Consider the following 230,686-nt stretch of genomic DNA (forward strand, 5'->3'; position numbering starts at 1 on the left):
TCCACTTTACCTGGAAATGCTTTTTCAATAATTCCAATATCCCCAAATTGTAGTCAAATGTGATCTTGACAACTTTTCGATTTCGATGAATATCCGGGGATAATAAAATTCTTGCTTTCATTTCTTGTAAAACTAGATTCTCAAATTTAACAAGATCTTATCACATAACAAAACATATACTTATGAAAGGATATTTGTAACTTTTTCCTTTCTCCCTTCTCCTTTCTCCTTTTTCCTTTCTCCTTTAACCCAAAAACACCCAACAGCCCCAAAGGGGCCATCAGGTTTCTTTTTAAGCAAAAGCACGATTATCCCAGCACAAATTCCTTATCCGTCTCATTTCCCGGATAATCGAATGCTTTTACCACAATCTTGTCGCCAGCGAATTCAGTATTGGCAACCGTGGCAGCATATTTCCATTCGAAATCGCTACCATTTTTACTGGCAAGTCCTTTTTCCACCAGGCTACCATCATTGTGATAAATCTCAATTTCAACATGTTCAACTTTAAAATCGTCAAATGCGATAATTTCGATTTCATCTCCAACCTCACCATGGTAATCCTTGGAAATCAGCTTACCAATTTCAGGAGCATGAAAATAGTCGGCAACTGCCAAATTGTAGGCGCTGTACATTCCCTTCTCCTTAGCACTTTTTTTGTATTCCTCTTTGATTTCAGGAATACTCATTTGAACTTTAGCGAACTGAATCGCCTTCTTAAATTTATCTTTGTGCAACTCTTGCGCGTTGGAATCTTCTCCTGTGCGCTGCGGTGCAGTAGATAAAATGGTACGACCATGACTCTGTCTGAATACAAGATCGCTTCCAAGCTTACCACTTAAACCTTTGGTAAGTGGATTGATTTTAAAAACAGCCATAAAATTGTGATTTGGTTAAGGCTTTAATTTATTACTCATGTACCATCTCAATTCAAACGGTACCGTACAACACACACACAATTATTGCAGGATTACATATCACTTCAAGTAGTTTCGCATGATAATATCATTCTAAATAATTGTCCGTATTGGATGAAAGGGAGCTAAATCCTGATTAAAGGATGAAAATGCATGATAAAGTTTCAAAGTAATTTTTAAAATGTCAAGAGCATCACAAAACAATAATGAGGAACAAATGTCAAATAAAGAGCAAATAAGGCATTGGTATGTTTAACTATAATCTTGACTAATAGTATAGAAGGGTAGCCGTACTGTGTCCGTACTGTGCCTGTACTATGTCCGTACTATGCCCTTTTGGTGTTTAAGAAAACATAAAAAATCTCTTAAGGAGCTGTAAATATGATAAGTCAAATAAGGGCTGAAAATCAAGCGTATAAAATGTTATTTATTTTGCTTCTAAATAAGTGAACGCCGAAGAAAACTACCTTTTAAGTCACCTCACCTCAATCCTTTACTTGAGGTGAGGAAGTGGTGCAAAGAAAGATTTAGGATCGTTATTTATTTGCACTGCATTCCCCTTCTCATCAAGGAGAAGGGGTTAGGGGATGAGGTAATAAATATTACAAAATGATGTAACAAGACCTAAATCAACACAACTATGCACTTTGAGTGTGGGTGATGAATCAAATAAAATGCCAATCTCAATGTTTGTGATGATTGGCATCAGCTAGGAAACTGGAGGCTTCAGTTTTATTATGCCTCCAATTCAGATGGGAAATTTCTCCATTTGCAATTCCGCTTTTAGCTCTTGCTTTTCGGCGTACAGGTAGTGCTTTTTAAACAGGAAGGTCCTTTCAATTCCTTGCTCGGGATCGCCAGTATACTTTTCTTCAATCTTAATTTTTTGCTTGTAATATGCCTTAAGTACCGCGCCCAACTCATTAAACTGCTCTTCCTCTTCAATCAGAATAACATATTTCTTTTCCCTTCCATCTTTTAGCAGGATTTCGAAACAAAGCAATCCGTTGTACATAGGTTCGTGGCTGTAGCTTAGTTTTTTATCGCGTTGCTTGTTAAAAAGTATCACAATGGATGAGATATCATCGGTATAAATATCACCGATTTTTTCTTCTCGAAATAGGAGAGAGCCTCTAAAATCTGATTCTTTGGCCCAATCGGGGTGTTTGATTCTAAAGTAGATAAAGATTCGTTTTAAAAAGGAATAAGCAACAATGAGGAATAAAATTCCGAGGATGTAATAATCAAGAGTCATAATTACAGCAAAGATTCCAAACATCGCCAGTACTGTTGTTACACCTTCTTTAAAAGGAGTATTGTTTTTTAGTGGGATATCGTTTCTTACCTGTTTGGCTTTAAAAGTTAATGTGTTCATGCTTTGGCTTTCATAAAATAGAAGCGTAAAGGTAATTACTGTTAAGTATTAATTCAATGTTTTTTGTGAATTTAAATCGTCTCAGATTAATCACCTCACCTCAATCCTCTCCTGAAGAAGAGGAAGTAGTTCAAAGAGTAGGGGGATTTGTTATGACAAAATTTATTCAAACTACCGTTTATATAATGCAGTAGTTGTGACATCCAAAAATTTGTTGGGAACCCATAGATGAAAAAGTCGTTAAGAACAGAATTCCATGAACGAGGTACGAGTGAATATTATTTTATTCACAGAATAATTATATCTGTAAGGTGTTCATGAGCTCACTTCGTTCGGTTGTTTAGACTTTAAGTCGTTATGGGTAACTACATTTTTGGCGTCTAGATCTTTTGGTTCTTTTATAGCAATGATAAAAGAACAGCCTGTCTGGCTCGAAGACAAAACAAACAATCCAAATCAAATAACATTAACCGTTGCGACGATAACCAATCCGTACTATAATCCAGGGCGACGTTCATTATCATTCCCTTCCACTGGGCTATATGATATTTGCCTTTCAGGCAATTTCAATGTGTCTCATTTACATTAGGAATTCTTTTCTCTTCAAGGAGGAAGCTGGAACCATAAAGTAAGATAGGAACGCTAGTTATTTGCAATGTATTTCCCTTCTCATAAAGGAGAAGGGGGTAGGGGATGAGGTAATTAATATTGCAAATCGGTGTAACAATAGCCCAATCACCTCACCTCAATCCTCTCCTTGAGGAGAGGAAGTTGTGCAAAGAATAGACCTTTAGGAGAAAGATAGAATGAGGTGTTAATAAAAAAAAGGCCATCCCTTTCGAGATGACCTTCAATTCTATAATAACAATGGCAAAAGCCATCACCAATAGCTTACTTTAACTCTTGTAAAGCCTCTTTAGCCGCATTCAACAATGGCTCTGCCGATAAATCATTACCAGTAGCCTCAACCATCCATTGGTTAGGAGTTAAACGACCTTGCTTAAAGATACGATCAACCTCAGCGGGGAAGCTTCTTCCTTTTAATTGTTGCTCCAATTGGAACTCAATTACATTACCAAATGCGTAGTTCGACAGGTACAACGGACTGTTCAACATGTGCGAGTATACCGCCAAAATTGGTTGATCCTTCACACCATAAACAGGAGCATAGAACTCATTCCAAACCGCTTTCGCGATATCCATAGTTGCATCGCGCAATTCAGCAGCGGTAGCATCAGGATTGGCATACAACCATCTCCACATGCGAATGTCTACCAACGAAACACCCATAATTTCGTAAGCACTCCAGAAAAGATCCAGTTTCTTTAAAGCTTCTTTTTGTGGCGAATCATCTTTAACGTCCAATAGCAACATGTCGCGCTTCTGGAAGATAAATGCCAAAGCCTCGGTAAATGCAGTATTAGGAACACCATTCATTACAAAGTTGTCCACATCATATAGCGAGATGGTTTGCTCAACATTGTGTCCAAACTCGTGGATCGCGATGTTGTAACCCTTGTAATCCATACCCTTTGCACCAACTCTGGTACGCAAGTGAGCTTTTTGTCCTTTTGCAGCGCCACCCCAGGCGTGACCTGAACCTCTTGCAGGATCAACAGCAATTCTGTCTGCCAACCACTGAGCTCTTTCCTTGTCGTAACCCAATTTTACCAATAGGTTCGCCAAATCAGCTTCCAAAGCAGCAGCATTAGGATACAAACCTCTGGTTTGAGCATCTAACTTCGACTCATCCATTCCGCTACGAGCCTTGAAACCATCGTACCAAATATCGAATGGCTGTAGCTTACGACCCAATCTCTTCTGGATTAGTTTACCCACTTTTTTGGTCTCTTCAGAGCTTAAGAATGCAGAGAAAATCTTTTCAGTTGCTTCTGCAGAGATTTCTTTTGCTCCGTCGTACTGTCTTTTGATAAATGTATTCTGATCTGGATAGTAAGGATCAATTGCTTTGTTTGCGTGGAAGTTATTCAGGATTTGCTGATATCTCTCGTTTGGTTCCGGAGTAGCATCAATAGTTTTACCAGCCTTGTAAACCACGTTGGTGTATGGATCCCATTCGAAATCACCCGAGTTAATTACCTTTTCAGGGATTTCCTGAGAGATGATTCTCTTCATCACCTGGTAAATCATCTTTTGCTTGTCTAAACCATCTTTTTTGTTGGCATAGTTGGCTTTGATTTCATCACGTAGGTTCCAGTGAGAAAGCAATACCTTATCTTCAGGGAAGAAACGGTTTCCTTTCTTATCAGTAAGGTGACCTACATAAATATTGTAGTCTGCGATGTACACATCAGAACCTGCAGCAGCTGTTCCGGCAGCTTGTAACAATTCCGAAGGAACTCTTGCTGTAAAGTAGTCACCCAAACGAGCGTATGCCCATTCTTCTCGAGTCCAGTTCTTTGCATTAGCTTCTTTCTCAGCCAGGCTAAACGATGGGAAGTTCAATGCAATAGTGAAAGCAATTTTGTTGTTGTAGAAATCATTCATCCAGTGCGAACCAACGCTATAAGCACCAAAAGCATTGTCGATAGGGTGCTGCTCGAAGGTATTCAAATGAACAGGCTCCAATAAATCAAGAGTAATCTTGTTAAAGTGTCCTGTGATGATCTCAAGGTTTCTTGAAATTTTCTGGAACACAACTTCTTTTTCCGCCTTATCGGCGATATAGCTTTTCTTACAGAAGTTCTTAAAATCTGCTTCTGTTCCGTCGCTCATGCGCCAAAGACTCGCAGCGTGTTTTACGCCTTTCTCAAGTAAAGCTTTATCCAAACAATTGGCGCTCAACTCCTCAATAGTCGATTTGATTGTTTCGGCAGTAATGTTAGAGGTTTCTGCCTTCTTTTCTGCAATAACTTGATTAGTAGTTGATACTAAAGTTAAAAATGCAGCACAAAGAATAAAAATTTTCTTCATTGATTTAGGTTTTGTTATCTAATACTATTTTAATTCAGCAATCTTGTATGTATTATGCCGATAGATTTCTAAAGGGGCAGTGCGAGAGAAACGAAGCAATGCGGCATTTTAGAAACAAATCGGTATAATTATTGAATTAACAGGGCTAAGATAAGAAATCGCTCACCCGTAAACAATGAGCAATCTCAGTTTACAATCACAATAATGATATAGAGAGTGGACAACTTTGAATTGTTAATATTGTTCTTTGATAGATATTTAAAGAGACCCATTAATATCTAGCTACCTTGTCGGTGGGCATGGGAATGACAAACTGCTTATCCGCAAAAAAAACTTTTAGAAAGAAGGGGAAGCTTCGAAGAATTGAGAAGATCACCCCGCCGCACTTAAAGTTTTTAAGTAGAAGAAGTTTGGGCTTACTCGCCCTAGATTTTTTGCTGACTTTTTTATCAATGAAAAAAGTCAGAGCCTTCCGGCTTGAGGATGATAATAAATTAAAGGAATTTAAATCATTAACTGGATTAACCAATAAAAATTCCAGATTCGTTTCACAGATTGAATTACATGTGTTATTTTTGCGGAAAAATTTTATACATAAATTATGGGAAGAGCATTCGAATTTAGAAAAGCGCGTAAAATGAAGCGTTGGGATAAGATGGCCAAAGCCTTTACCCGAATTGGGAAGGATATTGTTATTGCAGTAAAAGAAGGTGGCCCTGATCCGTCAACTAATGCTCGTTTGCGTGCGGTTATTCAAAATGCTAAGGCAGCTAACATGCCTAAGGATAATGTTGAGCGTGCCATTAAGAAAGCTTCTTCAAAGGAGCAGAAGGATTTCAAAGAGATTGTTTACGAAGGATACGCACCACATGGTATCGCTATTCTTGTTGAAACAGCAACTGATAATCATACCAGAACAGTAGCAGATGTTCGTTCATATTTTAACAAATGCAAAGGTAGTTTAGGTACTGCTGGTAGTGTTGAATTTATGTTCGAGCGCAAGTGTCACTTCAAAATTGAAAATAAAGAATACGATATTGAAGAATTAGAATTCGAATTGATCGATCTTGGAGTTGAAGAAGTATTTGCAGAAGAAGATGGTGTTATGCTTTATGGTGAGTTTACCGATTTTGGAAAGATTCAGGCTTATCTTGAAGAGAATGACATGACAGTGATCTCATCAGGTTTTGAAAGAATTCCAATGGATACCAAAGAGTTGCCTGAAGATCAGGTAGCTGATGTTGAAAAGTTATTGGAAAAGTTAGAAGATAACGATGATGTACAAAACGTATATCACAACATGGCTTAAGTAAAGAAAGTTTATTTCTTATTATAGTTAACCCGGTTCAAACTTGAATCGGGTTTTTTATTTTAAAAATTCATTAAAAGAATAAGAGGTCTTTTTTTGATTTTTTTAATATCTCTAAAGCCCTGTAAATCTAGGTGGTGTAGGCTAATTGGTTGAATGCATGATAAATTAGCTTTTGAGAGTTAAGAGTTTTTGTTATATTTAAATATGTAGATGAAAAAAAGTCTTACTCACACCTATGAAGTACAATTATTTAAAATTTGAAAAAAGAGATAGAATTGGGATTCTAACTCTTGATCGTCCTAAAGCCCTAAATGCCTTAAACGAAGAGGTTTTTAAGGATTTGACTTGCTTTTTGGAAAGCGAGAATGTGAATGACATTCGAGTATTAATCATTACCGGAGAAGGCAAAGCCTTTATTGCTGGAGCCGATATCAAAGCCATGCAGGAATACTCTCCTCAAAATGCCTACGATTTTTCTGAAACAGGCAAACGAGTATTCGATCTGATTGCGAATTTAAAAATTCCCGTAATTGCAGCCATTAATGGATTTGCCCTTGGTGGAGGATTGGAATTGGCATTAGCTTGCGATATTAGAGTTGCCAGTGAAAAAGCTCGCTTGGGTTTGCCTGAGGTCAACCTGGGATTGATTCCTGGATTTAACGGAACACAACGTTTGCCAAGATTGGTAGGAGCTGGTAATGCCATGTATTTAATGATGCTCGGAGAAGGAATAACTGCACAGGAAGCTTATAACCTGGGAGTTGTTCAGAAACTATCTGAACCAGATCTGGTTCTGGAGGATACCATAAAACTTGCTGAAAAGATTGCGGGTAAAAGTCCGAACGCATTGCGCCTTGTAAAAGAGATGGTTCGCGAAGGACTAGAGCTGAATAGCAAAGATGCAGGAAAAATGGAATCGAAGGAGTTTGGAAGGTTGTTCAAGGAGGATCAGAAGGAACGCGAAGAAGGGGTTAGTGCCTTCTTAGAGAAGCGTCAGCCTAATTGGTAACATTCAATTTTAGTGGGGAAGCTTATCGCCGTAAAGGGGATTTGTAGGTAGTGATGATGGGTTTTTAAAGTTGACTCAATTGGGTGAATTACACCATGAACTGATTAAGAAAATTAAATAAAACAATAAACGTATGGATTTAGTCCCTAAAATGAAAAATGTGAGTGTATTGGGAGCTGCTGGGAAAATGGGTAGCGGAATTCTGGTATTACTTTCATTCGAAATGGCCAAGCTTAAGATTGGCAAAAAATCGAACGAACAATTTGTATTGAATGCGATTGATGTATCGCAGCCTGCTTTGGTAAATTTATTAGGCTATGTTAGATCTCAGTTGCTGAAACATGCAGAAAAGAATATTGTAGAGCTTCGTGACTGGTATGCCGACAAGGAAAACCTTGTTGACAATGAAGATGTCATCAATCAATTTGTTGAAGATGTGATGGCAATGATTCAAACATCAACCAGAATTGAAACTACTTATGAATCAGAGTTGATTTTTGAGGCGATTAAGGAAGACAAAGACCTTAAGGTTAAATTGTTCTCTCAAATCAAACAAAACAATCCAAATGCCTGGTTCCTTACCAATACTTCTTCCATTCCAATTGGGGAGATTGAAAAGGAAGCTGGTTTGAATGGAGATATCGTTGGATATCATTTCTATAATCCTCCTGTAATTCAGAAATTATTAGAAATTATCAAGTGTGATAATACAGGAGATGAATTGAATGAATTCTCAATTGCATTGGCAAAATCGATGCGTAAAATTATCGTTCCATCGAAAGACGTTGCTGGTTTTATTGGTAATGGTCACTTCATGCGCGATGCTTTGTATGCTCTAAATCAAGCTCAAAAATTGGCGGAGACTGAAGGATGGGCAAAATCTTTCTTCATGATTGATACCATTAGTAGAGATTTATTGGTTCGACCAATGGGTATCTTCCAGTTAATCGATTATGTAGGTGTGGATGTTACCAAATTTATCTTGGCTAGCATGCAGCCTTCATTCCCAAATGAAACTTTATCGCATGGTGTATTGAATGAATTGTTTGATAGAGAAGTGAAGGGTGGACAGTATGCCGACGGATCTCAAAAGGATGGTGTTTTCAAATATCAGAAAGGTAGAATCACACACGTATATGATTTTGGTACTGGAAAATATGTTTCTAAAGAAGATATTGAAATGGATTGTGCAGCGAAAATGGGTGAGTTGCCAACATTGAAAATCTATTGGAAAACAGTTGTAAGAGATAAGAATAAGGCTGAGTATTTGGAAAAATTCTTCAAAGAACTGCATCAGATTGATAGTGTAGGGGCAAACCTTGCAGTAGCATATGGACAGAACTCTAAGGCAATCGGACAAATGCTGGTTGATACAGAGGTTGCAGCCTCAGCTGATGATGTAAATACAGTATTGGAAACAGGATTTTTCCATGCTTATGGGCCAATTAACGATTATTTCTAAAAAGTACTAACAAACACAACAATGAAAGCTTTACGCAAAAAAGTATATATGGTAGCTGGTTACAATACAGTGTCAATGGGAACCGGCCGAAAAGAGTTTCACCCGAAGAAGCCACGTCCGGATCTTGAGCATTACATCAAGGAAGCTGGACAGGCTACATTGAAAATGATTGGAGGTGCTGAAAATGTAGATGAAGGAGTAATTGGAAACTTTATGGCATCTCGATTTAACAAGCAGGCCAATTTGCCAGCATTTTTACCAATGATTGATGAAGGTTTAAAGTACAAACCAGCCATTAGTGTTGAAGGAGCCTGTGCTTCAGGTGGCTTGGCATTGGCTAGTGGAATAAAATCGATTTTGGCTGAAACTGCGGATGTTGTTTTAGCAGTTGGTTTCGAGGTTCAGAATACCATGAAAGCCATGTATGGTGCCGATGTGTTGGCAGGTGCTGGCTGGATGAAAACCAGAAAAGAGGGGCATGCTTATTTCTTTCCAGGTGTATTTAGTAACAGAGCAGGTGCTTATTACGAAAAGTTTGGAAAGGAAAAGACCAGAGAAGCTATGGCAAAGTGGTATTGCAATGCCATTGAAAATGCTCGTTTGTGCGAAACTGCTCAGGAATTTCATAATAAAAATAAGGATCTTGAAGGAACGGCAAAAATGCCATTGAATCCTAAGAAGTTTGTTGATCATCTGAACTATTCCGATTGTTCAAAAGTTTCTGACGGAGCATCTGCTATTGCGATTGTATCCGAAGAAGGGTTAAAGAATGTTGGAATTGATCCAAAAGATGCTGTTGAAGTTGTAGGTATTGGTCAGGCTGCTTCTGATATTACTAAGGAACCAGAAAACATGACTTGTTTGACTACCATGAAAGCAGCAGCTGCCAAAGCGATGGAAATGGCTGGTATTACAGTTGATCAGATTGGTACTGTTGAAGTACATGACTGTTTCTCGATTGCCGGTATCATGGGTGCTGAAGCCATTGGTTTTGCAGAGGAAGGCAAGGGTGTAGATTTTGTATTGGAAGGACATACATCACGCTGTGGTAAGGTGCCATTTAATACAACAGGTGGTCTTATTGGTTGGGGACATCCAACAGGAGCTACAGGAGTACATCAGGCAGTTACAATTTGGGAACAATTAACAGGTAAAGCTGGCGATGCCCAAATTGAAATGAAAGAAGACAGACCTTACGGTATGACCGTAAATATGGGGGGAGATGATAAATCTCTTGTGGCAATTGTTTACAAGAGAGGTGAGTAGGAATTAAAAAGAATAAAATGAAGTAGAATATAATGAAAACAGGCTAATTGCTAAATGCTGAAAGCCGTTAGCCTGTTTTATCACACCTAAAAACAAACACTATGAATTTTGAATTCACCGAAGAACAATTGATGATTCGAGATGCGGCTCGGGATTTTGCTCAAAGAGAATTGTTACCTGGAGTAATTGAACGAGACGAAAAAGCGATATATCCAACTGAACAAGTAAAGAAGCTTGGAGAACTTGGTTTTCTGGGAATGCTTGTAGGTCTTGATTATGATGGAGGAGGAATGGATACCATTTCTTATGTATTGGCTATGGAAGAAATTTCTAAGATTGACTCATCGGTTTCTGTAATCATGTCGGTAAACAATTCATTGGTTTGTTGGGGGGTTGAAAAGTTTGGAACCGAAGAGCAGAAGCAGAAATATTTAAAGCCAATGGCTCGAGGCGAAAAGATTGGTGCTTTCCTTTTATCAGAACCTGAAGCCGGATCAGATGCTACATCTCAGCGCACCACTGCTGTTGATATGGGCGATCATTATCTGCTAAACGGAACCAAAAATTGGATTACAAGTGGTAAAAGTGCTTCTACCTATATTGTAATCGCTCAAACTCATCCTGAACTAAAACACAGGGGAATTAATGCTTTAATTGTGGAAGCAGATTCGGAAGGAATTTCGGTTGGACCACATGAAAATAAAATGGGAATGCGTGCATCCGACACACATTCAGTAATGTTCAATAATGTAAAAGTACCAAAGGAGAATTTACTGGGAGAAGAAGGATTCGGATTCAAATTCGCAATGAAATCCCTTGAAGGAGGAAGAATTGGGATTGCATCTCAGGCATTGGGAATTGCTTCGGGAGCCTACGAGTTGGCACTGAAATATGCCCAAGAAAGAAAAACATTCGGAAAAGAAATTATAAACCACCAGGCAATTGCCTTTAAACTAGCGGATATGGCTACGGAAATTGAGGCTGCTCGTTTTTTCTGCTTAAAAGCGGCTTGGCTGAAAGATCAGGGTAAACCATATGGACATGCAAGTGCAATGGCTAAACTATATGCGGCAGAAACAGCTATGAAAGTTACTACGGAAGCAGTTCAGATTCATGGCGGATATGGCTATGTGAAAGAATATCATGTTGAAAGATTGATGAGAGATGCCAAGTTAACGCAAATCTACGAAGGGACTTCAGAAATTCAAAAGATTGTAATTTCTAGAGGTTTGGTGGATTAAAAATTTGAAAAAATAAAAGAGAAAGGAATCTTCTATTTCTCTTATATCATATGTAAAAAAGATCGCTTATGAAAATATTAGTATGTATAAGTAATGTTCCAGATACAACCACCAAAGTTAAATTTAAAGAGGGAGATAGCCTGTTTGATGACTCTGGTGTGCAGTGGATCATTAATCCTTGGGATGAGTTGGCTTTGACTCGTGCCATGGAACTAAAGGAAGATGCTGGTAATTCAGTGAATGAAATATGTGTAATTCATGTTGGTGGTGCAAGTGCAGATGCTACTCTTAGAAAGGCTCTTGCCATTGGCGCTGACAAAGCAGTAAGAATTGATGCATGTCCTGCAGATGCTTATCATGTAGCTGGACAAATTGCAGAATATCTAAAAGAGAATCCATTTGAGATCATTTTTAGTGGTATTGAATCGAGCGATTACAATGGATCCTCTGTTGGAGCCATGATTGCTGAGTTTATGGATTATCCGGGAATCTCATCTGTTACATCAGTTAATCTGGATGATGATGATATTCAGGTGAATCGTGCAATTCCAGGTGGAAAGCAGGTACTAAAAACTGAAACTCCATTTGTAGCGGTTGTTCAAAAGGGAATCGCAATGGAACCTAGAATTCCTTCTATGCGTGGTATCATGATGGCACGTAAGAAACCTCTGGAAGTTAAACCAGCTGCTGAATTGGAAGTGTTAACTGAGTCGATAAAGTTTGAATTGCCACAGGAAAAAGGTGCATGTAAAATGATTGATTCAGAATCGGCAGAACAACTGGTTGATCTGTTAAAGAATGAAGCAAAAGTGCTTTAATAAAAAATGAAGTAGGTGTGAGAATGAGCGCATTGATTTATAGTAAATGCCTTCGCCTCAAATCTAAAACTAAGTAGTAACATTTAAAACTTAGCCTATGTCTGTAATTGCATTTGCCAAGAATTGGAATGGGAAATTTAAGAATTCCTCCTTTGAATTGGTTTCATATACAAAAGCTTTAGCGAATCAGCTAAATACAAATATGGTAGTTCTTTCTATTGGAGAGGTTGCCGAAGAAGAATTAAAATTATTAGGAAACTATGGTGCGGATAAAGTTCTCACTGTTAGTGATCCGCAATTGAATACATTAACGAGTAGAGCTTACGCAGATATTGTTGCAAAGGCTGCAGAGTCTGTGGGAGCTGAAGTAATTGTTTTGTCTGATAACAACAGTGGAAAAGCAATTGCTCCCAGAGTTTCAGTGAAATTAAAAGCAGGACTTGTAGCTGCAGTTCAAGAATTACCGGTTTCGTTCGAACCATTTGTGGTGAAGAAAAGAGTTTTCTCTGGAAAAGCATTTGGGCATGTTCAAATCAAGTCTGACAAAAAGGTACTTACCATTGCAAAAAATTGTTTTGGATTATTAGAAGCTTCTTGTGTTGTAGCTATTGAAGAGTTCGCTGTAGACATTGATACAAGCTTGTTTAAAGTAAAGATTGTTGAAGAGGAAGAGCAAAAAGATAAAGTGATTCTATCTGATGCTGATGTTGTGGTTTCTGCTGGTAGAGGAATGCGTAGTCCTGAAAATTGGGCACCAGTGGAAGAGTTGGCAGAGGTACTAGGCGCTGCAACAGCTTGTTCTCGTCCGGTTTCTGATGAAGGTTGGCGCGGACATGAAGAGCATGTTGGTCAAACAGGAAAAGTGATTGCTCCAAACTTGTATATTGCTGCAGGTATATCTGGTGCAATTCAGCATGTTGCTGGTATTAGTAGAAGCAAGTGCATTGTTGCGATTAATACAGATCCTGAGGCACCAATATTCGGTGTGGCCGATTATGGTATTGTTGGAGATGTGATGGATGTATTACCAAGATTAACGGAGGCTTTTAGGAATTCAAAATCATAAATAAAGACTAACTCTAAAAACAATGACAAAACAGATCCTCTTCATTATTTCATTGGCAATAACCTTGGGTGTTTTTGCCTGGTCGGTGAAACGATTATGGGCTTTCTTTAAACTGACCAAGCCATCGTATCCGATCAAAAACATTGGAGCCAGAATTTCTCATACCCTGGATGTGGCTTTTGGCCAAACCAAAATCTTCAGAAAGCCTGTAATTGGTTTAATGCATGCCCTGGTGTTTTGGGGATTTCTGGTAATTACCCTGGGAAGTATTGAGATTGTGATTGATGGAGTGTTTGGATTGGAGCGATCATTTGCTTTTACCGGGTGGTTTTATGATTTTGTAATGGCTTCGGGAGATGTGTTTGCCTTGCTAATTATTGTCTTTATAAAAGCTTTCAGTTTACGAAGAAGCATTCTTCGCATTAAGCGATTTACCGGAGTTGAGATGTCGTCCAAATCTTATTGGGATGCACAAATTGCCTTGTCTTTCATCGGTTTATTAATGCTTTCCTTATTGGCTTTTAATGTTGGATACATTAGTAATCATCCCAATGGATACGAAGGAGTTTATCCCGTATCAGCAGCAATTGTAAACCTGGTTAATTTGGATTTAGGTTGGTTGCAGGAACCTGGTTGGTGGATACACATTTTACTGATTTTTGTATTTGCAAACTATCTTCCATACTCCAAGCATTTTCATGTATTTCTTTCAGTCCCTAATGTATTTCTTGCCAATCTGGAGCCGCTTACCAAATATCCCAATCTGGAAAGCATTACAAAAGAAGTTAAGCTAATGCTAGATCCAGAAGCTGCTTATGATGAAAGTGAAGAAGTAGCAAGGTTTGGTGTAAAGGATGTGGAGGATGTAAGCTGGAAAAATTATATGGATTCCCTGGCTTGTACGCAATGTGGCCGTTGTACGGATGTTTGTCCTGCCAATATCACAGGAAAACTATTATCTCCTAGAAAGATATTTGTGGATTTACGAAAGCGAATGGATGAAAAAGGGCCGATTGCCATTAAAGGAGAAGATGACGGCAAGTCCTTGTTGAGAGATTACATTACCGAAGAGGAACTTTGGGCTTGTACAACTTGTAATGCATGTGCCCAGGAATGTCCAATTGATATCAGTCATCCAAATTTAATAATGGATATGAGAAGGTACCTGGTGATGGAAGAAGCAGCAGCACCTGCAGAATTGAATACCATGTTTACCAATATCGAAAACAATGGTGCACCATGGCAATTTTCACCTGAAGATCGCTTGAAATGGACAGAAGGTTAGAAAATATTCAATGATATTACTGTAGAGACGCAAGGCCTTACGTCTCTAACAAAAAAAATATATTAAATGACAGATAAAAAACTACATGTACCAGTAATGGCCGACTTGGCGGCAAAAGGAGAAAAACCGGAATACCTATACTGGGTTGGATGTGCAGGAGCTTTTGATGATAGATATCAAAAGGTGGCACGTGCATTTGCCAAAATTTTAAACCACCTTGAAATTAGCTATGCTGTTCTTGGGAAAGAAGAAAGTTGTACAGGCGATGCTGCTAAGCGGGCTGGCAATGAAATGCTTTTTCAAATGCAAGCCATGCAAAATATTGAAGTATTGAATGCTTATGAAGTCGATAAAATCATTTGTACTTGTCCTCACTGTTACAATACACTCAAGAATGAGTATCCGGAATTGGGTGGCAATTACAATGTTATCAATTATACCGAGTTCTTGGATGAAATGATTCAGGATGGTAAGTTGAAGCTTGAAAATAATCCATTCAAAGGAGAATCGATCACCTATCATGACCCTTGTTATTTGGGAAGGGGAAATAAGATATATGACGCACCAAGAAATGTGGTTAAGGCTGTGTTTGGTGATGTGAAAGAATTAAAGAGATCCAGAAGTTTTGGATTGTGTTGTGGTGCTGGTGGAGCACAAATGTTTAAGGAGGCTGAAAAGGGAGATAAGGAAGTAAACATTGAACGAACTGAGGAAATTATCGAAAGAAAGGTGGATAAGGTGGCCTCGGCCTGTCCCTTCTGCATGACCATGTTGACTGATGGTATCAAATTAAAAAATAAGGAATCTGAGCTTCAGAATTTAGATGTTGCTGAAATTATAGAGAAAGCACTTGAATTGTAGAAATTAAGTATCATGAACACACCTGCCACATACAAACTGAAAAATGCTGTAAGAATAGTAACTGCTACATCACTATTTGATGGTCATGATGCTTCTATAAACATCATGCGCAGAATTATTCAGGCTTCTGGTGCAGAGGTCATTCACCTTGGGCACAATCGCTCTGCCGAAGAGATTGTTGATTGTGCCATACAGGAAGATGCTCAGGCCATTGCAATTAGCTCTTATCAAGGAGGGCATATCGAGTTTTTCAAGTATATGTATGATTTATTACAGGAGAAAAATGCAGGTCATATCCAGATTTTTGGAGGTGGTGGCGGTGTAATTTTGCCAGAAGAAATTAAGGAGTTGCAAGCCTATGGTATTGCAGGCCTATATTCTCCTGATGATGGCAGAAACCTTGGTTTACAAGGGATGATTAATGAAGTTTTGGAGCAGTCGGATTATGAATTGAGTACGATTGAATTGCCTAAAATAGAAGAGATTTCATTTGCTGATATTAATACTTTAGCCAGGCTAATAAGTTTGGCGGAACATGATGAAATTCAAGGATCTGATTTGTATTTGAAGTTAAAGAATCATGTTAAAGTTAATCATACTCCGGTAATTGGAATAACAGGTACAGGAGGTGCAGGAAAATCATCTCTAACAGATGAATTGATTCGTAGATTCCAGATCGATTATCCAAATTTGAAATTGGCCATTCTATCTGTCGATCCATCTCGAAAGAAAAGTGGAGGAGCATTATTAGGAGATAGAATCAGAATGAATGCCATTCATAAGTCCAATGTCTATTTGAGGTCATTGGCAACAAGAAGAGCAAACCTGGCTTTATCAAAACATGTAGATGATGCCTTGATGATTATGAAAGCGGCTAATTTTGACTGCATCTTTTTAGAAAGTTCAGGTATCGGGCAATCGGATACCGAAATTGTGGATTACAGCGATGTGAAACTTTATGTGATGACTCCCGAATTTGGCGCAGCAACTCAATTGGAAAAAATCGATATGCTTGATTTTGCCGATTTGGTTGCCATCAATAAATTCGACAAGCAAGGGGCTCAGGATGCATTAAGAGATGTAAAAAAACAATATCAACGCAATCACATGCTTTTTGATCAGGATCCTGAAGAAATGCCTGTGTTCGGAACGGTTGCATCTCAATTTAATGATCATGGTGTAAATGATTTGTACCATGCATTAATCAATTTACTTGGCAAACAAGGATTGAAGCAGTTTGAGATCGACGGAAAACCATTATTAGAGGCAAGCAAGAAGATTGAGATCGTTCCTCCTTCAAGGGTTCGTTACTTATCTGATATTTCAGAGACAGTTCGAAAATACAATCGAAAAGTGGAAGATCAGGCCGAAATAGCGGATCAGTTATATGCTTTAAGAAAGTCTTCTGATTTGGTAGATGATGAAATTGCTCAAAGATCAATTGAGAAGGAGTTTACCAAACTTTCAACGGATTTTAAGCATAAGGATATTGTTGAGGGGTGGAAGGAAAAAGTAAAAAGATACAAGGAAGATATTTTCAAATATGAAGTGAGAGGAAAGGAAATTTGTGTGGATACACATACCGAAACCCTATCTCACAATAGAATACCAAAGATTGTTTTGCCTGATTATAAAAGTTGGGGTGATATTGTAAAATGGTCTTTGAAAGAGAATGTACCAGGAGAATTCCCTTTTGCAGCTGGTGTATTTCCATTTAAAAGAGAAGGAGAAGATCCCACCAGAATGTTTGCAGGTGAAGGTGCCCCTGAACGTACCAATAAACGATTTCATTATTTGGCAATGGGACAACCTGCTGTTCGATTGTCAACAGCATTCGATTCGGTAACCTTATATGGGGCTGATCCTGATGTTCGTCCGGATATATATGGAAAAGTTGGAAACTCAGGTGTTTCAATTGCTTCTTTAGATGATGCCAAAAAACTCTATTCAGGATTTGACCTGGTAGATCCTAAAACATCCGTATCCATGACGATTAATGGTCCAGCACCGATGTTAGTTGGATATTTTATGAATGTTGCCATTGATCAACAATGTGAGAAATACATTCATGAAAATGGGTTGGAAGATGAAATTGAGACCAAAATTCAGGAAATCTATAAGGAAAAGGAGAGAGTACAATACATCGGAGATCTACCGGAAGGAAATAACGGATTGGGATTGATGTTGCTTGGTGTAACAGGTGATCAAGTGCTTCCAAAAGAAGTATATGAAAGGATAAAAACTGAAACAATTTGCAGAGTTCGAGGTACAGTGCAAGCAGATATGTTGAAGGAAGATCAGGCACAGAATACTTGCATATTCTCAATTGATTTTGCTTTGAAGATGATGGGAGATATTCAGGAATATTTTATCCAGAATCAGGTAAGGAATTTCTACTCGGTTTCTATATCAGGATATCACATTGCAGAAGCTGGAGCCAATCCAATTAGTCAGTTGGCATTTACATTGGCAAACGGTTTTACCTTGGTTGAATACTACATTTCGAGAGGAATGAATGTGGATGATTTCGCACCTAACCTGTCTTTCTTCTTCTCCAATGGAATGGATCCTGAGTATACCGTCATTGGTCGTGTAGCTCGAATCATCTGGGCCAAAGCCATGAAGTATTTGTACAAGGCCAACGAGCGTTCTCAGAAATTGAAATATCACATTCAAACTTCAGGCAGATCACTACATGCGCAGGAAATAGAGTTCAACGATATTCGTACGACTTTACAAGCGCTTACAGGAATTTATGACAATTGCAATTCACTTCACACCAATGCTTACGATGAGGCAATAACAACACCAACTGAAGAATCGGTTCGCAGGGCAATGGCCATTCAGTTGATTATTAATAACGAATTGGGATTGGCGAAGAATCAAAATCCACTTCAAGGGGCATTTATTATCGATGAGTTGACAGAACTGGTTGAAGAAGCAGTAATGATAGAATTTGATAGACTTACTGAACGTGGTGGAGTTTTGGGTGCGATGGAAACCATGTATCAGCGTAGTAAAATTCAATCGGAATCTTTGCATTATGAGAGCTTGAAGCACAACGGAAAGTTACCGATTATTGGTGTGAATACCTTCTTAAGCTCTGTTGGTTCTCCAACGATTCAGCCGAAAGAGGTGATTCGTTCAGATGAATCAGAGAAAGAAAATCAGGTGAAATTCAAAGAAATGATTCAGAAGAATCATAAGGAGCAAGCAGACTTAGCTTTAGGTAAGTTAAAAGAGACTGCTTTAAGGAATGATAACATTTTTGCTGAGTTAATGGAGGTCTGTAAGTATTGCACACTTGGACAGATTACCAATGCCTTGTACGAAGTAGGCGGCCAATATAGACGTAATATGTAAATTATATACGTAGAGCCGCAAGGTTTTGCGGCTTTTTCATAAGATATATAGATGAAACAATTAAAATCAAAAATAAACACCAAATCCGAAGACTTTATTAAGAATAAAGAGTCTTATAATCTCTTGATGAATGAGTATCGTGATCGTTTAAACTATGTTTTGAATGGAGTAGACGAAAAGGCTCGCGAAAGACACTTAAAGAGAGGAAAGTTATTGGTGCGTGATAGAATAGAACTTCTTTTAGACAAGAATACTCCTTTCCTTGAATTATCTGCAATGGCTGCTTGTGATCAGTATGAGAATCAGTTTCCATCAGCAGGAATTGTAACAGGAATTGGAGTGGTTCATGGACGTGAATGTGTGATTGTAGCCAATGATGCTACGGTAAAAGGGGGAACCTACATTAAGGAAACCATTAAAAAGCACATTCGTGCACAAGAAGTAGCCATGGAAAATCACTTGCCATGTATTTATATGGTGGATTCCGGAGGTGTGTTTCTTCCGGAGCAGTCGAAAGTGTTTCCTGATAAATATGATTTTGGTCGATTTTTCTTTAATCAATCCAAGATGTCAGCTAAAGGGATTCCACAAATCTCCATTGTAATGGGATCCTGCACTGCCGGAGGTGCTTATGTTCCTGCCATGAGTGACGAAACCATTATTGTGAAGGGACAAGGGACCATTTTTATTGGAGGACCACCCTTGGTAAAAGCTGCAACAGGAGAAGAAGTAAGTGCAGAAGAATTAGGCGGAGCAGAGATTCATACCTCCATTTCTGGTGTTGCTGACCATTTGGCAGCAGATGATCGACATGCCATTCAGATTTGTAGAGATATTTTCGAATCCATGCCTAAAGTGCAAAAATATCCTTTGGAGCGAGAAAATTTTAAGGAACCACAATATCCAGCTGAAGATTTGTATGGATTGGCTCCTTTAGATTTGAAAAAGCCTATTGATGCGAGGGAGTTAATTGCCCGAATTGTTGATGATAGTTCTTTCCAGGAATTTAAGGAGCGATATGCGCCTACCATTGTTACTGGATTTGCAAAAATCATGGGGTATCCCGTTGGGATTATCGCTAACAATGGAATCATTTTTTCAGAGACTTCATTAAAAGCAGCTCATTTTATTGAGTTGTGTAGCTTCCGTAAAATTCCACTAGTATTTCTACAGAATATCACTGGTTTTATGGTGGGTAAGGAATACGAACACAAAGGAATTGCACGCGATGGTGCAAAAATGGTTCATGCAGTGGCCAATGCTCAGGTTCCAAAGTTTACTGTGATCGTTGGTGGATCGTTTGGAGCAGGGAATTATGCCATGGCTGGTCGTGCCTACGAACCTCGCTTGTTGTTCATGTGGCCTAATGCGAAAATATCTGTAATGGGTGGCGAACAGGCTGCAGGAGTATTGGTTCAGGTGAAAGAACAACAACTGAAGAAACAAGGAAAAGAATTCGATGCTGAAGAAAGAATCACTTTGCGTGAAAAGATTCTTAAAAAATATGAGGAAGAAGGATCTGCATATTTCAGTACCTCACGATTGTGGGATGATGGAATTATCGATCCAGCCGACACGCGAAAAGTGCTTGCCATGGGAATTTCAGCATCCTTGAACAAAGAATTTGGAGAACCAGATTTTGGAGTATTTAGAATGTAATGAATAGCCCTGATATTTATGTCAGGGGTTAAAATGAATCAGATGAAACAATATCAAACCATAGAATTCAGCATCGATAACAAAATTGGAACGATTACTTTGAATCGTCCTGATATCCATAATGCATTCAATGAAGCCATGATTGCAGAGATTATTGAGTGCTTTCAAGAGATTGAGAAATTGGATTATAAAACAATACGAGTAGTGATTTTACAGGGCAAAGGAAAATCGTTTTGTGCGGGTGCCGACTTGAACTGGATGAAGGGAGTTGCAAATTACTCATACGAGGAAAACTACCTTGAGAGCTACAAATTATCCATGTGTTTCAATGCAGTGTATTCTTGCAAATTCCCTACCATTGCAATGGTTCATGGGGCTGCAATTGGAGGGGCAAATGGTTTGCTGGCTGCTTGCGATTTTGTATTGGCCCATAGAGATACAGTCTTTTCTCTAAGCGAGGTAAAGATTGGAATTGTACCAGCCTGTATTTCTCCATACGTAATTAAGCGTGTTGGTGAATACAAATCAAAAGAGTTGATGCTAACGGGAATGCGCTTTAATGGCAAAGAAGCGCAACAAGCGGGATTGGCAAATTGGTCGCACGCAGAGAAGAAATTAAAGTCGAAGTTATCTGATTTGATTTCCAAGCTAAAAACCAGTGGTCCCGTTGCAGTATCAACATGTAAGCAATTGATATATGATGTGGAAAATCAATGGACACATGAAGAAGCCATGCAAAACACTGCAAAAATGATTGCTGATTTGCGTCAATCCGAAGAAGGACAAGAAGGAATGAGTTCATTTTTGGAGAAACGCAAACCAAATTGGACTGAAGACAATTAATAATTAACAATGAATAATGAGTAATTGAAAATAGTAAAATGATTCTGGCTTTATCCCGGAAGGATTCGAAAATAAATCAGATAAATCTTTAAGAACAAATAGAATTCAAAGAATGAAATCGAAATAAAGGTTTATTGATAATTGCTCATTATTAATTACTAATTGATTAAGCATGTATTACAAACGAATATTAATAGCAAACCGTGGTGAAATTGCCTTAAGGGTAATGAAAACCGCAAAAAATTTGGGGATACACACCGTAGCACTTTATTCAGAACAGGATAGAGATGCTGAGCATGTATTGCAGGCCGATGAGGCTTTTCCATTAAAAGGTGTTGGTTTGCAGGAAACTTATTTGAATGCTCAGCAAATTGTTGATGTAGCTCAAAAAGCAAAAGCAGATGCCATTCATCCTGGCTATGGATTCTTGGCTGAGAATGCTGAGTTTTCAAAGCTTTGTGCGGATTCGGTAATCGATTTTGTCGGCCCTGATGCAAAAGCCATTGAATTGATGGGGAACAAGGTTAATGCGCGTGAGTTTGCCAAATCAATTGGTGTGCCTGTATTGGAAGGTGTTGTTGGTGATCATCAAACTTTACTGGAGGCGAGCAAGAGCTTGAAATTTCCGCTATTGATAAAAGCTGCAGCAGGAGGTGGTGGGAAAGGAATGCGCATTGTTCACGAACTTAAGGATATGGAAGCCGACTTGGAATCAACGTCACGCGAAGCAGCCAGTTATTTTGGCGATGGAGCAGTGTTGATTGAAAGATACATTGAGAATCCAAGACATATTGAAGTTCAGATCTTGGCTGATAGGCATGGTAATGTGATTCATTTGTTCGAAAGAGAGTGTTCCATTCAAAGGCGATTCCAGAAAGTAATTGAGGAAGCACCTTCTCCAACGCTTACCTCCGATTTAAGAGATAAGATGGGTGAAACTGCAGTACTGTTAGCTCAGAAAATGAATTATAGCAATGCGGGAACCGTAGAGTTTTTGGTTGATGAAGACTTGAATTATTATTTTCTAGAAATGAATACCCGAATTCAGGTGGAGCATCCGGTAACGGAAATGATTACTGGTATTGATCTGGTTGAACAACAATTGTTGGTTGCATCGGGAAGAAATTTGCCGTTAAAACAGGATCAGGTTCAACTAAAAGGTCATGCCATTGAGGCAAGGATTTATGCCGAAGATCCGGAGAAAGATTTTATTCCTTCGCCTGGAGAAATTAGCTTTTATAAAGCTCCTAAATTGTTTGAGGGTAGGCTGCGATTGGATTCAGCCATCACGGGGCCTTGTATGATTCATCCGGATTTTGATCCGATGATTGCCAAATTGGTGGTTTGGGATGAAAATCGCGATCTGGCCATTGAGCGTTTGCATTTGGCATTGCACGATTATCAGATACATGGTATCAAAAACAATATCATGTACTTACATACACTTTTAAATACCGATGCTTTCAAGCAGAATAATATTTCAACTCATTTTTGCCAGCATCATGCTGATGATTTGAATCAAATCATGCTCAAGGAAAAGGAAGAGGTGCCTTCTTTCCTGTTTCATATCAGCTTTGCTTTGTTCGAATTGTGTCATAAAGTGTCTGATTCTGTATGGGATCAGATTGGCTATTGGCGCATGAATGGAACAAGACTTCGGGTATTGGATGAAGAAACTCTTGATGTTGAAATTCTGGAACAGAATCCTTACCGAATAAAAATAGGAGAGAGCAAGTATGTTTTGGAGAACCTTCAGATGGATGAGAATTACATGACTTTTGAATTTGAAAGTACGAGATATCGATTTTATCGATCGAAAAATTCGGAAGGAAAAAGTTTTGTGAGTTGCAGGGGAATTGTACGTCAATTGGAGCGCTGGTCCGAGATTCAGGCCAAACCAGGAGAATCATCAACAGATAGTTCAGGAGCTAGCGATGGAAGGATTCTGTCGCCAATGCCGGGCAAAATTGTGAAGGTGGAAGCACAAGCAGGTCAATCTGTTGCGAAGGGTGAGGTGTTGCTTATTGTAGAAGCTATGAAAATGGAAAACAGCATATTGGCTCCTTTCGAAGGAAAAATTGAAAAGGTGTTTGTTGAAGAGGGTGAGCAGGTAATGAATGAAACAGAGTTGATTCGTTTGTCAGCGAACTAGAGTTTTGTTTAGGAAGATCTTAAGATGGCCTAAAAGAATAATGAGTTCATCTTGAAACACTTTGAGATGGTCTATAAGGACACAAAGTTCATCTTGAAACATTTTGAAGTGATTTAGAAAGACTCTGAGATTATCTTTAAGGATATTGAAATAGGCTAGACGGATATTGATTTGCTTAGGATAGAGTTCAATACTAAAAAAGAAGAATTAGAGATTTACAGAAATCTGTAGAATCGATAGAAGATGGAATACTAAATACTAAAACATACCAAAATGAAGACCAAAATCAGAATTGCAAATGCCGGAGGTTTCTGGGGAGATGACCTGGGAGTATTGCGCCGACAACTTGAAGGTGGAGAGGTGGATTACATCTCGTCCGATTTTTTAGCTGAAGTTACCATGAGTATCCTTCGAAAACAGCAGCTAAAGAACGAGGCACTGGGATATGTTACTGATTTTGTCGATCAGATTGTAGATGTGGCTGATTTGATGAAATCAAAAGGCGTTCGAATGATAACCAATGCAGGAGGTATTAACCCAATTGCATGTGCCCGAAAGATTTTATCGGAACTTGAAAAAAAAGGTGTTTCCCTGAAAATTGCTGTGGTTGATGGCGACAATATCGTTGATCGCATAGATGAATTTTATCCGGCGAAAGCCAATTTTAAAAATATGGATTCGGGTGATGATTTTGAATCAATTATCAAAAACATTCAAAGTGCAAATGTGTACCTGGGCGTACCTCCATTGCTTAAGGCTTTGGAAAGTGGAGCCGATTTGATTTTGGCAGGTCGTGTTACCGATACTTCGGTTACCATGGCGCCAATGATTTATGAATTGGGCTGGGAGCTGAACGATTGGGACAAGCTTGCGGCAGGTTTGGTGGCTGGCCATATTATCGAGTGTGGAGCACAGTCGACAGGCGGAAACTTTACCGATTGGCAAAAAGTGGAGCGTTGGGACAATATGGGTTACCCAATAGTTGAAATGAACCAAAATGGTGATTTCACTGTCTATAAGCATGAGAATACGGGTGGATTAATTAGTGTAGATACCATTCGGGAACAATTGGTATACGAAATGGGTAATCCCGATCAATACATCAGTCCTGATGTGGTTGCTGATTTTACACAGCTGAAGCTGGAGGAATTGGAATACAATAAAGTATTGGTGTGTGGGGCTAAAGGATATCCGTCTACTCCTTACCTAAAAGTTTCAATGGCTTACGAGGATGGCTACAAAGCTACAAGTTCCATTGTAATAAGTGGAGGTAGGGTATTGAATAAGGCTCAGGAATTTGAAAAGATTTTCTGGGATAGATTAGATACGGATTTCTTAAAGAAAAATACCGAGTTTGTTGGATACAATGCATGTCATCAACACCTGGCAGAACATATCGATCCTAATGAGATTTTACTTCGATTATCGGTTTATGATACTGATGTTGATAAAATCAGAGATTTTTCGATGAGTATTGCTCCCCTGATTTTGAGCGGCCCTCCTGGCGTTGCAGTAACGGGAGGACGAGCCAGAATGCAACAGGTAATTACCTATTGGCCAACATTGATTCCTAAAGAATGTATCACATCAACCGTTCATGTGCTGAATGAAAAGGGTGAGCTTATTGAATCTAAAGAAATAGGTTCTGTGCTGGGCTATGAAGAGGAATTAAAGGCTATAGAAGCTGTTGAGCATACCGAATATGTTGATCCTGCCTGGGAGGAGGACCGATTGATAACGGTTGCTTTGCGTGATATCTGTTTAGGTCGCTCTGGCGATAAGGGAGATACCGTAAATATTGGAGTTTTGGCTCGATCAGAAGAGATATATCAATACTTGAAACATGATTTGACAGCAGAAAAGCTTTCCGAGATGTTTTTTGGAATGGTTAAAGGAAGAATACATCGATATGAGATTGATAATTTATTGGCATTAAACTTTCTATTGGAAGAATCGCTGGATGGAGGTGGAACAAAATCCTTAATGATTGATGCACAGGGGAAAACATTTGCCACTGCACTCTTGAATCAGGAAATCATGATTCCTGAAAAATTACTTTCGTCAAAGATGAAGGTTGAATCGCAAAAATAATTAGTGAAAGTATCCAATTTTATTGGGATAGTTAAGAATTGTTATTAACTTAAATAGTGTAAAATGTAACTAAGTAAGACTGGATTGATAAACAAAATGGAGTCCTTACTTGGTGTTTTTTAATTAGTACATAGAAAATGAATTTCGAATTAAACGAAGAACATAATATCATAAGGAAAGCTGTTCGCGACTTTGCAGAGCGTGAAATTAAGCCATTGGCAAAAGAGCTTGATGAGAAGGAGGAATTTTCTTTAGAATTAACGAAGAAAATGGGAGAGATGGGATTGTTTGGAATGTTTCTTCCGGAAAAATATGGTGGACAAGGTTCAGATTATCTTTCTTACATCATTGCTGTTGAGGAAATAGCAAGAGTTGATGGATCTCATGCGGCAACATTGGCTGCTCATAATTCTTTGGGGATTGGACCATTGTATATGTTTGGAACGGAAGATCAGAAAATGAAGTATTTGCCATCTCTTTGTGGTGGCGAAGAGCTTTGGGCATTTGGGCTTACTGAGCCTGATGCTGGATCTGATTCGCGTGGATCAAAAACTTTTGCAAAGGACAATGGAGCGAACTGGGAAATTAACGGTTCCAAGATATTTATTACCAATGGATCTACTTCCATGTGTTCTGGCGTAACGGTTCAGGCAGTTACAAGTATTAATGGAGATAAAAAGGAATTTTCAACCTTTATTGTAGAAAAAGATGCTCCTGGATGGTCGTCGAGAGCAATGCACGGAAAATTGATGTGGAGAGCTTCGGATACTGCTGAAATGTTTTTTGACACCTGTTGTATTCCAAAGGGAAACATGCTTGGGGAACGTGGTATGGGATCAAAAATCATGTTGAAAACATTGGATTCAGGAAGATTATCAATTGCTGCGATGGGATTGGGATTGGCTCAAGGTGCTTTTGAAATGGCTTTGCAATATTCAAAGGAGAGAAAGCAGTTTGGAAAACCAATTGGTAAATTTCAGGCTATCTCATTCAAACTAGCTGATATGGCTACCAAAATTGAATTGGCAAGGAATCTTTTATACAAGGCATGTTGGCTAAAAGACAATGGAAAACCTTTTGCCAAAGAGGCTGCAATGTCGAAATTGTACTGTTCCGAAATCGCCAAAGAAGTAGCCGATGAGGCAGTTCAAATTCATGGAGGATATGGATTAATGAAAGAATATCCGGTGGAACGCTTTTACAGAGATCAAAGATTGTTACAAATTGGGGAAGGAACTTCGGAAATTCAACGATTGGTGATTTCTAGATACATTATGGATGAATAAGGAGAATTGAATATATACAGGCTGCAAATTCCTAACCATTTGCAGTTTGTTTAACCCAAAATACCAACAATATGAGTAGAGAACTAATTCTGGCATTGAATCCTAGAATGCAATTTACCCGAATTGCTGTATATAGGATGAATACAACTGTTTTTCTAAAAAAGATAAATCATAAACCTGAAGACTTTAATGGCTTCGATCGTTATGTAGATCAAGCTGCTTTGCGTGCAAAAATCATTCTGGATGAGTTAAAGAGCAATGATATTAGAGTTGAGGACATAGCAGTTGTTATTGGGCGTGGTGGTTTGCTTAAACCAGTTAAATCTGGAGTTTATAAAGTAAACGATTCCATGGTAAAAGATTTGGCAAATTGTGAATATGGCGATGATGTGGTGAATCTAGGTGGACTTTTGGCCAATACTATCGCATCTGAATTAACCAATGCTGATGCATTTATTGCGGATCCTGTAGTTGTTGACGAGCTTGAAGACATTGCGCGAATTACTGGTCGTCCTGAATTCAAGAAGAAATCTATTTTTCATGCACTAAACCAAAAAATTGCAGCGAGAAAATATGCGAAGAGTGTTTACAAGGAATATGAAGAAATGAATATTATTGTAGCACACTTGGGTGGTGGGATTAGTATTGGTGCTCACCGAAAAGGAAGAGTTATAGATGCCAATCAGGCTTATGATGGGGATGGTCCATTCTCACCAATTCGTAGTGGAAGTTTACCAATGGGAGATGTGATTAGAGAATGTTTCTCAGGCAAGTACACACAGGAAGAAATGCTGAACAGGCAAACTGGTAAAGGTGGGTTATATGCTCATTTCAATACCTATAGTGGTTATGATGTTTGTAAAAAGAGAGATGCTGGTGATGCCAAGGCAACAGAAGTTTTAGCTGCTATGGCATATCAGGTTTCTAAATCAATTGCCTCTATGTATGCAGTATTTGAAGGAGAAACTGTGGATGCTATTATCATTACTGGTGGAATGGCCAAAGATGAGCAGTTTGTAAAAGAAATAAAAACTCGCGTAGATAAAATTGCACCTGTTTCTATTCAGCCGGGAGCTGAGGTTCTAGGAGCGCTTTCCTATTATGGAAAAATGATACTCCGAAAAGAAACAGAGATACTTGAATATTAAACAAAAAAGCCGACGAAAGTCGGCTTTTTTAATGGTGATAAATTCCTCCATTTTCTACAGAATTATACAACTATAATGAACGATTTATTTGGTAACGATAAAAATCGATTCACACAAGATAAATATCGATTATAATAACCTGTTTCTCGTATTTTTAATGTAGTAAAACTCTTTATTCTGGGGTATAAATCTCGCTGAGCAATTATTGATAAGCTTTTTACATTGGTCTATATTTATTAGTGATAAGAGTAGGGCTCTTATTCACTCTATCATAAACTAAAAAGTATTAACCTTATATTCTGGAATTATGAAAAAAGCTCGTTTATTTTTTCAACTAATAGGAGTTGGAGTTTTAGCTATATCCTTATCAATAGCCAGTTGTACCAAAGAAGGGCCAATGGGACCTGCTGGAGCTGATGGAACTGACGGTAAAGATGGGGTAGATGGTAACTCAACATGTTTAGCTTGTCACGGTCAGGAAATCAAGACTACTATTGAAGCTCAATTTTCTCAATCTGTTCATGTAAGCGGATTAAACGCTGTGGATTATGCTGGAGGAAGATCTTATTGTGCAAGATGTCACTCACATCAGGGATATGTAGAATTTGCCGAAACAGGGGCTGTTTCAGGGAATATTACTAACCCAACGGCATGGGAATGTGCAACCTGTCATAGTTTGCATGAAACTATGGAAGCTGGTGATTATGCGCTAAGATTAAATGGAGCAGTAAACCTTCTTACTGATAATACTGTAGTTGTTGATGAAGGCAATAACAATACATGTCTAAACTGTCATCAGTCACGCAGGAATGGCGAGTACTATGACAAGTATACTGAGGCCCAAACCTTCACGAGAGAGTTTACAGAAGATGATATTGCAGTGTACCAAACTGCAGCATTTGGGCCAGCGGGTTCTGCCACATTAAATGCAACTTCAGATACATTAACTGTTGTGTTTGATGTACCAACAACTCACGTTTATATTAGTAGTACACATGCAGGACCACATCCTAGTTCTCAAGGGAATACCTGGATAGGTATTGGTGGTTACACTACTTCAGAAGGAACAATATTTTCGGGACATAGTGATGGTTGTGTGAAATGTCATATGGGCGAAGCTAGTGGACATACTTTCAAGCCTGAATTAGACAATTGTACGAGTTGTCATGGTGAAAAGAATGTTTATATGGATGCTATTGCTGGTCGAGTTGAGGCTATTGGTGAGGCATTAGAAGCTATTCATGCGATTCATAAAGAAGATGGAGAGTATCATCCAATGTACGCTTCCATAACAAGAGAACAATTTCAGGCATTCTGGAATTTTATGATTCTTCTTGAAGATAGAAGTAATGGAGCTCACAATCCAACTTATACAGAAGCATTATTAGATCAGGCTGAAGCTTTATTAGGATTATAACGGAAAAAAATAATTAAAAAAAAGCTTGTCTCCACACTGGGGACAAGCTTTTGTTTTATAATAGAAAAGGAATTATCCTTTTACTTCTTCCACTTTGAATTTCAGTTTCTCAATTGCTTTCTTCAAGTTTTCCTTGCTTGTTTTATCAGCTTTATAAGAAATTGTAACTTTTTGTGCTTTAAAGTCAACATCTAATTTCTTAACACCTTTTTCGAAAGGAATGTTTTTTTCAATCTTACCAGCACATCCCATACAATCCATTTCTACTTTAAAAACAACGGTTTCAACTTTTTTGTCGCTTTTATTCGCTGCGTAAGATAAAGTAGATGTAATTACAATGCTTAATACTAATAGAGTGCTTTTGAAAATTTTTGATAAATTCTTCATTTGTTTAATTTTTATTGGTTTAGATATGTTAGTGTTTGTTTATTCAATTGTTAATCGTAATCCTACATAGAACTTTCTTTCCTGGATTGGTCCCCATATCATCGAGGCATCGAAATATTCTCCAAAAGGATCAGTTGCACCAATTATTGGATTCTTCTGAGTATAGTTTCCAAGGTTCTCAGCTCCAACATATATTTCCCAGATTTTAAATCTCTTTGTGACTTGAGCATTCATTATTGCATAAACAGGAGATTTTTCGCGTCTTTGGTATTGTTCCGGATTTGCCTTTGTTGAAGGAATTCTCATATCACCATTAAACTGCGTTGTGAAATCGAACTGCCATTTATTAAAGTTTGTGGCATAGGATGTTGTAATCAATCCCTTAAATCGATTTACATATGGTACCTTTTGGAATTGGTTATTAATGTCAGCTTTAACATCAGAAAAACGAATTGCTGTTGTTACGTCAAACCTGTCAACAGGAGCAAATTTTAATTCAACCTGGTAGTTGTTTGCCCATGATTTGCCATCCAAATTATAGAATCTTACTTTGTCAACGCTATTGTCTAAATCGGTTATGATTTGATTATCAAATACAGTTCTATAGAAATCAGCCGAAAGGGTAAACCCTCTATCAAATAAATCAAAATACTGAGTTAAGCTTAAGCCAAAGTTCCATGCTTTTTCCTGTTTTAGATCTTCTGCAATTTCCAAAGATCTGCTAGAGGCTAATAAAAAGCTGTTTTCAGCAATTGGATTTGAAGTTCTTCTACCACTACCAACAGCCAAACGTGCCGTAGTTTTAGGTGCAAATTGATATCTAAAATGCAAACGTGGGGTTACAAATCCACCGTAAATGTTGTGATCATCGTAACGTAATCCGGTCTGCAAAGTAATGTTATCATTAGGCAACCAGGTATATTCGATGTATGCACCTGCTACTTTCTCGGTTCTGTCTGTTCCCAGGTTATCTATGCTTAAATGATCTTTAAAATCATCGTACACATAGGATAAACCAGCAGTATATTTATGCTTTAAATTACCAATATAGGATTGAAACAAAAGATTAGCATAGAAGTACTTTTGTTCTGCATCGTAATTTCTTAAGCCATAAAATGAGTTTTGCTCATGTGATGCGAAGTTGGTGATTAAAGCAATACTTTTATCATCATCTTTGGGCATGATATAACCAAACTTTGCAAAAGCTTCGTATCTTCTGGTATCAATATTAATGCGATAAGCATTGTTTAAATCGTTGGGTTGATCCTTTTTAAATCCTTTTTGCCCACCAATTCTTTGTTCATCGATAAATTTAGCACCGAACTGTACTTTGAAGAATTCACTGGCATCCCAGTTCCAGCGATTAATGAAATTGTATTGAGTAACCATTGGATCATCAAGAAACATGTCATGGTTGTGATCGATTTCTCTATCATTATCTTGTCCATGGGCTAAGATAGCAGTACTTAGTTTAGGTGATAATTTTGCAGAAGCTATCATGTTTACTTCTGCCATTCCCATACTGTTTGCAAAAGTATTTAAATAGAATTTTGGAGCAGTTTGCGGTCTTTGGTAATTGATATTAATTTGCCCGGTAATGGATTCATAACCGTTAATTACCGAACCTACACCTTTCGAAACCTGTATGGACTCCATCCATGGTCCAGGAACATATACCATACCATAAACAGAAGCTAATCCTTTAAAGTTTGGATTCTTTTCTGTCATCATTTCGATATATTTTCCGGTTAAACCCAGAAGTTTAATCGATTTTGCACCTGTTGCTGCATCTGCATATGATACATCAACAGAGGCATTGGTTTCGAAGCTTTCTGAAAGATTACAACATGCAGCTTTACAAAGTTCAGCTCCAGTTATATTTTGAGATTGAATAGGATTGTCTCTATCCAATATGGTGCCTAGTTTTCTTTCAGAAACGATAACTTCGTTCAGTTCAATGTTTGGGACTAGTTCAATTAACAATTCCTTATTTTTGTAATCTTCGATACTGATTTCTTTGGTTTTATAACCAACGAATTGAACTACCAGTGTTTTGGAATCATTTATAACATCAATAGTGAAGTTACCATCCATATTGGCAGCCGTACCAATACTTGTGTTTTTCCAAAATACTGATGCTCCTGCTAAAGGAACTGTATCTCCTGAATTTTGCTTTTCAACAATTTTACCCTTTATAACTGTACCATTTGCCATTGATATAAATGGTACAAATAAGAGCATGAGTGTTATTATTTTAATCTTCATGATAAAAATAAATTAATACTATCGTAGCTGAAATTGTATACAATACAGCTTGATCTATTTTGTAAGTTTTGAATTTTTTGCACGCGAAATGCTACACAATGATAGCAAGTGTATCATTATGTGATTTTAATATGGTAATTGTGAAATCAACACAGGAAAGTGCACAACTTGCTCCTGTCAACTTGTAAATAGTCATCAGGATAATCATCAATATAACCACACTTGGTAATGGTAGCGATTGAATCAGAAATTGTGCATAAAGTATTTGTGAAAAGAAGCAAAGTTTCAATAGCAATAGGAGCTTTGCTTGTTTCAACTAATGTAGTATTAGGATCTGTTTTAAGATAAACCAGATTGTAATCACAACAAAGAACAGGGCTACATTCTGAAATTTCAGAATGATGTTTTTTATTATGATTATGCTCGCTACAACAGCAATTGCAGTCTACGTGGTTAATACAATCAGTATCTACAGTGAAATGAATTTTTGAATGCTCGCAAGAAAAACAACTGTGCTTAATAAAGTGCACACCACAAAATCCTGTTAGGTAAAATCCTAATAGAATCAATGTGATTATATTTCGAAACATTTTTTTCATTTTCTGGACGTAAAAATAGATACTTTTTTTTAATCCTTTACGATAATAAGACAGTTAAAGATTGAAAATGGGTGAAAAGAAAGTGAGAAAATTTGTTAAAATACTGTTAAAGAATTAATACACAGCAAAAAAAACAGACATATTTTTTTGTGTCTGTTTGAATATTATATGTTTTAAGTTGTTAATGCCAACCGGTTAACATGCTTTTGAAATTACTTATTATAGAACTTCCAATTGTACAAACATAAATGTGAATGAATAAAAACAATGATAAAATAAATCCTATAACAACATGTAATAAGGCAGTTACCAATAATCCGCTAACTCCAAATAATTGAGGAATAATAATTTCTGGGAATAACATTGCTATACCGCTTGCGATGATTATTGGAAAGCCAATATACATGGCTGTTGAGTATATAAATCGCTGCAAAGGATTAAATTTATTTTCTAATGAAATTGGGAATGGAGGAGCTTGTTTTTTAAACATTCCAAATAAATAAAACACAGATTGATCATATAATCTTTTAAACAATCCTTTCGTTTTCATTTTGTATTGTTTTCCATTCGAAGTAAATAAGTTTCCAAAAATAAATAGGAGGTAGTTAATACTTAATGCAATTCCACAAATGTTATGCAATTGAACCGATAATTCGAATGATATGAGTAGTGGATTTTCTGGATTAGAGTACTGCATACTAATTCCGGTAAGCAATAGTACAATAAAAAGCACAGCATTTAACCAATGCCAAATTCTAATCCATAAAGGATACAAGTATAGTTTTTCGTTTGCCATAGTTATTTGCTTTTAAAAATTCTAAAAATAGTGTGAGTAAAGATTCCAATTAATACTAATCCGAATATAACTACACTTAAAATATTAAGATATTTATTTCGGTTTGCACCAATTACATAGGATTCGTTAATAATTACCGCATTTAAAAAACCACTTCCTTTTCTCGACTCAAGACTTTTGTAACGATACAAACTAGCCATAAGGTGTGAGTTTGCAGAGTGACATGAAGTACATTCTCTTATTGCGCTATCTTTAGACATTACAACATGACTAACCAGAAGACTATCTGAAAGTTGAGTATGGCACTCAATACATCTAACATTTTTAAAGTGAAGTTCCTGATTTGGAAGCCATTCATGAGATTTTAGAATATTAATGTTTTCTCTTTCCGTTAGCAATTCATATTTGCTTACATCTGCGTGACAGGAAAGACAAATATTATTGTCGTAACTTACGGTCTCACTAATTTTTTCTCCTATGCGAGCCTGAGTTTTGTAGGTATGAGGATTGTGACAACTCCAGCAAGTAAAAGCATCTGGAGAACGATTGTAATGCATGCTTTCGTAAAATGCTTCTTCAATTGCTTCGAAATGAAATTTAGCATATTCAGGATCACCTGCATGGCAATCATTACATGCATACATCAATTCCATTCGAAGATTGCCTGCATGTGGGAATGTTTCATATTCAGGTGAGTGGCAATCAGTACATTTAAACATTCCATGATTCGATTGTTGGTAGGCTAGGGTATCAATCATTCGGTTCGAACACATGGATTCCTTAATTTCCATACCAAAATCCTCATTCATGTACTTGTAAGTGCGATGAGCATGACATTTAAGGCATGAATGATTTTTATTGGTTTCTTTTTGAGCATATAAGCTGAAAGAAAGCAATAAACATATACATCCCAATATTAATTTTGATAGTTTCATAAAGATTAGGCTTATAGGTTTATGAGGATTGGGTGATATGACTAAAAAAGGGTATTATTTATTTTTAATACCCTTTAATAATCTGAGATGCTATATCATTTTTTGAAAGTTCTCATGTAATTTATCACAGACCATTGGTCTTTTTTACTAGGAATTTTCTTTTCGTAATTTGGCATTTCATCTCTACCAATTATCGACTTGTAAAATAATTCTCCATCACTTTGAGCTTGAAATTCGGCAGAAGTAAAATCTCCAGGGAAAGTTTTAAGTCTTGCAGCTTTTGGACCATCTCCTAAACCTGTATTCCCATGACATGAACGACAATGCTTCATATAAACCATTTTGCCTTTATTTACACTAGCCTTGTCATTTGCCAATGGATTCTCCATTTTTTTATATTCTGCTGGAATTTCCCAAGGACCTGCCTTTTTTTGTTGAACAGTGAACGAAAAGGCAAATAATGCAATGGCAACTAGGATAATAATTTTAAATGTTTTCATAATTAAATGTTTTTAATGAAGGATGTTAGAATCTAACCAGTATGTTGAATCCGAATAGAAAATCCCCATCATCTATTTTATTTTTGTTGTATAATATATTCCTCTGTGGGGTAATTCCTTCATAGTTCGACATAAATACTTGGAATACATGAGTACTAGTACCAATTTCTATACCAAAAGATAGGTTAGCTTCCGGGTCGTTCTCATCCGAAGCAAATTCTCTCATATCATCAATGTTTAAAGGTTGATCATACTCAAAGAATATTGACATTGAGGGACTCACTTTTGCGCGACCTGCTAAAGAGAGTGCAACTTTATCATGCTCAACCAAAGTATCTGTTTTATTAAAATGTGTAAAACTTGGTCCAAACTGTAAGGAAAAATTGTCGTTAAATTTATGAGCTATTAATAATTGTGAAAAATAAGACAATCTATCCGAGAATTTATAATCATTCCCAAAGACTGATTTATCTTGAGAGTTGATTGCTAAATTTGCATATACTGCAACAGAAACAGGAATAGAGTTGGATTCTGTTTGAGTTAGAACACGGTATTTACCATGAAATTCTTGTAATTTAAATTCTTTGGTGTAACCGTAACCAACCATAATTTTTTCAGTAATACCATAATTTAACCCCATTCTGATATTCGAAGTTGCATAAATTCCAAAAACATCTTCTAATCCGTTTTCTATAAGACCAAAACGATGTTGGACGTGTAATTCGAATTCACCAGCAAATGGAGTGGCTACAGTTTGAGTTTCTGCAAGTAAACCAGTTTCGAATGTTCCGCTTACCGGTTCATTTGCAAACTCATCAGTTTGTGCATTTACATTTAGTGGATTTCCTAAAATCAGTAAAATAACAAACAGTCCGGTAATAGATCCGAATATGCTAATGTTTTTAGCTTTTTTGTGAATATATTTTGTACGCATAGTCTGTAGTTTTTAGTCGTTGTTAGCACCTCTGGTTATCCATTCAAGTATCAGTTGTTTTTCAGTTGGACTCAAAGAACCATGACCACTGTCTACTTTTTTAAATAATTTACTTTCTCCAGGATTTTCAGTGTTGATGTAATTACCGTCTATCAAGGAGTTATACGCTTTGGATGCACTTAGATTAGGGGCAATTCCACCATTATCATGGCATTGTGTACAATTAGATGTGAAAATTGGAATAATGTCATTGCTAAAGCTTACTTCCTGATCTGGTGGAATAACAACTTCGTCAAACTCAACTGTGTCGTACTCACAAGAGACAAAGCAGAGCAGTGTCGCTAAAATCGTTATAAGATGTACAAATTTGCTCTTCTGCATAGTATTAGATTTTAGATTATGAACTGTTTTCGGTTAATAAGGGCTTTTCACTCTCTTCTAAAGGTAAAGATTTGCAATGTGTACATCTATTATGGGGTGGCGAGATATCTTTCGAGAGAAAAAGGAATTTATCTAATTCAAATCGATATTTATCAACAAATAACTAGGCTTATAACTGTTATTTTTCTATCTTTAGAAGAGATCATATCAACTAGAATTGTTTAATTAGATGATTGATTAAGAAAATATAGAGTAAGTACCCCTAAACCTCTAACCCTATTATGGCAAAATTTACTAGAACAGACAATTGTAAAAATTGTGTTGATTGCAACAAGAAAATCCCCTTATTTCAACTGCTTTCGCAATCAGAATTAACCGATCTTAATACCAGTAGGTTTGAAGTGAAGTTTAAAGCTGGAGAGACCATTTTTAAACAAGGAACTTCTGCAACTCATTTGCTGATTATTACTTCAGGTTTGGCAAAGTTTTATGTTGAAGGTGTTCAGGAAAGGCAACTAATTATAAGGATTGTAAAACCTTGGGAAGTTGTTGGACAAGCATCATTGTATTTCGATAATCGTCACCACTATTCAGTGGCAGCCTTGGTAGATTGTACGGCTTGTTTTATTGAAATAGAATCATTTAAAAAAATGATTCGACAAAATTCGGCTTTTGCTGAAGAGTTTATTACTCAATGTACACAGAAAGGTGTTTTTTCTTATGAAAAAATGGTCAGTCTATCACAAAAACAAATGCATGGTAGAATTGCAGATGGTATTTTATACCTTTCCAAAAAAATATATGAAAGCAATCAGTTTTCGTTGCACCTATCCAGACAGGATATAGCTGATTTAACTGGAATGTCGAAAGACAGTGCAATTCGAATACTTAAGGAATTTCACCACGAAGGAATCATAGAATTGGATGGTAGAAATCTTAATGTATTAAATACCGATCAACTTGAACGAATCAGTGAAACAGGATAAAAAACGAGAGCCTTAGCTCTCGTTTTTTTATGCTTTTAAATCTAAAAGGTTTTTTTCGATGATTTCCTGATTCAAGTCTTTACCAATAATTACAATTTTTGATTCTCGTTTTTCATCGCCACTCCAGGCTTTTCCAACGGTTGCTTGAATTTGAGTATGAACAGACTGTAGAATGATTCTGTTGTCTACACCTGCTAAGTTCAAAATTCCTTTTACCCGGTAAATTGTATCCTGATTGAATTGCAGAAATGCGTCGAGCCACATGCCTATTTTCATTTGATCTAATGGTTCGTCACATTTAAATAGCATGTTTTGTATTCCATGATTATTTTCTGAAAAATTACCTTTCATTCTGGTTTCTAGTCCCAAGATGTGGTGAAAAATATTTTCAGGTTTGTATGAGAATTGATCAAGTAACTGATGATTTCCTAATTTAGAAAATTCACTTTTAATGATTTCTGCATGTTGATTTTTCTTTTTTATCAAATTTAAAATTGATTCGATTTTTTCTTCATTAACTAAATCTAGTTTGTTAAGAAGAATAGTATCTGAAATTGCTACCTGTTTAGATAGCACATTTTCTTTTTTCAAATCCGAATCAACATTTTTAGCATCAACCAGACAAATTACACTATCCAGTTCAAATTGAGATTTAATAATTGGATCACTGATAAAAGAAGCCAAAATACTTCCTGGATCTGCAATCCCGGTAGTTTCAATAAGTAAATGATTGAAATCATGTTTTGACTCAACCAATTTTTGAAGAACTACAAACAATTCCTGGTTTAAGTTACAGCAGATACAACCATTGCTTAGCTCGAAAATATCTTCAGACTGAATATTTTCAACAAGAGTTGAATCGATGTTTTCTTCACCAAATTCATTCTCTATAATTGCAAACTTTTTATCCGAGTATTTAGCAATTAAATTATTGAGTAAACTTGTTTTTCCAGCTCCTAAAAAGCCTGTGATAACGGTTACGGGTATCTTACTCATACTTTAAAATTTTTCCCAATGCACAATCTTATCCAAAGATTTACGCTTTTTTACAGGTACCTTATCATCGCTTGGATAACCTAATGATAAGATTGTAATGGGTTCTATGTATTCTGGTAATTGAAAGAACTCTCTGCATTTTTCTACATAGAAATTACAAATCCAACAAGTTCCCAATCTCAATTCCGTAGCTTGTAAAGTCATGTGATCAATAGCAATTGCTGCATCAACATCGGTATGATCTTTACCATCTTCCTTTCTTTTCCATGCAGCATTGTGATCACCACAAACTATAATGTAAACCGGAGCTTTCTTAAACCAATCTCTGTGATAGATTTCTGAAAAATTTGCATGATTCTCAGGTTCACGTACAACTATAAAATGCCAAGGTTGATTATTGACAGCTGAAGGTGCAAGTTGACCTGCTTCCAGTATTTTAATTAGTTTTTCTTTCTCTACTTCTTTTTGCTGGTATGAGCGAACCGAGTAACGGTTTTCTATTATCGTTCTTAAATCCATGTGTTATAGGTTTAATTTGAATACAAAATTGAGAATTATTTAAAAAGAAGAAAAGAGAACTTAAAAGAATCTATTCTATGTGCCAAGAAACACTCGAATTAATAAGCATTTTAGTAACTTTGCCACTCATTTTTATAGAGAGGTTAGAATGACCAAAGATTGGAAGAAAAATATCATGTACCAGTATTTAATGTTGTTGGTAATAGCGGCAACAGCTGGGCATCAAGGGTGGAGAACTCTGTTTAATAACTTGGCTGTTGATGAAGTTGGAATTAATGGTTTTCAAGTTGGTATCATTCAGTCGGTAAGAGAAATTCCTGGCTTTTTGGCTTTATTGGTTGTTTACCTTCTTTTAGTAATTAAGGAACATAAACTTTCTGCAATTTCAGTTTTATTTGTTGGTGTTGGCGTTGCATGTACGGGTTTTTTTCCAAGTTTTTGGGGTTTGATTTTTACTACGCTGGTTATGTCGGTAGGATTTCACTATTTTGAAACCACCAACAAGTCTTTAACCTTGCAATACTTTTCTGTTGAGGATTCTCCTATGGTATTTGCCAAACAAAAGAGCTGGACGGCTGTGGCAAATGTGAGTATGGGAGCATTTATTTTCGGAATTGCACATGTGATGTCACTTCAGGCGAGTTTTATTTTGATTGGTATAGTCGTTTTTGCGCTAGGGATTTGGGCTTTGTTTTGGAAACCTGCAGATAAGAATATTATTCCTCAGAATAAAGGAATGGTATTACGAAAAAGATATTGGCTGTTTTATGTGCTCAATTTTTTAAGCGGTGCAAGAAGACAGATTTTTGTAGTTTTTGCAGTGTTTATGCTTGTTGAAAAATATAGCTATTCTGTGCAGGATATCGCAGTATTATTCGTTGTGAATAATATCATTACTTATTTTATTTCGCCATATATTGCAAAGGGAATCAATAAATTTGGAGAACGAAAAATGTTATCAGCAGAGTATATTAGCTTGATATTCGTTTTCCTTGGATATGCTTTTATCGATAATGCCTGGGTTGTTGCCGGGCTATACATCATCGATCATATATTCTTTGGCTTTTCAATGGGAATTAATACTTACTTCCAGAAGACCGGAGATCAAAAAGATATTGCACCATCAATGGCGGTTGGTTTCACCATTAATCACATTTCAGCAGTTGTAATTCCTGTTTTAGGTGGAATGCTTTGGATGATTGACAGACACATTCCTTTTTTGGCAGGAGCAGTATTAAGTGTAATATCTTTGGGATTTGTTCAATTAATAAAAGTAAAAAATACAATATAAATGCAGACTAATAAAGAAACATATCAGGCTCTTATTGAATCGTATAATAAAGGTATTCAGGAAAAGAACCCAAGTTTAATCAGAGAATTTTTGGCTGATAATTCAGTAGAAATTTTGAAAGACGATGCAGCATACTATTTGGAAATACTGCAATTGCGTGCAGGTGCATTTTCTTTATTCGGAGAATTGAAAGAAGCAGGAGAGGAATATCGAAAAGGTTACTCTTCATGTTCTAAAAATGGGAAATGGGTTTATGGATTAAATTGGGCTCTGCAATTTATGGCAGAGTTTTCCTTTAAAAGAGGCAATGAAAAGATTGAAGAAGCCATGAGCGAAGGAGTAAAGGTGCTTGATCAGGCTTTTCAGGATTTACCAGAAGACAAATATCAAGAGTTTTATCACTTGTGTTTGACAAATGTTAAGGCCTTTATGTTGCTAACATCAGGAAAGAGGGAAGAGGCATTGGCAATATTCAATGATTGCAAGTTTACGCCAGTTCCAATTCCTGAATACAATGATAAGGAATCTCTACAAATGCTATTTGCCAACTTTACAAAGGGGTTTGCTGTAGCTATAGAGCTTAAAAACCTTGATTTGTTGATGAATCTTATGAAGGTAATCTCTATTGATGATCAGGTTTTATATAGCCAAGGAAACTTATTCCGTGTTTTCTATGAAACTTTGGTGTGTGCATTCGATATGAGAGCTGAATTTATTACAGAGTTCAATGCAATGTTTAAAATTAAGGATGCCCTTACCACATTGACTCCTGAGTTTTCAAAATTCTTGGGATTAATTGGGGAACAGGATTTCGATAAACTTGATGAATTCTTCCAAGGATTCGATAAGAAATAGTTATGAGTTCACCTTGTTATTGTGGCAAATCAAATTCCTACGAAGAGTGCTGTGGTGCCATTCATTCAGGAAAAAGGAAAGCTGAAACTGCCCAGGATTTAATGCGAAGTCGTTATTCGGCATTTGTAATTGCTGATATCACTTATATTTTAAAAACTTACTCATCGAAAACTCGTCCGCTTAATCAGGAAAAAGAGATTTTAGACTGGGCTAAATCGGTCGAATGGCAACGTTTAGAAGTTATAAATACCAATAAGGGCAATTCAACGGATGTTAATGGACATGTTGAGTTTAAAGCCTATTATAAGGAAGATGGAATAGATCAGTGCTTGCATGAAAATTCATTCTTTGAAAAGGAGAATGAGCAATGGGTATATGTTTCTGGGGAGTATCCTAAAGAAGAAAAACCAAATCTACCGAATCGAAATGATCCATGCTGTTGTGGTAGCGGTAAGAAATTTAAGAAGTGCTGTTTTGGCAAAATTTAGGGGAATAATTAATTATTCCCCATATTTTTTAGAACTGAAAATGTTTTATCGATATCAGAATCGTTTACAACTAAGGTAAATTCATTGGTTGTAGAAACTACCTCTTCGATGTTAATTCCTGCCCAAGCAATATTTTTTAGAATAAAATAATAAAATCCCAATTGCTGAGAGTTGGTTGCAGGAAGCTTTAAGGTTACCGAAGAGAGTTTTTCACTTTTGGCAACTAGTTCTTCGCCAGTAAATGCTTCTTCCACTTTTTGTTGTAAGGATCCGGAAACTACCAGGTTCGACTCAAAAACACCTTGCACCATGGTGTAGAAAAATTCCTGGTTTGGACCAATGGAACGCAAAAGTTCGGTGTGTTTTTCAATTAAAGTATTTGAATTTTTATAAGTGAAATCAACCAAATTAGAGCGTACAATAATATCGCCTACATTGGTAATTACATCTTTTAAACCTGGATTGATTTTAACCTCAAGGTTTGGAGCCAATCTGTTTAATGCCATAATTATTGCACCGATTTTTACAGGTTTTTTTACTGTATCCTCAACTTGATTCTGTATTTTGCGCGCTAAAGAAGAAACGTTAATTAATCCTTCGACCAATGCTTCTGCCAAAAATGGCTGAGTACTCACAATTTTCTCTACAACTTGTGGAATTGTTATCATGTTTCTTGATATTTGTTGAATTTCTTTACAAAGATGTTGAAATTATCACAAAATGTAGAATTTTTGAATAAATTTTCTAAAAATTTTATTGATTTATTTACTGCATCTATATTTGCCCACGTAAACCACAACCCTACATTAACCAAGTAGGTTTTTAATCAAGGAGAATAATACTGGTAATCTTCTGAGTGAAGATTATGATATTAAATATCTGATTTCAGAAGTTTATCGGGATTATTTTTAATGCTCTTTTAATTGTATAAAAGAATAAAAAAGTAAAAATGAGAATGAATTGGCAAGGATCAATTGTAGCGATTGTAACACCTTTTAACGAAGATGGAAGTGTTGATTACAGAGCTTTAGATGATTTGATTGAATTTCATATCGAAAATCAATCTGATGGGATCGTAGTTTGTGGAACCACGGGTGAAGCAGCAACATTATCTAAAGAAGAATATTCTGAGGTTATCAAATTCGTTATTGATAAGGTGAATAAACGCATCCCTGTTATAGCAGGGACCGGATCTAATTCTACAATTACAGCTGTAGCAAATTCTCAAATGGCAGAATCTTTGGGTGCAGATGCTATATTGGTAGTTTCTCCATATTACAACAAGCCTACCAGAAAAGGTCTTAAAGACTATTTTACTCAGGTTGCCAGTGCAATTTCAGTTCCTGTAATCATGTATAATGTCCCGGGAAGAACGGCTTCTAATATCCCAGCTGATTTGGTAGTTGAATTGGCAAATGAGATTGAAAATATTGCAGGAATAAAAGAAGCATCAGGAAACTTGGAGCAAATGGCTTGTATTTTACGTGATAAACCTGATGGCTTTATGGTATTTTCAGGTGATGATGCTCTTGCTTTTCCAGCAGTTTGCATGGGTGCTGATGGTGTGATTTCGGTTGCTGCAAACTTGTTTCCAAAAGAGTTTCATGACTTGATACAAGCTGCTTTAACAGGCGATTTAATCACTGCACGTGAATTGCATTTTAAATATTTGAATATCATTCAACTTTGTTTTATTGAGTCCAATCCAATTCCTGTAAAAACAGGATTAAGCTTGATGGGAAAAGTACAGGAAGAGTTCCGTTCACCAATGTGTAGAATGGAAGATGAGAATAAAACCAAATTGATGGTTGAACTGCAAAAATTATTGGTACAGACAAACACATATATGACAGAAATTGAAGAATTGTAAGTAATTCATTGATAATATTTCTCCCCACATGAAATATTCTTATGAAACCATCTCACCAGAGGTGGTTTCTTTGTTTTCGTACCTTTCTATAATAGCAGCACCAACACTATCTCCCCAAACATTTACTGTAGTTCTGAATCGATCCAATAGCCAGTCTATTGTTAGAATAAGTCCAATTCCCTCAATTGGAAGGTGAACAGCTTTTAAAACAATTACCATGGTCACCAATCCGGCTTCGGGAATGCCTGCAGCACCAATGGCGGCAAGTGTTGCGGTTAAAAAAATGATTGTTTGCTGCGCAAAGCTTAATTCCAAGCCATACAACTGGGCGATAAATATGGCAGCAACAGCTTCGTAAATGGCGGTTCCATCCATATTTATGGTTGCGCCCAGGGGAAGCACAAAATTACTTGTCTTTTTTGATATTTTGTTCTGTTGCTGTACACCTTGCAGTGTAAGTGGAAGAGTGGCGGTGCTCGAAGCTGTTGAGAAAGCATTCATTAGTGCTGTAGCAACTCCTTTTGCAAAACTGATAGGATTTCTTTTTCCTATAAATTTCAAGAGTAAACACAAAACAAGTAATGCATGAATAGATAGTCCTAAAAGTACAGTAAGGCTGAATTTACCAAGTGATATCAATTCAGGAAGAAAACCTTCATAACCACCAGTTTTCCCGATCCGTGCCGTAATTAATCCAAAAATACCTAGAGGAGCAATATACATTACCCAATTTACCAATTGCATGATTCCATCGTTTAAAACGGAAAGAAACTGAATGGTTTTCTTTGCTTTCTTGCCTAGCGAAGATAAAGCTGCACCAAAAAACAATGAGAAGACGATTAAAGGTAATATGTCCATTTTTGCCATGGCAAGAAATAAATTGTATGCAATTAATCCTTGCTGTTCTTGTTCTGGATTTCCAACGATTAGCTGTTTCAAAGTTTCAGAAATTGCCGTGCTTTTTGATATATACTGATTTGAATCATCAGGCAACTGAATATTTAATCCGCTTCCCGGTTGAATTAAATTAACTAAAATAATTCCCAAACATACTGATATTGCCGTTGTTGAGAGATAATAAACCAGAGTTTTACTTCCAATTTTTCCCAAGCTACGAAGATTGTCCAATTTTGAAATTCCAACCAGCATGGAGAGTATTACCATGGGAACTACCAGCATCATCAGAATATTCAAAAAGACTTCACCAAATATCGAGAATTTTAGAGCCAATTTTGGGAATATTCCTCCAACTAGGAAACCCAGGAAAATGGCAATCATAATGCTGATAAGAAGAGCATTAGCATTGCCCAAATTTGAACCCCGATTTTTATTTTTAAAAAACATTAGACTTTTATGCAACAAAATGAACAATATTTAGTACAATAGATTTTGTAAGAAAAGAAGTTTGACTTACGTCTAAGCAAAAATTTAATTTTATCGAAACATTGCAATTATAACATAAACTATTGAGTCAAGAATGTCAATTATTTTTGATAAAACATATGTAAACCGTATTGTTTCTGTTTATTATGCTATTACTTAAGATTACTATACTCAATGAATAAAGATTTACTCTTTGCACTAATACAAAATCCTAACCTTATTTCCGGAATTTACAATTACTGTGATGGATGGTGTGAGCGTTGTAAATTCACTTCCAATTGTCTTAATTTTAAGATGATGGAGGAAGGTGTGCCTGACCTAAAATCAACGGAACATGATACTGAAGCAGAAGCTTCATCTGCAATGGATAATTTGGATGAGATGTTTCAATTGAGTATGGAGCTGTTGAATCAGGCGGCAAAAGATTTGGGTATGGAATTGCCTCAACAATCAGCGGATTTTGATGCCGAAGAGGAAGAAGAAAAAGATGAGTTGATTTTTAAAAGCCAATTGATGCTTCAGGCTGATAAGTATTCGGAATTGGTGGATGCTTGGTTCGCTGATTTTGAATCATTATTGTACGTTGGTTCTCACTCTTTAAAAGAAATTTTTGATTTTAAGGAAGAAGAGGAGATGAGCGATGCTGAATTGCTGATTTTCGATAAATCTGAAATTATTCGTTGGTTTCAATTTATCATCCCAAGTAAACTTTTTAGAGCACTTCGAAGTAAGGCAAATACGGAAGAAACTGGAAATGACTTTTATGCCCACGACAGTGTAGCTTCAGCAAAAGTAGCTCTGATTTCAATAGACAATTCGATTGATGCATGGACAAGTTACATGCACCAATTTCCAGGTGCAGAAGATAGAATGTTACCAATATTACTTCTTCTTTCGGGATTAAGAACTTTAGTAGAGGAGGTTTTTCCTGACTCCAGAAATTTTGTTCGTCCGGGATTCGATATTTAATTGGAAAAATTGATTTTTTAATACCAAAATGCTTTAAAGAATTAATAAATAACACAAAGCTTTCGTTATATTATCAAATCCTTTAATAAATTAATGGAGAGTTTGATGATTTTGTCAAAACCTTTCGATTTTAGATTAATACCTTTCAAGATCTTTATTAAAATTCTGGTTATTTTTATCAAAGCTTTTGATAAATTTATGAAACGTTTGATGATTTTACCAAAGCCTTTGGTGATTTAATCAAGACCTTTAATAGCTTAGATTAAAGCTTTGGTTATTTTATTAAAGACTTTAATAAATTTATGAAGCGTTTGATGATTTTACCAAAACCTTTCGTTTTTTAATCAAGACCTTTAATAGTTTAGATGAAAGCTTTGATTATTTTATTAAAGACTTTCGATTTTAGATTAAGACCGTTCATACTTTCTAAGAAAGTAATTGATTCTATTGGGAGAATTTGCTTTTTGAGAAATATTTTGTTCTCTCCTAATAAAAAGTATATATTCGCAGCAGATTGAGTGTTATTATAGGTAGATATTCCTGCTATGGAAGATTTTGAATATCACCTTTGCTCATCACAGACCTTCTCTGTGTACCATAGCTTCATTGTTGAATCATTGATTTGTGAAGCTATATTGGTACGATTACTTCAAACACATTTATACCAATTTTAATCTGGAAGAGATGTTGTATCTCGTATCGGAGATTCACTTCAATGGAAGCTAATTTGAGTATTAATTTTAAAATCTATTTGTGATGAGTTTGAAATTTAAAGCAATTTTTCTACTTCTTTTTGGAACTATTTTCTGGGGAATGACCTTTGTTTTCATTAAGGATGCTGTGTCATTAATGAGTGTAGCAGGATTTTTAGGATATCGTTTTCTGTTGGCAGGAATTGTACTTAGCCTGATATTTTACAGAAGGCTCAAGCTAATAAATAAAACGACTTTAAAGTATGGATTATTGATGTCTGTGCCATTGCTAACAAGTTTTCTGGCACAAACCATAGGTTTACAGTATACCAGTGCTTCGAAAGGAGGTTTTATAACCGGGCTTTCAGTTGTATTCGTTCCTGTTATTCTCTCAATCATTCAGAGAAAGTTACCTTCCAGTAATATTTTTATTGCAGTTCTTATGGCAACAATGGGTTTGGCCATGCTAACCTTAAGCAGTAGTCTGGATTTAAATATTGGTGATTCTTGGGTGTTTTTTTCAGCCATCTTGTTTGCGATCTATATTATCATGGTTGGAAAAATAAGTCGTAAATGTGATGGTATTTTACTTTCGCTTACACAGTTTCTGATTGTTGGTATAGTTTGTACACTTTATGCAGGAATCAATGGCGATTTATTTGTTCCTACTCAGTACAAATTATGGCAGGCCATACTGTTTACAGCACTTTTTGCAACAGCATTCATGTATACCGTGCAGAACTACTATCAAAAGTATATCTCAGAAATTACGACCTCCATTATTTTCTCTTTCGAGCCTTTATTTGCAGCGGTAACCGCATTTTTCTATTTAAATGAAGAGCTTACAGAGAAAACGATTATTGGTGGATTATTAATATTTGTGGGAATTCTATTTGCAGAATTAAAACTGAAAGATATAAAAACTCTTCTAAGCGTAGGAAAATAAAAAAAGAAAAAAGTCGGAAACCACCCCGACTTTTCTATATTCACTTTATAACCCTATAACTCTATGAAAAAACCACTTTTCTCTTTTGTTATAGTACAAATGTAGGCTCAAAAACGGTTAAGCATTGCGAAAAAGTGTTAAAGAAGTTTAAAAGTTTAATTATCTTGCTTTTTTAGGTTCAATCAGAATAAATTAAAAGCTATGAAACTTATTAAATATGGGCTTTTTATTGCCTTTGGTTTCTTTTTGTCGTGTTCATCTAATCAACCTACTGACAATAAAGTAAAAAACGGATATAATGTTGAATTGGCAACTAAATTGAATGCCGATCAGTATGGTATGAGTAAGTATGTTATGGCATTTTTAAAGCGAGGGCCTGTTCGCAGTCAAGATTCTATTACCGCTGCCGAACTACAGAAAGCTCATTTAGAAAATATTGAAAGCTTGGCAGATGTAGGTAAGTTGGTTTTGGCTGGTCCATTTTTCGATGATGGTGAAATTCGGGGGATTTATATTTTTAATGTTGAAACCATTGAAGAAGCTAAGGCCTTAACAGAGACAGATCCGGCAATAAAAGCAGGTAGGTTGGTAATGGAATTACATCCTTGGTATGGTTCTGCTGCATTGAAGCAGGTAAATGAAATTCACAAGAGTTTACAAAAGCAAAATGTAAGTGAACAATAGAGTTAATACGGTACATATAGAATAGTTTATTAAATTTGCTACATAAAAAAGAATAAAGTTGGATATTTCTCTGGTTACCGAATACTCATTGTGGTGGATATTACCGATATTTTTGCTTTCGATAGCAATTGTATATCGCTTATATTTTTACAAACAAATCTTGATAAAAGAAATGGCTGTTTGGAAAACTGCCATACTTGCTGGTTTACGTTTTTTAGTTGTTTTTTTATTGTTGTTTTTATTAATAGGTCCAAGGATTAAGTACCAAAAGAGAATTAAAAATAAACCAGTTTTAATTGTTGCTCAGGATAATTCAATGTCCTTGAAATTAGGACAGGACTCATCTTATTATTTAAATCAATACCCTTCTGATCTGAACGAATTGATAAATTCCTTACAAGATGATTATGATGTAAAAACTTTAAGTTTTGGTGAAAAGGTTTCAGCCTTATCAAAATTGGATTTTAATGAACCTTTAAGCGATTTTTCTTCCCTATTTCAGTTTGTAAAAGACAATTATGGAAGTTTGGAAAATGTTCGAATGCTTTTGGCTAGTGATGGATTATACAATTCAGGTGCAAATCCTCGTTATTTGAGCTCTGATATTGGTATGCCAATTCATACTATTCAGCTAGGAGATACATTGGAAATTAATGATGTGTCGATTTTTTCGTTAAAATCGAATCAAATTGGTTTTACAAACACCAAATTGCCAGTAAAAATAGGAATTAAGGCCTTAAATTTTAACAATAAAAAACTCCTTGTAGAGATAAGAAATAAGGCTAAACTCTTATTACAAGAGGAAATAAATGTTGCGGGAGAGAGCTTTCATCTTGAAAAAAATTATTTGTTAGATGCTGAGCAAAAAGGCTTGCAAAGATATAATGTAAAAGTTAGTTCCGCTTTCGAAGAATATACTCTAAAGAATAATTCTGCCGACTTTGTTGTCGATATTTTAGATTCCAAAAGAAAAATTGTAATCGCTTTCGATCAATATCATCCAGACATTGCAGCCATTAAATCAGCAATATTGGAAAATTCTAATTTCGACTATGAATTGGTTAATTTAAATCAAAAGCAATTAAGTTTTGAAGAAACCAATTTGATTGTATTGTACCAAATACCATCCAAAAGAAAGAATTATAAGGATTTGTTCAAGAAAATTGAATTGGCTAAAATTCCAGCTTTAATTGTTGTGGGAGCAAGTTCAGATTTAAATGTATTGAACTCTTTAAATCTTGGAGTTCGTTTAAATAGCGAAAATGAGTATTATCAGGATGCTGTTTATTTGGAGAATCAGAATTTTTCTTTGTTTAATCTGCAATCGAAAGAAAAAAATGTATTTGAGAAATTACCACCGATTCGAACTCCTTTTGGAGATATTAATTTGAACAGTGAATTTCAAACATTAGCTTACCAGAAAATAAAAGGAGTAGATACACAATATCCATTAATTGCATTTGGCTCTGTTCAAGATCGAAAAATGGGTTGGATATTTGGAGAAGGGATGTGGCGTTGGAAATTGAGTGAATTTCAATTGTTTAATTCAAATACACATTTTAATGATATTGTCAATAGGACCATACAGTATTTGGCTTTAAAAGAGAAGAAGGATCAGTTGATTATTAGGCATGATAATGACTTTGCAGAAGGAAAACAAGTGAAAATTCAAGCCGAATTGTATAATGATAGTTATGAGTTAATAAACAAATTAGACCTTCAATTTGTATTAACTAATGAAGATGGAAAGACATATAATTATCAGTTTTCAAGAAATGAAAATGACTATGATTTAACAATCAGTAGTTTAAAAAATGGAAGATATAATTATAAAGTTCAGACAGTTGGATTGGATGAGAATCTGGTACGTTCCGGTGAATTTATAGTTCGTTCCAATATTATTGAATCGAAACGATTGCAAGCGGAAACTATAACATTAAAACAAATTTCAGGAAGTACGAATGGAACCTACTTTCGTAGTTTTGATTCCAAGAAGATAAAAACTCACTTTCTGAATGATATAGATATAAAACCAACAATTTCTTATGAATCTAATTATGGTAATGCAGTAAGTTTAATATATTTATTAAGTTTTATTATCATATTAATGATTTTGGAATGGTTTTTGAGAAAATACTGGCTAGGAAATTAATTCTAACCACAAGAAATTTCACACTAATGACAAAACAAATATCTTTTACAAAGCGTAATTTTCGAAAATTTCTTTTATTAGGTGTTTTACCCATTATTTTTGCTGGTTGCCAAACCATGGCATTATATGATTTTGAAGGGCTAAAGGCACCCAAAGTAATTATTCCACCTGATGTTAAGACCATTGGATTTGTTGATCGAAATTTGAGTTTTGATTTGGATACTTTATCGAAATACTATAAAGTAAATAATATGAGTGTAAAAGATAGTGTCGATTATTCTGAAATTCGTGCTATTAATTGTCATTTAGGTTTAAATGAAAATCTCTCTGCATATTTTGAATTGGACAGTGTTTCATATACACGATTACCAGAAAATCATGTTGTAGGGGATAGACATTATGATCCCATGTCTTGGGATAGAGTTGATAGTATTTGTGAGTCTAACGGTTCAGATATTTTAATATGCCTGGAAGACCTTCAAATATCTAATGAATATGAAATCATAGAAGGCGAAGAAAACTGGGGAATAACAGATGTAAAGTATTTTGCTGTCTGGAGAATTTATGACCCATTGTCCCAAAAATTTCATGATGTAAGAATGATTGCGGATAGTTTATTTACAGAAACTAGTTCTTACTCCTACACAAAATTGATAGAGGAGAAAATGCCTAAACGTACAGAGATAAATGCCGAAGTAGCGTATAATATAGGTCGAGATTATGCTGATTTAATTTCTCCAAAATGGATTTCCTTCACAAGAAAGTATTTTATTGCAGGGCATCAGGATTTTTCTTTGGCTAGTTATTATTTGAATAATGATAGTGTTGATCAGGCAATTGAAATGTGGAAAAAACATGTAGATTCAGAAGATAAGAAATTAGCAGGTAGGGCATGTTACAACATGGCATTGGCATACGAATTAAAGGAAGAATATCAAGAGGCGAGTAGTTGGGTGAGAAGAGCAATTAAAAAGTATAGAGAGATTGATAAAGAGCCAAAGGAATTTAAATATGTAAAAGAGTATTACAAAGAATTAATCGGTAGAACGCAAAATAATTATTTACTCGACAAATTCTTTGGAAAAGAGAAAACAGAATAAAAAAAGATCCCCTGGAAGTGTATAGTTTCAGGGGTTTTTTAATTTTGTTTTCTAGACTAAAAACAAGAACATGACAGCAGCTACAATTTTATATATCATACTTTTTATCTTAAGTTTTGATTTTATTCTTGAAAGAGTATTAGATATTTTAAATCTAAAAAAATGGACCCCAACGCTTCCTAAGATTTTAGAAGGTATCTATGAGAAAGAGAAGTACCTGAAATCACAGGAGTATCAGAAAGAGAAATACAAGTTGAGCTTTATTTCATCGGTAATTAGTTTTGCAACAAGCTTTTTAATGATTGCTTTGGGGGGATTTGCCTGGGTTGATGAGCTGGTACGCGAATATACTACCAATCCAATCTGGTTAGCCTTGCTTTTCTTCGGAGTAATCATGATGGCATCGAGCATCATTAGCTTGCCATTTTCGTATTATTCAACCTTTGTGATTGAAGAAAAGTATGGTTTTAACAGAACTACACTAAAAACTTTCATCCTGGATTTGATCAAGGGAGGGATATTGGGTATGCTAATTGGTGGAGGATTACTTGCACTGTTAATTTGGATTTATCTTCAAACTACCAATAATTTCTGGTGGATGGCTTGGGCTGTTTTGGCAGTATTCATGATTTTTATGACGATGTTTTATTCCTCATTAATTGTTCCTTTATTTAATAAACAGACCCCATTAGAGGATGGTGAATTGAAAGATGAGATTCAAAAGTTTGCCCACAAGACAGGCTTTAAGCTTGATAATGTATTTGTGATGGATGGCTCAAAAAGATCATCGAAAGGAAATGCCTATTTCAGTGGCCTAGGAGCAAAGAAACGAATTGTACTATTTGATACTTTAATTAGTGAATTATCAACCAAGGAGATTGTTGCGGTTTTAGCGCATGAAATTGGACATTACAAGAAAAAACATACCCGAAGTGGAATCATTTTGTCATTGCTTCAAACCGGATTGATGTTTTACATCTTTTCTCTATTTATTGGCAATGAAAACTTATCGTCAGCTCTTGGAGCTGAACAACATGGTTTCCATTTGGGTTTAATTGCTTTCGGTATTTTATATTCTCCAATTTCCACTGTTTTAGGATTAGGGATGAATCTACTTTCAAGAGCTAACGAATATCAGGCAGATGAGTATGCAAAACAAAATTACGATGGACAATCATTGGGGGATGCTTTAATAAAGCTTTCGGTAAGTACATTAAGTAATCTTACACCACATAAGGCATATGTGTTTTTCTATTATTCGCATCCAACTTTACTGCAAAGATTGAAATCAATAAATTTTACAAAGAACAAAGACTAATTATAAAAAGGAATGCAAGCAGAAATTATCACCATTGGGGATGAGATATTGATTGGGCAAGTTGTAGATACAAATTCTGCCTGGATGGCGAAAGAGCTAAATAAATATGGAATCGGCGTATCCAAGATCACAAGTATATCAGACGAGGCAGATGACATTGTAAAAACAATTGAAGCTGCAATGAAGAGATCACCTCTTGTATTAATGACTGGAGGTTTAGGTCCAACAAATGACGATATCACAAAGAAGACTTTGAGTGATTATTTTGGAATGAAGCTCATTCAGGATGATGAATTGTATCAAAAGATTCAGGATCGACTTGCTAAGTATGGAATTCCAATGAATCGTTTCAATAGAGAACAAGCCTTGATACCTGATAGAGCGAGAATCATTCCTAATGATTTTGGTTCTGCACCATGCATGTGGTTCGAGAAAGATAAGCGTATCCTGGTATCGATGCCTGGCGTGCCATTCGAAATGAAAGGAATCATGCAAAATGGATTGATTCCAGCAATAACAGATTATTTTATAACTTCCGAAATTGTTCACAAAACCATTATGACGGATGGAATAGGTGAGTCGGTTTTGGCACAAATGTTAAGTGATTGGGAGGAAAATTTACCTCAGGGTATGAAGTTGGCTTATTTGCCTTCGCCTGGAAAAGTAAGACTTAGATTAAGCATTACAGGTGATAGTAAACCTGAACTTGAAAAAATGGTTGATGCGGAAGTTCAAAAATTGAAAAAGATATTACCAGATAATATTTTTGCTTACGACGAAATTGCTATTGAGGAACGTATAGCTGAACTTTTATTGGAAAAAGGGAAAACTTTAGGAACCGCCGAGAGTTGTACTGGTGGATATATTGCTCATTTAATTACATCTCACGCTGGCAGTTCAGCTTATTTTAAAGGGAGTGTAGTTTCTTATTCCAATGAAATAAAAGAAAATGTTTTAGGTGTAAATTCCAAAGATTTGGAGGAATTTGGTGCGGTAAGTCAAGAGATAGTTGAGCAAATGGTTACAGGGGCCAGGAAAGTTTTGAATACTGATTATGCGGTAGCAACTTCTGGCATTGCAGGCCCTGATGGAGGAACTGATGAAAAACCAGTGGGAACTGTTTGGATTGCACTTGCAGGAGATTTTGGTGTGCGATCGGAGAAGCTTGAACTTTATAAAGTGAGAGAAAGAAATATAAAGGTTTCAGCTTTTAAAGTATTGAATTTACTTCGAAAGGAACTGGAGAAATAAAATGATATTGGATATTATTGGAAGGCTTGCTTTATGGCAAGCCTTTTTTTGTGCTAGAAAGTGGAATTCAATTTGATATTTACATTCAGATTTCAATAGAATAGATAATGTTATATAAAGTATTTGTTGGTTTTTCTTTTTTAATGTGCTAAATTTCAGTAACTAATCTTGTTTTGTGTTTTAACATATAGATTTAAATAACAGTCAATCATATCTAGATGTTTGGATATATAGATGGAAGTATATACATTTGAATCAAAATCAATAAACAATCAATAAACATGCGAAACATTACCTATCTATTGACTTTTGTTCTGGTGATGACAAATGCCCCAATGGTATTTTCTCAGCAATCGGAACTTAAATTGAGTTTAAAAGATGCTTTGCAAAAAGCCGAAGAAAATAACAGGCAAATAAATAAAGCGAAAGAGAAAGGGAAGGCTGCAAAGGCAGAATATCGTCAGACCAATTCGGTTTTTCTTCCCAATTTAAATTTATCTCATACGGCAATAACAACAAATGATCCGTTGGCAGCATTTGGCTTTAAGCTGAAGCAGGAAATTACAACGCAAGCTGATTTTAATCCTGTTTTGTTGAATGATCCGGATCGAATCGAGAACTACAATACCAAAATTGAAGTTCAGCAACCCATAATTAATATTGATGGTTTGTATGGTAGGAAAGCAGCCAATGCGAAAATGCAGGCTGTAGATTATACTACGGAGCGAACCATAAACTTTACAAAGTTTGAAGTTAAGAAGGCGTACTACCAATTAGAACTGGCACATGAAGCAGTTAATGTGATTGGAAAATCTTTGGAAACAGCAAAATCTGCTTTACAATTAACCAAAGACAATCTGGAGCAAGGATATGTAAAGGAGGCTGATTTGTTATCTGCAAAAGTTCGTGTACTTGAATTAAAAAATCAGCTGGCGGATGCTAAAAATGCCCAAATGCAGGCAGGTGAATTATTAGCTTATATATTAGGATTGGACATTCGAACTGAAATTGTGACCACCGAGAAATTAGATCAAAAGCCTTCTCTTTTGCAAGCTATAAACAAGGATCAGGATGAAGGAATACGTTCCGATATAATGGCTTACAAAAAAAGTTTAGAAGCTCGCGAGAATATGCTGAAATCAGAAAAAATGAGATTCCTTCCGCGATTGAATGCCTTTGGAGCTTATGAATGGAATGATTCTCAGCTGCTGGGAACATCAGCCAATAATTACCTGATTGGAGCAAGTTTATCCTGGGATATTTTTAAGGGCTATAAAAATGTTGGTAAAGTGCAGAAAGCAAGGGCAGAGTTAAAGATTGCAGAATTGGATCTTGCCGACTATCAATCCAAATCGAGTATGGAGATACAAGCTGCCAAAAGAAACTTAAAAGTTGCCTTCGATAGAATTGAAATGAGCAAATTGGCAAAGGATCAGGCCGAAGAAGCATATAGAATCAGAACCAACAGGTACAAGCAGGGAATGGAAAAAACAACTGATGTATTGCAGTCTGAATCGATGGCAATGATGAAAAATTTGGATTATATCAACTCATTATATCAATATCATGTAGCAGTTTCCCACTTGGAATTATTGCTCGAGAAAGAATTACAATAAGCAAAACAAATCTCAAAAAAATAATAAAGATGAACTCTAAGACAATATTATTGATTGCAATAACTGCCACACTAGCTTGGGGATTCCAATCGTGCGGTAGTGAATCAAATGTAAAGGAAAATCAGAAAGTGGATATTACCGTAAGTGTACAAACTGTTAAAATGACAAATCAACCTGAACTTTTGAATTTTTCGGGAAAGATTGAAGCTGAGACTCATTCTAACTTAAGTACACGTATTATGGGGCAAATTGCCAGGATATTTGTAGAACCTGGACAAAAAGTAAGCAAAGGTCAGTTGTTGGTTCAGATTAAGGATCAGGACATACAGGCCAAAAAGGCACAGGTGAAAGCCAATATGATTAAGGCCGAAGCAGCTTTTGAAAATGCCCAAAAGGATTACAAAAGATTTAAAGTGCTGTTCGAGCAAAAAAGTGCTTCGCAAAAAGAAATGGATGATGTGACGACACATTACAATATGGCCAAAGCCGAATTGGAAGCCGTGAAGCAAATGGAAGCTGAAGTTAACGAAATGCTAAGTTATTCAGCAATTAAAGCACCTTATGATGGAATTATTGCCAGAAAATATATGAACGAAGGAGATTTGGCTTCTCCGGGGATGCCATTGGTGGCTATTGAAAAGCCGGGAGAGTATAAGGTGATGGCAAGAATTCCTGAAACTGAGATTGCAAAAATTCAAAAGAATGATCCTGTAAAAGTAAAAATAGCTGCTCTGAAAGAAATCGTAAATGGTAAAATCACAGAAGTAAATCCTTCAGCACTATATACCGGGAACCAGTTTGAAGCCAAGGTTGTTTTGGAACCAGCTGATGATCAAAAAGCCAAATTATTTAGTGGCATGTATGCACAGGTTAGTCTCGAAAAAGGAGGGATGCCAGGTATTTTGATTCCAAATAATGTGTTGGTGAGAAAAGGGCAACTAACTGGTGTTTATACAGTGAGTCAAATGGGTACAGCGATGTTACGCTGGGTGCGAGTTGGCAAAACCATAGATAATATGACAGAAATATTATCAGGATTAAGCGATGGAGAAAAGTACATCGTTTCGTACCAGGGTAAAATTTGGGATGGTGCAAAAATAAGTATTAAGTAGTTCGATCATCAAAAAGTAAAATTAAGTTCTAACATCAAATGTTTAGAAAATGAAAACAGGATTTGCAGGCGGTATCGCCAACTTATTTATAAAATCAAAATTGACTCCTCTTTTAATGGTCGCTTTCATGATTATTGGAATGTATAGCGCTTACCTCACACCAAGAGAGGAAGAACCACAAATAGATGTTCCCATTGCTGATATTTTTTTAATGTATCCGGGAGCGAGCCCATCGGAAATTGAATCACGTGTAATGCAACCGCTTGAGAAAGTTGTTGCAAACATACCTGGGGTAGAATATGTTTACTCTACATCCATGCCGGGACAAGCTATGTTAATTGTTCAGTTTTATGTAGGAGAAGATGTTGAAAGATCTCTTGTTAAAATGTATAATGAGATTATGAAACACATGGATGAAATGCCGAAAGGAACTTCCATGCCATTGATCAAAACTCGTGCAATAGATGATGTTCCGGTACTTGGACTGACATTTTGGAGCGAAACTTACGATGATTTTCAGTTAAAGAGAATTGCACAGGAAGTAAACAATGAAATTGAAAAGGTAAATGAAGTATCAGAAACCAAAGTAATTGGTGGACGTTCGCGTCAAGTTCGTGTGGTTTTAAATCGCGAACAAATGGCTGGTTATAATATTGATGCATTAAGCATCTCTCAACAAATTCAGGTGTCAAATCAGCAAATTGGTTCAGGATCATTTAATAGTCACGATAAGGAATACCTTGTTGAAACGGGTAAATTCCTGGAAAATGCTGATGATGTTTCCAATTTGGTGGTAGGAGTTTACAAGGGAAGTCCAATCTATCTAAAACAGGTAGCAGAAGTAATAGATGGACCAGAAATACCATCGCAATATGTAAGTTTTGGTTATGGTAAAATTAATGATGCAAAGGTGCAGTTTAAGGGAGAATATCCCGCAATTACCATTTCGGTAGCAAAACGCCGCGGTGCTGATGCAATGAAAGTGTCTGAACAAATTCTGACAAAGATAGAATCCCTAAAAAAAGATTTGATCCCTTCTGATGTGCAGATTGATGTAACTAGGAATTATGGAGAAACTGCCTCGGATAAGGTAGCTGAGTTGTTACTACACCTTCTTGGTGCAATTGTAGCCGTAACATTTGTGGTAATGCTGGCTATGGGTTGGCGTGGAGGATTGGTTGTATTTCTTTCGGTTCCGATTACTTTTGCATTAACCATGTTTAGTTATTACTTCCTCGATTACACATTAAATCGAATTACGCTTTTTGCGTTGGTTTTTGTAACTGGGATTGTGGTTGACGATTCCATTATCATTGCAGAGAATATGCACAGGCACTTTAAAATGAAGCGTCTGCCATTTATGCAAGCTGCTTTACGTTCCATCGATGAAGTGGGAAATCCAACAATTCTGGCAACTTTTACGGTAATTGCAGCCGTTTTGCCTATGGTTTTTGTTTCAGGATTAATGGGGCCTTACATGAGTCCAATGCCAATAGGTGCATCCATTGCCATGATATTCTCATTGCTTGTGGCCCTTACCATTACCCCTTACCTTGCATATCGATTGCTTCACCATGAAGAGAAGGAAGGCAAAGAGGAAAAAGCTTTTAAGCTTGAAGATTCTTTAATCTATAAAATGTATGCTGCCACCATTCGTCCAATGTTGGAATCGCGATTGAAGCGATGGGGATTTATTAGCATTGTAAGTGTACTTCTGTTGGCTTCAACTACTTTAATCTATTTTAAAATGGTTGCAGTAAAGATGTTGCCGTTCGATAACAAGAACGAATTTCAGGTAGTGATTGACATGCCTGAAGGAACAACATTAGAACGTACAGCTGTTGTGGCTAAGGAGTTGGCAGCTTATATCGCTCAACAAGAAAATGTAGTGGATTACCAAACTTATGTTGGAACTGCTGCACCAATTAATTTTAATGGTTTGGTTCGTCATTACGATTTAAGAAAAGGATCGAATGTTGCGGATATACAGGTAAACCTTACGCATAAGCACGACAGGGAACTGCAAAGTCATGATATTGCCAAGGCCATGAGACCGGGATTACAGGAAATCGGAAAGAAATTTAATGCCAATGTAAAAGTGGTTGAAGTTCCCCCGGGACCACCTGTAATGTCAACCTTGGTAGCTGAAATTTACGGACCAGATAGTGAAGGTCAGATTAATGTGGCTAAGCAGGTAAAAGGAATATTTGGAAAGACCAATGATGTTGTTGATGTAGATTGGTTGGTTGAGGATGATCAGACCGAATTTCAGTTCAATGTGGATAAAGAAAAGGCCATGTTGGCAGGAGTTTCAACTCAACAGGTGGTTCATACTTTAAATATGGCATTGCGAGGGCATGAAGTTTCTCAATTGTACCAGGAACATGAACATGAGCAAGTAGGAATTGATTTGCGACTTCAGGAGAAGGACAGAAGTAGCTTGACTGATCTAAAGAAAGTAAATATTCTTACTCAATCGGGCCAACTGATTCCTTTGGGAGATATTGTTGACATCCAGAAAAAAATCAAAGAGAAAAGCATTTACAGGAAAAACCAAAAAAGAGTGGTTTATGTAACTGCTGATGTTGCCGGAAAATTGGAAAGTCCTGTTTATGGTATTATGGAAATATCCGATAATCTTACTGATGTTAAAGTACCGGAAGGATATGAATTAATGGAAGAGTATACACAACAACCATTTTTCGAAGACAATTACAGTTTAAAGTGGGATGGCGAATGGCAAATTACCTACGAAGTATTCCGTGATTTGGGAGCTGCTTTTGCCGTGGTATTGTTGGTGATTTACATGTTGATTATTGGCTGGTTCCAGAACTTTAAAGTCCCATTTGTAATGATGGTTTCCATACCACTTTCTCTTGTAGGGATATTGATTGGACATTGGTTGATGGGTGCATTTTTTACCGCAACTTCCATGATTGGTATGATTGCCCTGGCAGGAATTATGGTCCGTAATGCGATATTACTGATAGATTTTATCAACCTACGACTGGCCGAAGGAGTACCATTAAAGGAAGCAGTAATTGAAGCTGGTGCAGTTCGAACTACACCGATTCTACTGACAGCCGGAACTGTGGTAATTGGTGCTGTAGTGATCTTGTTTGATCCTATTTTCCAGGGACTTGCAATTTCCTTAATGGGAGGGTCAATAGCTTCAACATTCTTAACCTTAGTGATTGTACCATTGATTTATTACATGACCGAGAAGAAGAAATATCCGGAAGCAAAAGAAGAAATAGAAGTTTCCAATGAATAATCACATAAAACAGAAAATATGAAAGTTGTTATCATTTTTTGTGTGAAAGCATTTTACAAAGAGTTAAAACAGGTATACAATAAAGCAGGTATTGATGCCTACAGTGAATTTGATGTAAGAGGCTATACCAATAAACGTAGTGGGAAATGTGAGGCGCCAAATTGGTTTGCCTCAAGTAAAGATCATTACGACTCTATCGCTACTTTTTCATTTTTAAACCAGGAAAAAGGGGATGTATTAATGAAGCAGATCGAAGAGTTCAACAAGGGAATTGATTGTTGCAGCCCGATTCATGCATATATGCTTGATGTTGAAAAGTTTATTTAAATAAAATAGATATGAGAGAAAGAATCATAAGAGGAATTGCCGGTACCCTTGTACTAATAAGTATTGTTTTGGCAATTTATGTTAATATTAACTGGTTGTTTTTAACAGCATTTGTAGGTTTAAACCTCTTACAATCCTCAATCACCAAATGGTGTTTAATGGATGATATTTTGAGAAAGCTTTTTAAAGTGGATAATTAATCCGCAAGTTTTGTTTATTGATAGAGAATCCCGAAACAAATGTTTGTTTCGGGATTTTTTAAATATTCAAATGTAGATTTATTTGTACTGGTTATACTTTAGTGGGAAATATTAAAGGTAAGATTGATTTTACGGAAATTGGCTTGGTTTGATAGTGGAATTGAAGCACAAATCAAAAACTTAGTATACTAAGTCTTGAAAAGATAGTATACTAAGTTTCCAACAAGAAGCATACTAAGTCTTCGACCAGAAGCATACTAAGTTTTGGATATCAAGTATACCCTAATTTTATTTAGGCATAAAAACATGAGGAATCATATAGATTATAAGTTTTCTTAAATATTCTTGTGGAATTCTTTTTGTCAGATTATCAGACACTAGTGATGCGTTTTGAGTGTTTTAAGTGTGCTGAGAATTCAATGAAATATTATGCCTGAGTGATTGTGCATAGATTTTTAGCTCTAATAGGACATTTATTAGAATATGGACACCAAGAAAAGTTAGTCTGATTAATAAAGATGATAAGTTAATATCATGTATTTGTAATTGTTGAAGTTGATGTTTAAATTTAGTAGGTTTAAAAGAACTCCACCTAGATGAAATATGTATTCCAATTAATATCAATTATTTTTTTGTTTGGCTGTAGCAACGAGAAAACAGCTAGTTTCTTAAATAAGGATGAACAAAAATGGCTTTCGGAGAATGGCGATTCAATTAGGGTAGTTCAAGATCCTTTATTTGCTCCTCTTGATTTTATAAATTCAGAGAATGAAGTTGTTGGTATTTCTGATGATTATTTAGATTTAATTGAAAAGAAACTAAATATCAAATTCATTCGAACACATCGTAGCAGCTTAGAAGAAAATCTAAATTTAATTAAGAATAAAAAAGTTGAAATTGCGACTTCTATAGCAAAAACTCCACAGCGTAGTAAATATTTACTTTTTACAGAACCTTATTATCAATCACCCGCAGTAATCATTAGTAATAAAAACAAAAAGCTTTTTATTAATGATTTACGAGGGAAAAAGGTTAGTGTAGGTAATTTATTTGCAGTACATGAATATTTGGTGAAAAATTATCCTGAATTAGAATTAGATCCAGTACCAGATGATTTAACTGGATTGAAAAAATTAGTTTTCAATGAAACAGATGTGATGATAGCGGATTTAGCGTCGGTTTCATTTCATTTAGAGAATTTGGGCATTGTGAAGCTTCATGTAGCTGGTGAGGTAGATTTTACCTACAGAATTGCAATGGGAGTACGTGACGATATGCCAATTTTAAGGGATATTCTGAATAAGACAATTCGTTCAATTAATAGAAGTGAAAAAAACAAAATACGGAAAGATTGGGTTTTCCTTACAACACGAGAATTTTGGGAACGTAAAAACTTTTGGTATTGGTCGAGTGCTATCATTCTGGTTTTGTTAATCGTATTTTCAGTTATTTTGTTTTTTAATCGAAGGTTGCAAAAATTGGTTAAGCGACGTACCTCAGAGCTAAATAAAGAACTTCAACATAGGCTGATTGCAGAAAACTCTTTACGAGAAAGTGAAGAAAAATATAGGATTGTTGCAGAACAGAGAGGGCAGATTGTATATGATTATAATATATTGAATGATTGTGTTCTTTGGTCTGGAGATTTGAAGAATACTATAGGAGTAAGTCCAAAGGAATATGAATCAATTACCATAAAGGATTGGGAGAAATTTGTTCATCCGGATGATGTGATTGAGGCCACGGAATTGCTGGAAAAATCAATAGCCAATGGAGAAAACTATGACGTAATATATAGATATCAAAGAAAAGATGGTTCTTATGTTCCTATTAATGACAAGGGTACTTTTTTGAAAGATAAAGACAATAAGGTTTATCGAATGCTTGGAATAATGAGTGATATATCAATGCAAATTGAAAGAGAAGAGCAGCTAAAAGAGGCAACAATTATTGCTAAAAATGCAGATCGTCTAAAAACGCAGTTTCTTGCTAATATGTCACATGAAATAAGAACACCAATGAATAGTATAGTTGGCTTTTCTTCACTATTGGCTGCACCAAATTTATCTAAAGATAAACAGCTTAAATATTGTAATGTAATTCAGAAAAGTTCCGACTATTTGCAAAAAATAATTGATGATATTATGGATATTTCCATGATTGAGAGTGAACAAATTAAATTGTTTCATGAAAAGGTGAATATTAAAAATGTAATTGATAATATTAAGGATACTTTTGAAAATCATGATAAAATTAAAAATTATTGCATTGAGTTGAAGGTTCAAATTGATTTGGATGAAATTCATGAGAATGTTTATACTGATGAGGTAAGATTAAAGCAAATACTGATTAATTTAGTAGGAAATGCATGTAAATTTACCAGTATTGGAACCATACTAATTCATTGCTCGAAAAGAGATAGTACCTCTTTATTATTTAAAATTAAAGATACTGGTATGGGAATTCCTGAAGATCAAATAGAGGTTATATTTGATCGATTTTTACAAGTTAAAAATCAAGGAATGGAGAACAATAGTGGAACAGGTCTTGGTTTATCTATTTCGAAAGGTTTGGTTGAATTATTAGGTGGAGAAATTTGGTGTGAATCTGAAGTTGGAGTTGGTACAACTTTTTATTTTACAATTCCTGTAAGGCTTTGAATTTTGAAAATTAAAGTAAAAAAGTAATACATATAAAAAAGTCATTGATTTTTCAATGGCTTTTTTCTGAGTTCTTAAATCTGGAATATATAAATACCACACGATTAAAAAATGTGAATATTGAGTATTCAAATCATTGGTAACTAAATTTTTCAGATCAATTTATAAAATTCCTTTGTTTTTTTGACAAAACTAATGCTTAATTTAATAATGCATGTAAAGGTAAATAAAGAAAAGATTGTGTTAAGAAGCTGGAAATATAGAGTAATATTTTAATTGTATGTTGATGAGTAGGTTTAAAGGAGTGATTAATGAAGTTTGATTCTGGTATTTTCATTTCCTCACAAGATTATGATGCTAAACATAGTGTTTCTGCTGGATTTACAGGGCTTTACGATGAAAAAAACTTATTAAAAAAGCTTTGTGATTTTTATAGAACTTATATTTTTGCCGTTCAAATTATAGCAATTTTATATGATCCGAAAGATTCAATACTTATTTGCAATTAGCTCAAAAGAGCGATTTCACCGATATCTTTTAAAGAAAGGTGTTAAAATTGGCAAGAATGTTAATTTTAAGAATAGAAAGACCTTGGATTTTGATTTATCAAAGCCATCTTTAATAGAAATTGGGGATAATGTATTTTTCAATAAATATTTTACACTCTTAACTCATGATGCAGTATCAAGATTGTACAGGGTGAAATACAAGGATTATATGCCTTATTCTATCGGAAAAGTAAAAATTGGAAATAACGTTTCTTTTGCCCGTAGGGTTACTGTTCTTAAAGGTGTGACCATTGGTGACAATGTATTTATTGGACATGGTTCTCTGGTTTCAAAAGATATTCCATCAAACTGTATTGCTGTAGGCAGACCGGCTAAACCTGTGTGCTCGCTGGATGAATACTACGAAAGATCAAGAAGAAAATATATGGAAGAAATGAAGGAGTATTATTATCATATTAAGAATAAAGAGAATAGAACTCCTACAGTTGAAGATTTTAAAAAAGAGTATTCATTATTTATTAATGGTGATAAGATTGATGAATTTCTGGAATCTTTAGATAAAAGATCGAATAGAAAATTAAAACAAGAAATGGAGGGTAATTATGATTATTATAAACGTAATCATGTTGCCATGTTCAATGGATTTGATGATATGGTGGCTAGTTTTTAGCCAATTGAATTTTGATATTATAAAAAGAGCCATTGAAAATAATCAATGGCTCTTTGTGAATTAAATAACAGAAATAAATTATATCATAGGCATATGTGTTTAGTGTGTGTTAAAGTATTTGTTTGTGTTGTTTATTTAAATGCGGCAAACTTTTGTAGGCTTACCACTATTTCGTTTTATCGTAAACATACCAGTATGCAGTACCTACAAATAGTGCGCCTCCAACAATATTGCCTAAGGTTGCAGGAATCAGGTTTTTAACAATGAAATCCATCCAGGTAATGTCTGCACCGTGGAATATGGCAACAGGAATAAAGAACATGTTGGCAACACAGTGTTCAAATCCCATAGCTACGAATGCCATTACCGGGAACCAAATTCCTAAGATTTTGCTGGCTATGTCTTTTGATGCATAGGCTAGCCACATTGCCAAAGCTACCATCCAGTTACATGCTATTCCTTTTAGGAAAGTTTTGTAGAACGGATTTGAAGTTTTTGCAATTGCGATATTGATTGCGGAATCTACTGATGGTGAATGCATAATTGCCTGAGTTAAATAAACCAGAAAATAGGCAACAATGATCGATCCAATAAAATTACCGAAATAAACAATGGCCCAATTCTTTAAAGGTACCTTTGCTGACATTCTTTTTGATAGTACCGAAGGAATGAAATAAGCTGTATTTCCAGTAAATAATTCAGCTCCGGCTACTGCGCAAAGAATTAAGCCTAAAGGGAAAACTGCTCCGAAAAAGAACTTTTGTAATCCCGGGTTGCTTGCTGCTAGGCCTGGCATTGCTCCACCAACAACCAAGGCTAATAAGCTACCCATTGCAATATATCCTCCTGCTAAAATTGCCAATACAAAGGTTTTCTTTGAAGGCATTATTTTCTTTGCTTCAGCTGTATGGTTAACTTCTTCCACAGTTTCTTTCGGAGAATTAAAACCGGTTGAAACATGCGGCGTTACTATAGGTGTTGCAGATTTTGGTTTTACCACCTCAATGACTTCTGTTGTTTCTTGAAATGACATGTTTTTTTATTTAGTAGTTTAGTTTATAGTAACCAGATATCCTATTTTTATTATTGCTTGATATTTTCCAGTTACTATTTGCTCAGTACCAGGTTCGGTACTAATTAATAATTACTTCTTTAAAATACTGGCTAAGAATATCTTTTGCAGTTTTCAACTGCTCAGCCGTATTTTCAGGAACACCTTCCAGTTTGTATTCCCACTTTAAGTGTTCGTATTTGTGAACCCCAAGTTTGTGATAGGGTTGAATTTCCAATTTTTCAATATTTCCGTATTCCTGAAAGTGTCTGCCCAGTTCGTGCAGGTATTCAGGCTGATCGGAATAACCAGGGACTAAAACATAGCGCATCCAGGTTCGGATGTTTTCATCACGCAAGTGTTCTGCAAATTTTAGTGTGGTATCGTTTCTTTTTCCGGTAAGCTTTACATGCAAGTCCGGATTGATGTGTTTGATGTCAAGTAATACTAAATCGGTATGAGACATTAGTTCTTTTACATCATCGTTAAGAACATTTCCATTGCTGTCGATACAGGTATTAAAACCTTCTTCTTTCAACTGCTTGAATATTTTTTTCAATTCAGCAGCTTGCCATAATGGTTCTCCTCCTGAGATAGTTACACCACCCAACTTCCCAAAGAACGGACGTTGGTTGCGTGCTTTTCTCATGATCTCCTCAAGTGGAGTAGGAGTACCTCCTTTAAAAGTAATAGTATCTGGATTTGCGCAATACAGGCATTTAAAGGCACATCCCTGTAAAAAGACAACCAGACGTATTCCAGGACCATCATAGGTGCCTAGCGATTCAAATGAGTGAACGTTTAACATGGTTAATTGTGATTTTGTATAAGTGAATCTGGACTTATTAACCTAGGTATTCACTAACCTTACCAGTTGATTAGAGCAGTGCACAGGTTAAGGTTGAATTAAAAAAAAGAGCCCGGGTGCTCAATTACTCCCGGAGCTCTCTATATAGTAAGTTGTTAAAACGTTCTTACATTTTCTCGAAGAAGCTACGAGAGATTACCTCAAGTTGCTGTTCGCGAGTCAAACGTACGAAGTTTACAGCGTATCCTGATACGCGGATAGTTAACTGTGGATATTCTTCTGGACGCTCCATTGCATCTTCCAACATCTCACGGTTCAATACGTTTACGTTCAAGTGGTGAGCACCTTTGATGAAGTAAGCATCCATCATTGTCACCAAGTTTTCCTGACGTGAATCTTCAGTAGCACCTAATGACTTAGGAACAATTGAGAAAGTATTTGAGATACCGTCCAATGAATCTTCGTAGTTAATTTTTGCTACAGAGTTCAACGAAGCAATCGCACCGTTTTGGTCACGTCCGTGCATTGGGTTCGCACCAGGGGCGAAAGGAACACCAGCGGCTCTACCATCAGGAGTAGCACCAGTCTTCAAACCATAAACAACATTAGAAGTAATGGTTAGGATAGACATAGTTGGCTCTGCATTCTTGTAAGTGTGAAGCTCTTTCAATAATCCGTTGAAGATCTTTGGAATCTCAACAGCGAAACAGTCTACACGGTCATCATCGTTACCGTAGTATGGGAAGTCTCCTTCAATTTTGAAATCGCAAGTTAAACCTTCTTCATTACGAACTGCAGTTACCTTAGCATTCTTAATAGCAGAAAGTGAGTCAGCTACGATAGAAAGACCAGCAATACCGTAAGCAAGGTTAATTGCAGGGTTAGTGTCAACTAGAGACATCTGTGCTTTCTCGTAGTAGTACTTATCGTGCATGTAGTGAATGATGTTCATAGAGTCGTTGTAAACTCTAGCCATCTCTCTCATTGCAATTTTGTAGTTAGCCATTACCTCGTCGTAGTTCAACTCGTCGCTAGACAAAGCAGGGATACCGTTGATCAACTGAGTACCAGTTTTTTCACAACGACCACCGTTCAATGCCAACAATAAAGTCTTAGCCAAGTTACAACGTGCACCGAAGAACTGGATTTGCTTACCAATTTCCTGGTAAGAAACACAACAAGCAATACCGTAGTCGTCAGACTTACGAGTATCACACATCAACTGGTCATTCTCATACTGGATAGAAGAAGTATCGATAGAAACCTGAGCACAGAATTTCTTGAATCCTTCTGGTAAAGTATCAGACCAAAGAACAGTCATGTTTGGCTCTGGTGATGGACCTAATGTGTAAAGAGTGTTCAAGAAACGGAATGAAGTCTTGGTTACTTTAGTTCTTCCGTCAAGAGTGTTACCACCAATCGACTCAGTTACCCATGTTGGGTCACCAGCAAAAATCTCATCGTAAGCATTCATACGTAGGTGACGAACCATACGCAATTTCATTACGAACTGGTCAAGCATTTCCTGAGCAAATTCCTCAGTAATTGTACCTTCCTCAAGGTCTCTTTGAATGTAGATATCAAGGAAAGTGGAAACATTACCCAAAGACATTGCTGCACCATCTTGCTCTTTTACTGCTGCAAGGTATCCCATGTAAACCCACTGGATAGCTTCTTGTGCAGTTTCAGCAGGACGCCCCAATTCTAGATCGTACTTAGCACCTAATTCTTTGATGTGACCCAAAGCTTTGATTTGCTCAGCAACCTCTTCACGTAAACGAATCAATTCGTCAGTCATGGTTCCTGTCAATCCAGCTAAATCTTCTTTTTTCGCTTCAATCAAACGATCGATACCGTAAAGAGCTACACGACGGTAGTCACCAATAATACGACCACGAGCGTAGTTATCTGGTAAACCAGTAAGGAATCCTAATGAACGGAACTTACGGATTTCAGCTGTATATGCATCAAAAACTCCATCGTTATGAGTCTTTGCGTAGTTGCGGAAAATATCTTTAACACGATCTGATACTTCAAGACCTTGTTCTGTACAAGCTTTTTCAACCACAGCAATACCACCATATGGTTTCATTGCTCTGCGAAGCAATTCGTCTGCCTGTAGTCCTACGATAACCTCTAAAGATTTGTCAATATATCCAGCACCGTGAGAAGCGATCGTTGAAACAGTTTCAGTGTCGATAGAGCGAACACCATTGTTTGCACGTTCTTCTTTTACAGCATCAAGACACATTTGCCACAATTGCTTTGTGCGGTCTGTAGCTCCTGTTAAGAATGATGCATCCCCAGTGTATGAGGTTAAATTGTTACTAACGAAATCTCTAACGTTAATTGTCTTTTGCCATTCACCGGCTTTAAATTGCATTTTTACCATTGCAGATAATAGTTTTCTTTGATTGAATTTTTTCAATCATGATTAATTCAAATCCTTAGCGTTGAATTTGAACTCGAAATGGTTGTGTTTAAAATTATATTTTGTTTTTGATTGTCAAAATTGACAATCTCAACACAGAAAATAAACAAGATAAACTTGTCCGTTTTCCATTCAGAGCGCAAAGGAACAGACTATTTTTTTGTTACGCAATACCAAGATGTTATGATATTGCTTATGCAAAGCTTTTCGAAAGGCTAAAGTTTCTGGTATTCTTAGAGTTTTGCAATGTAGAGATTGCAATGTGAAAATGTCTAATTTAGAATTAATCTAATTGTTTGGAGTTCTTCTTTTATAAGAATTTGATAACTGAGTGAAAAATATTATTTAACATGTATTTGTTAAATGAAAATCTTGTTAAAAAAATGAACTAGCTATATAAAAAACTCTTAACGAGATGGGGATTGATATAAAGAATAGAAATGTAGCAAATAAACAGCCTCGTTTTTAGTAGAACGAGGCTGTGGCGATTAGTCTTAATTTTTTAAGTTGATTTTATTTAAATGCAATCCATCAGATTGAATTCCACGTGCATATTTTACACCTGCTTTTCCGAATATCATGGTGTAACCTATAGAGTGATCCTGTGGGATTCCAATCAAGTTTCTCAAAGTAGGATCAATTTCTTCGATAACCCAAGTAATCATTCCATTCCAAAGGGTAGCAACTTGGTTTGCATTGGCTGCAAATTCAAAATAGGTTAGGGTAATCAATGAATCCATTTTTGGAGATGCATCTTTAGCTGGAGCAGTTGCAATAAGCATGTGAGGAGCATTTCTAAAAATGATATCTACACCAGCTTTTTCCCAAAGTTTTTGGAATGAAGCAAGCATGGAATATTTTTTAGGAAGCTTTCCTTCTGCCGATGTTTTTTTGATTGCATTATAAACTGCCTCACGGAAAATAATGATGTCCTCTATATTGTCGATTAAAGAGAATAATACGGCATTATCGTTGTGTCCAGTTGGAGCATGTGATGCTGTTTCCATCAATTCCTGAATCAATTTCTGATCCAAGTTTTCATCTTTAAATTTGCGAACCGACCTTCTGGTTTTAATATGATTACTCATGGCCTGAGCCGATGGCATTTCAGCTTTACATGAAACCGAATCTTCAGGATTTTTGCCTAATATTGAAATTGCAGCCGTTGGACAAATGGCCAAACAGTGCTGACATTTCATACAATTCCTTTCTTTTTCTTTAGCAATGGAAGCCTTGGGAGTAAGGTTGATAATTCCTACCGGACAATCCTCTTTACATAGGCCACATTCAATACACTTGTCTTCTGCAACTTTAAAGTCGATCATTTCTTTTGATTTTCAATTCTTGTATTTTCCAAATGGAAATTCGCGACAAAAATAGAATACTTCTTTTATAAATCAGTAAAATGCAGAATCTTCTTGTTTTATTTACGATGGATTAATATTGGAATGAATTTTAAGATAGTCGTCGCTTATTTATTCGTAGGTAATTGGAATACTAACATTGAATTTGGAACCTTCTCCTTTTGTAGATTCAACCGTAATTTTACCTCCAAGTAAAATAGCATTTTCTCTTGCTATGGCAAGACCTAGTCCAAGTCCACTTTCTAAATCAGAAGTACTATTCTTTTCTTGGGTGAAGCGATTAAAAATTGTACGATGATATTTTTTACTTATGCCAGTTCCGGAGTCATTTACGCTAAGTAAGATGTTTTTGTCAGATAAATTAACATCGATTTCAATATAGCCTTTTGAGGTAAACTTTATAGCATTATCAATTAAATTACTCATGATTTTAAAAAGCTTTTCACGGTCAATAAGAAATGAAATATCATCAAAATCTTTATTTTTTATACTGAATTTCAAATTTTTCTTTTTAGCCTTGCCTTCATGGAGAGTACCAATATCAGTTAAAAAATCAGTTAGGTAAGTTTTTTGAGAGTTGACTTTTATTTGTCCTGTTGCGAGCGCCGAAATTTCTAAAATATTATCAATGATTTTAAGTAATTGATCGCCACAGTTATTGATGATTTCGATATATCTATTTTTTTTGATGTCATCAATACTTGTGGATTCTAGCATAGATGTGAATCCAAGAATTCCATTTAAGGGAGTGCGAATTTCGTGAGACATATTTTTTAGAAATTCAGACTTTAGTAAATCGCTCTCTTCTGCTTTTTCCTTGGCTTTGATAAGATCTCTAGTGAGTTTCTTTTGGTTTGTTATATCCCTTACAAAAGCAGCCAAGAGAAACTCATTTTCATTTTGTTCTAAAATAGCAATACTAACATCAAGATCTATAATTTTATTATTTTTAGTTCTATGTTTGGTTTCAAAACGATCAGCTTTTAGTTTTAGAATTCGTTGAATACGTTGGCCAATTTCTTCGGGAGATAAAGTTATTTCCAAGTCTTTAATATTCATTTTTAGAAGCTCTCTGCGATTGTATCCAATTAATTGAGAATAAGAAGGGTTTACATCTTTAATATCCCCGTTTTGATCCGCAAGAACATAGCCATCTAAAGTGGTTTGTACAGTTTTTTTGTTTTTGTTAAGTTGAATCTGAAGTTTTTCGTTTGCAAGTTTTCGGTCGGTAATATCAGATATTATTGATATAAAACCAATATGTTTTCCTCGAACATCATATTCATAATCCCAGTTTATTTCTAACCATATAGTAGATCCATCTAATCTATTATTACTTGTTATATATGCGATTGGTTTTGGCTTTTCTTTAATAAGATGTTGTAGGTATGTTTTTAATTTATTAATGCCTTCTTTGTCTTTTTCTGCAAACCAAATTGGTTTTCCGATTAGTTCTCCATCTGGATATCCTAAAATTCTATGATGTGCAGGGTTACTATATGTAATTGTTCCATCAAGAGAATTAACTTGAATTCCATTAGGAACAGTATCAAATATTAGTTGAAGTTTTCTTCTGGTGTCATTTGATATTTTATTGGCTGAACGAATGTTTTCAGTAGCCAAAGCAATGAAAAATGACGAAATTAGAAATAAAGCAAGATAAGACTGTAACTTTATAACCGCTTCAACGGCAGATAATGATTCGTTAGTAAATGGACCATTACCCAGGGCTGTAAGTTGAATTGTTGCAACAACAAGTATTGAAGAAAACAATAAAGAACCAAAAAGTCCATATTTTACTGCTGCGATGATTAGCAGTGGAAATATAAAGAAAATGGTAAGTAGGTAAATGTGACTGTTATTTTCTAGGAAAAATGTAGCGTTAGAAATGGCAATGATTTCAATAAATATTAATATCCAAAGTAAATAATGCTCCTTTACTTTTTGCCAACTAACACTTTTAAGCCATTTAAAAGTGTATAATGATAATGGAGCAACAAATAAGATTCCAAGTCCAGCAGAAAGCATCCATGTTCTATAAATATCTAAAAATCTTAATTCAGGATTTTTATATTTTAACATTAGTGCTCCTATAGTTGCACTAATAGAAGGTAAAATAAGTACACATAGCAACAAAAACTTTGCTAAATCACTAAAGCTCTCGAATTTTTTTTTATTTCGTACAATTGAACTATATAATATCGCGGCTCCATAACTCTCTATCAAGTTTGCACTCAGAAAAACTACAATTAAGTCAATTGGTCGATTGGTGTATATAAATTCAAAAAGTATAATGCTAGGAATAAGAATGAATAATAATGGTATATAGAAGCGTTTGTCAATAAGAAGTAAAATACCTAACAGATAACCATCTGGGAGCCACATTAAAGAAATGTTATTTGGAGGAGCCACTAGGTTTAGTGCCCAATACATTAAAATTAGATGCCCAATAACGATTAGAATTATTTTTTGCCAATCAGTTCTACTCAAAGAGTTCATAAATGTTCACAATCAATGGTTGCAGATGAAAAAATCATTTTACATTAAAATATGACATATGTACCAATAAATCAAATTATTATTTCATGAGTGTTTTTTATTTGTATTGCAATATACTAGTGCACAAAAAAACCTGCCCAAATGGACAGGTTTAATATTTTCATGTTGCGAAATTTTAGAAAGCAACAGATACTCCCAACTGGATTACAGAGTTTTGAACTTTAGCATCATCTTCATCAATAATATTAGATAATCCTAAATTATATCGCAAGCCTAAAGCAACTTTTTCAGATATATCATATTCAAAACCTAGTGCTAGTCCTAAATCTAGTCCTTTCATTTGGTCATCTGCATCACCACTAATAGTTGCATCGCCTGAATCAACTTCAGCTTCAGAACTTAAGTGTATACCAATTTGAGGACCTGCTATAGCATGAAATTTATCAGCTAATCTAGCTCGAAGTAACAATGGAATGTTAAGGTAGTTTGATTTCCATGTGACATCAGAACCGTTGCCATCCATTTTAAAGCCTTGTCGAGAATATACCAATTCAGGCTGGAATGCAAGTTTTTCATCAATAGCAAATCTTGCGAAAGCACCTATAAAGATATCTGTTTTTACATCAGAATCATCAATATCATCTCCTTTAAAGTTTGCAAAGTTTAATCCACCTTTTAAACCGAATTTAACATCTTGAGCAAATAAACTTGTACCAACAAATAGTACAGCAACTAGTAGTAAAATTTTTTTCATGTGATTTGTTTTTTAATTTAGCGAAGTAAACATACAAAATATATATGTTTTGATTTGTGTTGTACAATATGAAAAATGTTCTTGATTGACGAATAGGAGATAAGTCTTTGTCAAGTTAAATATTCTTCATGTCAATTTATATGATGAAATTACATCATAGATTGGAGTATAATTATCAACTGTTATTTTCTATATCGACTTCTTTTTACCTCATGTTTGCTTGATGAATTTATTTTGGCTTTATTTTCCTCTGTTGTTTCAGGGGCATCGCTAAGGTAAATGGCTTCTTCGCCAGTAGAGGTGATTTCCAAAACTTGACCATACTCTTCCGGAAGACCTAATTCTATGGCATCTTTCCATTCTCCATGACCAAATACAGCAATTTCTTCGTCTTTTTCCAGAATTCCCTCTTTGCATCGTAAGGTTTTGTTAAAGCCAAAGAAACCTGTTGTATCAATTCCTTTGCTACTTAAGAAAGACTCCATATTCTCGGTAGGATCATTCAAAAAACCTGATTTGTACTTGGCATCCTCAACAATGTATGATTTCAAGAGTGTGTCGTTAATGTAAGCATATTTGCTACCATCTTTAATCACGTATTTGCAGTGTCTTTCCTCGTCAACAAGGGTATCCCATGTCGAACTTTTCCCAGTTGATCTTTCTTGCTCAATCAGTACATGATAAAGAGAACACTTTCGTCCGGTAAGAGGAGCGATTAAAGGAGTGTCTACAAATTCTACTTTCCCTACTATTCTGGCTGTTTCTCCACTTCTAAAGTTAGAAAGTCTTTTGAGTTCGGAGTTCTTTAGTTTACGCTTGATAATTGCTTTTTTATTAAAGAAAAATGCCAACAAAAATACGACGGCAATTATTGCTACAAAGACGATGATGATTGTTTCTTCCTGCATTCTAATCTATTTATTATTTGAATTTACTTGGCTACGCTGCATTTCACAATGCCTTTCTTCTCTGAAGCCAGATAAAGGTTGTCTTTGTTGTCAACAATCATAGGTATGAAATTACAACCTTTTACCAGTTCCTCGATTCCTTTTATTTGTTTTGCTCCCTTTTTACTGTAAATTTTAATCCGTGTAGGATCTTTCTCTACGGTAACAATGGCACCATTTGATAGGGTAGCAACACTTACAGGATTACAGCACCCATGAAAATCACTCAACTCTTTCCCGCGTTTGCCAAATGCCATTAAACTGTTTCCATTGTAATCGAAGCCCTGAACTCTAAATGCACCTAAATTGGCCACAATAATTTCCTTTTTATGGTTTACAGAGAAGTCGAGAATGCCACAGCAAGAACGCATATCGTCTATTTCCTTTAAAAGCTCACCTGATGTTCTATCATGAATCTGAATCTTTTTTAGTTTGCAATCTGAAACGATTAGATGTTGATCTACAACGCGACTACCCGAAGCAATATGAACTCCTGATAGTTTGTAATGGCCAATTGCTTCACCTTCTTTCGAGAAAATTTGGCACTCTACGCCAACAGGCAATTCTTTTGATATCATTCTGCCTCGAATCTTTTTCTTTACGAGTTTCATCTCGCTTGATAGGATATAGATATTGTTTTCGACATCTACGGAAATTGCAGTAGGTTTACCTGAAATAGACGGCTTAAATTTATTTGCAATTTTTCCAACTTCATCTAAAATCAAGATGGTTCCATCCTTTTTAAGAGCACAAAGCTGGTTGTTTGTAAAACTTGCCAAATAAATTACATCCAGAATATGTTTCCCTTTGTATTCTTTGTTTACCTGGTACGAAACCGGATGAACTCCATCCATGATTTTATCCAAACCAATTTCTAGTCGGCGCATATTTTCAACTTTGTTGATTAATTGGGCTACATAGGGTTGCTTCTTTAAATCAGGATGCAAATCTTTCACCAATTCGTATAGTTCCTCATAGGTTTTAAATAAGGTTTCTTCTTTAACCAGATATGCTGAGAATTGTGCTTTTGGATTCTTCTGCATAAAATCCTTTTTGTATTGTTTTAGAGCTGGACTTCGTTCTTTTCTGCTTAGTTTCATTATAGGCTTTCTGCCTTTTTGGTAACGCTCATAATCATCATGAATCACTGATCCTGTAATTTTGGCATTTTTAAAATCATTAACCGATCCTTCAAGTTTCATTTCCACATTCTCAAGCATTATCGTTTTTCTCGGAGTAGATTTTATTCCCAATCCCTTTGTCTTTAGACTTAACATGCCTTGAACTAGGTTGGGATAGTTTCCTGTAAAACAAAAGTTTCCATTCTCAATTTTACTGGTATCTCTTTGAAAGCCACTTTTCGTAAATGCGAGTAATACAATTTCTCCTTTATTTATGCCACTTATATGACCATTAAGAACAAAAGACTTATTGTTTTCTATGGATTTACCAGTTATAGATAAAACCATCAGCATTGTGAAAGTTAATAGGATCTTTTTCATGTTTTGGGTGTTTTGGTTTGTGATTTGATTAAAGAATTACTTCAGATAAGGATTTATATTTCTTTCAAATCACTAAATGTACACAACATCTATTCTTTAGGCAAGAAATCATAAAAATTAAAACGAAACTTTTAGTAATATCAGTCTATTTGATATAGGATTAACAAAAATAATGTTAAAATATTTGTTGTTTTCTTATAATAATTATAACTTCATTATCGTTTTCAAGAAAGAATATGTTGGATAGAGGTGATAGGTGAATTCTTAAAAAGACTTATTATGCTATTGCAGATTAAATTTGATAACCAACTGTTGCTAATCGTAAAGACCCTAGATACAGGATGATGTATCTTAATAGACTTCAAAGGGACAAAAATACAACTTGATTTTAGATGTTAATAAAGGGCTTGGATTTTTATACAAGCGCATTTTGTGAATGTAAAATATGCTCGGAATTTCGTCCGAGAGGTATATGTGTATCACATAAGGGGTGTGTATTTTCGTCCGAAGCCATTTTCATAATTAAAAATGTGCTCGGAATTTCGTCCGAGGGGGGTATGTGTAACACATGGGGGGTATGTATTTTCGTCCGAAGTCATTTTCATAATTAAAAATGTGCTCGGAATTTCGTCCGAGGGGGGTATGTGTAACACATGGGGGGTATGTATTTTCGTCCGAAGTCATTTTTAATTCACAAAATGTACGCGGAATTTCGTCCGAGGGGTATATGTGTAGTCTGAAATCCCCATAAAACAAGCAAAATATCTATAATTAGAGGTTAAATATAAGAGTTAGGTAATGGAACTTGTGAAGCGATATGTGAATCGGGTTCTGATGTTCAATTTTAAAATCAATAAATATGCCTTATTTGATTTATCCACAATCTGATTTTGGAAGATTAAAATTACTTGATCGGGTTACAGTAACTGCAGCTGATGATGTAGAATTGGGTAAAGCAATTTTACCTGCTGAATTGTTGACTGATATTGAAACACAAAAAAGTGCTTATCAGTCGGTGTATGACAAGTTTAATGCAAGTTTGTCTACAAAATCTAAAGAAGTCAGAGAGAAGCAAGAGTGTTTTTCGAATTTGGATTTATATGTGCGAGATTTCTTCGATGTTCTTAAGCGTCGTACCATTCGTCTTGAACATCCAGCTGAAATTTTGCGTTTTTACAATGTTGCTATTAATGGTGAGTTACCTGATTTTAGGAAAGATGAAGATTTGCTAAAAACAGGAGAGAATATTGTAAAAGGAGATGCGAATGCTATTGCTGCTGGATTTCCAGCCATGGCAAATCCATCGGCAGAAGAATTAGGTGTTGTACTTACTGCTGCTAAGAAAGAGATGGCAGAGATTGTGCCTGCTGATCGGGCCTATGAGATGGTACAAAAGGAGTTGGGTGAAATGCGCATGCCAATAGATGAATTGATTCGTGAAATTGCCGATTACATTCAATTTGCAGGACGAAGAGATAATCCTTCTAATGTGAGAAGAACAATGCGTACCTATGGTTTCGAATATCGTTATTTAAAAAATGAACCTGTTGAGGAGGATATTGTAGAAACGGAAACTGCTGAAAATAAATAGTGAACCAAGGGGCATGGATACCCAAAGGTTCACTAATGTCGAAAAAAAATGTGCTCTGTTGATGTTTTTAAAAAAAACCTATGGTAAATGTCAGTAAACCAAAAAATGCAATGCATAAAAACACAACAGAGCCATTTGCTTTGTAAAGCTAATAAATAAAGTTAAATCGTCGAAGAATAAAACAATAGAAAACTTACAGATTAAATAAAAAAGTGGAAGGAGAAGTATGAGAGGTGTCCCATTTTGACATTTATCTTGCTCTTTAATACCTTAAAATGACTTGTTTAAAATATAATTTACAGATAGAAATATATTCTTAACTGACTATAAAAGAGATGAATTTACAATTAATAAGATACAGTATGTCGGAGAGCTCTACATTGGGCATGTTGTTTATTGATGGGTATTTTTCTTGTTATACTCTCGAAGATACAGCGAGAGAAGAGAAAATACCAGGAGAAACATGTATACCGGCAGGAGTTTATGGAATTACCCTTAGAACAGAAGGAGGACAAAATCATCGGTATACTCAGAAATTTCCGAAAATGCACAAGGGAATGCTGCACTTGTTGAATGTGCCGAATTTTAAATACATCTATATTCATTTTGGCAATACAAAGGAAGATACCGATGGGTGCATATTGGTGGGAGATGGTGTTAATAACAATCAAATTGAGGAAGGGTTTGTTAGTAGTAGCGTTAAGGCCTACAAGGGAATCTATAAGATTATTGTAGATGCAATTGAGGATGGAGAAGGGGTTTGGATTGAGATTATTGATGGTATTCCTGCCCAGACCAATCAAAAACAATTGACCAATGCTTTTGTAGCTGCCAATAAGCTTAATTTACGAAAATCGCCAAGTGGTGAAGTGGAAGGCGTTCTACATCAAAAAACACCAACCAAAATTCTCGAATCGCAAGATGGTTGGAGCAAGGTGTTGATAGAGGGCTGGGTTGCTGAGGAGTATTTGGAAGAGTCGTAGAAAGTCTTTATGGTAGAGAAGTGATAAGTCTGGAAGGTGTAATAGTTTATTGCCTTGAAATGAAATAACCCAGACAAAGGTTTTTCAACCTGACTGGGTTATTGTTAAAGATGAAAATTAACTATCTATACATTTGGTAAACTATAACATTTAGTTATTGTAAATTCTTTAGATCTGTTTTCAATTTGCCCATATCATAAGTGGTATAATACGATATAAGAGTACCATCTTTATCAATTAAAATCATGGTTGGATAATCAATAATTATGTAGCGTTTATCAAAGTTTCTTCCGTTAGGAACAATTTCAAAGTGGTACGATTTATTTCCTATTTTGTCTTTCGATTCTTTTTTGGTTGATTGACTTATGAATATTCCTTGGATGTTTTTATGCTCAGATAATATTTTTTCAAACTCGAGGAATGGCTTCTCAATTAAATTTGGTTCATTAATTGATAACTGGAACTGAAGTAAAATATACTGACCTTTTAGTTTGTCAGAATCCAAAGTTTTATTAGTAATTGATTTCATAACAAATGGGAGGAATACTTCTCCTTGCTTAACTCTTTTGCCTGTGTCTCGAGTAAACTTTTCTTTACTTACAATGTTAGGATCAATTTCATAACGTTCAATCTCTCCATACTTATTAATAACTTCTTCAAGGTTTAGTTTCTTTACACTTAGTAATTCATATACTTCCTTTTGTGACATTAGAGCTCCCGTATTCTTATTGTAAATTTTACTTGGATCTATACGAGTAGTATGTGAGATGGTAGTTTGGCATATTGCTTTATTACAAAAAAAGAGTACAGTAATTAATAATACAGTTTGAATTTTCATTTTAAGTTAATTTTTTGTGATTTGTTATTATTAGTAATACGAATGTAAATAATATATATGTAAAATTTAAAAAAATAGCTTACTTCCTGTTGAAGAATTGTATAAGGTTGTTAGGATTGGAATGGTAATGAGTCTTTGAATTTGCACTTAAGTAGTTGCTTGTTTGTAAGGTGTTGAAATATTTGGTATTATAAAAAAAGAGCCACAATTAATTTTTGTGGCTCTTTTGGTTTGACATTTTTTAGTTTATACTAACATAGATAGGACACTGCAGAATGATTAAGCTTTCTTTTTCTTACCTATTTCTTTTGGCGTTCGTACCCAATCTTTCGTTACAATCATGTAGCCAGGATCAACAATTAAAGTATTGGGTTTACGTTTTACCGTAAATTGCACTTTATTTTTACCTGATTTTAATTTCAGTTTCTCATTGTACAGCTCCTTATTCTTGGAGTTGAAAGCAGCTACTTCAATGTAGTCGTTACATGTGGTTTTACTCTCTTCACCTTTGCCATCAACATAGTACTTTTCTACATCAATTATAGCATCAACTGTATAAGTGAAATCCTTGTTTCGGGTGTATGTTACCGAATCAATATTGGTTTTGTAGAGCGTAATTTTTTCCAGTACATCCTCCACAAAATATTGCAGGCTATCTGGTGTTTCCGATTTAATTCGGTCAATTAGATCAGTTGTTGTTGGATAGGGAGCACCTTTAAAGGCATATTCCTTTAGGAAACCACTTAATACATTCATGAATTTTTCTTTGCCAAGGTAATTGCCAAGGGCATTCATTGCCAATGCACCTTTTTTATAGTAGGTTGATTGCTGGTATGGCGCAACTTTGGCAAGAGGTCGTTCAGCGCGTTGTTCATCCTTTCTTGAAGAGACATATCTAAACATTTCATTCTTAAAGAATTTGTTCATTCTTTCCTTGTCGAAATAGGTGCTCATGCACTGCAATGCACTGTATTGAGTAATGGATTCCATTAACATTTGAGAACCCTCTACATCGGCGGCGGCCACCTGATGAGCCCACCACTGGTGAGCCATTTCATGTGTAGTTACAAAGAATGGATAATCCATGGTTTTCTGATCGTCTTTTACATCTTCATTGTTAAGATCTCTTAAATCGGCAATGAAACCAATGCCTTCCGAGAATGGAATCATATTTGGGAACGATTGAGCATAGCTTGAATATCGCGGAAACTCAACAATACGAAGCTGATCGAATTGATAAGGCGAATAACATTTGGTATAAGTGTCCAGTGATACTTTCACGCCATTCATCATATTGTCCAGGTTATACTCGTGTCCTTTGTGATAATAGATACTCAAGTCAACTGTTTTACCATTCTCATCTTGCCATTGATCGGTCTTCACCTCATATCTGCCCGAAAGAATAGCATAGTAATTGATCATTGGGTGTTCCGATTGATAATGGAAATAGTTTCTGTTATTTTCTTTCCATGATTTAATCAACTTTCCCGGTGTTAAGGCGGTTTGATCAGCCGAAGTACTTACCACGGCTTCGAAATTGATAAAATGTGAGTCGTTACTGATAAAGTGTCGATTAATACCTTTGGGATCATCAATGCTCCTTACGATATCACGTTTTGGCAAATCATGCTTTTCACGAGTACGCTTGTCTGATAATTCTCCTTCAACTTTATATCCTACTGAAGGGAACAGGGAGTTGTAGAGAAATGTACCATTCTTTTGAGTGAGGTTGTTGGCTCCACTTAAGGTAAAACCGTCATTGAAAGATTCAAACTCAAACTTAAGTTTCAGTTTTTCATTAACCTGAAGGGGGACTTCCAACTTGTATATTTTAATATGAAAATCATTATCGCTAGCAATCAATTTTGCTTTTCGGTCTAACTCCAATGTTTTGATGAATCGATTTGAGTTAATATAAACAATTTCCATTGGCGAAGAGCTTAGATTTTGCATGGTGTAAATTCCCTGAGCAAGAAAATTTCCTTGTTCCGGATAAAGATCAGCATTCAGATATACATCGGTAATCTTTGGCTGAGCAATCGCTTCATATTTTTTAAAATCTTTTTCGTAGCGAACGGTTTCCAATTCTTTGGTATAAGGAGTTTTATAATCTCCTTTTATGTTTGTATTGTAGAAAATGAATGAGCCCAATAAAAGAGCTGCAATTGCAAGTGTTGCGATACCTTTTAAAGGATTCCCTTTTACTCTTTGCTTAAAGATGCTTAAACGGGTTTTCCAGTGACTTTCAGTTTGACTTACCAATAGCTGATTGCCAAGAATGATTAAGATACCAGCAATAAGCAACCAGTAGAATTTAAAAATCCAGTATGGGAATAGTTCAAATCCATATCCGTTCATGTCGGAATAAGATACACTGGTTCCAGATGCATATATCAATAGTGGATGCTTGAAAATAATGGCAGCAAAGTATTTGTCAATTACCCAATACAGCACTATAAATACATAGCCTATATATTTGTTGTTAACCACTATATGAATGAGAAAGGCAATGGTCATAAGTAGAATTGTATTGACGAATTGAATGCCGAATACCGATGTAAAATATAAGCCTAATTCATAATTGTAATATCCAGCCATGCTTTGAGCTATTACACCGCATAGAATCAGTATTAAATTAATAAATACCATGCCAGCAGTAAGGGCAATAAATTTACTGGATAAACTTACCCATCGAGGAATAGGATAGGTATGAAAGATTTCATGAATTTTCTTATCGCGATCCCGCCAAATCATATCGCCAGAGAACAGAAGAACAATGATGAAGATAAAGAGCTGTATGCTTCCTCCGAAAATTTGTAATACCTGATAGGTAACTGGATAGGTATTGGTATCGTACATTTTACCTATCCCTTTTGATGCTACAAAAAGGAAAATCAACATGATAAGACAAATTAACCAGAAATAGGCACTTCCAAACAATTTGTTGGTTTCGAAGCGGGTTAGTTGCAGCAAACTTTGAAGCGTATTTTGTTTTTGTGATACTTCAGGAAGTTCTCTGCTTGTACTTTCCATATTTTCGTCTGTTGATGCCATATTGCTTTGCCTGTTATTTCGTTTCCCCAGTTTAATTTGGCGGAGGTTATATGCAAATTGAAATCGGAAATAGGTTAATGTCATTAAGAGTACACCAAATCCAACCCATAGGATTCGATTGTATAAAAAGACATTTTCCAATTTGGCGCCTGTATCGTTCATATCCGATGCAGAATTTCCAACAGAAACTTTCAGTGATGCTGCAATGCCAAAGGGATCTAAGAGTGAAGCAATGTTTTGACTTTCCAAATCCTGAAACAGGTTCATGGCCACTGCATACAAAATGTAGAGTGCCAATATGGAAATCCAGTTAACAACAGCATTGCGCAACAGGATACTTAATGAAAAAAAGATGGCGCAAACAAAAAATACATTGGGTATGATACGCGTGAAGTAAGGGTATAGATAGGTAGCCCATTCGTTAGGACCAATGTATGCCTGGTTTAAATAGGGCATTAAACTACCCACATAAAATCCGAAGCCCACACCGGTAAAAGCAAGGATGCTTAAAAGGTATGCAGCACTAAATCGACCAAACAAATAATTGACCTTTTGCAAGGGGGTACTGTACATTAACTCTAGTGTGTTGTGTTGATAGTCTTTTAGCACAACATTGGCGCATAATGCTGCCACCAAAAAGATGCCCAGATAGGAAAATGTACCCATGAAGATATCTAAAATACCAGGTGCATTAATGAAAATATTGTCGCCACCAAATTGGATGTTGATGCTTGGAATGGCTCCTCCTGCAGCATTAATAAGAGCAAAGGCAATTAGGAACAGAATCCCCCAATAGATGTATATGGCAGGGCGATTTATGGCACGCTTGAATTCGAATCGGAATATTTCGTAAAACATGGTTTGAATTTTAAATTAAAACTAAGCTATCAATTGTCAGCGTTCAGCTTACTTTATTGCAGAGAAGTAAACATCTTCTAAATCAGGAGAAACATTTACGAAGCCATTGTTTGGATGTTCTTCCTGCAGGATATGGATTAATGGCTTACCTTCGTTTAAGTGAGAGGTGATTAATTGGTAGCTTGCCTGGTACTCATTAATTTCCTGTTTTGTGATACGCTTTTCCCATATTTTTCCATTCAATTCAGTAATCAGATCGGAAGGACGACTGTTGACTAATACCTCTCCATTGTTTATGATTGCCATGTCATTACACAAATCTTTTACATCATCTACGATGTGGGTCGAAAGGATTACTACCTTATCTTCGCTAATTTCGCTAAGCAGATTGTTAAAGCGATTTCGTTCTGCTGGATCAAGACCAGCTGTTGGTTCATCAACGATAATCAGTTCAGGTTTTCCTAATAGTGCCAATGCTATACCGAATCGCTGTTTCATACCACCACTAAAGGTGTGAACACTTTTCTTTCTGTTTTTATAAAGATTTACTTGGTTCAGCAGGAACTCTACCATTTCTTTTCGTTCCGATTTAATGTGAATTCCTTTTAATACTGCAAAGTGAGTTAATAATTCCTGTGCGCTAATGCGGGGATACACACCAAAATCCTGGGGGAGGTAACCCAAGACTTTCTTAACAGCACCCTTTTCCTTTAAAACATCTATACCATTAAAAGTGATGATGCCCTCATCAGGATCCTGAAGGGTTGCTATGGTGCGCATTAACGAAGATTTTCCTGCTCCGTTTGGACCCAGCAGGCCAAACATTCCACTACCAATGTTCAAATTTAAATTGTTTAATGCTTTTACCCCATTTGGGTAGGTCTTACATATGTTGTTGATTGTTAATTGCATGATTGTTTATTTTAATTTGTTAAGTAGGTTGATGAATCAGATCGTAAGGAGACTATGGAACAATTCCTGAGAAAAGTCTCAAGCTCCAATTTTCAAACTCGGAGGATTAGCGTAAAAGGAGTGAAGCAAATTGGAATAATAAAGTGAACTTCCGAACTTTGCATTACTCATTACTCATTACTCATTACATCTTCATTACTTTGCCACCCATGGCTTTCATTTCACTTAGCTTCTCTTCCTGAAGATCCTGAAACTGTTCTTCAGTGATTTCTTGTGATTCTACTGGTATTAGCTCTTTCTCGTCAATATCTTTAGAAAATGAAATGGCTTTAAAACTGAGGCGATCATTATCAACAGCTAGCACGGCTCCATTGAAAAAAAGTGATGGCATAGGAGTTATTTTTTTAGGAAAATATTTGGCCACCCAAAAGCTAAATGCATCATCGCTGCTTTTGTATTCATCGCACTTATAGCCAAGAATGTTTTTGCTTCTTCCTGTTGGTTTTGCATCGGATGTTATTATTGGAGTTTCGGTATGGAATAGTTCATCATCCAAATCAATGTAATTGCGGAATACATTCTTTTCAAAGTTAAACCATGTACTGTTTTTGCTACCACCCATTTGAATCATAACTCCTTTAGGTGAATCAGATTTTAATTCTTTCAGGCAACCATGCTTTTCGCTAAAAATGAATTGGAAGTTTTTGCTTGTGGTTTCCGGAATCATAGCTTTTAATGCTTGCTGATCAGGACCAAGACTCTTGTGAATGTTGATGATGTTTTCATAAACAATGGTACCTTGCTTTTGAGCAAATATTGCATATGTACCCAATATAAATGTCAGTGCGGTAAATAATATTTTCTTCATAAATCTAATTGTTTTATAATTTGTAAATGGATTTCTTATTATCATATCAGCAAATGTATTGGGTGAGAAAGAGAATTTGGGTTAATGCTTTGTTATCTAGTGTTAACGTGTGTTAACGGAGAGAAAGGTCTTGGAATATGAGTGAGATTAATTGTACTTTAGTCTCTGAAAATTTATTACAGGTAATATGAGCAGACGAATACGTATTGTTTTATTATTGGTGTTTGTATCCATGTTTGGAGTGATTTTTATACAAGGATATTGGATCAATAAATCATATCAAATTAACAAAGAACAGTTACTTAAGGAATTAAACCTGGCTCTTGAGAAGAGTGTGAAAAAGGAGCTGAATGATCGAATGACGGGTCAAGCCAAAATGGTTTTAAGTGGCAATAATACCTCCGTTGTGTTTATCGGAAAAGAGAGAAAAACTGATATGAAAATTGATTCTCTCCTTCAAGGTATTTTTAATGATAAGGAAGGGAATGAGACACAAATTACCATGAACTTCTCTTCGCTATCAAATGATGATCAATCTTTGGATTCAATGCCCGAAAATCTTCAGTTTAAGATTAAGGATCTTATTACAGGCTTGTTAGTAGATGAGCTAAGTGGTGGTTTTAAGGTGAATACTCATCTTGTTGATTCAATGTTTGTTGATGAGTTATCAAGCAGAGGAATTGGATTGAAACACCATATAGAATTGGTCAACAGTAATGATTCTCTGGTTAAAAGTTTTGCTGCTAATCCGGCGGATACATTAAATACCATGTCTACTCGTGCTTTTCAGGTTGATCTTTTAGGAAAGGAAAAACTGCGGGTAAGAATCAATAATGAACAAGAGGTGATTCTGGGGCAAATGTTAACAGGACTTCTGGTTTCTTTGATGTTTGTTCTGCTTGTGCTATTTTGTTTGGTTTATATGCTTCGAACCATCTTTAAACAAAAGCAATTGTCGCAAATCAAAAACGATTTCATTAATAACATGACCCATGAGTTGAAAACGCCAATAGCAACGGTATCAGCTATTGTTGAATCCATGCAGAATTTTGGTGTATTGGATAACAGAGAAAAAACCAATAAATATTTGGATGTGTCTCAGAATGAATTGGGAAGACTTTCAGGATTGGTTGAGAAGGTATTAAACATGGCCAGAGAGGAGAGGGAAGCATTGAAAATGAGTCCTGAAGAGTTAAATGTTCGTGAGGTTTTTGACAATATAATCAATAGTCAGACTGTAAAACAGGAAGTAAAGCAGGTTTCTTTCGATTTAAAGGTTGATGAGGGTGCAGAGAAGGTTACAGCGGATCGTTTTCATATGGTTAATGTGATGCAAAACCTGATTGAGAATAGTATTAAATATTCTGGTGATCCTGTAATGATACGTATCACCTGTGAGCGCAATAGAGAATACCTTAAAATCAGCGTAAGCGATAATGGAGTTGGAATACCGAAGAAGCACCAGGCAAAAGTGTTTGATCAATTCTATCGTGTGCCAACTGGCAATGTGCATAATGTGAAAGGATTTGGCTTAGGATTGCACTATGTTAGGAATATTGTTGAAAAGCATGGTGGAAAAATAGGATTAAGCAGTGAAGTGGGAAAGGGAAGCACATTTACAATTAATTTACCTCTATAGTTATGAGTGAAGCAATGAAAATACTTTTTGTGGAAGATGAAGAAGCATTGGGCATGGTGGTAAGTGATAGCCTAAGAAGTCGTGGTTTTGAGGTGGATTATCATACCGACGGGGAAAGTGCTTTACAGGCTGCGCTTGAGAATCGATATGATGTACTTGTTCTGGATGTGATGTTGCCTAAAATGGATGGCTTTAGCATGGCCAGGGAATATCGTAAAAGCAATCGTTCAACACCAATTATTTTTCTTACTGCACGTTCGCAAACCGAAGATGTGGTAGAAGGCTTTGAACTTGGTGGGAATGACTATTTGAAGAAACCATTTAGCATGGAGGAGCTAATTGTTAGGGTGAAATCATTGGCGGGATGTGCCTTAAATCAGGAAAACAGTGAATTGGAAGAATGTTTTGTTGGCAAATATAAATTCAGCATACAAAAGCAAATGTTGGAATTGAATGGTAAAGTAAAAAGCTTGACTCACAGGGAAGCACAAGTGTTGCATATGTTGTTCGAAAAAAGAAATCAAGTACTCGAACGTAAACAGGTGTTGGACCAGCTTTGGGGAGATGATTCTTTCTTTAATGCCCGAAGTATGGATGTATTTATTACCCGCTTGAGAAAATACCTGAGGGATGATCCAAGCATTCAGATTGTAAATATACGTGGGATAGGTTATAAGCTGATGCTCTAATAAATCACACTAAGTTCAATGTAAAAGCTATTTGAGTAATTCTTTTTTTTTTGAATATAAAAACGGGAATCTCTTTTCGGAAATTCCCGTTTCTTTTACCTATTGATTTGTTTTTATTGCAAAGCCACTTTTACTGATTCCGCAATTGGAGTTGTTGGTCTTCCCAGAATAGAAGAAAGTGTGCGTGAATCATCGAATAAAGCTCCAAAAGAAGCACTTACATCCCAACTTGCCAATCCAAGAGCCAATCCCTCCGGTAGGCCAATGTTTTTTAGAATATTGGTATAATCTTCCTCTGGCAGATTGTTGTAAGGAATGTCTTTCCCAGTCTGACGAGAAATTTCTTCTGCCAACTTGCTTAGAGTATAAAATTCGTCACCTGCCAGTTCATAAGTTTTACCTTTGTGTGTTTCATTGGCAAGAACAATTGCGGCAGCTTCGGCATAATCAACTCTTGCTGCCGATGAAATTTTCCCATTGGCTGCGCTTCCTAAAAATGCACCTCCGCCAACTGCTCCCGGAACCGATGCAGTATAATTTTCGCTGTACCATCCATTTCTTAAGATGGTAAATTCAAGACCTGAATTTGTAAGGATTTCTTCTGTTTCTACGTGCTCTGTAGCAAGGTTTAGGTGCGAAGTATTGGCATGAAGTAAACTTGTATAAACAATCCATTTTACTCCAGCCTCTTTAGCTGCATAAATTACATTTTTGTGTTGGGTAGTTCTTTGTCCAAATTCAGTGCCCGAAATCAGCAACAGATGATCTATACCATGAAGTGCCTTCGAAAGATGATCTGGTTTACTGTAATCAAATTCACGGGTTTCTACTCCTAAATTTGCAGCCTTTTCAGTATTTCTTACCAACGCTACAATATTTTCATTTGAAACTCTGCATTTAAGTTGTTCAATAACCTGGCTACCAAGTTGACCAGTAGCTCCTGTAACTGCAATCTTCATATCTTTTGTTTTTTAATGATTTGTATTCTTAAATCTTATACTACAAAAGTATAGGAGCGTGCAGCTGTTGAAAAGGTAAAAAAGTTCCCTTGAATGGTAAAATCAGACTTTATTGGTTTAATGTTGTTTTTGATATTCTGAAGGAAGCATGTTTACTCTTGCTTTAAAATATTTTGTGAAGTTGGTAGGATCATCAAAACCAATCTCGTAGGCAACCTCTTTTATGGAGAGGTTTGAATATACCAGTAAACGTTTAATTTCAAGTAAAATTCGTTCATCGATAAACTGTTTAGCCCCACAATGTGCAAATAATTTTACGGCAGCGTTTAATTGTTTTGCCGATACCTTAAGTTGTTGGCATAGGTCAGCAACACGTAGTTTATAGCTAATGTTTTCCTCAACAAATTTCTTAAAACCAATATAAAGGTGAAAAGAATCATTGCAAACAATATCTACTCTTTCTCGTTTGTTTCTCTCCACTTGAATCAAGAAGTTTTTTAGAAGATTTCTTTGATATTCAGCAGAGTCAAAAAGTTGACCCTTGGTTTGTTCGGCAATCATCTCGCTTAAAAGGGTATATACTTCTTTGTTGGCAATATTGCTTATGGGTTTAATGGAATGAGTGAAAATGGTGTAGTCATATAGATATTGATAATCGATTCCACCTTTGATCAAAAAATCAGGAGTAAATAAAACGGCATAACCATCTAATTGTTCGTTATCAGAAAAGCGCTGAACTTGTCCCATTGCAATTGGAATTACCGTATGTTCTGAGTAAGCTATCTTTTCGAAATCAACCTCGTGTAGACCTCTTCCTTTTTTGATGATTAGGATCTGATAAAAGTTTAATCGATGAGGCTTATGATTAGATTGACGTGAGTGTTTTAGAATTCTTTCCAGAGGAACGATTTCCAAGCCTAATTTAGTACTCTTGTTGTTGAAATTGTACTTAGGTATATTGGTTGCATTCATCAGGCACTTCTGTTTTGATTTGAACCTTAAAAATAACAAAAGAGTCAGTGATTGTGACTCTTTTGTTATTGGATTTTTTTAATCTTCTTTTTTTCTACCCTTTTCCATTACCAGACTCATTTTACTCATTACATGATCATAGCCATTTTTTGAGTGTGGCAAGGTACATTCGCTACAGTTTTTAATGCCATTGTCGGTATAGGTAAAGTTTCCACCGCATTTGTCACCTAACATATACAATGGGCAAAAGCAGAACAGACAATTGAACTCACTTTCGTTTTTCACCTTATGGCAAGGGAAATATTCACATTTTGTATTCTGAACGAACTTGTAATTTTCAGACATGATTGGTTGCTTTTTATCCGTTAAAACTATTTACAATATTAAGTTTTTTAGTTGTGAAAATTTCAAGCTGAAATAAGTTTAAAAGCATACGAAAAAGCTCATCGAAGATTTTTTTTTCAATGAGCTTTCACGAACTAAATATTAAGATATTCTCGATATTGTAGCACTAAGTTTATCAAGGAAGAATACCTCTAAGTTTGGGTTTGTAGCTTCTCGATAAATGCGCTTTACCAATGGACTGTGTTCTAAGATTTTTTCTTTTACCTCCATATGATTTTCGAATACTACCTCAGCACTTATGCGCAACCACGACATGTCTTCTTGGGAAGCACATAGTTCTATCGAGCTGTTTTGTTGCAGTTCTCTGTATACTTCTTTTTGATTAGAGGTACAGAACCATAACTTTCCATCATGCTCAAACATAAATTGGAATGGACGAAGTTTTGGTTTATGGTCGAGACCAATTGTAGCTAAATACTGAAACTTCGATTTGATTAAATAATCGATATATTCTTTCATTATTTGAGATTAGAAATTGAATTTACCATTGCTATTTTTTGCTTCTGAATCTGGTATAATTTTTTCGATGGTATCCCAATGTTCAACGATTTTACCATTTTCGATTCTAAACAAATCGTAGAATGCAACTTTCTCTTTCATGAAAATCCCTTCTGATACAGACAATACAAAATTGCCTTCGCCTAGAATAATATGATTTTTCTCGTAAACCATAGGCATTCCTGCTTCGGCTAAAGCGCTTAAAGCCTCAGATAATCCTGCCAAACCATCTTTTACTGCTGGATTGTGCTGGTTGTATTGCTCCGTTGAGATGTAATCGGTGATTTTTTCAGGATTTTCACCCAGGAAAACATCCTGAATTAAATTTTTCACAAGAATTTTGTTGTCATCCGTTGCATCAAGATTTTTTAGCTCTGTCGGACCATCAATCTGTGTTCTTCCTGAAGCTGTTTCGTTTACTTTTTCCTGCAAATTGTCCCAGTGTTCAACAATTAAACCATTTTCGAAACGGAAGATGTCAAAACCAATTTTTGGACCGAAAAAGTTGTAGTCGGTATGGGCAAATATAAAGTTTCCATCTCCAAATACTCGAACGGTGTTTACCTTTGGACTTAAGGAAGGATCAGCTTTTGCAGCTTCAGCTAATTGTGCCAATACTGCACCAAATCCTTCAAGACCATCGCCAACAGCCTGATTGTGCTGAATGTATTGGTTTGGATTGATGTATTCCACAGGTTTTGTGGCACCGTTTTCAATCGATTTTAAAAAGTCTACCACTTTTTGCTTGTTAGTAAGTTCCTCACTTGCATTGATGTTATCACAAGAAAACAGAAGCGTTGTTAATGCCAATACTAATAATAAATTCTTCATAGTTTTTTAAATTAAAATTTGTTACTGCAAAGATGAGGCAGTATCAATTTCCTGGAAAGGTAAGTTTAGGACAATGAATGGTAAAAATTGAATGATTTTGAATTAGGAGATCAATTATAACCAGAAAAAGTACATGCTTATCGGAGAATAAGTGCAATGATCTAAAAATCGCAAGATTCCAATCTGTTTAGGCATGTAATCATTCAATATCGCCATATATTTGCCTTAATGGGAAAAATTAACTATTAAATATTTAAACAAATGAACACTAAACTAAGGAGTATAGGAAGAATTTTTACTTTGGCTCTTCTTATTTCATGTACTGTGTGGCAAGCTACTGCACAGGTAAGTTATCAATCTCGCGAAGAAATTCCAGCGAAATACAAATGGAATTTTTCTGATATCTACGAAAATTGGGAAGTTTGGGAAGCTGATTTTAAAGCCATTTCGGTAGACATGGAAAAAATACAAGGGTTTAAAGGTAAATTAGGTGAAGGTTCTGATAATTTAGCAGAAATGCTGAAGATTCAGGAAGATTTAATGAAGAAGGCATATAAAGTATACCAATTTGTTTCATTCCAGAGTACTGTTGATCAAAAGAATATGGAGCTGATGGCTAAGCTTCAGCAAGTTCAATTGCTATTCGCTCAGTTTGGAGTGGCAACAGCATGGATTTCTCCTGAAATGATTCAAATTCCGGAAGCTACCATGAAAGAGTGGGTTGCTTCAAATCCTGCTTTGAAAGATCATAAATTCGACTTAATGGACATGTATCGTTTACAAAAACATGTTCTTAGCGAAGAAATGGAGCAATTGCTATCCTACTATTCTCAAGTAACTGGTACTGCAGGTAAAGTTTTTACTGCGTTATCTACAGCAGATATCGAATTCCAAGAAGTGGAATTATCTGATGGTAAAAAGGTAAAAGTTACCCCAGGTGTTTATTCACAAATCGTTACCAACAACCTTAACCAGGAAGATCGTAAAAAAGCTTACGAAGCATTGTATGATGTATATTACAAGAATAAAAATACATACGCTGCCATTTACAATGGTATTGTTCAGGCGAACTGGGCAGGTGCTCGTGCTAAAAAATATGAATCATGCCTGGATGCAAGATTGGAAGGAAATAACATTCCTAAGGATGTTTACTTGAACCTGATCAAAACAGTGAAGGAAAACACTGCTCCAATTCGCAAGTATATCGAATTGAGAAAGAAAGTTTTGGGTCTTGAAAAATACTATGGTTTTGATGGTTCTATCAGCTTGACAGATTATAGTAAGAATTATCCTTATGAAGATGCTGTTGAGGTGGTTACTGAGTCAGTTCTTCCGTTAGGTAAAGAGTACCAGGCTAAATTGAAAAAAGCAACAGAAAGTGGTTGGTTAGATGTTTACGAGAACCCTGGTAAAAGATCTGGAGCTTTTTCTGCTGGTGTTTATGGTGTTCACCCATATATGCTATTGAATTACGATGAAACTTTGGATTATGTTTTTACTTTAGCACATGAATTGGGACATACAATGCACACAACTCTTTCTAACGAAAATCAACCATTTGCTACGCATGGTTATACAATTTTCGTTGCAGAGGTTGCATCTACTTTTAACGAGCGTTTGTTGTTGGATCATATGATGGAAAATACCACAGATCCAAACGAAAGAATTGCATTGTTAACTCAGGCAATTGAAGGTATTATTGGTACTTTCTATGCTCAAACTATGTTTGCTGATTATGAATATCAGGTTCACTCAATGGTAGAGCAAGGAAAACCAGTTAATGCTGAGATTTTAACAAATGTTTGGGGTGGTATTGCTAACGAGTATTATGGCGATGCAACAGAAAAAACAAAATATTCAAACTACCCTTGGACAAGAATTCCTCATTTCTACAATTCACCATTCTATGTATACCAGTATGCAACTTGTTTTGCTTCATCAGCTAAGTTATACAAGGATGTAATGGAAGGTGATAAGAAAGATAGAAAGGCTGCTTTGGAAAGATATTTGACTCTATTAAAATCAGGAGGTAATGATTTCCCAATGGAGCAGTTGAAAAAAGCTGGTGTTGATTTGTCGAAACCAGAAACCATTATGGCTGTTATCAATCAGTTAGATGAATTGGTTGATCAATTGGCTGCAGAACTTGAAAAAGTGAAGAAAAGCTAATTAATTAGCAATATTAAACATAGAAAGCAGCTCATTTGAGCTGCTTTTTTTGTCTGCTTATATAGATGTCTAATCATTTACAGGCTATTGTAAGATTTTCAATTCCCTTGGATCTTACCCTTTTACTTTGTTTTATCCACTCCCTACCACAGGTCAGTCCTTCCTGACCACCTGGCAACATTACATTCCTGTCCGGGAAGCCAAACATCTTGTCCGGGAAAGCATTTTCCTGTGTCCGGGACTAGCTTCGATTTGTCCGGGAAGAGCTCCTTGCTGTCCGGGAGCTCATGACTTGTGTCCGGGAAAAGGTGCCGCTTTTCCGGGAAGCTATAAATTAAGCAATTAAAAAGCCAAGCTAGATCCTATTCTTACTTTATGTGACCTAAAATTTTATCCATTACCCATGCGGTATGACTGGCCGATTTTCCTGTAGATGGATGAATAAGCTTTCCAAGAAGGTGGTCTCTCATGTTTTGAACATGATACAGTTGTATGTTTTCAGGATTCTCGATGAATTCTTCCTGAATGCCATTTTCATTTTCCAATTGGATAGGGAATTCATCGAAAACCGAAAATGTCAATTTTCCTTTGCTTCCATATATTTCAACCTTATCTTCTCGGGTGTTGCAGCCAAAATTCCAACTTCCGCTGCCGGTGATTCCATTTTTGTGTATCCAACAAGCTGCAATGGCATCTTTGGCAGGGTATAGTTCTTGTTGATTTGTTGAAATTCCTGATGCATTTTCAATATCACCAAGCAAATAAGTGAACAGATTAAGGCCATGACTAGCCAAATCGTCGAAATATCCTCCGGGAGCAATTTGATTATCCGTGCGCCAATTGTATTCTCCTGATAAATCCAATAGATTTGGTGCCTTGCTCAAATGCCAGCTAATGTGTCTAATTTTACCAATTGAATTGTTGTTGATCAGTTGTTTTACCTTATTAAATCTCGGAAGAGAACGGCGGTAATAGGCTACAAAAAGAGGTAAATTCTTATTCTCGAACGCACTTGTAATTTCAATACAATCAGAGTAGGATGGAGCCATTGGCTTTTCGATGCAGCAAATTTTTCCTGCTTCAGCAACCTTTAAAGCATATTCCTTGTGAGAATCGGGAGGAGTGGCAATGTAAATCGCATCAATATCATTGTCATGAATTATTTCGTTGGCATTTGTGGAGTACTTTGAGATATTATGTCTTTTTGCGTAACTGTGCAATAAGTTCTCATCACGGCGCATTACGGCTAAAAGTTCAAATCCTAAAGTTTTTGGATAAGCTGGTCCGCTTTTGATCTCAGTAACTTTTCCACAACCAATAATTCCCCAACGTATGATTTTATCTGACATATCTTACTTTTTAATGTCACGAAGATAAATGTTTTTTGAACTTAAAGAGGGAAGGTGTTATAATAAAACAGCATCAATTCAAAATGAACTGATGCTGTTGTTGATATGCTAAATGAAAGGTAAAATACGATAAAAGTGTGACCAGATCATTTGATTGAAGAACCACCTTCAACTACAATACCCACTATTGATCTGGTCACTTCATCCCACTTTATTTTTGTTTCCAGCCTCCGCCTAAAGCTTTGTAAAGCTCAACAATGGAGTTTAACTGGTTGAATTTTGAATTGATCATGTTAATCTCAGAAGAAAGAGCATTGCTTCGTGCTGTCAGTACTTCCAGATAGGTTGTATTGGCATATCCGCTGTTTAGTAGTTCTTCAGAATAACTTACCGCATCGGTTAAAGCCTGCAATTCCTGCTTTCTGATTTCATATCGATCCTGCTCGGTATGGTAGCTGTACAAGGCGTCTGATACCTCTTTGCTGGCAGTTAATAAAGCTTTCTTGAAGCTGTATTTTGCCTCGGCCTGTTTTGCTTTTGCTACTTCATGCTGGGTTCTGATATTTCTTTTGTTGAAAAGAGGTTGGGTCAGGTTTCCAATTACATTACTGAAAATGGAAGAAGAACTGAACCAGTCTTCAAATTTCAAACTTTCAAACCCGGCTGATGCACTTACGCTGATGCTTGGATAAAAATTACTTTTTGCAACATTGGTTAACTCAAAAGCATTCTTTAAACCAAATTCTGCAGCCATAACATCCGGACGGTTGCTAAGCAGTTGAACCGGGAAACCAGTTTCCAGCTGGATATTGATTTCCTGATCTGCCAGATTACCTCTATCAATATCACCAACAGTTCTTCCCAGAAGAATGGAGATGGTATTTTCCAATAGCGATACATTCTGCTTCAGGTCAAGCAGTAAAATCTGAGTGCTGTACAGTTGAGCTTCGGTTTGCTTAACTGCCGCTTCGGTAACCTGACCAGCCTCTTTCAGGCTTATCATGGTCTCCAGACTTTCCTTGCGGTTGGTAACCGTTTTACTGGCTACTTCAACTTGTGCATCAAGTGCCAATAGTTGATAGTAAGCAGAAGCCATGTTGGCTACCAAGGCACTTTCAACAGCTCGTCTTGAAGCTTCAGACTGCAAGTAGGCTGCCTGAGAGGCTCTTTTGTTGCTTCTGATTTTTCCCCAAATATCTGCTTCCCATGAAATGGTACCGTTTAACTGGTAGTTTTCATAGCTGGGACCATTGCCTCCGGCTGAAACGCCAGACATACTATTGTCTGACAATTCATATTTTCCGCCGTTGGCACCCAAATTCAAGGATGGGAGATAGCCCATTTTCCCTTGTTTGTAATAGGCTTCAGCAGCATTTACTCTTTCCACTGCCATTAACAGGTCGAGGTTGGAATTCAGAGCTTCACGAACCAGGTTATTTAGCTTGGCATCGGTAAACAATTCCTCCCAGGGCATGTTGGCTAATGTGGCTGAGTCATTTGTTGATACATTTCTGTATTGATCCTGAATTTCGATATCAGGCTGTTGGTATTTCCTGGCAACAAAGCAAGACTGCAGGCTTGTTGTAGCAAAAGCCAAAAATACCATTCCATATATAATTTTATTTCTTCTCATTGATTGCACTCTTGTTATTGAACGTTAGCCAGTTCTTCTACTTCCATTTCTTCCAATTCCTCTTCTTTTGGAGCTCCGCTAATCTTCTCTTGAATGATTTGGAAAATCACAAAGAAGGCAGGAATTACAAATACTCCAAAGACAGTTCCGATCAACATACCACCAACAGCTCCGGTACCAATGGAACGGTTACCAACAGCTCCGGCGCCACTTGCCAACATCAATGGCATCAAACCAAGAATAAAGGCAAAGGATGTCATCAGGATCGGACGTAAACGTGCTTTTGCACCTTCAGCGGCAGCTTGCAATATTTCCATTCCCTGTCTGCGACGTTGAAGGGCGAACTCTACAATAAGAATGGCATTTTTCGCTAGCAGACCAATCAACATGATTAAGGCAACCTGGAAATAAATGTTGTTTTCCAAACCAATGAGCTTTACAAAGAATATGGCTCCAAAGATCCCGATAGGGAGTGACAATAGAATTGAGAATGGAAGAATATAACTTTCGTACTGCGCAGCAAGAAGGAAATAGACAAAAATCAAACTCAATACAAAAACAACTACTGCCTGGTTACCTGCCTTTTCTTCCTCACGGGTCATTCCTGAGAATTCATATCCATAATTCGAAGGAAGTGTTTGTGCTGCTACCTCGCGAATGGCTTGAATAGCATCACCAGTACTATATCCAGGATTTACGTTTCCGTTAATGGTTGCTGAGTTAAACAGGTTGAATCGATTTACCACATCAGGACCATTCACCTTTTTCATATTAACGAATTGGCTTACCGATACCAGCTCATTGTTCGCGTTACGAACAAATACATTGTTCATCGATTCAATGGTTTCTCTATCCTCAGGAGAAGCTTGAAGCATCACACGGTATTGTTTTCCAAATCGGTTAAAATCGGCTGCATACCAGCTTCCGTAATATCCCTGAAGAGTTGAAAACAGTCCGTTAACAGAAATACCGGCTTCTTTTACTTTCTCAACATTTACTTCCATTTCGTACTGAGGGAATCCTGTGTTGAAAGAAGTAATAGCATATTTAATTTCTGGACGTTGATTTAGCGCTCCCAGGAATTGTCCACTTTTTGCCATTAAGTCGTCAAAAGACCCATTTGATTTATCTTGTAGTCTCATCTCGAAACCATCGGAGTTACCGAAACCACGAACGGTAGGAGGAGCGAAGAATAGAATCCTTGCTTCATTGATTCCTGCAGTACGACCAAATAGCTGTCCAATAATGGCATTTACTTTTTGGTGATCTTCTTTTCTCTCGTGCCAATCTTTAAGCTTGATAACGGCAAATGCTTTCGATCCACCATTTGTTCCACTCATCAAACTAAAACCAATCACGAACATACGTTCCTCTACAACGTCAATCTCCTCGATGATGCTTTCAACCTTTCCGGCAACCTCAGTAGTTCTGTCAAGAGTACTTCCCGGAGGCAAAGTGATATCACAGAAAATGATTCCCTGGTCTTCATTTGGAATAAATCCTGTAGGAGTGGTTTTGAAGAACCATCCTGCCAACAGGGTAAAGCCAATAAGGATTGCACCTGCTAACCATTTTCTATTGATAAGGAATTTTACAGATTTGGTATATCGGTCGGTGATTGCATCAAAACCCGTATTGAAAGATGTATAGAATCTGTTCATCAATCCTTTTTTGTGCTCTTCACTAGGATTGTGAGGTTTCAAAAGCAAAGCACACAATGCCGGACTCAATGTTAATGCGTTAATTGCTGAAATAACAATGGCTACCGCTAGGGTGATGGCAAACTGCTGGTAAAATGCACCTGTTGGACCTTTCAAGAAAGAAACCGGAATAAATACAGCAGACATTACAAGGGTGATTGAGATAATCGCACCCGTGATTTCACTCATGGCTGATACAGTAGCTTTCTTGGCACTTTTTGCTCCATTGTCCAGTTTCGCATGAACCGCTTCCACAACCACAATGGCATCATCAACCACGATACCAATGGCCAAGACCAGAGCAAATAAAGTCAACATGTTAATCGAGAATCCAAACAGATTCAGGAAAAAGAAAGTACCGACAATCGCCACCGGAACAGCAATTGCTGGAATCAATGTTGATCTAAAGTCCTGTAGAAAAAGGAAAACCACAAGGAAAACCAAAAGGAATGCCTCAATAAGAGTTGAAATTACCTTTGAAATAGATGCCTCAAGAAAGTCGTTGGTATTAAAAGGAATCACATAACCGATTCCCTTAGGAAAATCGACACTTGCCTTTTCCAGGGTGCGTTCTACTTCCTTGATAATTTCCTGAGCATTGGAACCTGAGGTCTGATATACCGCAACGGCAACAGATGGATTTCCGTTTGTAATGTTCTTTGTTGCATAGCTAAAAGCTCCAAGTTCAACTTTTGCTACATCTTTCAATCTTAGGAAGTCACTGTTCCCTTCAGAACGAAGAATAATATTTTCATACTCCTCTTGAGTAGAAAGTTTCCCTTTATAGCGAATTACATATTCGAATGATTGGCTTGAGTTTGCTCCAAATTTACCGGGAGCAGCTTCAAGGTTTTGCTCGTTTAATGCAGCAACAACATCTTGTGGTGTTAAACCATATGCAGCCATTTTTTCAGGTTTCAACCAGATTCTCATGGAGTAATCTCGTGATCCAAAAACATTGGCATCACCAACCCCATTAATCCTTTTAATCATAGGGATTAGGTTGATACGAGCATAGTTTTCAATAAAGGTGGCATCAAAGTCATCATTCTCTGAATACAGAGACAAGAACATCAATACACTCGTCTGAACTTTCTTTGTGGTCACCCCGGATTGAATTACCTGCTGTGGCAGTTTGCTATTTACAGTTGCTACACGGTTTTGCACGTTCACAGCTGCAATATCAGGGTTGGTTCCTAACTCGAAGTATACGCTAATGGTTGCGGTTCCGTCGTTACTTGAGGTTGAAGACATATAGGTCATGTTCTCAACACCATTCACGGCCTCTTCAATGGGTACAACAACACTTTTTAGTAATGTTTCGGCATTTGCACCAGGATAGGTTGCGGAGATTTGCACGGTTGGAGGTGCAATTTCCGGGAACTGCTCTCTTGGCAGGGATGTAAGTCCCAATACCCCTAAAATTAGGATGAGTATGGATATTACGGTCGATAATACCGGCCGTTCAATAAATCTTCTTAACATGATTTTTGTTTAATTTTTAAAACTGAAAGAACTGCTTACTTCTGCGAAAAGGCAACATTACCATCTGCTTTCGATTGCCCGCTTTGAGGGATAATTTGCATTCCGTCGCGAAGTTTAATCAAGCCATCAACAACATATTGCTGTCCTGGATTTACTCCACCTTTCACAATAAAATGATTGTCCATAGTATTGGCGATTATCACCTCTTTTGATTCTACTTTGTTTTCTTTACCCACCAGGTAAACGAATTTTTTACCTTGTAATTCGAAAGTTGCTTTTTGCGGAAGCAAAACAATATCATTCATATCAGATGGCATTTTTACTTTTCCACTAATCCCACTTCTTAGTAAGTTGTTAGGGTTAGGGAAGATGGCTCTGTAGCTGATACTTCCGGTTCTAGGGTTTACCATCCCGTTTATTGTTTCAATTTTCCCTTTGAAATCGTACAATGAACCATCGGCTAGTACAAGCTCAACTTCAGGCATTTTCTTGATTTTCTCATTTGCAGTATTACCATTTAATTGACGATTAAATTGTAATAATTGCTTTTCATTCAATGTGAAATAGGCATGTACATTTTTAATGTTTGAAACTGTGGTTAAAGGTTTTGCTTCAGTACGTCCAACCAAACTTCCTACTTTGTAAGGTAAGCTACCAACAATCCCTTCTACAGGACTTTTAATCATTGTATATTCAAGGTTCTCTCTGGTATTTTGATATTGAGCTTCTGCGGCAGCTAACTGTGCTTTTGCAGCATTCAAGTTACTTGTGGCTGTTTTAAGCTGAATTGAGCTAATGATGTTTTTTTCAACGAGAGGAGTAATTTTGTCAACTTCCACCTGTGCTGAAAATACTTGAGCTTCGGCTACCTTAATATTTGCCTTGGCAGCTTTAACCTGCTGGCTTAAGGTTTCTGCGCTAAGTTTAAAAAGCAATTGACCTTTTGTTACCTGATCACCTTCGTCAATATATATTTCATCGATAAATCCATCTACTTTAGGTCGAATTTCGATATTTTGTACCCCCTCAATATTGGCTGCGTATTCAGTATATGTTGTCACATCTGATTTCTCTGCAGTTTTAACAGGAAAAGGCATTGGGCCATGTCCCGCTTGAGGTTGATTTCCTTTTTTGCATGACGTAAATCCTAGTAGGAGGATTATAATACCAGCGAATAAATAATTTTTTTTCATTTGATATTCTTTTAGTTCTAATGGTTCGGATAGAAACGAACTATAGGGATGTTGATTTTTATGCTTTATTCTAAATACTAATTAATGTTGGTTCTGTAGGTTCGGATGGAAGCGAACTGTTAGGGTGTTAAGTTTAATAAATATATTAATGTCAAAATTTATTTAGTAAAATGATCAAAACGAGAACATTTGGCCTCAATATCTTTGTGAAGTTGTTCTAACAGGTTGATAGTGTTTGTTAAAAAACCTAAATAAGGCATATCATGATCGATGGTGTACTTTTTGTCATTAGACAGCTCATTTGCCAGTTTTTTGTATTCTCGAACTTGAATTAATAATTTCTGTTCGGTTCTATACATTTTAATGCTCTCATTAATTCTGGTCAAGAAACCTACAGGGTTTAATGTAAAATATTTTTTTCTATCACCAGGTTTTGTGTGATAGGTGATAATTTCATTTTTCTGAAGAGTTTTCAAATTTGTAGAAACTGTGCTTTTACTAGCACCAATGAAATTCACCAATTCCTCAAAAGTAGAACCGTTTTCCTTATTAATAAGGAGTGTCGCAAAGATTCGTGCTGCTATAGGAGCAAGTTTTTCTTGCTTCTCCATAAATAGTCCATAGCTTTCGACTAATACTTTCTTCTTGTGTTCTAAATCTTCCTGATTCTTCATTTTATTTACTTTAACGCTGCAAATATAGCTTTAGTTCGGATTGATCCGAACTAAAAAATGTTAAAAAACTTAAAAGAATATTTAGTTATGGTTTTCTAAGTTTTGAAAATGATTGTTATTGGCACTATTTTTTTAGATGTTCATTTATTAATTCCATAAAAGTTAGCCTGTAGATTTGTCCGATTGGCACCTTCTGATTACTAATTTCAATTTGATTTCCTTCTATTGCATTGATTTGGTTTAGAGCTATAATAAAGGATTTATGAACACGAGGAAATTGCTTTTTAGGGAGTAATTCCTCCATTCTTTTAATTGTTAGTTTACTTACAATACTCTTATCCTTGAGATGTATTTTAATGTAATCTCCTAAACCTTCTATATAAATAATATCATCAAAATTTAATTTGATTGTTTTTTTATCTGCCTTGATAAATATAAACTCTTCCTGCTTGTTTGTATTTGGAGTCGAAGAAATGTTGGTTTGTTCTGTTTTTGACTTTAATTTTTCTTCAATTTTAGAAACAGCTTTTAAAAACCTTGGAAAGGGAATGGGTTTGTGTAGGTAGTCAATTACATCTAAATCGAAAGCTTCTACAGCATATTCTCTATAAGCAGTAGTTATCACTACAGCAGGTGGATGTCTTAAATTTTCAAGGAAATTCAAGCCTGTCACTTTTGGCATATTGATATCCAGAAACATTGCATCGATATTTTGTTCGTTTAATACCTGCATGGCTTCCAGAGCATTTTTACAAGACTTTACAAGCTCCAGATGAGGAATATCAGAAATAAACTTCTCTAAAACTTTTCTTGCGTGTACCTCATCATCTACAACTATACATTTAATGTTCATATTCCTTGTTTAAAGTGATACAGACTAATGTTTGATATTGAGTCTCGTTTTCCGTTATTATAAAGCTGTGATTTTTAGGATATAATAAATTTAACCTCTTTTTTACATTTTGAATTCCCAGTCCACCAGGTTTTTCATTTTTAGGCTGATTAGGATCTATAGGGTTTACAATTTTCAGTTCTATTTTATCTGAATAAAAATGCAAATCTATATTGATTTCCGATTTTCCGGATTCACTATGAATTCCATGTTTGAAAGTATTTTCAATGAGCGGAATAAATAGGAGTGGAGGAAGCTTATAGTTCTGATCCTCTCCTGAAATATTAAGGTTGATATTGGCGGTGTCCTCAACACGCAGAGATTCTAGTTCGATATAATTGTTTATAAATTGCACCTCTTTTTCGAGTTTTACCTTTTCATCTTTACACTCATATAGCATGTAGCTGATTAATTGACTCAGCTTTAGAATCATCTCCGGAGTTTTTACAGAATCGTACAAACTCATCGAGTAGATATTGTTTAAGGTATTGAAAAGAAAGTGCGGATTAACTTGTTCCTTAAGTAAGTTCAATTCTGCCTCGAGTTGCTCCTGTGCTTTGGCTGTAAATTTGAGATTTTCATCTTTTAACGCGATCCACTCTTTTACAAAATGGAATAGAGTGGTGGATAAAGTAAAAATATTTAATTTAAAGAAACTAAACAGAATTAATCGCTCAGGATGCTCATAAGCCATCTTTTTGAAATGGACTTCAGGGAACAGATAGAATGTTATACTTAGAAATGAAATCATTACAATTTCACTGATTACAATTAGTAAGATGTATTTTAAGTAATTTCCTTTATTCCAGTATTTGGGAATCAGAAATCTAAGGTTGAAGTAGACAAAAATTACAATTGAAAGTAATTGGAAACTTCCAAATATAATTTCATTTGGTACACGTGATGGTTCCATATCAACAAAGCGCCCTAATTCCAAGAGAACAAATACTGTCCAGAAGGATAGGTGTTGTACCAATCGAATGGAGAAAAAACGGTATAATCTGTCCTTAATATTCATTTTTTATCAAATTTTAATCTAAGGAATAAATAAAAATCCTTGCCTGCATAAAATATCGACAAACTCTGTCTGTTCGTCGGCAAACCTACACAAAATTAAAGTTAACCAATAGAATCTGCACTTTGGTATTGATTAACGATGATTCTTTTTTGTTGATCGATAAAACTTAATAGACAAATAGTTAGTGCTTAATATTGTTTTGAACTTTTAAACGAAATCCGTCATGTTAAAAAGAAAAAGTATCCTTTGGGGCATAGCAGTTATTATAGCTTGTGTTGCACTAAGTGTTTTATTTGCAGGGATGAAAAAAGCTCCTAAAGAAAAAGAAGCTGTAAAAAAAGAAATTGTTCTTCCTGTTCTGGAAGTCAGAAATAGCGAATTGGATCTTCATCTTTCAGTTGTAGGTAAGCTAGAAGCTTATTCAAAAATGGAAGTGTATGCCGAAGTAAGTGGAATATTGGAAAATTCCCAAAAAGCATTTTTAGAAGGAATTCGATTTCAACAAGGTGAAGCATTGTTATCTATAAATAAGGATAAATTCGAAGCAGAAGTGTTCTCGAATCGAAGCAGCTTTATGAATAAGATTGCGAATATCCTTCCTGATCTAAAGTATGATTACCCTGATAGTTATTCGGTCTGGGAAAAATATTTAAAAGATTTCGATGTTGAAAAATTCATTAGTCCAATTCCTGAACCGCTTAACGAAAAAGAGAAATATTATCTGGCAGGAAAGAGTGTTTATACTGATTATTACAATTTGAAAAGTCAGGAAGAACAGTTGAGAAAATATACCATTAAAGCACCCTTTAATGGAGAGGTTATTGAATCGAATATCAAACCAGGAACTTTGGTCATGTCAGGCCAAAAGCTTGGAGAATATGTAAATACGAATGTATTTGATTTGGTTGTAGGTGTTGACTTGAATAACCTGCATGGTATTGAAGCAGGAAATGAAGTGAGACTTTACTCGAATGCTACCGGCCAAAAATGGAATGGTAAGGTAAGACGTATTAGCAACAAAATAGATGACAAGACCCAAATGGTAAACGTGTACATATCGGTATCAGGAAAAGGATTAAAAGAATCGATGTTTCTAAATGCAGATATTTCCTTGTCTCACAATGTGAACGGGATTGAAATTCCTAGAAAATTACTTGCCGATTCGGAACATGTATTCATTGTGAATGATAAAAAAATCCACCTTCAGCAAATTAATGTCATTCAAAGAAAAGAGAATACAGTAATCATCGAAGGATTACCAAACGGAAGTTTATTGTCTTTAAAAACATCTGCCATCCACGAGGGATTAACAGTAGTTCCTGTTAAGAATATGCAATAATAATCACTAACGGTTAAGCTAAATTAAGTATGAAATCATTGGTACAATACTTTATCAAATATCCCTTTGCTGGTAATTTGCTAGCAGGAGTATTTATCTTGCTAGGAATTTTTGGATTATTCTCCTTAAATTCTTCGGTAATGCCACAAATCGATCCTGGAATGTTAACCGTAACGGCATCTTATCCTGGAGCATCGCCAGAAGAAGTTGAAAAAGGAGTTACACTGAAAATTGAGGATAACATCAAGGGAATTAGTGGAATTGAAAAAATTACCTCTTCATCAAAAGAAAATTTCTGTACGGTAACAATTGACCTGGAAACTGGTTATGATGCGAATATTGCTTTGCAGGATGTTAAAAATGCGGTGGATGGCATTAGCTCATTTCCAGTAGGAGTAGAGAATATAAGTACAGAGAAGAGAGAGTTTACGGTTTTAGCCGCTTCTATGGCATTAAATGGAGATTTGGATTTACGTGATCTGAAAAGATATGCCAGATTGATTGAAAATGATCTTCGTGCCATTAACGGAATTTCAAAAGTTGCTTTGTCAGGTTTTCCTAACGAAGAGATAGAAATCAGTGTAAACGAAGATGCATTAAAGGCATACAATATTAGTATAAACGAGATTTATTCGGCGGTTGGAAATGCTAATATTGAGCTGACAGGAGGAACCATTCGAGGCGAAGACGAGGAGTTGAGAATTCGAGTAAGAGAGAAGGAATATTATGCTGAAGGATTTAATGATATTGTATTGCGATCGCAAGCGGAAGGCGGAACGGTTTACTTGAGTGATGTTGCTAAAATTATAGATCGTTGGGCAGAAGATCCTAACCGAACCTATGTGAATGGTCATTCGGCTATAAAAATATCTATAACTCAAACTTCCCGTGAAGATATTCTATACATTTCCGAAACCATCGATAAGTACATCAAGGATTTTAACAAATCTCATGAAACGGTGAGTTTGGAGTTATTGTACGATAATTCAGTATCTATAAAAGTAATGCAGGATATTTTGGCTAACAATGGAATCATTGGCTTTCTACTTGTTTTGTTGTTCTTGTCATTGTTTTTAAATCATCGTTTATCGTTTTGGGTGGCTTTGGGAATTCCTATCTCATTTATGGGAATGTTTATGGTCGCGGGAATGTATGGCTTAACACTAAATCGCTTATCCTTATTTGGGATGATTATTGTTATCGGTATCCTGGTTGATGATGGAATTGTAATTTGTGAAAACATATATCAGCATTACGAAAAAGGAAAATCTGCTTTGCAAGCTGGTATTGATGGAACAATGGAGGTATTACCAGCTATTTTTTCGGCTGTACTGACTACAATTGTGGCTTTTGTTTCCTTCTTTTTTATCGATAGTGTAATAGGTGAGTTCTTTAGAGATTTAGCTTTTGTAGTAATTTTTGCACTGATATTTTCTTTAGTTGAAGCGTTCTTTATTCTACCTGCACATGCGGTTCATTCCAAGGCTTTGAAAAGGGATAAGAAAGAATCTAAAATTGAGAAAATATCAACTTCTGCCATTAGAAAGTTGCGCAAATATACTTTCGAACCATTACTAAATTTTAGTCTTGAAAATAAGCTGGTAACCATAGGACTTACTATTGGTCTTTTCTTTGTTACCATTGGCGGACTGCTAGGTGGAATTATCAGAACCGGAGATAGTTCGGTAGATAATACTAACTATGCTACAGTTAAGCTGGATATGCCGGCAGGTACTCCTGAATCGGAAACCATGTATTACATATCGAAAATAGAGGATTTGGCCATTCAGTTAGGAGAGAAATGGAAAGAGAAAAGTGAAACGGGAGATCCAATAATAACTTATACGTCTATTGATATTAGTTCTTCCAACAATGCCGAATTGACCATTTACCTGTTAAGTACTGAACACAGGGATTTCCTATCTTCTGAGTTTAATGAAGAGCTGAAACAAATGGTTGGTGAGATACCCCAGGCGGAAAGATTGAATTTTGTGCAGGAGAATCGTTTTGGAAAAGCAGTTAAAGTATCCTTACAGAGTAGTAATCTGGATGATTTGTATGCAGCAAAAAATGAATTTAAGACAAGCTTAAATAAACTGGAAGGCCTAACCAATGTGATGGATAATGACCAGTTGGGAATGCGCGAAATAAAACTGACCTTAAAGGAGAGTGCTTATAAGCTGGGATTAAATTTAAGCGAAATTACAAGTCAGGTTCGTTCTGGATTTTACGGTAAAGAGGTTCAAAGATTACAGAGAGGAATTGATGAAATTCGCGTTTGGGTTCGTTATGCAAAAGAGGAAAGGTCTTCAATTGGAAATCTGGAAAATATGCGAATCAGAACCAGTAATGGAGGAGAATACTATCTTAAAGATATTGCCTATATCGAATTCGAGAGAAATCTGGTTCAAGTAAATCACCTGGGTGGACAGCGAGAAATAACCATAGAGGCTGATGCAGCCAGTACAAAGGTGAACATGACCGAAATCAATGATGAAATTGACGAGGTGATTCTTCCTGAATTGATGAAAAAATATCAGGGACTAAGAATTCGATATGGCGGTCATGCCGAAGAATTAGGTAAGGCAAAAGATTCTGGAATCATGATTGCGCCGGTAATCCTGATATTGTTGTTTTCAATCGTGATTTTCACTTTCAGATCATACATACAAACCATGTTGGTGTTTATTTTAATTCCATTTGGATTTATTGGTGTGGGATGGGGACACTGGTTGCATGGAGTAGCTTTAGATATGCCTTCTTATTTGGGAATGGTAGCACTTATGGGAGTTATGGTGAATGATTCTATTGTTCTGATCAGCACATTTAATGAAAAACTTAAATCAGGAGCAGAATTTATGTTGGCTCTAAAAGAGACTGCTTTGTCACGATTCAGACCAATTATACTTACTTCATTAACCACTATAGTTGGCATTGCTCCTTTGATAGCATCCAATCAACCAGAAGCAAAAATGGTAATTCCGATGGCAATATCGATGGCATATGGATTGATGGCCGCGACTTTTTTAAATCTGATTGTATTGCCAGTTCTATTAATTGTGGTGAATTCAAGTAAGCGTTATTTTAAATTGTTAACTAAAGGAGAGTTACCATCTCGTGAAAGTGTTGAGCCAGCCAATAAAGTGCTAGTTGTGTAGTAGAATATCAAAAAAATAAAAAAGATGTATAAACAATTCATATTTATCGCATTAATAGTATTAAGCAGAGTTTCCCTGCTTAATGCTCAGGAAGCATTGACGCTTGAGTCTGCTATACAAATTGCTTTAAGTAATAATTACGATATAAAGGTGGCTAAAAATGGTTCTGAAATTGCCAAGAATAATGCTACAAAAGGTAATGCCGGCTTACTGCCTTCTTTAAATGCAAGTGGGGGAGTAAATTACTCGGAACACAATGAAGATGAGATCTACTCATCAGGAGCTTTGAATTTCTCATATACCTTATTTAATGGTTTGGGAGCAAGACACACTTATCAAATTTTGAATCTGCGAAAGCAACAAGGGGAATTGACTGCACGCTTTAATATTGAGAATACAATTGCAAATGTAATTTCTGGTTTCTATCAGTTAAGTAAAGCCTATGATGAATTGGATGTGGCCTCTGAAAATTTACAGATATCCAAAGAGCGATTGCTACGAAACGAATCAAAATATGAATTTGGAAATATTAATAAACTGGAAGTTTTAAACGCAAAGGTAGATTTTAACCGTGATAGTAGTGTGTACTTGAAGTCACAGCAAAGCTATGAGGAAGCAATTAGAGAGATGAATGTTTTATTGGGGCGAAGTGCAGAAAGTAAAATGCAGTTGATAAAGGAAAAATCTAATTTTCAGGAATTTAATATGATGGAATTGAAGCGTAAGACCTTGGAAGAAAATGCGGAATATCTACTAAAAACAAGTGAATTGCGAGAAGATGAGATTGCCGTAAAGAAGGCAAAGTCAGGGCAATTACCATCACTAAGCTTAAAATCCTCATACTCTTATTATGAAAATGAAATAATGGGAACAAATTCGCATACTCAATTAACCGGGGGATTGACTTTGAGTTTCAATATTTTCGATGGAAAGAGGAAAAAAACGGAGATTGCGAATGCTAAAATTCAAAAGCAAATTACTGAATTTGAGTTACAGGATAAAAAATTGAATTTGGAAAAAGACCTGGTAAATGCCTATGCTGATTACCAATACAACCTTAAAGTTTTGGCTTTGGAAGAAGATGCATTGAATGCAGCAAGTTTAAATTTTGAACAGACCAAGGAATATTATCAATTGGGGCAAGTAACATCAACAAGCTTTCGCGAGGCACAGCTAAATTTAGTAGAAGCTAAAAATAATAAGGCAGCTGCGGGCTATAATGCAAAGCTGTCTGAATTAAATATTAAAATAGTAAGTGGCGTGTTGCTGGAGCAATAGAATAGGATTTAATTCAGGAGAAATATATGGATCGAAAGCAAAGGAAAATCGTTATACTTCTTTTTACTCTTCTTATTTCCTCATCAATACATGCACAAATGGAAAAAGAATTGGCGGGCGTCGATTTTGTAAGGCTTGGAAGTAATAATTCAGCCAATAGTGTAAGGTTTGATAGGTTTAGTATCAGGTTTGCCATGCCTTTTAGGTTGAAGAAAGAAGGAAGCTTGTTGATAAGTAAGTTTGAATACGCTCAAACAAATATCGATTATCCATTTGCAGATGCAAATTTAAATGAGTTAGAGCGTTTTCACACAATATCCTATTCGATAGGATATATGAGGAAATTAAAAAACAATTGGGCCCTGATGGCGATGGTCTCCCCGAAGATTTCATCGAATTTAACTTCTTCAGTTCAATGGAAAGATGTTCGATTAATGGGGATGTTAATGTTTATAAAAAAAGTAAATCCCAATATGAATCTTCAAATTGGAGCCATGTATTCTGAGACGACAGGAATACCAGCACCTTTACCCATGTTTAGTTTCATGTGGAAATACAAGGAAAAATGGTCATTTAACTTAGGTTTCCCAAGATTTCAAATCAAATACAAAGTGGCAAAGAATACAGAGATTGGAACCAATTTAACAATGGTAGGAGACAACTATACACTAAGCAAAACATTATACAATGAAGAAAAGAAAATGGATAATGTTCGAATCATGAACATGGGAGGTGGTTTGCAACTAAATCAAAAGCTTTATAAGATGATAAATCTTAAGCTAAGTTCTGGATTTACCTTTAACAGGCGATTTGAATTTCTGGATGATAGAGATAGAATTATGAAATTCGATTTAGATAATGACTGGTTCATGAAACTTGGTGTTTCCATTGGGCTGTAATAATCAGTTTATAGAAATTACGAATCGGAAATGATGCTGCTATGATTTGTAAAATTAGAATTGGTGAGTCGAAGTTTTTGTAGTGGGGAACCTCGACTGGCCCGTCTTTCCTGGCTGGAAAGACGGGTTTTTTATGCATTCTGTTTTAAACTGCTTTTAAATCCTAATCAAATGATTAATTTTACTCGACTATTAATCAAAATGACATAAATGCCACTAAATGCCAAAAATAGTCCCGAATATTTTATTTGGGAAACTCACGGAATTCACGTTGGAACAGGAAATGATCATGTGAAGCATGGTGTAGATGAACTGGATAAGATTATTGAATTGGCCATTAAAAATGGACATCCCAACATTACATTTATTATTCATACGCCTCGACTAACTAGGTATAGGTATGAGGCAGAAAAAAGATTGGATGTAAAATTCATTCGGGGAGATAAAGCATATTTCAACTATCCAAATCAAATTGAGGAGTTCAAAAGAAAGTATAGTGATAAGATCAACATTCGCTATGGAATTGAATTGGAATGGTTAGGACCGGATTTGGGAATGCAATGGAACAGATCTAAAATTTTTCAGGCACAAGATGCTGATTTTGTGATTGGTTCTTTGCACTTTTCCCGAGAAGGAATACCCTACGACGGATCAAAGGAAGAGACCAATAAGCTTATAAAGATAAGAGGAGGAGTTGAGAATTATTGGTTAGGATATATCGAGGAGTTGATTGAGATGATTGATACAAGTTGGGAGATGATTCAAATTGTTGGTCACCTAGATTTGCCTAAGTTGTATGCGCCTATTCCAAAACCATTGTTGGAACTTGAAACTTCAGATCATATTCTTGCGAGAAGAATGCGCTTTCTTTTAGAGATGATTAGTGAATACAATCTGGCACTTGATGTGAATTTGGCTGGAATCAATAAAGGTTGTGGAATTTATCCTGATATGTACATTTTAAATAGAGCAAAGCAACTGGATATTCCTATTTCTTTAGGTACAGATACTCATACTACACAAAATTTGGGTAATCACTATCAAACCGGAATTGAATATGCATATGATGCAGGGTACAAACATTACGTAAGTTTTTCCAAATCGATACCCGAGAAAAGACCTTTGAGAAATTCGGGATATAAAGAGGAGCAATATAAAGTAATGAATCTGGGAATTGAGATGTTAAACCTAAGATTCGAAGATCGTAAGCAAAGAAGAATTCCTAAATTCTCTTTTGGTGGAGAATATCGAACTTTTCTTGAACATCATAAGAATGCTACCTCATTAGGAGATTTCGAAGCTATTCGCATAAGAAAAGGTGATAAATCGATTACAATTAGCAACTCTTTACCTGAGAATACAAATCAAAAAATAAAAGGATTGTATTCCCACCATGAGGATAATCCAGGTGTGCTTTCAATGATTTTTAATGCATTGGCTTCTGAAGAAATTAATGTGGAAACGGCTTATTTAAATTCCAATAACGATGGAACCGCAACAGCATTTTTAACATTATCAGGAAAAGAGAAAGCTATTAATGAAGCAGTGGAATTTGTAAAAGGAACGGGAGGAGATAACTTTTTCGAAATTCATGTATGCGATAAGTTTGATATTCCAGAGCTTCAAAAAGGAAAGAATTACCTGTTGGAAGTGGATGGTGTTAATTTGCCAATTGCTATTAGTGAGCAGATGATATTATCGATTCATAACAATTCTTCCGGTATTTTATTGATTTTATTATCTGCATTGGCATCTAGAAATATAAATGTAAAAGATTTAAAATTAGGACAAAGAGGCAATAAAGGATATGCAATTTTGGGTATTGATGGAAATTCTCAATTGGTGTCTGATGTGCTAAAGAAATTAGGCCCTCAGTTTTTTGAAACTACACATTTGCAATTAACAAGCGAAGGAATTTAAGTATTATATTTTGGAAACGATAAGCGAAAAAAGAAATCAAGTTTTACAAGAAATTATAGAATTCTATAAAATACAACCAGGTGTAAGTTCTGAAATTCTTGAGAAGCTTGAGGAGTATTTACTTTTAATGAACTCAATAACTATCGAGGCGTTAAACGATTTGGAAGAATTGTCTTCTTATCAAGTTAATCTTACAGATACAATAGATGTTTTAAATACCTTTATTAATTCTATTATAGAGGAGAGTGAGAAAATATTTCCCAATGAAGATATCGAAATATTGCCTTTAAAATATACCGACGAGATGGCATTAAATGAATTACAAGTTCTGGAATACCTTAAAAACTTGAATCAAGCTGATTTGAATCGATTCAAATTAATGGATGCTTTACATGAGTTGGATGAAAAGTTATATGACGATGAGTTTCCAGATTTGATTATGGAGCTTGTTGAAAAACTAATATTGGCAATCAATTCAGAAAGGATTGTAAAAGTGGAAGATTTAATGTAATTGTTTGATATATTTAGAAATACCTTGTTTGTTTAGTAACTTAATGGTAAGAGGTTCGTTCACTTCAAGTTCTTTAATCATTTCGAATGATTGAGATTCAAGGAATTCTGTTACATCATCCATGCTTCTCCATTCCGATAGAACAATTAATTCATTTTTCTTACGTGGAGTTTGATAGATCTTGCAAGACAATTCTCCTCCAATTTTTCGATATTCCAAAAATCGGTCAAAGGACTCTCTCCAAGAGTTAATGTTTTTTGTTGGTTGTTTTAGTAGCAGATATACCATTACTTCATGACTGTTTGTCTCAAAATTAGTTAAAATAATAAAGTGCCTAGTAATAAATTGATTATAGTCATAAAAAATAGGACGATCTTATCTTTTTTTAGTTCGAAGGTAAAATTTAATTAAACTTTTAAACTGTCGATAGAGTCTTGGTATTTAAATGAATAACGCAACAGCTTAAGTTTATCACAATTAATAATTTTCTTAACCTTCGATAAAATTCTGGCGTGCAAAACCATACATTTTACCAGCAATTTTATAGATATCTTTTCGTATTGGATGTAGTGGACAGTAAGCTTTAATCATTTCTCCAAAAATCGAATAACGATGCTTAGAAAATCATTCTCCTTAAAAAATAATTCTTCTAATTTGATAATGGTTTGCCACTGTATTTAATTGGATTTTTTATAATTTCCTCAGTAACTTCATTAATAATGTAGGTATAAAACAGAGGTGGAGCTTATAAATAATTCCATTTATATGTATTTTGAAACGCTTTATTCATTTAAAATGATCTAAAAATATCGTTGCTTTTAATTAAATTTATTTTGAATGATTAAATATATTGGGAATAGTAAGATTATGAAAGAAACTTGAATTATTTTGGTATTAAAGATATTAAAATCCTTTTAGGGTTTTTGGATTTTTCATAATAATTAAAGTGGTCAATATCTATTTATGTACTTACTGAAATTAGGAGGTTTTTTGAATAATTACCTTTATATTTGAATCGGTTTGTTGCATCTAGATTTAAGGATATGTAACAAATGAGTAAACAAATTCCGTTTTTATGTCATTACAAATTCGAGAAAATCTACAAAAATTATTTGTTCTAGGAATTAGCTATAGAAAAACGGCTCTGGATGTTAGGGGGATGTTTTCTTTATCTTCAGAAGATCAGGAAAACTTATTGAAGGAGGCAAAAGAGCATCAAATTGAAGGTATGGTAATCATATCTACTTGTAATCGTACCGAGATTTATGCACATTCTTCAGAGGTCGAAATCATCACAGATCTGTTTTTAAAATACTGCAAAGGAAATAGAAATGATTTAAATTATAACGGATACACTCTACATGGAAATGAATGTATTCGTCATTTATATAAAGTAACCGCGGGTTTAGACTCGCAAATTATTGGCGACTTTCAGATTGTTGGACAGGTTAAAAATGCCTATCAGCAGTCAGAACAAATGGGAATGGTTAATTCATTTATGAATCGATTGTTTTCGTTTGTATTTCAGGCAAGCAAAAAGATAAAGAACGATACGGATATTAGCAAAGGTGCAGCTTCTGTATCTCATGCCGCAGTTCAATATATCAAGGATAAAGTTTCAACGCTTGAAACTTGTAATTTCCTTCTTTATGGAACTGGTGACATTGGAAAAGATACTTGTGGCAATTTATTAAAACATATGAATAATCGTTCGCTTACGCTTGTAAACAGAACGATAGAAAAAGCCGAATCTTTGGCAAATAAGTACGATATTCAATTTCAGTCAATCGAAAAATTAAATCAGGAAGTTGAAAAGGCAGAAGTAATTATTGTTGCAACTGGAGCAGCAAAACCAACTTTAACGCTTGATCATTTTAAAGGTGTAGAATCATGCAAATTGGTTTTGGATCTTTCGGTACCACGTAATGTTGAGACTGCTATTGATGATTTGGAAAATGTACTGGTGATTACTGTTGATGAATTATCAAAGCATATTTCAGCAGCCATGGATCATCGTAAAGCTTGTATTCCTGAAGCAGAGAAAATCATTCAAGCTTCAATAGGAGAGTTTTATGGTTGGTTAGAGGTGAAATACCTTTCTCCGGTAATTGTGGCTTTGAAAGAGAACCTTCAAAGTGTACAAAGAAAGGAGCTCGATTACCACAAAAATAAACTGTCGGAAGATGAGTTGAAAAAGGTAGAGCATATTACCAATAACATTGTGAACAAGATTGCCAGAGCATGTATCAATCACTTGAAAGATCATCATAAAAAGCAATCGAGTCCAATGGAAACACTAAATATGATTTTTAAAGATATGGATTCGTAAAGCCATTTGAGCTTTCGATAAAAAGCTGTATAAACAAGTTTTATATGGCTTTTTTATTTCCTAAAATAACAACGAAATACTATCCTAAATGTCAGCTAAGAAGAAAATAAGAGTTGCAACTCGCCCAAGTTTGCTTGCTTATACTCAAACAATGCAAACTGTTGAATTGTTGCAGAAAGCCAATCCTAATGTTGAATTTGAGGTAATCAAGTTTAGCACGCAAGGTGATAGAGTTTTGAACCGATCATTAACAGAATTTGGAAGCACAGGCTTGTTTGTAAAAGAATTGGAACATGCGCTTCTGGAGGGTGAGGCTGATATTGCCGTTCATAGTTTAAAGGATGTACCAAGCTTTCACCCTGAGGGATTAAAATTGGTTGCCTTTCCTGAACGTGAAGATGTGCGCGATGTATTCTTAAGTCGCGACGGAAGTACAATTGATCAAATGCCGGAAGGTTTTGTTTTGGGAACGGGAAGTCCTCGAAGAAGAGTTCAGTTGGCTGATTTAAGACCTGATATCAATTTTAAAGAAATCAGAGGGAATATTGATACCAGGATGCAAAAAATGATGGATGGAGAGTATGACGCTATTATTCTTGCTGCAGCTGGTATGAACCGAATGGGAAAAGAGTATAAGCAAAATCAAGCCCTTGATGTTGATCAGTGTATACCAATGATCGGTCAAGGTGCAATTGCCATTGAATGTAGAGATAATGATGAGGAAAGCATTGCCATTGTAGAAAAGGTAAATCATGAACCTACCAAGCATGCAATTTTAGCGGAACGTGCTTTTATGGCAGAAATTGAAGGAGGTTGCAAATTTCCATTGGCAGCACATGCTGTGGTGAGTGATGATCATTTGACAATGATTGCGATTGTTGGCGATTTAAAGACCAATCAGTTCATTGTTGAGCAAATAGAAGTTGCAGTAGAAGATTCTGTTGAGAAGTCGACAAAATTGGCGCAACAAATGAAAGATACTTGTAAGGCAAAAGGAATAAATTTTTATCTTTAGGAGTCTTACAGTTAAACAGAAAATAATTTCAATAAATAAAAATTACAAAATACACACACTATGAGTTTACGTCCACTTTTTCCTGATACACGAATGAGAAGATTGCGTTACAGCAAAGTTGTTCGTGATATGGTTGCAGAAACGTCACTTTCTGCTGATGATTTAATCATGCCACTTTTTGTTTGTCCGGGAGAGAAGGTTAAGAATCCGATAAAAAGTATGCCAGGTAACGACCAGTTGTCAGTTGATTTATTGGTTGAAAAGTGTGGTGAATTATTGGAATCAGGTGTTAAATCTGTGTTGTTGTTCGGTATTCCGGAAACGAAAGATGCTGATGGAACGGTTGCAACCCACGATCATGGAATTGTACAGCAGGCTACTCGAGCAATCAAGGCAAAGTATCCTGAAATGTATATTATTGCTGATATCTGTAATTGTGAATATACAACACATGGTCACTGTGGAACCATTGTAGATGGTGATGTAGATAACGATCAAACTTTGGTTACTCTTGCTGCACAAGCTGTATCATTGGCCGAGGCAGGTGTTGATATGGTAGCACCAAGTGATATGATGGATGGTCGTATAGGATACATGAGAAAAGCTTTGGATGAGAATTGTTTCGAGAAAATTCCTATCATGGCTTATTCAGCTAAATATGCTTCTGGTTTCTATGGTCCGTTTAGAGACGCTGCTGAAAGTGCTCCACAATTTGGCGATCGTTCAACTTACCAAATGGATCCTAGAAATAGTGATGAAGCAATACGTGAAGTGGAAATGGACATTGCTGAGGGAGCTGATATAGTAATGGTAAAACCAGCCTTAAGTTATTTGGACGTGATTTATCGCACAAAGCATGAATTTAATGTGCCAGTTGCAGCTTATAACGTAAGTGGAGAGTTTTCGATGGTAAAAGCAGCAGAAGCTAACGATTGGATTGATGGAAAACGTGTAATGATGGAAATCATGATGTCAATTAAAAGAGCTGGAGCTGATATTATTATTACTTACCACGCTCAGGATGTAGCAGACATTTTAAACGGGAAAGCATAAGTTACCACAAGCTAGTTACGAATCACTAACGACTAATTTCACATGAGCCTATTTTTAGATACAATTAACGGAGTTAAAAGAGAAAGACCACCGATGTGGTTTATGCGTCAAGCGGGTAGAGTATTGCCATCTTACATGAAACTTAGAGAAACCTATGGTTTTAAAGAGATGATGGAAACTCCGAATTTGGCTGCTGATGTTACCATGTTGCCAATTCACGATTTGGGAGTTGATGCTGCAATTCTATTCTCTGACATTCTTGTGATTCCTGAAGCTTTGGGAATGGAGTTAAGTTTTGAAGGGAAAGGCCCGAGTTTTGCAACCGCTTTAAAAGATGTTGCGGATCCTTTGTCATTCTTAACCGAAAAGCCTGAGAAATTGGATCATATTTATGCTGCTATCGATAGAATTCTTGAGATTAAGCCTAAGGATATTCCATTGATTGGTTTTTGTGGAGGTCCTTTAACTACGCTTTGTTACATGTATCAGGGATTTAGTAGAAATCAAAATTTCCCGGATTTTGTTCCTGCGATTTATCGCGATAAGGAATTGATGAAGAAAGTGGTGGCCAAAATCACCGAAATGAGTATTCATTATGCACTAAAGCAGGTTGAGCATGGTGTTCAGGCATTTCAGTTGTTCGAAACTCACGCAGGTTTAATTCCTGTTGAATTGTATAAGGAAGTATTCTTGCCATCGGTGAAAGCTATTTTGGGTGCAGTTCGTGAAGCCGGAGTTAAAACCATATACTTGCCTAAAGGATTAGGAACAGGTATCAATATGGTAAACCACGACTTGTGTGATTGTGTTAGCGTTGATTGGCAAATGCCATTGCACGAAGTGAGAAGTATTGTAGGTGAGGAGATGATTCTACAAGGGAACTTCGATCCGAGAATCCTGGAGTCAACACCAGAAGCAATCGATCGTGAATTTGAATACTATTTGAACTATGGTAGAAAAGATCACAAATGGATTTTCAATCTAGGCCATGGTTTATTGCCATCAATTCCTGTTGAGAATGTGGAATATCTTGTGAAGAAAGTAAAAGAATCTGACTGGGGCAGATAACCAGATAAAATAAATTGAATAGAGGTGGGATTTATATCCCACCTTTCTTTTTTATCTTCTATTGGTTTGGCAGGGTAAAATAGAAATTAGTTCCTCTGCCAACTTCTGATTTTAACCAAATTTCACCACCTAGCAACTCGACAAAAGCTTTAGAAATAGAAAGCCCTAGACCAACTCCTCCATACAAATCACTTATTGTTTCGTTGGTTTGCGTAAATCGATTAAAGATTTCATCCTGCATATTTTCAGGTATGCCAATGCCACTATCTTTCACAAAAAATTCGCAAACATCATTTTTGAGTTCAACTCCAAATTCGATAGAACCATTATCAGTGAACTTGAATGCATTGTTTAGCAAGTTTGTGATAATTTGGTTCACCTTTGTTTTATCTGTTTTGATTTTACGTCCCCTAAGGCTTTCAGGAATTTTCTTGATCAATTCAATTCCTTTTCCATCATATTTTTGGCGGTAAATGTCTTCAAGATCTTGTAATAAAGAATCCAGACAAGTATCTTCTATATTTACCTTTTGCTGATCTGTTTCAATGGCCGAAATAGTTAGTATATCAGATATAATAGATAGCAATTGATCCGAATTTTTTTGAATAATCGAAGCAAAATAATCTCTTTTCTCATCAGTTAAATCGGGCATAGTTAATAGCTCTGAAAACCCAACAACTGCATTTAAGGGAGTTCTTATTTCATGAGAGATATTCTGCAGAAAGGCTGATTTTAAGCGACTGCCTTCTTCTGCTTTTTCTTTGGCTATTTGTAGTGCCTTGTTTTGTTTTTTTAGTTTATCCTGTTGTTCTTTAATGGTCTGAATCATTTCTGAGGATTGAAACTCAAATGAAGTAACCAAGGCCAAATCTAATTCAATTACTTGCTTAAACTGTAAAAGAATTTTTTCATGAAGCACAGAAAAATGATTCTCCTTATTGTCCAGAATGCAAATTGTGCCAAAAGGTGATTTATTAGGATAGAATATTGGATAACCAAGGTAGGCAACCATTCCCAATTCAATGTCTGGATTTCGATCCCAATCTTTATCTGTTAATGCATTTGCTACTAATAATTTTTCTTTCGATTTGATTACCGTTTCGCAATACAATCCATGCCAATCTTCTTTATCGCCAACCTGATATGGATTGTTCTCGGAGTTACTGGTAATAAACACTTCCATTTCTTGATTTGCTGCCCTCATGATTAAAGCAGCCGGTATTGAGAGAGTTTCTGCCAGCAAATCGGCAATTCCTTGCCATTTGTCCAACATCCATTGTGGCATTTGTTCTGGTATTTTCATCATTCTTTTTTTCGTGCCCAATAAATTTAAGGAAATAATTTGTTTAGTGATAGTATGATTTAATGAAATATTTGCCTGATTTCTAATTTGTATTGATCAAATATCTATTGGTGAATTACCGTAAACGCTATGTGTTAGAGCTAGAATGTTACCTTCTTTATTGATTTTGCCAATAACAGCATGTAGTTGTTTCTGATCCGATCCAACATTAATACAAATCGTATTACCTATTTTTTCATACCACTTTCCTGTAAGATATGGAGATTCGTGCACATGACCGTGTAGGCTTAAGTTAGGCTTTAGTTCCAGTATCTTGTTTCGAATTGCCCTGCTGCCAATATGCTTGTTTGCATAGCACAAGTCCAGGTATTCACACAGTGGAGGGGTATGAGTAATCAAAATCTTGCATTGTGGATGAATGTGCTGCAGGTCTTCCTCAATACTCGGCTTTTTATTAAAATACTCTGGTTGTATATAAGTTTTATCTCCTGTTTTATCGGTAATGTATGAGTTGGTAATAGGAGTATGTTTATCGGTTTTCATATCTCTTAATTCGAAATCCTTTCTATGTAATGGGCCAGGCGGAACAAAAGGATATCCAGCAAGTATCATGTTATTTTCTACAGGCATTCCATTGGGCTGAATCTCGCGAATGCCATATTCATTGGGCAGTTTATTGATAAGGTGAATGGCTCCCGGCCAATCGATATTGCCGGGAATGAAAAGGGTTTTAATGCATATCTCTTTCAGAAAATCTTTAAGGTATGAGTCAATAAAATTGATCTGATCCTCTAGTTCTTGCGTATGCGCAAACAGATCCCCACCAAGAAACAGGTAGTCGATATCCCCACTGTTATCAATTAACATTTTAAGTTCTCGATAAAGTGAAGTATTTCCATGTAGATCAGATGTAAAAATAAACTTCATGATTTTTGGCTTTACAATTTAAAGGTATTGTATTTTGATCTTGAAGTCAATACACACACGGAGTGAGCTTTTCCATACATTAGGCAGATGCATGCACACTGTAACGAATGTTTTCCATACCACACGGCATTATCCCACAACCAAATCATGAAAAGGGGTTGTTTGATGAAACCGCATTATTGATGAAAAAAAACATCGAAATTAATTGATCGTTACAATTTAAACATCGAACAAATCGAATATTATTTCTTGGTTAAAATACTTGTATGATACAAAGAAAATATCCGATCATTCAAATTTATTGAAATAATCATTAGCTGTCTTAAATATATTGATTTTAGACTGTTGGATGCTTTAGAAAAGTAAAAATATACAATTATATATCTCCTGTTTAATTTGGTCAACTTTGTATAATGGTATAAATTTATATTTAAAAGCAATTAAAAACAATAAGTAATGAAAAGGAATCTTATTTTATTAGCTATTATGGTATTGTGTATACCTGCGTTTGTAGGCTGTGACAGTGATGATCCTGTTGCAAAAACTTGTGAATTAAGTGCGGGGGACCGACCTACCGTAGAAATAGATATAACTTTTACTGCCACTAGTACTGGCGATGGCGAGATAACACAGCTTACATATATAGTAGCTGGAGAAGAAACTGTTGTGAGTAATCCGAATTTGCCTTGGGAAATTGATGTCCTTATACCTGCTGAAACTGATTTTTCAATTTCAGCTAATGGTTCTACTACAAATGGTAGTATAACAGTTGCATATTCTGGAACTGCCATATCATATGAAATTTCAGGATCGGATAGTTGTTCCCATGAAAACGATTAGTTCGAGTGTTTAAATATAGAGTTCCTGTATACTGATTGAAGATGCTAAAGTTCTGTACAATAAGTTTGGTCAATTAAGTGAGTTTTATGGATACAAACAATGCCCTTATGAATACTGAAATGCTTGCCCATGAAGATATTCATGCGAGAAATATGATGTTTGAAAGTTATATTTTATGGTTTTTCAGCTTGTTGATGTATCCATGCAGCTCTATTTTAAGGAGGATTGCCATTTTGAATCAATTGAGGATGTAAAACTTCCTAATGAGCCTGCATTTACTGATATAATTGAAAACGAATTGTCATTTACTAAGTTTGGTGACTTTAATGGAAGTACACATGGAGGCTTTTCACATACTTGTGGGAATTGCTTAAAAGAGATATGGGGTTAGATAAAAATAAATTTTTAATCTTCCTTTGGGAATAGAGGTGTTTTGCATGCTTTAAAATTAAAAGGCTAGTATGTAATTGTCTTGTAAATTAATTGCTCCGGTAAACTGTTTACTCTTTGAATATCCATAGAAAGGTCCAATTCTGTATTTGTGATATTCATCTTGTTGTTGATAGCTCAACCAAATAAAATGATCTTTGAATTCTTTCAGAAAATCGTAATTATAAGCTCCTAACTGAACAGTGTATTTGTAAGGGTAAATTTGTGTTTGAAGATTGTCTTTTGATCTTTTAATAGATTCATTAACAATTATAGTTGCTGGCAAATCTATTTTACCCATGATTTCACAAAACTTCGAAGCTTTTTCATTAGATTCAAATTGTGCCAAAGCATGCTTGCTTTCGTTCAGAAAGAATACCGTGAAATATATAGGTGGCTTAGCAACTTGTATATCCTTTGTTTCTAGCGGAACCATTGTGTCAGTCTGGATGGTATGCTTCTTATTCAATAATGACTGCTGTGGTTTTTCATGCTGAAGTCGATTATTGTAATACCATATCGAACCACCAATAATTATGGTAGCAAGAGCAATTCGATAAAAGGTAATGATTCTACTCTTGCTTCTAAGATGTTTTGTTAATCTTGTAAACTCCTTATCTATTGCTTCTTTTCTGAGGATTTCCTTTTCTTCTTCAGTAATGAAATCTTTATCATTTAACTTCATTTGCCTATAGCGTATTGGTTCTAAAGATGAAATTGCAAGTTAAATGTTTTTATTGATAAGTGAAATATAAAGGGGGATATTTTTTAAGTTAATCTGAAATAATGGAGGAGTAAATTAGGAGAAGTTTTATCTTAATGCTTTTAATAGTTTTTTTGCCCTGGCACAAAATCCTGCAGTTCCATGTTCCATTTGTTCTTCCAAAATAAGAGCAAGTTCGTTTTTGATATCAGGTTCAATAATAGAGAAGTTGTATAGAATCTGCATGGCATGAACCTTAACCGCAATAGCGGTTGTGGCCGTTATCAGCAAATCGAAACAGCGGTTGATAAATTCTCCTGAGATATCCTTAGGAAGTGGTTCGCAACTAATCAACTTTAGATATTGTCTCTGCTTGCTTTCATTTTCCAGTGTTGGTATCAAAGCAATCATTTTTGGAATATAGGGGCGAACCAAGTTGGGATCAACATCATAAACTTTATCCATTAACCAGGTGGCACGCCAGGAATGTTTTTCATTGCTGATGCACCATTCCCACAATTGATTTACATGTTTGGGATCTTTAGCAATGCTTTGTGCCACCAATTCGGCTTCCTTTTTTATGGGAAAAGGATCTAAGAGTTTCTGTAAATCCATATTCATTCTTAAAATGGCAATTTGTCCAGTTGAACATTTCCACCCGAAATGATGATGCCGATCTTCTGGTTTTGGTACTTTTCTTTCTCTTTTATTAGTGCAGCAAGAGCGACGGCGCTTGATGGTTCTGCAACAATCTTCATTCGCTCCCAAATCAATCGCATAGCCGCAATAATTTCATCTTCCTCAACTCTGATAATGTCTTCTACATGTTCCTTGATAATAGGGAAGTTCTTGTCGCCAAGTGATGTTAACAAACCATCAGCAATTGTGTTCGGATTGGTTTGAGGAACAATTTCACCTTTTTGGAAGGATTGCCAGGCATCATCGGCACCCATTGGTTCTCCGGCAATCACCTTTGTGTTTGGCGAAAAATGATGAGCGGCCAAAGCTGTTCCAGCCAATAAACCACCTCCGCCAACAGGAGTAAAAATGCAATTTAAATCGGCATGTTCTTCAATTAATTCCATAGCTGCGGTTCCTTGTCCTTGAATTACGTTGTAATCGTTATATGGATGAAGAAATACGGCTCCGGTTTTGTTGACTACATCATTAAGTGTGCTTTCGCGAGCCTTTAAGTTTGGCTCACATTCAATAACTTCACCACCATAACCTTTTACTGCAGCTTTTTTAATTTCCGGTGCGCTCGATGGCATTACAATGTAAGCCTTAATGCCCTGTAGTTTTGCAGCCAGTGCCAAAGCTTGAGCAAAATTTCCCGACGAGTGAGTTGCTACACCAAACTCTTTCTCGGTTTTCGATAATTGGAGAATGGCATTGCTGGCACCACGCATTTTAAATGCTCCCATTTTCTGAAAGTTTTCACACTTAAAGAACAGTTCAGCTCCTACTATTTCGTTTAATAGTTGTGAGCTTAGGATAGGGGTTTGGTGTATGTAATCTTTTATTCTCTTGTGAGTTTCGAGTAGATTCTGTTTGGTGATCATCATTTTGCTGAGGTATTTGGTTAGTTAAGATTCTTTTTCGGGTTCCGAGTTTAATCAGATGTACCAAATAAAGAGTAGAATTTATTGAGAGCCTCACTTGAAGTGAGATTTAATAAAAATATGAAATCAATTAGATTTAGATGAATCTTAAACAGCATTTTCAAGTTGAAATTTTCCCTCTTTAGGGAAAATCCCGACAGGGAAAAGGGTGAAAGAAGAAAAATACAATTCAATACACCCTTCTGGCTGTCGCCATCTCCCCTAAAAGGGGAGGATCTTTAAAATTAATTATTGCTCATTTTAATATAAGTTTCTTTTAAGACCCTCAAAATATTTTATTTCATAGCCTCTAAAGATTCTTTAGCTGCCTGAATTGTTTTATCTAACATTTCGTAAGTAAGAGAATTTGATAAGAAATAACTCTCGAATGATGAAGGAGGAAGGTAAATGCCTCTTTTCAACATTTCATGGAAGAACTGAGGGAATTTCTCATTATTAGCTGTTGCTGCCGTATCGAAATCTACCACATCAACATCGGTAAAGAATACGCTAATCATCGATCCACAGCGGTTAATCTTGTAATCGAATGCCGATTCTGCAAATACTTTATCCAAACCTTTGTGCAGGTATTCAGTTTTATCTTCCAGTTCAGTAAAGTACTTAGGATTCTCGTTCAATTCTTTAAGTAGTGTGTAACCAGCAATCATGGCAATTGGATTTCCTGATAAGGTTCCTGCTTGATATACAGGTCCAAGAGGAGAAACAACTTTCATGATTTCATCAGGACCGGCATAAGCCCCTACAGGCATACCGCCACCAATTACTTTACCGAAAGTAACCAAATCAGCTTTAATACCCAGATATTCCTGAGCACCACCTTTTGCCAAACGGAAACCATTCATTACTTCATCAAAGATCAACAAAATTCCTTCCTGATCACAAAGCTCACGCAAATCTTCTAAAAATCCTTTTTTTGGAAGAACACATCCCATGTTACCCGCAATTGGCTCGATAATAATTGCGGCAATTTCATCTTTGTTTTCAGCAACCAACTGTCTTACATTATCGATATCGTTGTACTTTGCCGTTAGGGTATCGTTAGCAGTTCCCGGAGTTACACCTGGAGAGTTTGGTACACCAAAAGTACTGGCACCACTACCTGCTTTAATTAGGAATGAATCGGCATGACCATGATAGCATCCTTCAAATTTAATGAACTTGTTACGACCTGTATAACCTCTGGCAACACGAATGGCACTCATACATGCTTCAGTTCCCGAGTTTACCATTCTTATCTTATCGATATTAGGAACCATTTCAACAATTAACTTGGCGATATGGATTTCCAATTCAGTTGGGGCACCAAATGAGGTTGAATCTTCAACTTTTGCTTTAATTGCATCAATCACCTTTGGGTAGGCATGACCTAAGATCATGGGTCCCCATGATGAGATATAATCGATATACTCATTGCCATCGGCATCTGTTAAAATGCTACCTTTTGCTTTTTCGATAAAAACAGGAGTTCCTCCAACCGATTTAAAAGCTCTAACTGGAGAATTTACACCTCCAGGAATGTATTTGTTCGCTTCATCGAATAGTTCGGAACTTCTTTTGTATTGATACATAGTGTATGGTTTTAAGAATTTAAATATTCATTACAAATTTCAAGCATCGAATAAATGTTTGTCTTTTCTGACATGGCCACGTTTTCGGTGTAATCTAACAGTTTAACCGCAGTGGTATTCCCAATGGCAATGCATGGAATGTCTTCTCTGATTTGATATTTTGAGAAGAAGCTAACCACCGCACTTGGGCTACAGAAACAAACGGCATCAAACTGATCGATTTTCAAGTCTGGCTGAATTAAATGGGTAATATAGCATTCAATTTCCTGATACTTGATTTCATTTTCATTAAAAAAGTTGGTGATTGTTTTCCTACGCATGTTTCCAGAGAAATAGAAGTACGGAATTCCCGAAGATTCTTTCTCTAGTTTGTCGACCAAAGAAAGGGCATTGTGATTTTCGGGAACGATTACCTCAAAATTCTGCTTTCGGAGTTCTTCGGCAGTTTTTTCACCAACAGCGAAACATTTTCGGTTCGAATAATTCGAAATATCGGGAAATGATTCTAGTAAACTCTTAACGGAATTCTTGCTGGTAAATATCCAGGAAGCATTCTCATTTGTTTTAAGATTTTCTATCGTTTCCTCAGGCAAATCTCTTAACTCAATGTCAATGAAAGGATAATCTTCTAATGATAATCCGATTTTTTTTCCGAACTCATAATGATTATCGGTAAGTTTTCGAGTAAAGAGTATGTGCTTTAATTTACCTGTGTCCATTCGCTGTTTATTCATATGCTGAGCTAACAAATTTAAGAAATCCGAGCAGTTTTTTATACTCAATTGGCAAGAAATTAGCAATGAATTGATAATGAGTTGAGACCTGCCATATCATTATTTTTTCGTAAATTCTTTATGCATTTAAATACGTTAAAAAGTATTAATCTTCTTGTCTGTTTTTAATAGCTTTTATACTTTTATTGAGCTTTAAAAAGCAATGGAAATAAATATTTCATAAAATATAGAAGCAGGACTTAAAAACATTTTACGTTACGTGCCGATATGAGTAAATCTCTTGATTAAGTGAGACAATTATGACAGAATTAAATAGGGAAGAAGAAGAAAGAAGGCAAATATTATTAAGATACAAACGCTTACTTAAGACCTGTAAAAACATAGTTACCAGGGCAGATATCAAGCTGGTAAGAAAAGCATTTGATTTAAGTTTACAAGATCACGAAGGTGAGAGAAGAAGTAATGGCGATCCGGCCATATACCGATCATTATCTGTGGCTCAAATTGTAGTGGAGGAACTTGGACTTGGACGTACTTCTGTTATCTGTGCCTTGCTATATGACCTTGTTCAAAAAGAACAAGTTGATATTGATGAGATTAAAGAGCTATTTGGAGAAAAGGTAACCCATATTATCACTGGATTGGTTAAGGTGACAAATATCTATAATCAAAACCTGACCCAACATACCGAGAATTTTAGAAAACTGTTACTTAGTTTCGCCGATGATGTTCGAGTGGTTCTAATCATTTTAGCGGATCGTTTGTTCCATTTGCGAAATATGGAGCACAAATCAAAGGAAGAACAAACTTCCCTGGCAAAAGAGATAGAGTTCCTTTACATTCCATTGGCTCACCGTTTAGGTATGTACAATGTGAAGTCGGATATGGAAGATTTGGCTTTGCGTTATCTTCAGCCTGATATTTATTTCGAAATTGTTCAAAAACTAAAGGATTCGGAAGAAGAACGAGAAAAGTTTATTCACGATTTTGTGGATCCGATAAAAAAAGAGCTGGATCAGTTAGGTGTAAAATATAAAATGAAGGCCAGAACAAAAACCATTGCTTCCATCTTAAATAAGATGAAAAAGAAGCAGGTTGAGTTCGAAGAGGTATATGATATTTTTGCCATTCGTATCATTCTAAAAGCTTCACCTAAGAAAGAAAAATCGGAATGTTGGAAGGTTTATTCTGCAGTTAGTGATTTATATAGGCCAAATCCTGAGCGTTTGCGCGATTGGATTACTATTCCAAAATCGAATGGTTATGAATCATTGCATACCACTGTTTTGGGGCAAAATAATAGATGGGTTGAAGTTCAAATTCGTTCTAAACGAATGAATAAAATTGCCGAGCAAGGTTTCGCTGCTCACTGGAAATACAAAGGTGGTAAAGGCGAAGGTGGATTAGACAATTGGTTGCAGGATATTCGCGAAGTATTGGAGAGTCAGGAAAGTGATTCAATTGACTTGATTGACAAATTTAAAGCTGATTTATACAACAAAGAGATATATGTATTTACGCCGAAAGGGGATTTGAAGCAATTGCCTTTAGGCGCAACTTTATTGGATTTTGCTTATTCAATTCATTCTGATTTGGGTGGAAAATGTATTGGGGGAACAGTAAATCAAAAAAATGTTTCCATTCGTCAAGAGCTAAAAAATGGAGATCAGGTTGCTATTACAACTTCCAATACACAAAAACCAAAGTCTGATTGGTTAAATTTTGTTGTTACCACAAAGGCAAAGAACAAAATTCGCCAGTCGATGAAAGAGGAAATGCTCAAGGAGGCCGATATGGGCAAGGAAACCTTGAAGCGTAGAATGAAAAACTGGAAGATTGACTTCTGCGATGAGAACATCCGTAAATTGATGACAGAATACAAGTACAAACTTGCTGTCGATTTGTATTATGGTATTGCTACAGAGTTACATGACTTGTCAGAAATTAAGGAGATATTAACCAGGGAAGAAGTTGTGGAGGAAAAGGCGCCTGAAGAGATGCCTGACTATAAATCAAGAACGACTCAAACAACAGGTGAAGATGTATTAATTGTAGATCAAAATATTGCCAATGTAGATTATACCCTTTCAAAATGTTGTAATCCAATTTTTGGAGATGATATATTTGGCTTTATTACCATTGGTAAAGGAATTCGTATTCACAGGGTGGGATGTTCCAATGCCAAAGAGATGATGAGCAGATATCCATATCGTGTGGTGAAAGCCAATTGGACAGAAAAAGGAGCGGCATCATACCAGGCAGTACTTCACATTACAGGTGATGATGAATTGGGAATGGTTACCAATATTTCAGAGGTAATTACAAAAGATTTGCGCGTGCAGATGAGATCCATTTCTGTTGAAACCAATGCAGGAAGTTTCGAAGGAAACCTTACTGTTGTAGTTTCCAATATTGAGCATTTGAATACCCTTATGGTGAAACTTCGTAGAATTAAAGGTGTACATCGTGTTTCACGTTACGATACGGTAGCATAAGTAGAGAATAATATTATAATTAAAGAAAAAAATCTATAAAGACTTCTAAATTTTAGAAGTCTTTTTTATTGTGGGTAAAGTCTAATTTATTGTGTTGTCGAGGATAACAAAAATGCACAAAAAAAAGCTAAAAAAACTTCATTAGTTAGTGATGTTTTATTGCTATTGATTCTGTATATTTGAAGTTCGAAAAAAGAAAATTGACCTTTGAGGTCTTATTATATATATGGAGAATTTTATTGTTTCAGCTCGAAAATATCGTCCTTCAACTTTCTCAACAGTTGTAGGGCAGGAGTCTATTACCGTTACCTTAAAGAATGCGATCAAGAACAATCACTTGGCTCATGCCTATCTGTTTTGTGGTCCTCGAGGTGTAGGTAAAACATCTTGTGCACGTATTTTTGCTAAAACCATAAATTGTTCAAATATTTCTTCTGATTTTGAAGCTTGTAATGAGTGTGAATCTTGTAAGGCGTTTAATGAAAGTCGTTCTTATAACATTCACGAATTGGATGCTGCTTCGAATAACTCGGTTGATGATATTCGTACCCTAATTGATCAGGTAAGAATACCACCTCAAATCGGAAGTTATAGCATATATATTATTGATGAGGTGCACATGTTATCTGCATCGGCATTTAATGCCTTTCTGAAAACATTGGAAGAACCTCCGGCTCATGCAATTTTTGTATTGGCAACCACCGAAAAGCATAAGATTTTACCAACAATCTTGTCTCGTTGTCAGATTTTCGATTTTAATCGCATTAAAGTGGAAGATGCGGTGAAGCATCTTAAGAATATTGCCGAGAAAGAATCTGTAAATATCGATGAAGAAGCTTTAAATGTAATTGGTCAGAAAGCTGATGGAGCAATGCGTGACGCTCTTTCTATTTTTGATCAGATTGTAAGTTTTTCAGGTAAGGAAATCACATTCGAAAATGTAATTCAGAATTTAAATGTACTGGATTACGATTATTACTTCCGCATTGTAGATGCTGCATTGGAAGGAAAGGTTACTGACGTATTGGTAATGCTTAATGAGATTTTTGAGAAAGGTTTCGATGGTCATCATTTTATTGGAGGCTTAAGTGTTCACATTCGTGATGTATTAGTAGGAAAAGATGCAGCTACCATACAATTACTGGAAGTGAGTGAGAGTGTGAAACAGAAATATGTCGATCAGGCAAAGAAATGCCCGGTAGATTTCTTGTATGAGGCTCTCGCCATACTAAACCAATGCGATGTCAGTTACAAATCCAGTCAGAATCCACGTTTATTAATCGAGCTAAGTTTAATTCAATTGTCCCAGATAATTGAATCAAAAAAAAAAGGAGCTAGTTTAAAAAAGAATTCCAAGAAATTATTGAGGATTGCGATTGATGGGAGAACTCTTGCTCCTGCTCAAAATGTACAGAAAAGTGTAGGCAAGGTATCAACCACTATACAGAACAATGGCAATCCTGCCAAAGCCGAATACAAGACAAGTGTTGATACAGGAGTAGCCAGAAATACATATACTTCTACGGTATCGATTAAGCAAGCACTGAAGTCTGGTATTCAAAGACCACAAGCTGTAAGTAAACTCAAAGAAAACAAAGCAGAAGTATCTGATACATCCGGGACTTATTTGAACACTGAGTATAACAACGCTGGTGTTTTTATGCAGCTAAAGGAGTTTGCAAGAATCAAAAACAAGAGTGAACGTGTAAGGTTGGCACTAACTGTAAACCAGCCTGAGCTTACCGATAATAAGATTGTATTAAAGGTGAGCAACCCACTTCAGGAAGATGATATCAATAGTGTATTGTCAGAATTACAAAATTATTTTAGAAGAATTTATAATAACCAATCGATATCGGTGGAGACAGTAAAGTCTGCAACAACAAAAACAAAAAGGGTGTTTACAGATACCGACAGATTCAATTATTTGTGCAAGAAAAATCCCGCTTTGGCAATGTTGAAACAGAAATTCTCCCTCGATTTTGAGTAGAAAAGCATAAATAGGTTATAAAGCATATGACATTTAGTCTAAATAAGGCCCTTGATTTTGTTCACGGGCCTTATTTATAGTTACTTATAATTAAAGAAAAAAATCGTTAAAAAATAAGCTCTTTTAAATTGGGAATTAAAAAAAATATCTATGTTTACCAAGAGTTTGAATTGTGCTTAATTCTTACGAAAAAGAGTTAAACAGACTATTTTAATTAAAACACACAAAACAACAACCAACATGGCACAGACAGCAAAGATAATCTATACCAAGATTGATGAAGCTCCAGCCTTGGCAACATATTCACTGTTGCCTATTATCAAAGCCTTTACTAAAACTTCAGGCATTGAAATTGAAACTAAAGACATTTCTTTAGCAGGTAGAATTATTGCTAATTTTCCTGAGAATTTGACCGAAGATCAGAGAATTCCTGATTATTTGGCTGAGTTAGGAAAACTATCATTAACTCCAGAGGCTAACATTATTAAGTTGCCTAACATTAGTGCTTCAATTCCACAGTTGCAAGCTGCAATTGCAGAATTACAGGAAAAAGGATATAACATTCCTAACTATCCTGAGGAAGCAAATACTGCTGAAGAGAAAGAACTTCAAGCACGATTCGCAAAAGTATTGGGTAGTGCAGTAAACCCTGTGTTACGTGAAGGTAACTCAGATCGTCGTTCTGCTGCTTCTGTTAAGAAGTTCGCTCAAAAGAATCCACACAGAATGGGAGCATGGTCGGCAGATTCTAAATCTCACGTGGCTCACATGACTGAAAAGGATTTCTATGGTTCTGAAAAATCAGTAACTCTAGAGAAAGACACCATTGTACGTATCGAGTTTGTTGACAATGCAGGTGCTGCGACAGTATTAAAAGAAAAGCAAGAATTGTTAGCTGGTGAAGTTATTGATACTTCAGTAATGAATGTGAAAGCATTACGTGCTTTCTACAAAAAGGAAATTGAAGCTGCTAAAGAAGAAGGACTACTTTGGTCTTTACACCTTAAAGCAACTATGATGAAGATTTCTGATCCTGAAATGTTTAAGCATGCAGTGGAAGTATTCTACGAAGAAGCTATTGCCAAGCACGCTGATACAATCAAGGAATTAGGAGTGAACTTCAACAATGGTTTGGGTGACCTTTATGCTAAGATTGAAAAATTACCAGCAGACAAGAAAGCAGAAATCGAAGCTGATATCATGGAAGTGTACAAAACTCGTCCGGATATGGCTATGGTTGATTCAGATAATGGAATTACCAACCTACACGTACCAAATAACGTAATTATCGATGCATCGATGCCAGTTGTTGTTCGTGATGGTGGTAAAATGTGGAACCCAGCGGGAGAGCTTCAGGATTGTGTTGCTTTGATTCCAGATAGATCTTACGCTAAAATGTTCCAGGTTTGTTTTGATGATTGTAGAAAGAACGGAGCTTACGATGTAACTACTATGGGATCTGTATCAAACGTTGGTTTGATGGCTAAAAAAGCTGAAGAGTACGGATCACATGATAAAACTTTCTACGCACAAGGTGAAGGTACAATTCGCGTTGTAGATTTCGACGGAACTGTTTATATGGAACAAGCTGTTGAAACTGGCGATATCTTCAGAATGTGCCAGGTGAAAGATGCTCCAATTCAGGATTGGGTTAAATTGGCTGTAAACAGAGCTAAAGCAACCGGTTCTCCAGCAATTTTCTGGTTGGATGAAAACCGTGCTCACGATGCTCAGTTGATCACTAAAGTAAACTCTTACTTGAAAGATCATGATACTACCGGATTAGATATCCGTATTTTGGCTCCTGTTGAAGCTATCGAATTCTCATTGGAAAGAATCCGCAGAGGTGAAGATACCATTTCAGTAACTGGTAACGTATTGCGTGACTACTTAACTGACTTGTTCCCAATTCTTGAGCTAGGTACTTCTTCTAAGATGTTATCTATCGTTCCATTGATGAATGGTGGTGGTTTATTCGAAACTGGTGCAGGTGGATCAGCTCCTAAGCACGTACAACAGTTCGAAAAAGAAGGTCACTTGCGTTGGGATTCACTTGGTGAATTCTTAGCATTAGGTGTATCTTTCGAGCACATTGCTAACAACTTCAACAATGAGCAAGCTCAGCTATTTGCTGATACTTTAGATGCTGGTGTAACTAAATTCTTGGATGAAAGAAAATCACCATCACGTAAGGTAAACGAATTGGATACTCGTGGTTCTCACTTCTACTTGGCAATGTATTGGGCTGAAGCATTAGCTGCTCAAGATAAAGATGCTGAATTGAAAGAGAAATTCGCTAAGGTTGCTGCTGAAATGCAAGCTAACGAAGAGAAAATCGTTAAGGAATTGAATGATGCTCAAGGTTCAGCAATGAACATTGGTGGTTATTTCATGCCAAACGATGAAAAGGCTTTCGAAGCAATGCGTCCATCAACTTCATTGAATTCAATTGTAGACGCTATCTAATCATATTAGATAAATCATATAGAAAGGCCTTCCATTTGGAAGGCCTTTTTTTGCTAAAAATCATAACATATAGGGATTTTATCTGCGATTTGCATGAAGTATTTTTGTATTGCAATAAGGTATGATTTACTTAATAAATATTGATTTATACAATGTCATACTATTTGCGCAAAATCAAATTAACAAACAGAATGTAAATGGTATCTTTTACAAAGAATAGTAAAATGGCAGAGATAATTTTGAAAAATTATCAGTTGCTGCCCATTATCTCGCGATTTGGTATTAAGTTGGGATTTGGGAATAAAACAGTTGAAGAGATATGTGCAAACAAAAATGTGAATGCTGCCTTTTTTTTGGAAATACTGAACTCTTATCACAATTCAAATTACTTTCCCGATAATCACTTAGGCGATTTTGATGTTGATGTAATGGTAGATTACCTTACCAATACGCATACTTACTATTTGAAGTCAAAAGTGCCGCATATCGAACTTTTTATTGATAAAATGGAAAGGGAAGCTCAAGAGGAAAATAGCAGAAACATAAATTTGTTAAAGCATTTTTTTAATGAGTACAAAACTGACATTGAGAATCACTTTAAAGAGGAAGAAAAACATATCTTCCCATATGTAATTGATTTAGAAAAGACTTTAAGCACGAATAACTGTAGCAGGGAACTTATTGATAAAATAAAACATGAACCTATAGAAGTTTATGAGCGAAACCACGATAGTCTTGAAATTAAGTTGGCTGATTTGAAGAACCTGATTATACGTTTTTTACCACCTTTAAGCTGTGAAGATGATTGCGAACATCTTTTAACAGAGTTATTTCAATTGGAGTATGATATTGAGGAACATACAAGGATGGAAGAAAAAGTATTAATTCCGAAAGTAAAGATGTTAGAACAAAAGGTATTGGAATATTATGGAGTTTGAGGAGAGGAAATTACATACGGTTATCGCTTCGGAACAATATTTGGTTCGCTTGGGAGTTAAAACACTTTTAAATGTAATTGGTATAGAATCAGACTTGCATGAGGTGGGAACTTTCGATGAGCTGGAATATTTTCTTCAAAAAGATGAGAATATGGATTATTTAATTCTAAGTGAAGACATTCTGCAAAAACAAAGAAAACCAGATTGTCTTGAATATGTGAAAAATTCATTTGGATTAAACACTACCATTTTAATAGGCAAACAGCAATTTTCGAATTGTGTTTGCGATCATTTTATTTCTAATTCGTGTAGCAGAAAAGAGGTAGTAGATAAATTACAACAGTTCTTTTATGCTCCTAAAGCAAATGAACAACAAGAGGAAGATTCGCATACCTTAAGTGATCGGGAAAAAGATGTTTTAAAAGCTGTTGCCCTAGGTTTTTCAAACAAAGAGATTGCCGATCAACTCTTTATTTCTATTAACACAGTAATAACGCATCGTAAAAATATCACCAGTAAATTAGGCATTAAAACCATTTCCGGATTAACAGTGTATGCATTGATGCATCATATTATTAAAGCAGAAGAAGCCATGTAAATTTGTTATTGGCGAATTGTATTTAGTCCGGTTACTAAATTTGTAAAAGTTACATTAACCAGTTGATTCATTTCAACTGGTTTTTTCGTATCTAATTGTATCAGGTTAATATTACTTGCAGATGAGCATAATATTTAGTTGAAAATTCAATTGACAAATGAGGACTTGATCTATCAGTATAGAATGATATATTGGATTGAAAATCAAATCATGTGACTGTGAAGAGAAATATCCTAAGTTTTCAAATATTACCAAAAAAAATCAAGTCTTTTAAAGGTTAGTTTTAAAAATCATGAAATGCTTGTTTAAAAGATTTCTATTTAAAATTACCTCAAACTATTCTTAGCAAGAAATCCGACTAATAAGTCATAATTAATAATGAGTAAGCTCAGATAATATCATTATTTATGATGATTGTGAGAACTTGTACTACATCCTACTTTTGTGCCATGCTTATTAAGAGTTAGTCTTAATAAGAATCAAAGCCTATATGATATGGGCAAACTAACTGGCAAAACTGTTGGATTATCATGAAACTAAGTTCTCTTATATTATTGTTTGTGTTTGGTATTACAATGATACCATCGCAAGCTATTTCTCAAACTCATCAAAGTGTAAAGGGTAGGGTTCTGTCAAAAGAATCGGGTAAAGCTATTGCTTTTGCAACGGTTGTACTCAACGAATCGCAAAAATGGTCGACTACCAACTTAAAGGGAGAGTTTAGTATTGATAATGTACGAAATGGAGAATACACCATTATTGTTTCGTGCTTGGGTTACAAAAAATTACAAGATACCATTTCCATTACTGAACCAAGAAATCCTTTCGTATTATATATGAGTGTAGAATCGCATGATTTATCAGAAGTAATTGTAATTGCGGAAGAATCGAGGGAGAACGGAACATCTTCTACCATTAAGAAAGAGGCATTAAAGCACCTGCAGCCTTCCAGCTTTGCAGATATTTTGGAATTACTACCAGGTGGTGTAAGCCAAAAGAATTCAATGACAACAATGAAATTGATTTCATTGAGGGAACCGGGAAGTGCATCTAGTTTTAGTAATGGATCATATGATTTTAATTCGTCCTTTGGAACGTCATTTGTAATTGATGGGCAGGCAATTTCTAATGATGCAGAATTGCAAAATGTAACTGGATCATATAGCTCAGAATATTTGATATCCAGACGAAATACAACAGGTAAGGGTGTGGATATGAGATTGATCTCAACAGATAATATTGAATCCGTTGAGATTGTTCGAGGAATTCCTTCTGTAAAATATGGGGACCTCACCAGTGGTTTAGTTAATATCAAACGTACTTATAATGCAAAGCCCTTGACTGCAAGAATTAAAGCAGATCCGGGGTCTAAATTGTTCTCGATAGGAAAAGGTGTGGATTTGGGTGGTAGCAAAAGCTTGAATGCGGATATTGATTATTTGGATTATAAATCCGATCCCAGAAATCCGAAAGTAAACTACAGTAGAATAACTGGATCAGTGCGTTATGGAAGCAGATCAGAATCCGAAAATGGGCTATTAACTTTTAATGCCAACGCAGATTATACCGGATCGTTTGATGAAACTAAGAAAGACCCAGAGATAGACCTACCAGAAACTGATAAGTATAAGAGTAAATACAATAAAGTGAGTGCAGGTACCACTCTTTCATGGAAGTCCTATAAAACTACATTTTTTAAGGGAATTGAGGCTAGAATTAATGGAAGTTACACACACAATCAAAAGATTATAGATAAGTCGGTGCTGGGAAACAACACACCCATTATGACCAATAGAGTAGAAGGAGAATTTTACAGTGAGTATTTGCCTTCATCCTATTTATCACACCTGATAGTTGATGGTAAACCTTTTTATTTATTTGCAGATATTTCATTGGATTTCCAATGGGATGTTTTCAATGTAAAGCAAAACATTCTTTTAGGAGCAGAATGGAGATACAACAAAAACTTTGGAGATGGAGAGGTATATGACGTAAACCGTCCAATGTATCCGGGAAATGGCAGACCAAGGGCTTCAAAAGATATTCCTTCTATTCAACGTCTTTCATTTTATATGGAAGACAAGTTAAGCGTTCCTATTGCCAACCACAGATTAAATTTTCAAGGAGGTATAAGAGCAACACAGGCGATGAATATGGCTTCGGATTATGCACTCTCGGGAAAATTTTATTTCGATCCCAGGGTTAATATGGCATGGCGCTTTCCTAAGTTCAATTTGTTTAATAGAAGTGGATATGTTGAGTTAACTGGTGGATATGGGATGCATACAAAATTCCCAGGGCTAACACATCTATACCCGGATATGCTTTATCTCGATATGGTTCAGTTAAATTATTTTTCTCAAAATAAAGATTTAAGGCAAGTACATTATAAAACCAAAATGATTGATCCTGTCAATTATCAGTTGAAACCCAATAGAAATGAGAAGATAGAACTTGGATTTAATCTAAAGTTGGGAAAAGCTCGAGCTTATGTAACAGCATATCACGAATTGCTTAAGAATGGATTTAAGCGATTGGGATATTTCGAAACAATGGATTTTAAATTATACGATGTATCATCAGGACCTCATCCCGATGAATTAAGTGAACCACCATTAGTAGAACAGTTCGATTATGAATCAAGAAAAAAATTCATCTACTATAGTAAAAGAGCAAATGGTGCACGAGAAGAGAAAGTAGGACTTGAGTATCAAATTGACTTGGGAGAAATTGATGCCATACATTCAAGGGTATCTATTAATGGAGCATGGATGAGAGCCAAATACGATTTAAGTGATGCAACTTACAAACATCCAAGTACAGTAATCGATGGAAATGATTATCCGTATATAGGATATTACAACTGGGACAAAGGAAAGGAATATGAACAGTTTAATACCAATTTTAGAGCGGATACTCATATTGAAGAATTTGGTTTGATGTTTTCAACCACTATACAATGTATGTGGTATCATCAATTTAGATATAATCCTAATGATGGTATGCCTGATTATTACTTTGATATGGCTGGTAATCAGTTTGCATACAAGGAATCTCATACAACAGATCCATTATTACGATTCTTATATTATAAACCAAGCCCCAATGCCTTTGACTTGTACAGAACTCCTATTGGGATTGATGTGAATCTTACTGTATCAAAGAGCATAGGTGATCAGATGGAACTGTCCTTCTATGTAAATAGAATTTTGGATTATCATCCTAATTATACCCGTAGTGATGGTACTAAAGTAACTCGAAAAGTATCTCCATACTTTGGAATGGAACTTAATATTAATCTTTAAATAAAAACAAAAAAATGAAAAAACTGATATTCGGTTTAAGCCTTTTAATGGTAGTATCCTTGTTCTCTTGTAGCGATGATGATGATCCAATATTGCAATCAGATTTGAATTTGGTGTTGAATCCACCTGCCAAGCTTAAGGCACCGACATTTAAGAGTGGTACGGTAACTGTTACCAATGTTAATTCTGGAGAAGAAATTACCAAGGATTTATATGCATTCATGCTTCCAACATTGAACCTGGAAGATGGTCTTTACAATTTTACTGTTGAAGCCGAAGTGGATTATTTTACTAGAGATGTTGATGATAAAATAATTTTCGCTACCACAGGGATTAGAGGTTTTAGCGAGAATGTAGAAGTAACAGGTGGAGCTTTCGATCTTACTATCGACTTATTTGAGTACAGAACGAATACCAGTTTTGTGATTTCTGAAATCTTCTTCAGTGGAACAAAAACTCCAGAAGGAAAACAGTACAATGATGATAAATACTTTGAAATCTATAATAATACAGATAAAATCTTATATGCTGATGGTTTGTGCATTGCAGAATCTGAGTTGAATACAGCAATGTCTTTGAATAAGTATACTCCAGACATCAGACCTGAGTCAACTCCTGTAAGTTCGATTTACAGAATTCCCGGAGATGGAGATGATTATCCTGTTGAACCAGGAAAATCTATCATTGTTTGTGATGTAGCCATTGATCATTCTGCTGAGAATGCGAACTCATTCGATTTATCAATTGCTGATTTCGAGTGGTTCGATGGTGCTGATATTGATGTTGATGTACCGGAAGTTCCTAATATGGAAAAAATGGTTTCTACATCTGCTTCTGTTTGGGGACTTCACAATCGTGGATTTACTTCTTATGTACTTTTCAAAATGGACGGTGTTACTCCAGAGAAGTTTAATACAGATTACGCTTACCATTATCAATACACTTTTGTATGGGGTGACTTTGTAAAAGATATGGAATTTGATGCTTGGCAAGTTCCAAACGAGTTAATTATTGATGCGGTTGAATGTAGTACTCCTTCGAATTACGAGTGGAAAGCTCTTGACCCATCATTAGACTTAACTTGGACTCATGCTGGCGATGGGGATGATGCACGTTATGGAAAATGTGTGAAGCGTAAGGTAAGCCACAAAGAAGGTGAACGTGTTGTATTGTTAGATACTAATAATTCAGCATTCGATTTTATTCCAACTGCTGATCCTACACCTGGTGTAATCGAAGAGGAATAATTCAATATTAATCTTAAAGAAGATCCGTTGGACTTGTTTCCTGAGGGTCTTCTTTAATTTCTTGTTAAGTTTAATTTTATTGTTTACATGCTAATACAAAAGTTAAAATCCATTTTTGGGATTGTCATTCTCTTAAATTTAGCAGCATCAGCATTTGCTCAAAATAGAAATGCGAATGCCGTTGATTTTGAAAAGGAATTAATTCAAATACAAAGTGGGGTTTGGGATAATCCTGCTATGCTAAGTCATCAATACAGTAAATCATTTACAGATGTGTCTTTAGCAGCCAAACAATGGAAAGCTAATGAATTGCACTTAATTGAAGAAGGAGACAAGCAATCATCAATTGACTTTGATGCTTTTTCTTTTAAGAGGCTCAAGAAAAGTTTTGTCTATGGCAGAGCAAGTTATTCTAAAAAGAATACTAATAATATAAAATGGAATACAGTTAGTGATTATGAGAAACTAGCTCCATACGTTGTAGCTGATACAATTGGAGGGAAATCTTATGGTGAGAATTATTATTTCGAAGGAATCTATAGTTTTATTCACAGGAAAAACAATTATGCAATTCAGGCGAAATATAGATCCGCTGAAGAGTACCGAAAATTAGACCCAAGACCTAGAACTACTATTTCCGATTTGGAAATTAAGCTAGGTGGAACTAGAAAAATTAATTCAAAATATACGATTGGTTTGTATACAGGTTTTCAGGATTATCAACAAGATCATGAAATTGGAGCAAGACGCCCTGGAACGGGCATAAAAATATACTATTTAAGAGGCTTAGGCATTAGTGATGAGAATTTCTCAACTATAGTCACCAATAGCAAATCGAATAGTAATATTTATGAAATTAAAGGATATTCAGTAGGAACACAATTGTTGCCTATTGGTCAAACAGGCTGGTTTCAATCTTTCTCATATAAAAAATCAAAACTGGAATTATTAAAAACAGTTGGTTCTGGTTATGATATTGTAAATGATTTAGTTTCAAAGAAGTTTGAATTTTCTCTTGGTAGACAATATTTATTGGATCAAAAGACATGTAAAGTAAAAGCTTTTGCTTCCTATGAAGACAAAAAAGGAAGAGAATTCAATTATAATCACAATAGGAAACTGCTTAGTGTACTTGATAAGTATTCAGAAAGTAATGTAAGTGGAGGTATAAGTGGAATTTTGTTTGTAAAGAAAGAGAAGTATACTACTTTTTACAAAACATCCTTGACCTACAATTACGATAATCTGGAATATAAAAAATCGACCAGTAGAAATCCCAAACAAGAAATAGAGAAACTAAGACTTGATTTGAATGCAGGGAGAAGTTTTCAATTCAATGAATCAGCATTGAATGTGAAACTGGCTGCTGTGTTTGACTACTGTGTAGGCAGTGAATTAATGACTACATCTCCTGTAGCTGAAGGAGCAAATAAAGGTTTGGTGATACCAAATTATGATTTTTTAAGTGCGGATAAATTCCTTTTGGGAACAGATATTCGTTACGATATTAATACCAAAAAATCATACAACATTTATACTCGATTGGCCTATCATCAAATGATGATTAGTGGATCTAAATCGCAGTATGGAATTAATCTAGCAATTGGACTAACATTATAAAATAACACTTATGCAACAAGCGATTGTTGAATGCAAAAATTTAACTCATTACTACGGCAAACGTTGTATTTATGAGAATTTAAATTTTGAAATTCCTCAGGGAAGAATTCTGGGACTGTTAGGGAAAAACGGAACCGGAAAAACCACAACCATTAACATTTTAAATGGTTATTTAAAACCTCGAAGTGGAGAATGCCTGATGTTTGGCGAGAGCTCAGCAAACTTATCTTCGGAAACCAAAAGAAAGGTAGGTTTACTGATTGAAGGTCACATTCAGTATTCATTCATGAACATTTCGGAGATTGAGAAGTTCTACTCGGCTTTCTATCCCAAATGGAGAAAGGATGCCTACTACGAGTTGATGAAATTGTTGAAAATTGATCCGAAGCAGAAGATTTCGCGCATGTCGTGCGGACAGAGATCACAGGTGGCTTTGGGATTGATTTTGGCGCAGGATCCTGAATTGTTGATTCTTGATGACTTTTCGATGGGATTAGATCCTGGTTACAGAATGCTTTTTGTTGACTACTTAAGTGAGTATGCAAAGGCCGAGAACAAAACGGTGTTTGTCACCTCTCATATCATACAGGATATGGAACGCTTAATAGACGATTGCTTAATTATGGATTATGGCAGGATTGTGATGCAAAAGCCGGTAACTGATCTTTTAGAATCCTTTAAGCGATTCAAGTTTAATTGTGAAAATCCAGAGGCTATTAATGAAATTAGCGACATCTACAATCCGGTAACCATAAAAGGGAACACCGAAGTGTATTCACTATTGGCCAAAGAGGATTTAGAGAGTTTAATGAGAAAAAACAATGTGATGACAAACGAAATTCAGGAAGAAAGTTTGAGTTTGGAAGAAGCATTTATTGGATTAACGGGAAAATATTAGAGAGATGACAAGTGCATTATTATTTAAAGAATGGAAAAAGACCAAGTGGTTTGCAATTGGAGCTTTTGCAGTTGGTCTGGCTCTTTTAACTTACATATTTTTAAAATTAGGACGATCGTTTAGAATGGTCGGATTGGAACATTTGTGGGATGTAATAGTAAATCGTGATCAGTTTTTGTTTCGCGATGTAAAATATTTTCCATTGGCAACAGGTTTCTGTTTGGCTTTGGCACAATTTGTTCCTGAAATGATTCAGAAAAGAATTAAGCTGAGTTTGCACCTTCCACTTTCCAACAGGAAAATTGTATTCTCAATGCTAGGATTCGGATTACTTGCTCTGTTAAGCATTTTTGTTTTACACCTAATCGTAATTCTTACATTCTCGGTGTTTTACTTTCCAATGGAGATTATTGAAAGTATGGTGTATACATTGTTGCCATGGTATGTTGCAGGATTAACGGCATATGCATTTACATCGTGGATTTGTCTGGAACCAACATGGAAAAGAAGAATTTTTAATGCATTGCTCATGTTTGCAAGCTTACAATTGTGTTTCCTTTCCGACTTTCCAGCTGCTTACAGTCTGGTTGTTTCGGTAGTTCTATTAATTCCTTTGTATGTATTGCCTTTTGGCTATTTCTCTGTTCAACGTTTTAAAGTTGGAATTCAGGATTAACTTATTCGCTTAATTAAAATGAAAAATATAAAATATTTAATTATTGTTTTGGGAACCATGATACTAGCATGGTTATTACCCAAATCGTATCATTTGGTAACAGATAAAGCTTCACCAAATATATTTACCTATTACAGTTCAATTGATAAAGCTTTTTGTGCCATCGAATTTGATGATGTAAAGGGGCATTTGATTAGAAAAAACGTAAAGACCAATAAAGAATATAGCGAAGCAGAGTTTGATAGCATTTTGCCAATGTTTTATTCTATGCAACTTTTTTCGGATGGTAGAATGCCTAAAAGCATAAATGGCAAAGATATCAATCCAAGAGTGGTTAACTCAAAGAAATTCTTTTTTCGCGTTAAACCAGCTGATAAAAACAAACCACACATCCCATTGTACACTTTGTTTGAATCTATGTCGAAACGTGTTAGAATCGAAATGCCTGGCGATGTATTTCGTTTGACCGATAGAATTGAGTTTATCAATCCTGAAACCAACGAAATTAATGAGGAAAAAAGTGAGCTTTTCAACAAACAATTTATAAAGAAAGGTTTTCAGTTTCCTGCGAAAATGGCAGCCGGTAATCCATCAACACGAAAAGCCTACGAAGAAGGTTACTTTATTGTAGACAATAAGGATCAGATTTTTCATCTGAAAATGGTGAACGCAAAACCCTTTCTGAAGAAAGTACCTTTACCTGATGGAGTAGTTCCTAACTATTTACAGACCATGGAACCTGACGATAGAAGTTTTTATGCATTTGTTTTTGACACCAATCAGGAACTTCACATTATTACAACCAATGCCTATAGCTTACAGGAAATTCCTATGCCAGAGTGTGATGTTGATAAAGATCAATTATTGATTATGGCAAATCCCTTGTATTGGAATTTAAATGTGGTATCAGGCAAAGGAAAAGAGGTATGGGCTATTGATGCTGATACAAAAGAGTTTGTAGATAAAACCAGCATTGTTGGTGTTGAACAAGGAGTAAATTACAGCAAGTATTTTCTTCCATTTTCGGTAGGATTTACGAGTGGGAATACAAGATATATTAAGCCAATTTTTTATTTCGGTTCATACCTGGTTTTGCTAAGTAACCTTATTTTGGCTTTGGCCTTTGCAATGATCATCAGATATCGCAAACAAAAAATACAGATCCTACCTGTTGTTTGGATTTCAATAACAGGGATTTATGGATTTATTGCAAGTATAATATTTAACCGCTAAAGAAAGTAAAAATGAAAAAGTTATTATTCGTTGCATTTGCAGCTTTAAGTGTTTTGGTTTCATGTAATCCAGCCAATAAAAAACAAGAGAACAAGCAAGAAATAGTTAAAGAAACACCTACTATGAAAAGCATTGCTCAAATCATGGAAATGGCAGAGCAAAACGTTGGAAAAGAAGTGTTTTTTAAGGGAATGGTTCAACATGTTTGTGCACATTCGGGAAGACGTGCGTTTTTAGTTGATGAGACAGGAAAGTTTTCGATGCGAGTTGAAGCGAAAGGGGAGATTAATGGTTTTAATCGTGAATTATCCGGATCAACCATTGCTGTAAAAGGGACAATTGCAGAGCAAAGACTTACCGAGGAAGAGATTAATACTTATGAATCTAGGGTAAAGGCCAAAGAGGATGCTGAACAAGGAGGAGAGCATTGTTCTGCTGAGATGACAAACATTACCAAAATGCGTGATTGGATGAAAGAAAACAAGAAAAACTATTATTCAATCTATTTTGTAAATGGAATTTCTTATGAAATTGTGGAATAAGAAAGTTTTTAATAAAAGTATCAGGTCTCTTCATCGAGACCTTGGTTACTTGTTTATTGGATTAACTTTAATTTATGCGATATCAGGTATCTTGTTGGTTCTAAAAAAGGATGGACAAAATCCTTCTTATCGCGAAATTGTAATGGAGAAAGAGGCTAAAGCGAATTTAAAGCCAGATGAATTAAAAACATTCTGGAAAGATCATTTTAGTGATGCTCCAAAATTAACACGCATTATTCCTGCTGAAGATGTATACAATATATATGTAAAAGGTGGACTAGGGAAGTATTATCCTTATAATGGTAAAATTGAATTCACGATATTTAAGAAGATACCAGTTTACAAATTTGTGAATGATATACACTACAATTCAGGACACAGGTTTACGTTTTTGGCAGTATTCTTTTCAATTGTGTTAGTATTCTTTGCCATATCAGGAGCTGTTATGGTAAAAGGAAAAAAAGGATTTAAAAAGAGGGGCATTTGGTTGATGATCATTGGTTTCATCATACCTGTTCTTTTGTTTTTTTATACTTAGTCTTTTTTAAGATGAGTTGTTATTTTTGATTTTAAGGGGACTGTCTCCAATAAGAGACAGCCCCCCTTTTTTTTTGTTAAGATATGTGGATCTTAATAAAAACTATTCGATAGGCTCTAAAACAACTCGAACCACATTCGATTTCTTGCCTACTTCTTTTCCGTCGTAAATATAGTAGGCGTAATATTCTCTTATTTCCACCTCTTTATTGCTAATTCTGCCACGAGTATCATCAAAAGAAGAACGATTTACAGTAGTTTCAAAATTGTATTCTCCATCGTTAGTTTTAGAGTATAGCTTTATGCCGTCCATTGGCTTTTTCTGATATGTAATACGAGGTACACCAGCTATTGGTTCAACTTTTAATTTTGGCCTTTTGTTGTTGGTTTCCTCAGTCTTTTTTTCATTTAGCAGACCCAATTCTCTTTTTACATTTTCAGGAATAGTAGGGTCTGAATCGATCTCATTTTTATAATTACGAAGCGATTTGTTGCATGTGCTTTTGCTACCAGTAAGCTCTTGGCGCTTATTGCGAGCTGTTTGTAAACATTCATTTTTCTCTTTCCGTAATTGTTCTACCTCTTGTAGTTCCGCAATTAAGGCCTCGGTAGCCTCTTTGGGTAAGATGCCCTGTTCTACATAAGCAGGAGCCTTTTCAATGAAATTTTCTGTTTTTTCAGAATATTCTTCTTCCGATGAACTGATAAAACTTTTAACCGTTGTAATAATAGTAAGTATAAAACTCATGATGATTCTTTTTAAAATTTGTAAATATTAAGTGTCTATATTAAAGCTAGAAAACTTGCCAAGAAAAAACACGGAAAAATATATTTTTTATTGATCATCAGGTCGAAAGGCCAGTGTTTTCAATGCTTTCAGAAATCAATAAATTATTAATGTATGATTGATATTAGGATGAATTTGAATTTACAAACTCAAAAATATTGATTAAGTTTAATAATAAAAAAGCCTAAAACAAGAGATACACAAGGATTTAACTCTAGCATAAGATTGGGTAATGTGCAGATTGTTAGTTATTAAAGTGTATTGAGTGGGAAACTGTCAAAAATTAAGGTTTAGCTTGATAAATAATTTTATGGCTATATAATATACAAGGAGTAAAATGCTGTATGATACAAATAGTAGGCAAATTAAAAAGTTTTGTATTCTGTTACAAAAGTTATACATGTAAATAGAAATCAATTAAAATCTAACAATTTAGAGTTTGTAAACAGCCCATATTAGTTTGTAAATTGCTCATATTAGTTTGTAAATCGCCCATATCAGTTTAAAAACAGGGCAAATCAGTTTTAAAACAGCTCAAATCAGTTAAAAAACAGCCCATATTAGTTTGTAAATTGCTCATATTGCTTTGTAAATTATCCAAATTAAACAGATTCCACATCAGAATGAACTGTTTTGCTTGGCCAAAAAATTAACCGTGAAAGAATAAAAATGGTGCTAATATCGAACCAGGTTTATCCAGAATAATTACTGTTTACTTCTGGATAGTTTTTTTTATATTTACATACTGTTCATCCCATTAAGAACAAAATTATTCTACTACATGATCAACGCTTTGCACAATTACATCGGTTTTCTTCACGAAACAGCTTGGATAATAGTTATGGAGACCGATATCTAGTATATCAAGAAAGATTAGAGCATAAAAAAAGCGACACACGCCGCTTTAAATGTTTTCACAACGGAAGAATACTTGGAAAGAGCGATGTTAAAGTTGTAATTCAACACATCAAAGATACATTTTGTAAGAAAATTTATTTCAATGTGATATTGATTTCTTTATCCACAACTGGAACTTTTCAATTGCGAATTTTTGGCACTTTATGCTTGCACCTGTCCATATTGTATTTTCTAGCATATAATCGGAAAGAAAATAATCAAGCTGAACTCGATTAAAAATATTTTTTGTTAAAATTGTTTCTATGATAAAGGCTAGCCATTTAAAAACAGCTAGCCTTTCTTTTTACAATTCTATCTCTTTGTATTTTTCAACATATTTATCAAATACTTTATAAGCTTTGAGTTTTTTTATGTGCTCATAGTTTTGTAAATCATCGTATTTACGTACTAATATTTGTGCAAACGGGTTATTCTCATAATTAGAATTGCCTAGTTTTTGTCTGTGTTCGTTTAAATAATATTCGTACATCGTTTCGGGTTTTATACCGCTTTCAATAGCTACATCATGAAATTTGTATATGCTATCCTCTCTATCTACATCATCGGTATAGTATCGAATATAATCGTAGAATTCTTGAAAATAAGGATAAGCTTTTTTATAAGCCGTTAGATATAATAAATGTTTAAAGTAGTTAAAGTTGAAGTGATAAACACTGTTGATTACCTCATAATATTCAAAATGAGAAAAATCGTATAATTTACTTAATACAAGCTTGTCAAGCTCTTCAACAGACAGTTTGCTGTCTAAATATTGATAGAAATAATCAGTACACTCTTGAGCTTCGGCTCTGCGTGCAAGTTTTTCTTCTTGGTTCATTTGCCAAATACTTTTCTCACCGTCTATTTTACGAGCAAAATATTTTAAAAGAATATCTTTAATGTGGTACTCACATAGTCGAGAATATTCTTTACAAGATTTAATATCGTTGGCACGTTTTAAGAAAGTCTGTCTGTTTTCAATATCTAAATAAAATATAGAGTCTTTTATTGCCTGCTTGCGTGCTTTCTCTCTTGCAGCAAATAATGGCGATTCATCTTCGTCAACTTCATCTGCATAACAATACTCATTTAAAAGTGTATTGTAGATGTCTTTTAAAAAGTTTCCTTCTTTAATTTCTCTTCGTCTTGAATCTTGAAATTGCTTTTGGCAAATGAAAATTTTAAAGGCTATTATGTATTTTTGATCAATTTTAAGATCAATCAATAAATCTTCAAAATGATTAAACTCTTCAAATTCTATTTCTCTAGAGTAGTAATCGTTTCTAAAATCTTTAAATGCTCCATATAATGTTTTAACAGGAGCAGTTTTTAAGATCAGATTAAACATTCTTAGTAGCTGTTTTTGAAACGGAGTAGGAGCTACTTTGGCAACATATAGTAGAGATGTTATAGCCAATGTGGCAGAATCGGATTGAAAAATAATGTTTTTTCTATTTTTTAGCTCTTCAAGAGTATCATTTAGTTCATCATCTTCAAAAAGAAGTAAATCGTCAACTACTTTTAGCATGTCTTCTTCAGATGGCGCACTAGCAGGTTTACCCGGTTTAAAAGATTGCATAATCTTTTTTTCTTCCTCGTTAAGCGAATCCATTCCTCCCTTCATTAATTTTTCTATAATTTCTCTAGGTGGAGCTTTAGGTTTTGGTCCCTCCACATATTCAAATATGCAGTTTATAACATCGCTTATCTCTTGTTTGTTTTTTTTAGAGTGTTGTATTCTTCGTGAGGTTTCTTTAATTCGCCATTTAAGAGTTGTAAAGATATTTTCTTGGTAGAATTCAATTACTCGTCTAAGATGAGGACAATTTAGATTAGACAGATCCTGCATTTCTGCATAAATAATGTAGGCAATACAAATTAATTGAGATCCTCTTGCATATTTTTGTTGTTGCAATTCTGGCGAAACAGCTAAAATATCCGGATCGTGTGCATGAATAGATTGTTCAATTAATGAGTCTAGTAATTTTGTAAATACCTCTGGATTCTTTTTATATAAACGATGAATGTTTCTTAGCTTAATTAAACCTATATTACGTGTGAAGCTTGAATTAAGTTCCAAAAGCATTCTTTGCATTATTTCGTCATCGCTAAGCTGGCCAATAGAGAATTTTTCAACAAGTTCATCTTCACTCATCAACTCCAGATTCTCACATATTAATTCAATTTCATCAGGAGTAATTAGCTTTGTACCTGTGAGTTTTATTAATACCTCTAGTGTTCTTATTGCTTTTTGCTTGTTTCTATATTCGTCTTGATCTTCTAAATCGTAGCTATCAGCATTAAGATAAGCAGCTGTAAATCCATCAAGAATATCTACAAGAGTAACATCTTGATTAAGATCCTTAGACAACTTCATATCGCCCGATCCATAATACTCTAAACGCTTGTATAGCTTTAGTTTCTTTTGATAGGCAAGTTTACGTATGTTTATTTTTTCAAGCTCATCAATAATTTCTGCTTGTTCGCCAGTTTCAATATAGTTTAAAATCTGAGCACCATTTTCAAATCCATCTAAATAAAAGCTATTGTTAATTTCATGATCCAGGTAAGCTTCATACTCTGCAAAGAACGGATCGCTTGTAACTTGGCTTAGAGTTTCATCTCCATACGATCCTATTTTTTGAAAGTAGTATTGATTACGTGGTATGTCTTTAATTGCTTCAAAGATTGCATTATTAATTTCTGTAATTTCATCTTCAAGTCGATTACCATGAATTTTAAAATTATCAAAATCGTCTTTAACAAAGTCTAAGTTTAAATCCTTATAACTTTCTCCATGATTGTCATAAGCATCTAATTCAATAATATTATCATAGATTTCTGTTAGTTTTTCAATAATATCATACAGAAAGGTTCTATCATCTTCATAATCGGCATTTATTTCTTGCGGATACTTTATAAAAGATTCTAGAAGATATTTTTTATAGAGATTGTACTTTTCTTTATCCTCAAGTAAGGCTTTAAAAAGATTTATCTCTGCACCATCATACTCCGAGAAGCAATAGTATAGCTCGTTAAATTTGTTGTAGGCAAACATTTTAATAATGTCGTTGCTAAAGCCATACTTATTGAATAAGAACAGTAAATGTCCAGAAACATGATACTTTATCTGATTATAATCGCTACTACGAGAAATAAACTCACCTGTTAAATAAAGATATGATGGATTTTTAAGAGCTAATACAACCAGTATGCTTATTCCAAAGTAAGCATCGCTAGAGAAGAATAATTCGTTAGAAGAGTCTACTTTAATTGAATATTCCACTAACTCTTTACAAAATTCAATTATAAACTCTTCTAAGCCATTTTCTAAAGCATGTTGAAATACTACAATATGAGAATAGTTTGTGTAAAAGTCCTGTCTGTTTAATTGTTCAAACGTTAATCTAGAAAGATTATCCATTTGCTCTTGGCTAGGATCATTTGGATTTAAGAACCTAGAGTACTCCTTTATATCATCAATCTTTAAAAGATCAGAGTTTTCAAATAAGTTTTTGTTTGTAGGCACAAAAGCAGGAACCAAGTCTATTACCTGTCCTGTTTTATATGCACTTTGCATATCGGCTCTAAATTCTATAAGAGCTTGTTCTATTGAGGCTTTGTTTTTTATGTCTACCTTAATGGTTTTTTGTGTCATAAATGCTGATAATTAACGAAAAAAATAAGGAGCAATTTATTTGCTCCTAGAAAAACAATGTATATGTTACAATCTATCCTTAAATTATGAGTAAACTTGACTTTGAATTCAATTTACTTATTTATCGAACTGAGCTTATTAATTTTTGTCAACGTTTTTTTAGCTTGTATATTATTGATAATTAATAAATGTAGAGAAAAGCATTGCTTACTATTCATAAAATGCAGTCCCATAAAACTTGTCAAATATACATATTTATGCATATTGAACTAAACGATAAAGAAGAGAATGTTTTTAAGTACCTTAATGTTAGGCTTGAGTTGTGCAAAAAATATTTTTAATTTGGTAAAGAATAAAAACAGAAAAAAGATCTATGGATAGTAAAAAACAGAATGTTAAAGATAAGTCCGGAATTTGTGTAGTTATCAACATAAAGTAAGCTGATTTTTTCTTGTATCTTAAGTGTGTTCAAACGAAAAGAGATACAAAATGAATACCAGTTTTCTATATCATAGTTTTGGTTTAACTAACCAAAGTGTTCTTCATATAGAATACAAAAATGGATCAAGATAAACAGGAAAAGCAAAAACTGGATAAAATATTAGAGCTCAATAAACCTCTTGCAATTGCTTATTCTTTAAAGCAAGAGGCTATTTCAATCAATTGAAATAGCCTCTTACTTTAAATAAAATATGATGTTGGTAGTAGTTTATTCAGCATCTTCAAGGTGATCCATCCAGATTTTGTTAATCTCGTTGTAATCGCCTAAACCTTTCATTACCGTATTAACAGTGTAACCTTTTCCTTCTAATCTCTCTTTCCAAGATTGTTCTGCAGGATCAGTTTCACCAGTGTTACCATTCATATCGTTATTTGCATGATCACCAGCAATAGACATTAATGGAGTAATGGTAACTTTGGTCGCTTTTGGAGAAAGTTTATCCAATTCGGCAAGAATACCGCCTATTGAAGTTGTTCCTGCATCGAAACCAATCCCTTCTACAGTACCCACAAAGAAGTTAGCATTGATTTTTTGAAGTTCATTTTGAAGTTTTAAATACTGAGCATCTGCTGCATGTGGAGTACCGTGACCCATAAACAATACTGGACCTTCAGTAATTTCAGTGGCAAATTTATCAGCCATAATTTCAGCAACAGCTTTAATATCAGCATCGCTATCTAACAATGGACGACCAACTTTAACCGTTACACCTTCATATTTGGCTTTAAATTCAGCAATTGCCTCTTCCAATTCATCAAACTCTTCACCTGGGATCACATGTAAAGATTGAACATCGAATTTAGAAAAACCATCTTTAAACATGATTTCCAATGCTTCTTCTGGAGTATCATTGTCGATAATTTTACCATTCAATGATCCTTCACCATTACCTTGACGCAATTTGTTGATGATAAGGTCTGAGGTATAACCCCATTTGATCGTTTTATCAGCAAATCTTTTTTTAGCTACATTGTCAATGTTCTTGAATGTTTCTTGTGGGTCAGGGAATGAAGATCCAAAAGTTACCAATAGGATACCATCTTTGTCACCTAGAGTGTTTTTGTCATCATTGTCGTCGTCACTACATCCAGTGAATACCATTGCTAATGCGCATAAAGCGATAGCTGATTTCTTGATTAGATTCATTTTTCTTTTGTTTTTGTTAATTTGATTTTATTGATAATTCCCAAAGGAATTTTAATTTATTTGCTAAAGTTTACATTCAATCCAACAAAGAGTGTTCTTCCCGGATTTAAGGTTCCGTAATGTGAACCATAGGGTCTGTCATCCACATAATCAAACAGGTTGTCGATTCCTGCAGTGATGCGAATTTTGAAGTTCTCCCATTTGTTAATGCTGAGGCTCGAGGAGAGTTTCCATAGTTGGTAAGCATCAGCATAACTTCTCTCCAAATCTTCTTCCAAATAGAAACGATCTGATTTGTAAACCCCAGATAAATTGATATTTAATCTCTTCTTGTTCCATCTTTCTGTCCAGGATAATTTCCAGGTGGCGCTATGTTCTGATATTCCATTTAACCTGATGTCCTGTGTTAAGTTCTTTGCACTCACATAGCTGTAGCTACCATTGAATAATAGTTGAGAAAATACCGGAAAGCTAAAATGCCAATCAACCCCTATAGTTCTTGCATCATCTATATTGTAACGCTTTTTGGTTTCCTCAATTCCTCTACGTGCATGATCGTATGTAGTTGGAATGATCTTATAATCGATTTTGTCGTAGATTCTATTCAGATATATATTTAGGCCTGTTTTAAACTTGTTGGCCTTAAACTCACTTGATATAGAAAAGTAGTGTGATTTTTGAGCTTTCAAGTCTTCATTACCAAGATATAGGCGATACATGCCCATGCGGTTGCTTTCGTAGTAATAGTATAACTCTTTTAAAGTAGGACTTTTAAAACCATTAGAGTAGGTGAATCTATGAGTGAATTTAGATTCTTTGTACATCATGCTTAGTTTTGGAGTTGCTGAGAATCCTGTTTTATCATGGTAAAGAGCTCTAAGACCAGCTACCAAATCTAATTTTTTACTTAGCTTCATTTCATCCTGAACATACAAAGAGTATGTATAGGCATTAACTTTAGGTGTGGTTAACCTGTATCTTGCTTCAAGATATTCGCCTCTAAGCTCAGTTCCAAAACTTAGTTTGTTCTTATCGTTGATGTTAAAGACCCCTTTAATCTGCGAAATTACATTTACCACATCCGAATTTTTAAATCGGTCTCCCGGATAATAAGTTTTCTTAATTACATCGGTACTGGTAATATAGCTTTCGTTGTATTTGTAGGGATATTCGGTGTAATACAAGTAATTGTTTACATCAAAATTGAAACTTAGGAAGTTTTTATTTTTTAACTTGTATTGGCCACCAAATGAAATAGCCCTGTTATTGTAATAGTAATTGTGCATTTGTGCTCTGAAAGGAAAATACAAGGTTTTTTCGTACCAGGACAGATCCATATTTAAACTTAACTTTTGGTTCACCTCATATTCAAAAAACTGGCTAATCGTATATGCCTTACTTTTATTTACAGGCTTGTAGTAGGTATGAACCAAAAATGGCAAATCGTGATTGGATTCCCACTTGTTATTAAACTTCATGGAATTCAATTGATATCCGGCTTTTTGCTTGTAGTTGAAAGTAGTTTTACCAGATAATTTACCTTTACTGAATGTGAAAGAGTTCAGTTGTTTAAAATCTCCGTAAGCACCTAGACGAGAACTGCTGTTTGCAGATAGTTTCCCTTTTACTTTTTTGGTTATGATATTGATTACTCCAGCTATGGCATCGGATCCATATAGGGTAGAGGAAGCACCTTTTACCACTTCAATTTGCTCAATGTCTGCTGAGTTGATTCTGTTTAAATCAGCATATCCACCAACACCGCCAGTTAATCTTTTGCCATTCAAAAGGATCAATACATAGTCTTTGCCCAAACCATTAATTTTGATATTGGAACCCATGGAGCTGGTGGTATAATCAATAGAAGAGGAGATACCCGAAATGATTTCTTCTACATTTCTGCCCGAAATATCAGCAATATCATCTTTGGTAATGATTTCTGTTTGAACAGGTACATTATCAATTTTGTAATGGGTTCCGGTACCCGTAACAACGATAGGAGAAATGGTAAAAGATTTTGGCTGCAATCCAATATTGAAATTTTTGGAAGCATTTAACTCAATTTCCTGGCTGAACTTTTCGTACCCAAGAACGGAAACACAAAGGCGGTATTTGCCTTTTGCAATGTTGGTTAAGGAATACTGCCCACTATTTTGTGTAGTTGTTGTGTTTAGACTATCTAGATAGACGTAAGCAAAATCAATTCCTTCCTTGGTGTTTTTGTTGTACACCTTGCCATTTAGGCTAAAACTTTGTGAGAATGCAGAAAAACATACTACCTGCATTAACATCATGCAAAAAATCTTATGCATAGTAAAAACATACTAATGCATTCCTGGAATATATGAGGTGAATGAAATCAGAAAATATACTCAAATCATCATTAACTTCTTTTCCCGGAAGCAATAATTAAACAATATCTCCTGGCAGGTTTCCTGACTTTCCCGATTCTCAACTCCTTCCCATCCCTAAAGGACAGTGGATTTTGACTGTTGAGAACGAATTAATATCCATGGACATTAACGAGATTTACAGTAGCGGGTACTGTTCCGGATTTACACCGGATTCCCTTTTAACTCCTTTTGCTGAATGCAAACGGAGCACCAAAAGCTTTGCAAATGTATTCTTTTTTATTGATTATAAAATGTAGGGACTTGTTTTTGTCGCATGTTAATCAACATGTCTAGAATTGAAAAAAAACATTGATACAATAAGTTTTTGTTAATCAGTCTTTTTCTAAATCTTATAATTGTCAGGTAAATTGATGGGAAGTGATTGGTTTGATATGATCATATGTTATCTAACTAATTTGGATTCCGTTTAATGATCTCATTTATAATATTTATCAAAATTCATTTTAAACATTACTTTTGTATTCAATTTCTTCGTGATGGACATGATTTTCTGTCTGTAATCATTTGTGAGTTAATACGTTTGGTGTTTTAAATTATCTTGGATCAATGAATTTTCGTAACAAATCTATCATTTGGGTTGGTTCCATTATTGTTGTTGCTTTTGCAATAACTGCCTATTTTATTGGTGAAAAAATGACTCAATCCACTCGAAAGATGAGTGTAGACTTGGCTTTAGCTAAGGCGAATAATAGCTTACTAATTGTTGAAACTGAAATTGAAAAAATTTGCAGGCAAGCTGAACTTTTTACGGATGCAGTGGAAGAATTTGCTTATGGTCAAGAAATCCCTTTGATTAAAGAGATACTACAATCAGATTTAATTGAAAGTTCAGAAATATCTGCTCGTTGGTTTATTAGAGTAGACGAGAAAGATAAGGTAAGTGGGATTGTTTTAGAAAAATCTGCTGATTCTATTCTGGTAAAATCTACTTCTCCTATTCATGAAAAAATACTTTGGGATCAACTGAAAAATTTAAAAGGTACGGTTTTAACTCAGCCTTACAAAAACGATCATGGTAAGGAACTCATCAGTATTTTAACACCGGTAATTGTAAATTCACATATTAACGGAATCATAGGTTTTGATATAGATCTGAGAAAGTTTCAGCAGGTGTTCTATGATAATAAATCGCTAAGAAGAGCATATGTTAGTATCATTTCGAAAAATGGTATTTGTATTACACACCCTGATGAAGATTTGATTGGAAAGCAGGTAGCAAATCATCAGGATTCCAGTGTTATGCACCTGGCTTTGCGTTCGGGAGAAAAGCAACAGAAGGAAGTAATATCAGAATATTTAAACCTTCCTGTAATGAGGGTATATAAACCCATTCGAATTGCAAATGGCGATGATTATTGGCTCATAACGGTTAGTGTTCCTTTGTTTAACGTGAAGGAATCGGTAATTGAAATGCGCAATTTGGTATTTCTAATTGGATTGGTTCTGGCTCTTTTGCTTATGGTTTTTCTCTATTTTTCTCAGCGCCGTTGGCTTTATGAGTCTACCAAAAGGAGAAGAGCGGAAAAACGCCATTTGAATGAGGTAAGCAAATTGTCTTCTATTATGGATAGTACCGATCAAATTATGATTTTTTCAGTAGGTCACGATTACAAGTATACTAGTTTTAATACCGTGCATAAAGAGGAGGTATTGGAATTTGAAAATGAAATCATTAAGGAGGGGAAGAGTATTTTGGATGCGTACTATGGAGATTTTCGCATCAAAATGAAAATGTATTTGGATAGAGCTTTAGGTGGAGAACACTTTTTAGTAGAATACCAGCGTCATGGAATAGATTATCAGCAAATATTTAATGCCATTTCGGATGCGGATGGTAAAGTTGTTGGGGTAGCAAGTTTTAAAGTTGATATCAGTGAAACCTTACAGTTGAGGAAAAAAGCACAAGAGGAAGAAGAGGAGAAGGTAAAGGCTCAGTTAAAGAATATCAAAAATCAAATTAATCCACATTTCCTTTTTAATTCCTTAAACTCATTGTATGCCTTGGTAGATGGGGAGCCTAAATTGGCTCGTAAGTTCATTGTGAATTTATCGAAGGTGTATCGATATCTGTTAGACAGTAACAACAGTAATTTGATTCAACTGAAACAGGAAATGGATTTTATAAAGCAATACGTTTTTTTACAAAGAATCCGTTTTGGTGAAAATCTAATACTGGAATATGATATCCCTGAGGAGGCAATGCAATATAAACTGCCATCTGTAAGTATTCAATCATTGGTTGAGAATGCCATCAAACACAATGTTATTACCAGCGATAAGCCACTTACCATTCGAATAAAGGTTACCCAGGAAAATTATCTTTTGGTTGAAAACCCTTATCAGCCACGTACCGATTTAAATCATTCACCAGGAACAGGACTGAAAAACCTTGATGCTTTGTACTCTTTCCTTGGCGATAGAAGACCGTATTACGGCATTGAGAAGGAACATTTTATTGCAAAGTTGCCTTTGTTTTAACAAATCCATTGACTGCCTGAATCCATTCGTACCATTTTTTTTGTCTTTCACTCCCCAATATTTCGGATTCACTCCTTTCTTTTTCCTTGTGAGTTCGAAATAATTCACTTTTGTTTCGAATTCTTGCTTGGAGCTGCTAATGCAGTAGCAATAATGAATGCGAAACAACAAATATGAGGAGGTCATCAGTGTTTTGTTGATCTCTTTGAAACAAATCATTATAAATGAATTTAAATACAATTACACCTACTAAGTCGATTGGGAAGCTGATGATAATAGCTTGCATTCTGGGGGGCATGCATGCTAATTCTTTAGCATCAGAGATCCATTCGACTTCTCCTGAAGATGGAATCTTTAATTTTTGGAAAAAGAAGAAGAAAGAAACAAAAGTGGATTCTACCACAAGCAGTAAATCTAAATCAGATTTAAAAGCTTATGGAGAAGTAATCACATCTGATGCTCACACAAAACAGGGTGTCATCAACATCCACCGTGTAAAGAAAGATTACTATTTCGAAATTGCTGACTCTTTAATGGGACGCGATTTTCTTTTAGTGAATAAGATTTCAAAGGTTCCTTCTCAAGTGAACGAATTGGGTTTGAACAAGGGGATCAACTACCAAAACCTATTAATTCGCTTTGAAGCAGATACCCTGGAAGAGAAAATCTGGGTGAAGACTTACCATCCTTATTACGAAGGAAAAGAAGGGGATGCAATTACTCAATCGGTAAAAGACAATTACATTCCTTCAGTTCGAGAAGCTTTCGAATTGGCTTGTGTTGGAAAAGATTCTACATCCTATGTTTTTAAAGTAAACAAGGTGTTTGATGGATCTGAAAAGAGTTTGAATGATTTATTTGGAGTATTGGGAATGCCTGGTAGTGCTATTAAATCATTGTCTAAAATTAGTGCAGCAAAAAGTTTTCCTGAGAATGTGATCATGAAATCACTTTTGACCACTAAGGCGGAAGGGATTACTGTTTCGATAGAGGTGACTTCTAATATTGTACTGTTGGCCGAAGAACCAATGAAGCCTCGTTTTGCAGATAGAAGAATCGGCTACTTTACGACAAAGCATTTCTATTATAAAGATGATCAGCAAGCTGTTGAGAATCGTGAATTTGTAAACCGTTGGAGACTGGAGCCTAAAAAAGAGGATGTAGAAAAGTATTTGGCTGGTGAATTGGTAGAACCTAAAAAGCAAATTGTATACTATATCGATCCGTCAACTCCACCACAATGGAGACAAGCCATTAAAGACGGAATTACAGATTGGCAAGCAGCTTTTGAGCAAGCAGGTTTCAAGAATGCCATTATTGCTAAAGATGCACCTGTAGATGATCCTGATTTTGATGGTGATGATGTTCGTTTTTCAATGATTACTTATGCAGCATCAAGCCAGGCGAATGCTATGGGACCTTCTGTTGTTGATCCTCGTTCGGGTGAAATTATTGAAGCAGATGTAATTTGGTGGCACAATGTAATGACCGCTCTTCATTCATGGATTAGAATTCAAACAGGAAGCATTGATCCTAAAGCGAGAGATAACAAATTTACAGATGAACATATGGCTCATGCCATTCGTTTTGTTTCTTCTCATGAGATTGGTCACACTCTTGGATTGATGCATAACATGGGAGCTTCATATGCTTTCCCGGTTGATTCATTAAGATCAAAGACTTTTACGAAGAGAATGGGAGGTACAGCACCATCTATTATGGATTATGCTCGTTTCAATTACGTGGCTCAACCTAATGATGGTGTAAAAAACATCACCCCACAAATTGGGGTGTATGATAAATATGCCATTGCATGGGCATACCGTTGGATCGATAAGAATACTCCTTGGGATGAGTTGCAAGTATTGGGCAATATGATTCGTAAACATGAAAACGATCCCTTGTACCATTACGGACCTCAGCAATCTGGCAAGAATACAATTGACCCTTCGGCACAAAGTGAAGACCTGGGTGACAACTCAATGAAAGCAGGTCGTTATGGATTGAAAAATTTGAAGCGAATTGTTCCTGAAGTAGAAAAATGGACTTATGAAGAAGGCGTAAGCTATGAAAAGGCAGGTAAAATGATGATGGGAGTGATCGGACAATGGTTTACCTATGCCAATCATGTAATTGCAAACATTGGTGGTATCTATTTGGATCAACCAGTTTATGGTGAAAACAAAGCAGCATATGCTCATGTTGAAAAAGCCAAGCAAAAGGATGCAGTTCAATACATCATTGATGAAGTTGTTAAAAATCCTGAATGGATTACCAATGCTGAGATCTATAAAAAAACATATCCAATTCGTGAATCAGTTATCGGTAACATTGAGTATGCACCAACAACACTATTCAGAGATTTGAATTCTCAGCTTTTCTTTTCAATTCTTAAAGATGAGCGATTGCAAAGAATGTTGCAAAACGAAGCGATGAATGGTAAGAAGGCTTACTCCGTAACCGAAATGATGAAAGATCTTCATAATGGTGTTTTTGCAAAAACCATTAAGCGCCAAAAGCTGGATGTCTTTACACGTCAGATGCAGAAAAACTTTGTGGACAACTTAATCATTACCCACAACAAAACCATGGTAAAGACTACCAAGAAAACACTACATGACAATCACAATCATTGTGGTTGTGGGCATCACAATCGCATGCCAATGCTTTGCGATTATGCAGTGAAAAGTAAGGATATGTTTGACAATGGCAGTGAAGTAGAGGATATGGAAAGCAAGTATGCCGACAGAAATATTTTCTATGCCACGAGCGGCAGGGTATCAGATGTGGTTTCAGTGAAACGAGGGGAGCTGATGAGAATACGAGATCTGCTTAGAAATAGAGTAACAATTTATGATGAAGCTACCAAGTTTCATTATCAAGATTTACTTCTTCGAATTGAAGAAGCCCTTAATATACATCGATAATTAGTTAGTGCAGGTTGGGAGAGTTTAACTTCTCCTTACCTGTTTTTTCGTATAAAATAACCATTAATTAATAACCAATAAAAAACAAAAGTTTATGAGAAGAATGTTAACCTTGCTTTTGATCTTATTGCCTGCATTTGTTTGGGCACAGGAGATGAAGCTGATTAAGGGAAAGGTGCTTTCTGAGAGTGATGGCGATGTTCTGATTGGTGCTTCGGTTTATATCGACAAAGCAACAATTGGTGCTGAAACTGGAATGAAGGGAATTATTGAAAACATTAGCTTGGGAACCATTACAGATTTCGATGGAAACTTTAGCCTTGAAGTTCCTAAACAATTAAATACCATTTCATGTAGCTTTTTGGGTTTTGAAACTCAAGTGGTAGACATTAAAGGGAAATCTTTCGTTACCATTAAATTGGGTGAATCAACCAGTGAATTGGGAGAGGTTATCGTTACAGGTTACCAAAAAATTGAAAAACGAAAAGTAACTTCAGCAGTTGTTAAAGTAAATGCTGATAACATCCAACAGGCAGGGGTAGTAAGTGTTGACCATATGCTTAGTGGACAATTAGCTGGTGTTACTGCTGTTACTCAGAATGGTGCTCCTGGTGCTCCTGCTAAAATTCGCATTCGTGGTACGGTATCACTTTCTGGTTCACAAGATCCTCTATGGGTTGTTGATGGCATGCCTTTGGAAGGAAATGATGTTCCTGATTTTAGCGACAAAGACAATATCGACCAATTGTACAATTCTTCGATTGCAGGTTTTAATCCATCAGACATTGCTGACATTACGATTTTGAAAGATGCTGCTGCAACTGCGATTTATGGTGCTCGTGCTGCAAATGGTGTAATTGTAGTAACTACCAAAAATGGTAAACAAGGAAGTATGAGAGTTAGTTTTTCCTCAAATACCACTTTTACCCAACGACCTGATCTAAGTCAATTAAATTTGCTTAATTCTAATCAGAAAGTAGATTTGGAATTAGGTTTGGCAGCTCGAACCGATTATTCATATAGAAACGGTAATGGTGGGGTTGCTAGAATATTAGACCAGTATAACGATAGACAGAATTATTTAGATAATGGATTCTCAGGCATCTCCAATAATGCACAAGCAGATATTAATGCCTTAAGAGCTATTAATACTAATTGGGAAGATTTATTGTATCAAACTGCCGTAAACCAGGATCAGAGTTTAAGTGTTTCTGGCGGAAATGAATTTGCCACATATTATTTTTCTGCAGGATATCACGGAGAAAAAGGTACTACCATTGGAACCTCATTAGATAGAATCAATTTGACTTCAAAAATAAGATTGAAATTAAATGAGAAGATGAACTTTGGTGCAGCTGTTTTTCTTTCACAACGTAAGACAAAGGGGTACCTAACAGGCTCAGATTTATTTACAAATCCTGCTTACTATTCAAGAACAGTAAATCCTTATCAAAAAGTGTTCAATGCTGATGGTTCATATGCATATGATAGAGAAACAACCGGAGCACTTGGAACACCACTCGATTTTAATATAATTGAAGAGCGTAGGAATACGTCTAATGAGTTGACCTCAAGAAATATTAATGCAATTTTCGACTTTGATTATAAAATTAGTAAGGGAGTGAAGTATTCTACTCAATTGGGTATACAAACTGAGGATAGAAGAACAGAGCAAATTGCGACAAAAGATTCTTACATTGGAAGAAGAACTAAGCACAATAGTAGATATACAGGTAAGAATGATAAAGGTGAGGATGTTACGCTTTATGATATCAATGAAGGTTTTATAAAAGTATGGGATGCAGATTTTTTCCAGTATAACTTAAAGAATATCATTGAGGTTAATAAAAGCATTAATGAAGATCATGAGTTTGATTTGATGCTAGGAAATGAAATACGTGCCAATGAAACAACTACGATCTATTCTGCCAATTATGCATTTGATAGATCTTCTAACAGTTCAGTAGCAATTGATTTTCATAATGCTGATGCCGCTAAAAGATTTAAGGGCTTTAATAAAAGTTTTGTGAAAAATACATTTGCATCATTCTTTTCTACTTTATCTTATTCTTACAAGCATAAGTATACATTATTTGGAAGTATTAGATACGATGGATCTAATTTGTTTGGAGTAGATAAAAAGTATAAGTATCAGCCATTATGGGCATTGAGTGGATCATGGAATGCAACTGAGGAGGAATTTCTAAAAAATGTAACTTGGTTGAATAGCTTGAAATTTAGAGCATCATATGGTTTGCAAGGTAATGTTGATAAAAGCACTTCTACCAATTTGATTGGAAATAAAGCTAGAGTGGAGATTTTACCTGGAATGGTTGAGGAGGTATTAAGAGTAGATAATCCACAAAACCCTTACTTGCGTTGGGAGAAAACCAGAACGTATAATGCAGGATTTGATGTTGCGATTTTCAAAAATGCAATTCGTGCAAGTGTAGATTTTTATCACAGAAAAAGTACAGATTTGATTAACTTGCGCGCCTTACCATTAGAAAATGGTTTCAACTTTGCACCAATAAACTGGGCCGCAGTTACCAATAAAGGGTTTGAAATTGGTATTTCAACCAGAAACATTTATAACAAAGATTTTGAATGGACTACAAACTTTAATATTTCAAGAAATATTGACAAAGTTGATAATATTCAAGTTCGTAACGATAGTTGGTTTCCTTCTGGAGTAGGTCGTCCTGTAAATGCCCTTTATGTGTTAAAAACTGATGGTTTGGATGAGAATGGAATGCCTGTTTTTGTGAAGGATGGTAAAAAAATGAATCTTCAGGAATTTGCAGGTATTGAATTGAAATGGGGTTTTTGGCCAACACCCACACTTTCACCAAAAGAGTTCAGAGAATTGTTTACTTATGCAGGAAGTGCTGATCCAAAATTTAGTGGGGGTATTATTAATACATTCAAATATAAAAACTTTGATTTGAGTATTGCTTGTAACTTTAACTTAGGTCAGAAAGTAAGAATTACTCCTCCTTATAACATGACAGAGTACGATCGAGCATTAAATACTACAACAGATATCTTAAATGCTTGGACACCAGAAAATACAAATACACATTTACCTCGCCTAATTGGCGCATCTACTGCAGATGGAGCTGTATCTGTTGAGCATCAATTGTATTCTAATAATGATCCGATTAATTATTTAAAGTATTTGGATATATGGATTAAAGAGATGAATTATTTGAGATGTACCAATATTCGCTTGGGTTACAGCTTCCCAAAACACATTTTGGAGAAAGTAAATTTATCGAGTGCTAGATTAAGTGTAGAGGCGCGCAATCCATTCGTAATCTCAAATAATTATGATGGTTATTTCGACCCGGAAACTTTTGGTAATATTTATGCACAGCCTATCGCCAAATCATATTCTATTGGTATTAATGTTGGTTTCTAAAATTACAATCATGAAAATATTAAAAAACTGTTTATATATATTAATGGCAGGAATATCTCTAACATCATGTGATGATTTTTTAGATGTTAAACCTGCTGATAAAGTGATTCCTGAAACTTATGAGGATTACAGAAAACTTCAAACGGGAGCTCACGAAGTTGGTTTAATTGATAGATCTAGATCTACCATCTTTACTGATGAAACTATTTTGGATGAATGGGGGGCTGAAGCAGAAGAGTTTCAGGATTATTATTTGTGGAAAACTGTGTTAGGTTCAAAAGCAAGAGCATTACCTTATCAGCAATTCTTTAAAGTAATTTTCTTTGAAAATGAAATTATTGCTCAGGCTGCTAATATGAAAGAAGGAAGTAAGGAAGAGATCGATCAATTGGTTGCAGAAGCTTACTTTATGAGAGCTTATATGCATTTTAATCTTTTAAATATGTATGCTAAGCCATATAATAAAGCAACTGCTTCAACGGACAATGGAGTGCCTATAGTAACTGAAATTGATATTGAACAAGCTTTTCCTGTAAGTACGGTTGAGGAGGTGTATACTCAGATATTATCAGATGTGGATAGTACTTTAAAGTACATTAATATAGATGAATATGGGAAAGGCTTAAATTATCGTGTTTCTAAAATTGCTACTTATGGTATTAAGTCTCGTATGCATTTGTATAGAGGAGAATATTTACTGGCTAAGAATGCAGCATTGGAAGCTTTAAAAATTAACGATCAGTTGGTTGATTTAAATATGGAAGATGCCACTATGCCATATCACTATACCTCGATTGAAAATGTTTTTGCTGCCGAACAAACATTTGATAATATTCTAAACTTTAATGTAAAAGTTTCTAATGAATTAATTTCCAAGTACAATGCGAAAGATTTAAGATTATCAAAATATTACTCAAGTAGTTGGGGTTCATATTCAGTAAATAAGGGTAGAGTACCAACTCATAAATGTAGTTTGCGAATTTCGGAATTGTATTTAATACTTGCAGAGAGTGAGGCGCAATTGAATGTGGATTTAGCTAAAGCAAAAGAGTATTTAAATACTTTAAAGAAAAATCGTTTGGAAGCTGATTTTTATGTGATAGAAGAGAGTAGAATTAATGCAATGAATCAAGACGATTTGATTGATGAAATTGCAGACGAACGTTTCCGTGAGTTGGCATTCGAAGGTCATCGTTGGTATGATTTAAGAAGAACAACTCAGCAAAGCATAACTCATAATTTTGGTGGAGAAACAGAAGTGTTAAAGCAGGGAGATCCTCGTTACACAATATCTTTCCCTCAGGAAGCAATAGACAATAATCCTAATTTGAGAGATTAGGACCGAGTAGCATATCATTTGAATCAAAAATTGGGGTATTCTGTAATGGAATGCCCCTTTTCTTTTGTAAATTGGCGCCTTCAAAACGTAAAAGGAGATGATAGAAGTAGTAATCATAGAGGATGAACAGTTGGCAGCACGTGAGTTGGAGAAGATGCTTCTTAACCTGCGTCCGGATCAAATTCAAATTACAGCACATTTAGAGAATGTTAAGGATGCTGTGAAGTACCTTTCTTCACATAAGCCTGATTTGATTTTTATGGACATTCATCTGGGCGATGGCAATAGTTTTGGCATTTTCGATAAAATAAGTGTTGATAGTCCCTTGATTTTTACTACTGCTTACGATCAGTATGCCATACAGGCCTTTAAGCAAAACAGTGTGGATTACTTGCTAAAGCCGATTGATCCGGATGATCTGGAAATGGCATTGCAAAAATTCGAAAAGACTTATCAAAACAAGGAAAGTATAGATTTGTCTTCTCTGCAACAGTCTTTAAACCATTTGGTGGCTGGAAATGCATACCAGGAGCGCTTCATGGTAAGTCTGGGCGATCGCTTGTGTTCTCTTGAGGTGGATAAAATTGCTTATTTTATGGCCGATGGAAAATCGCTTTACCTTTTTGGTTTAGATGGACACCGTTATTTGTGTGATGGGACTTTAAGCTCTTTGGAGAGTAAATTAGATCCCAAAAGATTCTTTCGCATCAACCGAAAGTTTATGGTGAGTTATGCCTCGATTATTGATATGCATTACTATTCGAAAACACGAATCAAACTAAATCTGAAGCCCGATCAGGCTGAATGCATTGATGCCATTGTGAGTCAGGACCGATGCAACGACTTTAAGAGGTGGTTGAACGACTGATGTGTTCAGCGGTGAGTTTGTTCTACAAGGCAGAAGAGAAATTTGTAATCACTTGAGTTCGATTAAAAAATCATTAAAATCCCCTGGGATTCTTTCTTTGTAAAATCAAAGCTTGAATAGATCTAACTTCTTGTAACAATATTCTTAATCGAACTCACTTGCTTATATTTTTAGTGGTTTAGATGACCCATTTACTCATCATCATCATCACCTCGCATCAAATCAATCATATTAGAAAGAGCTTTCATCGATTTTAAAACAGATTCTTCAGTTTGTTGATGATACTCTTCGTTTGCAATATTTCTTAACTCCTCTAACTTTTCTGAATCAATCTTTCTTTTTTTGTGATTGCTTCTTTTTAGCTTCGTGATTCTTTTTACTTTCTTTTCCTTCTTGTTTTCTTCTTTCTTCTTGTTTTCTTCTTTCTCCTTATTTTGAGCTTTCTCTAATTTTCGTTTAGCGGCCAATTTATCATTCATCCTTTTAAATCGGGCTTCTTCTTGCTTTGCTTCCATCTTCTTTTGCAATTCAATCATTTTAAGCTGATTGTAGTCGGAAACACACTTGCTTGCAAATTCTTCAGGAGATAGACCTAGTTCAATATTAGCCTTTATCTGTTCATAATATCTAAAAATAACCTTAGCATTTCTATCCATTTATATCTGTTTATATGATTATTTAACATTAATAAAAAGCTCAGTAGAAGCATGAGCATTGTAAAATTAAAAAAAATGACGACATATTGTATATGATATAAAATTAATTCATCGGAAGATTGCATGGAATATATTTCTCCTCGGTATTTTTATGAGCACTACAAAATGCCAGACATATCATATGAGCAGATTTTTATTGGTTTCGTTGATCGTTAATGGATTTATCTGAGCTTAACAAAAAAATATAAACAGATGAAATGAACATGCAAGTTTAAATTAAAAAGTTGCACACAGGTGATGATTAAAATTTTCATGAGAGTTCCATATGGCAACTTTAGACAAATTATAATCATATGAAAGATATCATTGAGTTTCGAATATCTACACATTTTGGAAGACAACTATTCACTGATAAACAATTATATTTGCAGCCTTAATTAGGAATAGAGATGATAGATACACTAGAACAAGGATTTTTTGGAATTGGAATACAGAATGGAAAAACACCCGAGAATTTAGGGGTGTTGTGGCGATCGGCACAGAACATGGGAGCCAGCTTTATTTTTACCGTTGGCAAACGCTATGCAAAACAAGCCTGCGATACGCACAAGGCCACAGGAGCCATGCCGTATTTTCATTACGACAATTTCGATGATTTTTATGCCCACCTGCCAAAGGGAGCGGTTCTGGTAGGAGTGGAGCTGGACGATAAAGCCGTAAACCTGGAAGAGTTTAAGCATCCACGCCGTTGTGTATACCTTTTGGGCGCCGAAGACAATGGCTTAACCAAAACTGCCATCGAAAAATCGCATCACCTGGTGAAATTCGATACTCGCCTAAGTGTAAATGTTTCGGTTGCCGGTAGCATCATCATGTACGACAGAAACCTGAAAGCCAAGTTTGGACAGACCATGTATTAGATTGGTGGGGATTGACATGCTAAGCATCTCCAATGAATATGATGATACTTAGCATGGTCACAATTATCACTTAACAATTACAATCGGGAAATCTTGTCCATATACATATGTGGTTGGATATTGAGCTTCTCCCTTGTATTTTTCTGATAGTTCTGGAACTTTATCATTTAAGAATCTACTCAATTCTTTTACTGTAATCTTATTGTCTTTTGATCCACCATCAGCGTGGCCTTTTAAGCCTTGCAATATGGCATAGGTGAAAATACCGTGGCCCAATGAGGCAAACTCACTTGCAAACTGTTCCGACTTACTGGCAGTAATCCAATACGTTCCTGTACTCCTGGCCAATTGAGCAATGGCTTTTTCTTTTGCAGCACCTCTCGATGCCAAAAGCTCGGTCATACCGCCACTCTGACAAGCATCAATGATAAACAATTGTTTTTGTGCTTTCAATTTTGTGGAGAAAGTTTTCAATTCATTGGCAGAAATGCCTTTTGATTGAAGCATTGATAAGTTTCCATACATTTGAGTAACATCATAGGGTACCATGTAGAACTGCGATTTACTTTCTTCGCTCATTACACCATGCCCTGCATAGTAGAATATGAATACATCTTCCTGATGAGCAGTATTTTTTAATCTTTCAAATTCTTGTACAATTCTTGTTCGGGTTGCCTCTTCATTTTTGATATAAGTAATGCTAATATTTTCATATACATCATTACAACCATTTTTTACTTCGTTAAGAAAGCTTGATGCATCCGCTTCGGCATAGTTGAGTTGATAGCGTGGGTTTTTATATTCGTTAATACCGATGGCCAATAAGTGTAAGTTGGTTTTTTGAATGCTTCCTTCATGGAAAACAGTAATCTCTTGTGGAATACTTTCCGTTCTTTGCTTGTTAAAAGCAGTCGCACGAATTCGGTTTACTCCATGTACTAAGGCAATATCAAAGGTCTTTGTTACTGACTGTTCATTTGTATCTGCTAATTTAGAATCAAGTTGAGAAGTCTCTATTAATTTGTCATTTAAATACAATTGAACATTATCAACACCACCTCCTTGATCCGTAATTTTCACTGATACCTGAATCTTTTTGCTATTGCTTTCAAGAGCATTTTCCGGGCTTAGGATTTCCACAAGAGGAGGAAGCTTTATATTGGCCAATAAATCATTACCAAAATTGATATTCTCACCCCCAAGAACTCGTGCCCCAAGATTTGGAGTGTAGTACTTTTCGTAGAATTGACTCAAAGGGTAAAACTTGGCTTCTTTATCAGGAGCTTGGTTGATGTGCCATCCGGCAAGAGATTCAGCTCCAGGACTACAATCAAATAGACCTGACGGTGTGTACATTATCCATTCTTGTGATTTGGGATGGACTAAGAGACTTAGTAAGAGTTCTCCATTTTGCATTTTGTACCAGTTTATGAGGCCATTTTCTTGTGTGGAAGCAATAACTTTATCATTTTGACTAATGTTAACAGACCATGCTGCACCTTGTGTAGGCGCTTCCCAAAGTTGATTTCCTAAAATATCTGTGCAGTAAATATACCAACTAGCTCCCAAAACGATTTTATCGCCTCTATTGGAAATGTCCGTTGAACGACACCTTTCATATTCTTTGAGCAGTTGAGTTAACTTGCCATTTATTTTAGGTTGATAAGAATCTTGCCATTCAGTAACTAAAGTGCCGGATTGTTTGTCAGTATAGAGGTTTAAATCAGAGTGATTTTCATCAGTTGTAAGTTTTCTGTTCCTAACTGAAAAACAAATAACATTTCCACCTCTCGGCTTGAAGGAAATTTCATCTCCTGTATTATTTATTTTAAAATATTTGTACTGGGAATTTGCAAAATCATTCAATTCACCTGCTTTGTAGTAGTTTATATTCCCAAAGGCATCCAGCTTGCCAAGATCAGGTTGATAACCACCGTATAATAATGCTTGATCATAGCCTGACCCTAAGCATTTCATATCCATAATTGAATTGTTACAGACAGGATAATCTGTATAACAGCCTTCACCTGCATTGGTCCATAGACGGATTATATGATTCCACTTTCCATCTATATATTTGGAATATCTACCTCCACCATATAAATAATTTCCATCGGCAGAAAAACAAACAGAATAGCCAAACCCTCCATTCTTATTCATTTCGCCTAATTTTGGACTGTAGAGTAATTTTAAGTCTGATGCAGAAAAAACTTCAAGTTTGGGAGAATCTGTATATCCTACAGCTATTTTTTTGTCGTTAGGCGAAAAGCAGATGGAAGAAGGACGTTTGCCTGCACCCATACATTCTTTAATCAAGGTAAAATTCTTATCGTAAAGGCGAATTTTACCATCTAAACATACACTGGCAAATTTTCCGGAAGGAGAGAAGGCAACATTATAGGAACGTGATTTGTATCCGTCTAGGAATTTATGCTTGACAAATTTTGATTTCACTTTGGAGTATTCAAACCTGTAGATTACGATACCTCCACTGCCAAGAGTAGCAGCAAAATATCTGTTCCCAGGTGAGAACTCGATATCAAAAATTACGTCTTCATGTTCTGGTAAACGCTGCAAAAGTTTTCCGTTTGCTCGATTGAAAATGTAAATGTTTTTATGTGCATTCTTTTTTCCTGTATATCCGCCAACTACTACAATTTGCCCATTGGGACTTATTGCTCCCGCATAAAGTTTGCCATCGAAACCATGACCTATAGGAGGACGAAAAGTTCGAATCAGTTCTCCACTTTTGGCATCCCACAATTTGGCTGTTTTATCACCAGAAACCGTGAAAAGGAATTTACCATTTGCATCGGTACTGATCCTATTTATTTTTGCTGTGTGCATTTCCGTGTTCAATCGTAAAATGGGAGCAGTACTTTGTGCAAACAGATTAAAATTAAGCAAGAAAAGGCAAATGCTTAAACAAATCCAAAATAGCTTTATTGTCTTCATAAGTTTATTGGGTAAAGGAATGCTGATTCCAAATGCATGAAAATATTCGTTATTATTTAATGATTACAAGAGGGAAGTCCTGACCATATCCATAACTGTTTGGATATTGGGATTCTCCTTTGTATTTTTTCGACAGCTCAGGAACTTTATCATTTAGAAAACCATCCAATTCTTGCACGGTGATCTTCCTGTCCTTTGAGCCACTATCGGCCTGACCTTTTAAGCCTTGTAATATGGCATATGTGAATATACCATGACCCAATGTTGAAACTTCTGTAGCGAATTGTTCCGAATTACTTGCGGCCAGCCAATAGGTTCCCGTACTACGTGCTAATTGAGCAATGGCCTTTTCTTCGGCTGCACCACGAGAGGCTAACAGTTCTGTCATACCACCACTTTGGCAAGCATCAATCACAAACATTTGCTTTTGGGCCCTTAGCTTGGTTGCAAAAGTTTGCAATTCGTTGGCCGAAACAGCTTTTGATTGAAGCAATTCATTGTTTCCGTAAATTTGTGTAAGGTCATAGGGTACAATGTAGAACTGCGATTGCTTTTCTTCGCTCATTACACCGTGTCCTGCATAGTAGAAAACAAAAACATCTTCTGGTTTGGCTGTTTGCTTTAGTTTTTCAAACTCTTGTAAAATCCTGGTACGAGTAACCTCCTCATTTTTCAGGTAAGTAATATTTACATTCTCGAATACATCACCCGATCCTTTTTTGATCTCGTTGAGAAAACCACTGGCATCAGCTTCGGCATAGTTAAGTTTGTAGCGTGGATTTTTATACTGGTTGACCCCAATTGCCAATAGGTGCAAATCGGATTTGTATGAACTTCCTTCGTAGAACACAGTAATCTCGTGAGGAATACTCTCTGTTCTTTGTTCGTTAAAGGCAGTAGCGCGAATCTTGTTTTTTCCATTTACCAGGGAAATATGAAAAGTCTTGGTTTTTGATTCTCCATTTTTCTTGATGGTTTTAAAACCACGTTGGGAGGTTTCTACCAATTTATCATTTAGGTACAATTGAATGTTATCAATTCCACCTCCCTGGTCGGTAACTTTTATCGTTACTTCAACTTCTTTCTTGGAGCTGATTTCATTATCTCGAGGAGTCAAAATTTCAACCAGAGGTGGAAGTTTTAAATCTGCCAGAACATTCTCAAATTGTATGTCTTCACCTCCAAGAATACGTGCTCCAAGATTTGGGGTATAGTATTTTTCGTAGAACTGACTCAAAGGATAAAATTTAGCTTCTTGATCGGCTCCTTGATTGATGTGCCATCCTGCAAGGGATTCTGCCCCGGGACTACAATCAAAAAGTCCGGAAGGAGTAAATAGAATCCATTTTTGAGTTTTGGGATCCACGTATAGTGTGAGCAAAAGCTCTCCATCTGCCATGCTATACCAAGTAATAATTCCACCATCTTGTGTAGTAGCAACTACCTTGTTGTTTCCACTGATATTTACTGCATATGCACTTTTTAGTTGTGCCGGAGTTTCCCAGATTTTATGCCCAAGCTTATCGGTGCAGTAAATTTGTGTATTCCCACCGAATACAATCTTTTCACCTCCGTCTGCAATATCGGTTGAAATGCTTGTATCATGTTCTCCAAGAAAACTAGTAGTCTTACCATTAATTTTAGGATGTTTGGTATTGTCCCAATCTGTAATAAATATGCCAGATTCGTTATCCGAATAGGATTTATAATCCGATAAATATTCAAATTCTCCTAGTCTTCGGTTTTTAAGGGAAAATGAAGTGGGGGATCCATTTGCTGGTGTAAAGGCAATTTCATCTCCAGTATCATTGATCATGAGATGATCGTAATCAGAATTTATAAAATCATAAAAATTACCTGATTTGGAATACTTTATATCACCTGACAAACTCATTTTGCTTATATAAGGTTGGGCGAATATACCTCCAAAGAGAATGGATTGTGTTGGATCTTTCCTTGCAATTCTGATTTCCATTACCGAATTGTCAAGAGATACCGGATAATCCGTATAGCTGCCTTGTCCGGCATTGTCCCATCTTCGAATTACATTCCATGAATCTCCATTTGTTTGTTTGGGATAAATGCCACCAACATATAAATACTTACCGTCTGTAGAGAAACAAACAGCATAGCTTACGCCTTCATTCAGATCAATTTCATTTAAACTTGGACGATATAGTAAATTTAGGTTTGCTGCAGAAAAGACATCTAACTTTGGGGTATCCATGTATCCTATAGCTATTTTTTGTTCGTCTGGTGAAAAGCATATTGTGTAAGGCAGATTACCTGTTCCTGTGGTTTCATTGATTAAGTTAAAGTACTTGTCGTAAATACGAATCTTTCCATCGTCACATATACTTGCAAGTTTACCGTGAGAGGAAAAGGCTACATTGTTTATTAATTCAGGACCATAGCCACTCAAACTCTTTAGTTTGCTCCATTTAATTTTTCCATCAATGATGGAAGATTTGAAGATTTCCACACTTTTTTCCATTAGTGCAGCTGCCATAAACTTACCATCGGGAGAAAATTCAATATCCGTAACTACAGTGTTAAGGCCAGATAGAGATTGAATTAATTTGCCTGTTGATCGATTGAATATATAAATTGAAGTTGACTGATTCCAGCTTAAGCCCGTAAAACCTCCAACAGCTACAATTTCTCCATCGGGACTAATTGCACCAGCCCAGAGTGAACCTTCGAAACCCGAGCCGATGGGAGGACGGAAGGTGCGAATTAAATTCCCTGTATTTGCATCCCACAGTTTGGCAGTTTTATCACAGGCCACGGTAAGAATGTATTTCCCTTGAGCATCGGTACTCATTTTTATGCGAGCTATCTTTGTCAAGTGCATTTCAGGATTCAATCGCAGTTTAGGTACAGTACTTTGGGCTGCCACATTAAAATCAGCCAATAAGAGTTGCGCAATTAAGAATATCCAGAACAATGTTTTTATTTTCATGGTCTATTGTGAAAAAGAGAGGTTTTAAATCCAGAAAATGGTTTAGCGATATGTTGTCATGTTCAATCGAACTTCGGCTTTTTTATCCGCGCTGCTAACTTTTTTAAAGCCTCGGGTATTGGCCATTATGGCATTTGTACTTTCTGTAATAAATTGGTATCCGTATTGAACTTGGGTTTGCAATGACTTGAATGCTTTGGTCTGCGCAGACAACTGCAATGTTTCATAGCCAAAAGGTTCTGCACATTCAAATTCATCAGGAATTTCAACCACCTTGTTGATTTTGCTTTGATCAATGTAATAGTTGTCCAAAAGCAATACTTTCGAGCCATCAGCCAGGTAGTAAATCACTCGCAAATAGGAGGGCGTATTAACTCTTACAAAAAGCTTCAATCTTTCTCCTTCCTGGAACAATAGGTTCTCATCACCTTTATTGGTCCAAAGCTCAAGAATCATGTCACCGCTGAGCATTTCATCTTTTCGGAAGTGCTGCATTCGGGTGTAGGCATCGCTAAAGTTTTCGGCTTTGTAACTAATCTGTTTATCGATTAGATATTGCTTGTTCATGATATTTTCATCAGCACAGATTAGTTTGCCATTCACATCACTTACAGCTAGGGATACCCTAATGTTTTCGCTCTCTTCCCAATAAGTTCCTTTAAGTAGAAGGGTGTTGTGATCAGGGTTTTCTAGAATGCTAATCCCTTTATTGCTTAATTCCTGTTGCAATACTTGAGAAAATCGTTTGGCGAATGGACTGGTAAACTTTGTGTCGGCATAAGTTGGATAGCTTATTTTTAGTTGTGCATGATTGGGAATTCCCTTTATAATCTTCTCGGATAGTAGAGCGGCCAAATCGTTTATGGAACGCTTTTCTCCTGTTTCAATTTTTATCAATAATTGATTCAATCTTTGATTCAATTGAATCAACTTCTCGGTATGTGATGTTGTACTGGAACCTGTATTGCTTGCATAAAGTAATGCTTGAACAGAATTGCACTTGTTGGCTTGAAGTAAAGCATTTGAGTGTTCAATTTTAGCCTGTTTTGTATTTGATGCCTGGAAAAATGATTCTGCTTTCTGAATCAAATTATCAAGTCTTGTAACTTCTGATTGTAATTTCTGTTGATAGTATTTGTTTAATGCTTGCTTTTCAAGATAGGCCAGCACATATACCTTTTTCTCTTTTTTATCGATATGTGTAAGATATTGTAGTCCTACCAGGTCAACATTGGAGTAGGTTGCAATTGAATTTTTAAAATAGGATGAAACCTCATTGTTTTTCTGTTGCGACAAATTTGTTGTTAAAGATTCTACTCGAATCTGAACATTTTCACTCAGGTTGGATGCAGCTTTCTCTTTCTGCTTTTCCAGAAAATTGTGTGGATTTTCCTTTTTGGGATAACTGTTTTCTGCATATCCTGTGTAATACTGTGCATTGGAATACTTTAGTTGACGGGAACTGTAATTGATCCAATCAGGAGTTTGTGCAAAAACAATAAAAGCACTGCAGTTAAGCAGTAGCAAAGCCATAATTTTTTTCAGATGGATATGTATGTTGGAACGCATCAGTTTGAGATTTTTTTGATTCATAGTCTTGTAAATTTAAGCGCTGCTGAATGCTGTTGTTTAGGTTTCTTCACTACCTATTTGTATGAATTTTTAGCATCATTTACATGCCTTAGGTATGAATCATAAATTTACTGATTTATGAAGTGCTTAAACTGCTGGTTTTTAAATTTAGAGTACGTTTAAATTGAAGGGTTTGGATAGCTGAGATGCACTTTAGAATAGTCGTAATGCTCGCTTTGATAAATAAGTGAAAAGAGAGCTTTGTTTGCATCTGGAGAGAGAGTTTGATTGGATAGTCAAATTCGGAATTTTTTGAACTGAACTTGCTTGCATTTAATCCAATTTAGCATCGTTTAAGTTGACCACAGAGCACACAGTGTTTCACAGAGAAATAAATATACTTATTCCTTGTAAACTCATTATTTTCAGATTTAATAATACCTTACCGCTTTTCATTAAGTATACTGCCCCATATGAATCATCCCTCTGTGTTCCTCTGTGATCTCAGTGGTTGAGTATAGTTATAGTACCTGGTGATTGAGATCATCTTTGCCAGTTTCAAAATGTAGGATTGAATTCGTGTGGTGTTGGTTTATATGTCTAACAGCTTAGGGATGCTGGAAGTGTGTTTATACATCTTCAAAATTTCGAGAAAGATTATTCATCAATATCATCATCATAGTCCTCATCGCTATCATCATCACCACCTCGCATTAAATCAAGCATTCTCGATGCCATTTTTAAAGAGTTTATAGCCCCTTCAACAGTATTTTTATCGAATTCTTTCGTTGATAATCTTCCCAAGTCCTTTACCTCATCTGTTACATGCATTTTGGAGCTTAATGAATTTATGTTTAGCTTGGCAATTTTATTAGCTCTCCTTTGTTCGGGATTGATATTTGCGTTTTTAGAATCTATCTCTGAGGTATTTGTTATGGGCTTTACCATTTTTTTAGTATAAAGGATGGTTCTGGCGAGATCTTTTTCTCGCTCTTGTATATTGGTCTTAGCTTGTTCCTTCTGTTTTTTTATGATTTTGTTCTTCTTCTTTTTTTCTCTCTCTTCTCTTTTCCTTTTTATTTCGTTGTCTTGAATCAAAACATAGTCGGACACACACTTGTTCGCAAAATCAGCAGGAGAAAGCCCCAATTCAATATTCGCTTTTATTTGTTCATAATACTTTTCTATGACCTTAGTATTTTTGTTCATTATGTGATTAGTTTTTGTATTAAATGTAATCAAGTGTATCATTTCCAATTGGAAGCATATAAAGTTAAAAAACTTATGCTATAATAGCATAATAATAGTTTAAATTTACATCACAACTTCCCCCTCCGAAAATCCAGCGGCCTCACCCCAAATTGCTTTTTAAAGGCCGTAGAAAAGTGCGAAGCATTATCATATCCACATTCCAGCCCGACTTCGGCGATGTTTAGATCTGATTTTAGCAAAAGATGGCAGGCTCGTTTCATTTTACGTTCCAAAAGATGAACATGAATGGTGTTTCCAAAAATCTTCTTGAAACCCATTTTTAGCTTTTTGGTATTGAGACCAACTTCCCGTGACAACTGTTCGATGGTATAGGCTTGATTTAAATCTTTGGTAAGCAGAAATTCCGCTTCTCGAATTTTATCCCGATCGCATGCTTTCAAATTCAATGCAGCGAAATTTTCGCAAGTAAAGGATTGAATCTGTAAGGATAGCAATTCCAATATTTTTGCTTCCAGGTATAAATCATCTGGCTGTGGCTTGGCAAACTCACCGTCAATTTGTTGGATGATGAATTGAATTTCACTTGTGTTGATCAGGTTGTCAGGCTTTAGGGTAGAGTACTTGCCATTTTGGTAATTGGAATACAAAGCTTTCAGTTTTTCGGGGTAGCGACTGAATAGATGTTCAAGATACTCCCTTTCAAAAATACAGGAACGATAAGAGTAAAAGGTGTGGGCCTTGAACAGTAGGGAAGGGCGATCTTCATTCGGAACCACAATAATGTTGTTTTGGCCTGTATTGAAGGAATATTTTCTTTGATGAATGATGTAATCCAGTTGCCCTTGTATCATAAAACCAATGCTAAATATGGGTTCATGATCTGGATTAAGATACCTAAGATTATAAGGCACAAGAAACTCCACAAAGTTTAAGCTGATGCCCGGCAAACACTTTCGTTCCAATCGAAAGTGATTCTCATTCCTATCCTGATACTTGTAAGGGAGATTCAAATCTTTGTAGAAGTCCTTCAATAAAAAAAGATATTCTTCCTTGCTCATAGACTTTTCTGTTGACATCTCCCTATTAAAATGGCTCATGGTACCGATTGTTGAATTTTTAGTCCCTATTGTTAAAGTATCGATTGCTATTCTTACTTAACTTCATACAACTTATTTTATTGCGTAGGGGCAATAAAAACATCACACAATTAATCAGATACGGCATTGAAGTGCTAATTCTGGTATTTTTTAACTAACTAAAATAATTTGCTCATGGAAGTAAAAGAAAAGAACAGTGTAATGCTTGAATTACACGATTTGTCGATCACAGAGAAGAAAGATGATCGATTTGCAAGAGTAGTTACCAGTCTATCGTTTAACGAAGATGATTTGGTGGACATTGCCGTATCGAGAAGAACCGATTTTAGTGAAAATACTTTGCGCGCAGCAATCGATATTTTAAAGAATATCGCCATTGAGGAAATCTGCAATGGAGCTTCAGTTCAATTCGGACTAGGCTATTTTCATTTGAATGTAAATGGTGTATTTGTTGGCGATAATGCCAAGTGGGATAGTGAAAAACATGCTCTTTCGGTACATGTTACACCTACTGCCGAATTGCGAAAAGCAGTGAAAAAATGCACGGTAAATGTTCGCGGAATGGCTGCTTCGCCAATGGCAATTAACTCTGTAATCGATGTTGCTTCGGGAACAACCAACCAAAAGCTTACCCCTGGTGCTCCGGTTAATGTTGAAGGAACACGCATTAAGGTTGAAGGAGACAAAGAGGGAATAGGTATCAAGTTAATCAAGGAGGATACCAAAGATGAAACTTTAATTCCTGCAACACATATCTCTACCAATTCACCTTCAAAACTCAGTTTTGTTGTACCAGCCGATTTGGCTGCTGGGGATTATCGTTTGGTAGTTGTTACGCAGCATAGCTCTTCTAAAGTATTCTTGAAAGAACCAAGAACATTTGTTTTCGACTATCTACTTGAAGTGGATGCATAATTTGTCTACATGCTTTCACTGTTGAGGTCTTTCCTTTTTTGGAGAGGCCTCTTTTTTTATAATCGACTGTCGGGTATTATAATACCCCAGTGTGCGGTATTAGGCTAATCCGGTCTGCGGTATAGTAATACCCGAGCGTGAGGTATTAGGCTAATAGACTGTCGATTCTTTGGGGAGTATTTTTGTGACATGCTAAGCATCTCAAAGATGCTTAGCATATTTCTCGCTGAACGTATTTATGCTGATTGTTGGTGAATACCACACGAAGGGATTCGTGCGGTAGCGAAGGGTGCTGTAATTGTGCGCTTAGGTAACGGTACGCTGTACCTTTTTTTGTTCGTTGTCAAACTTTCTATAAATATTCGGGTGCTCTGCACCATAATTAACCTTTAAGGCTTATGGAAAAAAGCAGCAGAGCTGCGTAAGCTTTATAGATCCATTCGCAATATTTTTACATAGGTGCAGCGCACCGAAACCATTGGGGTTGGTGGTGCTTTTTTTGCTGAAAGGTTTTGTGATGATTGTTGATGAATACCACACGAAAGGATTCGTGCGGTAGCGAGGGGTTTCGTGCTGTGCATGTGTGCAAATGTATCGGTACGCTGTACCTACTTTGTATTGCATTGTCAAACTGTCTATAAATATTAAGGTGCTCTGCACCATAATTAACCCTAAAGGCTTAAGGAAAAAAGCAGCAGAGCTGCGTAAGCTTTATAGATCCATTCGTAATATGTTTACATAGGTGCAGCGCACCGAAACCATTGGGGTTGTTGGTGCTTTTTCTGCTGAAAGGTTTTGTGATGATTGTTGATGAATACCACACGAAGGGATTCGTGCGGTAGCGAAGGGTGCTGTAATTGTGCGCTTAGGTATCGGTACGCTGTACCTTCTTTGTATTGCATTGTCAAACTATCTATAAATATTCGGGTGCTCTGCACCATAATTAACCCTTAAGACTTAATGAATAAAGCAGCAGAGCTGCGTAAGCTTTATAGAACCATTCGCAATATTTTCAAATAGGTGCAGCGCACCGAAACCATTGGAGTTGTTGGTGCTTTATTGAAGAAACTGATGTTTAGTATGCGAAAGAATTAATTTCATCGAACTTCGTTTCGTGCTGTGCATGTGTGCAAATGTATCGGTACGCTGTACCTTTTTGTGTTTCATTGTCTAAGTATCTATAAATATTTGGGTGCTCTGCACCTAATTAAGGATTAATTCATGAAAAGCTAGAAGTAGCAGAGCTGCGTAAGCTTTATAGATCCATTCGCAATATATTTGCATAGGTGCAGCGCACCCAAATCATTGGTATTGTTGGTGCTTTATTGAAGAAACTGTTGCTTAGTATGCGAAAGAATTAATTTCATCCAACTTCGTTTCGTGCTGTAATTGTGTGCTTAGGTATCGGTACGCTGTACCTACTTTGTATTGCATTGTCAAACTGTCTATAAATATTCGGGTGCTCTGCACCATAATTAACCCTAAAGGCTTAAGGAAAAGAAGCAGCAGAGCTACGTAAGCTTTATAGATCCATTCGCAAGTTTTACATAGGTGCAGCGCACCGAAACCATTGGGGTTGTTGGTGCTTTTTCTGCTGAAAGGTTTTGTGATGATTGTTGATGAATATCACACGAAGGGATTCGTGCGGTAGCGAGGGGATTCTTTGGGGAGTAGTTTTTATAGCACAGTTCTTAATAAAGTATTTCTAGGGTTCTCATAATTATTGCCGTAATTTTTTTGTTTAATCATTATTGTTTATAAATTCACACTTGCTAAAAATGTCTGAACCATGATTTTAAAGGATTGTGGGATGGCTTGATTTTGTTAGAATCATGAAATCAAGTTAATCAAAACAAATCATGGTTCAAGACAAAATAAGAAGCATAAGAAATACTTATAGTTCACGATAAGTTATGAAACACGAAGAACTAACATACAAAATCATTGGTTGTGCCATGGAGGTACACAAACATCTTGGGAATGGATTTCAGGAGCTTGTATATCAGCGAGCATTGTCCATCGAAATGAAAATGCAGGGAATTAACTTTTCTCGTGAACATGAAATGAAACTGGAATATAAAGGTCACAATATAGGCACTCGGAGAGTAGACTTTTTTGTAGAAGAAAAAATAATGGTTGAAATAAAGGCATTGGTCAATTTAGAGGATGTTCATTTGGCACAGGCAATGAACTATGTAGAGGCATATGGTTTAGAGATTGGTTTGCTAATTAATTTTGGATCGAAAAGTTTACAGCATAAACGAGTACACAATAACAAGTCTTGAAACATGATTTTAAAAGGCTCCATAGAAGTATGTTCTGTATTGCTGTAGTCATTAGTTCTTGTTAGGAAATTTAGTATCATTAGTAAATTGAATATTACACATGAAATACCTTCCAATTCTACTCATCCTTCTTTTGTTTGGATGCCAGCCAAACTCCAATATTCAAAAGCAGATTGAACTACAAGAAAGCTTTATTGATAACAAGTACCATTTGCTGTTATCTGATTTTCATTTGAAGTATATGGTAAATCCTGTAAAATATATGGGATTGTATGATTATGTGGAGGGCCTAAAAGAGCGCTTTGATGCACTTGAAGCAGAACTGTTGCTTACCGATGGTCATGGTGATAAAAGCAAGGAAATTGTATTCAATTATTACAAGATGGTTGAACCTGGACTGAATCATGGATACCTAGAGGATGAGTTTAAAAAATGCAAATCTTGCATTAATGATATTCTATTGGGTAAGTCACTTACTAGGCAGGAAAGAAAAATGACAGTTCTTTTCTTGAAAACATTCCACACTACTCTTATTGAAAATGTAATTGCAGAAGAGACTTGGGGAGATTTTAAGTTTAATCTTATTCGTCCTATAATAGTTTCTGATAGAAATAAACTTAAACTGGGTGAAACATATGAAGCCAGAGTCTTTTTAACGGCAGTAGATACCACTCGACATCCGATTTATAAAATAGAGAATGCTTTGGTTGAATATGGTCTAGAAGGAGAAGGGATTGTTCGATTCAAAACCAATAAAAGAGGAGTTCAGAAGTGGGGTGGTACTGTAATTTGGCAAAAAGAGGATGGGGTTGAATTAGAGCTGGATATTGAACAAACTTATATCGTGGAATAAGATTATAAAAGTTACCATTTCTCAAAAATATTTAAAAAGAAACTACTTATGCAAACCCCAATCACCCCATTCGAATCCATCGGCTTGTGTTTTAGCGGTGGAGGATATCGCGCCACTTTTTTTTCCTTGGGCGTTGTGTCCTACCTAAACAAAATTAGTTACCAAGGCGAGTCCTTATTGAGCCATGTAGAGGCCGTAAGTTCGGTTAGTGGAGGTTCTTTGCTGGCAGTGGCCTATGCAAAGGCTGTTCAGGAAGAGAATTTCGACTTCCATACTTTCTACAAATCTTTTTATCAGAGTTTTGTGCCTGATAAGGATAGGCTGGTAGAGCATGCAGTGGCCAAGCTGGAATCCGCCGAAGTTTGGGCGAAACATCCGTACAAGAAGCCTTCGCTCATCAATGCCTTTGCTTTGACCTATGCCGATATGCCCATTTTCAAGGGAGAGTTTGGCATGTTTAAAAAGAGTACATCCCCAAGTCTGAAACATGTTTGTTTCAACGCCACCGAGTTTTCGTATGGCAAAGCTTTCCGTTTTCAGAACGTGGGCGTGTTTGGAAATGGCAATTTGCGCTGTGCCGAAATGAACCAGGTAAGTGCCAAGGTACAATTGGCGGATATTGTGGCTTCATCCTCTTGTTTTCCTATTGGTTTCGAGCCCTTGGTTTTCCCCGACGATTATATCCGCGATCAAAAAGACCCACACTACAAGGCTTTAAAGCGTCTGCCTGACTTCTGTCATGGTGTTGGTGTGATGGATGGAGGAATTGTTGACAACCAGGGCATTGGGAGTATGGTGAACATCAGCAATTCCAAGCAACGCCAAAAGCCACTGGATTTGATCATAGTAAACGATGTGGGTAGTAGCGATATGCAGCCCTGGCAAGCCGAAAGCACCAAGGATACCACTAAAATGTCGATCAAAGAGAAAGCCAAGAGCCTTTTAAAGTATGTTCGTGTTCACTGGTTGTATTGGTCTGTGTTGTTGGCAGGTATTCTCATCATGCTTATCAATTCTTTGGAGCTGATTAAGGGGAGAGAGTGGGCATCCTTATACGTTGTAGGAGGTGTATTTACGGGAGTTGGTTTAAGTTTTACTTTAATAGGAGCCATAGCGGGGCATGTAAAGAATGATATCGTACGCAAGCTCAAAGCGGTATTCAGAAAGAATGTACCGGAGTCGCTTCTGGATGAAGTGAAATCTTTCCAGCGTTTGGATATTGACCTGGTAAAGCGAATGATGATAGAACGTGCCACATCGGGCGCCAAAATGATTAATAACGTTTTTCTGAAACAGATCAGGTACCTGAATTATGAGCTGCTGTACTCTTCAGATGCTCTGAAAAACCGAAGAATTAGCTCGGTAATTGGTGAATTGAATGGGGAAAAGAAAAATAATGAAGAAATTTCTACTCCTAAAAAACAATTGAAAACCGTTGCTATGATTGCTTCGGAAGCCCCAACAACACTATGGTGGAGCGAGGAAGATATCAAGCTGGATAGAATGAATTCCTTGATTGCCTGTGGCCAGTTTACTACCTGTTACAACTTGATGAAATACATTTTAGAGCTGAAAAAGAGTGGGATAGAAGGTGAAGGCCTGGATGAGATGTACAAGGCCCTTAAAAAGGATTGGACGGCTTTTAATAAGGATCCAATGTTTATGGTGGATACCACTGAGTAGAATTGATTCGTATTTGTGCGTTCAAATGCATCCATAGTTTGGGTCAATTTTTACAAACTAGCCCCAATAAAAATTTTTATTGTACTTAAGAAATGCTTATATTGTTGAGCAATTGGAAAAATTTAAATCAACAAAGTCCAATAGAATCAAATAAACTGGGGAATTTATAATTATCTTCCCACTTTAATAAAGAAAAATTATATGAACAAGCAAGAATTGGTTTCAGCAATTGCTGAAAAGGCAGAATTGTCAAAAGCGGATAGCGAAAAAGCATTAAACGCAATGATGGATTCAATTAAAGAATCTTTAGTGAAAGGTGAAAGTACTCAATTGATCGGATTCGGTACATTCTCAATCTCTGAAAGAGCTGCTAGAACAGGTAGAAACCCTCAAACTGGAAAAGAAATTCAGATTGCTGCTAAGAAAGTAATCAAGTTCAAGGCTGGTAAAGCTATGGACGAAGCGGTAAACTAGTATTAATTTACTGGAATCGGAACAGCTGCCCATTGGGTGGCTGTTTTTTTGTGGCCTATTGTGAGGGTAGGATTGATCCTGTATCAAAAGTTGAAATTTCTTTTACTCCTCAAGCCGGAAGGCTCTTACTTTCTCCATTGATGAGAAAGTAAGCAAACAATCTAGGGCGAGTAAGCTCAAACTACTGATACTTGAAAACTTTAAGTGCGACGGGGTGATTTTCGAACAAGTTCTCAACTTCCCCGTCTTTCTATAAGTTTTCTGTGCATAAGCAGCTTGACATTCCAATGCCCATCCGGCAAGATGTAGATTTGTTGTTTATGGTTATATCGTAGGTTAATAATATTTTCCTGTCTCTAAGTTGCGTTTCATTTCTGAATGTTCTTTTACAATGCCGTGCATGGCAATAAAAATTCCTTTGTCCATTAGGTTGGCAGTGGCGATTGCGCATCCCAGGTTAATGGGAGCTTCCGAATTGGAAAACCTTTCAGGTCGCATTGCCCCGGTTATTACCACCAGCTTATCGCCGACCTTTTTGCTAAGATAATCTGCGGTTTCACCCATGGTGTCGGTGCCATGGGTTACAATGAATTTGTCACCTTCGTGATGGTTTATCAAATCAGCCAGGTTCTGTCGGTCCTCTTCTGTAATTTCAAGACTGTCTTTTTGACAAGATGTAAGCACTTCGAATTCAAAGGAAGGATCGAGTTTTTCCAAAATACGCTTGGTAGCCGGTTCTCCAAATTCAAATGCCCAACCTTTTGTTGTGTGGGGGTAATCCTTATCAATGGTTCCTCCGGTTTGTACAAATACTAATTTCATGTATTCACATTTGGTTTTAAGAATTTACTACAATGATAAGATTCTTATGAATCGATACCAATTTTCATGTCCTGAATTGGCTCTGTGGTGATTTGATATTCGATTAACTCTTTGTCGCTCATCCAATAGATATCATTAGCAGCTGCAGATTCGATGGTATAGTAATAGAATTTCTCAGCTTCTGCTTTGCTCCAACCCACAGCCATGTAATAATCAATATACGGTTGGTGATATTCGTGTCCTTTTGGGAAATCGGTGGCAACTTTACCTTCACCAGCCCAGGAGTGCACACCTACTTTGGCTCCTTTTTTAATAATGCGCTTCTTTCCTGACAGGAAAAAGTCAGTTCCTCCTGATGCAATCATACTTTTGGATTCCAATACAAACACCAGGTGTTTTTTCGATATCCATTTCGCTACTTCCAGATTGGCTTCATCATCTACTGATCCCGGAACTTCCAACATTACCAAAGTATCGATATTCTGATGTTCGGTAAATATTGTTTTAAACTGCTCTGGGGTTTTGGCATTAATTAAACCATCCATGTATAAGGTTTTGCCTTTTACTTTAAGCTCGGTTTGTTCGGTTAGGTTACTAACAATAGCAAATGTAAGATCCTGTAAAAATGGAATTTGCGTAAAAGAAAGGCCTAGTGCAGCCACAACGATTAATGCGATAAATACTTTCTTCATATAAATATGCTTTAATGTTGGTGCATAAAAAATTCCGTACACCAACTAATTATAATTAGTTAAGGTATACGGAATTCTCCCGTAAGATCTGAACTTATTTCCCCAATGTCTTCCTTACGCTGGAAAATAAGCTTGTAGCCATGTGCTACGATTTATGTTCGACAATTATACAAATTATTTTTAAAATGAACTATCATCATACAAAAGAATTAATAGGTAGATTTGATTCGACGTACTAGAGAAACAAAAAGAGACATAGTTGAACTATGTCTCTTTTAAATATTTAATGCACTTATTGTTTGATTGCCATGCAGATATCAGAAATCAAATCTTTCGGCTCTGTCTCCATTGGACTGTTGCGGTAGAATTCCATTGGAGGAATCTTCTTGTTTTGTTTAAACTCTTTGGCTCTTTCCATGGCCATAATGGCACTCCATCCATTCCCGGAAAGTTCGTAAGGGCCAATGTGACGTACCGTATGTATTTTGGTAGCCGGAAGATTACCTTTGTGCATTCCGGCAGGTATGCTTTCAGGATCTGATTTGATTCCAACTCCAGAAGTATATACTACCCTGTTTTTGTTGAAATCAAACTTGTGATACACCGAGAACCAATCGCAGGTAACTACATCTTCGTTTTCTTTTGCGAATTCTGCCAGCTTTTTAAAATCAGCTTCCATTACCTCACCGATATTATCGATGGTGCATTCGCTTTTTAGACCAACAAAATTACAGCCTTCAAATTGCGATTCACCAAGAAACTCCAGCTTAGCTTCTACTGTATCTTTTTCGATATAATCTTTCAGCATCAACAAACCACGATCGTAATCCATACCAATTAAGCGTTCCATCATGTTTTTCATCCAGAACATGAAAAATGGGAGAGAACCTTCCATGGTCCATGTCAATTTGGTATTGTTGTCATCAACTTTTTCGATGATAAAGTCACTTTTCGATTGTGATTTCCATGGTTTCAGAAATTGCAAATCATACTTAATTACTGATTCTTCTTCGGCAACGATTTTAATGATTCCGGATCCGATACGTTTTCCTTCCCATTCGTGGGTTTTACCATGATCAGAAATGGTATCTTTTGCTTCAGGTTCCAATATGAACCAAGGCGACCAGGCTTTCCAGTGATTGAAATCAGCAATAATGCTTTTTATCTTGTCAACACCAGCAGCAATGGTGATCGATTTTTCAATATAAGTTTTAGGCATAGGTATTTTATTTTAGGTAATTCGTTTAGAATATAAATCTTTGTTTATTTGATGGTTTTAAATCAGATTCTTAAAGTTATAAAGAATAAGAAGTTGTTACAAGAATAAATTGCTTAACAGGTTTGTATGATTATCAAGTTCAGAATCGTAAAAACAGCAAAAGTGTGCTTACAATTAATGAAATGATTTGCTTACACAATTTAATAATATAGAAAATAGTCATTGGATAATTTGAATTCAATTAATGCTAAGCGTCTCGGTACTTTTCGTGTAATTTTTTCACCATTTCACCTAGCATATTTTTTAAATTGGGTGGAGAAAGAATATCTACTTTATCTATCATTGCTAAAACCCAGCGAGCAAAACCGTTTAAGTCAGGATTCAGAAATTTCATGTTTACGAAATTGCCATCTTCCTGCTCACTAAGGTATCCATACCAATATTTGGCTTCATGAATATACAATGCCATTTGTTTCTCCATTCTTAGTTCGATTTCGAAGCTTTGGTACTGCTCTTTTTCGCGTGCCAGATATTCTTCGAAAGCTTTGTCTAAAATACGATGAGAAGTTTCCTCACTAACTTCCAGGTTTCGTATCCTATCGAGTCTAAAATCACGATAATCACCTCTTAATCGGCAGTAAGCAATTAAGTGCCAGTTTAAGGCATAAAAAAGCAATCCAATGGGTTCTACTTCGCGCAAAGAATGTTCTTGCTTGTAATGGGCAAAGTATTTCAATTTTAGCACTTTCGATTTTACCAAAGCTTGCTGTATGTCCTGAAGATATATGGAGTCTCTTTGAGGAATTTCAAAAGGACCGTTAAAAACTTTAACTGAACTTTCCAACTTCTCCAGCATCGCCTTGTCCTCGGTTTTCATTACCGATTTGATTTTGTACAAAGCATTTTGAAAAGATTGATCAATGGCTTTATCGGATGTATGTGGAATTAGCTTACCTGCAATTAGAATGGCAGAAGCTTCTTCGGTTATAAACATGATAGGAGGCAAGGAGTAGTTGTCATCAATAAAGTATCCAACACCTGCCTCGGCACCAATGGGAACTCCACCTTCTTCCAAAGCACGAATATCACGATAAACGGTTCTTAGGCTAATGCCAAATCGATCCGCTATTTCTTGCGCTTTAACCACCTTTTTGGTCTGCAATTGCGTTAATATTGCCTGTAATCTGTCAATTCTGTTCAAAACTGATATTCCTTAGCTTTAATTAAAGAGGAGTGCAGCCGTGAATAGAAAGCTGGCACTCCCATGTTTTTAGTTTACTTGAAATTGTATTTCAGTAATGTTATTCTCAGGTTTATCGAAATCACAATTGATGTATAGTTCTCGGCAAGATTGTCCCGGAACTATATTTTCGGCTTTCATTTCTTCCGTTAATGCTTCGTAAGAATCCTTAAGGTTTTCCCATGATCCCAAGTGGGTTTTCTTTACATGCTGATATTCTTCCAGTTTTTCCAGTTTAAATTTATCACTGCTAAATTCATTACCAAATGTGGCAACGGGCAGACAAATCTTCAACTCAAATTCTTCTAAGGTAACACAAGTTTCCCATTTGTAGATCCAATATTGTGGACCTGAAGGATGTAATCCTGCATTCACGGCTTCTTGAACAATCTCTTTTGGAAAGTCTTCAATGTTTTTCATTAAATCTTCCAAACTTGTCCTCACGACTCTCGACAATACTGTCATTTCTGGTGCTTTTGTTGTCTTCATAATTTCCGTTTTTAAATTAACAATAGAACAAAGCTAAATGACAGTAGTGACAGCATTATGTCAGTAGGATTTTATATTTCTGAAAAAATCAGTAAATGTTTATCATTATTTCCATTCAAAGGTGACCAGGTACAATGAGAGTCTACCATATTGTTTTTTTCACTTCGCAACCAATATTAATCTGATCACAAACATGGTTGGCAAAACCATATCCAGCTTCTGAATAGATATCGTAAACCGCATCTACATTCATTTTTTCCAGTTGTTGGCGCTCATCTTCGAATCGGGCAATGGCTGCAATGTTTCCTTTGTAAGGAGTCTTTTTTAATCGTTCTACCGAGAAAAGATTGGATGCGTGATCGTTCATGCAAAGCATTACCAAACGCACATTGTGGTTCTTTGATTTTTGGAAAATGTTTTCCCAGAATTCACTATCTGCCGCATCATCCTGTTGGATGTTTTTGCCTTCTCTTTTTAATCGCTGAACCACATCGTAATTGTAATCAAGCCCAAGCACTTTACGGCCATAGGTTCTATTTAATTGCTCGTATACTGCCATTCCCAGCTTACCCATACCAAAAACCAGAATTTCTGCATCGCCAATATCAAAAGCTTTATCGTAAACCAATCGTTTATCGGTCTCGAATTTTTTCAAATGCTTGCGAATTCCTGAGTATATTTTGTGAGCATTCGAGTTTAAAGGAGAGGATATGATAAAGGTTATGGCAACCGAGATGGCTATGGATACCAACCAATCGGAAGGAATCAGACCTTTGCCCACTGCTATTGAGGCTACTATGAGCCCAAACTCACTAAAATTGGCCAAAGCCAAAGATGTAAAGACCGAGGTTCGTGCACGAACTCTAAATCTGGTTAAAACCAAAAAATATAGTATTACCTTGAAGTTTATGGCTATGGCAAGTACAAGGGCAAGAATCAACATCTGCAAGCTTGGTAAGCCAATTAAACCAATGGAGAGGAAGAAGCCAATTAGAAAGATATCTTTAAAGCTCATTAAAGAATCGGCCAATTCTTTTGCTTTCTTGTGATTTGAAATTAAGATTCCAACTACCAAAGCTCCCAAATCGGCTTTTAAACCAACAAACTTGAACAATTCTGCACCTACAACAAAGGCCAGGAAAAAGCCATATAGTATTAATATCTCGCCATGACCAATTTTTTCCAATATCAGTAATAGGACTGGACGGATGATAACGAATAGCACCGGTAATCCTATGGCCCAGTAGCTTGGAAGTTTTCCTGCTACCAGTACAATATAGAAAACGGCAAATATGTCTTGAATAATGAGTATACCAATAGATAACACCCCGTATGCAGATTTCAATTCACTTTTTTCTTCCAGAATTTTTACTGCATAAATGGTACTTGAGAAACTGAGCGCAAAACCGATGATTAATGCTTGCTGCCAGGTAAAATCAGTAAATATATGTAGTGAGGTATAACTTAATCCAAATAGAATAACTGCCATGAGCAGTGTAACCAGTAACATATGAATGGACGCACCTCCCCATATTTCGCGATGCAAAAGGTCTTTGATTCTAAGTTTTAATCCAATGGTAAACAGAAGAAGTGTAATCCCCAGATCGGAAATGTTTTGAATTAAATCATCAGATTCTGCACCAAAATATTTCAGTGTAAAGCCTGCCAAAAGATAACCTACCAAAGGAGGCAATCCAATTAATTTTACAAGAAGTCCTAAACCAAAGGCAATAGCCAACCATACCGGATCCATAAGTAGTGTTTTTTTAAGAGATTAAGTTCCGCGCCCTTTTGCGGAATTCTAAAAATAGATAAATCTTCTGCAATGAGCAATAATATTTACTAATGATATATAGGTATATCTACGGGTGCAAAGATGTGATTTATTTAATGAATTACCACTTATGATTAAGTGTGATTTTTACTACTATGTTGATTCATAAAGCACTTAGTGTGTTTAAAAAGTTGTGTAATCATAAAATCACAACAAATAGCGATTGATGAGTATTCAAATGCCCTTTACTTTTGTCGGTATATTTAATCTAAATAAGAACAAAATGCAAAACATCGGAATTTTTTACGGTTCATCTACTGGGAATACAGAAGCAGTAGCAAAAAAAATACAAGAAGAACTTGGCTCAGATATCGCATCAAGCATTGATGTTGTTGATGCAAGCGCAGCAGATCTTGAAAAGTTTAATAACCTAATCTTGGGAACTTCTACATGGGGGATTGGAGATTTGCAAGATGATTTTGAAGGATTTTTAGCTGAAATTTCAAGTGCAAATATGGATGGTAAAAAAGTTGCCCTATTTGGTTTAGGAGATCAGTATTCCTATTCAGATTCATTTGTTGATGGTATGGGTGAGCTTTATGAGACATTGGAAGAACAGAACTGTGAACTTGTTGGCGAGACTTCAACTGATGGTTATGAATATGATGCTTCAAGAGCTGAAAAAGACGGTAAGCTGGTTGGATTGGCTATCGATATCGAAAATCAAGATGACCAAACAGCGGATAGAGTAGCAAATTGGGTTGCAGAACTTAAAAATCAATTTAATTAGATAGAGATGAAACTAACTTGTTCGGATTATAAGACTGCTGACATGCAGATTTTGATGCACCACGTTTACGAATACAACAAAGGATTAAGAAGTTTGGTATTGCATACCATGCATAGCAGTGAGAGGGAAAAAACAGAAAATTTATTACAGCGCAAGGGGATTAGTTATTTTCTGCAAACTGTTAACGAAAACAAGATAAATGTATTTTTTGGGAGACAAGAATGCATTCAGATTGTGAAATCCTTTGGAGATAAATCATTGTCTGATTTCACAGATGAACAGGATTTTATTCTGGGAATTATGCTTGGCTATGATAGAAATCAGCAATATGAGAGATACATTAAACGAACGGGAATCAATAGCGAACTTATAAATGCGAAGTTAGTTGGTTAGACATATAAAGATTTTTTCTTTTGCTATTAATTCGATACTCACCTTAGGTAGCCATACAGCTCTTTGGTGAGTATCTTTTTATGTGATTTTTGGTGTGAAAATCATAACATATGGTGATTGTGGATTCGGTTTCATATCGCTTACTTTGCTATTGTTCAATTTATTCAAATTACCTGACGTTTGATATTAGATTTGGATGATAAGATCAAAAAATTACAAGATGTTGAATATTTAATCTCGCCATGATTAAAATTATATTTAGTGTTATTTAGTAGTATTTTCACCATTTTGTTATGTAGTATAGGTGTAGTTCGCAATAGCTTAGTTTTCACTACATCACTTAGGTTTTACCTCAATGGATTTTATCTATTGGGGTATTATTTTGAATGATTTTGTAAGAACAATTGCTAGCATGACTTTGTTAATTGTTTAGTATTTAGTTTGAGTTTAAATAAGGATTAAATTTAATAAACTAAAACAGGGGATTGATAGATTTCCCTTACATTTGAATGAAATTAGAAAATACAAAAAGATTATACATTATGGCTATCAATAAAAATGTTGAGAAGATTTTGAATGAGCAGATTAATGCTGAATTTTGGTCGGCTTATTTCTATTTGTCAATGTCTAACTATTTTAATGCGAATGGAATGCCAGGTTTCGCAAACTGGATGAAAGTTCAGTTTGAAGAAGAAACTTTCCACGCAATGAAAATGCTTGACTTTGTTAATGAAAGAGGTGGACGTGTTATTCTTCAACCAATTGCTGAAGTTCCTTCGGAGTGGGATGGTGTTGTAAACATTTATGAAGAAACATTAGCTCATGAAGAAAAAGTAACAAGCTTGATTAATGAGTGTGTAAATGTTGCCATTGCAGAAAAGGATCATGCAACAGTAAACTTTTTACAGTGGTTTGTTGATGAGCAAGTAGAGGAAGAAGCTGGTGTGGGTGAAATTCTTGACCAATTAAGAATGTTCGAAGGAAAAGGACACGGTCTTTATATGATGGACAAAGAATTTAAAGCAAGAACTTTTGTTGCTCCTGCTGAGTAATCTATACAGAAAATGATATAGGAAAGGATGTCTGGTTAGTACCATGACATCCTTTTTTTGTATCTGATGGTAAAAAGAATCTATCTTTAAAGGAAAATCTTTATTATGCGAACCATCATCTTTCTTCTGATCATGTGTATATCAGGCTTAAGTTCAGCTCAAATTAATATGGAAAGAATACAAAAGGACATTAACCAAAGTGTTTGGAAAGAGTTTAAATCTGCATTTGAAAGGATAGATGCAATAGCATTAAATAATCTCTATGCTGACCAAACATTGAGGGTTACTCCAAATGGTATAGATACAGAAAACTCTTTTAAGACTGCAAATGTTGAAAGATTTCAAATGCTTAAGGAGAAGGCTGCCATTGTAAAACTGGATTTTTGGTTCGAAAGTAGGCATACAAATCTGAATACCTCATATGAAGTAGGCTATTACAAGATAGCAACGAAAATAGATGATGAAACCTCTATTCATTATGGGCAATTTCATATTGTTCTCAAAAAGATATCAAATACCTGGAAAATTGTTCAGGATTGGGATACAACTATTATTAATGGTCAAAAAATTGGTGAAAAAGAGTTTGAAAGAATGGGAGAGAATCAACTTTATTAGTCATGAGGATTCATTCCTTCAAATTATTTTCATAAAAAAGGCTTCAAACCAATAAAAATTTCTACTTTTGGTCTCGATGGATATGAACAGATACCTCATAGTAGTTTTTTGTGTGCTCACAGGATGTGCGGCAGCCGTACCTATGGCCAATGCACAGGATTTTACTGTGGACAATGAGCTATTTGCTGAATGGTATGCCGATCATGTTCAAAACCTGGATGAAGCATTCGCTTCGCCAATTCTGGTAAATGTAGAGCAAGAACAATTGGCAGGTTCATGTTTTTCAAATGCAGAAGAACTATCTGTATTGAATGATTTGCCTAAAATTCCTGCATTAAACCAGCAATTAAAATTTCTGAATTATCCTGAACCTGAGGATATAAAAGGATATTTACCTTATTCAGAACCATGTTTTAGCCAAGTTGTTAAGCGCGATAATCCTATTCGTGCTCCTGGTTATTCATGCTAATTCAGTAAGGTTCAGGCTAGAACCAATTCTCTATTTTAAATACATTTTAGCTTCTTCTATTCGTAGAGGAATGCATTCAATATTGAAATCAATAAATCATTATGGGTTTTCTAGATAAAACATTAGGAAAACTGTTTGGTAACAAATCAGACAGAGACTTAAAAGAATTGACTCCTTATTTGGCAAAGATTAAGGCTGAGTATGATAGAGTAACAACACTAAGCCACGATGGAATTCGTGAAGAATCTGCAAAATTAAAGCAACGCATTCAAGATTACGTGCAAGCTGAAAATGACCAGATTAAATCATTTAAAGACAAAATCGAAAATGGTGGACTTTCTGTAAACGAGAAGGAAGACATTTACGATGAGATAGATAAGATTGAAGGACAAATCGATGAGAAAATTGAGGAAGTGTTGGAACAGATCTTACCAACTGCTTTTGCAATTGTAAAAGATACTGCTCGTCGTTTAACCGAGAATGAGGAAATTGAAGTTACAGCAACTCAATTCGACCGTGATTTGGCTCCACATTTCGACAATGTTCAGATTGACGGAGACAAGGCTGTATTCTTCAATTCCTGGACTGCAGGTGGTACTGAGATTGTTTGGGACATGATTCACTACGATGTGCAGTTGATTGGTGGTACGGTTCTGCACCAAGGTAAAATTGCTGAGATGGCAACAGGGGAAGGTAAAACATTGGTTGCAACCTTACCTGTATTCTTGAATGCATTGACTGGTCGTGGTGTTCACGTGGTAACCGTGAATGATTACCTAGCAAAACGTGACTCGGAGTGGATGGGACCATTGTACCAATTCCATGGAATGTCGGTTGATTGTATCGATAAGCACTCTCCAAACTCTGATGAGCGTAGAAAAGCATATGCTTCAGACATTACATTTGGTACCAACAATGAATTTGGTTTCGACTACTTGCGTGATAATATGGCTACCAATCCTAAGGATTTGGTTCAGCGTCGTCACAACTACTCAATTGTCGACGAGGTTGACTCGGTATTGGTAGATGATGCTCGTACACCATTGATTATCTCTGGTCCAATTCCACGTGGTGACAATCAACAGTTCGATTCTTTGAAGCCTCAGGTGCAGAAGATTGTAAAGGCTCAGAACGACTTGGTAATGAAAATCTTTACCGAATCGAAGAAATTGTTGAATAGCGAAGACAAAAAAGAACAAGAAGAAGGAGCGAAGTTGTTATTGAGAACTTTTAAAGGTTTACCAAAAATGAAGCCTTTAATTAAGTACTTGAGTGAGCAAGGGAATAAAGCAACTTTATTAAAGACTGAGAACTTCTATATGCAGGAGAATAACAAGAACATGCACATCATTACTGATGAGTTGTATTTTGTTATCGACGAAAAGCATAATTCAATTGAATTAACCGATAAAGGTATCGATTTGCTAAGTGCTGATACCGACGATTCAGGATTCTTTGTATTGCCAGATATTGGTACTGAAATCAATGAAATCGAAAAATCAGATCTTCCTGATGAAGAAAAACTGAGACAAAAGGATGAGATGATTCAGTCTTACTCGGTTAAAACAGAACGTGTTCACACGGTTAACCAATTGTTGAAAGCATATACTTTATTTGAAAAAGATGTTGAGTATGTGTTGATGGATGGTAAAGTGAAGATTGTTGACGAGCAAACAGGTCGTATTATGGAAGGCCGTCGTTACTCAGATGGTTTGCACCAGGCAATTGAAGCGAAGGAAAATGTGAAGATTGAGGCAGCTACTCAAACATTTGCTACCATTACCCTTCAGAACTACTTTAGAATGTATCACAAGCTTTCGGGTATGACAGGTACTGCAGAAACCGAAGCAGGTGAATTATGGGATATTTACAAATTAGAGGTGGTTGTTATTCCAACCAACAAGCCAATTGCTCGTGATGACCGAGATGATTTGGTATACAAAACCAAACGTGAGAAGTATGCTGCTGTTATCGAAGAGATTGTTGCTTTGGTAAATGCAGGTCGTCCGGTATTGGTAGGTACAACTTCGGTTGAGATTTCGGAATTGTTGGGTAGAATGCTTAAGATTCGTGGAATTAAACACAACGTATTGAATGCGAAATTACACCAAAAAGAGGCAGATATTGTTGCTGAAGCTGGTAAGGCAGGTACGGTAACTATTGCAACCAATATGGCTGGTCGTGGTACCGATATCAAATTAACTGATGAAGTTAAAGCTGCAGGTGGTTTGGCAATTATTGGTACAGAGCGTCACGATTCTCGTCGTGTTGACCGTCAGTTACGTGGTCGTGCGGGTCGTCAGGGAGATGTGGGATCTTCTCAGTTCTTCGTATCTCTTGAAGATGATTTGATGCGTTTGTTTAGCTCAGATCGTATTGTGAAGCTAATGGACCGCATGGGTCTTGAAGAAGGAGAGGTGATTCAGCACAGCATGATTACCAAATCTATTGAGCGTGCTCAGAAGAAGGTAGAGGAGAACAACTTTGGTATTCGTAAGCGTTTGCTTGAATATGATGATGTAATGAACTCTCAGCGTGAGGTAATTTACAAGCGTCGTCGTCACGCATTGTTCGGAGAGCGTATCCAGGTGGATATTGCCAATATGATGTACGATGTTTCTGAAGTGATTGCCAATGAAAATCATGGTGGCGATTTCGAAGAGTTTAAAATGGACTTGATCCGTACCTTCTCAATTGAATCTCCAGTTACAGAGGAAGAGTTTTTGAAAGAAACTCCTGCTGTAATTGCTGAGAAGATTAATGATGTGGTTATGGATACTTACAATAGAAAAACTGAAGCAATTGCCAAGCAAGCGTATCCTGTTATCAAGAATGTATACGAATCGAAAGGTGAAATGTATGAGAATATTGTAGTTCCATTTTCAGATGGTTCTAAGATGTTCAATGTAGTTACTCATTTGAAGAAAGCTTACGATACCGAAGCTGAAGATGTAATGAGATCTTTCGAGAAGGTTTCTATTTTAGCGACTATTGATGAATCTTGGAAAGAGCATTTGCGTGAAATGGATGATTTGAAGCAATCTGTTCAGAATGCATCATACGAGCAAAAAGATCCACTTTTGATTTACAAGTTTGAATCATTCAACCTATTTAAAGTAATGGTTGAAGATGTGAACAAGAAAGTGGTAGCTAGCTTAATGAAAGGTCACATTCCATTGCAGGATCCAGAAGAAGTTCGTCAGGCTGAAGAGCGCAAGCGTGATATGAGCAACCTAAAAACTTCTAAGGAAGAATTAGGTTCTGATGGCAGAAGAGAAGCTCCTAAAAAGGCAGAGCCAGTTAGAAACGTTCAGAAGGTAGGACGTAACGAACCTTGTCCTTGTGGTAGTGGTAAGAAATTTAAGCAATGTCACGGTAAAGGTGTTCCAGCTTAATTTTCGAATATGAAATATTAATATTATTTTCACATGGATTGTTCTGCTAGTCGGGGCAATCCATTTGGTTTTAACACACTGAATTCTAAAAATAACTGATATGTTACTATCAATCCTTTGGGATATTAAACCCGAAATTTTTACGATTGGTTCCTTTTCCGTTCGTTGGTACGGATTACTTTTTGCCTTAGGCTTTTTGTTGGGATACTATATCGTTGAGAAGATGTTTAAAAAGGATGGTATCAAGTTGGAATGGCTTGATAAATTATTCTTGTATACCATGATTGCTACCGTTGTTGGAGCACGTTTAGGCCATGTTTTCTTTTATGGATGGGAATTTTATTCACAACATCCGGCTGAAATTATTAAAGTATGGCGTGGAGGATTAGCATCCCATGGCGCTGCAATTGGTATTATCGCCGCTTTGTGGTTCTATTCAAAAAAGGTAAGCAAGAAATCAATTCTTTGGATCTTGGATTACGTTGTAATTCCGGTTGCTTTGGCAGGGTGTTTCATTCGTTTGGGTAATCTGATGAATTCTGAGATTATTGGAGTGAAAACAACTGTATCTTGGGGATTTGAGTTTGTAAGAGCTTCAATCGAAGATCCACAAGCACCTCGTCATCCAGCACAATTGTACGAAGCAATTTGTTACCTTATTTCTTTCGGTGTACTAATGTTTATGTATTGGAAAACCGATGCAAAACAACGTTCAGGTATGATTTTCGGTGCATTTTTGGTATTGATTTTTACAGCTCGCTTCTTCATCGAGTTCATCAAAGAAAATCAGGAAGCATTTGAAGAAGGTATGGCTTTAAATATGGGACAATGGTTAAGTATACCGTTTGTTTTGTTGGGAGCTTATTTTGTTGTTAAGAATTTAAAAGCAAAAACAGCATAAAGATTCATTATGAAATTTAAAAATCCGAATCATTATGGTTCGGATTTTTTTGTTTAGTATCCTATACACATAGAATTCATTAATCTGAAAAAGGAAGAATTACAGAATGCAGATAAAATACCTATTACAATTCATTGCAATTGCTCTTATTGGTTTTGTACTACAATCATGTTCAACTTTAAAATTAACGGAAAATAAAAGCTTCGATAACTACAGTACAGTTTATGTTTTCCAGAATGGTATTGAATTGCCAATATCTGCCCAAAGCGATACGATAGAGATAGATAAAAGCAAATTTACCCTTCGTTTTTACAATAAACCCTATGATGTAGCAAGCAAAAAGTTTTACGCTACGCGCATAACAGCATTTTATAATGTATCTCAATTGCCTGTGGTGGAAACAGGCATGGCAATTGACACCATAGAGTGTTTTGCTCCGGGAACAGGAATGGCTACAGCTAAAAATGGAAGCTATGAAGCTCTGAGATTTAATTCAAGTGCACATCACTATCTGTTTTATGAGAATGAGGAAAATAAAAGGGTGGATTCAATTGCTTCGTTGGACAATATGCTTAAGTTGGAGTTCGAGATTGACTCTTTAAACTTTATGGGTCAATTAACAGCCATGTCCGATATACGGCTAAGCGAATTTTATCTGCTGGTATTTACGGATAGAAATCAAAATAAAATTGTAGATGAAGGGGAGTGTATGAAGCTTACCATTCGTGTTAAGGATAACTACAAAGGATGGTCTGTACCTTATTGGAATATGCAGGATTCTTTGGGACAGACTCCTTTACACAAATTGTTTTTATTTGAAGAGTGGGAAAACATTAGTGACAGACAAAAGCTAGCCTTATTACAGGAAGCACTTTCGTTGAAAAGTACAAATCCGAATATTCAGGATATCAAGGGAAATACTGCGATGCATTACGCTTTGGGGGAATATTACCTGGAAAAGAAATCTTGCAATCATCCTGTTGAGCTAATAAAGGTACTGTTGAGCAGTGACAAGACAGATGTAAACATTTGTAACTATTACTATAACAACAATCCATTGCAACAGTATTTAATGAGTGGCAACAGTGGAGTAAATAGAATAAATGCCAGAGGAATTGAGTTAATCAGCCTGTTTCTTACGCGAGATGACCTGAAATTGAATAGCTTAAACAATGTCAATTTTACCTCTTTTGATTACGCAAGCAGAAAAAACTGGTTAGATGATAAGAATACAGAACTTGTTGACAAGCTAAAGCCGAATAAGGAGTATAATTATGGAGCATCACAGGAATTGTCGAAATTTGTATACCGAATAGGCACTGATGCGAAAATAGATGACCTTGATTTTTACATGGAGAATATTAAGCTATGCCTGGATTATAATGCCAATCCTAATGTAATCGAAAATCAACTGGCAAGAACACCTTTGACCTGGCTGTGTTACACAAAGGACAGGTCATATGGATATTCTGATGAAGAAATTCAATCGAACCTGCAATTGCGTTCAGAATTGGTAAAGCAACTGATGCAAAAGCCTGATATTGATCTAAACCTGCCTGACTACATTGGTGCGACTGCTTTACATTATGCTGTGGATGCTTATGCAACGGTTTTGGTAAAAACTTTAGTAAGTAATCCTCATACCAATGTGAATAGTCAAAATTCAGATGGTAACACCCCTTTAATGCAAATGATTCATAATCTAAACTATTTGCGTTTGGGTGCTCAGAAAGATGCTTGTGCCTGTTTAAAGGAATTAATATCCAATAGTAGTCGACTAGATTTTAGAGTGTTGAATTACAAGGGCGAATCAACTCTCGATTTAATTAATTTTTGGATGTTGGATAAGGAAAGAGGTGACGTAAATAAAAGATTATATCCCGAGATGTATAATTGTCTGGAAGAATTAAAACAAAAAATTGAAAGTGATATTCAGTAAGTAGCCTTCAGGTAAAAAGAAGGTGCTAATACAATAAAAACAGGAAATAGGAATAATTATGTAAGTATTGAATGTATAAAGTAATTAATAACTTTAGAAATGTTTTAATATTGATATTTTATTGTAAATCTCACTTTGAGTGAGGATGCCCAATCATGTTTTTAAAAATCAGACAATTGGAGTTATCATTTGTTGAATACAAAACATTGTCGTGTCAAAAAAACAAGATGAGTATACCTAATAGATATTTGTATTTGACATGAACTCAAATGATTTATTTGTTATAAAAAAATAATCTAATGTAAAATACATTTAAAATAACTTTACCTTTGCGAAGAAAATAAACTTAAGAGTAGCAAAATGTGGTATTTTAAGATAAATCGTATAGTAATTGTTATAACGATATTGGCGCTATTTGTTGGATGTAATAAAAAGGAGCGTACCTGCACTTTTTATCATTGGGAGCAAACGCTTGATTTGAAGACAGACGAAACTCAACTTTTGCAAGACTTCAATGCAAATGAGTTGTATGTAAGAATATTTGATATCGATTTTAAGGATAAAAGTAAAGCTCCTGCATTTCTGTCAAGCCTACATGTTAAGAATCAATTGCCTGAGAATATTAGTGTTATTCCCTGCATTTTTATTACCAATAGAAGTTTTAAAAACATCGATTTTGCAGCTGTAGATTCATTGGCTCATCGAACTGCTGCTCATATCAATTATATTGAAAATACGCAGGACATTGCATTTGGAGATGAAATTCAAATCGATTGTGACTGGACTCCCAGCACTCGTGTACATTACTTTGCTTATTTGAAGCAGTTAAAAAAATATTTGCCTCAGTTTGGTACAATTTCTGCCACCATTCGACTTCATCAGTTCAAATATCCTGAAAAAACAGGCATTCCACCGGTTGACAAAGGGAGTCTGATGGTTTATAATATGGGCGATTTTGAGGATAGTGAAGCAAGCAATGCTATTTATAGTAATGATATTTTGAAGCAATATTTGAAGGTAAAAGCTCCTTATCCATTGCATTTAGATATTGCCATGCCAACATTTAGCTGGGCTTTGGTATTTCGATTTGGAAAGGCTGTTAAAATTATTCACCATCCCGATATTGAAAACCTCAATTCCGCGAAAGAGCATTTTACAAAGTTGAGTCAGAATAAATACAAAATCAATAAAAATGGCTACTGGCAAGGTTTGTATTTGTACAAGGGCGATGTGCTTAGAGTGGATCGAATTGATGCCAAAGAAATTGAGGAAGGGTTAAAGTTGATTCGAAACAATGAATATCTAAATCCGGACAAAGTAATTTATTATCACTTATTCAATAACATTAAACAATTATATACAGATGAAGATTTTAAAAGTTTTAATGCTGTTATTAATTAGCACAATCTTTTGTTTGCCTTCCAAAGCTTGCGGCGGTTGGGAGGAATATGAAACCTATTTTAGGTTATTTAAGCCCAAATATATGATTGCAGGACAGGAGTTTGCCTCAATAACCTTTAACGATGAGCCATGGTCGAATATTTCGGTGTGGTATCCGCAGCAGAATGAGCATGACGAAAATTTAAAACTTTGGAAAGCTTATTTCCCTGTATCTTTTGATGATCAGGAATTAAAGCAATTCATTTACAAACTTTCGGAGGATGATTTAAAAAAGGCCAGGAACAATCCAAGTCAGGCAAATAATGAAGTATTACAGTGGGTACTTGTCAATGATACCCAAATTTTTGACTATTTGCTTTTTGCAAAAGAGTGTGAGCAGCATTGTAATCCGCGATTTGTTTATTATTGGGAGGAACTAAAGGAGAAAGATCTTACGGTTTATAACCAGGTAATTGCTAAGGGAAAGGCAATGTTTGAAAGCAGTTCCAATTTATTCCTGAAAGAAAGGTTAGGATTTCAATTGGTGAAGTTAATGCGTCATGCCGAGAAATATGATGAATGCCTTGCATTTTGGAACACCAAACTGGCAAAGAACGAAAAATCAATCATGTATTATTGGACCCTGGATCATATTGCAGGAGTACAGATTATAAAAGGGTTGGCAGCTGAAGGTAGAAAAAACTTTATTGAAGTATTTTTGAATAGTCCTGGTAAAAGGTTTTCGAGTTATTGTAGTGTTAAAATTGATACCGACGAGGAATGGCATGAGCTATTAAATGCTTGTGATACCGATAAACAAAAAGAAAGCATGTACTTTATGAGAGCTTCGCAATTGGGTAGTGTTGCTCTTGCCGATATTGATTCTTTGTATCAGATTAATCCAAAATCGGAATATTTACCAATTTTAATTTGCAGGGAAATTAATAAAATAGAATCAATTTATTTGCAGAATAAAGAAGCTGAGAATGTCTTTTATCAGTTGTATTTCAACAAATCAAACATCAATCAAGAGTTAAGTGATTATCTACAAAAGTTTAATCGATTTTTATCTAAATGTATTGATGAAAAGCAAATTAAGAATATTGATTTTTGGAGGATAAGTTATTTGTATACGAATTTTTTAATACAAGATTTTGATGGCGTTAGAGAACAGATGGCTCTTCTTTCTAAAAACATACCAAAGGCTTTTAAAAATCAGCTTGATATTATTGAGAACCTTTTGCTAATAACCGATAAAAGCAAAAATCCTATTCAGCGACAAAACGAAATGAAGTCCACTTGGAATGTGGAAGTAAAAGATTTTGCTTATTTCTTCATGAGTCATCCATCCAACAAACTGCCATATCCGCTAAATGTAGATGAAAGAATGTATGATTTGCGTACAGAGCTGGATACGGAAAAATTAAAAGCTTTGGTCGATTTGGCAGACAATCAGGATCAGTTAACTTGGTTTGCTGGTTATATTTTAAAAAATCACTTTAGTACAAATTCTGAATATTTAAAGGAAATGCTTGGAACATCTTACCTTGCAGATAACGAAAATGATTTGGCAGTAGATGTTTTATCAGAACTGAGTGAAGAATACAAAGCAAGCAGCCAAACCTTTTATCTGTCCGCAAATCCGTTTAATTATTTAATTAACGATAGAGATGATGAATTGCTTAAACCTGTGAAATATAGTAAACTAAAGTTGGCACAGACACTTTATGCAATAAACACAGCAATAAAAGAAGAAAGAGCAACTGCCATGGATTATTATTTGTTGGGTAATGCACAATACAATACATCTTATTTTGGTTATGCCTGGAATGCTAAGGCGTATTATTGGTCGGGAGGCTATTATACAGGTAGTTTTGATTGTACAGATGCTTATCAAAATTTCTTAAAGGCAGCAAAGATGTCGGATGATAAGGAAATGAAGGCAAAATGTTACTACTTGGCAGCCAAAGCCAATCAGAATAAGTATTTAACAGATAATAGGGAAAACCTTTATTGGAAAAGCGATCTTAAGGAAGAAGACATGCAGAACAGGGGATATCGGGATGAATTCTTAAAATTAAAAGAGGAATATAAGGACACTGAGTTTTATGAAAGAATTATTGAGGAGTGCAAATACTTTCAGTTTTATGTAAACTAGTAATTGTTTTGGCAATTAGAAAATAAATAAAGCATTAGCGATAATACAAAAAATCCGAACCAAACTGGTTCGGATTTTTTTATGAATTGTTCATTATTCATTGTTTATCAATTCCATTTCAATTCCCATTTTCTTCATTAAAATAGGGGCGTTAAAGGTTTTGCAAACACCGTTCTGAACTTTGTAATCGAAGTACAATTGTTCACCATCGATTTTAATGTCGAAGAACCTGTTCTCTACATGGCCAGGTAATTCATCTTCCAACACCGACAATTCCAAATCGTGGGTGGCAACCAATCCTACTGCATTGTATTTCACCAATTGCTTGATTAAAGCAGCCGATCCTGTGTGTTTGTCTTTGGAATTGGTTCCTCTAAGGATTTCATCAAGTAAAAGCAGTGCATTTTCTTTCTTGTTTACTTTATCTAACACCTGCTGAATTCTTTTCAGTTCGGCATAGAACGAGGATTCGTTTTCTTCAATAGAATCTTTAATTCGCATGGAAGTATTTACCTCAACATTCGAAACCAGCATTTGCTTTGCACAAACTGGGGCGCCACTCAATGCAAGCACCACATTTACACCTATGGTACGCAAAAAGGTACTTTTTCCTGCCATATTCGACCCTGTAACAATGTGAACTACTCCAGGGCCTTTCATTTCATAATCGTTGCAAACACGCTTGCTTTCATCAATCATTGGATGACCAGCTTCTTTCATTTCCAGTCTAAAGTGATCCTCAACAACTGTTGGGAAAGTCCATTCCGGATGATTAAAGCTTAGGTTGGCCATGCTGCTTAAAGCTTCAATTTCACCAATGCTTTCAAACCAGCTTTCAATTTCATGTCCATACTTTGTTTTCCATTTGTCGATGCGGAAAAGCAAGTGCAATTCATAAAAGAAAAGTGCATTGAATAGGATTTGAACCAACATGTTGTATCGCTGGTCAAGAAGCTCAATTAGTTTTCCAAGTTTTCTAATTTTTTGGAAGGATTTAATATCCTTACTCGCTAGCTTTTGTTTGATTTCATTTAATTTTTCCGATTGCCAGGCTTCAGATTCAAATTCTTCAATGATTTTCGCATAAATCTTAAGCATATCTGCACGTTTAGAGGTGCTGTTATGAGCAATGCCTACCTTCTTGAAGTTAAAGTAGTGAATTGCGATGCTAATCATCAGCAAGATCAAAATTGGAATCGAAGAACCTATCATTGCATAAATTAGTGCTGGAAGCGACAGAAATGGTAAAATAGAGATGGCAAGCAATAATTTTCTATTGCCATGAAAAGGGGTTGGCATTTTGCCCCATTCGCCTACAAAATCAGGATCATCGGTCTTTAGTTTTCGTTGCAAACCGTATTGTATGATATTCTGGCGCCAATCGATTTTATTGCGTAACTCTTGAATGGCTTTTTGTCTTTGGGCAATGGTTGAGTTGTCAGCTGGAGCAGATAAGTAGGAGGACAAACAGTCATTTCCACTCTTGCTTACGCAACGATTAATCAATTGGTAAATGGAGTGTTCACCAAACATGTCCAAATCGGAACTGTAAGGATGGTTATGTATTTTGTACTCCTTGCCATTGTTATAGAGTTTACTATGCCTAGTTTCCAAACAATTCAATTCATTTTCATTGATTTCAATCAATTTCAGAAGCCTCTTGATGTTTTTCTCATTTCTGCTGTATTTGCGAACAAAATAGGCCAGCCCTCCAATTAGAATGGCAGCAACTAAAATAGCTGCAGGCATTGAATAGGGAAGAATGACATAAAAAAGAACAAAAGCTCCAACTGCACTAAACAATCTAATTGCTGAATATTTGCGGTTTGCTTTTTTTAACAGCTGAACTTCCTCTTTAAAATTCTGTATGCGTTTTGAATAAAAATCAAGATTCATAGGTGTAATTTTGCTTCTTTCTTAGGTTAATTGATTTTGAGAAGCTAAAACTACTAAATCTACGCTTACAATGAGTAATTATTGAATCTAAAAGAAGGCTTATAATAAACAAAAACCTTTGAGCTATAATTGTCTCAAAGGTTTAAGCTGTGTAAAAAAAGGTAATAACAAATCTTTGGTAAGAAGAAACTAAGTAGTTGTATTACTTGTTTTTTCGTAGAAAGATGTCACCACTTATCGTTTTTAAGAAAATTTCCTCTCCGCCACCATTTAATGATGTAGAGAATTTACCGTTGTGGTAATGCTTTAATTCTCCCATGTCTTTTGTATTCAAATCAAAATCTGTATACATTTCTCCGGTAATTGTATTCAAAACCAGATCTGCTTGTTGTTTGCTAGGTAGACTCAAGTCAATGAATCCACTAATGGTTTCTATCTCCATTTTGTTCTGTAAGCCAACAATGTTTATGTTACCACTAATGGTATTGATTGATAATCTGGCATCTCGAGGTAGTTTTACTTCAAAGAAAAGCTCCATGTCAATGGAATTGGTTGTAATGGTTTCCGTTTTTCCATCTTTGCTCTGTTCTCTTTGAATGATTGTGGTTCTGTGCAAATCTTCCATATTTTCAATTTCCGATTCGATTACGATGCCTTTGGAAAATGAATTTACATTAAATCGAAAAGCATCATTGTCTTCATTTTCATTGATATTAACAGAAGCTTTAACATACACTTCGTTTTTATCCCAGGTCGAAATTTTAATGTCATCAGCAAATTTAAACTCCAAAGAGATTTTCTCATCTGATGAGATCTTTACAGATTTTTCAACAATCTTCTGTCCATTAGCAAACACTGTCCCCAATAAGAGCAATAATGTGATATAAATTGATTTTTTCATATTTCTGAGGTTTTGAAACTGTTAACAAAAGGGCACAAAAAAGGCTGCCAGGGAAAAAATGATTAACTCTGTAATTTGTAAGAGTTAGAATAAAACAAGGATCCGAAGCAGCCTGATGGCTCTATTTTTTTCTAAGGTAAATGTTGTTGTTGATGGTTTTTACTTTAAAATTCACACCACCACCATTAATTTGGGCTTTAATTTTATTGCCACCACCAACATACGAAAGACCTTTCTTTTCTTTTTCGTCAACCTTAATGTCAAAATCGGTATAGAATTCGCCATTTATTGTTCCTAACTCAATGTTAGCAGGAGTGTCTGAAGGCATGGTAATATCAACATTACCATTGATAGCGGAAATGGATACAGGGCTTTTTTGATCTAGCTTGCTAAAGACAATATCCACACTTCCGTTAATTAAATCAAGGATTACAGGACCTGTAACTTTATCAAGTTTGACACTTGGCATTAAGGTGTTGATTTCAATTTCTGAACTGAAGTTACGAACCACAATTGGATTTGAAGAAGCAAAAGGGCTTTTGCAATCAATTTTCAAACTCACACCTTTGGGAATTTTAAAATAGTAGTTTTTGTTTTTGGTCTCTCTACCCAATCCTGTTAAAGTAATAGTTTTTCCTTCTTTGGTTGAATTAATGCCAAGATTGGTATTGTCCTCTAATCCACTACCGTAAATTGGTTTTAGACCTTTGGCTCTAGCCGGAATTCTTTTTTCATAGTTGGTTTCGATACTAATACCATTGCCATCATATTCCTCTACTTTAATAGTCCCCAGAATATTGGTAATACACACTTGATTACCAGGTCTAACATCAAAATTTTGTTTTTGTGCTTTTAGAGTTGTTACTCCGCTTAGTAGAAAGCAGGTAATAAGAATTTTATTGAGTGTATTCATAACTTTTGATACTTTTTTGGATTTGTAATTAATTGTGCTGCCGGCATATTGTATTTTAAAATCTATTCTAAACAAAAACTTTAATTCCTTCTTTGGCCATTTCTTTAACTACCGGAAGGTTGTCGTCTTCTTTCATGATCTCCTCCAGTAAAATTTTAGCCCTATTCTCTTGAATATCGATGAGTATATTGATCAAAGTGATTTGAATAGAAGGTTCTTTTTGATTTTTTAAGGTTTCGAGATAGGCATTTCTAACCAAGGGATGCTGTGCAAATTTGGTAAGTGCATTTGCTGCTGCCATCCTAACATTTACATTGGCATCGCTTTGCAAGGTTTGTACCAATACAGACAAAACTTTATCATCTGCGACATCTTGCTTCTCCAAAATGTTAACAGCCTTTAATCTCTGACTACTGGTTGGTTGTTTTAAAGTAGCCATCGTTAAATTTTGCTTCATGTTATTCAAATCCGATTGCAAACTTGCAATCATCATGCTTTGATCATTGGTGAAGGGTGAGTTTTTACCCAATAAAAACCCAACTCCGAAAATGATAAGAATAGCTGCTGCATACTTCAGGAATTCACCAAACTTATAATGGTTTTCTTTTTGATCTGTAAATTGAATCGATTCCTGTCGCTGATTTTCTTTCTCCTCTTCTAATAATTGGTTGAAATTCATACTTAAATTAGCGCTTGGCTGTTCATCTTCAATATCATTTATCGTATGCAAAAATTGTTTGGCAAGTTGGTATTCATTCCTGCAATTTTCACAAGAGATAAGATGGTTTTCAACTTCATTGGCCTGTTCCTGGTTCAAATTGTGTTCTAAATATTCTATCAGAAGGTCTTGTATGTATTTGCAATTCATTCTTGTTTAATTTAAGCCAGTTTAAAATAAAGTTCTCTTAGCTTGTTGATTGCCCTGTGGGCTTTTACTTTCACGGCTGTTTCGCTTAGGCCTGTTATTTCGGCTATTTCACGGTATTTTAAACCTTGAAATCGACTGAGCTCTATGATCTCTTTTTGATCTGTTTGTAGTCCGTCCATCGCCTCATATAAGATTCTCTTTCTGGATTCTTTTTCCATTTCTTCTATGGCCGAATCGGTTTCATATTCGATTTTTTCAGGTTCACTAAAGCCTGAAATCACTAATTTATTATCCCGATAATAATTTGCATGAACATTTCTTGCAATCTGATACATCCACGATCGGAATTTGTGTTGTTCATTATAAGTCTTTCGATAGGTCAATATTCTTCTAAATACCGACTGTACAAGGTCTTCACTAATGGATTGATTTTTTGTCAATCTCAGAAAGAAATTATAAAGTCTTAAGTGGTATTTATCGAACAAAGGTGATAATGCATTTAACTCACCAGATCTTACTAAAACCATTAATTGTTCGTCATCTTTTTTCTTCACAATAAAATTAATTGCTAGCGTGTTTTGTTCTTCTTTCTGTATTGGTTACCCGGGAATATGGGAATGGTTACAAGGCAAGTTAAAATTTTCTTGTAAAAAATTATGAACGTAGGTATAATTAACTTCATAAAAGTTTGATTATTTATGAAATAGGATAGTGTACTTAGTAGGTATTAACTGTTAATACCTAAATATCTAAAATGGAATCGTCATGAAGTTCTGTAGTGTGTATTAATATTGGGAAGCGCAATGAGAAGTTTTGCAGGCGTAGCCATCGCTACGGTGAAAAACTTTGAAATGAGCATTCGCAATAGTGGTGTGCAATACAGGACTGTAATAGATTTTCATTTTAGATTTTTAGCTAATATGTATTGATTGCTTTTTTATATGTCTCCAGAACTCTATTTCTCGCAAATTTGTGATCGATCATAGGTTTAGGGTAGGAATCCGTACCCAATTCAGGAACCCATTTTTTAATGTATTCAAAATTGGGATCGAATTTCTTTTGTTGCTCAATGGGATTAAAAACTCTGAAATAGGGAGCTGCATCACAGCCGCATCCTGCTACCCATTGCCAATTGCCATTATTGGCTGCCTGATCGTAATCGAGCAAATGATTGGCAAAATAGGCTTCACCCCAACGCCAATCGATTAAAAGATCTTTAACCAGAAAGCTGGCAACAATCATTCTAACGCGATTGTGCATGTTGCCTGTGGCTTTTAATTCTCTCATGCCGGCATCCACAATCGGAAAGCCTGTTTTACCATTTGTCCATAGTTCAAACTCTTCCTCATTATTCAGCCACTGAATATTGTTGTAAGCCGGTTTAAAGCATTCGCTTTCAACTTTTGGAAAATTGACTAAGATTTGCATGAAAAATTCTCGCCAGATAAGCTCATTTAAAAATTGGTCATCAGCTTTTAATGCTTCTTGTACTGCCTGGCGAACACTAATGGTGCCAAAACGAAGATGAATACCCAGATTTGAAGTGGCCTTTAAGGCAGGAAAATTTCTACGGGCGTCATAATTGTTGAGCATATCCGCAGATAGATTAATGGCAGGGATTTCAATAGAAGATTCACCAAAACCAATCTCAGATAAAGATGGGATTTCCTTGGATTCAACTTGTGCAATATTCGAAGAGTTTAGTTTATACGAATAGGGTAGATGCTCCTTCGAATTGAACTCAGAACGCCATTTCTTCATGTAAGGAGTATAAACTGTATAAGGTTTTCCATCTTTTTTTAGGATTTCTTGCTCTTCAAAGATGACCTGGTCCTTAAAAAGTTGAAATTCTATTTGTTGAGATTCACAAATATCTTTGCAGTTCATGTCTCTGGATATAGCGAACGGCTCATAATCCTTATTTGCATAGATATTCGCTATTGGATAGTCATTAATTACCTCTAATAGGCATTCCTGCGCCAGCCCATGTTTTACAATTAGGGAAGAGCCAAATTGTGAGAGTTGCTGGTTGATTTTTTGAAGTTCGGTATGAATAAAATTTACCCGTGCATCACTTCTGTTTTCAATTTGATCTAATATTTCAGTATCGAAATTGAAGTAGAACAGGAGTTTGTTTTCCGATTGTAAGGCATGATATATTGCTGCATTATCATGCAATCTCAGGTCTCTTCTAAGCCAAATTAGAGTGTATTTATCCATTATCTTGTTTTATTGTTTTTTCTTAATACAATATAAACCAGAAAATGTTTAATGATAAAGATAAAAAGGACAAAAAAAGCCCGAATGATCTGCATTTCATTCGGGCATGAGAATTTAAGTTCTTGTTTGTCCGTTGCCGGTAATTATCCATTTGTAAGAGCACAATTCTTCCAAAGCCATTGGTCCCCTGGCATGAAGTTTCTGTGTGCTGATGCCAATTTCAGCTCCTAGTCCAAATTGTGCACCATCGGTAAAAGCAGTTGAAGTGTTGGAATAAATGGCTGCGGCATCAACCATTGAGTAAAAGGCTTTTATGGTTTCTTTGTTCTCGCTGATTATAGCCTCGCTATGTTTTGAACTGTACTTGTATATGTGATTAAGGGCCGATTCAAAATCCTTTACTGTTTTGATTGACATTTTGTGACTTAGGTATTCCGTGCCATAGGAATCTTCACCTGCTTGGTGTAAAAGCTGATCCTTATATGAGCCTTTCAGAATGTCAAACGATTCCTGATCTGCATAGATTTCTACATTTTTATCTTTTAACTGATTTACAAGCTCTGGAAGATCATTAATTCTATCGGAATGAATAATGAGACAGTCAAGGGCATTACAAACGCTTGCACGTCTTGTTTTGGCGTTGTAAATAATGTTTTTCCCTTTTTCAAGCTCTCCATCTTTGTCAAAATAGGTGTGAACGATACCAGCTCCGGTTTCAATTACCGGAATTTTTGAATTTTCACGAACCGAGTTGATTAAATTCTGTGATCCGCGTGGGATCAGAACATCTACAAATCCTTGTGCATTCATTAACTCTACTGCCGCTTCTCGTTCCGGCGATAGAAGTTGAACAATTTCAGCATCGACCTTTTCTTCTTCCAATGTGTTTTTAATGATCTTCACTAGGGTTTGGTTCGAGAACATGGCGTCGCTTCCGCCTTTTAAAACACAGGCATTTCCCGATTTTAGACAAAGTGCAAAAACATCAATGGTTACATTTGGCCTGGCTTCATAAATAACGCCAACAATGCCCAATGCCACGCTTATCTTTTCAATCAGCAAACCATTCTCGAGCCTTTTTGTTGATAGTGTACGTCCCAATGGGGAATCTAATCCGGCAACATTTTCAACATCGCCTGCAATACCAATTATTCTTTCACGATTTAGTAATAAACGATCATACTTTGGATCGTAAGTAGACATACGATCCAAATCCTTTTGGTTTGCTTCCAAAATTTTTGAGCTGGAATCAACGATTGCTTTGGAAAGTTTCAATAGAATCTTATCGATCTTTTGGGCAGATAAAAGAGGCATTTTTCGGGATGCTTCTTTGATTTTATGGAATTGTTCTATGGTATTCATTGTGTTTGAATTTAAATGTAAGATAATGTAGTATAATTGTCTTTATTTCAATTGTTAATATAGAAATAAATAATCATAGTGAACCAATGGCCTTGCTCCACTTTTACCTATATGAAGTTCTGCTTTGGCTTTGCTGTAGGAGGTTTTTCCCAATCCTAAAACTTGGCCTTTATCATTCATGATTTTTACGATATCTCCTTTTTCAAAACTTCCTTTAATATCGCTTACGCCAATAGGTAACAAACTTGTAGCATTGTTTGAATTTAATGCCTCTTCAGCCCCTTGGTTAATAATTACCTGTGCTTTTTCGAACCCATCAGATCCGGCAAGCCATTGCTTTACTGTCGATGCTTTTTTATAAGCTATAAATTCGGTGTGATCCACATTTTCATGATCTGCAATTAAATCCAAAACAATATTATCCCTTGAACCATTGGCAATGTGCACAGGTATTCCTGATTTGGCTATTCTTCCGGCGATACTGCATTTTGTAAGCATTCCACCACGTCCGAAATTGGATTTTTTGGTGGTGATATACTGCTTTAATCGGTTGATATCACCATTAATGGTTCTTAGCAATTTTGCATTAGGATCTTCTGGGTCTCCTGTATAAATACCATTAATATTGCTTAACAGGTAAAGTGCTTTGCAGTCCATCATCGATGCGATAAGACCAGAAAGTTCATCGTTATCGGTAAACATTAAAGCAGTAACCGAAACCGCATCATTTTCATTGATTACCGGCAAGATATCATTGGACAAGAGGGAACTGATGCAATTTTTCATGTTCAGATAATGTTCCCTGGTCCTAAAATCCTGCTTTGTTACCAATACCTGGGCACATTGTAGGTTGTGCTCTTTTAAGTACTTCGAATAAATATTTAGTAATTCAACTTGCCCAACCGATGACCATATCTGACGGGCAGAAATTGTATCTGTCTTTTGACTCAGGTTTATTTTATTTCTCCCGACTGCTACAGCACCTGATGATACAAGAATGCACTGATATCCCAACTTTTTTAATTCTGATATCTGAAATACAAGGTTTTTAATTCTCTGTTTGTCGATTTGGCCCGTACTTTTGGTAAGAACGTTTGAGCCTATTTTGATGCAAATTCGCTTCATGATCTTGATTTTTTATGGTGTACGCAACTACATCTTGCTACCCTAATATTGGTGCAAGATGCGAATGGTTGCATCGCAATTTTTTAAAATGTGCAATGCAATAAATGATTGTATGCTTGGTAAATAGTAATTTTCTATTTAAAGCAATACTTTAATACCGATTATTAATTAGTAAAGCCTTTTGTTCGTGTTACTCCAAACGGCTAACTAATTATATATCGGCATTTCAATTTAATATTTCACAGTTTCGCTTAAGCTCACTTTGAAATTTAAATGGTATAATTAGTAAGAGATTATCGTACCCACACGGGAAAGCGAAAAGTATTGGGTGATTTAGGGAAATGAGGGGCAATGAAAGAGTTGGATGTACCATAGAATGATACAATCAAATCGGTTTTTTTGTGTAATAATTTTAAGTCTTTCATAACGGAATACATTTGGTTATTAAGTTTCCCCCTTAATAAAACCAAGTCAAATATAAACATTCTTTTTGGATTTAAATCATTGCAAATTAGAATATTGGGAATATGTAGTCTGTCGAAAAGCTTTGCGAAATTCTGATTTGAATTGAAAAGATTTTACGCTTAGTTTGTGTAATGTGTAGGAAATCAATAAGGTGTGGCATAGTTGTGTGTGAAATTATAATCTTTGTTAAAATTTTTCAAATAAGATTTTTTCAGACCTGATTTTGTATGTTCAATTCTTATCTTTGTTTGAGAAATTATAAATCAAGATATACTATGAGTAAAAATCCTTTATTAGAAGAATTTTCAACACCATACAAATCTGTTCCATTCGATAAAATAGAATTGGAGCATTACATGCCAGCCTTTAAGCAAAGTATCGAAAATGCCAGAACTGAAATTGATGAGATAGCCAATTCTACTGAAGAACCAACTTTTAAGAATACCATTGAGGGCCTCGAATATTCGGGACAGCAACTGGATAGAATAGGTTCGGTTTTCTTCAATTTAAATCATGCACACACCAATGATGAAATGCAGGCTATGGCGCGTGAAATATCGCCTATGCTTACCGAATTCTCAAATGATATTATCATGAATGAGAAACTCTTTAAAAGAGTGAAACAGGTTTATGAAAAGAGAGATGAGTTTGATTTAAATGTAGAACAGACCAAATTATTAACAGATAGATACAAATCTTTTGTTAGATCTGGTGCTGATTTGGATGAAGAGAAGAAAGGGAAAATCAGAGAAATCTCGAAAGAACTTTCAAAATTAACCTTGCAGTTTGGCGAGAATGTTTTGGCTGCAACCAACAATTTCGAACTTTATTTAACGAACAAAGAAGATGTTGCAGGCCTGCCTGAAGGAATTCTTGAAGCTGCATCGGCTTTAGCCAAGGAAAAAGAGAAGGAAGGATGGATCTTCAATCTTCAATTTCCTAGCTATGTTCCTTTTATGCAATACGCCGATAAACGCGAATTGCGCGAGAAAATGTTTAAAGCCTATACTTCGCGATGTTTCAACGATAAATTCGACAATCAAAAGACCATACATCGCATTGTAGAGTTGCGATTGGCAAAGGTTCACCTGTTAGGATACGAAACTTATGCTGACTATGTATTGGAGGAAAGAATGGCAAAATCGGCAGACAATGTAATTAAATTCTTAAATGAACTTTTGGATGCATCAATGCCAAAAGCGCAAGAAGAGTTTAAAGAATTGCAAGAGTATGCAAAATCGCTTGGCGCAGATTTCGATTTACAAAGATGGGATTGGGCCTACTATGCTGAAAAGCTAAAGACCGAAAAATTCGATATCAACGATGAGATTACACGTCCTTACTTCGAGTTAGAGAGTGTGAAAAAGGGAATTTTCGATTTGGCTACCAAATTGTATGGCATTCAGTTCAAGTTGAACGCAGATATCGCTAAATATCACGAAGAAGTGGATGTGTACGAAGTATTGGACAAGGAAGGAAACTTTTTATCGCTATTTTATGCCGATTTTCACCCAAGAAACACCAAGCAAGGTGGGGCCTGGATGACTTCCTTTGTAGATCAGTACAAGCAAGAGAATAAGGATTACAGACCTCATATTTCCATAGTATGTAACTTTACCCGTCCGACCGAAACCAAGCCATCTTTGTTGACTTTTAACGAGGTAACTACTTTCTTGCACGAGTTTGGTCATGCATTACACGGAATGCTTTCTAAATGTACTTACAGTGCTTTGTCGGGAACCAATGTGTATCGCGATTTTGTAGAGTTGCCATCGCAGTTTATGGAGAACTTTGCTTTCCGTAAAGAATGGTTGGACGAAGTGGCAGCGCACTATGAAACAGGAGAAAAGATCCCTCAGGAACTGATTCAGAAAATTATTGATAGCAGTAATTTCTTAAGCGGATATGGTTTTGTTCGTCAGATAAGTTTTGGTTTAAATGATATGGCTTGGCACAGTGTTAATGAATCAATTACGAATCCGGTGGGAGAGTTCGAAGACCAGGCAATGGCATCAACTGAACTCTTCTCTAAGGTGAACGGAAGCTGTATGAGTACCTCATTCTCACATATTTTTGCAGGTGGATATGCAGCAGGATACTACGGTTACAAATGGGCCGAAGTACTGGATGCTGATGCTTTCGAGGCATTTAAAGAGAATGGCATTTACGATAAGGCAACTGCCGATGCTTTCCGTGAGAATGTATTGGAAAAGGGCGGAAGCGATCATCCAATGAATTTGTACCTGCAATTCAGAGGTAAAGAACCATCGATTGATCCGCTATTGAAACGCAGTGGTTTAAAATAAAGTCCTATTACATTTCAAAATACTTAAAAAAGAATGATACAATCGCTGTCTCAATCGGGGCAGCGATTGTTTTTTGTGTTTCCTACGCACTTTTATGCTCTCCTTACACAAGGGAAGGGTTTCCTGCGGGATATAAGTTAGCATGTTGCTTGTTTTTCTACTGGGAGACGCAATATTTTATCATCTTTTTAAAATATTTAATGTCATTTTAGAAATATTAGCACTTTTTTAGATATTTATATACCTATTCAAATAATTTAAAACCTTTTCAAATAATTTAAAACCTTTTCAAACTATATAATACCTTTTTAAAATAGGCAATAAAATTTGAAAAAAGAGATTGTAAATAGGTAAAATATAATGCATATATCGAAAGTGAAATCATTATTTAAAAAAGTCAATAGAATTTTAAAATATGCATTGAATTAACATTAATGTTCTATGTAGAATGTCCAATGTTCATGTTAAAAATAAGAAGGAAAGGCATTTTTTAACGAAGGACAGGCTTATTTGTGCGATGCTCGGCATTTTTCTTCAAATAATAGGCAATCATGTATCCGCGCAAGCGCTTTTTATTGTCGCGAAATACAAATTTTCCTGCATCACGAATTTCATCAATACACAGCTTTAGGTAGGTGTAGGTTTTATCGCGGAAACGCTTAGTTGCTTTTGTATCCCAATTCTTAACGTGATATTTTGATGCTAAATATCCTAATTGATTTGATAAGTTTGATGCTCTTTCAAGCAATTGAAAATCGAAAGACACTTTTTCCAGTAAATCTTTATGAGAACTTCCTAAATTAGATAAACTTGCTAGACTGTGAATAAGGGCAGAATACTTATTTGCCTTTTTCATTCTTTTTAATGTTTTGGATAATTCCTCATTATTTCGGAATGCATATGTAAAATAATGAACCAGTTCTCGGTAAATATCTTTTCCGGCCTGTAATTCCTTTTTCCAGCTTTTATCAAGCTCCGATTGGGTCTCTTTGTAATGAATCCAATAGGTTTGTACCTTTCGGCATATGTCAATTCTTACTCTCAATTCATCAATATGCTGCTGGTTTATTCCAACTTTAGCGAGCTCATTTAAATCATCTTTTGCCCATAGCACCAAATTTTCGGCATCTTGTAGGTAGGTATCAATTGGAATTGTGGGTTCAATGGTATTTTCTTTGGAAATGGCTTCTATTGCATTTAGGGAGCTTTCAGGAATAGGAAATTCTGCGATGTTCATTCTGATTTGTGTTTTTTATTGATAGATTAAATTTAGCAGAATCTTATTATAATATAGCATTTTGGCTGATTTAATTTTCAAGCTTGGAAAGAATAAAAAGTAAGATTTTAATCGAACTCAGTTTATTATCTTTGTTTCAAAATTAAATGAAGATGACCAAAGATTGTAGCAATTCAAAAATCATTAATTATGAGGGGAAGAAGTTTGTTTGTTCTCTGGCCTTTACTTTACAATTGATAGGTGATAAGTACAAATCGCTGATTTTGTTTCACTTGAAAGATGGTGAAATGCGTTCAGGTGAGTTACAAAAAAGCATTCATGGCATCTCGAACCGAATGTTTACCTTCTCGATAAGGGCTTTGGAGCGTGATGGTTTGGTAAGTAGGGAGGTTTACCCTGAAGTGCCACCAAAAGTCGTGTATGGATTAACAGAGGCCGGAAAAAGCATTATCCCCATCATCATGAAATTAGACCAATGGGGACAAAATTTTGCAAAAGAGAATCACTTGTACGCTCCTGGTGAATAATGAAGTTCGTAGGAGTGGGAATAGATTTCGAATACTACTCCGAATGGATCTTCTACATAACACATACGGTATGGTTTATCACTTGGATAATATTCACGAATAGGCATACGCTGTTTTCCTCCATGCTCAACAATCTTTTGAACCAATCCTTCTACATCCGGATCCTGAACCGAAAAATGGAATAAGCCGGTTTGGAATGGATTGAATTCCGGAGCTTTGGGTTGACTTTCTTTGAATTCGAATAGTTCAATGCCAATACGATCGCCGGTTGAAAGGTGCGCAATGCGAAAACTGTTCCATCCTTTGCCAAATACATCGATACACATTTGTCCGATTGCTGTCTCATTTTCTTCCAGGACTTCGGTTGGAGGCATAATTATATAAAAACCCATTACTTCGGTGTAGAATTTTACTGCCTTGTCCAAATCAGGTACTGTAATTCCAATATGGGAAAAGCTTTTTGGATAAACTTTTTGATCTTTCATCTCTGTTGTTTTAGTTTGTGCATCAAGCGAAAAAATTAGGCTGATGCTCATTAATAAAATTAAAATTGCTCTCATCATTCTTGTTTGAAATACGCTGCAATGTTAGAGCTAAAGAGGAAAGAAATCAATATCGCACAGAGCTGAAATATGGTTACATGGATGTGTGGTATGTTGAATATAAAGGCACGTAGCGATTGTTAATGATTTGTTAATTGCAAAAAAAAGCTGCCAATTATAAATTGGCAGCTTCTTCTGTAACAATGATATGCCTTTACCTCACAAAATTGGTAAGTATTTTTCTTTCTTGTTCAGGTGCTTCTACTGTTGCTTTTCCATTTTTCATCACTTCCATTAGGTAGGCCATATTTTTACCCAAAATTCTCATAATCTGCACACCTTCTTCATCCTGATGAACTTCTCCCGGCATTAATCCATGAATTACATTCCAATAGTTTGAGCTTGGAATCATCATTTCGGAATAGGCTAGGTAATTATTTAATTCGTTGAAAACAGGCAATCCGCCAGAACGACGAACGGCAACTACGGATGCACCCACTTTATGTCTGAATAAAGATCCGTTTGCACCAGCTACATAAAATGCACGATCGAGGAAAGATTTCATTCCGGCGCTTAACGAGGAGTAATGTACAGGAGATCCAAGAAGAATGCCATCGGCTTCTTTCATCTTCTGAATCCAGTCATTTACATCATCATTTTTGATCACACACTTTTCATCTCTATTTTTAAAGCACATATTACAGGCCATGCATGCTTTAACATTTTTTACACCAACATTTACAATTTCGGTCTCGATACCTTTTTCTTCCAACTGTTCACACACTAATTTTAATGCATGATAGGTGTTGCCTTCTTTTTTTGGACTACCGTTAAATGCGACTACTTTCATTTGTTTGTGTTTTTTATTTGATTGATAATGCAAAGGTAAGCTTGCAATTGTTTAGCTTGTTTTAATGAGATGTTAAAAAATTACGTAGAGCTTTAATTGCCTTCAATTTCGGCAATATTTGCCAGTGCATTATCGCGAAGTGGTTTGTATTTAAAATACCAAATTACTAAACCTATGATGATTGCAAGTATAAAAACCGAAAAGAAAACAATTTGAGATTCAACAGTATTGAATAATGGTTGAGATCTAAGATTAAAACTGGCATTCATTAAAAAAACTGCAAGAAATATCAGGATGCTCTTTTTTCGGAATGGATGATACCTTTCTGCTGCTTGCTTTAGCATGAGAAGTGTAGGCAGCGAGTAATCAACATTTTTGTATTCTTTTTGGTAGCTTCCAAATACTAGTGCAAATATTAAAAATGCAGCTACAAGGAGCAGTCCTGCAATCAAATCGGTAAGCTCTTTTGTGTCAAAATAGTGTATAAAGGCAATGATCGTGTAAAGTGGGATGAAAATCCAATAAACAATCTTCATTCTTTTGCATAGATTAGAATAATTACTATCCTCCTTTTTCAGTTTCCCTAATAATTGATCCAGATTGACTTTTTCGTTCTTTGTTTTATTTAAGTTCATGCTTGCCTCCTGTTAATTTGTTTTTTAATTGTGTTTTAATGCGGTGAATTTTCACCTTTACATTGGGTTCATTAATGCCGATCACATCTGCAATTTCTCTCATACTTAATCCTTCAAGCATAAGAGAAATTAAGGCTTTGTCAATCACAGAAAGCATATTTAACTCATTCTGAAGCTGGTTGAATTGCTTTTCTTCTTTTCGCTTGATTTCCAAATCTTCATTGTCCAGAATAGAACTTAGATTTTGCGTATCGGTGTTTATTATTAGCTGCATTTCTCTGTAGCTTTTGCCTGTAAAGCTTAGCGATGTGTTAACAGCTACACGATAAACCCATGTGCTAATTGCCGATTTACCTTTAAATTGATCCAAACTCTTCCAGATATTAATCAGTACTTCCTGATACATATCTTTTTGATCTTCGGCATTCGAATTATAGTAACGACATATCCGTTGTATTCGATCACTATTATCCGATAGAATTTGATTAAATAGATCTTCTTTTTTCAATGTGTGTGTGTTTTGTTCTTTATCTATTTAGTAAGGGAGGAGTATGATTAGTTACACTTTTTTTTGATTTTTTTACTTATAAAATCTCAAAGCCATTATAAGTCTCAAATTTCCAGATCTCTACTACTTTTCCAATTGGCAGTTCGTAAGGTTTATAATTTCTGTTTGAAGAAACCAACAGGAGAGATTGATTTTTCTCAAACTGCTTGTATACTACTTTAAATACGATACCATCCTCCTGGGTAACAATAATGCATGGAGTGCCATCTTTAATCGTTTCCCAGTTTTGAATATAAGATGCCGTTACCCACGATCCTTCGGGAATGGGAAGCATGGAGTCTCCTTTAATTTGGAAGGTTCTGTAGGTTTTATCTTTGGGCAAGAATGGGAGAGTGAATTTTGGCAGAGATTCTATAAAATCCAAATCGCCATAGCTATTTGTATAGCCGGCCTGGGCTTTTAGGGGAACCATTTCAATATTTTCATCTCCATCCTGGTTTACCGATATGGTAAGCAAACGAAGTTTCTTTCCAGTTACATCAATGTCAAATCCATCTTCGATTTGCGAAAGCTGAAATTCCGATAATTCCTGCAGCTTATATCTTATTAATGCATCAATGGAAACATTAAAGTATTCGGCAAATTTCACCAGTACTTTAAAAGGTGGTTGAACGCTTTTTTCGTAACCCGCCAGTGTGGTTCGTGTAATCTCCAATTGCTCAGCCAAGTCGGCTTGCGATTTTCGTCTTCTCTTGCGAAGGAACTTGATATTTTCTGCAAAAAACATACTTTTTTCTTTCAAAGATAAGGATAATAGACTAAATTATTGACAGGATTATGACGAAAATATCGACATCTAATGAGGAAGACAATATTGCATATGGATTTAGACACATTTTTTGTGTCGTGTGAGAGGTTGCAGGACAGTAGGTTGAACAATCGGCCGGTCTTGATTGGAGGAACATCAGATAGAGGAGTGGTAGCAGCTTGTTCTTACGAAGCACGAACGTATGGCATCCATTCTGCCATGCCCATGAAAATGGCTCGTATGCTTTGTCCGGAAGCTGTTGTGATTAGGGGTAATAGTGGAACTTACAGCGAATATTCCGATCATGTAACAGAAATCATTAAGGAGCGTTCGCCTTTGTTCGAAAAATCATCAATAGATGAATTTTATATGGATATAACAGGAATGGATCGCTTTGTGAAGGAAAGCTACATGTGGTCAAAGGAACTGAGAGAAAAAATCATGAAGGAGACTCGCTTGCCTATTTCCTTTGGTTTATCTACTAGTAAAACGGTTTCTAAAGTAGGAACAGGAGAAGCCAAACCCAATAATCATATCAATATCAACAGTGGCGAAGAGGTGCCTTTTTTGGCCCCGCTTTCCATTAAAAAAATTCCGATGGTGGGCGATAAAACTTACCACAAGTTGCGAAGTATGGGGATAGAAAAAGTACGAACCGTACAAGAAATGCCTATGGAGCTAATGGAACGCGTACTGGGGAAAAATGGGCAAATGATTTGGAAAAAAGCACAGGGGATTGATAATAGTCCAGTGATTGCCTGGAGTGAGAGAAAATCCATTTCTACCGAACGAACATTTGAGCGAGATACCACTGATCTTGTGAAATTGCGTAGTATTTTGGTTGCAATGGCTGAAAATTTGGCTTACCAGCTCCGAAATGGCAACAAACTAACCGCTTGCGTGACGGTTAAGATTCGTTATTCCGATTTTCAGACTTATACCAAGCAGAAGCGAATCCCCTACACATCTCTCGATCATACACTAATCGCTACAGTGCTCGACCTCTTTGATAAAATGTATGAACGCCGGGTTTTGATCCGACTCATAGGAGTTCGTTTTAGCAATTTGGTGGGAGGAACTTACCAGATTCGCCTGTTCGAAGACTCTGAAAAACTCATTAAACTGTATCAGAAAATGGATCATTTGAGAAACAGATTTGGAAAAAATGCGGTGAAACGCGCCATAGGAATGGATGTAAAAACCATTGGAGGAATGAATCCTTTTAACGGACAAGCTCCAATTATTCCTGCTCACCGTAGACGATAAAAACAATTAGTAATTAATAATTAACAATGAGTAATAGATAATTGACCATTACTAATTGTTAATTCTTCATTGTATTTAATGTTATTGAATTGCCACTCATATTATAGTTTTAAGTACGGAGCTCTTTCTGTAGAGGAGGTTTTAAAAGAAAGCCAGACAGGAGAACACGATACCATTGTATTAACTGATATTAATAATACTGCAGTAAGTCTCGATTTTGTACGACAGGCAAAGGAGTTTAATATACGACCGCTTGTGGGAGCAGATATCAGGAATAGAGCGATACAGCAGTATGTTTTGTTGGCCAAAAATGCGATCGGTTTTCGGGAAATCAATGAGTTTTTATCAGGAAATCTGCATACTAGTAAGGTGTTTGAACCTGAGGCTCCGGATTTGAATGAAGTTTATGTGATCTATCCATTTCAAAGTCAGTACCGAGATCTAAAAGCAAATGAATGCATTGGAGTCAGACCACAGGATTTACCTCATTTGCCTTTTTCTGAATGGAAGAATTGCCTGGATAAGCTGGTAATTCTACAAACAGCAAGCTTTCGCAACAAAAAAGATTACAATATCCACCGACTGTTGCGGGCTATTGATAGAAACACACTACTAAGTAAGCTTTCGCAAGAGGAACAGGCGAGTTTTGAAGATAGATATAGAAGTAAGTCTGAACTGTTGGAATTGTATAACGATTATCCTGAAATTATAAAGAATACAGAAGCTTTATTGGCTGCTTGCAGTATGGATTTCGAATTTGGAACCAACAAAAACAAGAAACTTTTTACCGATTCAGAAGAAGAAGATTTTAAACTGTTAATGAAATTGGCCTGCGAAGGCTTAGAATATCGGTATCATACGATAACCGATGAAATTTTAGACCGCTTAAATAAGGAATTGGAAGTTATTTATCAGCTTGGTTTTTGTTCTTATTTTTTAATCAATTGGGATTTAGTAGACTATGCTCAAAGGAAAGGATATTATCATGTCGGACGAGGAAGTGGAGCCAATAGCCTGGTTGCTTACTTGTTGAAAATCACTAATGTTGATCCGGTTGACTTAGACCTTTACTTTGAGCGATTTATTAATCCGTTCCGATCATCACCTCCCGATTTTGATATCGATTTTTCATGGACAGATCGGGATGATGTCACACGTTATTTGTTTGATCGATATGGTTGGGACCATGTTGCCTTGTTAGGAAACTTCATCACCTTTAGTCACAAGTCGGCTTTTCGTGAAATTGGCAAAGTGTTTGGTTTGCCCGATGAAGAAATAGTGCGTTTGCAGAAAAATCCTAATCCAGTGCAAGCCGATGAATATGGAAAGTGGGTGATTCGCTATAGTGGATATATTTCAAGCTTTCCAAGCCACAATAGTATTCACTCCAGTGGGATTTTAATCTCGGATGAGCCCATTAGCAATTATTCAGCCACTGAGCTTTTGCCTAAAGGATTCCCATCCACTCAATTCGACATGTACATTTCTGAAGATTTGGGACTGCATAAGTTCGATATACTGAGTCAGCGTGGTTTGGGGAAAATAAAAGATACTTTGGATATCATTAAGCAGAACCATGGAGTGGATATCGATATTAACGACACCAAACTATTTATGGAGGATTCTCGCGTAAAGAGAATGCTAAAAAAAGGACAGGCAATTGGTTGCTTTTATGTGGAATCGCCTGCCATGCGCATGCTTTTAACCAAGCTAAAAGCTGAAGATTACAAACGCCTGGTTGCTGCCAGTTCCATTATTCGTCCGGGAGTAGCCAAAAGTGGAATGATGCGAGAATACATTATTCGCTTTCAGAATAAGGAAAGGAGAGAACAGGCAAAACGTAATTTACCTGAATTATATAATATACTTGAGGAAACCTATGGTGTAATGGTTTATCAGGAAGATGTAATTAAGGTGGCCCATTATTTTGCTGAACTAAGTTTAGATGAAGCGGATGTTTTGCGTCGGGGAATGTCGTGGAAATTTAAACAGCGAAACGAATTTACAAAGGTGAAGGATAAATTCTTCTCCAATTGTAAAGCAAAAGGTTGTGCTGATGCAGTGGTGAGCGATATATGGAGGCAAATAGAGAGTTTTGCCAATTATGCTTTTGCAAAAGGGCATTCGGCAAGTTATGCAGTAGAGAGTTTTCAGGCACTTTATTTAAAAGCATATTATCCGTTGGAATATATGGTTGCCACATTAAATAATGGAGGTGGATTTTATTCTGCACAACTTTACCTGCACGAAGCGGTGATGCATGGTGCCAGGGTAGAGGTGCCTTGTGTAAACCAGAGTTCATGGGAAAATACCATCGAAGGGAATACCATTTGGCTGGGTTTTTACCTCTTAAGAGATTTGGGACACTTAACAGGAAAAAGATTGATTGAAGAGCGCAGGGAATATGGAAAATTTAAAAGCTTACGCGATTTTGTGAAGCGTTTCCCAACCAGTTTGGAGCAACTGATAATATTAATACGTATTGGAGCTTTTCGATTTACAGGAAAAGGAAAGAAAGAATTGTTGTGGAATGCTCATTTTCTATTAGGACATACCAAGAAAACCAAACCAGAAAGAACACTTTTTCAGGCAGAGGTAAAAGAATTTGAGTTGCCTGAATTGTGGAAGCACAAGCTCGAAGATGCATTTGACGAGTTGGAATTTTTAGGATTATCAGTTCAATCACCATTTCAATTGGTGAAAAATGATTTGCCTTCTGACATAAAAGCTTGTCATTTGCCCCGTTTAATCAATCGTTACATCAGAATTGTTGGTTTTTTAATTCATCGTAAACCCACAAAAGCCAGTAATGGTAAAATTATGTATTTTGGAACATGGATAGATTTAGATGGACATTGGTTAGATACTGTGCATTTTCCACCTGTTGCCAAAGAATACCCATTTCGTGGACCTGGCTGTTATGTTATAGAAGGGCAAGTGATGGATGAGTATGGATTTCTAAGTATAGAAGTAAGCAAGATGGAACGAATGCCAAATATAAGTATTGATGATATCGTTTCAGCCTGAAAATTCTCTTTTTGTGTTGTTTACATGTTTTACATTCGTTCGAATAAAGGAAAAATCCGTGATGTGACATTTATTAATGTATTACTTTTGTACATAATCATAGTTTTATATTCTATTTTTTTTGTCCTATTACTATTTTAAAATCAGGAATAACACTTGAGGTCACCTATTCATAAGTGAAAATTTGACGTCTTTTTTGATCATTTTTTGAAAAGCTGCTAAAAAAAATATGCCAAACTTTCTTTGTGTTCTGTTTTTCAGTTATTTGTAAAAGTGAGAAAAATGAGAAAAAATCTTGCAAATAAAATCGGCGAATCTATTTTTGTCGGCGAATTTTTATCACTTTAACAAACACTATTAAAATGGCTTTTATTACTAAAGAAAAGTTCTTGTCGAATGAATGGTTAACGGCGTACACTTACCTGATTTTGGGTAGTATTATTTTTGCTGTTTCAGACATCTTATTTGTAGTACCTTACAAGTTGGCTCCGGGTGGGGTGTATGGTATTGCTACCGTACTAAATACTTTGTTTGGCTGGAAAATTAGTTACTGTACTTTTGCAATGGAGGTTCCATTGGTAATTATTGGTACAATTATTTTGGGTCCTCGATTTGGGATTAAAACAATAGTTAGTATTGGGATTATTTTGTTGACCGTTTGGATAATGGAGACATATGTTGTTCCTGGGTATCCAAAAGTAATTGCTGATCCAATGTTAAATACCATAGTTGCAGGTGTATTTTATGGTATTGCAATTGGAATGATCTTTAAGTCCAGAGCAACTTCAGGAGGATCTGATATTATTGCAATGATTTTTGCAAAATATACAAAGCTGTCATTAGGTAAATTAGTAATGATTGTTGATGGTATAATTGTATTATTTACTTTGGTACAGCCAACAGAAACAGGCGCGATTGGATGGGAGTTCGTAATTTATTCATTAATTATTATTTATATCGAAGGTAAGATTATCGATATGGTGGTAAGTGGAGCAAACTATCACAAAACAGTTATGATTGTTTCAGATCAGTATGAATCAATTGTATCTAAGATCAAAGGAGATTTAAAACGTGGTGCAACTGTATTTACAGGTACAGGAGCTTACTCAGGTGAAGAAAGAAAAATGGTTTATTCGGTAATGAGTCGTAGAGAGCTTGAGATTTTGAAGCTGCACGTTAAATCGGTAGATCCTGAAGCATTTGTGAACGTAACAGAAGCGAATGAAATTATCGGTAAAGGATTTAAATCTTTAAATGAGGAAGAAGAATAGAGAATAAACTCGAGATAATTGCTTAAATCCCTCCGTATTCGGAGGGATTTTTTTATTTTTGCATGTAGTATCACTTCAATTTACAATTCAGATATTTATTGTTTGTTATTCTGAATTCAGGCAGATCATAAAAACGTATTGTTTTTGCAGATTAGCGGGGGATTGATGCTGATTGAAAATATATCTGTAAAAAGTTGTAAGATAATTTGATTTTTTAGAAAATTATTACGTATTTTGCGACCTGTTTGAAAAGCGTTTAAGGAAAAAAATAATCTGGACTATGTCAAGAGTTTGTCAAATTACTGGAAAGAGCGTAATGGTGGGAAATAATGTTTCTCACTCTAAGAGAAGAACTAAAAGAAGATTCTATCCAAATCTTTTCGTTAAAAAGTTCTATCTTCCTGAGGAAGATCGTTGGATTGAATTGAAAGTTTCTGCTGCCGGAGTACGTCTAATTAACAAATTAGGTGTAAAAGGTGCACTTACTAAAGCTCAAGAAAAAGGATTTATTAAAAATTATTAAAAAAGGCATAGAAAATGGCTAAAAAAGGTAATAGAGTGCAAGTAATTCTTGAGTGCACTGAGCATAAGGAAAGCGGTATGCCAGGAACTTCAAGATACATCACTACTAAAAATAAAAAGAATACTCCAGATCGTATGGAGTTGAAGAAGTACAATCCTATTTTGAAGAAAGTAACCCTTCACAGAGAAATTAAATAATTTTAAGATATGGCTAAGAAAGTAGTAGCAACCCTACAGAAAGGTGAAGGCCGTGGTTACGCTAAAGTAATCAAAATGGTGAAGTCACCTAAGACTGGCGCATACTCTTTTAAAGAAGAGATTGTTCCAAATGAGAACGTAAAGGATTTCTTTGCTAAAAAGTAAGAAATTCATATCATACTGAATCATAAAAGCTTCCCGACTATTTGGGAAGCTTTTTTTGTGCTTTAAACCAAAACTTTTATTGTTTTATTTTAAAACGTTTATTGTTAATTGTTTGTGTTTACGATTTTTTGTACTTTAGCAGCTTAAAATTTAGAAGAAATGGGATTATTTGGAAGTTTTTCGAAATCGAAAAAAGAAAATCTTAATAAAGGGTTAGCCAAAACAAAGGAAAGTGTGTTTAAAAAGCTTTCCAGAGCTGTTGTTGGTAAATCTACCGTTGATGATGATGTGCTTGATGAGTTGGAAGAAGTATTGATTACTTCTGATGTGGGTGTGGATACAACATTAAAAATCATCGAACGAATTGAAGAGAGAGTTGCTCAGGATAAATTCTTGGGAACATCAGAATTGAATAGAATCTTAAAAGAGGAAATTGCTGCTCTCCTTGAAGAAAATAATAAAGGTGATTACGATGCTTACCAACTTCCAAAATCTGAATATCCATATGTTATCATGGTAGTTGGAGTGAATGGAGTAGGAAAAACTACAACCATTGGAAAGCTAGCTCATCAATTTAAGAACGCAGGAAAGAAAGTAATGCTTGGTGCAGCCGATACTTTTCGTGCAGCAGCAGTCGATCAATTAATTATTTGGTCGGAGCGAGTTGGAGTTCCTGTTGTGAATCAAGGAATGGGAGCCGATCCAGCTTCCGTTGCTTTCGAAACTTTAACTAAGGCCAAAGAAGAAGGTTCCGATGTGGTTATCATTGATACTGCTGGACGTTTACACAATAAAATCAACTTGATGAATGAGTTGAGTAAGATCAAACGTGTAATGGATAGAGTAATTCCTGGTGCTCCAAATGAAATCCTATTGATATTGGATGGTTCAACTGGTCAGAATGCATTCGAACAGGCAAAACAATTTACCAAAGCAACCGAAGTAAATGCATTGGCAATTACCAAATTGGATGGTACAGCTAAAGGTGGCGTTGTGATTGGTGTTTCCGATCAATTTAAGGTGCCAGTAAAATATATCGGAATTGGTGAAGGAATGGAGGATTTGCAGGTGTTTAACCGCAATGAATTTGTGGCTTCATTGTTTGATTGATAAAAATTACACACAATAATATAAGATAGGCTGCCTTTTTTGGTAGCCTTTTTCATTTAAGTAGATTCAAAAGTAAATATCGAGATGGGAAAAAGAGTAATTTATCCTATTTTTGCCAAAATTTAATTTGAGATAAGAGGATTGTATGAGTCAAAATAAAATCAACATTATAAGCTTAGGTTGTTCAAAAAACTTGGTTGATACCGAATTGTTAATGAAACAACTCGATGCAAACCAGTTTTCTGTTACATGTGAAGAAGAGAATAGCGATGCCAAAACCATTATTATTAATACATGTGGATTTATTGGTGATGCGAAAGAGGAATCGGTTGATACCATATTGCAATACGTAGAAGCAAAAAAAGATGGTAGAATCGATAAGCTTTTTGTGATGGGATGCTTATCGGAAAGATACAGAGAACAGCTAAGTGAAGAAATTCCGGAAGTTGATAAGTATTTTGGGAAGTTCGACTGGAAAGGAATGGTGAACGAGTTGAATAAAGACTATGTGCCAGACTTCAAAAATTTAAGAGTTGTTACTACTCCAAAGCATTTTGCTTACCTAAAAATTTCGGAAGGATGTAATCGCTCATGTTCATATTGTGCAATTCCAATTATTACAGGCAAACATGTTTCTCGTCCGATAGAAGATATTGTTGAAGAAGCAAAAAATCTTGTAAAAGGAGGAGTGAAGGAACTTTTGGTAATTGCTCAGGATCTTTCTTATTATGGTATCGATTTGTACAAAGAATCGAAATTGGCAGAATTGATAGAAGAGTTATCTAAAATTGAAAATCTTGAATGGATCAAGTTGCATTATGCATATCCAACTCAATTTCCTTACGGGATTTTAAAATTAATGCGTGAGAATCCTAAAGTTTGCTGTTACCTCGACATTGCCTTACAACATTCAAGCGACAACATGTTAAATTTGATGCGAAGAGGGATAGATCGAGCTAAAACCATTGATCTTATCAAGAAAATCCGTAAAGAAGTACCGGGTATAACGCTTCGAACTACCATGTTGGTTGGCCATCCTGGTGAAACAGAGGAAGATATAGAAGATCTTAAAGATTTCGTTCAGGAAATGAAATTTGAACGTTTGGGCGTATTTCCTTACTCTGATGAAGAAGATACCTATGCTGCGAATCACTACGAGGATAATATTCCACAAGAAGAAAAGGAGAGAAGAAAAGAGGAAATCATGTTGATACAGCAAGACATTAGCATGGAGGCCAACAAAAAACGTTTGGGCGAAGAGTTAAAAGTAGTAATTGACAGAAAAGAAGGTGATTATTATTACGGAAGAACCGAATTTGATTCCTACGAAGTAGATCCTGAAGTGTTGATTCCTGCCGAGAATGGAGATTTAAAAGTTGGAGAATTCTACAATGTTGAAATAACAGATTGTGAAGATTACGATTTGTTTGGAATTGTGAAATAGAACAATCTTACAAAAATAGATTAAAGGCCATCTGTAGAAATACAGATGTTTTTTTTTGTGCTAATTATTAATAAATTATATAATTTGATATATATTAAAATAAATTATAACATATATAATAACAAAATAAGATATATATTAAAAATATTTTTAATATATATTTAAATTCATTATATTAGAGTATAGTTTATGAAAGGATAAAACCTTCTGTTTGAAATAGTTTACTCTTTTAAAGATATGGCTGTAAAATATAAAGCGGTAAAAATGAATTCACCTTTAAAAAAGGAAGGTAGAAGGGAGCAATATTATCCAAGGGTAGCTGGTAGGGAGAAGAAGAATTTAAGAGATATTGCCGAAAGTATTTCGCAAACATCATCCTTTAGTACAATTGATGTTATTGGGGTTTTGGAAGCATTTACTTCTAAAATACCACACTTCCTAAAGGATAACTGCAGTGTAGAGCTAGGGGACTTGGGGACATTTTCTTTGCATATCAGTGGAGAAGGAGTAGATGATCCTGAACAAATAAATGCATCGAAAATTAAAAGTGTAAAAATGGCGTTTCGGCCAAGTACCAGAATAAAACAAGATTTAAATAAGGTTGGTTTTAGAAAAATCAAAAAGTGAATGTGAATTGAAAAAAGGGAACTTATACAGCTGGTTACTGTTTAGGTTCCCTTTTTCATGCAAAGCATTTATCTCTTAAAACAAACTTCCTTGCTGTTGATACATTCCTGATTTTTTTAATTCAAAAAAGCAATCTGCACAAGCTCTTACATCTGCAAGAGCATCATGAGCACCATCAAAGCCTTTGTGGAAAAGATGCTGATGCAATTCAGTTAAATTTGGCCATTTGTAACCATATCTTCCAGGAATTTTGCAAATATTGGTAGTGGTTTTCATGGTACAGATTTTTGGAATCTCTGCCAATTGACTTTTTACATCCTTACGAAGAAATTCAGCTCCAATTATCATTTCATCGAAACTAATATTGTGTGCAATTAAATATTCGGCATTATCCATTGCTGATGAAAATTCAATTAAAGCTTCGTTAAGATTTATACCTTCAGCATAAGCTCTTTCCGTTGTAATGCCATGCACATCCGATGCGTCGGTAGGAATTGTAAAGCCTTCTGGTATTATAATTCTGTTGACTGATTTAATTTTCTGATCGCGACTATCATAGAGTAGTCAAGCCAATTGAACCAAACGAGGCCAATTGTCCAAATCTGTAACGGGAGCATTCCATCTTTTTGGTAAACCAGTTGTCTCGGTGTCGAAAAATAAGTACATAGGTTGTGGTATTAAAAAAGCTCCCAAAGGAGCTTTCTGTTTATTTTACAAGCTTAGATTAAACTAAAGATTTAGCTACTTCTAAAGCAGCTTCGTAATTAGGTTCTTCAGTCATTTCAGCAACATATTCAACATGTTTTACCTCGTTGTTTTTGTCGATAACCACAACGCCACGAGCTAATAGTCGTAATTCTTCAACTACGAAACCATACTTGTATCCGAAATCACATTCTTTATGATCCGATAAAGTAACTAAGTTTTTGATTCCCTCGGTACCACAGAATCTACCTAAAGCAAATGGAAGATCGTTTGATAATGTAATGATTTGTATGTTTTCATCTAGAGATGCAGCTTCTTTATTGAATCTGTGAGTTTGAGCAGAACAAACACCAGTATCGATTGAAGGAAATACAGAAAGGATTTTCACTTTTCCATCAAAATCAGAGAGTTGAACAGGAGCTAAATCTTGTCCAAAAGCTGTGAAGTTTTCAGCTTTCATTCCTGCATCTATTTCCGTTCCTACTAAAGTCATTGCATTTCCTGCAAATGTAACTTTGCTATTGTTTTTTTGCATAATTATGTATTTTGTCGTTTAAATCAAAGATAAAAATTGTTTTGATTTATTCTAAATAAATGGGAATAAAAAAGCATAAAAAAACCGGAGAATTCATCTCCGGCTTTCTTTTATTCTAGTTGCTTTTGAGCTTTTAGTATTTTGGTGGTTATTTTCTGTTTAGATTTGTCTAAACCTACCGAAATCGTATCACCTTCAGAAATACTTGCTTTAATAATAACCTCGGCCATTTCATCTTCAAGATACTTTTGAATTGCTCGTTTTAATGGGCGGGCACCAAACTGAACATCGTATCCTTTTTCTGCAATAAAGTCTTTCGCTGCAGTAGAGATTTTGATGTTGTAACCCAAGTCGTTAACTCTCTTGTATAATCCGTTAAGTTCGATGTCGATAATCTTATGAATATCTTTCTGAGTTAAGGAATTAAACATGATCAAATCGTCAATTCTGTTCAAGAATTCAGGTGCGAAAGCTTTTTTCAAAGCCTTTTGGATAATGCTATTGGCATACTCGTTAGAATCATTTCCTCCAGTTTGGAATCCAATGCCTTTGCCAAAATCTTTCAACTCACGACTACCTATGTTAGAGGTCATGATAATGATAGAATTTTTGAAATCAACTCTTCGTCCTAAACTATCAGTCAACTGACCGTCATCTAGTAGCTGTAGAAGAATATTGAACACATCAGGATGTGCTTTCTCGATCTCATCTAAAAGGACTACTGAGTAAGGTTTTCTTCTTACTTTTTCAGTTAGTTGTCCGCCTTCTTCGTATCCTACATATCCTGGAGGTGCTCCAACCAATCTTGACACAGCAAATTTTTCCATGTATTCACTCATGTCGATACGAATTAAAGCATCTGTACTATCGAAAAGATATTCGGAAAGTACTTTTGCCAGCTGAGTTTTACCAACACCAGTAGGACCTAGGAATATGAATGTTCCAATAGGCTTGTTAGGGTCTTTTAAACCAGCACGGTTACGTTGTATTGCCTTTACGATCTTAGCAATAGCATCGTCCTGACCAACTACTTTACCTTGTAATTCATCATCCATTTTAAGTAGGCGAGAACCTTCAGCTTGTGCAATTCTCTTTACAGGAACGCCTGTCATCATTGCAACAACTTCCGCTATATCTTCTTCAGCAACCTTTTCTTTTTTAAGGCTTAATTCCTGTTCCCACTTTTCTTTTTCTTTTTCAAGATCTTCAGAGAAGTTTTTTTCTTTATCTCTAAAGCTAGCAGCTAATTCAAATTTTTGAGCTTTTACAGCTTTTATTTTGCTCTGGCGAGTTTCCTCAATCTTTTTCTCAAGTTCTTCTATAATTA

The 230,686-nt window shown here is 35.7% G+C and carries 179 protein-coding genes and 1 riboswitch (1 of these 180 cut by a window edge); of the genes, 100 read left to right on the forward strand and 79 right to left on the reverse strand.

Annotated elements, in window-relative coordinates; all coding sequences use genetic code 11:
• Positions 1–308 precede the first annotated feature (308 nt).
• The 3 genes from BXY64_RS16245 to BXY64_RS16255 form a co-directional block, all read right to left on the reverse strand.
• Positions 309–878 carry a hypothetical protein gene (locus BXY64_RS16245; RefSeq protein WP_110358767.1) on the reverse strand — a complete coding sequence of 190 codons (570 nt, stop codon included), beginning with the start codon at positions 876–878 and terminating at the stop codon, positions 309–311.
• Between the two features lie 787 nt (positions 879–1,665).
• Positions 1,666–2,292: a hypothetical protein gene (locus BXY64_RS16250; RefSeq protein WP_120241043.1), complete on the reverse strand. Its 627-nt coding sequence runs from the start codon at positions 2,290–2,292 to the stop codon at positions 1,666–1,668.
• A gap of 891 nt (positions 2,293–3,183) precedes the next feature.
• Positions 3,184–5,226 (reverse strand): hypothetical protein, encoded by a 2,043-nt coding sequence (locus BXY64_RS16255; protein WP_211334524.1) that lies wholly within the window; start codon positions 5,224–5,226, stop codon positions 3,184–3,186.
• A 601-nt stretch (positions 5,227–5,827) separates the two neighbouring features.
• On the opposite strand from BXY64_RS16255, the gene BXY64_RS16265 reads away from it, so the two are divergent.
• The 17 genes from BXY64_RS16265 to BXY64_RS16345 all read left to right on the forward strand — a co-directional run bounded on the left by BXY64_RS16265 (position 5,828) and on the right by BXY64_RS16345 (position 29,505).
• Positions 5,828–6,535, forward strand: a complete 708-nt coding sequence (locus BXY64_RS16265) for a YebC/PmpR family DNA-binding transcriptional regulator (RefSeq protein ID WP_110359859.1) — start codon at positions 5,828–5,830, stop codon at positions 6,533–6,535.
• A 238-nt stretch (positions 6,536–6,773) separates the two neighbouring features.
• Positions 6,774–7,547 (forward strand): enoyl-CoA hydratase/isomerase family protein, encoded by a 774-nt coding sequence (locus BXY64_RS16270; protein ID WP_120241045.1) that lies wholly within the window; start codon positions 6,774–6,776, stop codon positions 7,545–7,547.
• Between the two features lie 133 nt (positions 7,548–7,680).
• On the forward strand, positions 7,681–9,009 hold the full coding sequence (locus tag BXY64_RS16275; protein ID WP_120241046.1) for a 3-hydroxyacyl-CoA dehydrogenase family protein: 1,329 nt from the start codon (positions 7,681–7,683) through the stop codon (positions 9,007–9,009).
• Between the two features lie 21 nt (positions 9,010–9,030).
• Entirely contained in the window at positions 9,031–10,275 is a 1,245-nt protein-coding gene (locus BXY64_RS16280; protein ID WP_120241047.1) for a thiolase C-terminal domain-containing protein, read from the forward strand.
• Between the two features lie 101 nt (positions 10,276–10,376).
• A complete protein-coding gene (locus tag BXY64_RS16285) occupies positions 10,377–11,516 on the forward strand; it encodes an acyl-CoA dehydrogenase (protein ID WP_120241048.1) in 1,140 nt (379 codons plus the stop codon).
• Between the two features lie 68 nt (positions 11,517–11,584).
• Positions 11,585–12,334, forward strand: a complete 750-nt coding sequence (locus BXY64_RS16290; RefSeq protein ID WP_120241049.1) for an electron transfer flavoprotein subunit beta/FixA family protein — start codon at positions 11,585–11,587, stop codon at positions 12,332–12,334.
• Positions 12,335–12,431: 97 nt separating this feature from the next.
• Entirely contained in the window at positions 12,432–13,400 is a 969-nt protein-coding gene (locus BXY64_RS16295) for an electron transfer flavoprotein subunit alpha/FixB family protein (RefSeq protein ID WP_120241050.1), read from the forward strand.
• Between the two features lie 22 nt (positions 13,401–13,422).
• Positions 13,423–14,685, forward strand: a complete 1,263-nt coding sequence (locus tag BXY64_RS16300) for a 4Fe-4S dicluster domain-containing protein (RefSeq protein WP_120241051.1) — start codon at positions 13,423–13,425, stop codon at positions 14,683–14,685.
• A 66-nt stretch (positions 14,686–14,751) separates the two neighbouring features.
• Positions 14,752–15,546 carry a (Fe-S)-binding protein gene (locus tag BXY64_RS16305; protein WP_120241052.1) on the forward strand — a complete coding sequence of 265 codons (795 nt, stop codon included), beginning with the start codon at positions 14,752–14,754 and terminating at the stop codon, positions 15,544–15,546.
• A 12-nt stretch (positions 15,547–15,558) separates the two neighbouring features.
• Positions 15,559–18,909, forward strand: a complete 3,351-nt coding sequence (locus BXY64_RS16310; protein ID WP_120241053.1) for a methylmalonyl-CoA mutase family protein — start codon at positions 15,559–15,561, stop codon at positions 18,907–18,909.
• A gap of 51 nt (positions 18,910–18,960) precedes the next feature.
• Positions 18,961–20,568 (forward strand): carboxyl transferase domain-containing protein, encoded by a 1,608-nt coding sequence (locus BXY64_RS16315; RefSeq protein WP_120241054.1) that lies wholly within the window; start codon positions 18,961–18,963, stop codon positions 20,566–20,568.
• 42 nt (positions 20,569–20,610) lie between these two features.
• The gene (locus tag BXY64_RS16320) at positions 20,611–21,411 is read left to right on the forward strand and encodes an enoyl-CoA hydratase-related protein (RefSeq protein WP_211334525.1); all 801 of its coding nucleotides are present in this window, start codon (positions 20,611–20,613) and stop codon (positions 21,409–21,411) included.
• 172 nt (positions 21,412–21,583) lie between these two features.
• A complete protein-coding gene (locus BXY64_RS16325; RefSeq protein ID WP_120241056.1) occupies positions 21,584–23,563 on the forward strand; it encodes an acetyl/propionyl/methylcrotonyl-CoA carboxylase subunit alpha in 1,980 nt (659 codons plus the stop codon).
• Positions 23,564–23,836: 273 nt separating this feature from the next.
• Positions 23,837–25,654, forward strand: coding sequence for an acyclic terpene utilization AtuA family protein (locus BXY64_RS16330; RefSeq protein WP_120241057.1), 1,818 nt, complete (start codon positions 23,837–23,839; stop codon positions 25,652–25,654).
• 137 nt (positions 25,655–25,791) lie between these two features.
• Positions 25,792–26,940: an acyl-CoA dehydrogenase family protein gene (locus BXY64_RS16335; RefSeq protein WP_120241058.1), complete on the forward strand. Its 1,149-nt coding sequence runs from the start codon at positions 25,792–25,794 to the stop codon at positions 26,938–26,940.
• A gap of 71 nt (positions 26,941–27,011) precedes the next feature.
• Positions 27,012–28,088, forward strand: coding sequence for a butyrate kinase (gene buk / locus BXY64_RS16340; RefSeq protein ID WP_120241059.1), 1,077 nt, complete (start codon positions 27,012–27,014; stop codon positions 28,086–28,088).
• Positions 28,089–28,395: 307 nt separating this feature from the next.
• Complete coding sequence (locus BXY64_RS16345; protein WP_120241060.1) at positions 28,396–29,505, forward strand: hypothetical protein; 1,110 nt, start codon at positions 28,396–28,398, stop codon at positions 29,503–29,505.
• A gap of 72 nt (positions 29,506–29,577) precedes the next feature.
• Here the strand turns inward: BXY64_RS16345 and BXY64_RS16350 are convergent, their stop codons facing one another.
• From BXY64_RS16350 to BXY64_RS16385, 7 genes are all read right to left on the reverse strand, one after another.
• The gene (locus tag BXY64_RS16350) at positions 29,578–29,892 is read right to left on the reverse strand and encodes a heavy-metal-associated domain-containing protein (protein ID WP_120241061.1); all 315 of its coding nucleotides are present in this window, start codon (positions 29,890–29,892) and stop codon (positions 29,578–29,580) included.
• A gap of 39 nt (positions 29,893–29,931) precedes the next feature.
• On the reverse strand, positions 29,932–32,157 hold the full coding sequence (locus tag BXY64_RS16355) for a TonB-dependent receptor (RefSeq protein ID WP_120241062.1): 2,226 nt from the start codon (positions 32,155–32,157) through the stop codon (positions 29,932–29,934).
• Positions 32,158–32,937: 780 nt separating this feature from the next.
• On the reverse strand, positions 32,938–33,552 hold the full coding sequence (locus BXY64_RS16365) for a cytochrome b/b6 domain-containing protein (RefSeq protein WP_120241064.1): 615 nt from the start codon (positions 33,550–33,552) through the stop codon (positions 32,938–32,940).
• Between the two features lie 2 nt (positions 33,553–33,554).
• Positions 33,555–34,487, reverse strand: coding sequence for a cytochrome c3 family protein (locus BXY64_RS16370; RefSeq protein ID WP_120241065.1), 933 nt, complete (start codon positions 34,485–34,487; stop codon positions 33,555–33,557).
• Positions 34,488–34,582: 95 nt separating this feature from the next.
• Positions 34,583–34,987 (reverse strand): c-type cytochrome, encoded by a 405-nt coding sequence (locus tag BXY64_RS16375; protein WP_120241066.1) that lies wholly within the window; start codon positions 34,985–34,987, stop codon positions 34,583–34,585.
• A 25-nt stretch (positions 34,988–35,012) separates the two neighbouring features.
• The gene (locus tag BXY64_RS16380; RefSeq protein ID WP_120241067.1) at positions 35,013–35,921 is read right to left on the reverse strand and encodes a DUF5777 family beta-barrel protein; all 909 of its coding nucleotides are present in this window, start codon (positions 35,919–35,921) and stop codon (positions 35,013–35,015) included.
• Between the two features lie 12 nt (positions 35,922–35,933).
• Positions 35,934–36,302, reverse strand: coding sequence for a c-type cytochrome (locus BXY64_RS16385; protein ID WP_120241068.1), 369 nt, complete (start codon positions 36,300–36,302; stop codon positions 35,934–35,936).
• 281 nt (positions 36,303–36,583) lie between these two features.
• Between BXY64_RS16385 and BXY64_RS16390 the strand changes: the two genes are divergently transcribed.
• Complete coding sequence (locus tag BXY64_RS16390) at positions 36,584–37,288, forward strand: Crp/Fnr family transcriptional regulator (RefSeq protein WP_120241069.1); 705 nt, start codon at positions 36,584–36,586, stop codon at positions 37,286–37,288.
• Between the two features lie 27 nt (positions 37,289–37,315).
• Here the strand turns inward: BXY64_RS16390 and BXY64_RS16395 are convergent, their stop codons facing one another.
• On the reverse strand, positions 37,316–38,284 hold the full coding sequence (locus tag BXY64_RS16395; RefSeq protein WP_120241070.1) for a CobW family GTP-binding protein: 969 nt from the start codon (positions 38,282–38,284) through the stop codon (positions 37,316–37,318).
• Between the two features lie 3 nt (positions 38,285–38,287).
• Positions 38,288–38,803, reverse strand: a complete 516-nt coding sequence (locus BXY64_RS16400; RefSeq protein ID WP_120241071.1) for a nitroreductase family protein — start codon at positions 38,801–38,803, stop codon at positions 38,288–38,290.
• Between the two features lie 148 nt (positions 38,804–38,951).
• On the opposite strand from BXY64_RS16400, the gene BXY64_RS16405 reads away from it, so the two are divergent.
• From BXY64_RS16405 to BXY64_RS16415, 3 genes are read left to right on the forward strand one after another with little or no spacing between them, the layout of a single operon-like run.
• Entirely contained in the window at positions 38,952–40,094 is a 1,143-nt protein-coding gene (locus BXY64_RS16405; RefSeq protein ID WP_120241072.1) for an MFS transporter, read from the forward strand.
• Positions 40,095–40,949 carry a hypothetical protein gene (locus tag BXY64_RS16410; protein WP_120241073.1) on the forward strand — a complete coding sequence of 285 codons (855 nt, stop codon included), beginning with the start codon at positions 40,095–40,097 and terminating at the stop codon, positions 40,947–40,949.
• A 2-nt stretch (positions 40,950–40,951) separates the two neighbouring features.
• On the forward strand, positions 40,952–41,437 hold the full coding sequence (locus BXY64_RS16415) for a YchJ family protein (RefSeq protein ID WP_120241074.1): 486 nt from the start codon (positions 40,952–40,954) through the stop codon (positions 41,435–41,437).
• An 8-nt stretch (positions 41,438–41,445) separates the two neighbouring features.
• On the opposite strand, the gene BXY64_RS16420 is transcribed toward BXY64_RS16415, so the two are convergent.
• Entirely contained in the window at positions 41,446–42,105 is a 660-nt protein-coding gene (locus tag BXY64_RS16420) for an aspartate kinase (protein WP_120241075.1), read from the reverse strand.
• 281 nt (positions 42,106–42,386) lie between these two features.
• On the opposite strand from BXY64_RS16420, the gene dapA reads away from it, so the two are divergent.
• Positions 42,387–43,307 carry a 4-hydroxy-tetrahydrodipicolinate synthase gene (gene dapA / locus BXY64_RS16425; RefSeq protein WP_120241076.1) on the forward strand — a complete coding sequence of 307 codons (921 nt, stop codon included), beginning with the start codon at positions 42,387–42,389 and terminating at the stop codon, positions 43,305–43,307.
• 39 nt (positions 43,308–43,346) lie between these two features.
• Here the strand turns inward: dapA and BXY64_RS16430 are convergent, their stop codons facing one another.
• Positions 43,347–44,618 (reverse strand): dicarboxylate/amino acid:cation symporter, encoded by a 1,272-nt coding sequence (locus BXY64_RS16430; protein ID WP_211334526.1) that lies wholly within the window; start codon positions 44,616–44,618, stop codon positions 43,347–43,349.
• A gap of 246 nt (positions 44,619–44,864) precedes the next feature.
• Between BXY64_RS16430 and BXY64_RS16435 the strand changes: the two genes are divergently transcribed.
• From BXY64_RS16435 to BXY64_RS16505, 15 genes are all read left to right on the forward strand, one after another.
• Positions 44,865–45,659 (forward strand): hypothetical protein, encoded by a 795-nt coding sequence (locus BXY64_RS16435; protein WP_120241078.1) that lies wholly within the window; start codon positions 44,865–44,867, stop codon positions 45,657–45,659.
• Positions 45,660–46,415: 756 nt separating this feature from the next.
• Complete coding sequence (locus BXY64_RS16440) at positions 46,416–47,297, forward strand: DMT family transporter (RefSeq protein WP_120241079.1); 882 nt, start codon at positions 46,416–46,418, stop codon at positions 47,295–47,297.
• A 201-nt stretch (positions 47,298–47,498) separates the two neighbouring features.
• A complete protein-coding gene (locus BXY64_RS16445; protein WP_120241080.1) occupies positions 47,499–47,981 on the forward strand; it encodes a YciI family protein in 483 nt (160 codons plus the stop codon).
• Between the two features lie 172 nt (positions 47,982–48,153).
• Positions 48,154–50,133, forward strand: a complete 1,980-nt coding sequence (locus tag BXY64_RS16450; RefSeq protein WP_147376017.1) for a hypothetical protein — start codon at positions 48,154–48,156, stop codon at positions 50,131–50,133.
• A 26-nt stretch (positions 50,134–50,159) separates the two neighbouring features.
• Entirely contained in the window at positions 50,160–51,233 is a 1,074-nt protein-coding gene (locus BXY64_RS16455; RefSeq protein WP_147376018.1) for a DUF6340 family protein, read from the forward strand.
• Between the two features lie 70 nt (positions 51,234–51,303).
• Positions 51,304–52,551 (forward strand): M48 family metallopeptidase, encoded by a 1,248-nt coding sequence (locus BXY64_RS16460; protein ID WP_120241083.1) that lies wholly within the window; start codon positions 51,304–51,306, stop codon positions 52,549–52,551.
• Between the two features lie 12 nt (positions 52,552–52,563).
• Positions 52,564–53,802: a competence/damage-inducible protein A gene (locus BXY64_RS16465; protein WP_120241084.1), complete on the forward strand. Its 1,239-nt coding sequence runs from the start codon at positions 52,564–52,566 to the stop codon at positions 53,800–53,802.
• Positions 53,803–54,083: 281 nt separating this feature from the next.
• Complete coding sequence (locus BXY64_RS16470) at positions 54,084–55,418, forward strand: TolC family protein (protein WP_120241085.1); 1,335 nt, start codon at positions 54,084–54,086, stop codon at positions 55,416–55,418.
• Positions 55,419–55,447: 29 nt separating this feature from the next.
• Positions 55,448–56,530 (forward strand): efflux RND transporter periplasmic adaptor subunit, encoded by a 1,083-nt coding sequence (locus tag BXY64_RS16475; RefSeq protein WP_120241086.1) that lies wholly within the window; start codon positions 55,448–55,450, stop codon positions 56,528–56,530.
• Between the two features lie 49 nt (positions 56,531–56,579).
• Positions 56,580–59,804 carry an efflux RND transporter permease subunit gene (locus tag BXY64_RS16480; RefSeq protein WP_120241087.1) on the forward strand — a complete coding sequence of 1,075 codons (3,225 nt, stop codon included), beginning with the start codon at positions 56,580–56,582 and terminating at the stop codon, positions 59,802–59,804.
• Positions 59,805–59,822: 18 nt separating this feature from the next.
• Complete coding sequence (locus BXY64_RS16485) at positions 59,823–60,131, forward strand: hypothetical protein (protein ID WP_120241088.1); 309 nt, start codon at positions 59,823–59,825, stop codon at positions 60,129–60,131.
• An 11-nt stretch (positions 60,132–60,142) separates the two neighbouring features.
• Positions 60,143–60,331 (forward strand): YgaP family membrane protein, encoded by a 189-nt coding sequence (locus BXY64_RS16490; protein ID WP_120241089.1) that lies wholly within the window; start codon positions 60,143–60,145, stop codon positions 60,329–60,331.
• A gap of 596 nt (positions 60,332–60,927) precedes the next feature.
• Positions 60,928–62,991 carry an ATP-binding protein gene (locus BXY64_RS16495; RefSeq protein WP_120241090.1) on the forward strand — a complete coding sequence of 688 codons (2,064 nt, stop codon included), beginning with the start codon at positions 60,928–60,930 and terminating at the stop codon, positions 62,989–62,991.
• A gap of 311 nt (positions 62,992–63,302) precedes the next feature.
• Positions 63,303–63,500, forward strand: a complete 198-nt coding sequence (locus tag BXY64_RS16500; RefSeq protein ID WP_120241091.1) for a hypothetical protein — start codon at positions 63,303–63,305, stop codon at positions 63,498–63,500.
• Positions 63,466–64,170, forward strand: a complete 705-nt coding sequence (locus BXY64_RS16505) for an acyltransferase (RefSeq protein ID WP_120241092.1) — start codon at positions 63,466–63,468, stop codon at positions 64,168–64,170. The genes BXY64_RS16500 and BXY64_RS16505 overlap by 35 nt, the downstream gene beginning before the upstream one ends.
• A 166-nt stretch (positions 64,171–64,336) precedes the next feature.
• On the opposite strand, the gene BXY64_RS16510 is transcribed toward BXY64_RS16505, so the two are convergent.
• The 8 genes from BXY64_RS16510 to BXY64_RS16545 form a co-directional block, all read right to left on the reverse strand.
• Positions 64,337–65,203, reverse strand: a complete 867-nt coding sequence (locus BXY64_RS16510; RefSeq protein WP_120241093.1) for a formate/nitrite transporter family protein — start codon at positions 65,201–65,203, stop codon at positions 64,337–64,339.
• A 100-nt stretch (positions 65,204–65,303) separates the two neighbouring features.
• Entirely contained in the window at positions 65,304–66,029 is a 726-nt protein-coding gene (pflA, locus tag BXY64_RS16515; RefSeq protein WP_120241094.1) for a pyruvate formate-lyase-activating protein, read from the reverse strand.
• Positions 66,030–66,195: 166 nt separating this feature from the next.
• Complete coding sequence (pflB, locus tag BXY64_RS16520; RefSeq protein WP_394340479.1) at positions 66,196–68,457, reverse strand: formate C-acetyltransferase; 2,262 nt, start codon at positions 68,455–68,457, stop codon at positions 66,196–66,198.
• A 497-nt stretch (positions 68,458–68,954) separates the two neighbouring features.
• Entirely contained in the window at positions 68,955–69,785 is an 831-nt protein-coding gene (locus tag BXY64_RS16525; protein WP_120241096.1) for a nitroreductase family protein, read from the reverse strand.
• Positions 69,786–69,935: 150 nt separating this feature from the next.
• Positions 69,936–72,323 carry a PAS domain S-box protein gene (locus BXY64_RS16530; protein ID WP_120241097.1) on the reverse strand — a complete coding sequence of 796 codons (2,388 nt, stop codon included), beginning with the start codon at positions 72,321–72,323 and terminating at the stop codon, positions 69,936–69,938.
• A gap of 175 nt (positions 72,324–72,498) precedes the next feature.
• Positions 72,499–73,077: a porin family protein gene (locus BXY64_RS16535; RefSeq protein WP_120241098.1), complete on the reverse strand. Its 579-nt coding sequence runs from the start codon at positions 73,075–73,077 to the stop codon at positions 72,499–72,501.
• A 182-nt stretch (positions 73,078–73,259) separates the two neighbouring features.
• Entirely contained in the window at positions 73,260–73,985 is a 726-nt protein-coding gene (locus BXY64_RS16540; protein ID WP_120241099.1) for a hypothetical protein, read from the reverse strand.
• A 23-nt stretch (positions 73,986–74,008) separates the two neighbouring features.
• A complete protein-coding gene (locus tag BXY64_RS16545) occupies positions 74,009–75,526 on the reverse strand; it encodes a DUF4369 domain-containing protein (protein WP_120241100.1) in 1,518 nt (505 codons plus the stop codon).
• Positions 75,527–76,385: 859 nt separating this feature from the next.
• Between BXY64_RS16545 and BXY64_RS16550 the strand changes: the two genes are divergently transcribed.
• Together BXY64_RS16550 and BXY64_RS16555 are read left to right on the forward strand one after the other, a co-directional pair.
• Positions 76,386–77,117: a hypothetical protein gene (locus tag BXY64_RS16550; RefSeq protein WP_120241101.1), complete on the forward strand. Its 732-nt coding sequence runs from the start codon at positions 76,386–76,388 to the stop codon at positions 77,115–77,117.
• A gap of 335 nt (positions 77,118–77,452) precedes the next feature.
• Positions 77,453–78,100, forward strand: a complete 648-nt coding sequence (locus tag BXY64_RS16555; protein ID WP_120241102.1) for a DUF5675 family protein — start codon at positions 77,453–77,455, stop codon at positions 78,098–78,100.
• A gap of 154 nt (positions 78,101–78,254) precedes the next feature.
• Here BXY64_RS16555 and BXY64_RS16560 read toward each other — a convergent pair whose 3' ends face one another.
• The 4 genes from BXY64_RS16560 to BXY64_RS16575 form a co-directional block, all read right to left on the reverse strand.
• On the reverse strand, positions 78,255–78,938 hold the full coding sequence (locus tag BXY64_RS16560; RefSeq protein WP_147376019.1) for a TlpA family protein disulfide reductase: 684 nt from the start codon (positions 78,936–78,938) through the stop codon (positions 78,255–78,257).
• 279 nt (positions 78,939–79,217) lie between these two features.
• Positions 79,218–82,850 carry an ABC transporter permease/M1 family aminopeptidase gene (locus tag BXY64_RS16565; protein ID WP_120241104.1) on the reverse strand — a complete coding sequence of 1,211 codons (3,633 nt, stop codon included), beginning with the start codon at positions 82,848–82,850 and terminating at the stop codon, positions 79,218–79,220.
• A 48-nt stretch (positions 82,851–82,898) separates the two neighbouring features.
• Entirely contained in the window at positions 82,899–83,762 is an 864-nt protein-coding gene (locus tag BXY64_RS16570; RefSeq protein WP_120241105.1) for an ABC transporter ATP-binding protein, read from the reverse strand.
• Between the two features lie 184 nt (positions 83,763–83,946).
• Entirely contained in the window at positions 83,947–84,630 is a 684-nt protein-coding gene (locus tag BXY64_RS16575) for a hypothetical protein (protein WP_147376020.1), read from the reverse strand.
• 187 nt (positions 84,631–84,817) lie between these two features.
• Here BXY64_RS16575 and BXY64_RS16580 point away from each other — a divergent pair, with 187 nt between their 5' ends.
• Together BXY64_RS16580 and BXY64_RS16585 are read left to right on the forward strand one after the other, a co-directional pair.
• Entirely contained in the window at positions 84,818–86,269 is a 1,452-nt protein-coding gene (locus tag BXY64_RS16580) for a sensor histidine kinase (RefSeq protein WP_120241107.1), read from the forward strand.
• Between the two features lie 2 nt (positions 86,270–86,271).
• Positions 86,272–86,958 (forward strand): response regulator transcription factor, encoded by a 687-nt coding sequence (locus BXY64_RS16585; protein WP_211334527.1) that lies wholly within the window; start codon positions 86,272–86,274, stop codon positions 86,956–86,958.
• Between the two features lie 113 nt (positions 86,959–87,071).
• On the opposite strand, the gene BXY64_RS16590 is transcribed toward BXY64_RS16585, so the two are convergent.
• From BXY64_RS16590 to BXY64_RS16610, 5 genes are all read right to left on the reverse strand, one after another.
• Positions 87,072–87,917: an SDR family oxidoreductase gene (locus BXY64_RS16590; protein WP_120241108.1), complete on the reverse strand. Its 846-nt coding sequence runs from the start codon at positions 87,915–87,917 to the stop codon at positions 87,072–87,074.
• Positions 87,918–88,034: 117 nt separating this feature from the next.
• The gene (locus tag BXY64_RS16595) at positions 88,035–88,889 is read right to left on the reverse strand and encodes a helix-turn-helix domain-containing protein (RefSeq protein WP_120241109.1); all 855 of its coding nucleotides are present in this window, start codon (positions 88,887–88,889) and stop codon (positions 88,035–88,037) included.
• A 78-nt stretch (positions 88,890–88,967) separates the two neighbouring features.
• Entirely contained in the window at positions 88,968–89,234 is a 267-nt protein-coding gene (locus BXY64_RS16600) for a cysteine-rich small domain-containing protein (protein ID WP_120241110.1), read from the reverse strand.
• Positions 89,235–89,375: 141 nt separating this feature from the next.
• On the reverse strand, positions 89,376–89,753 hold the full coding sequence (locus BXY64_RS16605; protein WP_120241111.1) for a pyridoxamine 5'-phosphate oxidase family protein: 378 nt from the start codon (positions 89,751–89,753) through the stop codon (positions 89,376–89,378).
• 9 nt (positions 89,754–89,762) lie between these two features.
• Positions 89,763–90,623 (reverse strand): nuclear transport factor 2 family protein, encoded by an 861-nt coding sequence (locus BXY64_RS16610; RefSeq protein WP_120241112.1) that lies wholly within the window; start codon positions 90,621–90,623, stop codon positions 89,763–89,765.
• A gap of 261 nt (positions 90,624–90,884) precedes the next feature.
• Between BXY64_RS16610 and pepF the strand changes: the two genes are divergently transcribed.
• Complete coding sequence (gene pepF, locus BXY64_RS16615; RefSeq protein ID WP_120241113.1) at positions 90,885–92,792, forward strand: oligoendopeptidase F; 1,908 nt, start codon at positions 90,885–90,887, stop codon at positions 92,790–92,792.
• Between the two features lie 127 nt (positions 92,793–92,919).
• Positions 92,920–93,138, forward strand: a complete 219-nt coding sequence (locus tag BXY64_RS21235) for a hypothetical protein (protein WP_147376021.1) — start codon at positions 92,920–92,922, stop codon at positions 93,136–93,138.
• 22 nt (positions 93,139–93,160) lie between these two features.
• Here BXY64_RS21235 and BXY64_RS16620 read toward each other — a convergent pair whose 3' ends face one another.
• The 7 genes from BXY64_RS16620 to BXY64_RS16650 all read right to left on the reverse strand — a co-directional run bounded on the left by BXY64_RS16620 (position 93,161) and on the right by BXY64_RS16650 (position 102,736).
• Complete coding sequence (locus BXY64_RS16620; protein ID WP_120241114.1) at positions 93,161–94,141, reverse strand: Gfo/Idh/MocA family protein; 981 nt, start codon at positions 94,139–94,141, stop codon at positions 93,161–93,163.
• Between the two features lie 211 nt (positions 94,142–94,352).
• Complete coding sequence (locus BXY64_RS16625) at positions 94,353–95,774, reverse strand: efflux transporter outer membrane subunit (protein WP_211334528.1); 1,422 nt, start codon at positions 95,772–95,774, stop codon at positions 94,353–94,355.
• 14 nt (positions 95,775–95,788) lie between these two features.
• The gene (locus tag BXY64_RS16630; protein ID WP_120241115.1) at positions 95,789–98,959 is read right to left on the reverse strand and encodes an efflux RND transporter permease subunit; all 3,171 of its coding nucleotides are present in this window, start codon (positions 98,957–98,959) and stop codon (positions 95,789–95,791) included.
• A gap of 35 nt (positions 98,960–98,994) precedes the next feature.
• Positions 98,995–100,152 (reverse strand): efflux RND transporter periplasmic adaptor subunit, encoded by a 1,158-nt coding sequence (locus BXY64_RS16635; protein WP_120241116.1) that lies wholly within the window; start codon positions 100,150–100,152, stop codon positions 98,995–98,997.
• Between the two features lie 158 nt (positions 100,153–100,310).
• The gene (locus tag BXY64_RS16640) at positions 100,311–100,826 is read right to left on the reverse strand and encodes a GbsR/MarR family transcriptional regulator (protein WP_120241117.1); all 516 of its coding nucleotides are present in this window, start codon (positions 100,824–100,826) and stop codon (positions 100,311–100,313) included.
• Positions 100,827–100,950: 124 nt separating this feature from the next.
• Positions 100,951–101,679 carry a LytR/AlgR family response regulator transcription factor gene (locus BXY64_RS16645; RefSeq protein WP_120241118.1) on the reverse strand — a complete coding sequence of 243 codons (729 nt, stop codon included), beginning with the start codon at positions 101,677–101,679 and terminating at the stop codon, positions 100,951–100,953.
• Positions 101,669–102,736 carry a sensor histidine kinase gene (locus BXY64_RS16650; protein WP_120241119.1) on the reverse strand — a complete coding sequence of 356 codons (1,068 nt, stop codon included), beginning with the start codon at positions 102,734–102,736 and terminating at the stop codon, positions 101,669–101,671. Before BXY64_RS16650 ends, BXY64_RS16645 begins: the two co-directional genes overlap by 11 nt.
• A 223-nt stretch (positions 102,737–102,959) precedes the next feature.
• Here BXY64_RS16650 and BXY64_RS16655 point away from each other — a divergent pair, with 223 nt between their 5' ends.
• The 6 genes from BXY64_RS16655 to BXY64_RS16680 all read left to right on the forward strand — a co-directional run bounded on the left by BXY64_RS16655 (position 102,960) and on the right by BXY64_RS16680 (position 111,841).
• On the forward strand, positions 102,960–104,075 hold the full coding sequence (locus BXY64_RS16655; RefSeq protein WP_120241120.1) for an efflux RND transporter periplasmic adaptor subunit: 1,116 nt from the start codon (positions 102,960–102,962) through the stop codon (positions 104,073–104,075).
• A gap of 29 nt (positions 104,076–104,104) precedes the next feature.
• Entirely contained in the window at positions 104,105–107,233 is a 3,129-nt protein-coding gene (locus BXY64_RS16660; protein WP_120241121.1) for an efflux RND transporter permease subunit, read from the forward strand.
• Positions 107,234–107,257: 24 nt separating this feature from the next.
• The gene (locus BXY64_RS16665; RefSeq protein ID WP_120241122.1) at positions 107,258–108,511 is read left to right on the forward strand and encodes a TolC family protein; all 1,254 of its coding nucleotides are present in this window, start codon (positions 107,258–107,260) and stop codon (positions 108,509–108,511) included.
• A gap of 98 nt (positions 108,512–108,609) precedes the next feature.
• Positions 108,610–109,410 carry a DUF6268 family outer membrane beta-barrel protein gene (locus BXY64_RS16670; protein ID WP_120241123.1) on the forward strand — a complete coding sequence of 267 codons (801 nt, stop codon included), beginning with the start codon at positions 108,610–108,612 and terminating at the stop codon, positions 109,408–109,410.
• A gap of 210 nt (positions 109,411–109,620) precedes the next feature.
• A complete protein-coding gene (locus BXY64_RS16675; RefSeq protein ID WP_120241124.1) occupies positions 109,621–111,330 on the forward strand; it encodes a histidinol-phosphatase HisJ family protein in 1,710 nt (569 codons plus the stop codon).
• Positions 111,331–111,340: 10 nt separating this feature from the next.
• Positions 111,341–111,841, forward strand: coding sequence for a hypothetical protein (locus BXY64_RS16680; protein ID WP_120241125.1), 501 nt, complete (start codon positions 111,341–111,343; stop codon positions 111,839–111,841).
• Here the strand turns inward: BXY64_RS16680 and BXY64_RS16685 are convergent.
• Complete coding sequence (locus BXY64_RS16685; RefSeq protein WP_120241126.1) at positions 111,833–112,129, reverse strand: antibiotic biosynthesis monooxygenase; 297 nt, start codon at positions 112,127–112,129, stop codon at positions 111,833–111,835. The genes BXY64_RS16680 and BXY64_RS16685 overlap by 9 nt on opposite strands.
• 787 nt (positions 112,130–112,916) lie before the next feature.
• Here BXY64_RS16685 and hemA point away from each other — a divergent pair.
• The 4 genes from hemA (at position 112,917) to hemE (ending at position 117,306) form a co-directional block, all read left to right on the forward strand.
• The gene (gene hemA / locus BXY64_RS16690) at positions 112,917–114,170 is read left to right on the forward strand and encodes a glutamyl-tRNA reductase (RefSeq protein WP_120241127.1); all 1,254 of its coding nucleotides are present in this window, start codon (positions 112,917–112,919) and stop codon (positions 114,168–114,170) included.
• A gap of 88 nt (positions 114,171–114,258) precedes the next feature.
• Positions 114,259–115,185 (forward strand): hydroxymethylbilane synthase, encoded by a 927-nt coding sequence (gene hemC / locus BXY64_RS16695; protein WP_120241128.1) that lies wholly within the window; start codon positions 114,259–114,261, stop codon positions 115,183–115,185.
• 60 nt (positions 115,186–115,245) lie between these two features.
• Positions 115,246–116,238, forward strand: coding sequence for a porphobilinogen synthase (gene hemB, locus BXY64_RS16700; RefSeq protein ID WP_120241129.1), 993 nt, complete (start codon positions 115,246–115,248; stop codon positions 116,236–116,238).
• Positions 116,239–116,280: 42 nt separating this feature from the next.
• Entirely contained in the window at positions 116,281–117,306 is a 1,026-nt protein-coding gene (gene hemE, locus BXY64_RS16705; RefSeq protein ID WP_120241130.1) for a uroporphyrinogen decarboxylase, read from the forward strand.
• 58 nt (positions 117,307–117,364) lie between these two features.
• Here the strand turns inward: hemE and BXY64_RS16710 are convergent, their stop codons facing one another.
• Positions 117,365–118,609 (reverse strand): sensor histidine kinase, encoded by a 1,245-nt coding sequence (locus BXY64_RS16710; protein WP_170150690.1) that lies wholly within the window; start codon positions 118,607–118,609, stop codon positions 117,365–117,367.
• A gap of 96 nt (positions 118,610–118,705) precedes the next feature.
• The gene (locus BXY64_RS16715) at positions 118,706–119,536 is read right to left on the reverse strand and encodes a metallophosphoesterase family protein (protein ID WP_120241132.1); all 831 of its coding nucleotides are present in this window, start codon (positions 119,534–119,536) and stop codon (positions 118,706–118,708) included.
• Positions 119,537–120,022: 486 nt separating this feature from the next.
• On the opposite strand from BXY64_RS16715, the gene BXY64_RS16720 reads away from it, so the two are divergent.
• Together BXY64_RS16720 and BXY64_RS16725 are read left to right on the forward strand one after the other, a co-directional pair.
• Positions 120,023–120,376: a hypothetical protein gene (locus tag BXY64_RS16720; protein WP_147376022.1), complete on the forward strand. Its 354-nt coding sequence runs from the start codon at positions 120,023–120,025 to the stop codon at positions 120,374–120,376.
• A 175-nt stretch (positions 120,377–120,551) separates the two neighbouring features.
• On the forward strand, positions 120,552–120,767 hold the full coding sequence (locus tag BXY64_RS16725) for a hypothetical protein (protein ID WP_120241134.1): 216 nt from the start codon (positions 120,552–120,554) through the stop codon (positions 120,765–120,767).
• Positions 120,768–120,824: 57 nt separating this feature from the next.
• Here BXY64_RS16725 and BXY64_RS16730 read toward each other — a convergent pair whose 3' ends face one another.
• The 5 genes from BXY64_RS16730 to BXY64_RS16750 form a co-directional block, all read right to left on the reverse strand.
• Positions 120,825–121,490, reverse strand: a complete 666-nt coding sequence (locus BXY64_RS16730; RefSeq protein ID WP_120241135.1) for a hypothetical protein — start codon at positions 121,488–121,490, stop codon at positions 120,825–120,827.
• Positions 121,491–121,616: 126 nt separating this feature from the next.
• On the reverse strand, positions 121,617–122,129 hold the full coding sequence (locus tag BXY64_RS16735; protein WP_120241136.1) for a hypothetical protein: 513 nt from the start codon (positions 122,127–122,129) through the stop codon (positions 121,617–121,619).
• A gap of 2 nt (positions 122,130–122,131) precedes the next feature.
• Entirely contained in the window at positions 122,132–123,073 is a 942-nt protein-coding gene (locus tag BXY64_RS16740) for a pyridoxal-phosphate dependent enzyme (RefSeq protein WP_211334529.1), read from the reverse strand.
• Positions 123,074–123,405: 332 nt separating this feature from the next.
• Complete coding sequence (gene hemL / locus BXY64_RS16745; protein WP_120241137.1) at positions 123,406–124,698, reverse strand: glutamate-1-semialdehyde 2,1-aminomutase; 1,293 nt, start codon at positions 124,696–124,698, stop codon at positions 123,406–123,408.
• An 11-nt stretch (positions 124,699–124,709) separates the two neighbouring features.
• Positions 124,710–125,432, reverse strand: coding sequence for a uroporphyrinogen-III synthase (locus tag BXY64_RS16750; RefSeq protein ID WP_120241138.1), 723 nt, complete (start codon positions 125,430–125,432; stop codon positions 124,710–124,712).
• Positions 125,433–125,731: 299 nt separating this feature from the next.
• Between BXY64_RS16750 and BXY64_RS16755 the strand changes: the two genes are divergently transcribed.
• From BXY64_RS16755 to BXY64_RS16815, 13 genes are all read left to right on the forward strand, one after another.
• Positions 125,732–127,927: a RelA/SpoT family protein gene (locus BXY64_RS16755; protein WP_120241139.1), complete on the forward strand. Its 2,196-nt coding sequence runs from the start codon at positions 125,732–125,734 to the stop codon at positions 127,925–127,927.
• A gap of 226 nt (positions 127,928–128,153) precedes the next feature.
• Positions 128,154–129,917 (forward strand): DNA polymerase III subunit gamma/tau, encoded by a 1,764-nt coding sequence (locus BXY64_RS16760; protein WP_120241140.1) that lies wholly within the window; start codon positions 128,154–128,156, stop codon positions 129,915–129,917.
• A gap of 240 nt (positions 129,918–130,157) precedes the next feature.
• A complete protein-coding gene (locus BXY64_RS16765) occupies positions 130,158–132,383 on the forward strand; it encodes an NADP-dependent isocitrate dehydrogenase (RefSeq protein ID WP_120241141.1) in 2,226 nt (741 codons plus the stop codon).
• Between the two features lie 224 nt (positions 132,384–132,607).
• A complete protein-coding gene (locus tag BXY64_RS16770) occupies positions 132,608–133,321 on the forward strand; it encodes a hemerythrin domain-containing protein (RefSeq protein ID WP_170150691.1) in 714 nt (237 codons plus the stop codon).
• The gene (locus BXY64_RS16775) at positions 133,311–133,919 is read left to right on the forward strand and encodes a LuxR C-terminal-related transcriptional regulator (RefSeq protein ID WP_120241143.1); all 609 of its coding nucleotides are present in this window, start codon (positions 133,311–133,313) and stop codon (positions 133,917–133,919) included. Before BXY64_RS16770 ends, BXY64_RS16775 begins: the two co-directional genes overlap by 11 nt.
• A 530-nt stretch (positions 133,920–134,449) precedes the next feature.
• The gene (locus BXY64_RS16780) at positions 134,450–137,224 is read left to right on the forward strand and encodes a TonB-dependent receptor (protein WP_120241144.1); all 2,775 of its coding nucleotides are present in this window, start codon (positions 134,450–134,452) and stop codon (positions 137,222–137,224) included.
• Positions 137,225–137,238: 14 nt separating this feature from the next.
• Entirely contained in the window at positions 137,239–138,471 is a 1,233-nt protein-coding gene (locus BXY64_RS16785) for a DUF4876 domain-containing protein (protein WP_120241145.1), read from the forward strand.
• 87 nt (positions 138,472–138,558) lie between these two features.
• The gene (locus BXY64_RS16790) at positions 138,559–140,091 is read left to right on the forward strand and encodes a DUF6850 family outer membrane beta-barrel protein (protein WP_120241146.1); all 1,533 of its coding nucleotides are present in this window, start codon (positions 138,559–138,561) and stop codon (positions 140,089–140,091) included.
• Between the two features lie 10 nt (positions 140,092–140,101).
• Positions 140,102–140,989 carry an ABC transporter ATP-binding protein gene (locus BXY64_RS16795; RefSeq protein WP_120241147.1) on the forward strand — a complete coding sequence of 296 codons (888 nt, stop codon included), beginning with the start codon at positions 140,102–140,104 and terminating at the stop codon, positions 140,987–140,989.
• A gap of 4 nt (positions 140,990–140,993) precedes the next feature.
• Positions 140,994–141,665, forward strand: coding sequence for a hypothetical protein (locus BXY64_RS16800; RefSeq protein ID WP_120241148.1), 672 nt, complete (start codon positions 140,994–140,996; stop codon positions 141,663–141,665).
• Between the two features lie 18 nt (positions 141,666–141,683).
• Entirely contained in the window at positions 141,684–142,898 is a 1,215-nt protein-coding gene (locus BXY64_RS16805) for a DUF4857 domain-containing protein (protein ID WP_120241149.1), read from the forward strand.
• 11 nt (positions 142,899–142,909) lie between these two features.
• Complete coding sequence (locus tag BXY64_RS16810) at positions 142,910–143,440, forward strand: hypothetical protein (RefSeq protein ID WP_120241150.1); 531 nt, start codon at positions 142,910–142,912, stop codon at positions 143,438–143,440.
• Positions 143,424–143,978, forward strand: coding sequence for a PepSY-associated TM helix domain-containing protein (locus BXY64_RS16815; RefSeq protein ID WP_170150692.1), 555 nt, complete (start codon positions 143,424–143,426; stop codon positions 143,976–143,978). Before BXY64_RS16810 ends, BXY64_RS16815 begins: the two co-directional genes overlap by 17 nt.
• Before the next feature lie 102 nt (positions 143,979–144,080).
• On the opposite strand, the gene BXY64_RS16820 is transcribed toward BXY64_RS16815, so the two are convergent.
• The 4 genes from BXY64_RS16820 to BXY64_RS16835 form a co-directional block, all read right to left on the reverse strand.
• Complete coding sequence (locus BXY64_RS16820; protein WP_120241152.1) at positions 144,081–144,725, reverse strand: hypothetical protein; 645 nt, start codon at positions 144,723–144,725, stop codon at positions 144,081–144,083.
• Positions 144,726–145,965: 1,240 nt separating this feature from the next.
• A complete protein-coding gene (locus BXY64_RS16825; RefSeq protein ID WP_120241153.1) occupies positions 145,966–149,319 on the reverse strand; it encodes a hypothetical protein in 3,354 nt (1,117 codons plus the stop codon).
• A gap of 709 nt (positions 149,320–150,028) precedes the next feature.
• Positions 150,029–150,967, reverse strand: coding sequence for a sirohydrochlorin cobaltochelatase (locus BXY64_RS16830; RefSeq protein ID WP_120241154.1), 939 nt, complete (start codon positions 150,965–150,967; stop codon positions 150,029–150,031).
• Between the two features lie 56 nt (positions 150,968–151,023).
• Complete coding sequence (locus BXY64_RS16835; RefSeq protein ID WP_120241155.1) at positions 151,024–153,279, reverse strand: TonB-dependent receptor; 2,256 nt, start codon at positions 153,277–153,279, stop codon at positions 151,024–151,026.
• Between the two features lie 96 nt (positions 153,280–153,375).
• A riboswitch (cobalamin riboswitch) is annotated at positions 153,376–153,590 on the reverse strand.
• A gap of 337 nt (positions 153,591–153,927) precedes the next feature.
• On the opposite strand from BXY64_RS16835, the gene BXY64_RS16840 reads away from it, so the two are divergent.
• From BXY64_RS16840 to BXY64_RS16860, 5 genes are all read left to right on the forward strand, one after another.
• Positions 153,928–155,859 (forward strand): histidine kinase, encoded by a 1,932-nt coding sequence (locus tag BXY64_RS16840; protein ID WP_120241156.1) that lies wholly within the window; start codon positions 153,928–153,930, stop codon positions 155,857–155,859.
• 224 nt (positions 155,860–156,083) lie between these two features.
• Positions 156,084–158,786 carry a zinc-dependent metalloprotease gene (locus tag BXY64_RS16845; RefSeq protein WP_120241157.1) on the forward strand — a complete coding sequence of 901 codons (2,703 nt, stop codon included), beginning with the start codon at positions 156,084–156,086 and terminating at the stop codon, positions 158,784–158,786.
• Positions 158,787–158,880: 94 nt separating this feature from the next.
• Entirely contained in the window at positions 158,881–162,207 is a 3,327-nt protein-coding gene (locus BXY64_RS16850; protein ID WP_120241158.1) for a SusC/RagA family TonB-linked outer membrane protein, read from the forward strand.
• Positions 162,208–162,217: 10 nt separating this feature from the next.
• On the forward strand, positions 162,218–163,546 hold the full coding sequence (locus BXY64_RS16855) for a RagB/SusD family nutrient uptake outer membrane protein (protein WP_170150693.1): 1,329 nt from the start codon (positions 162,218–162,220) through the stop codon (positions 163,544–163,546).
• A gap of 97 nt (positions 163,547–163,643) precedes the next feature.
• A complete protein-coding gene (locus BXY64_RS16860; RefSeq protein WP_211334530.1) occupies positions 163,644–164,414 on the forward strand; it encodes a LytR/AlgR family response regulator transcription factor in 771 nt (256 codons plus the stop codon).
• A 191-nt stretch (positions 164,415–164,605) separates the two neighbouring features.
• Here the strand turns inward: BXY64_RS16860 and BXY64_RS16865 are convergent, their stop codons facing one another.
• Positions 164,606–165,070, reverse strand: a complete 465-nt coding sequence (locus BXY64_RS16865) for a hypothetical protein (protein ID WP_120241160.1) — start codon at positions 165,068–165,070, stop codon at positions 164,606–164,608.
• 449 nt (positions 165,071–165,519) lie between these two features.
• On the opposite strand from BXY64_RS16865, the gene BXY64_RS16870 reads away from it, so the two are divergent.
• Positions 165,520–165,990 (forward strand): RNA methyltransferase, encoded by a 471-nt coding sequence (locus BXY64_RS16870; protein WP_110359693.1) that lies wholly within the window; start codon positions 165,520–165,522, stop codon positions 165,988–165,990.
• Positions 165,991–166,056: 66 nt separating this feature from the next.
• Here the strand turns inward: BXY64_RS16870 and BXY64_RS16875 are convergent, their stop codons facing one another.
• The 5 genes from BXY64_RS16875 to BXY64_RS16900 all read right to left on the reverse strand — a co-directional run bounded on the left by BXY64_RS16875 (position 166,057) and on the right by BXY64_RS16900 (position 175,788).
• Entirely contained in the window at positions 166,057–168,945 is a 2,889-nt protein-coding gene (locus BXY64_RS16875; protein WP_120241161.1) for a caspase family protein, read from the reverse strand.
• A gap of 52 nt (positions 168,946–168,997) precedes the next feature.
• Positions 168,998–171,907, reverse strand: a complete 2,910-nt coding sequence (locus BXY64_RS16880) for a caspase family protein (protein ID WP_120241162.1) — start codon at positions 171,905–171,907, stop codon at positions 168,998–169,000.
• A 42-nt stretch (positions 171,908–171,949) separates the two neighbouring features.
• A complete protein-coding gene (locus BXY64_RS16885) occupies positions 171,950–173,500 on the reverse strand; it encodes a DUF4384 domain-containing protein (protein ID WP_120241163.1) in 1,551 nt (516 codons plus the stop codon).
• Between the two features lie 636 nt (positions 173,501–174,136).
• Positions 174,137–174,688 carry a hypothetical protein gene (locus tag BXY64_RS21240; protein ID WP_147376023.1) on the reverse strand — a complete coding sequence of 184 codons (552 nt, stop codon included), beginning with the start codon at positions 174,686–174,688 and terminating at the stop codon, positions 174,137–174,139.
• 110 nt (positions 174,689–174,798) lie between these two features.
• Positions 174,799–175,788, reverse strand: a complete 990-nt coding sequence (locus tag BXY64_RS16900) for a helix-turn-helix domain-containing protein (RefSeq protein WP_120241166.1) — start codon at positions 175,786–175,788, stop codon at positions 174,799–174,801.
• A gap of 174 nt (positions 175,789–175,962) precedes the next feature.
• On the opposite strand from BXY64_RS16900, the gene BXY64_RS16905 reads away from it, so the two are divergent.
• The 5 genes from BXY64_RS16905 to BXY64_RS16925 all read left to right on the forward strand — a co-directional run bounded on the left by BXY64_RS16905 (position 175,963) and on the right by BXY64_RS16925 (position 181,998).
• Complete coding sequence (locus BXY64_RS16905) at positions 175,963–176,703, forward strand: HU family DNA-binding protein (protein WP_120241167.1); 741 nt, start codon at positions 175,963–175,965, stop codon at positions 176,701–176,703.
• 1,913 nt (positions 176,704–178,616) lie between these two features.
• Positions 178,617–178,988, forward strand: a complete 372-nt coding sequence (locus tag BXY64_RS16910) for a GxxExxY protein (RefSeq protein ID WP_120241168.1) — start codon at positions 178,617–178,619, stop codon at positions 178,986–178,988.
• Between the two features lie 100 nt (positions 178,989–179,088).
• Positions 179,089–179,841, forward strand: a complete 753-nt coding sequence (locus BXY64_RS16915) for a hypothetical protein (RefSeq protein WP_120241169.1) — start codon at positions 179,089–179,091, stop codon at positions 179,839–179,841.
• A gap of 48 nt (positions 179,842–179,889) precedes the next feature.
• Positions 179,890–181,524: a patatin-like phospholipase family protein gene (locus BXY64_RS16920; RefSeq protein ID WP_120241170.1), complete on the forward strand. Its 1,635-nt coding sequence runs from the start codon at positions 179,890–179,892 to the stop codon at positions 181,522–181,524.
• Between the two features lie 162 nt (positions 181,525–181,686).
• Positions 181,687–181,998, forward strand: a complete 312-nt coding sequence (locus tag BXY64_RS16925; protein ID WP_262706525.1) for an HU family DNA-binding protein — start codon at positions 181,687–181,689, stop codon at positions 181,996–181,998.
• A gap of 336 nt (positions 181,999–182,334) precedes the next feature.
• On the opposite strand, the gene BXY64_RS16930 is transcribed toward BXY64_RS16925, so the two are convergent.
• The 6 genes from BXY64_RS16930 to BXY64_RS16955 form a co-directional block, all read right to left on the reverse strand.
• Positions 182,335–182,820 (reverse strand): asparaginase domain-containing protein, encoded by a 486-nt coding sequence (locus BXY64_RS16930; protein ID WP_120241171.1) that lies wholly within the window; start codon positions 182,818–182,820, stop codon positions 182,335–182,337.
• 44 nt (positions 182,821–182,864) lie between these two features.
• Entirely contained in the window at positions 182,865–183,512 is a 648-nt protein-coding gene (locus BXY64_RS16935) for an alpha/beta hydrolase (protein ID WP_120241172.1), read from the reverse strand.
• A 292-nt stretch (positions 183,513–183,804) separates the two neighbouring features.
• Complete coding sequence (locus BXY64_RS16940) at positions 183,805–184,731, reverse strand: SRPBCC family protein (protein ID WP_120241173.1); 927 nt, start codon at positions 184,729–184,731, stop codon at positions 183,805–183,807.
• 247 nt (positions 184,732–184,978) lie between these two features.
• Entirely contained in the window at positions 184,979–185,932 is a 954-nt protein-coding gene (locus BXY64_RS16945; protein WP_211334531.1) for a helix-turn-helix transcriptional regulator, read from the reverse strand.
• Positions 185,933–186,001: 69 nt separating this feature from the next.
• The gene (locus tag BXY64_RS16950) at positions 186,002–186,460 is read right to left on the reverse strand and encodes a GyrI-like domain-containing protein (protein ID WP_120241175.1); all 459 of its coding nucleotides are present in this window, start codon (positions 186,458–186,460) and stop codon (positions 186,002–186,004) included.
• Between the two features lie 142 nt (positions 186,461–186,602).
• A complete protein-coding gene (locus BXY64_RS16955; RefSeq protein ID WP_120241176.1) occupies positions 186,603–188,213 on the reverse strand; it encodes a cation:proton antiporter family protein in 1,611 nt (536 codons plus the stop codon).
• Between the two features lie 247 nt (positions 188,214–188,460).
• Here BXY64_RS16955 and BXY64_RS16960 point away from each other — a divergent pair, with 247 nt between their 5' ends.
• From BXY64_RS16960 to BXY64_RS17005, 10 genes are all read left to right on the forward strand, one after another.
• The gene (locus BXY64_RS16960) at positions 188,461–189,024 is read left to right on the forward strand and encodes a flavodoxin (protein ID WP_211334532.1); all 564 of its coding nucleotides are present in this window, start codon (positions 188,461–188,463) and stop codon (positions 189,022–189,024) included.
• A gap of 6 nt (positions 189,025–189,030) precedes the next feature.
• On the forward strand, positions 189,031–189,417 hold the full coding sequence (locus BXY64_RS16965; RefSeq protein WP_211334533.1) for a DUF2023 family protein: 387 nt from the start codon (positions 189,031–189,033) through the stop codon (positions 189,415–189,417).
• Between the two features lie 542 nt (positions 189,418–189,959).
• Positions 189,960–190,469 carry a ferritin gene (locus BXY64_RS16970; RefSeq protein WP_120241372.1) on the forward strand — a complete coding sequence of 170 codons (510 nt, stop codon included), beginning with the start codon at positions 189,960–189,962 and terminating at the stop codon, positions 190,467–190,469.
• A 105-nt stretch (positions 190,470–190,574) separates the two neighbouring features.
• Complete coding sequence (locus BXY64_RS16975; RefSeq protein ID WP_147376024.1) at positions 190,575–191,084, forward strand: nuclear transport factor 2 family protein; 510 nt, start codon at positions 190,575–190,577, stop codon at positions 191,082–191,084.
• 76 nt (positions 191,085–191,160) lie between these two features.
• A complete protein-coding gene (locus tag BXY64_RS16980) occupies positions 191,161–191,553 on the forward strand; it encodes a hypothetical protein (RefSeq protein ID WP_147376025.1) in 393 nt (130 codons plus the stop codon).
• Positions 191,554–191,654: 101 nt separating this feature from the next.
• Positions 191,655–194,948 carry a preprotein translocase subunit SecA gene (gene secA, locus BXY64_RS16985; protein WP_120241180.1) on the forward strand — a complete coding sequence of 1,098 codons (3,294 nt, stop codon included), beginning with the start codon at positions 191,655–191,657 and terminating at the stop codon, positions 194,946–194,948.
• Between the two features lie 100 nt (positions 194,949–195,048).
• Positions 195,049–195,849, forward strand: a complete 801-nt coding sequence (gene lgt, locus BXY64_RS16990) for a prolipoprotein diacylglyceryl transferase (RefSeq protein ID WP_120241181.1) — start codon at positions 195,049–195,051, stop codon at positions 195,847–195,849.
• 106 nt (positions 195,850–195,955) lie between these two features.
• The gene (locus BXY64_RS16995) at positions 195,956–197,788 is read left to right on the forward strand and encodes an ankyrin repeat domain-containing protein (RefSeq protein ID WP_120241182.1); all 1,833 of its coding nucleotides are present in this window, start codon (positions 195,956–195,958) and stop codon (positions 197,786–197,788) included.
• A gap of 360 nt (positions 197,789–198,148) precedes the next feature.
• Positions 198,149–199,189: a hypothetical protein gene (locus tag BXY64_RS17000; RefSeq protein ID WP_120241183.1), complete on the forward strand. Its 1,041-nt coding sequence runs from the start codon at positions 198,149–198,151 to the stop codon at positions 199,187–199,189.
• A complete protein-coding gene (locus BXY64_RS17005; protein WP_120241184.1) occupies positions 199,152–201,326 on the forward strand; it encodes a hypothetical protein in 2,175 nt (724 codons plus the stop codon). The genes BXY64_RS17000 and BXY64_RS17005 overlap by 38 nt, the downstream gene beginning before the upstream one ends.
• Before the next feature lie 93 nt (positions 201,327–201,419).
• Here BXY64_RS17005 and BXY64_RS17010 read toward each other — a convergent pair whose 3' ends face one another.
• From BXY64_RS17010 to proB, 8 genes are all read right to left on the reverse strand, one after another.
• The gene (locus BXY64_RS17010) at positions 201,420–203,222 is read right to left on the reverse strand and encodes a MutS-related protein (RefSeq protein ID WP_120241185.1); all 1,803 of its coding nucleotides are present in this window, start codon (positions 203,220–203,222) and stop codon (positions 201,420–201,422) included.
• 202 nt (positions 203,223–203,424) lie between these two features.
• On the reverse strand, positions 203,425–204,123 hold the full coding sequence (locus BXY64_RS17015; protein ID WP_120241186.1) for a DUF4097 family beta strand repeat-containing protein: 699 nt from the start codon (positions 204,121–204,123) through the stop codon (positions 203,425–203,427).
• 121 nt (positions 204,124–204,244) lie between these two features.
• Positions 204,245–205,036 (reverse strand): DUF4097 family beta strand repeat-containing protein, encoded by a 792-nt coding sequence (locus tag BXY64_RS17020; RefSeq protein WP_120241187.1) that lies wholly within the window; start codon positions 205,034–205,036, stop codon positions 204,245–204,247.
• 67 nt (positions 205,037–205,103) lie between these two features.
• Positions 205,104–205,904, reverse strand: a complete 801-nt coding sequence (locus BXY64_RS17025) for a HEAT repeat domain-containing protein (RefSeq protein WP_120241188.1) — start codon at positions 205,902–205,904, stop codon at positions 205,104–205,106.
• 11 nt (positions 205,905–205,915) lie between these two features.
• Positions 205,916–206,458 (reverse strand): RNA polymerase sigma factor, encoded by a 543-nt coding sequence (locus tag BXY64_RS17030; RefSeq protein WP_120241189.1) that lies wholly within the window; start codon positions 206,456–206,458, stop codon positions 205,916–205,918.
• 361 nt (positions 206,459–206,819) lie between these two features.
• On the reverse strand, positions 206,820–208,124 hold the full coding sequence (locus tag BXY64_RS17035; RefSeq protein WP_120241190.1) for a cryptochrome/photolyase family protein: 1,305 nt from the start codon (positions 208,122–208,124) through the stop codon (positions 206,820–206,822).
• 114 nt (positions 208,125–208,238) lie between these two features.
• Positions 208,239–209,486, reverse strand: coding sequence for a glutamate-5-semialdehyde dehydrogenase (locus BXY64_RS17040; protein WP_120241191.1), 1,248 nt, complete (start codon positions 209,484–209,486; stop codon positions 208,239–208,241).
• A gap of 54 nt (positions 209,487–209,540) precedes the next feature.
• Positions 209,541–210,611: a glutamate 5-kinase gene (gene proB, locus BXY64_RS17045; protein ID WP_120241192.1), complete on the reverse strand. Its 1,071-nt coding sequence runs from the start codon at positions 210,609–210,611 to the stop codon at positions 209,541–209,543.
• A gap of 740 nt (positions 210,612–211,351) precedes the next feature.
• Between proB and BXY64_RS17050 the strand changes: the two genes are divergently transcribed.
• Positions 211,352–213,382 (forward strand): M3 family metallopeptidase, encoded by a 2,031-nt coding sequence (locus tag BXY64_RS17050; RefSeq protein ID WP_120241193.1) that lies wholly within the window; start codon positions 211,352–211,354, stop codon positions 213,380–213,382.
• Positions 213,383–213,872: 490 nt separating this feature from the next.
• Here BXY64_RS17050 and BXY64_RS17055 read toward each other — a convergent pair whose 3' ends face one another.
• Positions 213,873–214,619: a hypothetical protein gene (locus BXY64_RS17055; RefSeq protein ID WP_120241194.1), complete on the reverse strand. Its 747-nt coding sequence runs from the start codon at positions 214,617–214,619 to the stop codon at positions 213,873–213,875.
• Between the two features lie 152 nt (positions 214,620–214,771).
• Between BXY64_RS17055 and BXY64_RS17060 the strand changes: the two genes are divergently transcribed.
• Positions 214,772–215,146: a winged helix-turn-helix transcriptional regulator gene (locus tag BXY64_RS17060; RefSeq protein WP_120241195.1), complete on the forward strand. Its 375-nt coding sequence runs from the start codon at positions 214,772–214,774 to the stop codon at positions 215,144–215,146.
• On the opposite strand, the gene BXY64_RS17065 is transcribed toward BXY64_RS17060, so the two are convergent.
• From BXY64_RS17065 to BXY64_RS17085, 5 genes are all read right to left on the reverse strand, one after another.
• Positions 215,122–215,631 (reverse strand): lactoylglutathione lyase family protein, encoded by a 510-nt coding sequence (locus BXY64_RS17065; protein ID WP_120241373.1) that lies wholly within the window; start codon positions 215,629–215,631, stop codon positions 215,122–215,124. The two genes, BXY64_RS17060 and BXY64_RS17065, sit on opposite strands and share 25 nt — an antisense overlap.
• A gap of 271 nt (positions 215,632–215,902) precedes the next feature.
• Positions 215,903–216,538: a flavodoxin family protein gene (locus BXY64_RS17070; protein WP_120241196.1), complete on the reverse strand. Its 636-nt coding sequence runs from the start codon at positions 216,536–216,538 to the stop codon at positions 215,903–215,905.
• A gap of 92 nt (positions 216,539–216,630) precedes the next feature.
• On the reverse strand, positions 216,631–217,173 hold the full coding sequence (locus BXY64_RS17075) for a hypothetical protein (protein ID WP_120241197.1): 543 nt from the start codon (positions 217,171–217,173) through the stop codon (positions 216,631–216,633).
• Positions 217,160–217,681 carry an RNA polymerase sigma factor gene (locus BXY64_RS17080; protein ID WP_054721846.1) on the reverse strand — a complete coding sequence of 174 codons (522 nt, stop codon included), beginning with the start codon at positions 217,679–217,681 and terminating at the stop codon, positions 217,160–217,162. The genes BXY64_RS17075 and BXY64_RS17080 overlap by 14 nt, the downstream gene beginning before the upstream one ends.
• A 76-nt stretch (positions 217,682–217,757) precedes the next feature.
• The gene (locus BXY64_RS17085; protein WP_120241199.1) at positions 217,758–218,468 is read right to left on the reverse strand and encodes an XRE family transcriptional regulator; all 711 of its coding nucleotides are present in this window, start codon (positions 218,466–218,468) and stop codon (positions 217,758–217,760) included.
• Between the two features lie 72 nt (positions 218,469–218,540).
• Between BXY64_RS17085 and dinB the strand changes: the two genes are divergently transcribed.
• From dinB to BXY64_RS17130, 9 genes are all read left to right on the forward strand, one after another.
• Positions 218,541–219,755, forward strand: coding sequence for a DNA polymerase IV (gene dinB, locus BXY64_RS17090; RefSeq protein WP_120241200.1), 1,215 nt, complete (start codon positions 218,541–218,543; stop codon positions 219,753–219,755).
• Between the two features lie 78 nt (positions 219,756–219,833).
• On the forward strand, positions 219,834–222,782 hold the full coding sequence (locus BXY64_RS17095; RefSeq protein WP_120241201.1) for a DNA polymerase III subunit alpha: 2,949 nt from the start codon (positions 219,834–219,836) through the stop codon (positions 222,780–222,782).
• A gap of 362 nt (positions 222,783–223,144) precedes the next feature.
• On the forward strand, positions 223,145–224,053 hold the full coding sequence (locus BXY64_RS17100) for a YitT family protein (protein ID WP_120241202.1): 909 nt from the start codon (positions 223,145–223,147) through the stop codon (positions 224,051–224,053).
• Between the two features lie 280 nt (positions 224,054–224,333).
• Positions 224,334–224,576 carry a 50S ribosomal protein L28 gene (gene rpmB, locus BXY64_RS17105; RefSeq protein ID WP_054721835.1) on the forward strand — a complete coding sequence of 81 codons (243 nt, stop codon included), beginning with the start codon at positions 224,334–224,336 and terminating at the stop codon, positions 224,574–224,576.
• Positions 224,577–224,590: 14 nt separating this feature from the next.
• Positions 224,591–224,773, forward strand: coding sequence for a 50S ribosomal protein L33 (gene rpmG / locus BXY64_RS17110; RefSeq protein ID WP_054721833.1), 183 nt, complete (start codon positions 224,591–224,593; stop codon positions 224,771–224,773).
• A 9-nt stretch (positions 224,774–224,782) separates the two neighbouring features.
• Positions 224,783–224,938, forward strand: coding sequence for a DUF4295 domain-containing protein (locus BXY64_RS17115; RefSeq protein ID WP_083464733.1), 156 nt, complete (start codon positions 224,783–224,785; stop codon positions 224,936–224,938).
• 159 nt (positions 224,939–225,097) lie between these two features.
• A complete protein-coding gene (gene ftsY, locus BXY64_RS17120) occupies positions 225,098–226,048 on the forward strand; it encodes a signal recognition particle-docking protein FtsY (protein ID WP_120241203.1) in 951 nt (316 codons plus the stop codon).
• 145 nt (positions 226,049–226,193) lie between these two features.
• On the forward strand, positions 226,194–227,492 hold the full coding sequence (gene rimO, locus BXY64_RS17125; protein ID WP_120241204.1) for a 30S ribosomal protein S12 methylthiotransferase RimO: 1,299 nt from the start codon (positions 226,194–226,196) through the stop codon (positions 227,490–227,492).
• Between the two features lie 237 nt (positions 227,493–227,729).
• Positions 227,730–228,119, forward strand: coding sequence for an HU family DNA-binding protein (locus tag BXY64_RS17130; protein ID WP_120241205.1), 390 nt, complete (start codon positions 227,730–227,732; stop codon positions 228,117–228,119).
• 75 nt (positions 228,120–228,194) lie between these two features.
• Here BXY64_RS17130 and BXY64_RS17135 read toward each other — a convergent pair whose 3' ends face one another.
• From BXY64_RS17135 to BXY64_RS17145, 3 genes are all read right to left on the reverse strand, one after another.
• On the reverse strand, positions 228,195–228,656 hold the full coding sequence (locus BXY64_RS17135; RefSeq protein WP_211334542.1) for a 3'-5' exonuclease: 462 nt from the start codon (positions 228,654–228,656) through the stop codon (positions 228,195–228,197).
• A gap of 187 nt (positions 228,657–228,843) precedes the next feature.
• A complete protein-coding gene (gene tpx / locus BXY64_RS17140) occupies positions 228,844–229,359 on the reverse strand; it encodes a thiol peroxidase (RefSeq protein ID WP_120241206.1) in 516 nt (171 codons plus the stop codon).
• Positions 229,360–229,469: 110 nt separating this feature from the next.
• A protein-coding gene (locus BXY64_RS17145) for an ATP-dependent Clp protease ATP-binding subunit (protein WP_120241207.1) crosses the window boundary here: on the reverse strand, positions 229,470–230,686 show its end. The gene runs 1,282 nt beyond the window's last position; only the last 1,217 of its 2,499 coding nucleotides appear in the window; the start codon falls outside the window, past its right edge; its stop codon occupies positions 229,470–229,472.

Source organism: Marinifilum flexuosum (genome assembly GCF_003610555.1).
GTDB lineage: Bacteria > Bacteroidota > Bacteroidia > Bacteroidales > Marinifilaceae > Marinifilum > Marinifilum flexuosum.

Coding starts and splice junctions, on each gene's coding strand:
- BXY64_RS16245 (WP_110358767.1), bottom strand. CDS start 878: ATGGCTGTTTTTAAAATCAATCCACTTACCAAAGGTTTAAGTGGTAAG.
- BXY64_RS16250 (WP_120241043.1), bottom strand. CDS start 2,292: ATGAACACATTAACTTTTAAAGCCAAACAGGTAAGAAACGATATCCCA.
- BXY64_RS16255 (WP_211334524.1), bottom strand. CDS start 5,226: ATGAAGAAAATTTTTATTCTTTGTGCTGCATTTTTAACTTTAGTATCA.
- BXY64_RS16265 (WP_110359859.1), top strand. CDS start 5,828: ATGGGAAGAGCATTCGAATTTAGAAAAGCGCGTAAAATGAAGCGTTGG.
- BXY64_RS16270 (WP_120241045.1), top strand. CDS start 6,774: ATGAAGTACAATTATTTAAAATTTGAAAAAAGAGATAGAATTGGGATT.
- BXY64_RS16275 (WP_120241046.1), top strand. CDS start 7,681: ATGGATTTAGTCCCTAAAATGAAAAATGTGAGTGTATTGGGAGCTGCT.
- BXY64_RS16280 (WP_120241047.1), top strand. CDS start 9,031: ATGAAAGCTTTACGCAAAAAAGTATATATGGTAGCTGGTTACAATACA.
- BXY64_RS16285 (WP_120241048.1), top strand. CDS start 10,377: ATGAATTTTGAATTCACCGAAGAACAATTGATGATTCGAGATGCGGCT.
- BXY64_RS16290 (WP_120241049.1), top strand. CDS start 11,585: ATGAAAATATTAGTATGTATAAGTAATGTTCCAGATACAACCACCAAA.
- BXY64_RS16295 (WP_120241050.1), top strand. CDS start 12,432: ATGTCTGTAATTGCATTTGCCAAGAATTGGAATGGGAAATTTAAGAAT.
- BXY64_RS16300 (WP_120241051.1), top strand. CDS start 13,423: ATGACAAAACAGATCCTCTTCATTATTTCATTGGCAATAACCTTGGGT.
- BXY64_RS16305 (WP_120241052.1), top strand. CDS start 14,752: ATGACAGATAAAAAACTACATGTACCAGTAATGGCCGACTTGGCGGCA.
- BXY64_RS16310 (WP_120241053.1), top strand. CDS start 15,559: ATGAACACACCTGCCACATACAAACTGAAAAATGCTGTAAGAATAGTA.
- BXY64_RS16315 (WP_120241054.1), top strand. CDS start 18,961: ATGAAACAATTAAAATCAAAAATAAACACCAAATCCGAAGACTTTATT.
- BXY64_RS16320 (WP_211334525.1), top strand. CDS start 20,611: ATGAAACAATATCAAACCATAGAATTCAGCATCGATAACAAAATTGGA.
- BXY64_RS16325 (WP_120241056.1), top strand. CDS start 21,584: ATGTATTACAAACGAATATTAATAGCAAACCGTGGTGAAATTGCCTTA.
- BXY64_RS16330 (WP_120241057.1), top strand. CDS start 23,837: ATGAAGACCAAAATCAGAATTGCAAATGCCGGAGGTTTCTGGGGAGAT.
- BXY64_RS16335 (WP_120241058.1), top strand. CDS start 25,792: ATGAATTTCGAATTAAACGAAGAACATAATATCATAAGGAAAGCTGTT.
- buk (WP_120241059.1), top strand. CDS start 27,012: ATGAGTAGAGAACTAATTCTGGCATTGAATCCTAGAATGCAATTTACC.
- BXY64_RS16345 (WP_120241060.1), top strand. CDS start 28,396: ATGAAAAAAGCTCGTTTATTTTTTCAACTAATAGGAGTTGGAGTTTTA.
- BXY64_RS16350 (WP_120241061.1), bottom strand. CDS start 29,892: ATGAAGAATTTATCAAAAATTTTCAAAAGCACTCTATTAGTATTAAGC.
- BXY64_RS16355 (WP_120241062.1), bottom strand. CDS start 32,157: ATGAAGATTAAAATAATAACACTCATGCTCTTATTTGTACCATTTATA.
- BXY64_RS16365 (WP_120241064.1), bottom strand. CDS start 33,552: ATGGCAAACGAAAAACTATACTTGTATCCTTTATGGATTAGAATTTGG.
- BXY64_RS16370 (WP_120241065.1), bottom strand. CDS start 34,487: ATGAAACTATCAAAATTAATATTGGGATGTATATGTTTATTGCTTTCT.
- BXY64_RS16375 (WP_120241066.1), bottom strand. CDS start 34,987: ATGAAAACATTTAAAATTATTATCCTAGTTGCCATTGCATTATTTGCC.
- BXY64_RS16380 (WP_120241067.1), bottom strand. CDS start 35,921: ATGCGTACAAAATATATTCACAAAAAAGCTAAAAACATTAGCATATTC.
- BXY64_RS16385 (WP_120241068.1), bottom strand. CDS start 36,302: ATGCAGAAGAGCAAATTTGTACATCTTATAACGATTTTAGCGACACTG.
- BXY64_RS16390 (WP_120241069.1), top strand. CDS start 36,584: ATGGCAAAATTTACTAGAACAGACAATTGTAAAAATTGTGTTGATTGC.
- BXY64_RS16395 (WP_120241070.1), bottom strand. CDS start 38,284: ATGAGTAAGATACCCGTAACCGTTATCACAGGCTTTTTAGGAGCTGGA.
- BXY64_RS16400 (WP_120241071.1), bottom strand. CDS start 38,803: ATGGATTTAAGAACGATAATAGAAAACCGTTACTCGGTTCGCTCATAC.
- BXY64_RS16405 (WP_120241072.1), top strand. CDS start 38,952: ATGACCAAAGATTGGAAGAAAAATATCATGTACCAGTATTTAATGTTG.
- BXY64_RS16410 (WP_120241073.1), top strand. CDS start 40,095: ATGCAGACTAATAAAGAAACATATCAGGCTCTTATTGAATCGTATAAT.
- BXY64_RS16415 (WP_120241074.1), top strand. CDS start 40,952: ATGAGTTCACCTTGTTATTGTGGCAAATCAAATTCCTACGAAGAGTGC.
- BXY64_RS16420 (WP_120241075.1), bottom strand. CDS start 42,105: ATGATAACAATTCCACAAGTTGTAGAGAAAATTGTGAGTACTCAGCCA.
- dapA (WP_120241076.1), top strand. CDS start 42,387: ATGAGAATGAATTGGCAAGGATCAATTGTAGCGATTGTAACACCTTTT.
- BXY64_RS16435 (WP_120241078.1), top strand. CDS start 44,865: ATGAATAAAGATTTACTCTTTGCACTAATACAAAATCCTAACCTTATT.
- BXY64_RS16440 (WP_120241079.1), top strand. CDS start 46,416: ATGAGTTTGAAATTTAAAGCAATTTTTCTACTTCTTTTTGGAACTATT.
- BXY64_RS16445 (WP_120241080.1), top strand. CDS start 47,499: ATGAAACTTATTAAATATGGGCTTTTTATTGCCTTTGGTTTCTTTTTG.
- BXY64_RS16450 (WP_147376017.1), top strand. CDS start 48,154: ATGGCTGTTTGGAAAACTGCCATACTTGCTGGTTTACGTTTTTTAGTT.
- BXY64_RS16455 (WP_147376018.1), top strand. CDS start 50,160: ATGACAAAACAAATATCTTTTACAAAGCGTAATTTTCGAAAATTTCTT.
- BXY64_RS16460 (WP_120241083.1), top strand. CDS start 51,304: ATGACAGCAGCTACAATTTTATATATCATACTTTTTATCTTAAGTTTT.
- BXY64_RS16465 (WP_120241084.1), top strand. CDS start 52,564: ATGCAAGCAGAAATTATCACCATTGGGGATGAGATATTGATTGGGCAA.
- BXY64_RS16470 (WP_120241085.1), top strand. CDS start 54,084: ATGCGAAACATTACCTATCTATTGACTTTTGTTCTGGTGATGACAAAT.
- BXY64_RS16475 (WP_120241086.1), top strand. CDS start 55,448: ATGAACTCTAAGACAATATTATTGATTGCAATAACTGCCACACTAGCT.
- BXY64_RS16480 (WP_120241087.1), top strand. CDS start 56,580: ATGAAAACAGGATTTGCAGGCGGTATCGCCAACTTATTTATAAAATCA.
- BXY64_RS16485 (WP_120241088.1), top strand. CDS start 59,823: ATGAAAGTTGTTATCATTTTTTGTGTGAAAGCATTTTACAAAGAGTTA.
- BXY64_RS16490 (WP_120241089.1), top strand. CDS start 60,143: ATGAGAGAAAGAATCATAAGAGGAATTGCCGGTACCCTTGTACTAATA.
- BXY64_RS16495 (WP_120241090.1), top strand. CDS start 60,928: ATGAAATATGTATTCCAATTAATATCAATTATTTTTTTGTTTGGCTGT.
- BXY64_RS16500 (WP_120241091.1), top strand. CDS start 63,303: ATGAAGTTTGATTCTGGTATTTTCATTTCCTCACAAGATTATGATGCT.
- BXY64_RS16505 (WP_120241092.1), top strand. CDS start 63,466: ATGATCCGAAAGATTCAATACTTATTTGCAATTAGCTCAAAAGAGCGA.
- BXY64_RS16510 (WP_120241093.1), bottom strand. CDS start 65,203: ATGTCATTTCAAGAAACAACAGAAGTCATTGAGGTGGTAAAACCAAAA.
- pflA (WP_120241094.1), bottom strand. CDS start 66,029: ATGTTAAACGTTCACTCATTTGAATCGCTAGGCACCTATGATGGTCCT.
- BXY64_RS16525 (WP_120241096.1), bottom strand. CDS start 69,785: ATGATCGACTTTAAAGTTGCAGAAGACAAGTGTATTGAATGTGGCCTA.
- BXY64_RS16530 (WP_120241097.1), bottom strand. CDS start 72,323: ATGAACTCTTTGAGTAGAACTGATTGGCAAAAAATAATTCTAATCGTT.
- BXY64_RS16535 (WP_120241098.1), bottom strand. CDS start 73,077: ATGAAAAAAATTTTACTACTAGTTGCTGTACTATTTGTTGGTACAAGT.
- BXY64_RS16540 (WP_120241099.1), bottom strand. CDS start 73,985: ATGCAGGAAGAAACAATCATCATCGTCTTTGTAGCAATAATTGCCGTC.
- BXY64_RS16545 (WP_120241100.1), bottom strand. CDS start 75,526: ATGAAAAAGATCCTATTAACTTTCACAATGCTGATGGTTTTATCTATA.
- BXY64_RS16550 (WP_120241101.1), top strand. CDS start 76,386: ATGCCTTATTTGATTTATCCACAATCTGATTTTGGAAGATTAAAATTA.
- BXY64_RS16555 (WP_120241102.1), top strand. CDS start 77,453: ATGAATTTACAATTAATAAGATACAGTATGTCGGAGAGCTCTACATTG.
- BXY64_RS16560 (WP_147376019.1), bottom strand. CDS start 78,938: ATGAAAATTCAAACTGTATTATTAATTACTGTACTCTTTTTTTGTAAT.
- BXY64_RS16565 (WP_120241104.1), bottom strand. CDS start 82,850: ATGTTTTACGAAATATTCCGATTCGAATTCAAGCGTGCCATAAATCGC.
- BXY64_RS16570 (WP_120241105.1), bottom strand. CDS start 83,762: ATGCAATTAACAATCAACAACATATGTAAGACCTACCCAAATGGGGTA.
- BXY64_RS16575 (WP_147376020.1), bottom strand. CDS start 84,630: ATGAAGAAAATATTATTTACCGCACTGACATTTATATTGGGTACATAT.
- BXY64_RS16580 (WP_120241107.1), top strand. CDS start 84,818: ATGAGCAGACGAATACGTATTGTTTTATTATTGGTGTTTGTATCCATG.
- BXY64_RS16585 (WP_211334527.1), top strand. CDS start 86,272: ATGAGTGAAGCAATGAAAATACTTTTTGTGGAAGATGAAGAAGCATTG.
- BXY64_RS16590 (WP_120241108.1), bottom strand. CDS start 87,917: ATGAAGATTGCAGTTACAGGAGCTACTGGTCAACTTGGTAGCCAGGTT.
- BXY64_RS16595 (WP_120241109.1), bottom strand. CDS start 88,889: ATGAATGCAACCAATATACCTAAGTACAATTTCAACAACAAGAGTACT.
- BXY64_RS16600 (WP_120241110.1), bottom strand. CDS start 89,234: ATGTCTGAAAATTACAAGTTCGTTCAGAATACAAAATGTGAATATTTC.
- BXY64_RS16605 (WP_120241111.1), bottom strand. CDS start 89,753: ATGAAAGAATATATCGATTATTTAATCAAATCGAAGTTTCAGTATTTA.
- BXY64_RS16610 (WP_120241112.1), bottom strand. CDS start 90,623: ATGAAGAATTTATTATTAGTATTGGCATTAACAACGCTTCTGTTTTCT.
- pepF (WP_120241113.1), top strand. CDS start 90,885: ATGAACACTAAACTAAGGAGTATAGGAAGAATTTTTACTTTGGCTCTT.
- BXY64_RS16620 (WP_120241114.1), bottom strand. CDS start 94,141: ATGTCAGATAAAATCATACGTTGGGGAATTATTGGTTGTGGAAAAGTT.
- BXY64_RS16625 (WP_211334528.1), bottom strand. CDS start 95,774: ATGAGAAGAAATAAAATTATATATGGAATGGTATTTTTGGCTTTTGCT.
- BXY64_RS16630 (WP_120241115.1), bottom strand. CDS start 98,959: ATGTTAAGAAGATTTATTGAACGGCCGGTATTATCGACCGTAATATCC.
- BXY64_RS16635 (WP_120241116.1), bottom strand. CDS start 100,152: ATGAAAAAAAATTATTTATTCGCTGGTATTATAATCCTCCTACTAGGA.
- BXY64_RS16640 (WP_120241117.1), bottom strand. CDS start 100,826: ATGAAGAATCAGGAAGATTTAGAACACAAGAAGAAAGTATTAGTCGAA.
- BXY64_RS16645 (WP_120241118.1), bottom strand. CDS start 101,679: ATGAACATTAAATGTATAGTTGTAGATGATGAGGTACACGCAAGAAAA.
- BXY64_RS16650 (WP_120241119.1), bottom strand. CDS start 102,736: ATGAATATTAAGGACAGATTATACCGTTTTTTCTCCATTCGATTGGTA.
- BXY64_RS16655 (WP_120241120.1), top strand. CDS start 102,960: ATGTTAAAAAGAAAAAGTATCCTTTGGGGCATAGCAGTTATTATAGCT.
- BXY64_RS16660 (WP_120241121.1), top strand. CDS start 104,105: ATGAAATCATTGGTACAATACTTTATCAAATATCCCTTTGCTGGTAAT.
- BXY64_RS16665 (WP_120241122.1), top strand. CDS start 107,258: ATGTATAAACAATTCATATTTATCGCATTAATAGTATTAAGCAGAGTT.
- BXY64_RS16670 (WP_120241123.1), top strand. CDS start 108,610: ATGGAAAAAGAATTGGCGGGCGTCGATTTTGTAAGGCTTGGAAGTAAT.
- BXY64_RS16675 (WP_120241124.1), top strand. CDS start 109,621: ATGCCACTAAATGCCAAAAATAGTCCCGAATATTTTATTTGGGAAACT.
- BXY64_RS16685 (WP_120241126.1), bottom strand. CDS start 112,129: ATGGTATATCTGCTACTAAAACAACCAACAAAAAACATTAACTCTTGG.
- hemA (WP_120241127.1), top strand. CDS start 112,917: ATGTCATTACAAATTCGAGAAAATCTACAAAAATTATTTGTTCTAGGA.
- hemC (WP_120241128.1), top strand. CDS start 114,259: ATGTCAGCTAAGAAGAAAATAAGAGTTGCAACTCGCCCAAGTTTGCTT.
- hemB (WP_120241129.1), top strand. CDS start 115,246: ATGAGTTTACGTCCACTTTTTCCTGATACACGAATGAGAAGATTGCGT.
- hemE (WP_120241130.1), top strand. CDS start 116,281: ATGAGCCTATTTTTAGATACAATTAACGGAGTTAAAAGAGAAAGACCA.
- BXY64_RS16710 (WP_170150690.1), bottom strand. CDS start 118,609: ATGAAAATACCAGAACAAATGCCACAATGGATGTTGGACAAATGGCAA.
- BXY64_RS16715 (WP_120241132.1), bottom strand. CDS start 119,536: ATGAAGTTTATTTTTACATCTGATCTACATGGAAATACTTCACTTTAT.
- BXY64_RS16720 (WP_147376022.1), top strand. CDS start 120,023: ATGGTATTGTGTATACCTGCGTTTGTAGGCTGTGACAGTGATGATCCT.
- BXY64_RS16725 (WP_120241134.1), top strand. CDS start 120,552: ATGGTTTTTCAGCTTGTTGATGTATCCATGCAGCTCTATTTTAAGGAG.
- BXY64_RS16730 (WP_120241135.1), bottom strand. CDS start 121,490: ATGAAGTTAAATGATAAAGATTTCATTACTGAAGAAGAAAAGGAAATC.
- BXY64_RS16735 (WP_120241136.1), bottom strand. CDS start 122,129: ATGAATATGGATTTACAGAAACTCTTAGATCCTTTTCCCATAAAAAAG.
- BXY64_RS16740 (WP_211334529.1), bottom strand. CDS start 123,073: ATGATGATCACCAAACAGAATCTACTCGAAACTCACAAGAGAATAAAA.
- hemL (WP_120241137.1), bottom strand. CDS start 124,698: ATGTATCAATACAAAAGAAGTTCCGAACTATTCGATGAAGCGAACAAA.
- BXY64_RS16750 (WP_120241138.1), bottom strand. CDS start 125,432: ATGAATAAACAGCGAATGGACACAGGTAAATTAAAGCACATACTCTTT.
- BXY64_RS16755 (WP_120241139.1), top strand. CDS start 125,732: ATGACAGAATTAAATAGGGAAGAAGAAGAAAGAAGGCAAATATTATTA.
- BXY64_RS16760 (WP_120241140.1), top strand. CDS start 128,154: ATGGAGAATTTTATTGTTTCAGCTCGAAAATATCGTCCTTCAACTTTC.
- BXY64_RS16765 (WP_120241141.1), top strand. CDS start 130,158: ATGGCACAGACAGCAAAGATAATCTATACCAAGATTGATGAAGCTCCA.
- BXY64_RS16770 (WP_170150691.1), top strand. CDS start 132,608: ATGGCAGAGATAATTTTGAAAAATTATCAGTTGCTGCCCATTATCTCG.
- BXY64_RS16775 (WP_120241143.1), top strand. CDS start 133,311: ATGGAGTTTGAGGAGAGGAAATTACATACGGTTATCGCTTCGGAACAA.
- BXY64_RS16780 (WP_120241144.1), top strand. CDS start 134,450: ATGAAACTAAGTTCTCTTATATTATTGTTTGTGTTTGGTATTACAATG.
- BXY64_RS16785 (WP_120241145.1), top strand. CDS start 137,239: ATGAAAAAACTGATATTCGGTTTAAGCCTTTTAATGGTAGTATCCTTG.
- BXY64_RS16790 (WP_120241146.1), top strand. CDS start 138,559: ATGCTAATACAAAAGTTAAAATCCATTTTTGGGATTGTCATTCTCTTA.
- BXY64_RS16795 (WP_120241147.1), top strand. CDS start 140,102: ATGCAACAAGCGATTGTTGAATGCAAAAATTTAACTCATTACTACGGC.
- BXY64_RS16800 (WP_120241148.1), top strand. CDS start 140,994: ATGACAAGTGCATTATTATTTAAAGAATGGAAAAAGACCAAGTGGTTT.
- BXY64_RS16805 (WP_120241149.1), top strand. CDS start 141,684: ATGAAAAATATAAAATATTTAATTATTGTTTTGGGAACCATGATACTA.
- BXY64_RS16810 (WP_120241150.1), top strand. CDS start 142,910: ATGAAAAAGTTATTATTCGTTGCATTTGCAGCTTTAAGTGTTTTGGTT.
- BXY64_RS16815 (WP_170150692.1), top strand. CDS start 143,424: ATGAAATTGTGGAATAAGAAAGTTTTTAATAAAAGTATCAGGTCTCTT.
- BXY64_RS16820 (WP_120241152.1), bottom strand. CDS start 144,725: ATGAGTTTTATACTTACTATTATTACAACGGTTAAAAGTTTTATCAGT.
- BXY64_RS16825 (WP_120241153.1), bottom strand. CDS start 149,319: ATGACACAAAAAACCATTAAGGTAGACATAAAAAACAAAGCCTCAATA.
- BXY64_RS16830 (WP_120241154.1), bottom strand. CDS start 150,967: ATGAATCTAATCAAGAAATCAGCTATCGCTTTATGCGCATTAGCAATG.
- BXY64_RS16835 (WP_120241155.1), bottom strand. CDS start 153,279: ATGCATAAGATTTTTTGCATGATGTTAATGCAGGTAGTATGTTTTTCT.
- BXY64_RS16840 (WP_120241156.1), top strand. CDS start 153,928: ATGAATTTTCGTAACAAATCTATCATTTGGGTTGGTTCCATTATTGTT.
- BXY64_RS16845 (WP_120241157.1), top strand. CDS start 156,084: ATGAATTTAAATACAATTACACCTACTAAGTCGATTGGGAAGCTGATG.
- BXY64_RS16850 (WP_120241158.1), top strand. CDS start 158,881: ATGAGAAGAATGTTAACCTTGCTTTTGATCTTATTGCCTGCATTTGTT.
- BXY64_RS16855 (WP_170150693.1), top strand. CDS start 162,218: ATGAAAATATTAAAAAACTGTTTATATATATTAATGGCAGGAATATCT.
- BXY64_RS16860 (WP_211334530.1), top strand. CDS start 163,644: ATGATAGAAGTAGTAATCATAGAGGATGAACAGTTGGCAGCACGTGAG.
- BXY64_RS16865 (WP_120241160.1), bottom strand. CDS start 165,070: ATGGATAGAAATGCTAAGGTTATTTTTAGATATTATGAACAGATAAAG.
- BXY64_RS16870 (WP_110359693.1), top strand. CDS start 165,520: ATGATAGATACACTAGAACAAGGATTTTTTGGAATTGGAATACAGAAT.
- BXY64_RS16875 (WP_120241161.1), bottom strand. CDS start 168,945: ATGAAGACAATAAAGCTATTTTGGATTTGTTTAAGCATTTGCCTTTTC.
- BXY64_RS16880 (WP_120241162.1), bottom strand. CDS start 171,907: ATGAAAATAAAAACATTGTTCTGGATATTCTTAATTGCGCAACTCTTA.
- BXY64_RS16885 (WP_120241163.1), bottom strand. CDS start 173,500: ATGAATCAAAAAAATCTCAAACTGATGCGTTCCAACATACATATCCAT.
- BXY64_RS21240 (WP_147376023.1), bottom strand. CDS start 174,688: ATGAACAAAAATACTAAGGTCATAGAAAAGTATTATGAACAAATAAAA.
- BXY64_RS16900 (WP_120241166.1), bottom strand. CDS start 175,788: ATGAGCCATTTTAATAGGGAGATGTCAACAGAAAAGTCTATGAGCAAG.
- BXY64_RS16905 (WP_120241167.1), top strand. CDS start 175,963: ATGGAAGTAAAAGAAAAGAACAGTGTAATGCTTGAATTACACGATTTG.
- BXY64_RS16910 (WP_120241168.1), top strand. CDS start 178,617: ATGAAACACGAAGAACTAACATACAAAATCATTGGTTGTGCCATGGAG.
- BXY64_RS16915 (WP_120241169.1), top strand. CDS start 179,089: ATGAAATACCTTCCAATTCTACTCATCCTTCTTTTGTTTGGATGCCAG.
- BXY64_RS16920 (WP_120241170.1), top strand. CDS start 179,890: ATGCAAACCCCAATCACCCCATTCGAATCCATCGGCTTGTGTTTTAGC.
- BXY64_RS16930 (WP_120241171.1), bottom strand. CDS start 182,820: ATGAAATTAGTATTTGTACAAACCGGAGGAACCATTGATAAGGATTAC.
- BXY64_RS16935 (WP_120241172.1), bottom strand. CDS start 183,512: ATGAAGAAAGTATTTATCGCATTAATCGTTGTGGCTGCACTAGGCCTT.
- BXY64_RS16940 (WP_120241173.1), bottom strand. CDS start 184,731: ATGCCTAAAACTTATATTGAAAAATCGATCACCATTGCTGCTGGTGTT.
- BXY64_RS16950 (WP_120241175.1), bottom strand. CDS start 186,460: ATGAAGACAACAAAAGCACCAGAAATGACAGTATTGTCGAGAGTCGTG.
- BXY64_RS16955 (WP_120241176.1), bottom strand. CDS start 188,213: ATGGATCCGGTATGGTTGGCTATTGCCTTTGGTTTAGGACTTCTTGTA.
- BXY64_RS16960 (WP_211334532.1), top strand. CDS start 188,461: ATGAGTATTCAAATGCCCTTTACTTTTGTCGGTATATTTAATCTAAAT.
- BXY64_RS16965 (WP_211334533.1), top strand. CDS start 189,031: ATGAAACTAACTTGTTCGGATTATAAGACTGCTGACATGCAGATTTTG.
- BXY64_RS16970 (WP_120241372.1), top strand. CDS start 189,960: ATGGCTATCAATAAAAATGTTGAGAAGATTTTGAATGAGCAGATTAAT.
- BXY64_RS16975 (WP_147376024.1), top strand. CDS start 190,575: ATGCGAACCATCATCTTTCTTCTGATCATGTGTATATCAGGCTTAAGT.
- BXY64_RS16980 (WP_147376025.1), top strand. CDS start 191,161: ATGGATATGAACAGATACCTCATAGTAGTTTTTTGTGTGCTCACAGGA.
- secA (WP_120241180.1), top strand. CDS start 191,655: ATGGGTTTTCTAGATAAAACATTAGGAAAACTGTTTGGTAACAAATCA.
- lgt (WP_120241181.1), top strand. CDS start 195,049: ATGTTACTATCAATCCTTTGGGATATTAAACCCGAAATTTTTACGATT.
- BXY64_RS16995 (WP_120241182.1), top strand. CDS start 195,956: ATGCAGATAAAATACCTATTACAATTCATTGCAATTGCTCTTATTGGT.
- BXY64_RS17000 (WP_120241183.1), top strand. CDS start 198,149: ATGTGGTATTTTAAGATAAATCGTATAGTAATTGTTATAACGATATTG.
- BXY64_RS17005 (WP_120241184.1), top strand. CDS start 199,152: ATGAAGATTTTAAAAGTTTTAATGCTGTTATTAATTAGCACAATCTTT.
- BXY64_RS17010 (WP_120241185.1), bottom strand. CDS start 203,222: ATGAATCTTGATTTTTATTCAAAACGCATACAGAATTTTAAAGAGGAA.
- BXY64_RS17015 (WP_120241186.1), bottom strand. CDS start 204,123: ATGAAAAAATCAATTTATATCACATTATTGCTCTTATTGGGGACAGTG.
- BXY64_RS17020 (WP_120241187.1), bottom strand. CDS start 205,036: ATGAATACACTCAATAAAATTCTTATTACCTGCTTTCTACTAAGCGGA.
- BXY64_RS17025 (WP_120241188.1), bottom strand. CDS start 205,904: ATGAATTGCAAATACATACAAGACCTTCTGATAGAATATTTAGAACAC.
- BXY64_RS17035 (WP_120241190.1), bottom strand. CDS start 208,124: ATGGATAAATACACTCTAATTTGGCTTAGAAGAGACCTGAGATTGCAT.
- BXY64_RS17040 (WP_120241191.1), bottom strand. CDS start 209,486: ATGAATACCATAGAACAATTCCATAAAATCAAAGAAGCATCCCGAAAA.
- proB (WP_120241192.1), bottom strand. CDS start 210,611: ATGAAGCGAATTTGCATCAAAATAGGCTCAAACGTTCTTACCAAAAGT.
- BXY64_RS17050 (WP_120241193.1), top strand. CDS start 211,352: ATGAGTAAAAATCCTTTATTAGAAGAATTTTCAACACCATACAAATCT.
- BXY64_RS17055 (WP_120241194.1), bottom strand. CDS start 214,619: ATGAACATCGCAGAATTTCCTATTCCTGAAAGCTCCCTAAATGCAATA.
- BXY64_RS17060 (WP_120241195.1), top strand. CDS start 214,772: ATGACCAAAGATTGTAGCAATTCAAAAATCATTAATTATGAGGGGAAG.
- BXY64_RS17065 (WP_120241373.1), bottom strand. CDS start 215,631: ATGAAAGATCAAAAAGTTTATCCAAAAAGCTTTTCCCATATTGGAATT.
- BXY64_RS17070 (WP_120241196.1), bottom strand. CDS start 216,538: ATGAAAGTAGTCGCATTTAACGGTAGTCCAAAAAAAGAAGGCAACACC.
- BXY64_RS17075 (WP_120241197.1), bottom strand. CDS start 217,173: ATGAACTTAAATAAAACAAAGAACGAAAAAGTCAATCTGGATCAATTA.
- BXY64_RS17085 (WP_120241199.1), bottom strand. CDS start 218,468: ATGTTTTTTGCAGAAAATATCAAGTTCCTTCGCAAGAGAAGACGAAAA.
- dinB (WP_120241200.1), top strand. CDS start 218,541: ATGAGGAAGACAATATTGCATATGGATTTAGACACATTTTTTGTGTCG.
- BXY64_RS17095 (WP_120241201.1), top strand. CDS start 219,834: ATGTTATTGAATTGCCACTCATATTATAGTTTTAAGTACGGAGCTCTT.
- BXY64_RS17100 (WP_120241202.1), top strand. CDS start 223,145: ATGGCTTTTATTACTAAAGAAAAGTTCTTGTCGAATGAATGGTTAACG.
- rpmB (WP_054721835.1), top strand. CDS start 224,334: ATGTCAAGAGTTTGTCAAATTACTGGAAAGAGCGTAATGGTGGGAAAT.
- rpmG (WP_054721833.1), top strand. CDS start 224,591: ATGGCTAAAAAAGGTAATAGAGTGCAAGTAATTCTTGAGTGCACTGAG.
- BXY64_RS17115 (WP_083464733.1), top strand. CDS start 224,783: ATGGCTAAGAAAGTAGTAGCAACCCTACAGAAAGGTGAAGGCCGTGGT.
- ftsY (WP_120241203.1), top strand. CDS start 225,098: ATGGGATTATTTGGAAGTTTTTCGAAATCGAAAAAAGAAAATCTTAAT.
- rimO (WP_120241204.1), top strand. CDS start 226,194: ATGAGTCAAAATAAAATCAACATTATAAGCTTAGGTTGTTCAAAAAAC.
- BXY64_RS17130 (WP_120241205.1), top strand. CDS start 227,730: ATGGCTGTAAAATATAAAGCGGTAAAAATGAATTCACCTTTAAAAAAG.
- tpx (WP_120241206.1), bottom strand. CDS start 229,359: ATGCAAAAAAACAATAGCAAAGTTACATTTGCAGGAAATGCAATGACT.